The following is a 221,936-nucleotide window of genomic DNA, read 5'->3' as shown; positions in this document are numbered from 1 at the left end:
CGACCGCGATGATGACGAGCGGCGCGGTCTCGCCGATCGCCCGCGCCAACGCGAGGATCGTTCCGGTGAGGGTCCCCGGAATGGCCTCGGGCAGGACGACCTCGCGGAGCGTCTGCCACCGGCTCGCGCCCATGCCGTACGAGCCCTGCCGGAGGTCGTCGGGGACGGAGCGCAGCGCCTCCTGCGTCGAGACGATGACGATGGGGAGGATGAGCAGTCCGAGCGTCCCCGACGCCGAGACGACGATGCCGGTCCCGAACCCGAGCGTCCGCCGGAACAGCGCGAGCCCCAGCAGCCCGTACACGACCGAGGGGACGCCGGCGAGGTTCGAGATGTTCACCTCCAACAGCGTCGCGAGCCGGCCGCGGAATCCGGAGTTCGGCGCGTATTCCTCGAGGTAGATGGCCGCGCCGATCCCGACCGGGAACGCGAGGACCGCCATGAACCCGACGATGATGATCGAGCCGACGATCTGCGGATAGACGCCGGCGTTGCTCGCGGTCAGCCCGTCCCACGACTCCAGGACAAGGGTCGGCGTGAGGAACGTGTCCGGGGTCTCGATCCCGAACCGCTCGACGAGCGCCGCTCCGAGCAGCGCGCCGCCGAGGAGGACGAACGGCCCGGCGAGGCCGACACGTCCCGCGGGATTGGTTCGGACGGACCGCCGGACGACGTAGCCCGTGGGGACGACGAACGCCGAGAAGAGGACGACCAGAAGGGACGCGTTGGCCCCGGTCGCGATCGACGCCCCGGCGACGGCGAGCCCGCCCGCGGCGACGGCTCCCCCGGCGACGGCACCGGTGCGACGGCCGCGGCGCGAGGCGGTCAGCGTCCCGACGAGGAGCGCCGCGGGGACGGTGACGAGGCCGAAGTACATGATCCACTCCGCCGCGATCCCGAGCGGCCCGCTGATCGGGCCGTCCACCACGGCCGCGACGCCGATGCCGACGAGGATCGAGACGAGGATGAGCGGTCCGGTGTACGCCTGACCCTCGGTCGTCCGGTCGTACGCCAAGACGAGCATCGGGGGGAGCGAGGCGAAGACGCCGTAGATGAACACGTCGTAGGGGCTGAGCGCGTCGACGACGGCGTACGTGACGGCGCTCAAGAGGAGCCCCCCGAACACCGCCGCGAACGCCACCGCGTTGGCCGTCCGCACCGCCGGTCTCCGACGGGCGTACAGCGTGAACGCGGCCGTCGGCGCCACGAGGGTGCCGAGGTAGACGAGGAACCACGCGGGCGACGCGGTCCCCGGCCGGAACGCGTCGACCGAGATGTACGCGAACAACACGAGCAGCGAGACGATCCCGACGAGCGTCGCCGCGACGAGCGCGACCTCGAAGAGCTGTCCCTTCAGCTGCTGGAGCCGGAGCGCCGCGCTTCGGCCGAGTTGGTCGCCGGTGGAGTCTTCGGTCGCCATTCAGTACTCCTCCCGGAAGCGCCGTCTGACCAGTTCGGCGAGGACGTTCATGATCAGCGTGATCGCGAACAGCGTCATTCCGAGCGCGAACATCGCCTCGTAGGTGGGGCCGCTCCCGTAGGAGTCGGCGCCGGCGATCTGGACCATCGCCGCCGTGATGGTCTGACTCGACTCCGCGAGGTTGCGGAGGACGTTCGGGAAGTACGGCATCTGCGGGCTCATTCCCATCGCCATCGTGACCGCCATCGTCTCGCCGATGGCCCGCGAGATCGCGAGAACGTACGACGCGACGATACCGGAGGTCGCCGAGGGGACGACGATCCGCGTCGAGACGTCGAACTTCGTCGACCCGAGCCCGTAGCCGCCCTGTCTGAGGCTGTCAGGGACCGCGCTCAGCGCGTCTTCGCTGATCGACGAGACCATCGGGATGATCATGATCCCGACGACGACGCTCGCGGACAGCGCGTTGAACGTGCCGAGCGAGGGCATGACGAGCGTGAACTCCGGGAGGATCGGGACGCCGGCCGGGACGAGCTGCACGGAGATCGGGAGGAAGCCGTCGATCAGCGGCGTGACGTACACGAGCGCCATATAGCCGTAGATGACGGTCGGCACGCCGGCGAGGATCTCCAGGGCCGGCTTCAGTATCGATCGGGCCGTATCGCTCGCGTACTCGCTGAGGTAGATCGCCGCCGCCAGACCGATCGGCAAGGCGATCAGCGCCGAGAAGATCGTGACGATGAGGGTCCCGCTGATAAGCGGGAGCACGCCGTACGAGTTCGCGATGACCGGGCTCCAGTTCGTTCCGGTGAAGAACGCGATCGGCGATATCTGCGACCAGAACGAGAGCGCCCGTCCCGACAGCGCGAGGATGATCCCGACGGTTACGAGTATCGTCAAGCCGGCGCTCGCCGCTATCAGGCGGCCGTAGAGCCGTTCCTTACGGACGACGAACCCGCTCCGTTGGAGCGACCCGACCCCGCTGTCCGATTCGTTGCTCATTCAGATTGGTAAAACGTGAGGTGTGTAATCAGCGTTCCCCTTCGGGCGTTACGCGCTGTACTCGTACTCGCCGGCGATCGCCTCCTCGAGGTTGGCGAGGTTGCTGTCGACCATGTCCTGGCTGGCCGGCACGTAGCCGATGTCCTCGGCGACGTAGTCTTTGGCGGCCTCGTTGATGTAGAACTCGATGAACGCCTGGAGGTGGTTCTTCTCCTGGATCTTGCCCATGTGGCCGTAGCTGAACAGCGGCCGAGCGAGCGGGTAACTCCCGCTCTGTGCGGCTTGGAGGCTGGGCTCGACCGGGTCGCTGCCGCCCTCGCTGAGACTGAGCGCCTTGACCGTGTCCGGGTTGTTCGTGTAGTACGCGAAGGGGAGGTAGCCGAGCGCGTATCGGTTCCCGGAGACGCCCTGCGCGATCAGGTCGTCCTCCTCGGTGCCCTCGAAGTCGCTGCGGATGTCCTGGTCCGCCTCGGTCTCTCCGATGACCGCCTCGATGAAGTAGTCGTACGTCCCCGACGTACTCGCCGGCCCGTAGAGGTCGAACGGCTCGTCCGGCCAGTCCGAGTTGACGTCGGACCACAGTTCAGGCGCGGTGTCCGGCGACCAGATGGTCCGGAGCTCCTCCAGCGAGATCGAGTCGATCCAATCGGCCTCGTTGTTGACGACGACGGTGAGCGCGTCCTGCGCGAGGAAGAACTCGACCGGCTCGATGCCGTTGTCGCGACAGCGCTGGAGCTCGTTCTCGGTGATCGGCCGGCTCGCGTTGTTCATGTCGCTGTCGCCGGGGATGAACACGTTGTTGAACCCGCCCCCGCTGCCGTCCCGGGTGAGGTTGAAGCTCACCTCGGAGTGCTGTTCGGCGAACTGGCGAGTGACCTCCTGAGCGACCGGATAGACGGTACTGCTCCCGGAGATCCGGATGTCTCCGGAGAGGGTCTCGCCGCCGGAGCCGTTTCCGGAGCCGCCGCTTCCGGAGGTACAGCCCGCGAGCCCGAGCGCCCCGGCACCGGCGATTGCCGCGAGCGATTTGCGCCGCGTGATCCCCGCTGTGTCCGCGTCGTGGCTAGAAGCCATCACCGAACGGTGGTCGTCGTTCGATTAAGTAGTATGCTATGAGTGGTACGGGGCGACCCGTACGACCCAGTACGGCTATGTGAAGATATATACTCTATATAGCGATCCGGAAAATCGCGATTTGGGATCGAAGACGGCTCCGGGGAGTCGGAGTCGAGAGGCGACGACGCCGAACCGAGACGGAAACCGAGACGTGGTTTTAAGTCCTCGTACCGGGAGAAGCCGGACGAATGACGCCTCCTACGACCGACGGGCCGCCGGCGCCGACGACCTCCCGAGAGGAGGCGTGGGTGGCTCACGCCGCGCTGCTCAACGCCGCGCGGAGCGCGACCGACGAGGACCTCTCGTACCGCCGTCCGATCGAGTCGATCGAGCGCGGCGCGGCGCTCGACGACGAGGGAGTCGCCCTGCTCCGCGACGCGCTCGTCGACTACCTCGGCGACGCGCCCGTCCGCGACCGCGCCCCCGGACGGGCGCTGTTGCGGCGGACCGACGACGCGGCGGGCCAGCGGTCGCGACGCGCGTAGTCTCGACGGCCACGCGAAAGCCGGCCGCCGCCCGCTACGAGCCCGCCGCCACCGCCTCGATCAGCAGTTCCGCGACGTCGACGATCTCCACCTCGTCCTCGAAGTCGCCCGTCTTCCGGCCGTCCTCGAACATCGTCGTACACATCGGGCAGGCGACGACGAACTTCTCGATCGCGGCGCCCGCGTCGGTGTCCTCGACCGCCTCGCGGAGGCGCTCCTCGCTCGGCTTGACGTCCTCCTCGTGTTCGGTCCAGAGCCCGCCGCCCCCGCCGCCACAGCAGAAGGAGTCCTCGCGCGAGCGCGGCATCTCGTGGAGGTCGGCGCCGGTCGCGCGGATCAGCTCTCGCGGCGCCTCGTACTCGTCGTTGTACCGGCCGAGATGGCAGGGGTCGTGGTAGGTGACGGTGTAGTCCAGCTCGTCGCCGGAGAGGCCGAGCCGACCGTCCTCGACCAGCTCCTCGACCACCTGCGTCCAGTGGAACACGTCGATCTCTCCCGCCGGGTTCCACGGCTCCTCGCGGTCGAACGGCATCATCGGGTCGTCCGCGAACTCCGCGAAGTCGACCTCGGGGTACTCGTTTTTGATGGTGTTGTACGAGTGCGGGTCGGTACAGACGACGTTCTCGAACTCGCAGTCCGCGAACGTCTCGACGTGGTGGCCCGCCAGTTCGAGGTAGAGGAACTCCTCGCCGATCCGGCGGATGTCGTTGCCGTCGGTCTTCTCGTCGTCGAAGAGGACGCCGAACGACACGTCGGCCTCGTCGAACAGGCGGGCGAGCGCCCGGGCGACCTTCTTGTTCCGGTCGTCGAAGCTCGGGTAGTCGCCCACGTACCAGAGGTATTCGACCTCGGTCTCGCGGGCGTCTTGGACCTCGACGCCGTCGTCGAGGTCGTCCGTCCAGTCGCCCCGCGCCGACTGCGGCTCGCCGAAGGTGTTCCCCTTCTGCATCACGTCCTGAAACACGTCCTGGAGGTTCGAGTCGACCGCCCCCTCGTCGACGAGCTGGCGGTTCATCTTCGTGAACGAGGTGAGGTGTTCGATGTCGACCGGACAGGCGTCCATACACGCCATACAGGACATACACGACTCCATCGACTCGGCGTCGACCACGCCGCCCTCGTCGGCGACGATGGGGACTGTACCACCATCTGCGCTCGCGACGCCGCCGTCCGTCGCCATCGCTTCGCCCCCGCTCCCCGCCACCGGATCGTCGCTCACCGACTCGCGATACGCCTTCAGGTCGAGGATGACGTTCCGCGGGTCGAGGTTGCGACCGACCGTGTCGGCGGGGCAGGCGTCGGTACACCGCCCGCACTTCGTGCAGGCGTCGCCGTCCATCAGCTCCTTCCACGTGAAGTCGTCGAGCGACTCCGCGTTGGTGTGATCGAGGTCGGCGGGGACGTTCGGGAGCCGCGCGCCCGCCTTCTCGTCGCGGGCGACGACGTTGGCGAACGAGGAGATCATGTGGAACGGCTTCGCGTACGGGATCCACGCGACGAACGCGAACGCGAGCAGCGAGTGGCTCCACCAGAGGACGCCGTATATCGCCTCGGCGCCCGCGGCCGTGAGCCCCGCCGCCTCCAGCCCGGTCGCGAGCGCCATCCCGACGAAGCTCACGGTCTCGGTCGCGCGCTGCGCCTGGCCGACCATGCTCACGCCCTCGACGAGGAAGCCGCCGACGCCGAGCAGGAACAGCGTCCAGACGAACGCGTCGTCCTCGAGGGAGGTGTGTTTTCCCCACAGTCGGTCCTCGCGGGTCTTGTAGCGGCGGTAGGCGGCCATGCCGACGCCGACGACGAACAGCAGGCCGAACGCGTCGACGGCGAACTGGTAGGCGAGGTAGAACTCGCCGACCCAGAACGACTCGCCCGTCAGCGGGCGGTACAGGTCGATGTCGATCCCGAGGATGGTCGTCGCGACGAGTAAGACGAGAAACCCCCACAGGACGAACGTGTGCATCACGCCCGTGTACAGGTCGCCGTCGAACTGGTTCTCGTTCGCGAGGACCGTCTTCGTCGCCGCGACGACCCGACCGGGGAGGTTCGACAGTCGATCCCGCGGGTCAGCGCTCCCGCGCGCGTACGCCGCGAACCGGGCGTAAACGCCGTAGAGGAAGACGAGGACCGCGACGGCGGCGAGCCAGTAGAACGCCGCCTTCCCCACCGGACCGATAGTCCAGAAGGTCTCGCGGGTGGCCGCCTGTAGGGGAATCATGATCGATCACCGGGATACGGTCGGGTTAAAACTTGCCACAACGCGGCGGTCGTCGCTCGGCGTTCACGCGGTTCCGGGCCCGACGCCGGCGCAGCGCCCGCGAAGCGCGCCTGCCGCGGAGCGTCAGGCGAGCCGCAGGACCGCGGCCGCGAACATCGACGCGGCGAGCGCCAGCGCCGGGGCGTCGACGCGGCGGAAGGCCAGCCGCGGGAGCGTCGGGTTCCACGCGAAACACCGGGCGACGAGCGCCGTGCCGAGCCCGTCCGCTCGGGAGAACGCTCGCGAGAGCCCGCCGACCGCGACGAGCCGCATCCGCTCGCGCCGGGGGCGCTCCGCGCCGAGCCGCGCGCGGACCGCCGCCCGCGTCGCCGCGAGGTCGCGTTTCAACAGTGGGAGGAATCGGAAGACGAGCGCGACGCCGACGCCGAGGAAGACGCCCGGTCGACCCGGGACCGTCCGCTGGACCGCCGCGCGCGACTCCCGGACCGGGGTCGACCGCACGTAGGCGGCCGCGACGACGAGCAGCAGGAGGACGCGGTAGCTCGCGAGCCCCGTCGCGGCGGCGCGCTCGACCCGAAACCACGGCGCGCCGAGCGTCGCGCCCGCGACGAGGGGAGCGAAGAGGAGGACCGGGAACGCGACCCGATAGCCCCACAGGTCCCGCGGCCCGCCGTCGGCGGCGAGCAGGCAGCCGACCGCGACGAGCGTGAGGAGGGCGAGCCCGCGCGGCGTGGTGTACGCGTACGCGACGGCCGCGAAGGCGACCTGAACGAGGAGTTTCGACCGGGGGTCGAGCCGGTGGGCGAGCGAGTCGCCGGGGACGAACGAGAGGGTCATTCGGTCTGGGTACCGATGCCGCCGCCCTCGGGCACCCGCACGTCCAGCCCGGGGAGCGACTCGACCGCCTCCTCGGGCGGCGCGTCGACCGCGATCCGCCCGTCCGCGAGTCCGACGATCCGGTCTGCGAGCGCGGCCACGTCGCGGAGGTCGTGGGTGACGACGACGACGCTCGTCCCCTCGCGGTGAAGCGCCCGGAGCCGCGCCACGACCGACCGCCGGGCGGGCTCGTCGAGGCCGGTGAACGGCTCGTCGAGGACCAGGTGGTCGGGCTCCATCGCGAGCGCCCCCGCTATCGCGACGCGCTCGCGCTCGCCGCCCGACAGCGAGTCGATCCGCTCGCGCTCCCGGCCCGCCATGTTCACGGCCGCGAGCGCCTCGTCGACCCGCCGGTCGATCTCGTCGTGCGAGAGCCCGAGGTTCTCCGGCCCGAACGCGACGTCCGCGCCGACGGTGGCGGCGACCAGCTGGTCGCGCGGGTCCTGGAACACCATCCCGACCGCCGAGCGCGCGGCGACGAGGTCCTCCTCGACCGGCGTCCCGTTCACCGAGACGTGCCCGGCGTCCGGCTCGACGAGCCCGTTGAACGTCCGGACCAGGGTGGTCTTCCCCGAGCCGTTCGCGCCCGCGACGACGAGGAACTCGCCGTCGGGGACGGCGAGGGAGACCTCGTCGACCGCGGCGGTTGCGCCCTCGCTCTCGGCGTTGTCTTCGCCCCGCCCGTACCGACACGTGACGCCGTCGAGGTCGATCACGGTCCCGCCCCGCGTGCGCTCACGGTCGCCTCACGCCGCGGCGATCGCGTCGGACCTGACGACGCCGACGGCGGCGGCGATCTTCAGGGCCTCGGCCGGGAGGAACGCGACGGCGCCGACGGCGATCGCCTCGACCGGGCCGAGCGAGAGGACGATCGCCAGGCCGGCGACGCCGAACCCGTAGATGACGACGGTGCCGAGGACCATCGCGCCGACAAGCGACGGGAGGCCGACGGAACGGAGGTCGCGCAGCGCCGCGCCGCGGTGGACGACCGCGCCGACGACCGCCGCGGCGATCGGGTACGACCAGAGGTAGCCGGCCGTCTGCCCGACGAGCGCGCCGACGCCGGCCGACCCGCCCTCGAAGACGGGCGCGCCGAGCGCCCCGGCCGCGAGGTAGAGCACGAGCGACGCGCCGCCCCACACCGGACCGAGGAAGATCCCCGCGAGGAAGACGCCGAGCACCTGAAGGGTCACGTCCACCGGCGAGACCGGGTTCGGGAACGTGACGTACGCGAACGCGCCGACGAGCGCCGCGAACAGCGCGGCGCGCGCGAGGTTCGTCGCCGCCTCGTCGCCGACGAGGTCGACGGACTCCGTGTTCGTTGCCATGCCTGAACGGACTCGTAAACTCACTTGAACGTAGCGGTTTACGAGTGCGGCGCGGGCGAGCGGCGGCTCCGGGAGACCCGCCCCGAGGCGCGACGGACCACCGATCCGAGCATCAGGAGTGCCCCTCGATAATCCCCGGATAATAACGTTCATGCCTACCCGGCGTCCACGACGCGAGTATGCCCAAGATAAGCGTCGAGATCCCGGCGGAACTGCTCGCCGACCTCGACGAACACGTCGGCGACGACGGGAAGTTCGTGAACCGCAGCGACGCGGTGCGCGCGTCGATCCGCAAGAACCTCGACCTCCTCGACGAGATCGACGCCCGCCACGACCGCCTCGACGGCGGTTCCTCGTCGACCCCGGCCGGGGCGGCGGAGGAGACCGATGAGTAGCCGGACCGCGGGCAGCGAGAACAGTCCCTTCCGGGCCGACCCGCTTGACCGGTCGGCGGTCGCGGCGGTGGCGCTGATCACCTTGTTCACGGTCGCGCTCGCGACCGCACAGGTCACCGCCGCGAAGGTGCTCGCGCTGCCGCTGCCGTTCGCGCTCCCGATCGTCGGGACGGAGATCCTGCTGCCGGGCGCCGCGCTCGCGTACGCGCTCACGTTCCTCGCGTCGGACTGCTACGCCGAGCTGTACGGGCGGCGAGCGACGCAGGTCGTCGTCAACGTCGCGTTCCTCGCGAACTTCCTCGTGTTAGCGTTGGTGTGGTCGACGCTCGCGGCGCCCGGCGTCGACCCCGAGGTGTCGAGCGCCTTCCAGACCGCGCTCGGGCCGGCGGCGAACATCGTCGCCGGCAGCCTGCTGGCGTACGTCGTCAGCCAGAACTGGGACGTGTTCGTCTTCCACGCGATCCGGGACCGCACGGGCGAGGGGATGCTGTGGCTCCGCAACATCGGCTCGACCGCCACGAGTCAGGCGATAGACACCGCCATCTTCGTCGGCGTCGCCTTCTACGCCGCGCCGCTCCTGCTCGGCGTCGGGAACCCGCTCCCGGGAAGCGTGCTGCTCGCGCTCGGAGTGGGCCAGTACCTGCTGAAGCTCTCGATCGCCGTCCTCGACACGCCGGTCGTCTACCTCGTCGTCGGCGCGGTCCGGGACTGACCGGGCCGACCGCGTTCAGGTTCGTCCGTCCCGCTCTCACAGCGCTCAGGCGACCGCCAGCGCTCGTCCCGGGCTGTCGGGGAGGTCGACCGGAACCCGTTCGAAGGAGTCGCCCGCGTCGCGGGTGACGAAGAGCCCCCGGTTCGAGAGCGCCCAGACCTCCCCGGGTGATCGCCCGGCCGCCAACACCGCCCGGTACGTCCCCTCGCCCGTCGGGACCCCGCGGTCGTCGAGGCGCTCGAACGCGCCCGCGTCGCCTCCCGGCCCCGTCGTCGCAACCTCACCCTCCGCATCGCGACGATAGCGGTACAGGTACGCCTCGCCGCGGCGGTGGGCGGCGGTCGCGCTCGCGGCCGCGCTGACAAGGGCGGTGTTCGGGTCGCCGGGGTCGACCGCGAGCCCCCAGACGTAGCCGTGATCGAGGCCGGCGTCGCGGACGCGCCACGAGTCGCCGCGGTCGCCGCTCTCCGCGAAGCCGTCGCCGGCGGCGGCGTAGACGCGGTCGGGCGCGTCCGGGTGCGTCGCCATCGCGTGAGTGTCGCGGCGCGACCCCGGCGGGCGGTCGGTCCACGTCTCGCCGCCGTCGGGCGTCACGGCGAGCGCGCCCGCCTCGATGCCGAAGAGCCACCGCTCCGGGTCGGCCGGAGAGGGCTCGATCCACCGTACGTGATGCGTGTCGGGCCGCGGCGGGAACGACCACTCGCGCGCCGACGGGAGGTCGGGCAGCCCGCCGACCCGCTCCGCCGTCTCCCCGCCGTCCGCGGAGCGGTACGCTCGCGAGGGCTCCGTGCCGATCCAGACGATCCCGGAGTCGTGCGGGCTCGTCGCGACCGCGGTCACCGCGTCCGGTCCGGAGCCCTCGGGTCCCAGCATCGAGTCGGCGGTGCGGGCGAACCGGTTCCCGCCGTCGACGGAGCGGAACAGCCCCGCGTCGAACGTCCCCGCGAGGACGCGCGGGGCCGAGTCCCCGAGCGTCCCCGCCTCGTCGGCGGGACCCGGACTCGCGACGGAGAGGCACTCGACCCGCTGGCCGGACAGGCGCGTCTCGACCGAGCCGGTCTCGGGGTCGACGATCCGGAGCCCGTCGTCGTAGGCCGCGTAGATTCGCATGGGTCGGAGTTCGGACAGGAGGCTCAAAAGCGTACGCCGGTTCGGCGGGGGTCTCGGGACAGCGGCACGCCGAGCCCCCGGCGCGTCGGCGAACGGGGTTCCACGAGCGCAAGAGACTTACCGCCTCCCCCCGTGCGAACTGTACGCATGGATCTTCGCGTCCAGGGAGACGTTCCCCCCGATCCGTTCCTCGGCGCCGCGGACCTCTTCGAGACCGAACACTCCGTGGAGGCGCCGGTCCGCGTGGTGGTCCGCGAGGACCCCGACGAGCGGACCTGGGCCGGCCACTACGACGACCACCACGTCCTGAACGTCTCCCGACGGGCCGCCACCAGCGCGATGGCGCGCGAGCTGGCGATCCACGAGTTCGCGCACATGGCGCGCTACGAGGAGGGCCACCCCTCACACCTCCAGTCGACGGAGGAGGCGCTGTACCTGGGCCTCTCCGGCGAGGAGGTCGAGCGCCGGAAGCTCGCGCACTGCTACCAGATCGCGAACCACATGAAGGACATCTACGCCGACGACATCACGCTCTCGGTGGCGCCCGCGGACAAGCTCCTCGGGTTCCTCGAGTCGACGCTGGCGGCCGCGGTCGCGGACCGGCCCGACGTGTCGCGCACCGGATCGCCGCCGGTGACGGCCGGCGCCGACCCCGAGATCACGGCCGTCAACGCCGCGTTCGCGCTCGCGCTGATCGAGCGACACGACATCGCCGGCCCTGACCACCGCATCTACGACCTCGCGCGCGCCGCCGGCAGCGACACCGACGCCGTCGACGTCGACGCGTTCAAAGGGCGATTCCTCGACCTCGGCCACGACCCCTCCGAGAGCGACTACCGGAAGGCGCTCGTCGCGGCCGCCCGCGCGTACGCCGTCTGAAACCGGAACGCGGCTCACGGATACGAACCGGCTCACGGACACACGAACGGTCGGGCTGCGGAGCGGCTCGCGGGCGGCCGAACTACCCGATTGCGACTATCCGGGAGGAATCACGCGGTGGCGCGTGCCTCCGAGCGCCCAGCGGGCGCGAGTAGCGAGAGACCGGAGGTCTCTCTGACAGCCGGCGGCTTCGCCGCCGGCGAGAGCACGCGCGAGGGAGTCGCTGGCGCCGGCGGCGCCAGCGACGAGGCTGGGGAGGCGTGAGGTGCCGTGCGGTGCGGGACCCGAAGGGTCCGTAGCCGATCCGCCGTCAGAATTTATGAACGATCGCTCCGCCTCAAAAACGTCGTGTTCCGCGTCCTATTCCACGTCGTTCCGGGCCGGGGCGCCGTCGCCGTCCGCCTCGACGGAGCCGCCCTCGTCGGTCGAATCGACCGACTCCACCGGAGCGCTCGAGTCGTCCGCCGCGCCGACGCCGTCGAGGACGGTGACGCGAGCGGACATGATCCGGGTGTTGTCGACGCGCTCGATGCGGATCCGGATCTGGTCGAACTCGATCTCCTCCCCCTCCTCGACGAGGCGCCCGGCGCGGTTGAACACGAAGCCGGCGAGCGTCTCGAACTCCTCGCCCTCGGGGAGGTCGATCCCGAGGATCTCGTTGACCTCGTCGATGTTCACCTCGCCTTGAACGACGGCGACGTTGTCGTCGACGAACTCCACCGGCGCCTCCTCGTCGCCCTCTAAGATTTCGCCGACGATCTCCTCGACCATGTCTTCGAGGGTGATGATCCCCTCGGTGGTGCCGAACTCGTCGATCACCGTCACCATCTGGAGGCGGTTGTCCTGCATCTCCGCGAGCAGCTCGTCAGCGTTCTTCGACTCGGGGACGTGGAGGGTGGGCTTGACCACCCGCTCTAAGGAGGGCGTCCCCTCGGAGTAGCGGAGTTCGCGGACCAGGTCGCGCACGGTGACTACCCCGATGATGTTGTCGAGGTTCCCCTCGTAGACGGGGACGCGCTCGTGGTCGGCCTGGATACACGTCTCGATCGCCTCCTCGACGGAGTCCTCCTTCGCGACCGCCGTGACGTCCAGTCGCGGCGTCATCACCTCCTTGGCGATGGTGTTGTTGAACCGGAAGATGCGGTCGAGCATCTCCCGCTCCTCCTCTTCGATGACCCCTTCGCGCTCGCCCGTCTCGATGATGTTCTGGATCTCGTCGCGGGTGACGTACGTCGACTCGATCGCCGCCGAGCCGCCGATGACCGCGTTGACGCCCTTCACGATGTAATCGAAGAGGACGACGAGCGGGTACAGCGCGTACTCGGAGGCCTTCAGCGGGCGAGCGATCCGGAGCGCCCACGACTCGGTGTGCTCGACGGCGTACGACTTGGGCGCGCTCTCCCCGAAGATCAGTACGAGCGTCGTGATGCCGAACGTCGTCGCCAGCACCGACTGGCCGCGGGAGAGGTAGATCCCGAACAGCGCGGTGGCGATGGAGGTCATCGCCACGTTGACGATGTTGTTGCCGACGAGGATCGTCACCAGCAGGCGGTGGGGGTTCTGTTTCATGTCGCTGATCGTCTTCGCGCCCGTCACCCCCTCGTCGACGAGGCTGTCGATGCGGTGTTGCGGCAGCGAGAACATCGCGATCTCGGACGAGGAGAAGAACGCCGAGAGCCCGACTAAAAGCAGGATCGCGACGACGCCGAGGAGGGTGATGACCCTGTCACCCGGCATCGGTACCTGGAGGACGTCGACCAGCGGCGCAGTAGACGACAAGCCCATGTTCGTTTGTCTTCCGTCGGCCCGCGATTAAAGCGTTCCCTTCGAGTACCCGCGGCGCGTCCCTTCGCGGTCGCCGAGCGGCGCGTTCCGACGGTCGCCCGGACGCGCCGCGTTCGAGGGTGCCGCTGCCGACACGATTACCCGTCTCGCGGGCGAATCGAGACGTATGAGCGAGCCACAGATCACCCTGTACCGGCTTCAGGCGTGCCCGTACTGCGAGCGCGTGGTCCGGACGCTGAACGAACTGGACCTCGAGTACCGCTCCCGGTACGTCGAACCGATGCACTCCGAGCGCAACGTCGTCAAGCGCGTCTCCGGCGCCCGGAGCGTGCCGGCGATCGTCGACCGGGAGACCGGCGTCACCATGTCCGAGAGCGCGAACATCGTCGAGTACCTGAAGGGAACGTACGGCGACGCGGCGACCGACGGGGGCCGCGCAGTCGACGACGCGGCGACCGACGGGGGCCGCGCAGTCGACGCCGAGGGAGGTGCCTGAGATGCCCGACTTCGACGTCGTCTCCCTGCCCGAGACCGACCACGTCGCCGAGGGCGACACGGCGCCAGACTTCACCCGCCCCCTGGTGAACGGAGAGTACTGGGAGGACCGCGCGCTGGCCGACGTCGTCGACGGGCCGACGCTCCTGCTGTTCCACCCGATGGACGGCGCCTTCCAGGGGACGTACCTCTACAACACGGTCGACGACCACGGGTGGAGCGACGACGTCGACGTGCTCGGCGTCTCGATCTCGACGCCGTACGCCCACAAGCGCCTGCTCGCCGACCGCGGCGACGGCGTCCGGATCTTCTCCGACCCGTGCGCGGACGTGATCGAGGAGTACGGCCTCGCACAGGACATCGACGGGATGACCGGGATCACGGAGAGCCGTCCGGCCGTGTTCCTCCTCGGCGCCGACCGCACCGTCGAACACGCGTGGGTCGCGAGCGAACACCCCGAGTTCCCCGACGCCGAGACGATCGACGACGCGGTCGCGGACCTCGTCGACTGAGCGGAGTCGGGCTCACCGATTGACGCGCACACACTCGTCACCCTTTTTCAACTCGGCGCCGAACGAACGCGCGTGACCGCCGACACGAGCGACGACCGGCCGGACCGATCCGACGAGCTGCGCGCGGCGGCCGCCGCCGTCGAGCGCGGCGACCCCGTGGTCTATCCGACCGAGACGGTGTACGGGCTCGGCGCCGACGCGCTCGATTCCGACGCCGTCGAACGCGTCTTCGACCTGAAGGGCCGCGACCGGTCGAAACCCCTCTCGCTCGGCGTCGCGAGCGTCGACGCCGTGCTCCGCTACACTCGACCGACGGAGCTGACCGTCGCCTTCGCCCGCGCGTTCCTCCCGGGGCCGGTGACCGTCGTCGTCGAGCGCGGCGATCGGGTGCCGGACGCGCTCACCGCCGGCCGCGACCGCGTCGGGATCCGGGTGCCGGACCACGACCTCGCGCGGGCGCTCCTGAGCGAGACCGGTCCGCTCACCGCGACGAGCGCCAACGTCTCCGGCACCGGCAGCGTCACGGACCCGAGCGAACTCAGCGACCGGATCCGCGAGGGAGTCGCCGCCGTGATCGACGGCGGGGAGGCGCCCGGCACGGAGAGCACGGTCGTCGACCCCGACTCGGGGACTATCCACCGGCGCGGCGCGATGGCCGGCGCCATCGAGGCGTGGCTTGCGGACCCGCCGGTGGACGGGTAGGAGGGCTCGAAAAGACCGGTCGCGGGGTTAAACGGAGAGGTCGCCCTTCGCTTTGATCACGTCGAGGTCCTCGGCGTCGACCGTCTCGACGTCGAGCCAGTGGGGGACGTACTCGCGTTTGTCGTAGGCCTCGCGCTCGTCTTCGGTGCCGACCGTACACCAGAGCTGCGGTTCGTCCGGGCCGTGCCAGCCGCCCTGAACGTTGATGCCGAAACAGACCAGCTCCTCGCCGTCGTGCTCGATCACCGCGTCCTTCCGTATGTCGGGGTCGCCGCGGATGATGAGGTGTTGCATGTGCCGGGGTTCGCGTGTTCCGGGCTTAATCGCTTCGATACCGCGGATCGGATCGCGGCGGCGCCCTCACCAGCCCGCGTCTAAGTCCTCGACGAGCGCGCCGAGGATCTCTCGCGTCGTCGCGGCGACGATCGGTTCGAGCGCGTCGGGGTCGCTGTTCGTCGGATCGCCGAGTCCGCCCAGTTCGGTCACCTCGTCGAAGTACTCGTAGCTCCGGGTCCGAGGCATCTCCGCGGCCTCCTGCGGCTCCTTCTGCTCCGTCCGGACGAGGTCCGGGCGGTACAGCTCCACGAAGCTCGTCTCGTGGTCGCCGGCGTGACCCCACCCCTCGCCGTACGCCTCCTCGAGGTCCTCCGCCACAAAGTCGGTCCAGTGGACGAAATGGACCGTGAGATCGGTGTCGCGGCCGAGCCGGTCGGCGGCGATCGACAGGGGCTCCCGGTTCCCGCCGTGGCAGTTCACGATCAGCAGTCGGTCGACGCCGTGTTCGGCGACCGACTCGCCGATCTCGCGGACCACGTCGACGTACGTCTCCGTCGAGAGGGTGACGGTCCCCGGGAACCGCATGTGGTGTTCCGACTGGCCGTACGGCAGCGTCGGGAGCCGCAACAGGTCGAGGTCGAACTCGTCGGCCGCGTCGACCAGCTCGGCGGTGAGGTGGTCCGCGCGGAGCGTGTCGGTCGACACCGGGAGGTGCGGGCCGTGCTGCTCGGTGCTACCGGTCGGGAGGACCGCGAAGTCGGCGCCGTCGATCGCGTCTCCGGCGTCCTCCCAGGTCATGCCGAACAGGTCGGCGTCCGTCTCTGGCATGGCGGGGCGTCCGGCGGCGGGCGAGGAAAAGCTCGGGGTAGCGGCGAGGCGGAGGAGACCGCCGGGGAGGAGGCGGAGGCCGGACCGGAAGCCGGCTCAGGAGGAGTAGTAGTACTCGCCGTCGCGCTTCTGCTGGCTGTCGAGCTGCGACCCCGGCTTGTTGATCCGGGGGCGCCCGGTGCGCTCGTCGCGCCGGAAGGTGATCTCCAGGTCGGCGAGGAACTCGTTCATCCCGTCGCGCATGTCCTGCGGCGGCGCGGCGCGCCCGCGCTCGGCCGGCTCGCCGTCGAACACCATCAGGCGGTCCGCGAGGAGGTCGATCATGTAGATGTCGTGGTCGATCACCATCACCGTCGCGTCGTGGTTCTCGGCGTACCGGCGGATCGCGGTCGTCGCCCGCACGCGCTGTTCCACGTCGAGGTGCGCGGAGGGCTCGTCGAGCAGGTAGAGGTCGGCGTCGTCGGAGAGGCACGCCGCGATGGCGACGCGCTGGCGCTCTCCGCCCGAGAGGTCCGAGAGGTTCTGTTCCATCACGCGCTCCAGCTGGAGGGGCTGGGCGATCTCCGTGTTCCAGTACGAGGTGCCGAACTCGTCGGTGATCGAAGAGAGGAACGCGTCGACCCGCATGTGCTGGTCGATGTCGATGTACTGCGGCTTGTAGGAGATGTCGAGCGCGAAGTCGAGCGCGCCCTCGTCCGGCTCCAGGTCACCCGTGAACAGCTGCGCGAGCGTCGACTTCCCGATCCCGTTCGGACCGACGACGCCGAGCACCTCGGAGCGGTTGATCTCGCCGCCCTCGACGTGGAGCTCGAACTCGCCGTCGCCGTAGGACTTCCGGAGGTCGGGGTACTCGATCAGCGTCTGGCTCCGCGAGGCGACCCGCGGCGCGTGCTCCTCGAAGGTGATCGCCGACGGCCGGATCCGCATGTTCTCGTTGTCGAGGTACCCCTTCAGGTACTCGTTGATGCCCTTCCGGACGGACTTCGGGTCGGTGATGACCCCGTAGGCGCCCGGCTCCCCGTACGCGACGTGGAGGGTGTCCGCCAGCAGGTCGAGGATGGCGAGGTCGTGTTCGACGACGAGCATCGACCGGTCGGCGGCGTCGTCGTCAGCGAGCTCGCGGATGAGCCGCGCGACGGTCATCCGCTGGCCGATGTCGAGGTACGGCGTGATCTCGTCGAGGAAGTAGAAGTCGGCGTCGCGGGCGAGGCACGCCGCGATGGCGACGCGCTGGAGCTCGCCGCCGGAGATGGAGTCGATGTCCTGGTCCATCACCGGCCGGATGTTGAGCCGGTCGACGAGGTCGTCGAGCGCGCCGCGCTCGTCCGTCCGCTCCAGCAGCTCGCGGGTGTTACCGTCGAACTGGTTCGGGATCTGGTCGACGTACTGGGGCTTGCGCGCGACGGTCACGTCGCCCGCCTTCAGCGATTCGAGGTAGTTCTGGAGGCCGGTACCGCGGAAGCGATCGAGGACGCGCTCCCAGTCGCCGTCGGCGGTGTGGTCACCGAGGTTCGGGACCGTCTCGCCCGCGAGCGCGTGGACCGCGGTCGATTTCCCGATGCCGTTCGGCCCGAGGATGCCGGTGACGCTGCCCGGCTCCGGCGTCGGGAGGCCGTACAGCGAGAAGGCGTTGTCGCCGTAGCGGTGGACCGGGTCGTCGTCGAGTTCGGAGGGGAGGTTGATGATCTCGATCGCGTCGAAGGGACAGGAGTTGACGCAGATGCCACACGTCTCGCCCAAGCAGATCTCCTCGGAGATGTGGATCTGGTCGGGGTCGCCCTCCTCGGCGTCCTCCCCCCGCTCCGTGATACACTCCTTGCCCGTCCGGTTCGGCGGGCAGTCCTTCATACACTCGTAGTTACAGCGGTCGGGCTGGCACCGCTCGAGGTCCACGACCGCGATGCTGTCGTCGGCCATCTCAGACCCCCAGGTCGACGGCGGACGTCAGCAGGACGGTGTAGCTGATAAACCAGAGGGTGAACGTGAGGAACGCCACGTAGAGGTTGTCCTTGATCCCGAGGTCGCCGACGCCGATCGCCTTGTACACCGGGTACTGGACGATGACGAACGCGCCCAGCACGAACACCGCGGTGGTGCTCGCGGCGGACGCCGGATCGGTGCCGACGTAGACGGCCGAGACGACGCCGGCCGCGATCCCGGCGAGACAGCAGATTGTCGTGACGACCACGCCGCGCGCGTGGTCGGACAGGCCCGAGTCGTCGCTCATGCGTTCGGATCCGCGAGCGCCCGTGAAAAGCCGTTCGTTCCGGCCGTCGGGTGCGAGGGGGGACCGCCTCGGAGAGCCGGCACCCCTCGTCGATCCGACGCGACGAACGCCGCCGTCGGAGCGCGCGCGAGCGAAATCGCTGACTGACTAGTCAGTCCAGCGGGGTAAAAGGAGATTTTTTTGCCGCCTTTGGGCGGATTTCGTCGTCAGATGCGGAATATACATCCGGTAAACGGCGTTCTAGCGGGAATGCTCCATCAACATTTATGAGCGTGTGCGGTTTCGATTCGTAACGATGGAAGCAACCCAAACGGAGGGCCTCGACGACCTCCCGCCGAGCGCCAAACTGGTCTTCAAGGTGCTCGAGTACAACGGACCGCTGACCCAGAAGGGGATCGTCCAGGAGTCGATGCTGTCGGCACGCACCGTCCGATACGCGCTCGAACGGCTCGAGGGGATCGATGTCGTCGACGAGGACGTCTACTTCGCGGACGCCAGGCAGAACCTCTACAAGCTCACGGAGCCGGCACAGGAGTTCACGGCCGACGAGAGCGAAGCCTCCTGTACCGCCGACTGAGGCTCGGCCGCCGGTCGTTCGGACGGCTTCCGCTTTCGGCCGCCCGTACCGACGACGCCGAGCGCCGCCTATCCGTCACTCGGGGCGCTCCGCCCCGTCTCCGCGAGCACCGCGGGCCGCCGTCACGACCGTGAGGCCGACGGCGACCGACAGCGCCGACGTGGCCGCCAGCACGAACGCCAGCAGGAGGAACCAGACGTCCGGTCCGAACAGGGGGTACTCGCGCGTGTCAATCACCGGCCCGAGCAGCTCCAGGGTCCTGACGAGGTACAACAGGACCGCGAGCAGCGCGCCGACCGCCGCCCCGATCCGAACGTTGCGGTAAAACGACAGCGACTCCAACAGGACCAGCATCGGGGGTTTCGAACGCTCGTCGCTCACGGAGACGCCTACGGCCGGTGACCGCAAAGAGCCATCGGAACGCGACGCGCGGAACGACATCCATCACGATCGAAACGGACGTACGAGGGCCTGACAGCGTCAGTGACAGCCGTCAAGTGGAGCGACGGAGAAGGAGGACGTATGCCCAGAGTCGTGCTGTCGGCGTTCCCGATGATAGACCCGGAGACGTACCGCGAGGTCCTGGCCGACGCGGTCGACGAGCCGGTCGACATCGAGGTCGCGGAGCTGGGGTCGACCGAGCGGCTGATCGAGGCGGCGACCGGCGCCGACGCGGTCGTCACCGACATCAACACGCCCGTCACCGAGGAAGCCCTCGACGCCACGGACCTCCGGGTCGTCGTTCGCTCGGCCGTCGGCGTCGACAACGTCGACGTCGCGGCGGCCGCGGAGCGCGGCGTCACCGTCACTCGCGTCCCCGACTACTGTACCGACGAGGTGGCGACCCACTCCGTCTCGCTGCTCTTCGCCTGCCTCCGCTCGTTGAAACCGTACGACGACGCCGTCGCCGGCGGCGGGTGGAGCTGGGAGACCGGTCGCCCGATCCGACGCGTGAGCGCGTCGACGATCGGACTGCTCTCGTTCGGCCCCATCGCGCGGCGCGCGGCCGAGCAGCTCTCGGGGTTCGACGCCGACCTCGTCGCGTACGATCCCTTCGTCGACGGCGACGAAATGGCCGAATACGGTGTCGAGAAGGTCGGCTTCGAGACGCTGTTCGACCGCGCCGACCACGTCGGCGTCTACGCGCCCCTGACGGACGCGACGCGGGGACTCGTGGACGCCGACGCGTTGGCGCGGCTGAGCGAGGACTCGATCGTCGTCAACGTGAGCCGCGGCCCGGTCGTCGACGCCGACGCGCTGCTCGACGCGCTGGCGGCGGACGAGATAAAGGCCGCCGGCCTCGACGTCCTCGCCGAGGAGCCGCCCGAAGGCGACCCGCTCGTCGGCCGCGACGACACGGTCGTCACGCCGCACGCGGCGTGGTACAGCGAGGAGGCGAGAGACGACCTGAACCGAAGCGGCGCGGCCGACGTGGCGGACGTTCTCAACGGCGAGACGCCGGACGGCCGGGTCGACCCGGACGCCGACTGGCTGTAGCGCGGCGGCGCGTCGCGGGACGACGAGACGGGCTACAGCCGGTCGAGCGCGTCGAAATCGTCGTCCCCGTCCAACTCGTCGTCCCCGTCCAACTCGTCGTCCCCGTCCAACTCGTCGTCCCCGTCCAACTCGTCGTCCTCTCCCGGGCCGTCCGAACCGTCGGAGACGAGGGGGTCGCCGTCACCGCCGCCCGGGTAGCTCGCGTCGAGTCCCGCCGCGAGGCCGGGGCCGAGGTCGTACGTGTCTCGGACCGTCTGCGCGAGGACGCCGTCGCGGTCGAAGACGACGTAGACGGCGACGAACTCGTGGTCCGCGGGGCGTAACACGAACACCTCTCGCGGGTCGTCGTCGTCTCGGGAATCGTTCACGCGGGCGACGAGCGGTTCGATCGGGAGCCGCCCCGTGCGGACCTCGTCGAAGGTGTCGCCGCCGGGCGCGTCGGCGAAGAGGTACAGCGCGCCGTTGGGGTCGCCGTCGTTCGAGCGGGTCGTGATCGAGCCGACGGGCTCGCCCTCGGCGCGGATCTGTCGCCACGTCTCGACGGCCGCCTCGAACATCCCTTCGACGGCGTCCGCGAAGCGGAACCGCGTCTCGCGGACGACCTCGACCTCGCGGAAGCGGGCGGAGCCGTCGGTCCACGCCAGCGTCGCGTCGACGACGAAGCCGGGGCGGAGCGCGTCGACGGCGTCCGCGAGGTCTCCCTCGTACCCCTCCGCGGTGGCGTAGAGGGGGTCGTATCGGTCCGCGGCGTCGGGATCGGTCGGGTCGACCGGCCCGTCCGCGAGTTCGACGAGGACGAACTCATCGGCGGTGCCGTCGGAGTCGGCGGCGGCCGAGGTGGGGTCCGCGGCACTCGGGGCGGAGTCGGCGGCCGCAGCGCCGCCGTCGTCGACCGCAGCGGAATCGGCGGTCGCGTCAGTGTCGTCGTCGATGTCCGGCCGCCGGCGGCGGTCGTGGACGCGGAACCGGCCGCTCGTCGTCGGGTCCATACCCGTCGGTGGGGCGGCGGGCTGAAAAGCCGGTCGGAAGCGGCGCGTCGGAGCGCTCCGAACCGCCCGCGGATCCGTGTCGTTATGGGGCGGGCGACCCAAGGAACCGGTAAATGGGGATCCTCGAGAACAAGTCCAACGCCCGGATCTTCTACAAGTACCTCTCGAAGGTGTACGACCGGGTCAACCGCTTCAACTGGACCGAGGAGATGCGCGCCGAGGCGCTCTCGTGGCTGGAGTTCGGCGACGACCCGAAGGTGCTCGACGTCGGCTGCGGCACCGGGTTCGGCACGGAGGGGCTGCTCGAACACGCCGACGACGTTCACGGCCTCGACCAGAGCGTCCACCAGATGGAGAAGGCGTTCGAGAAGTTCGGGAGGCACGACCGGGTGAACTTCTACCGCGGCGACGCCGAGCGGCTCCCGTTCCGCGACGACACGTTCGACGTCGTCTGGTCGTCCGGCTCCATCGAGTACTGGCCCAACCCGGTCGAGGGGCTCCGCGAGCTCCGCCGCGTCGCGGTGCCCGGCGGGCAGGTGCTCGTCGTCGGTCCGGACTACCCGCACAACCCGGTCCTCCAGCGGGTGGCCGACGCGATCATGCTGTTCTACGACGCCGACGAGGCCGACCGGATGTTCGAGGCGGCCGGCTACGAGGAGTTCGAACACCACATCCAGCGGGCGACGCCGCAGAGCCCGCGAGCGATCACGACCGTCGCTCGGGTCCCGGGCGGCGACGGAACGGACGGCGAGTCGGGGTCGACCGCCGCCGACGCGGACGCCTCGACGGTCGATGCCGAGTAGGAGCACCGGCGGCTGACCCGGCCGAAATCGAGAGTCCGGCCCGCGAGCGTTCTCACCCCGCTTCGACGGAGGTCTCCAGCGTCGCGACCGGCTGCCCGTCGGTCGTGATCCTCACCGTGACCGTCTTCCCCGGTGCGAGCGTCGGGTCGTTGGTCCCGGCGACGCGGAACGACGCCGTCTGTCCGACCCGCCACGTGTCGTCGCTGGCGGCGTTGAACGGACCGGTCGGTCCGGGGTGGAAGCCGGCGGCCGAGAAGAACGGGACGGGCGGCTGACTGTCGAGCGGTTCGCCGTCGACGCTGACGCGAATCGTCACGGCCGCGACGTCGATCGGGTCGCCGCCGCGGTGGTCGATCGCGATCCGGTCGTCGGTCGCCGACAGCGACAGCACCGCCGACGGCGGTACCGTCGGACTCGGACCGCCGAGCGCGGCGGTCGCGACGCCGCCGGCCAACACGACCGTGATCGCGATCAACAGCACGCCCGCGACCGGCGCAATCCCCCGATCGGCGCGACGAACAGCTAGTGACACGGCGGTACTGTGTCGGTTTTACCTAAAAGGGTCGACCCCGCAGTCGACGACCCGAGGACGGATCCAGACCGAGGACCGACGGCTCGGACGGCGACGACCCGAGGCGGGCGGTCACCCGCCGCCGACCGGCCTCGGCGTCGGGAGGGGTTCGATGTCACCGACGACGAGGACGCGGGGCTCGTCGACGACCGTGATGCGGTACGTCTCGGCCGGCGAGAGCGTCCGGACGACGCCCGCGTCGTTGGTCGTCCCGATGGTTCTGCTATCGCCGTCCCCGACCGACTTGGTGACGATGACGTCGGAGACGGGCTCGCCCGTCTCCTCGTCGCGGACCGTGACGGTCACCGGACCGCCGGGATACGTCCGCTCGACGGTGACGTTGAACCCGTCGCCGGTCTCCGACACCGGTTCGCTGTCGGGGAACGCGGACAGGTCGATCCGCTGGTGTTCGACGAACACCTGCTCGGTTCCGCCGCTGACGAAGGTGCGGAGCGTGCCGATCTCGTGCGGAATCGTGATTCGGTGAACTGCGCCCGCGCCGAAGGCGTCGGGTTCGCGGAGCGCGGCCGTCTCGGGGTAGGCCGCCTCGGTGATCTCGATCGCCTCGCTGTTCGAAATGGGGCCGCCGCCGCGGTCCCAGCGGTCCGTCCGGAACACCTCGCGGACGTAGTGACCGTCGACGATCGTCGCGAGCACGACGGCTCGTTGGCTCGACGCGACGTACAGGTCGTTCGGGGGGGACTGCCCGCGGGCGATCGCGAGGGCGTGGTCGCGGACCGGCCCCGAGTACACCTGGAGGGCCACCTGAAGCTCGTCGAGCCGAGCGGGCGAACTGAAGTCGTCGGTCGCCTCGGCGAGCGCGTCGATCTCGTCGAGCCGCTCGTCGTACTCGCGGGCGGTCGCGGCCACGCGGACGAGCCTGTCGACCAGTTCGCGGTCGGTGATCTCGCCGGCGGCGTGCGCGCTGAAGGCGTTCGCCTGACGGCTGTTGAGCGCCACCTCCGCGCGCTCGACGCGGTTTATCTCCGCGAGGATCTGCTGTTGCCGCTCCACGTTCGTCTCGGTGCGCTCGATCCGGCTGACGACCGCGGCGGTCTCGACGGCGGCGTCGGCGTCGGCGGTCGCGAACCCGAGCGACGACCCGAGATCTGGGCCGCGGGCGTACATACTGACTCGCGTCTCCGCGCCCGGCGGCGTCGACAGCGTCCGAAGCGTGAGGTTCGCTCGGTCGATCTGGGGCATCGTCTGTCCGGCGACCGGCGACGACGGGACGACCGGCGACCGTAGATCGGTACCGAGAGCCGAGCCGGCGGACCGCGTCGAATCGGCGGCCGGGGAGTCGACGGACGGTGAGACGGCGCCGGGCGCGGTGACGCCGGCGACCGGGGCCACGAGCAGCAAGACGGTGACCGCGGCGATCTGGAGGGCTCTCATCGTCCGAGGGTTTGGCCCGCGATACAAAAAGTCCACCCACTGCGGCCGACCGACGGAATCGATTCGGATCGGCGTCCGCGACCGCGTCCGGTCCGTTCGGCCGAGAAATTCGGCTGGAGACCCGTCAAAAAGTATCGGATGGAAAGCGTTTTGCCCGGCGCGCGAGTGACCCGAGACGTATGCGGAACCCCGCTCTTCGCGCGCTCTTGGTCGCGCTCCTCGCGCTCGCACTGGTCGCGAGCGCCGGCGGCGCGGTCGGCGGCGCGGGCACGACCCCCTCCCCCTCCGGCGCTGACGACATCCCGCCGACCGCCTCGGTCGGCGGCGACGCCTCGGTCGGTCCCGAGTCGATCGAAGCACCCTCGGAACCGGTTCGACGACAGACCGACGACGCCATCACGTCGCCGTCGACCACGCGGATCCGGATCGAACTGAACCCCGACCGCAGCGCCGACTGGACCGTCGCGGTGCGGTACTCGCTGGCGGACGAAAACGAGACGGCCGCGTTCGAGACCGCCGGCGAGCGCTTCCGCGCCGGCGAGATCGGTCCGAGCGCGGAGCTGTTCGAGGGGTTCCGCCGCCAGGCGGGCCGTAACGTCGGCCGGCAGATGGCCATCCGGGACGTCTCGCGGGAGTTCGAGGTGTACGAGAACCCCGCCGAGTTCGACGTCGCCACGGAGGAGGCGGCCGCGGTCGGCGAACTGCGGCTGACGTTCACCTGGACGGCGTTCCTCGAGCGCGACGGCGAGAGCCTCGTCCTCGGCGACGCGTTGACGACGCCCGGCAACGAGACGTGGCTGCGCAGCCTCGAAGCGGCCCAGACGCTGGAGGTGACGACGCCGGAGGGGTACACCGTCACCGGAACGCCGAGCACCGCCGTGACGCAGCTCTCTGACGGCGACGTGATCATCGAAGGCCCCCAGACGTTCGAAGGGGGCGAACCCGTGCGGATAGTGTACGGCCCCGCCGGAGCGGGCCCCCCGTGGGGTATGCTGATGGCCGTGATCGTCCTCGCCGCGTCCCTCGTCGCCGTGAGCGTCGTCGGGTACCGCCGGATCAACGACGGGGAGGACGGCGTCGGCGATCCGATCGCGAACGGCGACGACGCGGCGACGGGCGACGCCGAGCGGGGCCCGACGGAGGACCCCGACGCGGCCCGCGGTCCGGGAAGCGACGACGGCGACGACGGGACCGACGGACCCGGCGACGGCGACGACGAGCCGGACCTCTCGCTGCTCTCGGACGAGGAGCGCGTCGAGCGGCTCCTCGACGAGAACGGCGGTCGGATGCGACAGGCCGACATCGTCTCGGAGACCGGTTGGTCGGACGCGAAGGTGTCCCAGCTGCTCTCCGCGATGGCCGACGAGGACCGCGTCGAGAAGCTCCGGCTCGGCCGCGAGAACCTCATCTCGCTGCCCGACGAGGGCGGCGACGACGGAGACGACCGCGACGGCGGAGACGGCCGCGGCGACTGACCGGCCGTCCCCTCCGTCGAGCGCGACGAGATCCGAAGCGGACGCCGACCCATCGGTTTCGGGCCCGATCGTCGGCCGGCGGGGGCGGAAACCGTTCGCCCGCCGCCTCCAGTTCCGAAAACCATTACAGGGCGACCGCCCGAGTATCGATCATGAAGGTTCTGGTGACCGTCAAGGAGGTCGCGGAGGCGGACGACGACTTCGCGATCGAGGGGACCGAAATCGTCGATTCCGACCTCGAGTACGACCTCAACGAGTGGGACGACTACGCCGTCGAGGCCGCCGTCCAACTGGCCGAGGCCGGGATCGCTGACGAGGTCGTGACCGTCACCGTCGGCCCGGAGCGCGCAGACGAGACGATCCGGATGGCGCTCGCGAAGGGCGCCGACCGCGCCGTCCGCGTCTGGGACGAGGCGCTGGAGGGGTCGTTCGCGGACGTCGCCTCGAAGGTCGACCTGTTCGAGGCGGTCGTCGACGAGGAGGAGCCGGACCTCGTCCTCGGCGGCGTCCAGGCCGCCGACACCGGCTTCGGCGCGACGGGCGTCGCGCTCGCGGAGCGGATCGGCTTCGAGCACGCCGCGGTCGTCAACCGCCTCGACGTCGACGCGGACGAAGGGATCGCGCACGTCCACCGCGAGCTGGAGGGCGGCGTCGAGGAGCTGACCGACGTCGACCTCCCGGCCGTGCTGACGGTCCAGACCGGGCTCAACGAGCCCCGGTACGCGAGCCTCCGCGGGATCCGACAGGCGCAGCGCAAGGAGATCGCCGCGAAGGACCTCGACGACCTCGGCCTGACCGCCGCGGACGTCGAGAGCGCGCTGACGATCACCGAGATGTACGAGCCGGAGAGCGAGTCGGACGCGGAGATCATCGAGGGCGACGCCGGCGAGTCTGCGGGGCGCCTTGCCGAGGTCCTCCGCGACAAGGGGGTGGGCGCGTGATGGCCGACGTGCTCGTCGCCGCCGAACACCGCCGCGGAGACCTCCGAGATGTCACGTACGAGGCGATCGCGGCCGGCCGGGAGCTCGCCGACGCGCGCGGCGGCGACCTCCACGTGGCCGTCGTCGGCGGCGACGTCGACGGGTTCGCGGAGGAGCTCAACCGCGAGGGCGTCGACGCGATCCACGCCGTCGACGACGGCGAGGAGTTCGACCACAACGCCTACCAGGCGGCCGTTTCGACGCTCGCGGACCGGGTCGACGCCGGCGCGGTGGTGCTGCCGAACTCCGTCAACGGGCTCGACTACGCGCCCGCCCTCGCGGAGGCGCTCGGCGTCCCGATCGTCACCGACGCGGTCGGGTTCGACTACGACGACGGGCTCACCGTCACCCGCGAGATGTACGGCTCGAAGGTCGAGACGACCGTCGACGTCGCCGGCGACCGGTTCGTCCTCACGGTCCGCGGCGGCGAGTGGCCGCCCGCGGAGGGAGTCGGGGACGCGACCGTCGAGACGGCCGAGGTCGACCTCCCCGAGTCGGGCGCCCGCGTCACGGGCTTCGAGGAGGTCGGCGGCGGCGACGTCGATATCGCGGACGCCGACGTGCTCGTCTCGGTCGGCCGCGGCATCGAGGAGGAGGAGAACCTCGAGCTCGTCGAGGAGCTCGCGGACGCGCTCGGCGCGACGCTGTCCGCCTCGCGGCCGATCGTCGACAACGGCTGGCTGCCGAAGAACCGGCAGGTGGGCCAGTCGGGGAAGGTCGTCACGCCGGACGTGTACATCGCGGTCGGCATCTCCGGCGCGGTTCAACACGTCGCCGGGATGAAGGGCTCGGACACGATAATCGCGATCAACACCGACCCGAACGCGCCGATCTTCGACATCGCCGACTACGGGATCGTCGGTGACCTCTTCGACGTGGTGCCCGAACTCATCGACGAGTTCGCGTAGGCGAACCGGTCCCGCGCCGCGCCGGAGGAGGCCCCCGCCGGACCGGCCGAGTCTCGGTTCGTTTATCACCCCGCCGACCCTCCGATCGGGCAATGAGCGAGGCCGACGAGCAGACGGCTGCGACCGCGACCGGCCGGGAGATCTGGATCGAGAAGTACCGGCCGCAGACGCTCGACGACATCCACGGCCAAGAGGAGATCGTCGAGCGGCTCCAGAGCTACATCGCGCAGGACGACGTGCCGCACCTCCTGTTCTCGGGGCCCGCGGGCGTCGGGAAGACGACCGCGGCCACCGCCATCGCCCGCGAGATCTACGGCGAGGACAACTGGCGCGGTAACTTCTTAGAGCTGAACGCCTCCGACCAGCGCGGGATCGACATCGTCCGCGACCGGATCAAGGGGTTCGCGCGCTCCTCGTTCGGCGGCGACTTCCGGATCGTGTTTCTCGACGAGTCCGACAGCCTCACGGATGATGCACAGGCAGCGCTCCGCCGCACGATGGAGCAGTTCTCCGACAACACCCGCTTCATCCTCTCGTGCAACTACTCGTCGAAGATCATCGACCCGATCCAGTCGCGCTGCGCCGTCTTCCGGTTCTCGCCGCTCTCGGACGAGGCGGTCGGCGGGATGGTCCGCGAGATCGCGGCCGCCGAGGAGATCGAGGTGACCGACGCGGGCGTCGACGCCCTCGTCTACGCGGCCGACGGCGACATGCGCCGCGCGATCAACTCGCTTCAGGCGGCGGCGACGACCGGCGACGTCGTCGACGAGGAGGCGGTGTACGCGATCACGGCGACGGCTCGGCCGGAGGAGATCGAGTCGATGGTGACCGACGCGCTGAACGGCGACTTCGCGCGGGCGCGGTCGACCCTCGACACGCTGCTCACGGAGACGGGGATGGCCGGCGGCGACGTGATCGACCAGCTCCACCGCTCCGTCTGGGAGTTCGACCTGAGCGAGCGCGAGGCGGTACGGCTCATGGAGCGCATCGGTGAGGCCGACTACCGGATCGCCGAGGGCGCCAACGAGCAGGTCCAACTGGAGTCGCTGCTCGCGGCGCTTTCGTTAGACGAATAAGCTGGTCCCGGCTCTCGGCTCGTTCTTTTGTAAACAGTTAGTAGCGGATCGGCGGAGAACGCTTCCAAAGCCTCAGCCGCTCGTTTATAACTGAGTGAGAGCAGATCGACGGTGGACACTTCCAAAGCCCCAGCCGCGAGGGCGGCTGCCCCTCTGACCCGCCCCACACGGCACCGCAACGGCGCCTCACGCCTCCCCAGCCTCGCGGTTCGCGCTCTCCGAGCGCTCACCGCTCCCTCGCGCGTGCGACTCGCGCCCTCCGGGCGCTCGTCGGCACGCAGGGAGGCACTACGCGCCTCTGGCAGCCGGCGGCAGAGCCGCCGGCGACGCCGCCGTAGCAGGCACGCTTTTAAAACACGTCGGCGCGGAGGGTCGGTATGCTCGTCGTCGTCTCCGACACGCACGCACGCGAGGAGTCGAAGCTTCAGGGACGGACCGCGGAGGCGGTCCGGGAGGCCGACCTCGTGGTCCACGCCGGCGACTTCTACCGCGAGCCCGTCTTGAACGCCTTCCGGTCGGCCGCCGCCGAGTTCCGGGCCGTCTACGGCAACAACGACGACGCGGCGATCCGCGACCGGGTCCCCGAGGTGCGGACCGTCGAGTACGCCGGGGTTCGGTTCGCGGTCACGCACCGCCACCGCAGCGGCGACACCGGGCTCGTCATGCTCGGTCGCGGCCGCGACGCCGACGCCGTGATCTGCGGCCACAGCCATCGCCCGCGGTTCGACGACTCGGGCGGCCTGCCGATACTGAACCCGGGCAGCCACGCGCAGCCGCGAGGCAATCGCGCGGCCCACGCGGAACTGATCCCGGTCGAAGGCGATGGCGAGACCGGGGTGGACGGGAAACTGGTAACGACGGAGGGCGAGACCTTCGAGACGTTCCGGATCGAGGGCGACGACGCCGAGTAACGGAGCGACGGACGAGAGAGCGGCGGACGGGGGAACAGCGGATGAGGGAGGCACGACGAGAAGCGGGCGGAGCGCGTCGGCGTCCGCGTCAGCGGGAACCGGACGCGACGCCCCGCGTCCGGCCGGGGCGACCGACGATCGTGTGCGCGGTGACGGACCCGGATCGGCGCGGGTTCGGTCGCCGGCGGTCGGTCGCGCCGATCGGTCGGAGGGGAGTCGGGCAGGGGAGGGAGCGGGCGCGAGTCCGACCGCCGGCGCGTCGGTCGGCGGGTTCGATCGGGTGAGGGCCGAAGCGGGGGGTCGCACCAGTACGTAACGCGGCTGACAACATATACGTGGCTGAGAGACAAAGGAGCGTTTTAGTCACCGAACGAGTCGAGCGAGCGCCGCGGGACTCCGGGGATTGCGCGTCCGCCCGCCTCGAAACTTATAACCGCGTGCCGACGGATTCGAGCGTATGCTCCCGGTCCAACCGCTGTTCGTGCTCCTGTTGGTGGGTCTTCTCGGGCTGTTCTTCTTCGGGTTCCTCCTCGTCCGACGGACGGTGACGGGGCTGAACGAGGGGTACAACGACGGGCGGAGCTGATGGTCGTCGCCACCGCGGCGACCCTGCTCGTCGCCGCCGCCGCGAGCCTCTTCATGGCGTGGTCTATCGGCGCCGGATCGTCGGGGTCGACCCCGTTCGCCCCCGCTGTCGGCGCGAACGCGATCTCCGTGATGCGCGCCGGCCTGATCGTCGGCGTCCTCGGACTGCTCGGCGCGATACTCCAGGGCGCGAACGTGACGGAGGCGGTCGGCACCGAACTGATCGGCGGGGTGACGCTCACGGCCGCGGCGGCCATCGTCGCGCTCGTCACGGCCGCCGCGCTGGTCGCCGTCGGCGTCTTCGCCGGGTACCCGATCGCGACGGCGTTCACCGTCACCGGCGCGGTCGTCGGCGTCGGCCTCGCGATGGGCGGCGATCCGGCGTGGCCGAAGTACGCCGAGATCATGACGCTGTGGGTGCTCACGCCGTTCGTCGGCGGGGGCGTGGCGTACGTCGTCGCGCGCGGACTTACCGGCGAGGCGATTCCGCAACGACCGCTCACCGCCGCGCTCGCCGGGCTCGTCGGCGCGATCCTCGCGAACGTCGGGTTCGCGCTGCTCGGTCCCGCGGGAGAACAGGCCTCGGTCGCGACCGCGCTCGGATCGGGGCTCGGTATCGGCGCGGCGGGCCCGGCCGCGGTGAGTCTCGCGGTCGCCGCGCTCGTCACCGTCGCGGTGTACGCGGACCTCGGCCGGGACCGCGAGGGCGCCCAGCGCCGGTTCCTGCTGGCGATGGGCGGCCTCGTCGCGTTCTCCGCCGGGGGGTCGCAGGTGGGCCTCGCGATCGGTCCCCTCGTCCCGATCTTCAGCGAGGTCGGGGTCCCGCTGTGGGCGCTGCTCGTCGGCGGGGGGATCGGGCTGTTGGCCGGGTCGTGGACGGGCGCGCCGCGGATGATCAAGGCGATCTCGCAGGACTACGCCTCGATGGGCCCGCGGCGGTCGATCTCGGCGCTCATTCCCTCCTTCGCGATCGCGCAGACCGCCGTCGCCTTCGGGATCCCCGTCTCGTTCAACGAGATTATCGTCTCCGCGATCGTCGGCGCGGGCTACGCCGCGGGCGACGCCGGCGTGAGCCGCAGGAAGATGGGGTACACGGTGCTCGCGTGGATCGGGTCGCTCGTCGGCGCGTTCACGCTCGGGTTCGGCGTCTACTCCGCGGTCGACTTCGTGGTGTGAGGGGCTCTCGGACGGGTCCGCCGGTTTCCGCCCGTCTCAGGCCCGAGGCTCGGGATACGTCGGCAGCCGCGCGGAGTCGGCGCTCCCCTCGACGAACGGGAGGTCGACGGCGGTCGCGCCGACCTCGTCGCCGTCGACGCGCACGGTGACCCGACCGAGGTCGGCGTCGAACGCGACGAGCGCCAGTGCGATCGGCACGTCGGTCGCGGGGCCGACCGCGGTCCGAGTGATCTCGCCGATCGCCTCGTCGCCGTCGAAGACGGCCGCCCCGGACGCCGGAAGCGCGTCGTCGATCCCCTTCGGGTTCGCGTCCGCGTCGATGCCGGCCACCGCCTCGGCGAGGGCGTCGAGTTCGAGGCCGGCGAGCCGCCGGCTCGGTCGGCCCTGGTTCTCCACGCGCGAGACGACCTCCTGACCGACGTAGCACCCCTTCTCGAAGTCGAGGGCGTTCCGGAGGCCGAGGACGTTCGGGACCGTCCCCGCCAGTTCGTACTCGAAGAGCGGCGTGCCGGCCTCGGTCGCGAGCGCGTCCCACGTCCGGTAGCCGAACGGCGTGGCGTTGAGCCCGCGGTTGATCAGCGTGTCGAACACGTCGCTCGCGTCGGCGGCGGCGCAGACGATCTCGTACCCTTCCTCGCCCAGCGGCGCGTCCGTCGCGATCACGGTGACGCCGGCGTCGACCATCGACCCGCGGACGAACGAGAGCGGCCCCTCCGGCGCGCCCGGCCCGCCGAGGACCGAGGCGACCTTCTCGGTCGACTTGGGGCCGTGGACGCCGAACACGCCGAACTCGTCGGAGACGTCGTCGATCTCGACGTCCTGGATGAACACGTTCTCCGCCCAGTCGGCGGCGACCGACTCGACCCGTTCCGGCGGGAGGAAGACGAGCAGTCGCTCGTCGGCGTTGTACACGTACATGTCCGTCTCGATCCCGCCCTGCGGGTCGAGCAGGAGGGCGTACGTCCCTTCCCCGTCCTCGGCCGGGACGCGGTTGGAGACGGCGTTGTCGACGAACTCGACGCGGTCGTCCCCCCTGACGGCGAGGACGCCGTATCCCATCTCGATCACGCCGGCGACCTTGCGGACCGCCTTCCCGACGCGGACGGGCTTCCCGTAGTGGTCGACCACCTCGCGACCGCCGCGGTCGCGGTACACCGCGCCGTGCGCGTCGTGGGTGCCGGAGACGAGCGTCATGGTCGGACGGAGGCGATCGAGGGTCAAAAGGCCGCCGTCTCCGACGGCTACAGTCCGATCCGGTCGCGGATCGCGTCGACGAGCCCCGCCGACGGGTCGTCGGTCGCCGCCTCCGGGTCGGGAACGACCCGTTCGTGGGCGTACACCCGGACGCTCTCCTCGGTCTCGACGAGGATGAGCGAGTCGTCTTTCAGCGCCGAGAGCCCCTCCTCGACGGCGTCGATGTCGGCGTCGACGGCTGCGCGGAGTTCGAGGACGGTCATCCCCTCGTCGCCGCGGTCGACGAGCGCGTCGAGCAGCGCGACCTCGACGTCGGGCCGGTCGCGGTATTCCGGCTTTGCGGCCATACCTACCCTTTGTGCGGGACGGAGTTTACGTCTACCGGCGGGGAAGGGGGGAGACCGTCGACTCGCAGCGTCAGCGAACGAGCCGAGAGCAGGTGCCACAGAGGTTCTCCTCTTTCACGTCGACCTCGCGGACGGTGGGTGAAAACGACATCACGCACTTGCTGTTGTCGCAGTGTTCCAACCCGAGCGTGTGCCCGATCTCGTGGACGATCTCCTTGCGGACGCGGTCGGCGAACACGTCGGCCGCGGGCTTGGTGGAGACGCCGCCGTCGGAGGAGGTCCGGAGGCGGTGCGTGGAGATGACGGAGCCGCTGCCGTTGAGGTACGCGAGGCCGAACACGTAGTTCCGGCGGCGGTAGTAGAGGTCCTCGGGCGTGATGCCGATGTTCTTCTCGCCGCCGCCGACCCGGGTGACCGTCTCGATGAGGTCCTCGGCGCGGTACTGGTCGCGGTCGGCGTCGAACGCGGAGTCGGGGATCGCCTGATCGTCGTGGACCGTCACGTCGCAGTCGTACACGGAACGCAGCGCGCCGGAGGCCTCCCGCTTCACTCGGGGGGTAACCTCTCCGACCGGGACGATGTCCACGAGCATGGAACCGCTTTTGGCCGCCGCGGTCATAAAGCCCGCGCCGTGGCAGCAACACCCCCGTCGGAGCGGGCGCTCGTCGACGCGCTCGACGGATACGAGCGATCGATCGAGGTCGGGATCGGGCGGCGTCCGGGCGTCGCCCGGGCGCTCGTCGACCGCGGCCGCGAGGTCGTCGCGTTCGACGTCGAGGTGAGCGAGGCGGTACGGGACGCGGCGACGGAGACGCGAGCGTCGGCCGGGGGGTCACTCCGAGTCGCCGCCGCGGACGTGACGACGTTGGCGGCGGCGGACGGCGACCGGTCCGTCCGGGAGACGCTCGGACTCGACGCACCAGAGGGCGGCGGTTTCGACGCCGTGTACGCGCGGAACCTCCCCGCCGAACTCCAGCGGCCGACCGTCGCGCTGGCCGAGCTGCTCGACGCGGCCTGCCTGTTCACCACGCTCGGGTTCGAAGAGCCGGTGGTCGACGTTTCTCGGCGGTCGACGGAATCGGGCACCGTTATGTACGTCGCGCGCTGACGAGCGCGGGACCGGGCGGCGGGGCACCGAACCGGCGACGCCGGCCGCGAACCCGAACGTTCATTCCGCCGCCAGCCGGGGTAGCGGTATGCAGGTCGACGCAGTGATCCTCGACATCGACGGGGTGTTGGTCGACGTGGCGGACTCCTACCGGCGAGCGATCCTCGAGTCGGTCGACCGGGTGTGCGGCAAGCCGATCGACCGGAACGCCGTCCAGGCGTTCAAGGACGCCGGCGGGTTCAACAACGACTGGGATCTGACCGACGCCGCCGCGCTGTTCGTGTTGGCCCGCCGCGAGGGGCTCCGGATGGACGTCGACGAGTTCACCGACCGGGTCCGCGAGCTCGGCGGCGGCCTCGACGCCGCCAAGGAGGTCGTCGGCGACCTCCCGCGAGTCGCGCAGGCCCGGGTCCGCGACCAGTGGGACCGGGACGCCCTCCGGGAGACGTTCCAGGCGCTGTACCTCGGCGCGGAGCTGTACCGCGAGCTGGAGGGCGGCGAGCCGCCGGTCGAGGCGGACGGATACATCCGCGACGAGCCGACCCTCGTCGACCCCGAGACGATCGCCGACCTCACGGCGCGGTTCGACGTCGGCGTCCTCACCGGGCGACCGGCCGCCGAGGCGGACATCGCCTTGGAGCGCGTCGGCCTCGACGTGCCCGACGACCGCCGGTTCACGATGGACGACTGGGAGGCGGGGAAACCCCACCCGCGGGCGCTCGTCGAACTCGCGGAGCGGTTCGACGCCGACCGCGTCGCGTTCGCCGGCGACACCCTCGACGACGTGCGGACCGCGCGTAACGCCGACGAGACGGACGAGACGCGCGTCTACTACGGAATCGGCGTCCTCACGGGCGGACTCACCGGGGACGGGGGGCGCGAGAAGTTCGCCGAGAACGGCGCCGACGCGGTGGTCGACGACGTGAACGAACTGGTGGGTCTGTTGGAGTAGCCGGCGGCGCGCTCGCGGCCGCGGCTCCCTGACGGTCAAGCGGTCCGAGATCGTTCCGGGGGCGCGCTCGCAAGAATCTCCGGTGTCCGTGACGCGTCGTGGTGGCGTCAGACGACGAGCGAAGCGGAATCAACGTTCTCAGCGCTTCGAGGCTGCTTCTGCGCGAGGCGGCGGCGTCACGGTCACCGGCACGAACCGGACCGGCTTCGACGGTTTATGCGCCCTCGTCCGCTAACGCAGTCGATGAGTGACGCCAACGCGACGCAGCGGATGGAGGTCAGCGGCGAGAGCGACGGCGAGTCGAAGTTCGTCGCCCGGGCTCGCGACCACGAACTGGTGATGGACGACCCGGAGGCGATGGGCGGGGACGACGAGGGCGCGATGCCCGTCGAGTACCTGCTCGCCGCCTGGACCGGCTGCCTCAACGCGACCGTCCGCGCGGTGGCGCCGGACTTCGACCTCGACGTCGAGGGCGTCGCGGTCGAGGTCGCCGGCGGGTTCGACCCCCGCAAGCACCTCGGCCGCGCCGAGGAGCCCCGGGCGGGCTACCAGGGCGTGGAGGCGTCCGTCGACGTCGACTTCGCCGGCGACGTGGACGACGAGACGTTAGCCGAGTTCACCGCCGCCGTCGAGGCGCGCTGTCCGGTGAGCGACAACCTGGCGAACGAGACCGCGACCGACGTGACGCTTCGACGGGAGTAAACGGCGTCGGGCGTCGCGTTTTCGGCGACCGGACGATCTGATCCGCGGAGGGACCGTCCGGTAACGGGTATACCGTGGATGGGCCCTGCCGGATTCGAACCGGCGATCAACTCGTTATGAGCGAGTCGCTTTAACCGGACTAAGCTAAGGGCCCGTACTCGTCGGTACGTCCGAGACGTTTTTGAGCGTACCGACTCGCGGCGAAGCGGGTGAAACAGAAGGCGCCGAAGCCAGGACTCGAACCTGGGACCGCCTCGTTAACAGCGAGGCGCTCTACCAACTGAGCTACTTCGGCTCACTTCCGGGTACTCGCGTCGTTTTGATAGGGCTTTCGTTTCCGCCCGACGGAGCGGGATCCGCCCGACGAGAGCGGAGAGAAACGCTACCGCGAGCGCGCTCAGCGCGGCCCCGATCCGACCGACACGTTTTCGGCCGGACCGCGAGACCGTTCGGTATGGACGAGTTGGAGGCGGTGCTGTCGCGGGTGCGCGAGCGGGTCCTCCCGGAGCCGGACGAGCGCGAGCGGCTGCGCGAGACGGCCGCGGAGCTGACCGAGCGGGCCCGCGAGGCCATCGCCGACCTCCCGGTCGAGGCCGACGTGGTCCAGGTCGGGTCGACCGCGCGCGGCACGTGGGTCGCGGGCGACCGGGACATCGATCTCTTCGTCCGGTTCGACGCGGACCTCGACCGCGCCGAGTTAGAGGAGTACGGCCTCGAAGTCGGCCACGCGGTCCTCCCCGACGGCCACGAGGAGTACGCCGAACACCCGTACGTGAAGGGGAGCCACGAGGGGTTCGACGTCGACTTAGTCCCCTGTCACGACGTGGAGCGGGCGGCGGAGCTGGTCTCCGCGGTCGACCGCACGCCGTTCCACGACGCGTACCTCTCCGCGCGGCTCGACGACGACCTCGCGGCGGACGTGGTGCTGGCGAAGGCGTTCCTGAAGGGGATCGGCGCGTACGGGAGCGACCTCCGCACCGAGGGCTTTTCGGGGTACCTCACGGAGCTGCTCGTGTTGGAGCTCGGCGGGTTCGTTCCCCTCGTCGAGTCCGCGCGGAGCTGGCACCCGCCGGTGGAGTTCGATCCCGAGGGACACGCCGAGCGCACGTTCGATGACCCGCTGGTCGTCGTCGACCCCACCGATCCGACGCGGAACGTCGCCGCGGTGCTGTCGGCGACGAACCTCGCGCGGTTCCAGCACTACGCGCGGGAGCTGCTCGCGGCCCCGGGCGAGGGCTTCTTCGAGCCGGAGAAGCCGGAACCGCTCAGTTCCGCGGAGGTGCGCGACCACCTCGATCGACGGGAGACGACGCCGGTCGCGGTCCTCTTCGACGCGCCCGACGTGGTCGACGACCAACTGTGGCCGCAGCTCCGGCGCTCGCTGGACGGGATCGTCGGCGGCCTCAACGAGCACGGCTTCGACGTCCTCCGAGCGACCGCCATGACGGACGCCGCGGGAGCGACGGGCACCGCCGGAGCGGACGATCCAGGGGAGACGACCGAGAGTGACGGGTCCGACGGACCGACGCGGGCCGCGCTGTACGCGGAACTGGAGGTGACCGAGCGGCCGGCCGTCGAGCGCCACGACGGCCCCCCGGTGGCGGTACGGAAACACGCCGCGAGCTTCTACGAGTCGTACGTCGACGACGTCGACCCCGACACCTACGGACCCTTCATCGACGGAGACCGGTACGTCGTCGAGCGGGAGCGCGAGTTCGCCACCGTCCGGGAGTACTTGGAGAGCGACGCCGCGAGCGACGTGGCGCTCGGGGCGCAGGTAGAGCCGGCGTTCGACGACCGCGACGTGTTGGTCGGCGGGGCGGTCGCGACGCTCGCGCCCGCATTCGGTCGGCCGCTCCGCGAGTTCTACGAGCCGCGACCCTGATCCGCCGCCGAGGGGGTTCGAACCGAGACGGCGACGAGAGAGCGGGCGTCAGCGAGCGACGCGGTCGAGAAGCAAGTAAACGAGCGCCGCGACGGCGGCGACGATCGCCGCGACCGCGGAGAGCAGACCGGCGGCGCGGGGGAACGACAGCCAGAACGCCCCGTAGAAGGCGAGCGCGAACGCGAACAGGCCGACGACCAGCAGGCCGCGCGAGGGGTTCTGCGCGGCGGCGACGAACGCGCGCTGGAGGATCGAGAGGTCGCCGAACTCGGGGATCGAATCGAGGTCCGCGTCGTCGGGGAGGGGCCCCGAGTCGGCCGTATCGGTCGACTCGCCGTCGACGGAGCGGTCGGTGTCGGTCACGACCACGGGTAGGTGACGGAGGATCCTGTACCTATCGCTTGTCGGTCCGACCTGGAACGGGCCTCGGGCCGCCGGAGCGGCCGCCGTTCATCCGAGGGTCCGACCGACGAGAATCGAACCGAACAGGAACGCGGCCAACGCGGCCCCGAGATTCGTCGCTGCGACCGTCGCGGCGGCCCGGGTTCCCGTCTCGCTCGCCGCCCGCACGGTCCCGACCGCGAACGATGAGAACGTCGTGAACGCGCCACAGAAGCCGACGCCGAAGAGCAGCGTCGCCGTCGGTCCGACGGGTGCGGCGGACACGGCTCCGAGCGCGAAGCTCCCGAGCGCGTTGACGAGGAGGACCGATCGGCGCCCTCCGACGCGAAGCCCGACCGCGTGGCGGGAGGCGGCCCCGAGCGCGCCGCCGAGGCCGACGAGTGCCGTCGCGACGAGCGGAGCGGCGGTCATCGCCGCTGCCGCCCCCCGACAGCGAGGCCGACCGCGGCCGCGGCGAATCCGGTCGCGTAGCTGACGGCGACGTACCACGCGCCCGCCGGCGTTCCGAGCGCGACCGCGTCCGAGACGAACGTGCTGTACGTCGTGAACGACGAGAGCGCGCCGGTCCCGACGAGCAGTCGAATCCGGCCGCTCGACGCGCGGGTTAACAGGAGTCCGAGCGCGAACGACCCGGCGACGTTCGCGACGAGCGTCCCCGTGCCGGTGGGAGTTCCGCCGAGTATCGCCGGACCGCCACCGGAGGAGGTCGCAGCGACGACCCGGGCGATCCCGAGGTCGACCGCGTGTCTGCCGACCGCACCGAGGAACCCGCCGACCGCGACGAGCAGGAATCCGTACGGCGTTCGTTCCATACGCGTCGGTAACCCCGGGGCCGCTTGTACGTTCGGAGTCGTTCGGCCCCGGTGCGCTCGGTCACCCCGGACCCGACAGCCGACTCGCGCGCGGGCTCTCCCCTTCGTGCGGCGTACGTCGTTCGCGGATCCGGACCGTGTGGACCGTCTCGGTGGCGTCGTCGACGACGAGCGCCTCGCCGACCCCCTCCGGGAGCCGCGAGGCGAGGTCGCCGGCGAGGTACGTCGCCTCCGCCTCCGCCAGCCGGTCAACGTCTCGCGCGGCCGTGAGCCGATGGGAGACGAGGAGGTCGGACTGCGAGACGGCGACGCTCGGCAGCGCGACCGGGCGCTGGGTCGCACAGACCAGCGAGACGCCGGGCGCGCGACCACGAGTGAGGAGCGTCCGGAGCGCCGGCTCCGCGATCCCGTCGAAGAAGGCGTGGGCCTCGTCGACGAGGAGCCACGGGAGCCGGGGGAGACCGCCGTCGATCCGCGCGTCGTAGAGCCCCCGAGCGACCGCGCGGACGACGGCGGCCGCGGCCGCGTCGGGGACGCCGGCGAGGTCAAGCACCGCGGGGTCGCCGTCCGCCGCGAGCGACGCGACCGGCGGCGCGTCGGCGTCGAAGACGCCCCACGACGCCGCCAGCCGGAGGTGGTTCACCGCGGCGCGGCGGGTCTCCGCCGGGGCGTCGGCCGCGTCGACCGCCTCGCGGAGCGCCGCGAGCGACGGGGACGGGCCCCCGCTTCGTCCGGGGTCCGCGGAGCCGTCGGCACCGACCGCGTCTCCGTTACCGTCGTCGACCGCGTCCGCGACGACGCGCCAGACGAGGCTCCCGGGCCCGCTGGCCGGGTCGAGCGCGAGTAAGTCGGGCCATTCCGAGGGCGGTATCGAGGCGGGACGGACCGCGGGGTCGACGACGCGACCGCCGACCGCTTCGAGGCCGGCGAAGACGCCCATCGGGTCGACGACGACCGGGGCGACGCCGTCGGCGTCGGCGAGTTCCTCGGCGAGAACGCCGAGGGTGTACGACTTCCCGGTCCCGCGCTTCCCGAAGACGACCCCCGCGTGCGGGCGGTCGAGGTCGATACCGACCGACGCGCCGGCGCTCCCGTCGCGAGCGAGGAAGGAGCCGATCCGGGCGGTGTGCGGCGGCCGGTGAGTCTCGCCGTCGCGGTCGCTCCCGGCGTCGAGATCGGCCTCGGTGCCGGGATCGCCACCGGTCTCGGCGTCGGAGTCGCCACCGGTCTCGGCGCCGGGGGCGCCATCGGTCTCGGCGCGGCCGAGTACGTACATGGGGTCGGCTGGCCTCGGCATCCGGTAAAAACGGTCGGGTGATCGGTCGGGTTCGGTGATCGCGATCACCGTCACCGGCGTCCGATCCGCCCCGTCCGACTCTTTATAATCCATGCCGCGGCCAGCGCGGCGTATGTCCGATCGAACACACGACTCGCGCACCGCGAATCGCCGGACGTTCAGCACCGACACCCGGGCGATCGAGGGGCTCCCGGTCCGCCTCGTCATCGCGCTCGTCGTCGGCGTCGCCAGCCTCAGCGTGATGATGGGGATGATCGGCGACATCGACGGGCTGGCCGCGACCGAACTGGACGCGCAGCCACAGCCGGAGGTCACCACGCCCGGCGATCAGTCGCTCACCGTCGCCGTCGTCGGTCCCGAGGGCTCCCGCGTCGCGGACGCGACGGTCATCGTGCGCGGCGGCTCCGCGCAGGTCGACGGCGTCGCCACCGCACGGACGAACGGCGAAGGGGTCGCCAGCGTGGAGGTCGCCCCCGAACTCGGTCCGAATCAGGCGGAGGGGACGCTCACGATCGACATCAAACCGCCGGCTACGGGCGACTACGTCGACGAGCGGGAGAACACCGAGGTGCTCGTCGTCGAGGAGTGAGCGGCGTGCGGGCTCGCGCCGCGAGGGAGTCGGTCAGAGCCGGTCGTCCCAGTCGATCCAGTCCTGTTCCCAACCGTGGCGACGGCGACGGCCGCGCTCGGCGCGTTCGGCGTCCTCCCGTCGAGTCCGGTTTCGCTCCACGCCGGGCTGTTCGCCGTCCGCGAGCATCGGCCGGAGTCGCGCCGGCCCGTGCGTCTCGACGGTCTCGAACCCGGCGGGCGCGGGGTCGTCGTCCGCGCCGTCGTTCGTCGGCGGAGCAGCCGGCGCGCCCGACGTCGCGGTCGACGACGGCTCGATCGCCGCGATCGTCTGAACGCCCGCGCCGCGCGGGTAGACGATTCGGCCGTCGGACGCCAGCTGTTCGCGGAGGGCGCGCGGCGGCTCGACCACCGCGGCTTCGAGGAGGATCCGGTCGTAGGGCGCGTACGCCGGGAGACCGTCGGCGCCGTCCGCGCGGTCGACGAGGACCGCTTCGTGGCCGGCCGCGTCGAGGTTCGATCGCGCGGCGACGACGGCGGAGCGGTCGATGTCGATCGCGTGAACGCGGCGCGCGCCGGCGATCTCGGCGAGGATCGCGACCGAGTAGCCGATCCCCGCGCCGACGACGAGGACCGAATCTCCCTCCTCGGCGTCGAGCGCGGTGACCAGTCGGACCAGCGTCGCGAGCGAGAGCGAGTGGGGGTCGTCGCCGTCAACGGCGCCGCCGCGGGGCGAGTCGTCGACGAAGGGGTCGCGCGGGACGCGCTGGAGGGCGGTCAGCACGGGCGGCTCGATCGGCTCGCCGATCTGGTGTTCGAGCCCCTCGATCATGTCCGCCCTGAGCGACGCGTCGTCCATGACCGCACTCGGAACTCGGTCCTCTAAAACTGTGCGTTCGCCGGACGGGTGCCGGTCACGCCGGTGGCACGGCCGACTACTGCATCGGAACGAACCGCACGCCACCGTAGTCCTCGCGGTCGATCCCGTCCTCGCGGACCGTGAGCCGGACGAGCCGCTGGCGACCGCCCTCGCGGACGGGAGCGACGACGCGACCGCCCGTCCGGACGCGGTCGACGATCGGGTCCGGTACCGACCCGGGCGCCGCGCAGGTGAGGTAGGTGGCGTCGAACGGCGCCTCGTCCGCGAACGCCTCGAGACCGTCCTCGGCCGCGACGGTCACGTCGTAGCCGAGGCGATCGAGCCGTTCGCGGGCGTCCGCGGCCAGTTCCGGAACGCGCTCGGCCGAGAAGACGTTCCCCGGGCCGACTACCTCGGTGACGACCGCCGCGTGGTAGCCGCAGCCGGTTCCCACCTCGAAGACGCGGTCCCCGCGCTCGACGTCGAGGAGATCGGTCATCATGGCGACCATGTGCGGCGCACTGACCGTCTGGTCGTGACCGATCGGGAGCGGACGGTCGTCGTACGCCGACGCGCGCTGCGGCTCCGGAACGAACTCGTGGCGCGGGACGGCGCCGATCGCCGACAGCGTCCGTTCGCTCGCGTCGAGGCGGTCGCGGAGCGCGCGCACCAGTTCGCGCCTGGCGGCCGCGCGGTCGGCGTCGTTCATGCGAGACGGTAACACGGGAAACGTGGAGAAAGCATCGACGGTGGCGACGGCGCGGCCGAGGGTCAACTGACGTCGATCGTGTGGCCGCGGTCGTCGTCCGGCGAGCGCTTCGGGAGCCTGACGGTGAGCACGCCGGCGTCGAAGGACGCCGTCGCCGCGTCCGCCTCGATCGGTTCGGGGATCGGAATCCGACGGGAGACGGATCTGAAGCGCCGTTCGCGCCGGTGGTAGCGGGCCTCGTCGTCGGCTTCGCGTGCGCCGTCGGCCGCGTCGGACGCGGCGTCCGGGTCGGCCTCACCGGCGTCGTCGCCCGCGTCCGCAACGTCGAATTCGCTCGACTCCTCGCGGGATCCGGAGATCGCGAGCGCCTCGTCGCGGAACTCGACGTCGACGTCGGCGGGGTCGAATCCGGGGAGGTCGGCGACGACGGTGATCGCCTCGTCGTCCTCGATCACGTCGACGTCGACCTCGCGGGCGCCGGGGAACCGCGGGACCTCGGGACCGGTCCCCTCCAGCGTGCCGCCGAGCTCCTCGAACTCGCGGCCCATCCGTTCGAGCAGGTCCTCGATCTCGTCGAAGGGATCGCGTCGGGTCATACAGGTCAAGATTCGTGACGGAGCGTCTTGAACGTACTGGCGGTACCGGGGTCCGTCGACGGTCACGCGGGCGGGCGACAGACACTATCCGCTCGCGCCCCAGGCGATCGTATGCGCCTGTTCTGGCACCGCGGGGACGCTCGGATGCGAGACAACGCCGGCCTCGCGGCCGCGGCCCGAGAGGGGGAAATTGTGCCGGCGTTCGTGTACGACGCCGACCTGCTCGCGGCGGTCGGTGCGCGTCAGCGCGCCCTCTCCCTCCGGCACGTGAAGCGGCTGGAGGAACGGTACCGCGAACTCGGGAGCGACCTAGTCGTCCGCGCGGGCGACCCGAGCGAGGTCCTCGTCGACCTCGCGGCGGAGTACGACGCCGAGACGGTGTACTACAACGAGCACTACAGACCGGCCCGTCGGAACCGACAGCGGGCGGTCGAGGACGCGCTCGCCGGCGCGGGCGTCGAGACGGACTCGCGGACCGACCTCGTGTTGGTCGACCCCGGGCGGCTAGCGGATCGCTACCCGAACCACAGTCAGTTCCACGACGACTGGGAGGCCGTGCCGAAGCGCGGGCCGTACGCGGCGCCCGGTCCGGACGCGCTGGCCGACGTGCGCGACGGGAAGACGGTCCCCGAGCCCGACGCCGACATCGACCTCCCCGAGGCGGGGTACGAGGCCGCCCGCGAGCGGTTCGACGGCTTCCTCGAAGGCGGGATCACCTCCTACAACGACACCCGCGACGACCTCTCGCGGGCCGTCGAGGCGCCGACACGCGCGGTCTCCCGAATGTCGCCGTACCTCGCGACGGGCGCGATCGGGATCCGAGAGCTGTGGGCGGGCGCGAGCGACGCGTACGACGCCGCGACCGGGAGCGAACGCCGCAACGTCGACAAGTACCGCTACGAGCTGTCGTGGCGCGAGCAGATGTACCACCTGCTGTACTACAACCCCGACCTCGCGGTGTCCAACTACAAGTCGTTCCCGAACGAGATCGCGTGGCGCGAGTCGGACGCCGACTTCGAGGCGTGGGCGCGCGGCGAGACCGGCTACCCCCTCGTCGACGCCGGGATGCGGCAGCTGAACGCGGAGGGGTATATTCACAACCGCCCGCGACAGGTGGTCGCGAGCTTCCTGACGAAACACCTCCTGATCGACTGGCGGCGCGGCGCGCGCTACTTCACCAAGCAGCTGATCGACCACGACTACGCCTCGAACCACGGCGCGTGGCAGTGGACCGCCTCGACCGGTACCGACTCCGTCGACGTGCGCATCTTCGACCCGGTGAGCCAGATGTCGAAGTACGACGCGGACGCGCGCTTCGTGACGGCGTACGTCCCGGAACTCGCGGACGTGCCCGCGGGCAAGGTCGTCGACTGGCCGACCCTCTCGCGGGCGGAGCGCGAGGAGCTGGCGCCCGACTACCCGCATCCGATCGTCGACCGGAACGAGGGGTACGAGCGGGCCCAGCGCGTCTTCGAGGAGGCGCTCGGGAAGCGGTAGGGTCCGGTCGACGCGGCGACGCGAGGGTTCTGACTCCGTTCCGTATCCGAGTCCTTTTCGGGGGCGCCCGAGAACGGCTCCGCCATGTCTCCCGTCACGATCGACGACGTCGAGGCCGCCGCCGAGCGGATCGCCGGCACCGACATCGTCCAGCGCACGCCCGTCGAGCGGAGTCGGTCGCTGAGCGACCGGTGCGGCGCCGACGTGCGTCTGAAGATGGAACACCTCCAGCGCACCGGCTCGTTCAAGACGCGCGGCGCGTACAACGCGATCTCGCTGGCGATCGGCGGCTCCGGGGAGGGGACCGACGGGCCGGCGATCGAGCGCGTCGTGGCCGCGAGCGCGGGCAACCACGCTCAGGGAGTGGCGCTGGCGGCGTCGGACGCCGGGATCGACGCGACGATCGTGATGCCGGAGTCGGCGCCGGCGGCGAAGATCGAGGCGACCCGCGCGTACGGCGCGGAGGTCGTGCTCCGCGGGAGCGCGTTCCCAGAGGCGATGGCACACGCCCGGACGCTGACCGACGACCCCGGGACGCGGTTCGTCCACGCGTTCGACGACCCGGACGTGGTCGCCGGGCAGGGGACGCTCGGCCTGGAGGTGATAGAGCAGGTGCCCGACGCCGACGCCGTCCTCGTCCCGGTGGGCGGCGGCGGGCTCGCGGGCGGCGTCGCGGCCGCGGTGAAGGCGCGCTCGCCCGAGACGCGCGTGGTGGGCGTCCAGACCGAGGGCGCGTCGACGCTCTCGGAGAGCCTCGCGGCCGGCGAGCTCGTGACGCGCGACGAGCCGGACACCATCGCGGACGGGATCGCGACCGGCGGGCTGAGCGAGCTCACCTTCGGCCTGCTGGACGAGCACCTCGACGACGCCGTCGTGGTGAGCGACGACGACGTGGCGAACGCGATCCTGTTGCTCCTGGAGCGCGCGAAGCAGATGGTCGAGGGCGCGGGCGCGACCGCGGCGGCCGCCCTCCTGAACGACGACGCGGTCGACGAGCTCGACCTCGCCGGCGAGACGGTCGTCCCCCTCCTCTGTGGCGGCAACATCGACGTGACGACGCTGAAGGAGGTGGTGACGCACGCCCTCGTCGACCGCGACCAGCTGATCGAGCTCTCCGTCCGGATCGACGACACGCCCGGGACGATGGGAGAGATCGCGACCCTGATCGGCGGCGAGCGCGCGAACATCCGGACGGTGCGCCACGAGCGCAGCCGCCCGGACCTGCCGGTGGGCGACGCCGACCTCGTGTTCGAGGTGGAGACGAACGGCCCCGCCCACGTCGACCGCGTCCTGACCGCGGTGCGCGAGGCGGGATACGAGGTGACGTGGACGACGCGGGAGGCGTGAGAGTAGGCAGTTGTCTATTTATAAATAGAATTGCGGTGGCGCGCGCCTCCGAGCGGGCCCGTGGCCCGCGAGGAGCGCGTGCGAGGGAGTCGGCCGGCCGGAGCGAAGCGGAGGCCGGCCGACGAGGCTGGGGAGGTGTGAGGCGCGGTTGCGGTGCTGTGCGGGGTGGGAATCAAAGGGGCAGCCACGAGGGCGCCGTAGGCGACGTAAGCACTGGAACGAGGAAGCGAACGTAGTGAGCGACCGAGTGAAGCGCACAGCGAGCGTACGGCGCCCTCGCGGCTGGGGCTTTGGAGGCGTTCGCCGTCGATCTACTGTGGGTTATTTGTATCCGATCGGCTGGGGCTTTGGTGGTGCTCGCCGCCGATCCGCGGTCAATATCGAATATCCACGCCCGGGCAGACGAACCGACGGCGGAGTCGTATCGGTCCTCGTCTCGCTCGATCCGACGATTTGAAACGCGCACCCCGGCAACCACGTCGTAATGAGTCTCGTCGTTACCGACACCCTGGCAGACGAGCGCGTCGAGTTCACCGCGGACGGCGACGTCACGCTGTACGTCTGCGGCCTGACGGTGTCGGACGACCCGCACCTCGGCCACGCCCGCCTGTGGTTCCACGCCGACGTGCTCCACCGGTGGCTCGAACACGTCGGCTACGACGTGCGCCACGTCGAGAACGTCACCGACGTCAACGAGAAGATCACGGCCCGCGTCGGCGAGCGCGACGAGTGGGCGGCCGAGCGCGACGTGGCCGAGACGTTCACGGCGAGCGTCTTCGATTCGATGCGCGGGCTGAACCTCAAGCGGGCGGAGGTGTACCCGCGCGTCACCGAACACGTCCCGGAGATAATCGATCTGACGGAGACCCTGATCGAGAAGGGGTACGCCTACGAGTCGAACGGCTCCGTCTACTTCGACGTGACCGCCTTCGACGGGTACGGGAAGCTCTCGAACCAGGACCTCGACGCGCTCGAGGCGCAGGGCGACCCGGACGAGCGGTCGGAGAAGCGCAACCCCGCGGACTTCGCCCTCTGGAAGGCGGACGGCGTGAGCGAGTCCGCGGCGCGCGAACACGCGAAACACGACCACGGCGCCGAGACGCCCGACGGCGAGACGTGGGCGTCGCCGTGGAGCGAGGGCCGCCCGGGGTGGCACGTCGAGTGCTCGGCGATGTCGACGACGCACCTCGGCGACACGCTCGACGTTCACATGGGCGGGCGCGACCTCGTGTTCCCCCACCACGAGAACGAGATCGCGCAGTCCGAGGCGGCCACCGGCGAGGCGTTCGCGCGCCACTGGCTCCACGTCGGCCTGCTGGAGATGGACGGCGAGAAGATGTCCTCCTCGATCGGCAACTTCTGGACCGTCCCCGACGCGCTCGACGAGCTCGGCGTCAACGTGATCCGGACCTTCTACGCGGGCGCCGCCTACCGCTCGGAGCAGGCGCTCACCGAGGAGACGATCGCCGAGGCCGAGGAGCGCTGGGAGCGGCTCTCGCGCACCCACGACCGCGCCGTCGACGCGCTCGACTCCACGGAGGCCCGCGCGAAGACCGAGGACGGCGACCTCCGCGAGACGGTCGCGACCGCGCGCGAGGAGTTCGCGGCCGCGATGAACGACGACCTCAACCTCCGGGAGGCGACCGCGGCGCTCCTCGACCTCACCGACGCGGTGAACCGCCACGTGGACGGGGTCGAGGAGGCGGGCGCGAACGACGGTGCGGCCGGGACCGACGCCGAGGCCGCCTACGACTACCGCGGCCTCCGCCAGGCGGTCGAGGCGTTCGAGGAGCTCGGCGGCGACGTGCTCGGCCTCCAGTTCGGGTCGACGACCGACGGGGACGTCGACCTCGCCGCCGAGCTGGTCGAACTCGTGCTCGACGTGCGCGAGGCCGAGCGCGAGGCGGGGAACTACGAGCGCGCAGACGAGCTCCGCGACGCCCTCCGGGAGGTCGGCGTCGAGATCGAGGACGGGCCGGACGGCGCGACGTACCGGTTCGAGTAGGGCGACTCGGTCCCGGGGACCGACGCGACTCAGTCTATGGGACCGACCGGCTCAGTCCCAGGTGACGTACACGAGGAAGGCGATGCCGACGAACTCCAGGATCTGGAGGTACATCATCGCCCGGAGCGCCGGCGTCGACATCTGCGGCGGGTTCAGGTAGTAGAACAGCGCCAGGGCGTTCTCGGCGAGGAGGAGGAGCGCGAACACCGCCGAGCCGAGGGTGTGTTTCGACCGGATCTCGAGGTAGTTCCGGCCCCAGATGCCGACGAGGACGAGCAGCAGCAGGATGTTCAGCGCCGCGGCGACCCGCGCCACGCCGAGCGTCGCGCCGCCGAGCGTCGCGATGCCGGCGGTCGCTACGTCCAAGCTGGCCGTCGCTACGTCCAAGCTGGCCGTCGCTACGTCGAGGGTCGTCGCTACGTCCAAGCTGGCCGTCGCTACGTCGAGGGTCGTCGCAGCGGTCGTCACGCCGAGGGTCGCGGTCATGGCGCGCGCCCTCCGGTTCCGCGGTCGGTCGCTGCGTTCGGGGGGTAGGTCATACTCATTCCAGTTGGTCGACGATCTCTTCGACGGTGTCCCAGTGCGTACGGGTCCGGTCCGTGGGGAGGTAAATGGCACCGTAGTTCTGGTCGGTGCTCTCGATCACGCCGTTCTCCTCGAGCACGTCGAGATGGTGTCTGACGGTCTTGTACGCGAGGTCGAGGTCCTCGGCGAGCTGGTTGGCGTTCCGCGGGCGCTCGTCGAGCGCGCGGAGCAGCCGGGCGCGGTTCGGACCGCCCCGGGTACCCGCCAACACCTGCCAGAGGACCGCCTCCATCGAGAGTACCAATCGGAGGACCGGGTAATAAGCGCGGGGATACCCGCACGGGGAGCGGGGAGAGCGTAACGCCGGCGGGGACACGATTGATCCGTCGCCTACGGCTGTAACACGCCGTCGATGACGTGGATGATGCCGTTCGAGGCCTCGATGTTCGTGTCGACGATGTCGGCCTGGTCGCCGTTGAGGTCGGTGCCGTCGACGTCGACCTTCGCGCCGTTCAGGGTCGGCACCTGGCTCGCGTTGACGATCGAGTTCGCCTTCCGACGGCCCGGCACGACGTGGTAGGTGAGCACGTCGGTCAGGAACTCGTCGTCGACCGCGTCGACGTTGTCGACCGTGATCCCAGCGTCGTTAAACGCCGCGTCGGTCGGGGCGAAGACCGTCAGCTGTCGGTTCCCGTTCAGCGTGTCGACGAGCCCCGCCTCCCGGACCGCGGCGACGAGCACGTCGAAGCCGTCGGCCGCGGCGGCCACGTCGACTATCGTGTCGCCCCGGCTCGGCGGCTTCGCTGCGGCCGCCCCCGCGCCGCCGATCAGCGCCGCTGTTCCCGCGCCGACGCGCTTCAGTACCGTCCGTCTGCCAGCGTTCATGGGAAACACCCGCCCGGGAGAACGTTTCAGAATTTATTTAACAATTTGGTGAAAGCAACCTGACTTCCCCACGAAAGAGACCCAAATCTCCGCCAATATTACCGACTTCGGGCGGGGGACCGAGCCGGGAGAGGCGGGTCCGGAATCCCGCCGCGGCCGGGTGGGGCGGCTCAGTCCAGCACGTGTTCGGTGTCGTACGATCCGAGCACCTTGACCCACCCCTTGTCGGCGATGGCCTCGATATCCCGGACGGCGGCCGCCATGTGGTCCTCGTAGAGGCCGGCGTCCACGTCGAAGTGGAACAGGTAGTCGCCGAGGCGCTCGCCGCTCGGACGCGACTCGATCCGCGAGAGGTTGAGGTTGCGGTCGGCGAACGCCTCCAGCAGTTCCAGGAGGAGGCCGGGGTAGTTCGCGTTCGGGTAGACGATCAGCGTGGTCTTTCCGCCGGCGTCGGAGCGCGCGGACTCGGGCGCGACGACGAGGAAGCGCGTCGCGTTCGACGTTCGGTCCTGAATGTCGGCCGCGAGGATCTCGAGGTCGTCGCCGGCGTTATCGGGGTGGCCGATCCCGGCCACGCGGGCGTCCTCGCGGGCTCGCTCGACCCCGCGGGCCGTTGAGGCGACCGCTTCGAGGCCGGCGTCCGGGTAGTTCGCCTCCAGCCAGTTGCGACACTGCGCGAGCGCCTGCGAGTGGCTCGCGACGGCCTCGAACTCCTCGTCCTGCGCGAGGAGGGCGTGGCGGATCGGCGTGACGACCTCGCGGGTCACCGCCACGTCGTAGTCGGCGAGCGCGTCGAGGCTCTCCGTGACGGACCCCTCGATGCTGTTCTCGATGGGGACGACCCCGCGCTCGAACTCGCCGCTCGCGACGGCGTCGACGATCGCGGTGACCGACTCCCGGAACGACACCTCGGCGGCGACGGCGCGCGCGGCGCGGTGCGAGTACGTGCCGGCGGGGCCCAGCGTGACGGCGTTCATTACCCCACCGTATCGGGGGCGGCGAGAAAAGCCTGCGGGGCGCGGCGATGTTTCCGGTGGGGGTCGGTGTAGCGCGGTTCGGCGCCGGCCGCCGCAGCGGTCACTCCTCGTCCGGATCGGTCGGCACGCCGCCGAGGTTCCCCTCGTCGTCGAACAGCTTCGCCCGGAGGAACCGCGTCCGGTAGCGGTTCGCGCCCTCCTTCGTGTCGGCCTCGCGGATCTCGTCGATCCGGCCGTCGGCGACCGCGTCGATGATGTCTTCGACCTGCTCCTTCTCGCTCGGGGTCAGTTCGAACTCGTACGTCCGGGGCTGCTCGCTCTCCAGCCGCGTCCACTTGCGCGCGGCCGACACCACGACGGAGCAGGGCTCGCGACAGGGGAAGACGCCGTCGCCGCCGTCGACGTCGAGGTCGGTCTCCTCGTCGTACTCCCACTCCCGCCGCTTGAGACACTGGGAGTCGTCGCAGCACGCCTCAGCGACCCAGTCGACGTGTTCGTTGCCCTCGCCGCGGTCCCAGGTCTTCACGACGCCGTAGATGCCCGACTGGCGCTCCATCGTCTCGCGCCAGTGGGTCACGTCGAGCTCGCCCTCGCGCTCGCGGTGCCAGTTGGCGACCGTCGCGGGGTAGATCGTCTCCACCGCCTCGTAGAGGTCGCGGGGGCCCAGGTCGGGGAAGACCCAGCCGCCCGCGAGCGACGGCGCGGTCTTGAGCGGCCGGTACCGCCCCTTCTCGTCGAAGGTGACCAGCTCGCGCGCGTCGAGCGGGTCCTCGTACGCGTCGAGCTCGTCGACCGGAACGCCGGCGTCGTCGGCGTGGCGCACGTCGTAGCGGCGCTCGCCGCGGTCGGTGATCGTGGCCGTGATCTTCAGCTCCCCCCACGCGCGCTCGATCCCCTCGGCGAGCGCCGCGTACCGGGTCGCGACGGTCTCGCCGTCGGCGTCCTCGATCCAGCGGAGGAACGCGCGGCGCGGCCCGAACTCGCCGACGACCCGCTCGAAGACGTACCAGTCGGTGACGGCGGGCGCGCGCTCGGCGAGCGCCCCGTGGAGGTCGCGCTCGCTCATCCCCGTCGGGCGGCCGCCGGCGGCGAGGACGTACTCGTCGGGCGTGCCGCCGGGCAGGTCCTCGTCGGTTCCTTTGGTGCCGCGCGCGACGCTGAACCCCTCGAACTGGAGGGGTTCGCCGGGGTCGCGGTCGTCGAGCGCGTCGAGCACCGCGTCGAACGCGTCGCTCGGGAGGTCGACGTCGGGGAGTTCGGGTCCGTCGTCGTCCGCCTCGCCCGCTTCGCCCGCCTCGCCGCCGTCGGTACCGGGGGTGGAGTCGGCCACGGTCAGTCCCCCGTGGCGACGCGGGTCGTCTCGCGCACGTCGTCGAGCGCCCCGCCGACGTCGGCGCCGGCGTCGGCGGCGCGCTCCAACACCACGTCGGCCATGAGCGGCTCCGTTCCCACCGCGCCGGCGTACCAGATCCGGGTGCCGTCGACGGTCTCGGGCACGTCGTACCCCTCGGTGTGGTCCTCGCAGAGGCCGACGTCCTCCGGGATGTCCTCCTGCGTGTGGTAGCCGTCGGCGATGAAGAGGGGGACCAGGACGACGTCGTCGCTCTCGAAGTGCTCCGGGAGGTCGTCGACCTCGGGCTCCTCGTCCATGTACAGCGCCTTCACCTCGTCGAAGCGGTCGCGCTCGGCGATCCGGTCGGCGTGGTACTCGATCGCCTTCGCCGAGTTCTCGTTGCGCTCGGTGCCGTGACCGACGACCGCCAGCCCGAACCCGTCGCCCACGTCGGCGTCGTTCGTCACGGACTCCGCCCGCCGGACGATCACGTCAGTCATCGCGCGGTGGGTCCCGACCGGGCCGCAGTAGTGGACCTCGCTGTCGATGTCCTCGGCGACGAGCGTGGCCTGGTCGGCGGAGAGGCCGTCGGAGTCCCACTCGGAGACGTCCCACCCGTTGAGCCGGAGCTCGCGGGGGATCACCTGCTCGGTGAAGTACCCCTCCGAAACGAACAGCGGGACGACGTAGATCTCCGACCCCTCGACGGTACGGAGCACCTCTCGGAAGTGGGGCTCTTCCTTCCAGAAGCCGGTGCGGACCTCGTCGAAGGCACCGGCGGCGCGGATCGTGTCGGCGTGGTCGTACGTCGGCGCGCTCGACTCGGGGTTGAGGTGCGAGCCGTGCGCGACGATGACGAGCGACTGCATACCCGTGCTGGGGGCGCGCCGCTCTTAGGGACTTCGGAGGCTGCGGGGCGACGAGAATCTCCGATCCGTCTCCGGGGCGGGATCCCCGGCGCGACCGAAACGATCTTGCCCGCCCGACGCGCAGCCTCGCGCATGTCGCTGGCAGCCGAGACGCGGGAGGCGGTCCGAGCGAACCCGTTCATCCGGGACGCGCTCCGCGCCGGACTGGTGAACCACAGCGCCGCCGCGACCTGGCTCGCCGAGCGGGCCGACCTCGACGGCGACCCGGACGCGATCGCGGCCGCACTCCGCCGCTTCCGGGAGGACCTCCCGGCGTACGAGACGGAGGCGCGCACCGCGAGCGTCACCATGCGGAGCGGCGTGGGCGTGGTCGACGACGCGAACGCCGCCGACGCGGACGACGGCGACCCGGGTGATGTCCCTCTCCTCCGCGTCGGCGGCGCGGGGGTCGTCGACGGCGGCGACCGCACGGCGATCCTCGCGGCGGGCGACGTCGACCCCGCCGCGCTGGCGGGCGCGCTCGGCAGGCTCGCCGCCGCGGACGTCGGGGTCGTGGCCGCGGGCGCGGCTGGCGACGCGCTCGTCTGCGTGGTCCCCCGCCGCGACGGCGCGAGCGCGGTGCGGGTCGTCGAGGCGGCGCTGGACGCGGTGCCAACCGACGCTGAGTGACGGACCGACGCGAAGTGACGGACCGACGCTGAGTGACGGACCGACGCTGAGTGACGGACCGACGCTGAGTGACGGACCGCTGTGACCGCACCGATCCTGTCCGGGGCGGCCTTTTTGCCGCTCTCGCTCCCAGTCGGTCCCGTGGTGCTCACGACTGCCTTCGTCCTCCACGTGCTCTCCGGGGCCCTGTGGACCGGTGCGACGCTGTACGTCGTCTACGCGACCCTGCCGCGGGCGACCGACGGGACGCTCGGCCGCGACGCGTTCGTCGACGCCGCGCACCGCCTCCTCATGGTCACGCGCTGGACCGGGGTCGTCCTCCCCGCCACGGGCGCGTACATGATCTGGCGGCTGTACACGCCGCTGGAGGCCCTCGCGACGACCGGCCGGGGACGGGCCGTCCTCGCGATGCTGTCGCTGTGGGGCGTAATGAATGGCCTCGTCGAACTGGGCGTCCTCCGGATGCGCCGCGAGGTCGACCCCGAGGTCGGGTGGGGCCGGTACATGGCCGAGGGGTTTCCCATCGACGCGCTCGACGGCGTCGGGCGCACGCCCGGATCCGCCCGGTTGGCGGCGGTCGCCCGACCCTACCTGCTAGCGAGCGCGGGACTGGCCGTCCTGCTGCTCGTCGACGCCGCGCTCCTGGCCGGCGGAGTTCCGGTGTGACGCGGGAGTAGTCCGGGGTAACGCGGGAGCGCGAAGTAACATATAAATGCCCGAGAATCGGCGTTCACTGACGGACGAAGATCAATGCTAACTCCCCACACGAATTACGACCGAACGGCGGGATGTCGTGCGGTTTCCGGTGACGCGTCTCGGGATCGATCGCTCGCAGCCGGCCGGCCGTCAACGAGACATTTATATAGAATCACAATCAATCAAACGCTGTATGAGTCAGCGAATGCAGCAGGGCCAGCCGATGATCATCATGGGCGAGGACGCCCAGCGCGTCCAGGACAAGGACGCACAGGAGTACAACATCTCCGCGGCGCGCGGCGTCGCCGAGTCCGTCCGATCGACGCTCGGACCGAAAGGGATGGACAAGATGCTCGTCACCTCGACGGGCGACGTCACCATCACCAACGACGGCGTCACCATCCTCCAGGAGATGGACATCGACAACCCGACCGCCGAGATGGTCGTCGAGGTCGCCGAGACACAGGAGGACGAGGCCGGCGACGGGACGACCAGCGCGGTCGCCATCGCGGGCGAGCTGCTGAAAAACGCCCAGGACCTCCTCGAGCAGGACATCCACCCGACGGCGGTGATCAAGGGGTTCAACCTCGCGAGCGAGTACGCCCGTGAGCAGGTCGACGAGGTCGCCACCCGGGTCGACCCCGACGACACGGAGACGCTGCGGAACGTCGCCGAGACGTCGATGACCGGGAAGGGCGCCGAACTCGACAAGGAGACCCTCGCCGACCTCGTCGTCCGCGCGATTCAGGGCGTCACGGTCGAGGCCGACGACGGCTCTCACGTGGTCGACCTGGCGAACCTCAACATCGAGACGCGCACCGGTCGCGCGGCGGGCGAGTCCCGCCTGCTCTCCGGCGCGGCGATCGACAAGGACCCGGTCCACGAGGACATGCCGACCGACTTCGAGTCGGCGAATGTCCTCCTCCTCAACGACCCGATCGAGGTCGAGGAGGCCGACGTCGACACCTCCGTCAACGTCGACTCCCCGGACCAGCTCCAGAAGTTCCTCGACCAGGAGGAAGAGCAGCTCCGCGAGAAGGTCGATCAGATCGTCGACTCCGGCGCCGACGTCGTCTTCTGTCAGAAGGGCATCGACGACCTCGCGCAGCACTACCTCGCGAAGGAGGGCATCCTCGCGGTCCGCCGGACGAAGAAGTCCGACCTGACGTTCCTGAAGAACGTCCTCGGCGCGCCGATCGTCACCGACCTCGACTCGCTCACCGCCGACGACCTCGCGGTCGGCTCGATCGAGCGCGACGACGACGAGGAGCTGTTCTACGTCGAGGGCGAGGACGCCCACGGCGTCACGCTCCTCCTGTACGGCACCACCGAGCACGTCGTCGACGAGCTCGAACGCGGCATTCAGGACGCCATCGACGTGGTCTCGACGACCGTCTCCGACGGGCGCACCCTGCCCGGCGGCGGCGCGGTCGAGGTCGAGATCGCGCGCCGCCTGCGCGACTACGCCGACTCCGTCTCCGGCCGCGAGCAGCTCGCGGTCGAGGCGTTCGCGGACTCCCTCGAACTGATTCCCCGCGTGCTCGCGGAGAACGCGGGCCTCGACGCGATCGACCTGCTGGTCGACCTGCGCGCGGCCCACGAGGCCGGCGACCGGAACGCCGGGCTCGACGTGTTCGCGGACGAGGTCGTCGACACGGCCGACGCGGGCGTCGTCGAGACGGCCCACGCGAAAGAGCAGGCGATCTCCTCGGCGGCCGAGGCGGCGAACCTGGTCTTGAAAATCGACGACATCATCTCGGCGGGCGACCTCTCGACGTCGGGCGGCGACGACGAGGGCGGCGCCCCCGGCGGCGGCATGGGCGGCATGGGCGGTATGGGCGGCGCTATGTAAAATCGGTCTCTGACCGGTTTCCATAGACCGTCAGGCTCCGCCTGACGCAGTCGATGTAAGCGAGGTTCCTTCGGAACCTCGGACGGCGAGCGGGGAGCGAAAGCGACCCGCAAGCCGGGAATCCGTCGGAAACAGATCTCCATAGGCGTCGACCCGACCGCGATCGCCCGACGACTTCCCCCGTTCGAACGCTCCGATTTTCCCCCGTTTTCGCGCACTACCCGGTAGCCTCCCCTCTCCCCGAGTCCACGGCCGGGACGGGACGATCGTCGATGCGCCCGCCCCGACCGCCCGTGCGCGCCCGACGCATCCGCGGCCGCACCTCTTTACGGATCCGGGCCGTACGTGACGGTGATGGCGAATCTAACCCTCTACGAACTGGAAGGCTGTCCGTACTGCGCGAAGGTAAAGACGAAGCTGTCGGAACTCGACGTAGAGTACGACTCCGTGATGGTGCCGCGCTCGCACGGCGAGCGCACCGAGGTCGAGGAGGTCTCCGGGCAGACCGGCGTCCCCGTCCTCGTCGACGAGGAGCACGGGGTCGAGGGGATGCCCGAGAGCGACGACATCGTCGAGTACCTCGAAGAGACGTACGGGAGCGCGAGCTAACCCCGAACGGGAGGCTATTTATCCGCCCGCGGCGAGGGTGCGGGCGTGCGACTCGTTCACCGCCCCGAGTCGGGGAGCGACCGGTTTGAGACCGTCCTCGCGAGCGACGTCGACGTCGCGCGCTCGACGCTCGAACGGGCCCGAGGGCTGATGTTCCGACGGTCTGTCCCGGACGACTACGCGCTGGTGTTCCCCTTCGACGAGCCCGACACGCGGTGGCTCCACATGCTGTTCGTGCCGTTCGGGATCGACGCGGTGTGGCTCGTCGACGGTGAGGTGAGGGCGAAAAAGCGGCTCGCGACGTTCGTCGGGCTGGGCCGCGGCCGCGCCGACACCGTCGTCGAACTGCCGGCCGGCGCGGCCGAGTCGGTGGCGGTCGGCGACGAGCTTCGGCTGGTCGAGTGAGCGGGTCCCCGAGAGCTACGTGTCGCCGTCGAACGCGTCGAGGTCGAACAGCTCCGCGTCCTCCGGGAGCGGCTCCTCCGCGGCCCGCAGCGAGAGCTCGATCCGACTCCCGCCGGCCTTGCTCTCGGCGATGTCGAGGCTCCCGCCGCCCGCGGTGACGATCCAGTTCACGTACCAGAGCCCGAGCCCGCTCGCGTGTTCGAGCGGCGTCTCCTCGCCGGTGAGCACGGCGCGCTCGGCCGGCGGGATCCCCGGTCCGTCGTCCGCGACGACGAGCGAGACCCACGACTCGCTCGGCAGCTCCGCGGCCGAGATCCGGACCCGCGGGTCGTCGGTGTCGTTGTGCCGGATCGCGTTGTCGACGAGTTCGGTGATCGCTTCGGGGAGGAACGCGACGGCGGAGACGGCGAGCCCCTCGGGGATGTCGACGTCGACGGCGGCCCGCCCGCGGACGGCCGAGTCGAGCGATTCGAGCGCCGCGTCCACCGCGGGCGCGAGCGCGACCGGCCGCGGCGAGGGGCGCCGGGAGAGCAGCCGCTCCACCTTTCGCGAGGTCTCTCCGAGGCGCAGTAACCGCTCGGCGGTGTCGACGACCCGTTCGAGTTCGGCGGCCAAGTCCGGGTCGTCGATCGCTTCGATGGCCCGCCCGGTGAACCCGGTGACCACGTTGAGGTCGTTCCGGAAGTTGTGGCGCAGTACGCGCGTCAACACCGCGAGTCGCTCCTCCCTGAGCGACGCCTCGGTGAGGTCCTCGCCGACGCCGACCGCGCCGACGACCCGGTCGCCGTCGGTGACGGGACCGACCGAGAGCCGGTACGGGACGCGCTCGCCGGAGCGGGTGAGCAGCCGCGCCTCGCTGGAGACCACCTCGCCCTCGCGGTACACCCGGGCGAGCGCGTCGCTCACGGCCCCCCTCGTCCCCTCGTCGAACAGCGAGGTGAGCGCGCGCCCCGACAGCGACTCGGGCCCGTAGCCGGAGTCGGTCGCCAGCCGGTCGTTCCACCGGGCGAGCGTCCCCTCCTCCGTACAGCGGAACAGCGCGAGCGGCACCGCGGCCGCGACGGCGTCGACCAGTCGGCGCTCCGCGTCGCGTTGGGTCTCCGCGGCGACGCGGTCGGTGGCGTCGGAGAGCCCGACGACGAGCCACTCGTCGCCGGCTATCGTCGCCGCGTGGAGCGCCGCGTCGACCCGGAGCCCCGGGTCGCCGAGCCGGACGTCCCACTCGAACCGCTCGACCGGGGAGTCGGGCCCGCCGGAAGCGGGGGAATCGGCGGCCGCCGCGGCGACGTCGTTGACCGGCTCCCCGGCGACTGTGGTATCCGTCTCGCCGACATCGGAGAGGCCCATCAGCGTCAGCGTGCCGCGGTCGTGCCCGAGGAGGTCGACGGCGGGCGGGTTCGCGGCCCGGATCGTCAGCGTCTCCGGGTCACAGACCAGCGTCGGGGTCGGGATCGCCTCGACGAACGCCCGGAGAATTCCGGTGGCGGCGTCGCCGTCCGACGTCGACGGCGCGTCGCCCGGGGGGTCCGCGTCGCGGTCTCCCATCTGTTGCCTATTGAGACGCTCCGGATATTTGTGTTTATGCTTTTAGGGGTCGCGGCGAGACCCGCCGCGTCGGGGGAGCCAGCGGTTGCGGCTCGATGGAGGCGGGCGGAGTCGGCGTCGCGGCGGGTCAGTCGGCCTTCGCCTGCCAGTCGCGGACGGTGTCGACCCCGACGCCGTCGACGTCGGCCGCCAGGTCGTCCGGGTCGGCCGACTTGAGTTCGTCGACGCCGTCGACGCCGGCGTCTTTCAGCTTCGCGGCGGTCTTCTCTCCGATCCCGTCGACTGCCTGAAGCTCCGACCCCTCCTGGCGGGCCGTGAACTCGCGGTAATTACAGATCGGACACCCCAGCTCCCACAGGTCGTCGCCGGAGTGGACCCGGAGGTGCGGGAGGTCGTGTTCCTCGCAGCGCTCGTCGGTGATCTCGATCTCGCCGCGGCGGGGGAGCGGCAGCGAGTAGTCGCAGTCGGGGTACCGCGTACAGCCGACGAGCCGGGAGCCGGAGCGGAGCCGCTTGATCGCGAGGTCGCCGCCGTGCTCCTCGCCACAGTCCGGACAGACACCGATCACCTCGTCTTCCTGCTCGTCGGCCTCGTCGGCCTTACACTGCGGGCAGCCGTGGACGAACGTCTTCCGGCCGGCGAGCATCTTCACGCGGCGGAGATCGTGGTCATCGCAGGTCTCGTCGAGGATGATCGGCTTCCCGGTCGAGGGGAGCGGCAGGGTGTACTCGCAGTCGGGGTAGCCGTCGCAGCCGACGAAGTACGACCCCTGCCGCGATTTCCGAACGAGGAGGTCCGAGCCGCACTCCGGACACGGCCCGAGCGTCTTGTCGGCCTTCAGCGACGTCTGGAGGTGGTCACCGACCGCCTCGCGCGACTCGGTGAGGTCGTCGAACACGCGCGAGAGCAGGTCGCGGGAGGCCTCGGTCACCTCGTCGTACTCCTTCTCGCCGGCCGCGATGGCCGCCATGTCCCGTTCGAGCTGGGCGGTCATCTCCTCGCTCACGATCCGGTCGGCGAACTCCTCGGCCGCCTCGACCACCGCCTCGGCCAGCCGGGTCGGCCGGGGCGGGTCGCCCTCGACGTAATTGCGGTCGTACAGCTTCTCGATGGTCCGGTGGCGGGTCGCCTTCGTCCCCAGCTGTCGCTTCTCCATCTCCTCGATGAGCCGGGACTGCCCGTAGCGACGGGGCGGCTGCGTCTCCTTGCCCTCCGTGGCGCGGTCCGACAGCGACAGCGTCTCGCCGACCTCGACGTCGGGAACGATCCGCTCGTCGCTGGAGCGGTACGGGTAGACCTCGTGGTAGCCGGCCTCCAGCAGCCGTTTCCCGTTGGCCTTCAGCCGGAGGCCGCCGTCCGCGACGAGGTCGGCCGGCGTCGCCGCGTCGTCCGGGTTACGGAGCGCGGCGAGCCCGTCGGCGCCCTCGGCGATGGGCGTCGCCTCGCCGTTCGCGAGCGCGACGACGCGCAGCCGCTCCCACGTCGCGGGGTCGGCGCAGGTGGCGAGGAAGCGGCGGACGATCAGCTCGTACACCTCCCACTCGTCGTCGGAGAGGTCCGAGGCCGAGGGGAGCTCACCGGTCGGGTGGATCGGCGGGTGGTCCGTCGTCTCCTCGTCGCCCTCGGTCGGCTCGATCTCGCGGTCCTCGGCGAGCAGGCTCGCGGCGTCTTGGCCGAACGTCGAGGCCGCCGAGAACTCCTCGATCAGCTCCTCGGGCTCCAGATCGTCCGGGTACACCGTGTTGTCGGTCCGCGGGTACGTGACGTAGCCCGCGGTGTAGAGGTCCTCCGCGAGGGACATGGCGCGCTGCGCGGAGTAGCCGAGCGACCCCGCCGCGCGGATGAACGCGGTGGTGTTGAACGGCGTCGGCGGGTCGTCGGTCTGTGTCCGACGAGTCACGTCGTCGACGGTCGCGCCCTCGGCCGCGGCGAGCGCCTCGGTGAGCGTCTCGGCGACCGCCTCGTCCCAGACGCGCTCGCGCTCGTTGCCCTCGTCGTTTAAGTAGAAGTAGCGCGCCTCGAACGGGTCGCCGCCCGACTTCGCCAGCTCGCCCGTCAGCTCCCAGTAGGACTCGGGGTCGAACGCCTGGATCTCCCGCTCGCGGTCCACGATGAGCTTGAGCGTCGGGCCCTGGACCCGGCCGACGGAGATGAAGTCGTCGCCCATCTGTCGCGCGGACAGTGAGAGGAACCGAGTGAGCGCCGCGCCCCACGTGAGGTCGATAGTCTGGCGAGCCTCGCCGGCGGCCGCCAGCTCGAAGTCGAGGTCGTCGGGGTTCGCGAACGCCTCCCGGACCTCGTTTTCGGTGATCGACGAGAAGCGCACGCGGTCGACGGGGACGCCCTCGTTCACCTCGCGGACGAGCTCGTACGCCTCCTTGCCGATCAGCTCGCCCTCGCGGTCGTAGTCGGTCGCGATGACGACCCGCGAGGCGTTGCGGGCGAGCCGCCGGAGCGCGGCGACGATCCCCTCCTGCGTCGGGGTCTTCGTGACGGGCGCGTCGATCAGCTCGACGGGCTCGACGTCGCGCCAGTCGTTGTACTCGGCGGGGAAGTCGACGCCGACGACGTGGCCGGAGAGCCCGATACACCGCTTGCCGCCCCACTCGTAGACGTTGACGTCGTTCATCCGCTCCGCGGTCGCGGACTCGCCGCTCAGGATGTCGGCGATGCGCCGCGCCGCGTTGTCCTTCTCCGTGATTATCAGCTCGGGGCCGCGACTCATTGCGCCGAGATACGCCGCTCCCGGGTCTAAAGCTTTCGCGACGCGAGATTGCGGGCAGGCTCGGGGACGGATGGCCTCAAAGAACGAATCGGCGCGCGACCGTCACCGGGCCGCGTCGTCGGACTCGGCGAGGAACTCCGCGTCTGTGGCCTCGCGGTACGGTTCCGGCGGTTCGTCGTCCGCGTCGAGTTCGCGCCGAGCGAGGTGGTTCTCGAGTTGGCGGCGCTTGTTCCTCCCTTTCCGCTCGCGGCCCGATTTCGTGTCTGGCATCGTCATCCGTGTGAACACTTCCCACACATATGAATCTTGTGTCGGTGTGCGGACGTGTCCGAGAGCAGCAGGAGGGGACGCCATCGGAGCAGCGCAGGCCCACAGCGGCTGGCTGTTTAAATGTCGACGGGCGGCAGCGACAGTCACTTATAAACAAGAGCGGTGGCGCGCGCCTCCGAGCGCCCGCAGGGCGCGAGGAGCGCCGCGCGAGGGAGTCGGGCGCTCCGAGGGCGACCGAAGGGAGCCCGAAGGACGCGCCCGACGAGGCTGGGGAGGCGTGAGGCTGCGGTTGCGGTGCGGTCGGGCGGGACTCAAAGGGGCAGCCGCGAGGGCGGCGTAGGCGTTCACGAGAGCAGAGCTCTCGTGAGCCAATCAGAACGCGAAGCGTTCTGATGACGACGCAAGGACCGCAGGAGCGAGCGAAGCGAGCGACGAGGAGCGTGGTTCGAGAGAGCGTACGCCGCCCTCGCGGCTGGGGCTTTGGAGGAGTTCGCCGTCGATCCGCAGTCAACCGTTTATAAACAATCAACAGCGACGTCAGTCGTTTGCTTATAAATAGACAATTAGACAGGGTCGCCGACACCCGACTCGCTCGTCGCTGTCGCTCCTCGCTCGTTGTTGCGACAGCGAAGCGCCAGGAGAGGGATTTGAACCTCAGTCGTTCCGCTCGCAATCGAGGTGCTCGCTTCGCTCGCACCTCGCACCGCTCGCTCCACTCCCTGGTTCAAATCCCTCCGTCAGGGTTTTCGACGAACGGCTCGCTCCGCTCGCCGTGTTGTTCGTCGAAAACGCCAGGAGAGGGATTTGAACCCCCGATCCCGGATGGGAACACGCTTTCCAGGCGTGCGCCTTACCACTCGGCCATCCTGGCTCACGCGGAGATAATCCGGTGCGACTGTTAAGTCCTTCTTTTCGCACGCACCCGGGCCTCGGCGAGGTACGTAATACCGGCCGACGCGGCCGCGACCGCGACCGCGACGAGCGCCAACCCCCCGAACCCGATCGGCAGCGATCCGGGCCCGAGGAGCCGGTACCCCTGCGCGAGGACAAGGAAGGCGAACCCGCCGACGATCCCCCACAGCGCCGCCGAGCGCACTCGGGCGCGCGGGGTCGCCGCCGCGCCGGGCGCGGGCACGGACCCGTCGGTCGCGGCGTCCGACTCGCTCCCCGGCTCGGAACCGCCCTCGCCGTCGGCCATCTACTCGACGACGGCGACCGCCTCGATCTCGACGCCGGCGCCCTTCGGGAGCGCGCCCGCCTCGACCGCGGAGCGGGCCGGCGGCGACTCGTCGAAGTAGCCGGCGTACGTCTCGTTCATCTCGTCGAAATCGTCGATGTCGGCCATGAACACCGTCGTCTTGAGCACGTCCTCGGGACCGGCGCCCGCCTCCTCCAGCACCGCGAGGAGGTTGTCGAGCGCCTGCTCCGTCTGGACCGCAATCGGCGCGTCGTCGAGCAGGTCGCCCTCGGGCGTCAGCGGGATCTGCCCGGCCGTGAACACGAGGTCGCCGTCGGTCGCCGCCTGGCTGTACGCGCCCACCGCCGCCGGGGCGTCGTCCGTGTGAATCGTCTCCTTCATGCGGGTGCGACTTCGACCGGCGGCCTCAAGAGTACTCTGGAGCGGAGCCCGCCGATTCCGGCTGAACCGGACCGTCCGACCCGGCCGAGCGGCGTCGCCGCCCCGGGCGACCCGTCCCACCGTCAGACACAAAACGCTGGGATGGTAACAGTACGCACATGACGGGTGACCAGCTCCTCCCGCTCGCCGCGATATTCGTCGGCATCGCGGCGCTCAACCTCGCGGTGACCTGGCTGCTCGTCCGGCGGAGCCGCGACCCCGCGGAGCTGTTCGGCTCGGTCGCGACCGGGTCGTCTGACGCGGACGGCGACGGGGAGGGCGTCGGCCCGACGCTCGCGCTCGGCCGCGACCCGGACGCCGACCGGACGGGCGAGGAGGGCGACGGGGACGGTCCCCCGCCGCTCGACGCCGACGGGGAGACGGTCGTCTGCCGGCACTGCGGCGCCGAGAACCGCACCGGCTACCAGTACTGTCGGTGGTGCGTCCGGTCGGGGTTCGCGGGCGGGGACGCCGGGGCCACCGCGGAGGCCGCCATGACCGAGCGGTCGCTGTGAGCGGGTGACGGTCGCGATGCCCGCAGACAGAGGTGGTCAGGCCGCGTCGACCTGACACCCGGCCGCGTAGTCGATACCGTCGATGGCGTCGATACCGTCGTCGCCGCACACCGGACAGTCCGGGTCGCGCGCGTACGGCACGGTCTCGAACGAGAGGTCCATCGCGTCGTAAAACAGCATCCGCCCGACGAGCGGCTCGCCGACGCCGACGAGCAGTTTCACCGCTTCCGTCGCCTGGAGGCAGCCGACGGTCCCGGGGAGGACGCCGAGGACGCCGGTGCTGGCGCAGTCCGGCACCGTTCCGGGTTCCGGCGGCTCCGGGAACAGACAGCGGTAGCAGGGGCCGTCGGGCGAGAGCGTCGTCACCTGCCCCTCGAACTTGTAGATGGCGCCGTGCGAGACGGGAACGCCCTCGATCCGGGCGGCGTCGTTCACCACGTAGCGGGTGGCGAAGTTGTCCGAGCAGTCGACGATCACGTCGTAACCGGAGATCAGTTCCCGGGCGTTGCCCGCGTCGAGCCGGAGTTCGTGGCGCTCGACGTCGACGTCGGGATTGAGGTCGGCGACGAAGTCGGCCGCCGAGTCGACCTTCGTACGCCCCACGTCGTCGTCGCCGTGGATCACCTGTCGCTGGAGGTTCGACCGCTCGACGTCGTCGTCGTCGACGATGCCGATCGTTCCGACGCCCGCGGCCGCGAGGTACTGGATCGCGGGCGATCCGAGTCCGCCGGCGCCCACGACGAGGACGCGTCCGTCGAGCAGCCGCTTTTGCCCCTCCGGACCGACGTCGTCGAGGATGACGTGCCTGGAGTAGCGGTCGAGTTGGGTCGCGTCGAGCGAGAGGCTCATGTCAGCACCCTGTACGGGCGCGGATATAATCGTGTTCCCGAAGCGACGCCGTCGCGGGACGGGGCAGGGGAGGGAGCGCTCGCGGCACCTATATTTATTGTCGGGGATGTGTACGGTTCCGATGGTGATCGAGGACAGATGAACACGTGGTGGCTCCGGAAGCCGACGTTTCGTCGCGAGCTCGCAACGCTGTTTGCGCTGATCGTCGTACTCGGCTACTCGACATATCGGCTGTTCCAGAACATGGTGCCCGCAGCGCTCGACCCGCGGAGCGAACTGCTCGCAGCGATCGACGGGGTGATAAACGACGCGTTCGGGACGGCCGCGGAGCCGACGCTCGTGATCCCGATCGGGGCGATACTCGGGCTAATGATCCTGATCTCGCTGGACCATTACAAGTACCTGTACGGGTACCTCCTGTTCGCGGCGACCGTGATCGGCTTCCTCGCGCTGATCCAGGACCCGACCGTGCTGGACCCAACGAACTGGCAGTGGGCCGAGAACCTGCCGTTCCTCGCGGTCGGCGTCGCCGTTGGCGTGATCGGCGGGGGCCTCCGTCGGGACCGGTCCGGTGGGACCGACGACCAGCCGTTGACGCACGACTATCTCAAACAGCGCGGCAGGCCGGGCGCCAAGCTCGAGTTCGGCGCCGCGCTCCCGCGGCTGCTGTACGTGTTGGGCGGGCTGCTGGTGTTCTTCCTCTTCGAGTACATCGTCGAGTATAGCCTCTCTCCGCCGGGTGTATCCGGATTCAACACGTCCGGGATCGGGATCGACGTCGTCGCGACCGGCTGCGTCCTCGTCGTGTTATGGACCGTGCGGACGTACACCGCAGACACGAACATCCTCCTCGTCGGCGCGAGCCGGAGCGGGAAGACGACCGGGATGGCCGGGCTCGGCTACACGGCGGGAATGTACACGGACGTCCACGCCGACCGGCCGCTGAAGAAGCTCACCGACGAGTTCAAAGAGCGCGGCTTCGACGGCATCGAGAGCACGACGGCGAACGAGAACATCCCGGTACAGCTGTCGTTCAAACACGGGTTCCTGTTCCCGCGACGGATCAACCTCCGGACGATAGACTACGCCGGCGAGCTGATCGAGTCCGGTTCCGGCGGCGATACGCGAAACGTCCGGGTACCGAAGCCGGCCGACGACGATCCGACCGTCACCGACAGCTTCAACGAGGCGTTCGACGTCGCGCGGTACATGCGCTGGCGGCGCGACAGCGAGGGCGACGAGGCGTTCATCGGCGGGGTCGAGCCGGTCGGGATCAACCCCCGAGACGAGAAGTTCTCGTGGCCGTACGACGCGAAGAGCGGCGGTGCCCTCGAAGAGGCGGCGGTCATGCAGTACGTCGTTCAGGACATGATGTACTACGCCGACAGCATCGGTCTCGTCCTCCCGATGGACGACTTCGGTCGCTACGCGGCCGAGAACCGGGCGCCCGAGTGGAGCACGATCACGCGCGACGGCGAGCTCGGCGGGGTCGGTGACCGCGGGAGCTACCTCGACGTGTTCGATAAGGTGTACGACCGGCTCGGCGGCGGCGAGTACACCCACGAGGGCGATCAGTACCAGGGGAAGGGGAACGACGTGTTCTACCTGTTCACCTTCGCCGACGTCGCGATCCCGTCGTTCCAAGACGAGCACGAGGAGGTCGCCCAGCCCGCGACGGACCGCCCGGAGGCGTTCCGCACGCACATCCTCGAGCGGTTCATCCCGGAGTACGACGCGACGAAGTACATGGGCGGGCTGTACGCGGAGTCCGCGGGCCACGCCGGCGTGCCGGAGTACGAGCCGGACAACGCTCGTATGGTCAACTTCGACGTCCGAGAGTCGAGGTCGGAGACGGAGAGCTCGCCGGAGCTGGAAGACCAGGATCACCCGGTGTTACACGGCACGAGAGAGCTGCTCGACCGGCTCGGGCGGCGGTGGAGGTGAACCCATGGAGGAGTTCTACGTCACGGATTCGAAGGGAAACGTGGTCGGGAGTGACTCCCTGAGCAACGACGAGCAGGACGACGTGGCCAGGGACGACGTCGAGAACGGGGTCCTGTTCCGATATCACCCGGACGACGACCGTGCGGTGCGGTCGCAGTTCGTCGTCGTCGACGAGAGCGGATCGCGCGAACTGCGGGTCGCCGTGACGAGATTCGGGTCGGAACGCGTGGACCTGCGCGACCACGACAGGCGGCTGACGGAGTGGGCCGAGGCGTTCGATTCGAGCGTTCCGGGCTCGACGAGCGAGTGGAAGCCGATAGAGGACACCGTACAGCGGTTCCACAAGCGGCTGATCAGCAGCCGCGGGAACGCGAGCGCTGACGTGAGCGAGGCGTTCGAGCGCTCGGAACCGGCGACCGTCGACGCCCCGGAGGTCAGCACCGCGGCCGACCTCGTCAACCACGCGCTGAAGCTCGAAGCGGGCTCGATCGCCGTCTCGCTACACGGGCGGACCGAGGCGCTCGACGGGGTCGACGTCGTGATCCACGCCGGGCACGGCGATTCGATCGCCGTCCGCGCGGGGGAACGCGACGACGGGCGGGACAGCGGTCCGAGAGACGAAAGCACCGACGGACGGAGCGAAAGCACCGACGGACGGAGCGAAAGCACCGACGGGCGGGACGAGAGCACCGACCGTCGAGACCAGGTCGACGATCCCGACGGAACGACCAGCGGGCGCGGCGCGGACCCGACCCGCTCCGGCTTCGAACGCGGCGAACCCGACCGGAGCCGGTCCGCGGCCCCCGAACCGGACGCCGGTGAACGTGGCACCGACGAGCGGGACGCCGATGAGCGACGGCGCGGGGCGAGCCGCGACCGCGAGCGGGTCGACGACCCCGCTACCGACCGACCGGCCGGAGAACGCTCGGACCGACGCGACCGAACCGCGAGGGACTCGGCTCCCTCGTCGGGGGAGACCGCCGCCGATGAGGAGGCAGGATCGACCGCCGACGAGAGGCGATCGGCCGACTCGGGGGCGTCCGCGACGCCGACGGAGGGACCGGACGCGACGGGAAAGCCGGACCCGGCGGGAGAGCCGGACCCGGCGGGAGAGCCGGACTCGACTGCGTCCGGTGCGTCGGACGAGACCGATCCCGAGGTCCTCGACTCGTCGTCTGCCTCCCGAACGGCCGACGGGTCGGCCGAACCGGCGGAGCGGGAGGACGCTCCGCGAGAGACCGGCGCGGCGGAGTCGGGGCCGGCCCCCGCCGACTCTCCGGTCCCGGCGGACGCGACGGTGCCGCCCGACCCGTTCGCCCGGACGGAGTCGGCCGCGGACGAGTCCGACGACCAGACGGAGCCGGTCCCGTGGTTCCCGACCGCGCCCGGTCTGTCGGTGTTCGACGGACCGACCGGGCGGCTCGTGTACGACGAGTCCGGGCGGCTCACCACCGACGAGACGTACGGCGCGGCGAACGACGTGTACCTCGACGACCTCCTGTTCTACCACAACCCGGCCGCCGGCGAGGTGATCGCGTACACGAACGGGCGGGTCGGCGGCGCGAACCAGCAGCTGCTCGTCCACTATCTCGACCCGAACGCCGACGACCTGATCCGCGAGTTCCGAAGCGCGACGGAGCGGCTGTTCGCGGACCGGTCGGGCTGGGCGATCGCGAGGGACGTCGGGAACTACCAGGCGGTGTTCAACGGCCTCGACGACGACGCGACCGCGGAGCCGGCGGTCAGCGCTGAGGAGCTCGATTCGGTGTTGCGGCCGGGGACGCGGCTCGACTTCGGGACCCCCTCCGCCCGCGAGGCGAGCGAGTTCGTCACGTACCTCCGCGACGAGCGGGGATTCGACGGGACCGTCGCCATCTCCGGAAGCGGTCGGGCGGATTTCCTCGACGGCGTCGACGTGGTCGTGATGCCGAGCTCCCTCAACTACACCGACGTGGAGCCGCGCGCGCAGACCGGCGACCGGATCGCGTTCGCCCGGCTGGCCGACAGCGCCGCCGCCGCCAAGCGGGAGTTCCGCGAGGTACGGGAGCGCTCGGTCGACGGCGAGGTGTTCCCGAGACGGTGGCAGGAGTCGCTCGCGACCGCCGTCTCCGAGGCCTCCGAGCGGGCGCCGACGCTGCGGCCCGCACCGCCGTACCGGCTCGAGCGGACCTCGAAGGCGCTGGTCGTGGCCGCGACGGCTGCGGTGCTGTCTCTCGCCGCGCTCGGCTACCTCGCGTGGTCGGGGCTCGGCGGCGCGTTCGTCGCCGCGCTCACCGAACCGGTCACCGTCCGGGCCCTCCCGGGAGTCGCAATAGACGCGTTGACCCCGGTACAGCCGCTCTTCGTCCCGCTGTGGGGGCTCCTCGCCGTCGTCGGCGGGATCGCCGCCGTCGGAGCGGCGGCGGCCGTCTCGAGGGTCGGTGGGGTCCGCGACGCGTTCAAACCCCTTGCGTACCTGGCCGGAGGCGGCCCGGACAGCCTCGATCCGAAAAGCGCCGGGCAGCTCAGCTCGATGCGGGAGTCGATCGAGGCGGCCGGGGAGCTGATCGACGAGGTCGACGACGAGTTCCTCCGCGACCGGCTGAACGAGTGGTACGAAGCCGACGGGATCGACGCGGCGGGGCTCGTCGCGGACGAACCGGCCGACCAGTACCTCGAGGTCGTCTTCGAACACGTCACCGAGGGGATCGACGTCGTCGACCCCGCGGCGGACACTCGACGACGGCGGGAGTGGCTGGCGACCGGTATCGCCGGCGGCGTGGCGGTCGGCGCCGTGGCGGCCGCCGCGGCTGTCGGCGTCGCGTACGCGTTCACCGCCGAGCCGGGAGCGGCCGTGTTCGCGACGGTGGTGCTCGGACAGGTCCTCCTCGTCGGACTACTCGCCGCCGGCGGCGTCGCAGTCGCACGGCGCGGCGACTGAGCGACGGGCACCGCCGGCGGTTCCGGTGTCGACCGGAGGCCGTTGACCGACCGCGATCACGCCGTCTCGATGTCGATGTCGATGGCGTCGGGGTCCATGTCGTCTCGCGTCGCAGTGACGGTCACCGTCCCCGGTTCCTCGAAGGCGAACGAGCAGTTCCCGGCGCGGTTCGTCGCCTTCGTCTCGCCGGCCGCCTCCACCGTCGCGTCGGCTAGCAGATCGCCGTCGAGGTTCCGAACGGTGAACGTCACCTCCTCGCCGACGTCGGTGCGCCACCGGCTCGGCTCGACGACGAGCGCCCCCTCCGTGTCGCTTCCCCCGTCGTCGGTTCCCTCGGTACCGCCGGGGGACGTCTCGATACCGCCGGGAGCGGTTTCGAGGCCCTCTGGAGACGTCTCGATGCCGCCAGGCGACGGTTCGATGTCGCTCGCCGGGCCGTCCGACGGCGCCTCGATGTCGACCGTGATCGTCTCTGTCGCGTCGCCGTCGGGCGCGGTCGCGGTGATCGTCTGCGGACCGGGGTCGGAGAGTTCGAGCTCCGCCCGCCCGGCGCGGTTCGTCTCCGCGCGCTCGTCGGCCGCCTCGACGGCCGCGCCCACCACGAAGTCGTTGTCCGCGGACCGCACCGTGACCGTCACCGTCTCGCCCGCTGGGAGGGCGTTGCGGTCGACGTCGAGGAACAGGGCGGTCTCCCGCGAGTCGACCGGCTCGGGGTCGGACTCGGCGCACTCGGGCGGCAGGTCGAACCGCTCCGGCACCGACAGCGTCGCCGTCGCGGCGTCGGTCCCGCGGTCCCCGTCGAACTCGACCTCGAGTTCGCGGGCGGTACCCGGCGGCGTACAGGTGTGGAACTCGATCTCGTACGTCGAGGTGAGGAGGTCCGTGATCCGCCTGAGCACCGACTCGAAGTTGTCCGTTCGGCCCATGCGCGTCTCGGAGATGTCCGTCCAGAATCCGCCGACCGCGGAGGTCAGCGACTTCGCGCTCGACCGGCGGTCCTCGACGTCCGGCGCGACGGAGACGAACGTCACCCCGGACGCACGGAGGTCCTCGGCCACGTCGTCGAAGGTGTAGTCGGAGACGTCGCTGCCGTCTCCGTCGAAGTGGGAGGGGGCGTCGGTGATGTCGACCATCACGCGCTGGGCGTCCGGCCGGTAGTCGAGGTCGAGCGCGCGTTCGATCGCGTCGAAGTTCCCTTCGGGGATCTCGCCGCCGCCGCTGGCGTACAGGTCGTCGACGTGCGAGGTGACGGTCTCCGCGTCGCGAGTGAACGCGGTCCGGACCGTGGGATCGTTTTTGAACGTCACGAGCGAGTAGCGCGCGTCCATCTCCCGAGCGTCTATCTCCTCGGTGAGGAACCTGACTCCCTCCTTCGCGCCCTCGATCTCGTCGGACATGCTCCCCGTGTCGTCGAAGACGAAGACGAGATCGAGCTCGTCGCCGAGGAACGTCACGCGTTCGAGGTCGGTCGGCTCGCCGTCCTCCCGAACGGCGAAGCTGTTCTTACCGAACCGCTCCACCCCCGGTCCCGGCGTGTCGACGTTGGCGTGGACGGTGACGTACGGATAGTCGTCGGTCGTGACGAGCGATGACCCGCCGCCGGTGGACTTCCCGAGGAGGGGGATCGGGTCGTCGTCGACCGCCCCGTCGCCCGAGCGTTCGATGCCGGTGTCGCTGGAGATGTTCGGGGGAATGAGCTCGATCGCTGGGCCGGATGTCATATCTGTCGTATGCGAGCGGGGTGACAAAAGAGTACGGCGAGGCGGTCGCGTGGGCGCGTCGAGGGAACCGAGCGCCGCCGTCTCACTCCGCCGACGCCGCCACGGCGTCGGTCATCCAACAGTCGTCGACGTCACCGAGCGAGCTATCGGTGTTCTCAGTCCCGCCGGGCACCCGCACGAGCCGGAACTCGTATCGGCCGGTGACGCTGCCGTTCTCCCGCGTGACGACCTCGATTTCGGCGGTTCCGTCGGCGATTTCCGGAGCGGAGTACTGTACGGCGTCGTACGTGAGCATCGGCGCGTACCGCGGCGTCTCGAACAGCTCGACGTACTGACCGATTGCGCCGACGATATCCTTGTTCTCCGGCGAGGCGAACGCTCGCACGGTCCGGATACCGTCGTTCGTCGCGTTGTCGTTGTAGCGGAGCGCGTTCATCTGGATCTGAACGACCTGAAGGGCGGAGCGGTCGCAGGTCGGGGAAAGCGCCGTGTTCCTGGCGGCTTCGCCGGTCGGGTCGCCGTCCGCGACCGCGACGGGGTTCGTGGCGTCGCCGCCCGCGGTCGACCCCTCGCTGCCGCCGGCGCTGCCGTCCGTCGGTCCGGTCGGGTCCGAGTCCCCCGGCGACCGTTCGGTCGTGCCGTCGTCCCCGACGCCGGCGACGCCGCCCGGACCGCCGATACCGGCGGTGCCGGCGGCGAACCCGACCCCTGCCGCCGCGACGAGGAGCGCGGCGGCGGCGACGACCGCGACGACGGTCCGCCGATCCGTTCGCTCGGTCAGCGCGTCGGCGGTGGATTCGGTCGCCGTCGCCCCGCCGCTCGGATCGTCCTCGGCGGTAGACCGGCTCGATCGGTCGTGAGTCCGCGCTTCCGCCGCCGAACCGACGTCGGTTCGGTCGGCGGGCGGAGAACCCGAAGCGACGACACCCCCTGCCGCGCCCGACGCGACTGCGCCCGTCGCCGCGTCGCCGTCATCGACCGCCGTTCCGTCGCCGTCATCGGCCGCCGTTCCGTCGCCGTCATCGGCCGCGCCGTCACCCGACTCGTCGCCGGCGACGCCCGCCATTCCGTCGCCTTCGTCGTCCGACGCGCCGGAGTCGTGATCGGCCGCGGCGTCGTACGTCGAGGACCGAACTGGGACGCCGAGAATTCGGTCTGCGATCGCGTTCGCCTCCGCGGGCGACACGGCGTACAGGAGCCGCTGTCGAAGGTCCGCCGGCGAAACGATCTCGGCGTCGGTCTCGGAGAGCCCGGCGTCGAGCAGCGATGCGCTCGCGACGACGACGGCGTCGACCGCGTCGACGGCGTCAACCGCGTCGCCACGCACTCTCTCGCCGGGATCGGCGACGACGAGCAGTTCGGTCCGGCTCCCGCCCTCCGTTACCGTGACTCGCGGCGGGTCGACGGCGACGGCGTCGGCGGTCGCCGCGTACGCCTCCCCGACGAGCGACGCAAGCCCGTCGCTGTCGAGCGACTCGAGTTCGGTTGCGAACGCGTCGAGGGGAATGGGGTTGCTCGCGGTCACCGGTGGATCGCCACGTAGTACCGTCGGTACGTGACGTGGTATCTTTGCTCTTGTGCCGGACGCCGTCGACCGCGCACCGAGATCCGGACGTCGTGGGGGATTTATGACATAGTGCCTCCACATAGCGCACGACACGGGACGATGGAGACAGGAATCCGTACACACGACAGATGGGAATCCGAACGTACATCACCCGACTCGTCCGCCTCGTCATGACCGGAGAGAACGGTGACGAGACGAGCGGAGAAAGCGGGGGGACATCGGCGCCGAACAGCGACGACGAACGAGCCGGTAACAGCGGAGCGGGACGGAGTGCGACCGACGCGGCGGAGTCGACGCCGGACGCGGTCGACGCCGAGAAGCCGGACGGGTCAGGACCGAACGAGACGGTGGCGACGGCGGCGTCGGGGGACGTCGATGACGAGACCGAAGCGGAAGACGCCGGCGAGTCCGCTACCGAAAACGAAACCGGAGACGCCGGCGAGTCCGCTGCCGACGGAGATCCCGATTCCGACGAGACTCACGCCGACGAGTCGGCCGACGGACCCGAGTCCGGAGGAGCGGGCGACGACAGAGAGACAGCGGACGACGGATCCGTCGAGAGCGACGATCGGGACGGCATCGGCGGAGGGAGCGACGCCGACGGCTCCGAACGGAACGTTGCCGAGACGACCGTCGCTGGCACCGCCGAGTCGGGACCGGACGGAGACGCGACGGACGCCGACACCGCCGACGGCGCGACGGACGCCGACACCGCCGACGGCGCGACGGACGCGACGGACGCGACCGACACGGGCGGGTCGAGCGACGCGGGCGACGGAGACGACGGCGAGTGGCAGCTCGGAACGATACTCTCCGCCGAGCGGCTGGAGGCCTGGGCGGCGGCCGCGGCGGACGACGTCGTCGGCGAGCGCCACGAGGAGATCAATCCGAGCCGGCACGACCCCGACCGGCTGGAGCGGAAGGTGCGCCGAATCGATCCGGACTCGATGGACGACGTGGAGCGCATCACCAGCCTGAGCCAAGAGGTGTTCCGCCGTCGCAAGGCGTACATCGCGGAACTCGAAGAGCGGGTCGCCGCCCTCGACGAGCGGGTGGAAGAGCTGGAGGCCGACTACGAACAGGAGGTCTCGCAGCTGAACTCGCTGATGGACCGGAAGGAGGATCAGATCGACGAGCTACAGACCTACGGCCATGAGTCGCTCGTCGGTCCCGTCATCTCGGAGGTGCGCTCGGATCTCGTCGGCGCCGTCTCCCACGACGATCCCGACGCCGTCCAAGAGGCAGCGGAATACGCCTTAGATGACCTTCACGACGTACTCCGGGCGCAGGGCGTCAGCCTGATCGAGCCGGACGAGGGCGAGTCGTTCGACAGGGACGCGCACCGCGCCGTGACGCGGGCCGAGGACCACCGTCCGGAGGGGACGGTCGTCAGCACCCAACAGCCCGGATTCCGAATCGAAGGCGAGGTGCGCGAGAAGGCGAACGTCGTCATCAGCGACGGGAGCGGAACGGCGCCCGGCGACGCGTCTGAACCCGAGGACGAGGCGGCGACCGAGCCCGACGAGACGAGCGACGGGAATGACGAGCGTATCGGAACCGACGAGGCGAGCGAGGAGAGCGGCGAACGTGCCGGAACCGACGAGGCGAGCGACGACGCGAAGCCGGAGGACCGGGAAACCGAAGCGGCGTCCGCCCGAAGCGAGGTCGAAGCCGATCGAGCCGCCGCCGACCGCGAGAGTACGCGGAGCGAAACGCGATCGGAATCGGAGGGCGACGACGAGCGAAACGGGAACGACGAGGCGGGTGCGGCCGAAAGAGACGGGTGAGCGGCCGATTTAGGCGATCCTGGGCAGCAGCGCGCGTATCTCCTCCACGCTCAGCTTTTCAGACTCGCCGGACGGGTTCATGTCGATGTGCGCTTCGCCGTCAGCGACCTCGTCGGCGTCGTCGGGGTCGATCAGGTCACCATCGACGACCGACTCGTCCCAAGCGTGTGCGCTCAACACGCCGTCCTCGTCGAGCTTGACCTGAACCGTGATCTCCGGCTCGTTTTTCGGCGCCTCGCGGATGTTCTCTAAGACGAACTCGGTTTTGAGTTCGAGGTCGCCGTCGTCGACCGTGTCACCTTCGCCCTGATACAGCTTGATGAGCGCCCGCGTCTGGTTGTCCTCGACCGTGGTGTACTCCCGCTCTTTGCGCTCCATCGTCGGGAGGTTCGAGTTGCTCTCGATGATGGTATCGATCTTCCCAGAAGCGAGTTCGATCCCGAGGTCGTCGGGGACGACGTTGCTAACGCGCACGTCCGAGGGGAGACCGCCACGGTCCTCGTCGTCGTCGTCTCCCTCGAGCGCCTTCTTCGGGTCGATGGAGTCGGCGAACACGCCGGCGCCGATGGCGACCGCCTCGTCGGGGTTCACCTCCTGGGAGGGCGTCTGTCCGAAGAACTCCTCGACGGCCTCCTTAACCGCGGGGATCTTCGTCGACCCGCCGACGAGCAGGACGGTGTCGACGTCGTCCGGCGACATGTCCTGGCTTTCGAGGGCCGTCTCGCTGAACTCGACGGTCCGCTCGACGAGGTCGGCCGTGATCTCCTCGAACTGCTCGCGGGAGATCTCGATGTCGACGTTCTCGCCCGAGATCGTCCCGGAGTCACGGAACGTCGCGGTGTTCCGGGAGGAAAGCTGCTCTTTGATGTCCTTGGCTTTCCCCTTCAGCTGGAGGAACGCCCCTCTGTCGTCGGTGACATCGACGCCCGTCTCGTCTTCGATCTGTTCGGCGATCCACTGAGCGAGCGCCTCGTCGAAGTCGTCGCCCCCGAGCTCCTGTTCGCCCTCGGTGGCGACGACGTCGTAGAACCCGTCCTCGTGAGAGACGTCGACGAGACTGATGTCGAAAGTGCCGCCACCGAGGTCGTAGACCGCGACCCGCTCGATGTCCTCGTCGCGGTCGCGCAGCCCGTAGGCGACGCAGGCCGCGCTCGGTTCCGGGAGGAGTCTGAGGACGTTGACGCCCGCGAGTTCGCCGGCGCGCCGGGTCGCGGCGCGCGCGTTCTCGGGGAAGTCGGCAGGGACGGTGATAACCGCGCCGTCGGGCGCCTCGCCGAGCGAGCCCTCGGCGCCCGCCAAGACCTTCTTCAGAATGAGCGCGGAGATCTCCTCGGGCGCGTACTCCGTCATCTCGTAGCTGTCGTCGTCGATCGTGACCGTGTGGTCGTCGTCGACCATGTGTCGCTTGATCGACGAGACCGTGAGGTCCGGATGGCGCTCCATCAGGTCTGCGGCCATGTTGCCGACGATGACCTCGTCGTCTCCCGGCTCGAAGGAGACGACGGAGCGGATGGTCCGGTCGCCCTCGATGTCTAAGATCTCCTCGCGATCGCCGATGAGCGTCGAAGCGGCGCTGTTCGTCGTCCCCAAGTCAATGCCGATCGAAGTCATATACCAGTCAATCGATCCGGGTGAAGCATCATTAATGTATGGGGGTCGGACAGTTCGTTTCAGTGGACGGAACGCGAATCGTGCGGGGAGCGTCCGCGGTCCCCCGTCGGGATTTCCTCGATCGGTGACCGGGGTCGCGGCGCGAGGAAGATAGTTTCTTATCGGCGGAGGAACACACGTCTGACGAGCGTCGACGCGGCGGGAGAGAGACGGGAACTCGCCGCGCGACACACACCTGACAACAGCATGGTCTCGTTCGACTTCGAGCCGATGGCGGACAACCCCTACGACCGGCTGGGCGTCTCGCCGGAGATGAGCGACCGCGAGATCAAACGGGCGAGCATGAAGGCCCGGGCCAAGTACCAGCCCGACAAGTACCCGGAAGACGAGAAGGAGTGGGCGAGAAAGCGGCTGTACCGCATTCAGGATGCCGTCGACGCCATCGAGTCGGAGACCGCGGAACACCCGTCAGGCGACCGCGAAAGCGGTACCGGGTCCGGCTCGACGGACCCGGACGTGGTCCGCCTGAGCGCAGCGGTGGAGCCGACGTCGACGACCGTCTTCGATCCCGTGACGGTGCGCGCGACCGACGGCGCCGGCGAACCGGTCCCCGACGTCGACGTGAGCGCACCCCGGATCGACCCGAAAACGACGGACAGCCGCGGCGAGGCGTCCGTCGAGTTCGACGCGGCGGGCACGTACGCGGTGACGGTCGACCGCTCGGACGGCGACCGGACGTACGTGAGCGACAGCGCCGCGGTGGAGGTCGACCGGATCGACGTCGACCTATCGCTCGATCTCGACGCCGAGACGCTCTCGACCGACGACTCGACGATGGCCACCGTCACCGACGAGGAGGGCGATCGGATCGAGGACGTGACGGTCGAGACCTCGCGGGGAGGCCGGTACGAGGCACCGACCGGTCGAACCCGGGTCTCGTTCGACGAGCCCGGAACGGTGGACCTCACCGCGCGGAAGTCGCGGACGGACGCGTACCGGTACCGCGAGGCGACAACGACCGTCGAGGTCGAACCGCCGTCGCGAGAGCCGGTCGGGCTCTCGATCGACGCGGCGACCCGGTCTCCGACCGTCGGTGATTCGGTCGGGTTCGCCGTGACGGCCGACGGCGACCCGGTACCGGGAGCGACCGTGTCCGGCGCCGGCGACGAAGCGACGACCGACACGCGCGGCGAGTGTCACCTGACACCGGCGGAGACCGGCGAAGAGACCGTGACCGCTCGGAAAACGGACGGAGACCGCTCGTACCACGCCGCGAGCGTCTCGATCGAAGTAGCGCCGGCGCCGACCGAGCTCTCGTTGGTGCTCGACCGGACGGTGGTCGATCCCGGGGAGGTCGTTTCGGTTGTCGCCGTCGACGGGGACGAGAACCCGGTGCCGAACGTCACGCTGGAGACGGACACCGGCGACGAGTACTTCCTCGACGACGGCACCGGCCGAGTCACCCTGTCGACGCCCGGGGAGGTGAAGCTCGCGGCGACCGTCCGCGACGGCCACGGCGAGTCGACGGGGACTGCCGCGACGACCGTCAGGGTGCGGGAGCACGCCGACGGGGACGACGGAACGGCGGGCGGCGAGCGGGACGCGGCCGCCGAAGCGGGGGACGACGGGGGGCGGAGCGGGAGCGGAGAGGCGACGAGCGCCGCCGAGTCGGACGGGAGCACCGAGGCGGCGACCGACGGATTTCGCGGCGAGACGTCCGGTGGGGCGTTCGCCCCGGACCCGGGCGCCGAGGCCGCGGTCCGGATCGAGCGGAGCACGGACCGGATCGCCGTCGACGAGACCATCGAGTTCACCGTCGTCGACGCGGACGGGGAGCGGGTCGACGGAGCGAGCGTCGAGATTCTCGAAACGGGCGAGATCGGCACGGCTGAGGGCGGGACGTGGTCGTACGGTCACGACGAGGGAGGCCTCTACACCGCGGTCGCGACCGTCGAGGACGACGGCCGAACGCTGGAGTCGGAGGAGACGAAGTTCAAGATCCGCGATCCGACCGGCGGCGGGGCGGAGGAACCGGACCGAACGGGAGGAACGGAAGGGGGGACGCTGGGCGACGTCGGCCCCGAGGCGGCGAAGCCGCTGTTGCTCGTCGGCGTCGTCGCGCTGATGGCGTCGTTCGCAGCCCCGGCCGCGTTCGGAACGATAGGCTACCTGGCCGTCGCCGGGGCGGGCGGCGCGCTGGTCCTCGCCGCCGTCGCGTTCTTCGCGGCGGCGTGAACGTCGGGCACCGCGAACCGGCTCAGGCGTCGCGGACGGCGCGCCACAGCCGGTCGGCGCCCGCCAACCCGTCATCGACGGCCGTGGCCTCGCTCCGTGAGACGACGACCGGCGTCTCCGGGAACGGCGCGTCCTCGCCGAGCCCCGAGCAGAGCAGTCCGAGCCGATGTGCGACCTCGGTCCTGAGTTCGGGGCTGTCGATCGTCGTCCCGCCGTACACGGACTCGAAGTACGTCAGCGCGGTCTCGCCGCCGGTCGCGACGACGACGACCGTCGGGTCTCGCCCGCGCGTCGCCTCGACGAACCGCCGGTACCGATCGAGGAACGCCGCCGCCCCGACGTCGTCGTCGTCGACCGCGGGGTCGAACGCGCGCCGTATCGGCTCTCGGTCGAGGGGGACCGCGAGCAACACCACGTCGAAGGTGAGCAGCCGGTCGACGAACGTCAGCGGCGTTTCGCGGGTGACGGCGCGCCGAACCCGGTGCGCGAGCAGCGATCCGCGGCCGCCGTCGGTCGACTCCGCCGCCCGGGCCACCTGTTCGTCGAGGAGGTGGCGGTTCGCGTATCCCGACGTCGAGACCGAGGTCCAGTTGTCGAACCACCCCCCGGCGTGAACGTTGAACGCGATCTCGTCGGTCGCGGCCGGCACCGTTCGGCCCGCCGCGAGGTTCGACGAGAGCCGATTCAGCTCGGCCTCTCCCGCGGAGACGACCGTCCGGTACCGGTCGTCGACGTGAGCGAACAGGCCGCAGACGACGAGGGTCTCGGCGCTCCGGTTCGGGCTCAACACCGCGACGTCGCGCCGGTCGCGGTACTGGATGAGGAAGCCGACGAAGCCGACGAACGCGACCGAGACCGCGAGGTCGACGACGGCGGTCGCGGCCGAGGGGGTCCCGGAGAGCGTCGCGTCGAGGAAGCCGACGACCGCGAACCCGACGGCGGCCGCGAACAGCGCGCCGGCCGCCAGCGGAAACTCGCGGCGGCCGACGCCGAGCGCGTCGTGCCCGGTGAGGGCGGCGACCGCCTTGTCCGCGGCTCCGATCAGGGCACCGACGAGGAGCCCCGCAGCTCCCCACGGCGCGTTCGCGACCCAGTCGATCCGGCCGCCGAACCACAGTCCGTTGTACCACACCGTCGCCAACAGGGGACCGGCGGCGGCGGCGAGCAACAGCGCCTGAACGAACTTGGTTCGGTCGAGCGCGAACACCGCGAGCAGTCCGGCGCCGATCCCCAGCGGGAACACGACCGCGCTTTCGAGGGTCAGCGGCGTCGCGCCGACGACGAACCGGACCACGGTGCGACCGACCCCCTCGGCCGTCCACGCGCGGACGAGCATGTCCGTGAGCGGCGTTACCGTCGCGACGACCGCGACCGTCGACCCGACGAGCAGCAGGACGTCCGACAGCTTCCGGTTGCCGATCCGGACGTTTTCGAGATTCATCCGTCGTTACGAGTTGCCCAGGTCCTGCGTGCTCTCGAACCCGACGAACTCGTACCGGTCGAGCAGTTCGTCTCTGAGCGCGTCCGGATCGCCGAGGTTGTTCAACACGAGGAGCCTGTCGTCGACGCCGACGTCGAGGTTCAACAGCGCGGCGCGGTAGAGGTACGCGCCGTCGTTCCCGTCGTCGATCAGCCGGTGACCGTCGACGCGACCGGCGTCCAGTCCGTCGATTCCGTGGGCGTGTCGGTTGATCATGTGGCGTCCGGGCTCGCCGCCGAGCTCCGCCTCGTACTTGTCTTTCAGCCCCTTCCCGCTCTGCTCGAACACGTCGACGTTGTCAAGCATCACCCCGCCGAGGAACACCGTGAGCGTGAGGTCCCAGGCGCCGCCGAAGCGGGCGCGGTTCCAGTATATCGGGTCCACCTGTCCGAGCGTGTCCCCGAGCATGGCGTCGACGGCGTCGAACGCGTGTTTCGCTCCGGTCCCGTAGCTGGTGTTCTGGTCGATCGCGCGGCTCATCAGCGAGATCGCGGCGCGGTACTCGTCGTACTCGTCGCGCGCCGGATTCTCCTCGGGAACGGCGAGGAGCGGGTTCCGGAGCGGCAGCAGGTGGTTCTCGATCCGCTCGGTGAACGACCGTAACGAGGACTGTAGCGTGCTGTCGTCGCGGGCCCAGAAGTTCGTCTCGCCGATGTTGTCGCTGCTGAGCAGCTCGCCGGGGTCGTCGGGGGACGCGCGGGTGACGTACATCCCCTCGTCCCGCTCGTCGCCGTCGACCTCGGAGATCGACGAGGGGTCCATGACGTCCTCGGCCAGTCCGGCGAACCCGCTTCCGCGTTCGAGGAGGTCCGTCGCCGCCGTCACCCACTCGATCTCGCGTTCGACCGCCCGTAGGCGAGCGGCCCCCTCCTCGCGCTCGCGTTCGAGGTCACCGAGGTACGCCGCGTGGAACGTCTCGAACACCGCGCCGCCGGGAGCGACGAGCGACTCCAGCGCCGCCTCGACGTCGCCCCCGTCGAAGGCGTCGGCGATCGCCGGCTCGTCGACGTCCGCCCGAGGGATCTCGAACCCGGACAGTCGGTCGGGATCGTCGAGCGACGCGCGGGTGGCCTCGGCGAGCAGCGCGCCGGGGTCGACCTCGCGGTCCGCGAGGAACGACGGGACCGACGCGGCGATCTCGTCGACCGGGTCGAGGTCGTCGAGGGCATCCAGTCGGCGGTCGATCTCCGTCGTTCGAAGGCGCCCGGACGTCTCCGGACGCTCGTCCCACTCGGGGATGAACGCCATGTCGAGGTCGCTGCGCTGCGCGCCGCGGTACTGCTCCGCGTGGTTCCGCTGGAGCTCCTCGGTGTCGGGACCGCGACTGAGCAGCCCGCCCTCCGAGTCGCGGAGGAACTCGCGTTTCGCCTGCCAGAGGTACGCGACCTCGTCGCGGACCGCCGAGCCGCGGAGCGGCGCGAGCCCGCAGGACTCCAGGAGCTCGTTGAGTCGCTCGAACTGCGTCTCCGAGAACTCGACGCGGGGTTCCGCGGGGATGTCGTCGGTCGACGTCGCACCCTGTGCGACCCCCGCGGCGCCGTCGAGCGCCGTCTCGAGGTCGCCGAGCAGCTCCCGGATCTCGGTCTCGTACTCCGAGAGGTTCGCGAGCGTCTCCGCGTCGTCGCTCACCGCGGTCACCCACTCGTCGAGCTGCGCGTCGCGTTCGGCCTCGAGCGCGTCCGCGAGCTCGTCGAGGTCGTGGAGCTGCGTCTCGAGGCGCTTGCGCTCGCCGTCGAGCTCGTCGAGGTCGCCTTCGAGGCCGGTGTCCCGGCTCAGCTTAGTGTCCTCGCTGAGCGCGTTGCCGAGCGCGCCGGCGACGTCGGTGGTCGTGGCGACCGCGGCGGCGGTCGTGGCGTCGCCGGCGTCGAACGACACCGAATCGAGCTCGCTCAGCATGTTCTTCGCACACAGGAGGTCCCGACGGCGCTCGATCGCGTCGATCTCCTTCTCGTAGAGCGCCAGTAGCCGGGTGTCCTCGGGCTTGTCCTCGCCGGTGTTCGGCGTGACGACCGTGCCGGTCTGTTCGGGGAACCCGTTGACGATCGCCCGCTTTCGACGGCTCTCGGAGACCTCGTCCGGGTCGATGTCGGCGGCGTCGACCGCGTACTCCTTGGCGGCTCGGATGTCCTCGCGGAGCTCGTCGGTGACCGTACAGCCGATGCTCGGCAGGACGCGGAGGCTGACGAGTTCTTCTAAGGCGTCGATGCGGTTGCTGAGCGAGGTCACCTCTTCCTCAGTGAGGCCGTACCGCGAGTCCGTTCCGCGACCGTTGTACTCGCCGTACACGTCCGTCCCCGGTCCGTCTCCGTGGTACGTTTCGAGGAACGACTCGAACTCGTCGTGGAGCTCCGACTCGGTCGAGAGCAGCTCTTCCCTGTTGCCGTAGAACTCCTCTAACCGCGCCTTCGCCTGCTTGATCACGCCGCCCTCGTACTGGAGCACCTGCGGAGCCGCGACGGTGAACGGCGCGAACGACGGCGGCCCGCCGGAGCCCTTGACGCTGAGCTCGTTCCGCGCGTTCCCCTGAAGGGTGTAGTAGCTGAGTATCGAGCGGATGATCGCCTCGTCGAAGTCGCCCTCGTCGGCGTCCGACAGCTGCGGGATGAGGACGATGCTCTCGAAGAGGTTCTGATCGGTCAACGAGAGGTACTCCAGCTCGGAGAGCGCGGCGTAGGCGTTCGCGCCGCGGTCGTCGTCCTCGTCTTCGTGCGGCAGCACCGCGAACAGCGTCACGTCCGGGAAGCCGTGGTCGCGCTTGAGCGTCTTCGCGATATCGAGGAACGTTCCGGCGCCCGTGCCGCCGCCGAGCCCGACAACCATCGCGACGTCGCTGGTGCTGGACACCGAGTTGCGGACCCCTTCGAGCGGATCGGCGGTCCCGATCTGCGCCATGCCGTACAGCGCCTTGCTGAGCGCGCGGCGGCGGAACACGCCGCCGCCGAAGTCGTCGTACGGGTCGATCATCTCGTCGTCGAGCCACCAGCAGGAGATGCCCGTCTGCTCGCTGACCCGCCGGACCTTGTTCTCGCTGAGGAGGTGTCGCGCCTTCGTCGTCGCGTCCTCGACGAGGTTCACGTAGGAGAGAGAGGGACCGCGGACCGGGTCGGGATGGTCGTCCTCGCGTTCCGCCAGCAGCTCGTTGATCCGGTCGACCCGGGGGCGGTCGACGTTCGCCTCGTCCGTGTCCGTGTCGACGACGAACGCGTCCATGCGAATCTGTTGGTGCCGGTTGGCGCTGAGCCCCTTCGGCTCGAGTACCTCGTCGATAAGCCACGTGCGGAGGTCGTCATCGGTGAGATCGGCGGGCGTGTCGACGTCGAGGGCGGTCGGCGCGAAGAGCTTGTAGACGAGCTCCTTGCCGCCACCCCCGATACCGACGATCTGATCTGGGGTCTCGTATCGCATGGACGAGTGATGTGTGTAGCGCGATATATAGGTTGGGCACCGACGAGATTCGGGCGACCGCCCCCGGATCTGCGACGCGCCGGGTGGCGTTCGTTTCAGTCGCCCGGTAGGAACCGCGTCACCAGCGCGTTGCGCCCTTCAGCGCGAGAATTTACCGGCGATCCCCGCGAACTTCTCCGGGTAGCGGATGTACAGCGTGCCGGTTATCAGCCCGGCGCCGATGGTGCCGTCGACGGTGGCCCGCGCCCCCCAGTACGTCCGGCGCGCCTCGACCGCCGCGGCGCGGGCGCGCTCGAAGTCGGCCTCGTCGTACGCCGCCCGCGCGGACGACAGCTGATCGCCGTACCCGTAGACCTCGGCGACCACGTCGGCCGCGGCGTGGCGGCTCACGCCGGCCGCCGCGTCGATGGCCTCGCGGGCGCGTCTCGCCGCCTCGCGCCGGGCGCGCAGTCGGGCCACCGCCCCCGTCGCCAGATCGGTCGCCGCCTCGTAGTCGCCGGCGTCGTACGCGCTCCGGGCCTCGTCGCGGGCGCTCCGAACGTCCTCGACCGGGACGCTCTCGGGGGTCGAGTCGATGGCGTCGCTCAGCGCCGCGAGCGCCTCGTCGGCCTCCGCGGCGGCCTCGACGGTCGCGTTGAGCGCGTCGAGCCCCTCGGTCGCCGCGGACTCGGCGTCCTCGAACGCCTCGCGGTCGAACGCCCGCTCGGCCTCCGCGAGACGCGCCTCGGCGTCGGGAGTGACGAGGGACGCGTTGTCCGCCAGCGCGGCCGACAGCTCCTCGACCCGCGCGGCCGCGGCCTCCCGGGTCGCGCGCCGTCGTTCGAGCGCGTCGAGCCCCGCCGCCGCCAGCGACGCCGCCGACTCGTAGTCCCCCTCGGCGTACGCGTCCTCCGCGGCCGCGAGGCGGTCGGCGCTCTCGGTCGGATCGAACGCTTCCGTCGCGGCAACTTCGGCCGAAAGCTCCTCGATACGCGCTTGCGCCGTGGCGCGCACCTGCCGCGTCTCTTCCAGCGTCCCGCGGGCGTCGTCGGCGAGCCGCTCGGCCGCGTCGTACGACCGGTCGACGAAGGCCGAAGCCGCCTCACGGTACGCGGAGACGATATCGGCGGGCCGCGAGGTGCGCCGGCCGTCGACGAGTGCGCGCTGGAGCGCGGCGACGCTCTCGCGGGCCGACACCGACGCCGGGTCGTAGAGCCCGGCGACGCCCCCGTCGCCGTGGACGACGAGCGACGCGGCGCCGACGACGATCTCGCTCACCGGCGTCCCGGTCGGGGTGTCGACGGTCCACTGCTCGGAACCGCTCTGGTAGTCGTAGGCGTGGACGGTTCCGTCGCGGTCGAGGAAGACGGCCGCGTTGCCGGCGAGGCTCGGCCCGGAGAAGACGAAGTGGTCCAGCGTGCTCGACCAGAGCTCGTCGCCCGATCCGGCGACGATTCCGAACACGTTCGACCGGTCGTCGGCCGCCACGATGTACCCGTTGAGGTGCGCCGGCGGGACCGAGTACCCCTCAGCGCCCTCGTGACGCCACGCCTCCTCGCCGGTGTCCAGATCGATCGCGACGAGCGACCCGACGGTCGTGGCGACGACGGCGTAGTCCCCCGCGATTATCGGCGCGACCCGGACGCGTTCCTCGACGAAGTTCTCCCAGTCGTCGCCGCCGTCGCCCCCCCAGCTCCGCACGTGGCCGGTGTCGGTGGCGACGACGATCCGCGACCCGTCGACCGCGACGCGTCCCTCGGCCTCGCCGTCGCCGGAGCCGACCGTCTCGGCGGCCCCTCCCGCGACGTCGACCCGGACGACGTCGCCGTTCGCGAGCCGCGTGATCGCGGCGTCACCGACCCCGACGAGGTCGCCGGGCGTCGCCGACAGCTCGATCGACCGCGCGCGCTCGCCGTCGCCCAGCCGGTGGGCGGCCACCCGATCGGCGTGCGGGACGAGGACGTGGTCGCCCGCGATGGCGGGCGCGGCGACCGGCGGCGATGAGAGCAGCCGGTTCCACGCGACGTCGCCGTTCGGGTCCTCCACCGCGACGAGCCGCCGACGACCGGTGAACACCACGCGACCGGCGGCCGCGAGGGTGTGCCCCGGGTCGTACGTCCGGAGGTCCTGATGATGCCACTCGACGTCGACGGAGTCGGGGACGATGTACTCCGCGGAGCCGACGCCCGCGTTGTGCGGGCCACCGCCGCGGGACGTCCACGCCGTCGGCGACGCGCCCGAGCCGAGGTCGATCTGGGCGACGCCCGTTTCGGGCGGCTCGAGCCGCGATCGAGACGGAGCGCCGGTGGACGATCCGACCGCGCCGCCGCCGACCGTCGCGAGCGCGGCCGCGTCGCGAAGCAGATCCCGGCGGCTTCGTCGAACCATACGGCGACATGGGAATCGCTCCGAATAAGCGTTGCCCGGCGATTCCGCTCGCCGATAACGGCGGTCGGAACGGAACGGGAGGGCGTCGAAGCGAAACCGAGGGCGTTACTTGCCCTGCCGGTCGTTCGAGGTGACGCTCGGGCGCGTCTTCTCGGTGCCCTTGCCGCGCTTGCGCTGGCCGCGGCCCTTGGTGCCGGCGGAGGTGAGCCCGCGGTACGCGCGGCCCTTGTGGTCGTCGGAGCAGATCCAGTTCAGGTCGTCGTCGTTCTCGATCGCGGGGTGGGCGGGGTCAACGAGGATAACCTCGTGCCACTTCTGGGAGCCGTCCTCACCGACCCAGTAGGAGTTGAGCACGCGGAGGTTGCGGTACTTCCGCGAGGCGCGCTCCTCGGCGATGCGCTGGATCGACTTGCGCCGCGAGACGCGGTTGACGCCCTGGCGTTTCGAGCGGCGGCCCGCCTTGAAGCGCTGCTTGCGCGAGCCGCCCTTCCGGACGCTCACGCGGGCGACGATGACGCCCTGTTTGGCCTTGTAGCCCAGTTCGCGGGCCTTGTCCAGCCGGGTGGGGCGCTCGATGCGCTCGATCGCGCCCTGATCGCGCCACTCCTGTTTGCGCTGCCACTGCAGCTCCGCCAGTTTCCCCTCCTTGGGGGACCGCCACGCCTCCTTGATGTGCGAGTAGAAGCTTCGTGCCATTGTGTGTCCGCGGACGGTTGCGATTCAGCCGCGAGGGGCCACATATCGTCTCGTCCCGGGGCGCGCGGCGGCCGATCCGACCGCGGTCCCGGCGGCGAGTGCCCGCTGTGTCCGCACCAGCGAGTTAGCGAGAATACCCGCGGTCCGCCCTTAACCGCTTCGCTCCGCGGGTCGCGTGCGGAGATGTGGCACGCGGAGAGCGGAGGCGGACGGACGGGCGGTCTCTTCCGGGGTCGCGCGGTCGGACGGGCCGTTCGCAAACGCGCGCTCGGCTTATGTTGCGGGGACCGCGACGGATCCGTGGGCGCGGACGGTCGCGACCGCCGGCGTTCCGGCCGAGCGCGCGTCCGCGTCGTGGCGTTCCGGTCGACCGCCGAGCCGTTCCCCCGGGGCGGTCGACCCCCGCGCCGAGCGGACAGAGGCACACGCCGCGGTCGCCGACCGCGCCGCGGCCCGCACGCTCTGAGACCGCCCCGCGTCGATCGATTAAAGTTCACTTGTATCGATGAACCGCTAGTGGTACACATCGACGACGCGTCGGGACGCCGCGGGCTCGACGGAGGGGGTTCCGGATGGGCGACGTGAGGCTCGTCGTCGTCGCCGGAACGACCGAGACGGCCGCGATCGACGGGATCAGCGCCGCGGGCGCCGACCCGGAGCTGCGCGTCCACACGCCGAGCGCCGACCTCGAAATCGTCGAGGCGGGGCGCCCCGCGCCGGACTCCCCCGTGCCGGTGAGCCCGAACGGCTGTCCGACGCCCGCGGTCGTCACCCGCGCGGTCCGCGAACTGCTCGGCCCCGAGTCGCTCCCCGTCGAGTTCCTCGACGCCGGACTCGGAGCGCCCACCGCGGCGACGGTCCGGGACGTCGGCGCCGCACCGGGCGGCGACGTCCGCGACCCGGAACCGGTTCCGGAGGCGGCGACCGTCTTCGAGCGCGCCCGGGCGTCGGCCCCCGAACTCGCCGGGGCCGGCGAGGGCGGCGACGGATCGGCCGCCGAACTGCTCGTCGCGGAGACGATCCCCGGCGGGACGACGACCGCGCTCGGCGCGCTGACCGCGCTCGGCGAGCGCGCCGCGGTCTCCTCGTCGCTGCCGGCGAACCCGATCGAGCGCAAGCGGCGCGTCGTCGCCGAGGGGCTGGACGCGAGCGGCGTCGACCCGGGCGGCGCGGCCGGCGAGCCGATCGAGGCGGTCCGGCTGGCCGGGGACCCGGTCCTCGCCGCGGTCGCCGGCCTGATCGTCGGCTGCGCGGAGACCGGGATCGGCGTCACCCTCGCGGGCGGCACGCAGCTCGCGGCCGCGGCGGCGCTCGCCCGACACGCCGGCGTCGACCGCCCGCTCCCGCTGGCGACCACGTCGCTGGTCGCCGACGACCCGACCGCCGACCTGCCCGCGCTCGCCGCCGACCTCGACCTGACGCTCGCGGCGGCCGACCCCGGGTTCGCCGAGGGCGACCACCCCGCGATGGCGGCGTACGCCCGCGGCGAGGCGAAGGAGGGCGTCGGCATGGGCGGCGCGCTCGCGCTCGCGGAGCGCGCCGGCGTCGCCGACGCCGCCGTCCGCGACCGGATCGCCGCCGTGACCGACCGCCTGCTCGCGGAGCGCGCGCCGGGCGACGGGAGCGGCGACGCGGAACCCCGCGGTTCGGCCCCGTCGAACGGGGGCGGTCCGCGGTGAGGGGACTCGTCCTCGCCGGCACGGCCTCCGGCGTCGGCAAGACCGTGGCGACGCTCGCGGCGCTGCGCGCGTTCGAGGCGGCGGGGCGGACCGTCCAACCGGCGAAGGCGGGCCCGGACTTCATCGACCCGAGTCACCACGTTCGGGTCGCGGATCGACCGTCGCGGACGCTCGACCCGTGGCTTCAGGGTGAGGGCGGGCTCCGGCGGAACTACGCCCGCGGCGACGGCGACGTCTGCGTGATCGAGGGGATGATGGGGCTGTACGACGGCGACGCGGCGAGCACGGCCGGCGTCGCCGCCGCGCTCGACCTGCCCGTCGTCCTCGTCGTCGACGCGAGCGCCGGGATGGAGAGCGTCGCGGCGACCGCGCTGGGGTTCGCGGCGTACGCCGACCGCACGCCGCACGAGGTCGACGTGGCCGGGGTGATCGCCCAGCGGGCGCACGGCGGCCGCCACGCCGACGGGATCCGCGAGGCGCTCCCCGACGAGCTCGCCTACTGCGGCCGGGTCCCGCCCCGCGAGGACCTGGAGATCCCCGACCGGCATCTCGGACTCCGGATGGGCGAGGAGACGCCGCTCGACGAGGCGGCGCTCGACGCCGCCGCCGAGACGCTCCGGACGGACCGGCTGCTCGACATGGCTCGGGAGCCGACGCCGCCGACGGACGACCCGGCCGCCGGGAAGACCGGCGAGGGCGACGGCTCCGGTGCCGGCGACGAACCTCCGCGGATCGCGGTCGCGGACGACGCCGCGTTCCGGTTCGTCTACCCGGCGACCCGCGAGCGGCTCGCCGAGCGCGCGACCGTCGTCCCGTTCGCGCCCGCGGCCGGCGACGACCTCCCGCCCTGCGACGGCGTCTACCTCCCCGGCGGCTACCCGGAGCTCCACGCCGCGGCGCTCGCCGAGGGGCCCGCGCTCGGGTCGATCGCGGACGCCGCGGCCGAGGGCACCCCCGTCCTCGGCGAGTGCGGCGGGCTGATGGCGCTCGCCGAGACGCTGACGACGGTCGACGGCGAGACGCACGAGATGGCGGGCGTCCTCCCCGCGAGCGTCGAGCGGCGCGAACGATATCAGGCGCTCGACCACGTCGAACTGCGGGCGCGGCGGGACGCGCTCACGGCGAGCGCCGGGGAGCGGCTCCGCGGTCACGAGTTCCACTACTCCGCGGCCGACGTCGCCCCCGACGCCCGGTTCGCGTTCGACGTGGAGCGCGGGACCGGGATCGACGGCGATCGCGAGGGACTCGTCGAGCACCGCACCCTCGGCACGTACTGTCACCTCCACGCCGCGAGCGGGGCGTTCGACGCGTTCCTCGACGAGGTGAAAGGGTGACGGGGGCCGGCTTCCTCCCGGCCCCGGCCGTCACGCTCCTCGCCCCGCTTCTCCTCGCGGTCGCGCTGGACCTCGCGTTCGCGGAGCCGCCACGGCGGATCCACCCGGTCGCGCTGTTCGGGCGCGTCGTCGCGCCGTTCGACCGGGAGTGGGCCCGTCCGGGGCTCGTCGGCGTCGCGGTCGCGGTCGCGCTCCCGCTCGCCGCGGCCGGGGTCTGCGGCGGGAGCGTCGCGCTCGCCGCCGAGTACGGGCCGCAGACCGGCGGCGTTCCGGTCCTCGCCGTCGCGGTCGCGGCCGCCGTCTGCTTCTCGGCCGCAAGCCTCCGGATGCTGTGCGACGTGACGGGCGAGGTCGTCGCGGAGAGCGAGGGGGACCCGGACGCGGCCCGCGAGTCCGTCCGGGCGCTCGTCGGGCGCGACCCCGCCGCCCTCTCGCCGGGCGACCTCCGGAGCGCCGCGGTCGAGAGCGCGGCCGAGAACCTCGCGGACGGGTTCGTCGCGCCGCTCGGCTGGTTCGTCGCCGGCGCGACCGGCGCCGTCGCGCTCGGGGCGGCCGGCGGCCTCCCGGCGACCGCGGCGGGCGCGCTGGCCGCGGGGGTCGCCGCCGCGGCGTGGGCGAAGGCCGTGAACACGCTCGACTCGATGCTGGGCTACCGGTCGAAGCCGGTCGGCCGGGCGAGCGCCCGCCTCGACGACGCCGCCATGTTCCTCCCGGCGCGGGCCGCGGCGTGCTGTCTCGCCGTCGCCGCCCGGTCGCCCGGGAGCCTGCGGCGCGCGCGGTCGCTGGCCCGCGAGCCCGCCTCCCCGAACTCGGGATGGCCGATGGCGACCGCCGCGGTCGCGGTCGGCGTCCGCTTGGAGAAGCCGGGCGCGTACGTCCTCGCCGGGGGGTCGGAGCCGCCGACGCCCGCTGCCGCCCGCGACGCCGTGCGGCTCGTCGGCGCCGCCGGCGGCGTCGCGGTCGCGGCCGCGACGGGGTGGCTCCTCGCGCTCACGGGGGTGGTCGCGTGGTCGTGAGCCGCGCGGTCGCGGCGCTTCGCGGGGCGCTCGGGTTCTGCTCGCGGGTCCCCGTCGGCGGCGGCGAGGGCGACTGGGAGGCGTTCCGCCGCGCGCCCGCGGCGATGCCGGCGGTCGCCTACGCGCTCGGCGGCCTGATCGCGCTCCCGGTCGTCGCGGCGGCGCTGGGACCGGTCCGGGTGCCCACTCCCACGTTCGCGGCGGCGTTCCCCGCGTGGATCTACCTCGTCACCGGGATCACGCACCTCGACGGCGTCGCGGACCTCGGGGACGCCGCGGTCGTCCACGGCGACGCCGACCGGCGACGCGAGGTCATGAAGGACTCCGCGCTCGGCGTCGGGGGGACGCTCGCGCTCGCGTTGACGGTCTTCGCCGTCGCGGCCGCGGGGACGGTGACCGTCGACCTCGCCCGTCTCTCGCTCGTCGACGCCGTCGCCCTCGTGGTCGCCGCCGAGGTGGGCGCGAAGGCCGCGACGGCGACGCTCGTCTGCGTCGGGGAGGCCCCCCACGAGGGGCTCGGATCCGCGCTGACCGGGGAGTCCGGCCCGCGCGCGCTCGGCGGCGTCGCGCTCGCGACGGCCCCCGCCGCGCTGTTCGGCGCGTCGGCCCTCCTCGCGGGCGGCGGCGCGTTCGGGACCGCCGTCTCCCCGGCCGCGACCCTCGCCGCCGCGCTCGCCGTCGCCGGGGTCGCGTACGCCTGGGCGAACGCGCGCCTCGGCGGGGTCAGCGGCGACGTCCTCGGCGCGACGAACGAGGTGGCCCGCGTCGTCGGGCTCCACGCGGGGGTGATCGCGTGGACGCTCTCGTGATGTGCGGCGGCCGGGGGACGCGACTCGGCGACGGCGAGAAACCGCTCGCGGCGGTCGCCGGGCGGCCGATGGTCGACCGCGCGCTCGACGCCCTCGCCGCGAGCCGCGTCGAGACCGCGTACGCGGCCGTCTCGCCGCACACCCCGCGAACGCGAGAACGACTGGTCGAGCGCCAGAACGGTGGCGGGACCGAGCCGGAACCGGAGCCGCTCGAACTCGCCGTCGTCGACACGCCGGGCGACGGGTACGTCGCGGATCTTCAAGCGGCGCTGGCCGAGGGACCGACGGCGCCGACGCTCGCCCTCGCGGTCGACCTCCCGCTGCTCGACGGGGCGACCGTCGACGCGGTCCTCGACGCCCACGCCGCGGCGGCCGCCGACGCGCTGTCGGTCCGCGTGCTCGCGGCGCGCAAGCGGGAGCTGGGCGCGAGCGCCGACGCCGCGACCCGGTACGAGGAAACGCCCGCCGATCGCGTCCCCGCCGGCGTCAACGTCGTCGGCGCGCTCGACGGCGCGGGCGACGAGGCCGTCCGCGCGACCCGCGACGCCCGCCTCGCCGTCAACGTCAACCGCCCGGGAGACCGCCGGCTCGCCGAACGGATCCTCGCCGGCGACCCGGACGCGCCCGCGCTCCCGAGCGGCGGGGTCGACTGGCTCGACGCGGGCGACGCTGGCGCGGCGTCCGGTGGGGGTGACGCGCCGTGAACCGCGAGCGCGCGGCGGCGCTCGGCCGCGAGCCGCACGGGAGCAGCGACGACCCCGACCTGCTGGACTTCAGCGCGAACGCGAACCCCGAGGTCCCCGAGGGGGTCGAGCGCGCGTACCGCGCGGCCTTCGAGGCGGCGCGGACGTATCCGCCGGAGCCGCCCGAGGCGTTCCGGCGGGCCGCGGCCGACTACGTCGACTGCGACCCGGAGCAGGTCGTGCCGACGCCGGGCGGGCTGGCGGCGATCCGGGCCGCGGTCGCGCTCGCGGTCGACGAGGGGGACACCGCGCTGCTCCCGGCGCCGAGCTTCGGGGAGTACGCCCGCGAGGTCCGGCTCCGGGGGGGCGAGCCGGCGTTCGTCGACGCCGAACGCGTCCTCGACGCCGACCCGAGCGGCCACGCGCTCGCGGTCGTCTGTACGCCGAACAACCCGACCGGAACCGCCTACGACCGCGACGCGCTCCTCGCGTTCGCGGAACGCTGTCGCGCGGCCGGGGCCGTCCTCCTCGTCGACGAGGCGTTCCTCGGGTTCACCGAGCGCGCGTCGCTCGCGGGGAGCGACGGCGTCGTCGTCGCGCGGGCGCTCACCAAGCTGTTCGGCCTCCCCGGGATCCGGACCGGCTTCGCTGTCGCGACGGGCGACCTCGGCGCGGCGCTACGGGGCGCCCGCCGGACGTGGAACCTGAGCGCCCCGGCGCTCGCGACCGGCGAGTTCTGCCTCCGACAGGACGAGTTCGTCCGCGAGACCCGCGAGCGCGTGCGGCGGGAGCGCGAGCGGCTGCGCGACGCCCTCGCCGAGCGGTACGACGTGGCCCCCTCCGAGGCGCCGTTCCTCCTCCTCGACGTCGGCGACCGCGACGTCGACCGCGTGATCGAGCGGGCCCGCGAGCGGGGCGTCGCCGTCCGCGACGCGCGGTCCTTCCGCGGCCTCGACGCGCACGTCCGGGTCGCGGTGCGCCGCCCGGCAGAGAACGACCGCCTCCTCGCGGCGCTCGGCGTCGGCGGTGGCGGGGCCGGGGAGGGCGGGTCGGACGGTGACGGAGGGGTGGAGAGCGATGTTTGAGGCGACAGTTCGCGAGGGCGTCCTCCGGCTCCGGCGACCGGGGACGCGCTGGCTCTCGACGGGGTGGGACGGCGGGCGGTCGCGGGCGGCGGCCGCGTACAACGTGACCGTCCCGGCGGGGTTCGACCGGACAGACCTCGCGATCTACCGCGACGAGCGGCTGGCGCGAGCGGAGTTCGGAGCGAAAGAACGCACGGACGCCGACCGCGACGCGCCGCCGACCCTGTTCACGGGCGTCTCGATGGACCACGCCCGGGGCGCGCGGCTCGGACCGGTCGTCGCGTACGCGACCGTCGGGCTCTCGAACCCCGCGATGCTGCCGACGGAACCGGCGGCCGCGGCCGAGTCCCGCGAGCCGACGGGCGACACCGAGACCCCGCCGGAACCCGGAACGGTCAACCTGATCCTCGGGACGACGCGGCGGCTGGCGCCCGGGGCCGCGGCGAACCTCGTCGCGGTCGCGGCCGAGGCGAAGGCGGCGACGCTGCTCGCGGCGGCCGGGGTCCCGGGAACGACGAGCGACGCGGTCGTCGTCGGCGACGACCCGACAGGCGAGCCCGCCGAGTTCTCGGGCAGCGCCACGGCGGTCGGCGGGGCGGCCCGCGCCTGCGTCCGGGACGCGGTCCGCGCGAGCCTGCGGTCGCGGTACCCGGACGGCGACGTGCCCGGGTCGGCGGCGGACGCCGAACACGGCGTCGTCACCGACGAGCGGGCGGAGGTTTTCGACCCATGACAACGACCCACGACGACACGGACGACACGGACGAGGCACCGAGCGACGACGACCGGGCGCCGACGGACGGCGACTCAGCCGCCCGAACCCCGGGCGGCGGCGCGGCGCCCGAGCCGCGGCCGATCGAGCCGGCGGCGCCCGAGGAGTTCGGGCTGGTCCAGGTCTGGTGGGGGGACGGCAAGGGGAAGACCACGGCGGCGATGGGGATGGGCTTCCGGGCAGCGGGCCACGGCTACCGCGTCCACATGCTCCAGTTCATGAAGGGCGGCGCGGACAGCGTCGAGGGCGTTCGCGGCGAGTACAACGCGATCGCGGCCGTGCCGGGGTTCTCCTACGAGAACGCCGGCCACTACGGCTGGCACGGCCTGCTCGACGGGTCGGCGGACGACGAACACGAGGCGAAGGCGACGGCCGCCTTCGAGCGCGCGGAGGCGCTCGTCGCGGGCGCGGCCGACGCGGACCTGACCGACCCGCTCCCGCTCGACGGCGAGCCCGAGGACGGCGTCCACATGCTGATCTTCGACGAGCTGCTGTACGCGGCCGACCGCGGGCTCGTCGACCCCGACGACGTGGTCCGTCTCGTCGAGTCGAAGCCGGACGACCTCGAACTCGTCCTCACCGGGAGCCACGCCGAACCGGAGTACCTCGACGGCGTCGCCGACCTGATCACGAACGTCCGCAAGGTCGCGCACCCGTTCGACGACGGGCAGCGCGCTCGGCGGGGCACGGAGTACTGAGGATGGAGGCCGGGTTCGCGTGAGCGACGCCGACGCGACGGCGGCCGACGGCGGCGCCGACGAGACCGAAGCGGCGGACCGCGACGCCGACACCGTCCTGATCGCGGGCACGGCGAGCCACGTCGGCAAGAGCACGCTGGCGGCCGGGCTCTGCCGACTGCTCGCGCGGCGGGGCGTCTCCGTCGCGCCGTACAAGGCCCAGAACATGAGCAACAACGCCCGGGTCGCGCTCGCGCCTGACGGCGAGTGGGGCGAGATCGGCGTCTCCCAGCGCGTCCAGGCGCGGGCGGCCGAGGTCCCGGCGACGACCGACATGAACCCCGTCCTGCTCAAGCCCCGCGGCGGCGGCGAGAGCCAAGTGATCGTCGACGGCGAGGCGGTCGCGAACGCCCCGGCGTCGGCGTACTACGACGAGCACTGGGACGACGCCCGCGCCGCCGCGGTCGCGGCCCACGAGCGCCTCGCGGCCGACCACGACGCCGTCGTCGCGGAGGGCGCGGGGAGCATCGCCGAGATCAACCTCCGCGACCGCGACCTCGCGAACGTCGAGTGCGCCCGGTTCGCGGACGCGGCGGTCCTGATCGCGGTCGACATCGAGCGCGGCGGCGCGTTCGCGAGCCTCTACGGGACCCTCGAACTGCTCCCCGACGACCTCCGCGAGCGCGTCCGCGGCGCCGTGATCACGAAGTTCCGGGGCGACCCGACCCTCCTCGAACCCGGCATCGAGGAGATCGAGGAGCGGACCGGCGTGCCGATCGTCGGCGTCGTCCCGCACGACGACCCGGGGCTCCCGGCGGAGGACAGCCTCTCGCTGCCGGAGGCGGCGACGGGAGACGGCGACCGGGGTGACGGAGGGACCGGCCGCGACGCCGGCGTCCTCGGCGCCGACGACGGCGTCTCCGAGGAGGCGGCCGTCCGGATCGGCGTTCCGCGGCTCCCGCGCATCTCCAACTTCACCGACCTGGAGCCGCTGGCGCGCGAGCCGGGGGTCCGCGTCGCCTACCTGCCGCTCGACGCCGCGCTCGACGGCGTCGACGCGGTCGTCCTCCCCGGCTCGAAGAACACCGTCGACGACCTGCTCGCGCTCCGCGAGGCGGGGTTCGACGCGGCGCTGCGCGCCTTCGACGGCCCGATCGTCGGCGTCTGCGGCGGGTATCAGATCCTCGGCGAGCGGCTCGTCGACGCCGACGTCGAGGGCGTCGGCGACCGCGAGACGGTTCCGGGGGTCGGGCTCCTCCCGGTCGAGACCGAGTTCTCGGCGGAGAAGCGCGTCGAGCGCGTGACGTGCGCCGTCGACGGCGTCGGGCCGATCGCGGGCGCCGAGGGGCGCGCGACCGGCTACGAGATCCACGCGGGGCGGACGCGGCTCCTCGATGACGCCGCGAGCGGCGACTTAACGACAGAGCCCCTCGGCGCCGAGAGCGTCGCCACCGACCGCGTCCTCGGGACCTACCTCCACGGGCTCTTCGAGACGGCGGTCGTGCGCGACGCCTTCGTCGAGCGGGTCTTCGCGAGCGGGGGTCGGACGCGCCCGGATGGCGCGGCGACCGACCGGTCCCCGTACGAACGCGCGGCCGACCTCGTCGCGGACAACGTGGATCTGGCCGCCGCCGGGCTCGACGGCCTCCTCGGATCGACGGAGTGAGGCGAGAGGCGGATCCGGCGGCGGAAAGTATATTGTTCCAAGCACCCAATACTGTCGCATGAGCGACGCAGCCGACGCGGACGAACCGACGGGCGACGACGCGAGGACCGAGCGCGAACGCATCCGCGAACGGAAGCGCCGGGAGCTCGAAGCGCGTCTCGACGAGGGCGACACGCTCGACGGGGCCGCCGGAACCGACGCCGGCAACGACGGTGGGGCGGGGACTCCGAGCGAGCCGGTTCACGTGAACGGAACGGAGGAGTTCCAGCGGACGGTCGACGACCACGACGTGGTCCTCGTGGACTGCTACGCCGACTGGTGCGGCCCGTGTCAGATGATGGAGCCGGCGATCGAGGCGCTCGCGGCCGAGACCGACGCGGCGGTCGCGAAGGTCGACGTCGACGCGAACCAGGCGGTCGCTCAGCAGCTCGGCGCGCGCAGCATCCCGACGCTCGTCCTGTACGCGGGCGGCGAGGCGGTCGACCGGTTCGTCGGCGCGCAGGACCGCGCGACGCTCGAATCCGCGATCGACGAGCACGCCGCCTGAGGCGAGAGCGCCGTCAGTTCTCGGCCAGCGTCTCTTTGAGGAGCTTCCGCTGTGCCGTCGCGAGGTGTTCGGCGAACGTCGACGGGGAGATGTCGAGCGCGTCGGCGACCGCGCGCGCGTTGGCGTCGCGGGGGCGCTCGAAGTACCCCATCCGGTAGGCGGTCCGCAACACCTCGCGCTGGCGGTCGGTGAGCCGGCCGCGGTCGACGAGGGTCCGGTCCGACGCCCCGTCGTCGCGCGCCGTGCCCTCGACGAGGTAGCGGACTTCGACGCGCTCCGCGCTCCCGTCGAGCGCAGAGACGACGTCGCGCAGGCGTTCGAGTTCGGGGAGATGGAGCGTCAAGAGGAGGACGCCGTCCTCGGCGCGCGCGTCCGCGATCGGACAGTCGAGCTCCTCGATGACCCGACAGGCGCACCCCCCGTCGCGCGGGCGGTCGTACCGGTACACCCGCTCGTCGCCGAGGTCGACCACCGACTCGGGGTCCGGGATGCCCTCCGCGGTGTCGACCGCGTCCGGGTGGCGGACGCGGAACTCCTCGGTGTGCGTGTCGCCCGCGTGCGTCCAGTTGATGCCAGTAATCGGGCCGTCGTGGGCTGTCGACGCGTCGACGAGCGGGCAGTTCCCCGTCCCGTGGATCGCGATCCCCGCCCGGACGCCGTCGGGCGTCGCGGGGTCGCCGGGGGACTTCCCGTCGGTTCCCATCGAACGCCGGTTCGTGCGACGGACACAAAGGCCTGATCCCCAACGAGCGGGACGTTCGGCCCCCGAGAAGGCCCGCAGTACTGAGGGTCGGCCTGTATCGGGCAGCCGCACCGAGTCGGGGCCGTGAACCGAGCGATCCACGCCCTCGGAGCGTTCGCCCTGGCCGGTGCCGGGGCCGGAATGAGCGTCGCGGCGACGGCCGGCCTCGCGGTTGGAGTCCACGCCGGGCCGGACCCGCTGATCGGAGCGGTCGTCCTCGCCGTCGTCGCGGTGAGCCTCGGATACGTCGCCGCGAAGGAGACCCGAGACGCGCTGCGGACCGACGGCTTCCGCGTCACGCGGACCGACCTCGGCAACGCGGCCGCCGTGGCCGTTGCGGCGCCGGTCACGTACGCCCTCTCCGTGACGGTCGGCACCGGGCCGGTCGTGGCGTCCGCGCTCGTCGGGCTCTGCGCGCACCTCCTGACGGAGACGTACGGCGCGCCCGCGTACTGCGGCTCGTTCGTCGGGATGGCGACCCCGGCGGCCGGGGCCGACCTCGGCGCCGTGGCCGCCGCGGCGGTCGCCGCCGCCGCCGTCTTCGTGCTCGCGAAGCGCGCGTTCAACGGGTTCGGCGGGAAGCTCGGCACGACGGCGTTCGTCGGGTGCCTGTCGGTGGCCGCGTTCGGCGGGCTCGCCCCCGGAACGGGGTCGGTCCCGGAGCCGACGGTCGCGGCGGGACTGGTCGCCGCGGCGGGCCTCGCCGCGGTCGTCACGTACCTCCTCTCCGTCAGGCTCGACCACGGCCCGGTCGTCGGGAGCGCGGTCGTCGGGCTCGTCGCCGGCGTCGTCTGCCCGCCGCTGTTCGCCGCCGGCGACGCGGTCGCGGCGGTCGCCTTCTGCGCGTCGTTCGCCGGGATGGCCACGCCGGAGCGGATCCCGGGCCCCGGGCCGATGTTGCTGGCCGGCGGCGTCGCCGGCGCCGTCTTCGTCGGTGCGACGCCGTACTTCGTCGGCTTCGGCGGGAAGCTCGGCACGATCGCGTTCACCGCCTGCCTCGTGACCGCCGGCGCCCTGTCGCTCGGCCGCCACGTGGCGCCGGTCGGCGGGGACGCCGTGACGGGGTGAGCCGCCGCGGTCGGCCGACCGCGTGATAAAAGGCCACGCTACGCCGGTGTGGTTCGGAGGGGCCTAGAGCTCCTACCCGAAGCCGATGACCGACCCGAGCGAGACGACCGAGCGGCGCTTCGAGTCGAACCCCACCGTCTGCCCGTTCTGCGGCGTCGGCTGCAGCGTCGAGTACGCCGGCCGCGGGAGCGCGACCGGCGTCGAGGGACCGGTGAACGAGCGGGGCGAGATATGCCCGAAGGGGGCGGCCGCGTTCGACGTGGTCGACAGCGACGACCGCCTGACGGAGCCGCTGGTGCGTCACGACGGGCGCTTCGTCACGGCGCCGTGGGAGGCGGCGCTCGACCGCGCGGTCGAGGGGATCGGCGAGGTGGTCGACGAGCACGGGCCGGACGCGGTCCAGTTCTTCGCCTCCTCGAACTGCACGAACGAGGAGAACTACGTCCTCCAGAAGCTCGCGCGGGTCCTCGGGACGAACAACGTGGACAACTGCGCGCGGCTCTGTCACGCCTCGACGGTCGCGGCGATGAGCGAGCGGCTCGGCGCGGGCGCGATGACGAACACCCTCGACGACCTGGGGGAGGCGGACTGTATCCTCGTCAACGGCGCCAACCCGGCCGAGCAACACCCCGTCGCGTTCCGGTCGTACATCCTCCCGGCGGTCCGCGACGGCGCGACGCTGGTCCACGTCGACCCGCGCGCGAACGACACGACCGAGGCGGCCGACGTCCACCTCCCGCTGCGGCCCGGCACGGACATCGAGTTGCTGAACGCGGTCGCCGCGACGCTCGTCGAGGAGGGCCTCGTCGACGAGGCGTTCCTCGACGAGCGCACGACCGGGTTCGACCGGCTGCGCGAACGCCTCGTCGACGTGGACGTCGCCGCGAACGCCGAGGCGGCCGGCGTCGAGCCCGAGGCGATCAGGGAGGCGGCGCGGGCGTACGGCGAGGCCGACCGCGCCGCGATCGTGACGGGGATGGGGACGAGCCAGCACCGCTGCGGCACCGACAACGTCCACGCCCTCCTCAACCTCGCGCTCCTGACCGGCAACGTCGGCCGCCCCGGGACCGGCGTGAACCCCCTGCGCGGCCAGAACAACGTCCAGGGCGCGAGCGACGTGGGCGGGCTCCCGAGCGTGCTCCCCGGCTACGAGCCCGTGACCGACCCGGACGCCCGGGAGCGCGTCGCCGCCGAGTGGGGCGTCGAGCCGCCGGCGGAGCCCGGACTCACCGAGGTCGAGGCGACCCACCGCTTCGGTGACGACGTGCGCGCGGCAGTCGTTTTCGGCGAGAACCCGGCGGTCACCGAGCCGAACGCGACCGCGGTCGCGTCGGCGTTCGACGACCTCGATTACTGCGTCGTGATCGACCTGTTCGAGACGCGGACGGCGGCGCACGCGGACGTGGTCCTCCCCGGGAGCGCGTGGGCCGAGAAGTGCGGCACGGTGACGAACACCGACCGGCGCGTGCTGCGGATGCGGCCGAACGCCGACCTGCCGGGGAACGCCCGCCGCGACTTCGATATCCTGACCGCCCTCGGCCGGCGGCTGACCGACCGCCCGGAGGCGTTCGACTACGACCGCCCCGAGGCTGCGTTCGAGGAGCTGACCCGCGTCGCGCCGATATACGAGGGGATGAGCTACGCGGGGATCGGTGACGGCTACCAGCGGTGGCCGTTCGACGCCGACGCGGGGCGCGGCACGGAGGTGTTACACGCGGAGACGTTCGCGACCGGCGAGCGCACCGCGCCCCTCGCGGTCGTCGACCCGGTCCCGCCCGCGGACGACCTCGACCCGGACGAGCTGGTCCTCACGACCGGCCGCGTGCTCCAGCACTTCAACAGCGGCGCGCTCAGCCGGCGCTCCGATCGGCTCGTGGCGATGCGCGGCGAGGACGCCCTCCAGGTCCACCCGAGCGACGCCGCGGAGCGCGGCATCGAGGACGGCGACCGCGTGACCGTCTCGAACGAGCGCGGGACCGTCGAGGTCGCGGCCGAGGTCACGCCGGCGGTCCGCGAGGGCGTGACGTTCTGTACGTTCCACTACCCGGAGCCGCTCGCGAACGCGCTGACCGGCGACGCGCTCGACCCCGAGGCGAAGATCCCCGAGTTCAAGCACTCGGCCGTCGCGGTCGAGCCCGCCGCCGAGGCGGGCGAGGGAAGCGGGGCGACCGGGGACGACTAGGCGATCGCCGACGCCGCGTTCCCGATCGTCCGTCCCCGAGCCGCCCCGCTGATCCCCGGTATCGCCGGTGAGAAGCACGGGTCACCATTTATATAACCCAAGCAGAGAAGCTTCGGTATGGCTACATCCGGAGAGTACGGCCGGGACGACTTCGGCCGGGGCGGCCTGAACGAGGGGCTCGACGCGTCGGAACTTGTCGACGAGATCGGGCTCGACGCCGACGAGATCGCGTGGCGAAAAGAGTTCGTCGGCTTCGACGCGGAGGACGAGCGGCGCCTGAGCCGGTACGAGGACGCATTCGCGGAGAACGCCGACCAAGTAGCGGACGACTTCTACGAGAACCTCACCGGCCACCAGCAGACGGTCGACGTGATCGGTCGGTCCGAGAAGGGTATCGAACAGCTCAAGCGGACGCAGTCGGCGTACCTCGTGACGCTCGCCGGGGGCGAGTACGGCGAGGAGTACTTCGAGGACCGGGCGCGGATCGGGAAGATCCACGACGTGCTGGAGATGCCGATGAAACACTACCTCGGCCAGTACGGCGTGTACTACGACCTCATCCTGCCGATCGTCGGCGACCGCCTCGCGGACTCGCTCACCGACCGGCTGGCCCCCGACGCCGCCGGTGAGACGGTCGACGACGCGACCGCGGCGGCGGTCGAGGAGGAGGTCGACGACGCGATCGAGGACCTGCTCTCTATCCTCCGGATCGTTAACCTCGACATGCAGGTCGTCACGGACACGTACATCCACTCGTACAGCGAGAAACTCTCGGCGGCGATCGAGCAGAACGAGCGGCTGATGGCGGACGTGGAAGAGGAGGTCGAAGAGCCGATCGCCGACCTGCGCGAGTCGGCGAGCGACGTCGCCGACAGCGCCGCCGAGGTCGGCGACGCGGCCGAGGACCAGTCGCGGCGGGTCGCCGAGGTCTCCTCGGAGGTGGCGAACCTCTCGGCGACGGTCGAGGAGGTTGCGTCGACCGCCGACGAGGTCGAGCGGACCAGCGGTCGGGCGGAGACGCTCGCGGAGGACGGGGCAGACGCGGCCGACGACGCCGCGGCGGCCATGGACGACATCGGTGCCGCGGTCGACGAGGTGGCGGAGGACGTCGAGACGCTTCAAGACCGGGTCGAGGAGATTGACGAGTTCGTCGACGCGATCAACGGCATCGCCGACCAGACGAACCTCCTCGCGCTGAACGCCTCGATCGAGGCGGCGCGCGCTGGGGACGCCGGCGCCGGCTTCGGCGTCGTCGCGGACGAAATAAAGTCGCTGGCGGAGGAGTCGCAGGGCCACGCGAGCGACATCGAAGCGATGGTCGAGGGCATCCGCACCGACACCGATGAGACCGTCGAGAGCCTCTCGGAGACGACTGTCCGGGTCGACGAGGGGAGCGAGCGCGTCGACGACGCGACCGAGAGCCTCACTGCCATCGCCGAGGCGGTGACGGAGACGGCGAACGGGATCGACGAGGTCTCGGACGTGACCGACGAGCAGGCCGCCGCGGCCGAAGAGATCGCCGCGACGGTCGACGGGGTGGTCGAGCAGTCGAACCGGATCAGCGAGCGAATGACAGGGTTGGCCGAAGAGAGCGAGCGGCAGTCGGCGGCGGTCGAGACCCTCGAGCGGGCCGTTCGCCGGTTGACCGCAGACGGCGGCGGGCCTTCCGCGGCGTCTCGCACGGACGGCGGGCGGTCGGTGCCGGCCGGGCTGCCGGAGGGGATGCCGCAGTTCGTGATCGACCGTCTCTCCGACGAGGAGTTGCGGGCGATCGCGGCCGGAGAGCTGGAGATGGATGACCTGCGGTAAGTCGACGGCGGCGTCCCGCCCCGCAGGCCGGGGTCAGGGGGAGAAGTAGGCGTCCGGCCCGCGGACGCTCCGAAGCTCGCGGACCCGCCGGGCGCCACACCGGCCGCAGGCGGCCGGCTCGTCGGTTTCGTCGGGCTGCGCGAACACCGTCTCGCAGGCGTCGCAGACGATGTAGCGGAGTGCGAGCGACGGAGTCTCGGCCATGGGGTCGGGTAGGTGGCCGACGCACTTGAACCGACACCCCCGGAGCGTCGCTGCCGCCTCGAGCCGGCCTCGTCGCCCAGGACGCTATTGCCCCGAGCCGGCATCGCCGGTCGACTCGATCCGCGCCTCATACTTCGCCAGCGCGAGCAGCGCGAACAGCGCGTCCCCGATCTCGTCGGTCGCGATCGAGGCGGCGTTGGGGTTGCGTCCGTAGTCGGTCGAGGTTGTCACTTCCTTCGCGATCTCGCCGACCTCGCTCTCTAAGTCGAGAGCGTGGTACGCGAGGTCGGTCTTCAGTCCGTACTCATCGATGAACGCGGCGACGCGGTCCTGATCGTCCATAGAAGTCGCCTCCGCGCGATCGGTCAAGAGTCCCCCGCTGTCCGGTCGCCTTCGGTCGTGGCGAGGACGGCCGGTCGCGCAACCCATAAGCCGCGAGCGGCCCCACAGATCGTATGAAAATCGCCATCTTGGGCGGCACCGGCGACATCGGCGAGGGACTCGCGCTGCGGCTGGCGGCGGACACGCCCCACCGGGTCGCGGTCGGGTCACGAGAGGCCGAGAAAGCCGAGACCAAGGCCGAAGAGTACACGACGGAGCTGGAGAGCCGCGGGCTCGACGCCGCGGTTACCGGCGGCGAGAACGCCGCGGTCGCCGCCGACGCGCGGGTCGTCGTCCTCGCGGTCCCGCCGTACCACGTCGGCGACACCGTGGAGGCGGTGGCGGCGTCGCTGGACGACGGCGACGTACTCGTCTCGCCCGCCACGGGGATGAAACGCGACGAGGAGGGGTTCCACTATCACAAGCCCGGCGCGGGCTCGGTGACGAAGATCGTCGCGGACGCGGCGCCCGAGGGCGTCGCCGTCGTCGGCGCGTTCCACAACCTCGCGGCCGCGCGGCTCGCGAACCTCGACGCCGAGCTGGGCGTCGACACGCTCGTCATCGGTGACGACGAGGACGCGAAACGGACCGTCGCGGACGTCGCGGAGGGGATCGAGGGGCTGCGCGCCCTCGACGCCGGCGGGATCGCCAACGCGACCGAGATCGAGGGGCTCACGCCGCTCCTCATCAACGTCGCCTCGAACAACGACGGCCTCCACGATCTGGGCGTGCGGTTCCGGTAGCCCGGGTGCGACGGGAGCGACCGCCGCCGAATATCGGGCGACCGGACCCCGGCGGACCGGTGGTCGACCGCGCCGGACGGCGGTTCCGTTAGGCCTTTGCGCGCCGGGACCCTCCGAACGGTAGATGGAGTACTTGCAGCGTCGGGTCGGGCTGGTCGAAGACCGGATCGAGTCGGTCATCGACGACGTCGAGCCCGACGAGCTGTCCGAGGAGGTCGGCCACGTCGTCCTCGCCGGCGGCAAGCGGGTCCGCCCCGCGGTGACCGTCCTCGCCTGCGAGGCGTTCGACGGCGACCCCGAGCAGGCGGTCGACTTCGCGGCCGGCATCGAGTTCGTCCACAACGCCTCGCTCGTGATCGACGACATCATCGACCGCTCCGAGGTCCGCCGGGGCACCGCCGCCGCGTGGGCGGAGTTCGGCTACGGCCCGGCGATCATCGCCAGCGACGGCCTGCTCGGCGAGGCGTTCGCGCTGTTCTCCGCCGACCCGCGCGCGATGCGCACCGTCGCCGAGGCGATGGTCGAACTCGGGGAGGGCGAGGCGACGGAGCTCGCGGCGCGTCCGAGCACCGAGGCGGAGTACATGGAGCTGGCGCGCCGGAAGACGGGCGCGCTGTTCCGCGCGGCCGCCGAGCTGGGCGCGGTCGCGGGCGGCGCCGACCCCCACGCGATCGACTCGTTCGGGGAGTACGCCGAGCGCGTCGGCGTCGCCTTCCAGATGCGCGACGACGTGTTGGACGCCACCGCCGACGCCGACGACCTCGGCAAGCCGACGGGACAGGACGCCGAGATGGACCGGCCCTCGGTGCTCCAGGTCACGTCGCTGTCGCCGGAGGAGATCGACGAGCGCGCCCGGGCGGAGTCCGAGCGGGCGCTGGCCGCGCTCGACGATGCGGACCCGCCGGAGACCGAGGCGATCGAGTACCTCCGCGACCTCGCGGAGTTCGTCGTCGTGCGCGAGCGGTAGGCGGAGAGCGGTAGGAGAGAGCAGTCCGCGCGGCCCGCCGTACGCGAACCTTAGAGCTCGTAGCCCGCCTTCTCCATGAGGTCCGCGAACACGTCCGTCCCCATCGCCTGCTCGTAGACGATGGCGGTGAGCATCCCGCCGGGGTAGATCCCGTCGTTCTGGACGTGGTCGACCTTGTGACAGTGTATCGGGTAGATGCCGGGATCCGCGTTCGCCTCGAACTCGACGGTGTACCGCTCCGCGGGCGCGACGTTCACCACGTCCTCGGGGAGCTGTAACACCTCGGGGTACTCGGCGCCGTCCTTCTCGACCGTGCGGAACCGGTGGTTGTGCGTGTGCATCGGGTGGGCCATGAACCCCGCGTTGACCAGGTGGAGCCGCACCGTGTCCCCCCGGCTGACGACGATCGGCGAGCCGTGGTCCGGGTTGAACGTGTACGGCGCGACGCGACCGTTGATCGTGAACGCGTCCGGCCGCCGGTTCTGGACGTCGTAGGCGGCGTCCTCGCCGCCGTACGACCGGGAGAGCCGCGTGTCCCAGTCCTTCAGCGTCATGAACTGCTCGACGTCGGCCGCCTCGTACCCCTCGGGGTCGATACGGAGGATCCCGTACATCCCCATGTCCATGTGCATCGGGGTGTTGAAGTGGCAGTGGTAGAGGTGGGTGCCGGGCACGTCCGCGCCGATCTCGTAGGTGTGCGTCTCGCCGGGCATCACGGTGAGTCCCGTCGTCGACGGGACGCCGTCGTCCTTCCACGACTTCGAGACCCCGTGGAAGTGGAGCGTGTGGGGCATCTCCCCGTCGGTGTTGTCGAGCGTGATCGACAGGTCGTCACCCTCGGTCGCCCGGAGGACCGGCCCGGGCACGCTCGGCGTCCCGTCGTCGGCCTGGAACGCCCACGTCACCGGCATCTCGACCGGCCCGCCCAGCGAGCCGCCGGGGTGGGCCGCGTGGCGGGCGTGGACCGTGCGCAGCGTCACCTCACGGCCGCGCTCGTCGAGGTCGACGACCTCCGGCGAGCCCGTCTCGGGGAGTGCGGGCTCCTCGTCGTCGGTCTGCGTCGGTCCCGCACCGTCACCGGTCGCGGCGGTGGTGACCGTCTGGCTCATACAGCCCGCCAGCCCGGCGACGCCCGAGAGCCCAGCCGCCTGAAGGATCGTTCGCCGCGCGAAGCCGCCGTCGGAACCGGAGTCACTGTGCGTCATGTCTCAATCGAGGGGAAGCGGCGGCATAACCCGGTCGCGGCTTCTCGCCTCGGGGTACGACTGACGAACTTGTTCGGGGCGTAGCATATAAACGAATCGGCGGTCGCGAAGACGTTCGGTCGGCGACGGTCGCGGCCGGCGGCTCGGGGGGACCGCGGCGACGCCGGCGCTCAGTCGTCCGCCGGCTCGCCGGTGTCGGCCGCTCCCTCGGCCGCCTCGTTCTGGCCGATCGGATCGCTGTCCCAGTACGCGTGACCGTCGTCCGCGCGGAAGCAGGCGGCGGTCCGGCCGTCACCCACGTCGTATCCCGGCGGCGCCGACTCCCGGCAGGCCGCGCGCGCCTCCGGACAGCGCGTGTGGAACCGACAGCCCGCGGGCGGGTTCCGCGGCGAGGGCACGTCGCCGTGGAGCGTCTCGAACTCCTCGTCGCGGGCGTCCGTACTCGCCCGCGGGACGCTCGATAACAGCGCCCTCGTGTACGGGTGCGCGGGGTCGTCGAATATCTCCTCGACCGGGCCGATCTCGACGATCTCCCCTAAGTACATCACCGCGACGCGGTCGCAGACGTGCCGGACCACGCCGAGGTTGTGCGCGATGAAGAGGAACGTGAGCCCGAAGTCCTCTTGCAGGTCTTCGAGCAGGTTGAGGATCTGCGCCTGAACGCTCACGTCGAGCGCCGACACCGGCTCGTCGAGGACGACGAAGTCGGGGTCTAAGGCGAGCGCTCGGGCGATCCCGATCCGCTGGCGCTGGCCGCCGGAGAACTCGTGGGGGTACCGGTCGATCTGGTCGGCGGAGAGGCCGACGCGTTCGAGCAGGTCCCGCGCGGTCTCGCGGCGCTGGGCCTTGTCGGCGATGTCGTGAATTCGGAGCCCCTCCGTGACGATGTCTCCGGTGGTCATCCGCGGGTCGAGACTGGAGAACGGGTCCTGGAACACGATCTGCGCGCGCCGCCGGAACTCCGTCAGTTCCTGCGACCCCATCCCGCGAACGTCCGCACCGTCGAAGGCGATCTCGCCGGCGGTCGGCTCCCGGAGCCGCAACACCGTTTCGCCGGTCGTCGACTTCCCGCAGCCGGACTCGCCGACGAGCCCCAGCGTCTCGCCCTCGCGCACGTCGAAGGAGACGCCGTCGACCGCCTTCACGCTCGCTGACTCCTCCCCGAGCAGGCGGTCGAGGAGCGACGGGTCGTCCGCGTAGTACTTCTTCAGTCCCTCGACGGAGAGCAGCGAGTCGCTCATTCGTCGTCACCTCCGTCGGTCGCGGCCGCGGCACCGTCGTCGGGACCGGCGGCGTCGCCGCCCCCGCCGAAGTAGTCGTCCCGGAGCGCGTCCGCCGGGTCGTACTCGCGGGCCGCGAGGACGCACTTGACGCCGTGGTCGGCCGCGGCGTCGACCGTCGCCTCGGCCGGCTTCTCGAGGCAGGCGTCCATCGCCTTCGGACACCGGTCCGCGAAGTAACACCGGTCGTCCATCTCGGCGTCGACCAGGCTCGGGACGTTGCCCGCGATCGGCTCGAGCCGCGCCCGCGGGTCGTCCACGTCGGGGATCGAACCGAGGAGCCCCCGCGTGTACGGGTGAACGGTCTCTTCGAACACCGAGTCGAGCGTGCCGCGCTCGACGACCTCGCCCGCGTACATCACGCAGACGCGGTCGCACATCTCCGCGATCACGCCGAGGTCGTGGGTGATGAGGACGACGCTCATCCCGCGCTCCGCCTGAATCTCTTTCAGCAGGTTCAGGATCTGCGCCTGGATCGTCACGTCGAGGGCGGTCGTCGGCTCGTCGGCGATCAGCACGTCCGGCTCGCCGGCGAGCGCCTGCGCGATCATCGCGCGCTGGAGCATCCCCCCGGAGAACTGGCCGGGGTACTCGTCGACGCGCTCCTCCGGGTCGGGGATCCCGACCTGCCCGAGCAGTTCGACCGCCCGGTCCATGCTCTCCTCGCTCGTGTAGTCGCGGCCGGGAACGAGCCCGTCGAGCAGGTACTTCCCGAGCCCGTACCCCTGGGTCCGCGAGCGCGTCGAACGGGGGTTCGCCCGCGCCCGGCGCTGGACCTCGACCGCCTCGGCGATCTGCTCGCCGACCGTGATCGAGGGGTTGAAGCTGCTCATCGGGTCCTGGAAGATGACGCTGAAGGAGGGGCCGCGAAGCGACCGCCGGACGTTCGCCGGCACGGTCCGGAGGTCGACGTGGTCGCCGTCGACCCGCACCGCCTCCGCGTCGCTGAACTCCTCCGCGAGGTCGCCGTCCCGGTACCACACCTCGCCGGCGGTGATCCGGCCGGGGCTCTCGACGAGGTCGACGAGCGACAGCGCGGTCACCGACTTGCCGGACCCCGACTCGCCGACCACGCCGAGGATCTCGTCTTCCCGGAGGTCGAACGACACCGACTCGACCGCGTTGATCTGTCCCTCCTCGGTGAAAAAGCGCGTCGAGAGGTCGCGGACCGACAGCACGTCGTCGGCACTAGGAACCCCGGTCGGAGTCGCCTCGCCGGGGGGAGCGGCGCCGAGGCCGTCGGCCGCGTCGCCGTCGGTCGCCGCGGAGGACTCGCTCCCGGCCGGATCGCCGCCCGGCCGCCCGGCGTCGCTCATGCGGCACCCCCTTCACCCTCGATGCCGGGGTCGAGCGCGTCGCGGAGCCAGTCGCCAAGCAGGTTGATCCCGATCACCGACAGCATGATCGCGAGCCCGGGGATCGAGGCGATCCACCACTGCCCGGAGGAGACGTAGTCGCGCCCCTGCGCGATGTCGAAGCCCCACGAGAGCGTCGTGCCGGAGAAGCCGAGGAACGACAGCGAGCTCTCCAGGAGGATGATCGCCGCCACCTGTACGGTCCCGAGGACGATGATCGGCGTGATCGCGTTCGGCAGGATGTGCCGGAGGATGATCGTGTTGTTGTCGGCGCCCAGCGCGCGCGACGCCTTCACGTACTCCTGCCCGCGCAGGGAGAGCGCCTCCCCGCGGGCGACCCGGGCGAACCACACCCAGTTGACGAGGCCGACGACGATCACCACCGTTATCGGCAACACGAAGGTCTCGGGCATCTCCGGCGCGAGCCCGGCGGCGACGAACGGGTCGGGGATATCCACCGCCGCGCGGCCCCACAGCCCGATCAGCGCGACCGCCAACACGAGCGAGGGGAACGCGAGGCTGACGTCGGCGATCCGCATCAGCACGTCGTCGACGCGGCCGCGGTGGTAGCCGGCGAGCAAGCCGACCGGAACGCCGATCGACGCCGCCAGCAGCGTGCCGAGCACGCCGACGACGAGCGACGTCCGAGCGCCGTACACCACCCGCGAGAACATGTCGCGGCCGAGCCCGTCGGTGCCGAACACGTGGTCGGGGTCGGCGGTGATCTCGACCTCCTCGGTGACGGTCCGGATCTCGCCGTCGACCATCTGCGAGGAGGTCCGCTCCTCCGTCTGCGAGAAGCCGATCGGCGGCAGCTCGCTCTGGTTGAGCTGTTGGTCGGTCGGGTTGTGGGGCGCGATGAACGGGGCGAACACGGCGGTCAGCACGATGACCACCACCAGCGCCAGCCCGAGCTTCGCGAGCCCGCTCCGTTTGAACTCCTTTTTGAGATTTCGAATGACACGTGACGAGACCATATTAGTCGGTGATTACCTCCGGGTCGAGATACGCGTACACCACGTCGACGAGGATGTTGACGAGGACGAAGCTCGTCCCGATAACGATGAGACTGCCCTGTAGCGTCGGCCAGTCCCGGGTGTTGATGCTGTCGATGACGAGCGTGCCGAGTCCGGGCCACGAGAACACCGCCTCCGTGATCACGGCGCCGCCGATCAGCGTCCCGAGCTGTAAGCCGAGAACGGTGATCACCGGGATCAGCGTGTTCCGGAGCGCGTGTTTGTACCGGATCAGCGTCCGGGGGAGTCCCTTTGCCCGCGCGGCCTGGACGTACCCCTTGCTCAGTTCGTCCAGCATCCCCGACCGCGTCAGTCTGGTGATGAGCGCCATGAAGTACGTGCCGAGGGCGATAGCGGGCAGCGTGATGTACGCGAGCCAGGCGAGAAGCGTCCCGAACACCGGCGCCGGACCGACGACCGACTGCGCGACGTCGACGACGGTGACGCCGCGACCGCTGGTGTTGAACACGTTGAACTGCACGGCGAACACCAGGATGAGCATGATCCCGAGCCAGAAGTTCGGGGTGGAGATGCCGCCGAGCGACAGCAGCGTCGCGCCGTAGTCGACCGGTTCGTTGCGGCGGGTCGCGCTGACCACGCCGAGCGGAATCGCGAGGACGATGGCGACGACGCTGGCGGCGACCGCCAGCTCGACCGTCGCGGGGAGGCGACCGAACACGAGCGTCGCGACGTCCTGGCCGCGGATGTAGGAGAACCCCATGTCGCCGCGAAGGAGGTCGAAGACGTACTGGCCGTACTGGACGTACAGCGGCTGGTCGAGCCCCAGCTCGGCGGCGATCGCCTGTCGCGTCTCCTGCGAGGCGTCGAGCGGCGCGACCGCGTTTATCGGGCTGCCGGGCGTGACGAACCGGAGCGCGAACACGACGGTGACGACGCCCCAGACGACGCCGATCCCTTGGAGGCTTCTTTTGAGTGCGAATCTTCCGAATGACATTACTGAGGATGTAGAGCGGTGAGGGTGGGGATCGCGTTACTGTTGCGTGGCGGTGTCCGGGTCGATGAACTCGTCGGCCCGCGGCTCCCAAGAGATATCGCTGGAGACGCCGTAGACGCTGAACTGCTGGTGCATGAACACCCACGGCGCGAGGTCGTGGGCGAGCTGGTTCGCCTCCTGAAGGATGTCGACTCGCTCGTCGGAATCCCGGGTCGTCTCCGCCTCTTCGAGGAGCCCGTCGAGCTCGTCGTTTTTCAGGACCGTGAGCGCGCCCTCGGAGGAGAGCAACGGCGTCAGGGTCTGGCTGCCGTCGAACTCCGCGTTCCCCCACCCGAGAAGGGTGAAGTGCGGGCGGTCCTCGATGCTCGGCGCCGTGACGTCCTGGACGAGCGAGGAGAACTCGCGCTGCTGCAGCTCACAGGAGACGTTCGACAGCGAGTCGATCTGGTTGGCCGCCGCCTGCGCGATCTCGACGTCGCGGAGGTAGCGCCCGATCGGCGTCTGAAGCGTGATCTCCGCGCCGGCGTATCCCGACTCCTCGACGAGCCGCTCGGCCTCGGCGGGGTCGTACGGGTACGGCTCGATGTCGGGGTTGTAGCCGACGTGGCCCTCGAGAGTCGGCTGCGCGGTGAGGTTCCCGAAGCCGTTGAGCACGTTCTCGATGATGCTCCCGACGTCGACCGCGTGGTTCATCGCCTGCCGGAACTGCTGGCTGGAGAACGGCTCCACGTCGTAGCGCATCTGGAGGAAGATGATCCGCGCGCTCGCCACGGAGTTGATCGTCGCAACGTCGGAGCTGTTCACCCGAGAGACCTCGTTCGGCGGGACGTTCGTCACGATGTCGGTCTCCTCCGCGAGCAGCTGGTTGACCCGCGTGCTCGACTCGCTGGAGGCGCTCATGGAGAGCTCGTCGACCGCCGGCGCGCCGTCCCAGTAGTCCTCGTTCGGCCCGTAGCGGACCACGTTACCCGACTGGTACTCGGTGAGACGGAACGGCCCCGTTCCGTTGGCGTTCCGGTTGATGTAGTCGCTGCCGTGCTCCTCGACCCACGACTGCTGCATGACGTCGCCGTTCGTCGCGAACAGCTGGAACGCGATCGGATTGTACCCGTCGAAGGAGACCGTCACCTCCCCGTCGCCGGTCGTGACCTCCGAGACCGGGCCGAGGTCGTTCGTCTGCGGACTGACGATGCCGACGTCGTTGAAGACGATTCGACGGATGCTGAACCGGACGTCCTCCGCGGTCAGGTCGTCGCCGTTGTGGAACGTGACGCCGTCGCGCAGGGTGAACCGGACGCTGCCGTCGTCGGTGCGCTCCCACTCGTTGGCGAGGCCGGCGATGATGCCGCCCTCCTTGTCGCGGTCGAGCAGGCCCTCGTACATCTGCCCGGTGATGATCTCGGTGTTCGTCTCGGCGTGGTCCTGCGGGTCCAGCCCGGAGTCCATCTGGCCCATGGTGACGCCGAGTTCGAAGGTGTCGCCGCCGGAGCCGCCGTCCGACCCGCCGCCGTCGGAGTTGTTCCCGCCGCCCGTTCCGTCGCCGCCGCCCGACCCGCCGCCGCCGTTGCCGGAACAGCCCGCGAGTCCGACCGCACCGGCCGTTCCGGCGTACTTGAGCACCGTCCGCCTGTCGACGTGATCATCGCTGTCAGTAGGCATAGGCGATCTCAAACGACAGAGCGTTATGAACCTACCGGCAGAGAGTGCCCCTACCGCGCCCGTCTGCTAGCGATCCGTTGACAGGAGCGAGTCGCGATCGGTGCGACGGCCAGCAGGGATCGGAGCGTGACGAGAACCGACGGGGACCGACCGGGACCGACGCATATGTACGGGTGCGGCCGGTAGCCGCGGATCGTGAACGGAACCGATCCCGGACCGCGATGGGGAGCCGTCGAGGACGACGCGGAGTCGACGGCGGCGGCGTACCGAGAGCGGGGCTGGACCGCGATCGCGGGGCATCCCGGCGACGTGAATCCCGTCGACGACGACGCCCGGATCGACGTGCTGTTGCCCGAGTCGGAGTTCGACGCGGCGCTGGACGCGGTCGGCGACGCCGCGATCGACGGCGTCGACGTGTACGCCGGCGCCGCGGACGGGGTCGCGTACCGGCTGGTGGTCGCCACCGACGAGGCGGCGGCGGTAGCCGTCTGCGTGCCGACGTACCTCGGAAGCGACGACCTGGCGTCGCTGCGCGCGGCCGCCGAGACGGCGGGAACGCTCACGGTTCGCCTGCGCCCCCTCGACGACCGCGACCGCGTCGAGATCGCGATCGACGAGCCGGCGGTGTTCTTCGACGCGCCCGAGGCGTGAGGCGGTGCGCAGACCGGGCGCCGGCCGTGACGGAGTCGCCCGGAGAGTCAGCCCCGTGAAAGGCCACGCTCATGAGAAATCACGCTCGTGAGAAACCACGCTCATGAGAAATCACGCTCGTGGATATTCACGCCGCACGCGACTTCGACGTATTCATAGTTGTGCGATCGCGATCATCCGTATGAACCGCGCAGAGAAGGCGGCCCTCCAGCTACAGGCGGTCGCCGTGTTGCGGATGTTAAAAGAGACGCGAACGTACGAGGAGTTGTCCGACGTGACCGGACTGCCGGCGGGCGACCTGAACCGGTACGTGAACGGCCACGTGCTCCCCGGCACCGAGCGAGCGAGCGAGGTCGTCGAGTCGGTGGGGCGGGAGGCGCTCGCCGACGAACTGGTCGCGCGCGTCGAGTTCGACGACGAGGGGTACGTCGACAACTCCGAGGTCGTCTTCGACCAGTCGTTCCTCGACCTGGTGGCGCCCGTCGCGGCGGAGACGTTCGAGTTCGAGTCGCCGGACGTGGTGTTGACGGCCGCGACCGACGGGATCACGCTGGGAGCGGCGATGGCCTCCTTCTTCGACGCCCGCCTGGCGTACGCGAAGAAGTCGAAGGAGACCGCCGTCGAGGAGTTCATCGAGTCGCGCCAGCGGCTCGCCTCCGGCATCGAACTCACCTATTACCTCCCCGCGAGCGCGGTCGACGCCGGCGACACCGTCCTCGTCGTCGACGACCTGATCCGCTCGGGCGAGACCCAGGAGCTCCTCTTGGACATCGCGCTCCAGGGCGACGCCGACGTTACCGGCGTGTTCGCGCTCATCGCCGTCGGGGACGAGGGGATGGACCGCGCGCGAGCGATCACCGACGCCCCGGTCGGGGCGCTGACGACGTTCGAGTAGCCACGTTCGCGCATACTCTCCGCGAAAAAAATCCGCTCAGGAGGCATTTCGATCCACGTATACGGATCGTGATCCGGCTCGTTCAGCAAGGCTTATCAGTCGATCCCGGGGAACACTCACCCGTTCAATGGGTCTTTCAGACAGGCTGGCCGCGCGGTTCGACGTGGAGTCGCACGGGTCGGACGTCCGCACCGAACTGGTCGCCGGGCTCACGACGTTCCTCGCGATGTCGTACATCATCGTCGTGAACCCCGCGATCCTCTCGGAGGCGATCCAGATAGAGGGGTACGGGCCGGGCGAGGTGTTCCAGATGATCGCCATCGCGACGATCCTCTCGGCTGCGATCGGGACGGCCGTGATGGCGCTGTACGCCAACCGCCCGTTCGGGCTCGCGCCCGGGCTCGGGCTCAACGCCTTCTTCGCGTACACGGTCGTGCTGGGGCTCGGCGTCCCGTGGCAGACGGCGCTGGCCGCGGTGTTCGTCGAGGGCGTCCTGTTCATGGTCCTGACCGCCGTCGGCGCGCGCGAGTACGTCATCCGGCTGTTCCCGGAGCCGGTGAAGCGCTCTGTCGGCGCTGGTATCGGCCTGTTCCTCCTCTTCATCGGCTTCCAGGAGCTCCAGATCGTCGTCCCCGACGACGCGACGCTCGTCACGCTGGGCGGGATCTTCGGGAACCCGTGGGCGATCCTCGGGGTGCTCGGGCTCGCCTTCACCTTCGGCCTCTGGGCGCGGGGGATCACGGGCTCGATCGTGCTCGGCATCCTGACGACCTCCCTCGTCGGCTGGGGGCTCACCTTCGCCGGCGTCTTCGACCGCGGCACGGTCACGGCGGCTCCGGGAGCCCTCCCGGCCCCTCAGTACGACATCACGCCGCTGGCGGGCGCGTTCGTCGACGGGCTCGGACAGATCGATCCGCTCACGTTCGTCCTGGTCGTGTTCACCTTCTTCTTCGTCGACTTCTTCGACACCGCCGGGACGCTCATCGGCGTCTCGCAGTTCGGTGACTTCCTCGACGACGACGGCGACCTCCCCGACATGGACAGGCCGCTGATGGCCGACGCGGTGGGGACGACCGCGGGCGCGGTCCTGGGTACCTCCACGGTGACGACGTATATCGAGTCGTCGACCGGCGTCGAGGAGGGCGGCCGGACCGGCCTCACGGCGCTGGTCGTCGCGCTCCTCTTCGTCGCGTCGCTCGTCCTGATCCCCGTCGTCGCCGCCATTCCGGCGTACGCCTCCTTCATCGCGCTGATCGTCGTCGGCGTGATGATGCTCCAGGGGCTCGTCGAGGTCGACTGGAGCGACCCGGCGTGGGCCGTCTCGGCCGGGCTCACCGTCACCGTGATGCCGTTCGCCTACTCCATCGCGGACGGGCTGGCGGCCGGGATCGTCGCCTACCCGCTGATCAAGCTCGCGATCGGCGAGGCCCGCGACGTCGACCCCGGGCAGTACGTCATCGCGGCGCTGCTCGCGGCCTACTACGTGCTCCAGACCCGCGGCGTCATCCTCTGAGGCCGACGTCGCGTTTCGGCCCGACCGAACCCTCTTGACGCGGCGGGTCGCATACCGACCGAGAGACGATGTCCGACGCGACAGACGCCGCCGCCGATTCCTCCGTGACCGTGGCCGACCGCGAGCGACACGCGCGGGACCCGGTTCGTCGGGTCGCGCTCGACTGCGTCGTCGCCGGAATCGAGGCGGCCCACCCGCAGAGGGTCGTCGCGGACGCGCTCGCGCTCGACGACGGCCGGCTGTCCGTCGCGAGCGTCGACGGCGCGACGACGACCCGGGACCTCGACGAATACGACCGCGTGCTGGTCGGCGGCGCGGGCAACGCGGCGGGCCACTTCGCGGCCGCGGTCGAGCGCCTGCTCGGCGACCGGATCGACGACGGCGCGGTCGTCACGGACGACCCGGTCGAGACCGAACGGATCGCGGTCCTGCCCGGCGACCACCCGACGCCGAGCGATCGGGGCGTCGAGAGCGCCCGGCGGGTCCGCGCGATCGCGGCCGACGCCGGCGAGTCCGACCTCGTGATCGGCCTGATCACCGGCGGCGGGAGCGCGCTGCTGGCCGCGCCCGCGACCGGGATCGGTCTCGACGACCTCCGCGCGACGACCGAGGCGCTGCTGGCGAGCGGCGCGACCATCTCGGAGATCAACGCGGTCCGGAAACACCTCTCGGCGGTGAAGGGCGGCGGCCTCGCCCGGGCGGCCGCGCCGGCCGACGCGCTCGGACTCGCGGTCAGCGACGTGACCGGCGACGACCCGGCCGTGATAGCGAGCGGTCCGCTCTCGGCCGATCCGACGACCTACGCGGACGCGCTGGCGGTCCTCGACCGGTACGGGATCGACGCGCCCGCGGCCGTGACCGACCGGCTCGAACGCGGCGCCGCGGGCGAACTCGCGGAGACCCCGGGACCGGGCGACCCCCCGTTCGACGGCGCCGGCGTCGACGTCCGAATCGTCGCGAGCGCGCGAACGGCCCTGAACGCGGCCCGCGAGGTCGCCGCGGAGCGTGGGTACGACCCGCTCGTACTCTCCTCGCGGGTGCGCGGCGAGGCGCGGGAGGCCGCGAAGACCCACGCGGCGGTCGCCGAGGAGTGTCGGGCGGCCGGCGAGCCGGTCGAACCGCCCGCGCTCGTCCTCTCGGCCGGCGAGGTGACGGTGACGCTCGGGGAGGAGCACGGCGAGGGAGGGCCGAATCAGGAGTTCGCGCTGTCGGCGGCGGTCGAACTCGACGCCGCGGGGCCGGACGGTGCGGGAGTCGCCGTCGCGAGCGTCGACACAGACGGGGTCGACGGCGCCACGGACGCCGCGGGCGCGCTGGTCGACGACCGGCTCGTGGACGGCGGTCGCGACGGGTCGCTGGACCCCGGATCGGCCGCGAGGGCGCTCGACGCGCACGACGCGTACCCGACGCTCGACGAGGCGGAGGCGCTGCTCCGGACCGGGCCGACCGGGACGAACGTCAACGACCTTCGCGCGGTCGCGATCGGGTCGGGCGAATCCCGTTCGGAAGGGACTAAGTGACGGCCGGCGAATTTTGCGACATGAAGACGCTGCTCCTCAACGCGGACGACGTCGACGAGAACGCCGAGATGGACCGCGTGATCGACGCGGTCCGCGGCGCGTTCACGGCCTACGAGCGCGGCGACGCGAAGATGCCGGCGAAGTCGTACGTCGACCTGCCCGAGTACAACGGCGACTTCCGGTCGATGCCCGCCTACCTCGACGTGCGCGAGGAGGACGTCGCGGAGGAGACGGCGAGCGGCGAGGGGTGGGACGCCGCCGGGATCAAGTGGGTGAACGTCCACACCGACAACCCCGCCGACCACGACCTCCCGACCGTGATGGGGACGATGATCTACTCGGACCCGGAGACGGCGTTCCCGCTGGCGATTCTCGACGGCACGACGCTGACGATGAAACGGACCGGCGCGGCCGCCGCGGTCGCGACCGACCACCTCGCGGTCCCGGACGCGACCTCGCTCGGGATCGTCGGCGCGGGCGTCCAGTCGTACACGCAGCTCGAGGCGATCGCCGCGGTGCGCGACATTGAGGAGGTCGTCGTGAGCGACCTCGACGAGGCGCGCGTCGCCGACTTCGTCGACGCCTTCGAGGACCGGTTCGACGTGCGCGCCGGCTCGGTTTCGGAGGCCGGCCACTGCGATATCCTCTCGACGGTGACGCCCGTCGAGACCCCGATCGTCGGCCGCGACGACGTGGGCGAGCACACCCACGTCAACGCGATGGGCGCGGACGCGGCCGGGAAACACGAGCTCGCGGACGACCTCCTCGTCGACGCCACCGTCGTCATCGACGACCACGAGCAGTGCACGCACTCCGGCGAGATCAACGTCCCCTACGCCGCCGGGACGCTCACCGACGACGACATCTACGGCGAGATCGGCGAGATCGTCGTCGGCCGTCGCGCGGGCCGCCCCGGCACGCCGGGGACGGCCGCGGACGCCGACGGCGTGCGCGGCGTCAGCGTCTTCGACTCGACCGGCCTCGCGATCCAGGACGTGGCGGCCGCGCGCGTCGTCTACGAGCGCGCCGACGAACTGGACAACGGCTACCCGTTCGACCTGCTCGGCCTCGACGGCTGACGGAAGCGGAGTTCGCTCGGCCGCGACGACCGCGCCCGACGCGCCGCTTTTGCCCCTCCGTCCCGTACCCGGCCCGTGAAACTCGTCAGCATCGCCGCCCTCGCGGAAAACCGGGTGATCGGGAGAGACGGCGAACTACCGTGGCCACACATCGAGGCGGACGTCAAGCAGTACCGCGAGCGCGTCGCCGGGTCGCCGGTGATCCTCGGTCGTCGCACCTTCGACTCGATGCGCGACGACCTCCCCGGGAGCCGCCAGATCGTCGTGAGCCGGAGCGTCGAGAGCGTCGGCGTCCCGACCGCGACGGTCGCGAACGGGGACGGGACCGCGATCGACCTGGCCGGTGAGGCCGCGAGCGAAACCGGCGTCGACACGGCGTACGTCCTCGGCGGCGGCGGGATATACGACCTCTTCCAACCGCACCTCGACGGGATGGTCCTCAGCCACGTCGACGGCGCCTACGAGGGCGACACGCGCTATCCCGAGTGGGACGAATCCGAGTGGGAAGTCGCGGCGGAGACCGCGTACGACCGGTTCACCCTGCGCGAGTGGGTCAGGCGCGGCAGGGCGAACTGAGGCTTCGGGTCCCGACCTTCCCGATACTGCCCTCGATATATACTCCTAATTACAAGTAAGAGAACATATCAATTCGGCATCAGTACCCAGGTTATGCGACCGTATTAAGTTGATCCTGTTCGTCACGTGTATCATTCAATGGTGCTGTGGTGGGTCGTCAGTCTGTTCGCCCTCTCGGGGGGCACCTGTTTCGCGGCCGCGTTCCGCGGGTCCCGCCTGCGGAACGGCGACGCCAGACGCGGGCTCCGTGCGCTCCTGATCCTCGTCGGCGTGTGGGCGTTCCTCCAGGGGGGCGTCCTGCTCGCCGCCGAGGAGCCGACCGCGGTCGCGCTCTACACCCTCGCGCTGACCGTCGGCTTCGCCACGCCGTTCGCCTGGTGCTACTTCGCGTCCGCGTACGCCGGCCGCGACTACCACCGCCGGACGCGGTATCGGCGGGCCGCCGTCGCGCTCTACGTCGCCGTGGTCGGACTGAAGCTCACGAACCCGGTCCACGGTCGGTACTTCGACGCGGCGCTCCGGACGGAGCCCGCCCGGCGGCTCGTCGTCGAGGAGGGGGCGCTGTACTGGGGATCGTTCGCGCTGGCGTACGCGCTGTCGGCCGGCGGCTTCTACCTGCTGTACCGGCTGTTCCGTCGGTCGGAAGGGTCCACGTGGACGCTGGCCGGGGTGTTCGCGGCGACCGGACTCGCCGTCGTGCCGAACGCGGTCGCGCGCGCGGCGCCGAGCGTCCTCCCGCAACTGAGTTACGAGCCGCTCGGCGTCGCCGTCTTCGCGGTCGGGAGCGTCTACCTGGTCGAGGACACGTTCCTCGCCGTCGAGGAGACGGCGACGCGCTCGTTCGTCGAGCGCACCGCCGGCGCCGTCCTGATCCTCGACACCGACGGGCGAGTCCGCGACCACAACGAGCGCGCGACCGAGCTGTTCCCGTCGCTCGCCGACGACGCGGACCGCATCGAGGAGCTCTCTCCGAGCATCGCTGACGAGTACCGCGACGAGCGGCCGACCCTCATCGACGTCAGCGACGCCGACGGCAGCGACCGGACCTACTGCGTCACGAGCGAACCGCTCGCGGTCGGCGGCGCGGAGTTCGGGTGGGCGCTGCTGGTCCAGGACGTGACCGCCATCGAGCGGCAGCGCGAGCAGCTCGATCGCCACGAGGAGCAGCTGGGAGACATGGCCGGCGCGATCGCTCACGAACTGCGGAACTCCGTGGCGGTCGCCGACGGCCATCTCGCGGAGGCGGCGGATCGGCTCGACGGCGGCGAGGAGGCGGCCGCGGCCGAGTCGGTCGCGGTGGCGCGCAGCCGAGTCGCTCGGATCGGCGGCGTCGTCGAGGATCTCCACACTCTCGTCCGGTACGCGCGCGACACCGACGAGCCGTCGTTCGTCGAGTTCGAGGCGGCCGTGACCGACGCGGCGACGGCGAGCGGCGCCGACGTCGACGTGGTGGTCGAGGGGGATGGGCAGATACTCGCGGCTCCGACCCGACTCAAGCAGCTGTTCAAGAACGCGTTCGAGTTCGCCGCGTTCAACGACGCGACCGCGGTGACCGTCTCGCTGACCGACGACGGGTTCGCGGTCGCGGACGACGGTCGGTTCACCGGGGACGACGGGGGATCGCTCCTCTTCGAGTACGAGAGCGCCGAGCCGAGCGCCGAGGCGGGCATGGCCCTGCCGAACGTCCGCGCGCTCGGTCGCGTGGAAGGATGGGCCCTCGAGCCCGACCTCGACTACGACGAGGGCGTCAGATACGTGCTGCGCGGCGCGACCGTCGAGCGGGACGCGTCGACGTGACGCGCCAACGAGCGAGCGGGGCCCCTCAGTTCCCGTCGACGCGCTCCGCGAAGCCGAACCGCGGCTTCACGTCGGTGACTTCGACCGTCAGCGTCTCACCGACGTCGCCGTCGACGAACAGGGTGTAGCCGTCGACGTAAGCGATGCCGTCGCCCTCGTCGCCCGACTCCTCGATCGTCACCTCCACCCGGTCGCCCTCGGCGACCGGCGCCTCGGTGTACCCCTTCGCGACGAGGTACACCTCCGAGGAGGCGTCCCGCGAGGCGGGCGGCGAGACGGTCCGAACGTACTGGAACGACGCCGCTACGTCGTCGCGGAAGGCGTCGAGGTCCTCCCCCTGGAACACCTTTACGACGAAGTCGCCGCCGGTCGCGAGCAGCTCGTCGGCGGCGTCGAGCGCCTGGCGCGCGAGGTGGACCGACCGGGCGTGGTCGAGGTTGTACTCCCCGGTCATGTTGGGCGCCATGTCGGAGAGGACCGCGTCCGCGCCGTCCTCACCGACCGCTTCCCGCAGGTAGTGGCGGGTGCGCTCCTCGGTCATGTCCCCGCGGATCGTCTCGACGTCGTGGTCGTCGAACTCGTCGATGCGCTGGAGGTCGACGCCGACGACGGTGCCGCCCTCGCCCACCTCCTCGGCGGCGACCTGGAGCCAGCCGCCGGGGGCGGCGCCGAGGTCGACCACGGTGTCGCCGGGGGCGAGGATGTCCGACTCCTCGTCGACCTGTTTCAGCTTGTAGGCGGACCGGGCGCGGTACCCCTGCTGTTTGGACCGGTTGTAGTAGTCGTCTTTGCCGCTCATGAGTCGATCACCGCGGCCGGGCACGGAACCGCCGAAATCGAGGGCGAAGTAGCGCTCATACCCGTAAGGACGGGGGCGACCCGGAAATGAACGTCGAATGCGGGCGCGGGCCGTCTCCGCGGTCGGGTTCGGCGGGAGGCCGGCGGCGGGCGGCTACTCGCGGTCGGGTCGCAGCCACCCCGCGACCCGTCCGACGCCGGACGCGACCGTGGCGAGGAGTCCCCGTCCGTCGCTCGGCTCCGACGCGGCGGCGTCCGTTTCGGACGAGCGGTCGGGCGCCCGTCGGGCCGCAACGATCGACTCGTAGTTGTCGATCACCTGCTGGCGCTGCCGCTCCTTCGACTCGACGACCCGTTCGAGCGCCTCGACCTCCGCTTCGAGCGCGGCCACCTCGTCCGTGAGCGCCCGGACCCGCTCGGCCGGCAGGTCGCGGTCGGGCGGCAGGTCGCGTTCGGCCGCAGACAGATCGCGTTCGGCCGCGGACAGATCGCGTTCGGCCGCGAGGGCGTCGTCGCGGACGCGTCGGTCGCCGGGACGGCCGCCGGCGTTCGAGCGGGCGCCCGCCGACGCGGTCGGTCGGAGCCGGGGACCGTCGATCGAGTCCACCGCTTCGACATCGAGACTACCGGAGTCGAGGGAACCGGACGCTGAGGGCATCATCTGTGGGGACCATGTGTACACATACCACACTAAAAAAAGGTCAGTCAGCCGCGAGTCGGACGCGCCGCTTGCGATCGGTTCACGCCGAGTCGCGGCCGCCCACCGACAGTGTCCCGTCGAGGCGATCAGGGCTTTGGTCCGCGGCGTCGCTCCCCGCTCCCGCCGGCCGGATCGTGAACCCGAGGCCCTCGTAGAACGCCCGCAGATCGGCGTCGAACCGAGCGGTGACGGCGTCGACCGCGGGATCCGACCGGGCGCGACCGACCGCGCCCGCGACGAGCGCGGAGCCGATCCCCCGACCGCGACGCGCCCGTCTGACCGCGACGGCGTCGACGTGAAGCCGGTCCGGGTCGGGACGCACGGCGACCAGCGCGCCGACGACCCCGCCGGTCCGCGTCGAGCGCGCCACGAGGGCGTCGCCGGCCGCGATCCGGTCGTCGACGGCGTCCGCGTCGGTCTCCAGCATCGCGGCGTCGAGAATTCGAAGCACGTCGAGGCGGTCGTCGGGGATCGCGGGCTCGACGGTCACGTCGTCGGGCGGGTCTGGCAGATCGTACTCTTCGGTCACGCGCCGCCGTCCGTCGCGTCGCCGTCCGTCGCGCCGCCCTTTATCAATCGGAGGACCCGGACCTCGTCGGCGTCGACGACGCGGTCGCCCGGGACCGGCGAGCCGTCGACCAGCGCCGACGCCTCCTGCGGGTGGTAGCCCGCCTCGCGGATCAGGTCGTCGTACGTCGCGTCGGCGGCGAGGCTGTACTCCTCCGTCCCCTCGCCGACGACCTCGACGGTCACGTCCATGGGCGCGGTAGCGGGCGGGCGGGCGTCAATCGCACGGTTCGAGCGGCTCCCCGACGGTCACTCCGCGGGAGGCTCCGCGCGGCCGTTCCACGTCCAGAGGAACCACGCGACCGCGGCGCCGATCGCGACCGTCACCAGCAGCCCGGGTCGAGGGACCGCGCCGATCCATGCGTCGACGACGAGCAGACCGGCCGCGGCCGCAGAGACGACGAGGACCGCCGCCGCGTCGCGGGCGAGTTCCGCCTCGCGATCGGGCGGGAGACCGCCGTCGTAGCCGGCTATCAGGCCGACCTTCCCGCGGGCGTGGATCGCCCACGCGAGCAGGAGGAGCAGGGCGACCGCGTGGCCGATCACGACGGTATCGACGATGGCCATTGAGACGGGAACGCGTTCGCGGCGGCCGCGGCTCAGCCGTCCAACTGTTCGCGGAGCAGGCCGTTCACCTGTCCGGGGTCGGCGCTGCCGCCGGTCGCCTGCATCACCTGGCCGACGAGGAAGTTGATCGCGCCCTCGTCGCCGTCGCGGTAGTCGCTCACGGCGTCGGGGTTCTCGTCGATGGCGGCCTCGACGGCGGCCTCGACCTCGCCGCTCTCGGCTTTCCCCAGCCCCTCGCGCTCGATGACCGTCTCGGGGTCGTCGCCCTCGTCGAGCATCTCGCGGAGGACGACCTCCTCGGCGTTCTTCACCGTGAGCTCGTCGGCGGCGACCAGCTCGATCAGCCGCGTGAACTCGTCGAGCCGGCCCTCGACGTCGGTCACCTCCATCTCGCGGTAGTTGAGCTCGCCGAGCAGGTTGTCCGCGACCCACGTCGCGGCGAGGTCCGGGTCGAACTCGCCGGCCACGTCCTCGAAGAAGTCCGCGACCGCCTTCGTGGAGGTGAGCTTCGAGGCCGCCTCGCGGTCGAGCCCGTACTCCTCGCGGAAGCGCTCGCGGCGGGCGTCGGGGAGTTCCGGGATCGCGATCCGCTCCTTCCAGTCGGCCACCTCCAGCGCGGGGAGGTCGCCCTCGCGGAAGTAGCGGTAGTCCTTCTCGGCCTCCTTCGAGCGCATCCCGACGGTGACGCCGCGGTCCTCGTCCCAGTGGCGGGTCTCCTGTTCGATCTCGCGGCCGCGCCGGAGGACGTTCTCCTGGCGGGTGACCTCGTAGGCGAGCGCCTGCTCCGCGCCCTTGTGACTGGAGATGTTCTTCACCTCGGCGCGGTTGACCTCGTCGAGCGCCTCGGCGTCGATCGTCCCGTCGTCCGCGACGTGCTCGTCGGGGACGAGGGAGACGTTTGCGTCGACGCGCAGGCTCCCGTCGCGGCCGGGGTCGAACACCCCGAGGTACTCCAGCACCTCCTCCAGCTTCGCGAGGAACGCGCGCGTCTCGGCCGGCGAGCGGAAGTCCGGCTCCGTGACGATCTCCATGAGGGGGGTCCCCGCGCGGTTGTAGTTGACGAGGGTGTGGGTCGCGGACTCGATGGAGCCGCCGGCGTGCTGGAGGCTCCCGGGGTCCTCCTCGAGGTGCGCGCGGGTGATCCCGATCGTTCGGGGGTCGCCGTCGACGCGGACCTCCAGCTCGCCCGCCTGGCAGATCGGCGCGTCGTACTGGGTGAGCTGGAAGTTCTTCGGGAGGTCGGGGTAGTAGTAGTTCTTCCGGTGGAACGTGGTCGTCTCGGGGATGTCGGCGTCGATCGCCTTCCCGATCTTCACGGCGGCCTCGACGGCGCCCTCGTTGAGGACGGGGAGCGCGCCCGGCAGCCCGAGACAGGTCGGACAGGTGCGCGTGTTCGGCGCCTCGTCCTCGGCGGGCTCCGTCGAGCAGCCGCAGAAGATCTTCGTGTCGGTCTCGAGCTGGACGTGGACCTCCAGCCCGATCACGACCGTCCGGTCCGCCGTCGCGGCCTGCGTGCTCATTACCGGTCCGTTGTGAGCGGGCCGCCTAAATCGTGTCGGGACGACGGCCGCCGAGGCGGGCGCCCGGCGGGGCTCTCGATTTCGAGAGCCCGGAGGGAACGGTTATCAATGGGCCGTTCGTACCTCGCGAAATGAGTGAATCGATGATCTGTGGACGCGCCGAGCCGGACGGTGCGAAGGGCTCCCGCCGGGCGCCCGACCGAGCGCGCGAGACGAGCGGACCGGAACGGGCATGACCGCCCCGGACTACCCTCGTCGCGGACGACCGCCGCGGACCACCTCCGTCAGGGATGTCCGCTGAGTCGACGCTTCACGTCGGTGAGCCGGTCGAGGCGGCGTGGGGCGAACTCCCGGAGGAGACGCGCGTCCGCCGAGCGAGCGAGTTCGCGAGCGGTGCGGACAGCGGGCGGGAGGCGGCCGACGACCCGGACCGCGTGGTCGTCCGACTGCGCGTCGACCGGGAGCGCGACGACCCCGACGCGGCCGAGCCGAGCGGGGGCGGCGCCGCGGACGCCGACCTCGCGGCCGGGGGCGACGCGGTCGCGCTCGACCGCCTCGGGTCGGTCCGCGACCGCTACCCGGACGCGACCGTGCTCGCGTACACGGTCCGCGACGACTCCGACGCCGCCATCGACGCGAGCCGGCTCGGCGTCGAGTACGTCTCCGGGCGGCGGCTCGCGGCCGACGGCGAGACGCTCGCGGACAGGCTCGCGGCGCGGGCGGCGGCCGACGGAACGGGAGCCGGCGAACGCGCCGCCGGCGCCGAGGCGGAGTCGGTCCTCGAACCGTTCATCCGGATCGTCTCGGACCGGGCGACCGACCTCGACGAGAAGCTCGATCAGCTCCTGGAGCTGGGTCGGGACCGGCTCGGACTCTCGGTCGGCTACTCCTCGCACGTCGACGGCGACCGGCTGGAGATCCGGCAGTACAGCGACGGGACGGGGACGCTGGACTCGTTCCTCGAGAGCGGTCCCGACGCGGACCGATCGGTCCCGCTCGAACTGACCTACTGTCAGCGGACGGTGCGGAGCGACGAGGTGGTCGCGTTCACGGACCCCGAGGCCGCGGGGCTGGGCGACGACCCGGCCTACGAGCGGTTCGGGTTCGGCAGCTACGTCGGCGGGCGCGTCGTCGTCGACGACGAGGTGTTCGGAAGCCTCTGTTTCCTCGACCCGGAGCGCCGCGACCGTCCGTTCGACGAGTCCGAGCGGCTGTTCGTGGAGCTGCTCGCCGACTGGCTGGGCCGCGGTATCGAGCGACGGATCGCCCGCGAGGAGCGCGAGGCGGCGATCGAGCGGTTCGAACGGACGCTCGAACGGATCGACGACGCGTTCTTCGCGCTCGACTCAGACTGGCGGTTCACCTACGTCAACGAGAAGGCGGGATTGCTGCTCGACCGCGAGCCGGACGAGCTGCTCGGCACCGACATCTGGGAGGAGTTCCCGGCCGCGATCGGCGAGGAGTACGAGGAGAACTACCGTCGGGCGATGGAGACGCAGGAGCCGGTCTCGTTCGAGGACCGCTACGAGCCGCTCGACCTGTGGACCGAGGTGACCGCGTACCCCTCTCCGGACGGGCTCTCCGTGTTCTTCGCCGACGCCACGGAGCGGAAGCGCCGCGAGCGGATCCTCGAACGGCTCCTCGGCACCGTCGAGCGGATCCAGCGCGAGGACGACCGGGAGGCCGTCGCGGGCCGGCTGATCGAGGCCGCCGACGAGGTCCTCGGCTACGAGATCAGCGGCGTCCGGCTGTACGACCCCGAGACGGAGCGGCTCCGGCTGGTCGCCACGAGCGACGGGCTCGGCGACCGGTTCGCGGACAGCCGCGGGCCGCGCCGCCCCGACGAGGGGCTCACTGGCGGGGTGTTCGAGGCGGGAGAACCGCGGGTGGAAGACGACCTCGCGGCGGTCGACGACGGGCGGTCGTACCACGGGATGCGCTCCGTCGCGGCGGTTCCGCTCGGCGACCACGGCGCGTTCATCGTCGGCGCCGTCGAGCCGAACGCCTTCGACGAGAGCGACGTCTCCGTCCTCGAACTGCTGGCGACGAACGCGGTCGCCGCGATGGACGCCGCCGACCGCCGTCGCCGGCTCCGCACCTACGAGGACGCGCTCAAGAACGTCGATGACATGGTGTGCGTGCTCGACGGCGAGGGGGCCGTCACCTACGCCACCGCGCCGTTCGTCGCGTGGTTCGGCGCCGGCGGGCTCGACGAGGTCGTCGGAGAGCGACTCGCCGCGCTCGTCGACGACGCCGACGCGCCGCGGGTGGTCGACGCGGTCGCGGCGCTCACGGACGCGGCGACTGAGGGGAGCCAGGGGACGGAGCCGGCCCGGACGGTCGAACTGACCGCCGACCGCGACGGCGACCGCCGACCGCGACACGGCGAGTTGCGCCTGTCGCGGCTCTCCGACCACGGGACCGGCGTCGTCGGGTCGCTGTCGGACACGACCGACCTCCGCCGGACGCGGACCGAGCTGTCCGCCGAGCGCGACCGCTTCCGGCGGCTGTTCGACCGGATCCCGGACCCCGTGATGGAGGTCGTCTTAGCGGACGACGAGACGGTCATCGACGGAGTCAACCCCGCGTTCGAGTCGCAGTTCGGCGCGGACGAGGCGGCGCTCCGCGGTCGGACGATCGGGGCGCTAGACATCCACGACGACCGGCTGGGGAGCCGCGAGGAGCGCGGCGGTCCGGCGGCGGCGGACCTCGATTCGCTGGTCCGCGACCGCGGCTTCGCGACCGAGGAAGTCCGCCGACAGACCGTGGACGGGCCGCGGGAGTTCCTCTTCCGCGGGTTCAGCTACGAGACGGAGGGGGCCCGCCGGGCGTTCGGCATCTACACCGACATCACCGACCGGAAGCGCCGCGAGCGGTACGTGCGGATCGTCAACCGGATCCTCAGGCACAACCTGCGCAACGAGCTGAACGTCGTGTTCGGCTTCGCCGGCGAGATCGCCGACCGGACCGACGACGACCGGATCCGCGACTACGCCCGCCGGATCGAGGCCACCGGCAAGCGGCTGGCCGGGGTCGCCGACGGCGCCACCACGCTCCGCCGGGTCGTCGAGAAGGGGTACGTGACCGATCCCGAGCCGATCGACGTGGGCGCCGTCGTCGAGGAGGTCGCGGCCCGGCACGCGGCCGACAGTCCCGAGGCGCGGATCACCGCCGACGTGCCGGACGGCATCGCGGTGCGCGGCGACGACCGCCTCGCCGTCGCTGTCGACAGCCTCGTGGAGAACGCCGTCGAACACGGCGGCGACGCTCCGCGCGTCGCGGTGACCGCCGAGCGCGACCCGGACGCCGGGGTCGTGGCGGTGCGCGTCGCAGACGACGGCCCGGGGATCCCGACCGCGGTTCGGGAGGTGATCACCGGGGCCCGCGAGGTGACGCAGCTACAGCACAACACCGGCGTCGGGCTGTGGATCGCCGCCTGGGTCGTGGAGGCGTACGGCGGCGAGATACGGTTCGGCTCGGGGCTCGACGGCGAGGGGGCGACGGTGACCCTCGTCCTCCCGGCGGCGGAGCGAGGCGGGTCGGGGCTCGCCGGCGGGGAAGAGCGGTAGCCGACCCGCGGCGTCCGCGCGTTCCGACCCGTTTATGGTCGCCGGCGGCCCGTTTCCCCGTATGACCGACGACGACCGACGACGCGAGCTGATCGCGGCGCTCACCGCGGCCGACGCCGTCCGGTTCGGCGAGTTCGAGCTGTCGCACGGCGGCACGAGCGACTACTACGTCGACAAATACCGCTTCGAGACCGACCCGGACGCCCTGACGCTCGTCGCCGAGGCGTTCACCGACCGGCTCGCGGACGCGGACGCGAAGCTGGCGGGCGTCGCCCTCGGAGCCGTCCCGCTGGTGGCCGTCACGGCCGCGGAGCTCGGCCGCCCGTACGTCATCGCGCGAAAGCAGGCGAAGGAGTACGGCACGGGCAACCGGATCGAGGGCCGACTCGACGACGGCGAGGAGGTCGTCGTGATCGAAGACATCGCGACGACGGGGCAGTCGGCGGTCGACGCGGTCGAGGCGCTGCGCGAGGCGGGCGCGACCGTCGACCGCGTGCTGGTCGTCGTCGACCGCGAGGAGGGCGCCGCGGAGCTGCTCGCCGAGCACGGCGTCGAGTTGGAGTCGCTGCTCACGGCGACCGAGCTGCTCGACGCGCGCGACGGGGAGTAGGGCGGACGAGCCCGGGAGCGCGGACCGGTTTCCCCGAGTTACGCCTCCGGCGCCTCGACCGTCGGCACCGCGATCCGGTCGAGCACGTCGTCGATCACGTCTCGCTCGTCGACGTCGTTGACGGCCGCGTCCGGGGTCAACACGAGCCGGTGGGCGAGCGTCGGCTCTGCGACGCGCTTCACGTCGTCGGGCGTGACGAACTGGCGGCCGGCGATGACCGCCGCCGCCCGCGCCGTCTCGAAGAGGCGCTGGGTGCCGCGGGGGGAGACGCCGGCCTCGACGCGGCGGTCCTCGCGCGTCGCCCGCGCGAGCGCCGCCGCGTAGCGCAACAGGTCGTCGTCGACCCGGACCGACTCGGGCACCTCCCGCAGCGCCGCCACGGCGTCGGGGTCGAGGACGCGGTCGACCGTCGGGGACTGCTCGACGCGTCCGGCGCGGCGGCGGAGCAGCTCCAACTCGCCGTCCTCGTCGGGGTAGCCGATGGAGGTCTTGATCGTGAACCGGTCGAGCTGGGCCTCCGGCAGCGGGAAGGCGCCCTCGCTCTCGACCGGGTTCTGCGTCGCGATGACGTAGAAGGGGCTCGGCAGGTCGTGAGTCTCGCCGTCGACGGTCACCTGGCCCTCCTCCATCGCCTCCAGCAGGGCGGCCTGCGTCTTCGGCGGCGCGCGGTTGATCTCGTCGGCGAGGACGACGTTCGCGAAGATGGGGCCGGGGGAAAACGAGAAGGAGCCGTCGCGCTCGTCGAACACGTTGGTGCCCGTGACGTCGGCGGGCAGGAGGTCCGGCGTGAACTGGATCCGGGAGAACTCCAGTCCGAGCGCGGTCGCGAACGAGCGCGCCGAGAGCGTCTTGCCGGTGCCGGGCACGTCCTCCAAGAGGACGTGGCCGCGGGCGAGGATGCCGAGCGTGACGCGGTCGAGGAACTCGCGGTCGGCCACGACCGCGCCGCCGACCTCGTCGACGACGCGGGCGCAGGCGTCGGCCGCTTCGGGGACGTCCATACCGACCGCACGGGGGCCGGGCCGAAAAGCGTTGCCGGAAACCCGGGACCGCGAGGCGGCCGGCCGACGGATCCGGTCGCGTCGCGGACGCGATCGAAACGCATAACAGCGGAACCGGTCAACGTCGAAGCGAGCCGAGGTAGCCTAGCCTGGCCAAGGCGGTAGATTCGAAATCTACTGTCCATTCGGACACCGGAGTTCAAATCTCCGCCTCGGCGCTTCTCTCAGTCCCGTTCGGCGAGCGGCGGCGCGACCGCGTCCGTCCGATCGGCCCCTACGCGATCAGCGAGGCCGCGAGGAACATCCCCGACGCGGCCGCGGGCGGGATGGTGAGGTTATCGTCGACGGCGACGCCGCGGACGAGCGGCGGGAGCCCGTCGGCGATCGCGGCGGGGACCGCGCCCGCCAAGGCGACGATCACGCCGGGGTCGGGACCGAACTCGGGGATCGCGTACGGGACCGCGATCCCGAAGCAGACGAACACCATCGCGGCCACCACCGAGAGCCGCTTCGGCTCCGTCGCCGCGTTCTCCCCGAGGCCGCCGCTTATCGGGTCGCCGACGGAGAGCATCCACATCGCGGGCACGGCGAACACCGGCGCGAAGACGAGCGCGGTGGCGGCCATCCCCACCTGATACAGCGCGTAGCCCGCGATCCCGTCGGCCTCGTACTCGCGGACGAGGGCGTCGTACAGCGGGTCGAGCGGACCGACCGACCCGGAGAGGCGCAGCGCCTCGAGGACGGCCGCGACCGCGACGCTGCCCACCAGCAGCCGTCCCGTCGTCTCCCAGGAGATCCACCCGAGCAGGTACGGGACCGGGTAGAGGGTGCCGCTCGCGTGGACCAGCCGCCGCTCGAACTCTACGCGCTCGCGCCACGCCGCGGCCGGGAGCGTCACGCCCTCAGTTCCCCGCGGTCTCGACGTCGGTGTCGACCGCGTCGTACCGGTCGGCGACGGACGCGAACGGCTCGCCCTCGCGCAGCGCGGTCAGCTCGTCGGCCAAGTCCGCGACCGGGATCCGGACCTGCGCCGCGGAGTCGCGCTCGCGAAGGGTGACCGTGTCGGGACCGTCGCCCTCGATGCCGTCGCGGTCGACCGTGACGCAGAACGGGGTGCCGACCTCGTCCTGCCGGCGGTATCGGCGGCCGATCGAGCCGGAGTCGTCGTACGCGACCGCGAGGCCCGCCGCGCGCAGGTCGGCCGCGACCTCGTCGGCGAGCGCGGTGAGGCGGTCGTCGTTCGTCACCAGCGGGAAGACGGCGGCGTCCTGCGGCGCGACCTCGGGCTCCAGGGAGAGGTAGGTGCGCGCCTCGCCGTCGACCTCGTCCTCGTTGTACGCGTGCGCCAGCAGCGTCTGGACGGTCCGGCCGACGCCGAAGGAGGGCTCGACGACGTGGGGCGTGATGTGCTCGCCGCTCTCGGTCACCTCCTCGACCGAGAAGTTCGCGACGTCGGCGTCGACCTCGCGGGTCGCCGCGTCGTCGCCCTCGCCCACCGTCACCGCGACCGTCTCGCCGTCGAAGGCGTCCGGGTCGCGCTCGGCGAGCGTCTCGAGCGCCTCCGCGACCGCGGCCGCGTCGCCGCCGAACTCGGGCCCGAGGACGGACATGTCGGGATCGACGGTCGCGCGCTCGACCGTCTTCGGCTCGTCGTAACGCTTGAACACCGTGAAGGAGTCGTCGCCGTGCTCGTCGTGCTTCGAGAGGTCGTAGTCGCCGCGGTACGCGAAGCCGGCGATCTCGATCCAGTCGCCGTCGACCTCGCTCTCCGCGTCCCAGCAGTCGGCCGCGTAGTGGGCGCGCTCGCCGGCGAGGTGCTGGCGGAACCGGAACCGGTCGAGGTCGACGCCGACGCGCTCGTACCACTCCTGGGCGACGCCGAGGTAGTAGCCGACCCACGGGGAGCCGATGACCCCCGACTCGACCGCCTCGCCGACCGTCGTCTCGAGGTAGTCGCCGTCGTCGGCCTCCTGCTCGGTCGCGGGGTACAGCCGGACCTCGACGTCGCGCACGCGGTCGAGGGGCGGCTCGTCCGCCTCGGGGTCGATGAACTGCTCCAGCTCGGCCTGCGTGAACTCGCGGAGGCGGAGCAGCCCGCCGCGCGGCGAGATCTCGTTGCGGTAGGCGGGGCCGATCTGGGTGATCCCGAACGGGAGGTTCCCGCGGGCGTACTCCTTCAGCCGCGGGAACTCGACGAAGATGCCCTGGGCGGTCTCCGGGCGGAGGTAGCCGGGCTGGGCGTCGCCGGGCCCGATGTCGGTCGCGAACATGAGGTTGAACGCCTCGACCGGCTCGCCGGCGAGCGGCGTGCCGCAGGCCGGGCAGGCGATCTCGTTGTCCGCGATCAGCTCCGCGACCTCCTCGCCGGGGAGCGCCTCGGCGTCCTCGACCTCGGTGGCGTCCTCGACGAGGTGGTCGGCGCGGTGGGACTCGCCGCACTCGGGGCACTCGACGAGCATGTCGTCGAACCCCTCCAAGTGACCGGAGGCCTCGAAGACGGGCTCGGGCATCACCGTCGGCGCCTCGATCTCGCGGTTCCCCTCGCGGATGGTGAACCGGTCGCGCCACGCGTCCTCGACGTTCCGCTTGAGGGCGGCGCCCTGGGGCCCGAACGTGTAGAAGCCGGCGGTGCCGCCGTACGCGCCGTTCGAGCCGAAGAAGAACCCGCGGCGCTTCGCGAGTTCGGCGAGCGCGTCCGCGGCCATCTACAGCCCCTCCAGCAGGTCCACGTCGCGGACGATCCCGTCGAGGTCCGTGCCCGACACGAGCGGGACCTGCTCGATGTCGTTGCTGATGAGCTCCTGGGCGACCTCCCGCGCCGTCCGCGTGGCGTTGACCGTGATCAGGTCTTCGGTCATGAAGTGACGGACCGCCTCCGCGGGGATCTCGACGTTCCGGGTCGGGAGGTAGCGCGCGCCGGTCGCCTTGATCCCCTCCCAGGACCACTCGGAGTCCTCCTCGGCGATCGAGTCGCCGGTGCTCGCCTCGCCCTCGACGACGCGGGCGACCGCGAGGATGTCGACCTCGGTGAGCATCCCCGCGACCGCGGCGTCGTCGTCGAGGACGACCGCGTACGGGACGCCGGAGAGCCCGATCTCGCGCTCGGCGACCGGCAGCGGCGTCGCGGTGTGGGTGGCGTTGACCGAGCGGGTCGCGAGCTCGCCCACCTCGGTCTCGCCGTCGACCTCGCCGCGGGCGATCGCCCGCACCACGTCGGTGACGGTGAGGATGCCGACGAGCTCGTCGCCGTCGACCACGGGGAGGCGCCGCGACCCCTCAGCGACCATCGTTCGGGCGGCGTCGACGATGTCGTCGTCGGCCCCGACGGTCGGCACCTCGCGCATCAGGAGCGCCAGCTGGTCCTCGTCCGGCTGGTCGATCAGGTCGTCGCGCGTGACGAGCCCCCGGTACACCTCGTCGCCGTCGACGTCCTTCACGACCGGCACCGACGAGAACCCGTGGTCCTGGATGTACTCCAACACGTCGTTCCGGCTCCCGGGGATCTCGACGACGACGAGCTCCGACCGGGGCGTCATGGCGTCTGCGACGTTCATGCCCGCCTTTCAGCGCGACACCTCTTGTATACTGCGAAGGTGTGCGGAGCCGAATCACCGAGGGGACGCGGGGACGTCGGTGTGCGGTTCGGGCCCCATGAGTCGATGAGAAACCCGACACGTTTCGCCGTATCGTCGGCCGATCGGCGGTTTTTCGACAGATACGTCGGCGGGCAGTCCCGGACATCTCCGATTCGACGGCCGATCTCGTCCGGGTTCGCAACTCTTATAACTACTGTGAACAATTCACAACCATGTCACGGAGTTCCACTCCTTGGGACGAGCCGGACCCCGACCGCCGCCGTACGGCGCTGCCGACGGAGCCGAGGCTCGACGCCGCCGCGCCGGACGTGATGGCGTCGATCGACTCCTCGTCGTCGCGACCGGAGTTCGTCATCGCGGACGTCTCGCGGGAGGACGCGTGGGTGTCGGTCGACGAGGCCGACGCGACCGTCCTCGAGGAGTGGTGTTGAGCGCGTAGCCGCCGCCCCGTTTTCCCTCGCCGTCGCCCCGTTTTCCCTCGCCGTCGCCCCGTTTTCCCTCGCCGTCGCCCCGTTTTCCCTCGCCGCCGTCGCGTATGGCACCGGCGGCGGCGCCCCAATCACCGGAGTCCGCGAGACGCTTCCCAGCCGCGGATCAGCGAACCGACCGTCCGACAGGTCGGCGCCGGCACGCCGTGCCGGTCCGCCCGGTCGACGACCGCGCCGTAGACGGCGTCGACTTCGGTTCGTCGCCCGTTCTCGACGTCCTCGCGCATCGACGACCGGTTGGCGGCGGTGTCGCCGGCGACGCGCTCGACGGCCGTGACCGCCCGCTCGTCCGGGAGGTCGACCCCGACCGCCCGGGCGACGCGGGCCGTCTCGCGGGCGGCCTCGCGAGCGACCCCGCCGGCGGGCCCGTCGAGCGTCGGTCCGTTCTCGGTCCGCGCGAGCGCCGAGGGGCCGTTGATCCCGGCGTTGACCGCGAGCTTCTCGAAGCGTCGCACGGGCATGTCGTCGGCGACGGTCACCTCGACGCCGGCCGCCTCGAAGGCCGCTCCGACCCGCGCGGCGGCCGGGCTCGCGCCGCCGGAGAGCGCGCCGACCACCACCGCTCCGACGCCGGTGCAGGTGACGCGGCCCGGCTCGACGAACCGGGCGCCGTAGCTCGCGGTGCCGGCGAGGACCGTCGCGTCGAGCGCGGCGACCAGCCGCTCCTCGGTGAGCCCGTTCTGGAGCGAGCAGACCGCCTCGTACTCGCCGGTCGCGAGCGCGCGGGCCGCCGCGTCGGTGTCGTACGCCTTGGTCGTGACTAATGCGAGGTCGGCGGCACGGTGCCGCCCGTCGGTGAGCGCTCGGGGCGTGACGCGGGCGTCGACCTCGCCGTCGACCCGGAGCCCGTCCTCCCGAATCCGCCGCATGTGCGGGTCGCGCCCGACGAGCGTCACGTCGTGTTCGCGCGCCAGCAGCCCGCCCACGAGGCTCCCGAGCGCGCCCGCGCCGTAGACGAGCACCTTCATGCGAGGACGGACGAGCGCCGACTGAAAAGGGATAACGGTGGGGTAACCCGCCGCTTCGGGGCCGCCGACTCCGACCAGACTCAACCCTTCAGTCCGCTCCCGGTCAGCGGCACCACCACGTCCTCGTCGGGACCGATCTCGCCGCGCCCACGGAGCGTCCGCAGCGCCGCGGGCGCGACCGCGCAGGTCGGTTCCGTGTAGAAGCCGGCGGCGTGGAGCCGGTCGAGTTCGCGCGTCGCGGCCGCCTCGGTGACGGCGAGCGCGTCGCCGCCGGTCGCGGCGATCGCCGCGCGGATCTCGCGGTCGCGGACCGGCTCCGCGATCTGGATCCCGTCCGCCGCGTCGTTGACCGCGTCGTCCGGATCGGCGGCGTCGGGGCCGTGAAGCGCACGGACGATCGGCGCGACCCCGGCCGCCTGCGCGCCGTAGAGCCGGGGAACCGCGTCGATCCAGCCGGCGCGTTCGAGCCGGCGGAACCCGCGGTAGGCGCCGAGGAACAGCGTGCCGTGGCCGAGCGGCGTCACGACCGCGTCGGGGGCGTCCCAGCCGCGCTGGGACGCGATCTCGTACGCGACCGTGGCGGTGCCCTCGAGGAACGCCGGGTTCCAGGCGTGGCTGGCGTACCAGGCGGGGTCGTCGCCCGCGGGGTCGTCCGCGTCCTCACCCACGGCGTCGTCCGCGTCACCGAGCGCCGCCACGCACGCGTCCGTCACGTCTCCCCGGCTCCCCTCGATCCGGACCGGGTCGGCGCCGGCGCGTCGGATCGCCCGGAGCTTCGATTCCTTCGCGTCGGCCGGGACGTAGATCTCGGCGTCGATGCCGGCGCGGGCGGCGTAGGTCGCGACCGCGGCGCCCGCGTTGCCCGAGGAGTCCTCGACGACGCGCTCGACGCCCAGCTCGCGGGCCCGGGTCAGCGTCGTCGTCGCCCCGCGGTCCTTGAACGAGCCGGTCGGGAACACGTACTCCAGCTTGAACGACGCGTTCCACGGAGGGAATTCGGCGTCTCCGGCGGCCCCGTCCTCGCTCCGGTCGGCGTCGACGAGCGGCGTCATCCCCTCGCCGAGCGTCACCCGATCGACGGGGTCGTCCCCGACGGCGAGCAGGTCGTCGAACGCCCAGAGCCCGTCGCGCGCGTCGAACGACTCGGGGTCGGGCGCCTCGCCCGCGGGCGTCGGCGGGCCGGCGAACTCGAGGGGCGAACCGCACCGACAGCGCCAGCGGTCGCGGTACGTCTCGCCGCACTCGGGGCAACGGAGCCGGTCGGGTTCGGATGCCCTCGACGACGGAGTTTCGGAGTCGCGGGCGTCGGTAGGGGACCCCATCAGTATCGGTCGACGTTGGTTCCGATCGAGCAGACGTACTCGCCCGCGGCCACCTGTGGGAGCCGACGGGTCCGCCAGAAGATGCCGTCGGTGTCGGCGGTCACGCGGCCCTCTAAGGCGCCGAAGGTGTCCGTCACCTCGAAGAGGACGTCGCCTTCGGAGACGCGCTCGCCGAGCTCGCGCTCGAAGCGGACCAACCCCCCGGCGGGCGAGCCGTACTGGTCGAAGCCGCGGGCGCGCGTCTGGGATTCGAGAGAGGCGTCGCCGTCGAGGAACCCGTAGTGGCGGAGGACGTTGAACACGCCCTCGACGCCGTACCGGATCGACTCCTCGTCCCAGCCCACGCAGCCGCCGAGTTCTGGGTCGACCGTGGGGATACCGTGTTCCGGGCCGGCCCGTGCGAGCTGGCCGTCCGGGCCCTTGATGTCGAGTACGTGCCCGCAGCCGAACGCCTTCGCGAGCTCTAAGCAGTCGCCGTGGAGCCGGTGGCGGACGCCGCAACGCACGCGGGTCTCGTTTATCATCCGGCTCGTCGACCCCTGGTGGAGGTCAAGGATGTAGTCGGCGCGCGTGGCGGCCTGAAACGTCTCGTGGGCGATCCGTTCGCTGGTCGTCCCGTCGGCGTCGCCCGGGTAACCGCGGTTCATCTTCCGGTCGTCGACCGGGTTCCGGTGTTCGGCGGCCTGGAACGCGAAGTGGTTCACGATGCCGACGACGAGGACGGAGCCCGACAGCTCGGCCGGGTCGATCCGGGGGACGACGCGGTTGACGACGCCTAACCCGTTCAGTTCGTCGCCGTCGCTCACCGCCTGGACGTACAGCGTCGGCCCGTCGGCCGCGCCGTTGATCGCGGCGACCGGGAGCCGGACGGGGCTCCCGTCCCGCATCTCTCCCACCTCGAGACGGCCCGTGTCCGTCTCCCCCGGAGAGGCGCGGGCCGTTCCCAGCGTTATCATTACGCGGAGGTGGGGCGGCCGGGACTTTATCCGTTCGGTCCGCGGCGATCCGACCGACGCAACCTTTATCGCCGCTATCGCACAACCCAGTGGCACGCACTACCGCGGCGCCGGTCTCCCGTACCCGACGACGACCGTCGCGGCGAGTTCCCATGAGCATCGACATCGACCCGCTGCGCGAGGCCGACGGGATCACCGTCACGGACCACATCGAGAACACCCAGTTCGAGGTGTACACCGACCGGCCGGTCGACCCCCGTCCGCGCCCCGCGTCGGACCACTACTTCCCGGTCGACACCAGCGTCGCCGTCGAGACCGGCTCGATCGAGATCCCGCGGGTCGCGGTCGTCGAGACGCGGGACGGCGACGGAGTGCTCCTGACCCACGGGGACTGCTACGAGATGCCCGGCGGGACCTATCACGTCGGTATAAACCCCGCGCCGACGAAACTGTACCTCACCTTCGACGCCGGGTTCTCCGTCTCGACGACCGACCGGACCACCCGGATCGACCTCGACGCGCCGGCCACCGTCGGGCTCGGCTTCCGGTCGCTCCACCAGACGCCGGCGGGGACGATCACCACGCCGACCGATCCGGAGTCGCTGATGGACGCCGTCTCGCTGCTCGGGTCGGCGCTCCAGACGACCAGTCCCGAGCGGTCGTTCCCGACCCTGCGGGGCCATCCTCCCCTCATCGAGCCCGGCGAGGAGTTCCGCGTCCCCGAGCGGGTCGAGCCGGTCGAGAGCGGCGTGCGGATCGTCGTCCCGCCCGAGTACCGCTACCTCTACCCCGTCGTCTCGCTGGCGTACTACTTCGCCGCCGACGTCGTCCCCGGCGACGCCCCGCGGATCGAGGGCGACGGGTGGACGTACCCGCTCGAACCGAAATTCGAGGCGCGGGCCGCCGAGGTGCTCAGGCAGTCGTTCCACATGGACTGTCTCGCCCGCACGGAGGGGTTCTACCCGGTCGACCTCCACGAGCGCGAGACGACGGGCCTCGACCTCGACTGGGGGCGGCTGTACGACCTCCCGCTCGCCGAGCGGCTCGGCGAGTACCTCGACGTTCCGTTCGAGGCGGTCGAGCCCGAACTGCCGCAGTGGACGCTGACGACGGACGTGCGTCCCGACCCAGGGAACGTGGAGATGCTCCCGTTCGTCGCCGGCGAGCTGTCGATCGTCCGCTCGCCGGAGACCGTCACGCCGGCGGACGACGACGGGGGCGTCGGCGTCGGCTTCTTCGGCGGCGCGGGCCGAAACTCGGCGGCGACCACGAGGCGGGAAGTCCCGGGCGGCGGCGTCGACCTCGACAGCCGTGGGAGCCCCGCCGGCGGCGAGTTCGTGCGCGGCGCCGCGAGCGCGGGGGTCACCCGCGGGGCGGACGCCTCCACGGAACGCGGGGCCGTCCCGGCGCAGACCGAATTCGTCCGACCGGAGCCGGTCGACACCGTCGAGCACGCGTGGGTCGGTGACGGCGTCCCGCTCGACGCCAACAAGGCGACGCTCGACGCGTACCACCGCCGGCTCGAAGTCGGGCAAGTCGAGCAGTCGCGGATCTCCGTCCTCGTCGTCTGTAACGACGATCAGATGCGCGAGGAAGGGAACGTCGCCGACCTGTACGGGCTCCGCGACATGGTCCAGTTCGACATCGAGGTGCGCCACGACCGCACCCGCGAGGAGATGCGCGAGACCCTCGAGTCCGACGTCGACTTCCTCCACTACATCGGCCACGTCGACGACCGCGGGATGCAGTGCGCGGACGGCTACCTCGATCTGACCGACGAGGACCTCGAAATCGGCGTCAGCGCCTTCCTGCTCAACGCCTGCCAGTCCTACCAGCAGGGCGAGGCCCTGATCCACCGCGGCTCGCGCGGCGGCATCGTCACGCTCTCAGACGTCGCGAACTCCCCCGCGACGACGCTCGGCCGGATCATCGCCCGACTGATGAACAGCGGGTTCAACCTCCGGACCGCGCTCCACGTGGCGAAACGGGAGTTGATTACGGGTCACCAGTACATCGTTGTCGGCGACGGGGGGACGACGATCTGTCAGAGTCGGAGCGGCGCCGCGTTAGTGCTTAATTTAGAACCTACCGAGACAGAGTGTTTAGATCTACTGATAGAAGGATTCCCGAACGGACCTTACGGCGTCGGTAGTTTGATGTACATAAATTTGGACAAAGACGACAAGAACCACCTGATTCCCACCAACGTGGATATTAAATCGGTAACAACTAACGAAGTTAAGGAATTTCTGGATTTAGAAGATACCCCGATATTCTACGACAAGGAGCTAACTTGGAATAATAAGCTGACTGAACTTACGGACCAGGGTTAACAGCTGCTTGGTTCGCCGCTGCGGGCGCCGCCTGCGTCAGCAGCAGCAGCGCGGTGAACAGGACGCCGGCCATCTTCGGGTGCTCTGCAACGTAATCTGCCACACTTTCGTGCATATTCGAAAAGTATCAGGATAAATAAATATTAAGATTGTTCTGCGGTTGAATTATAGAGATATTTGAAACATTTTATATTTGTATTAAATTGGTAGGAATCGTTGGACGCCGAGAAACGGCCGATTCTACGGAGGCCATGGACGACTGAGAACCGGCGCTCTCGCGGGATCCACCGAGGACCGCGTTTTTTCACCGGCGAGCGCGCAGGTCAAGCCGCAATGACCGACATCGAGGCCGCGATCCGGGAGGCGTTCAAGCACACGGAGTACGACCTCGGCGACATCGCGGTCAACCGGCGACAGGTCCGCGTGCCGGTGATCCAGGAGGGGGCCGACCCCGACGCGCTGCGGGCGGTGATCGAGGAGGCACTCGGCGCGGACGGGCTCGCGGCCGTGACGGTGACCACGGAGCGGATCGCCGGCGAGGACACCGTCGGCACCGTCGTGTCGTTCCGGTACCGGGACTGACGCGACCGGCGAGCGCGGAGGGACCCGAGCGCGGCGCCCGCGACCGCGACGCGGTACGGTTAACAGGGCGGTACCCGTACACACGGATCGTACGATGACGGCCGAGGACGGACACGACGGCGCACAGTACCTCGCCGGCTCGCCTGTTCGGGTCGCGATACTGCGGGCGCTACGCGACGATCCGCGGCGCCCCGCGGAGTTGACCGACGCGGTCGACGCCACCCGAACGACGGTCCAGCGGATCCTCGCGGGGTTCCGCGAGCGCGACTGGGTGGTGAAACGCGACGCCGCCTATCGGGTGACGCCGACCGGTGAGCGCGTCCACGACGCGTACGAGACGCTCCTGAGGGAGGTCGAACGCGCCGACCGCTACGGCCGGTTCGCGGCGACCGTCGAACGCGTCGGGGTCGACTTCCCCGGAGACGGGATCCCCGACAGCGAGCTCACGGTCGCGTCCGATCAGAACCCCCTGGCGGCCGTCGACCGGCTCACGGAGCTCCTCCGCGAGAGCAGCGGCGCCGAGATCCGGGCCGTCTCTCCCGTCGTCCTCCAGCAGTTCAACGAGGCGGCGGCCGCGGCGTTGGACGGCGGCGCGAGCGTGGAGCTGATCATCGACCGCGACGTGGCCGACGCGTCGGTCGCGGAGTTCGAGCCGGCGACCGACCGAGCGCTCGACGACGACGACGCCGAGGTGTACGTGAGCGCAGAGCCGATAGAGTACGGACTGTTCCGGTGTGACGACATCGCCTGCGTGACCGCGTACGACGAGCGGAACAACCCGCGGTGCGTGCTCGAATCGACCGACGAGGCGGTCGTCGACTGGGTCGACGAGGCGTTCGAGACGCTTCAAGCGGACGCGGCGCGGCTCTCATCGGTCGTCGAACGAGTCTGAACGGGCGTCAGCGACCCCTACGCGTCGTCGCTCGCGGCGGTGTCGTCGGGAGCCGCGCCGTCCGGCGTGTCGTCGTCCGGATCGAAGTTCGCGGGAACGACCGTCGGGTGATCGATGCCGACGGCGGGCGTGGTGGCGCTCATGATTCCGCTAGACGATACGCGACTCGCGCCCTAAAAATTACCCATAGGCATAACGCATCCGATCGCGGGCGCCGGATGTGCCCAGGTTATATCGTCGCTACGCGATCTGCTCGTCGTACAGCTCCTGCGCGTGTTCGATGGCCGCTTTCGCGGCCGCCTTGTCCTCCCAGCCGAGCGTTTCGACCTCCTTGCCGGCCTCGAGGTTCTTGTACGTCGAGAAGAACTCGTCTATCTCGTCGCGGATCTGTCGGGGGATGTCCTCGAGGTCCTCGATGTGATCGAACCGGGGGTCCTCGGTCGGCACCGCGATCACCTTGTCGTCCTGCTCGCCGTCGTCGTCCATCTTCATCAGCGCGACGGGGCGGGCCTCGACGACGCAGCCGGGGAACGTCTGGTCCTCGACGAGCACCATCACGTCGAAGGGGTCCTCGTCGTCGTAGTACGACTGCGGGATGAAGCCGTAGTCGTACGGGTAGTGGACGTTCGAGTGAAGCACGCGGTCGAGCACGACGCCGGGGACGTCCTTGTCGTACTCGTACTTGTTCCGCTCGCCTTTGAGACACTCGACGACGGCGTAGATCTCGTCCGGCGCGTTCGGTCCCGTCTCGAGATCCTCCCAGAGGTTGACCATGTGCCCGTGGATGGGTCGAAGTCGGGCAAAGTCCTTTCGGGATCGCCTGAGCCGATGCGCTGGCGGCGGAACGGGGACGCGGCACCGCGTCACCGGCCCGAGCCCGCCAACCGCCGATCCGCGGGTTTCGATCGCGAACCGAAGCGACGGTACGACCGAGAGATCGTCGACCGGCTCGGCGCAAACGGAATCGATCAGTCGAACGCGCTCCGCGGCCGGATCGCACGGGTGTCCGCCGAGAGACCGTCGATACCGAGAGATCCGGACGAACGTTCGGAGTTACGCATCGCAGCGATCGTGAACGTTGAGAAAGACTATAAGTTCGGGTCCCCTTCCCTCAGGCATGTCAGAGGCACAAACAGTCACTGATGAATCGAGGGCGGCAAGCGATCTCACGGCGTTCCAGCAGAACATCCTCACCATCCTGGCCGAGGAGCCGATGTACGGTCTCGCCATCAAGCGCGAGCTGGAGGAGTACTACGGCTCCGAGGTGAACCACGGGCGCCTCTACCCGAACCTCGACGACCTCGTCGACTACGGGTTCGTCGGGAAGAGCGAGCTCGACAAGCGGACGAACCAGTACGAGCTCACCGAGGCCGGCCACGACATCGTCCTCGGCCAGATCGAGTGGGTCCTCGGGCGCTTCGTCACCGACGAGGCGCGCGCGGACGAGGTCCGTGCGCTGCTCGAGTAAGGGCGACGGCGCGCGGTCCCGCGCGGTCGACGGCATCGAATCCGATCGAAAATTCCTGGCACACGGCGCGGCGAAAGCCGCGTTCTCTTTTCGATGAGCCGCCGCTACGCCGGATCGTCGGCGGAACCGTCGGCGTCGGCGGAGTCATCGGCAGGATCGTCGACGTCGGCGGAGTCATCGGCAGGATCGTCGACATCGGCGGAGTCATCGGCAGGGTCGTCGATGTCGCCGGCGACCGACTCGATCACGGACAGCGACTCGTCGACGGCGTCGAGCTGCTCGTCGGTCGGCCACCCGTTCCGGACCAGGTACTCCTCGCGGAACTCGGCGCGCATCGCCGGCGTGGCGTCGTCGACCGGGCGGACGTAGTGGTTGCTCATGAACGCCGCGAACGTCTCCGCGGTCCGGGCGTGAACGTCCGGCTCCCGATCGGCGACCGCCTCGGCGACCGCTTCGTTGTACGCGGCCACCTGGCGGTAGCGGTCGGCGTCGCCGGGACCGGACAGCGACACCTCGACCGCGCGGTCGGTGTCCTCGACGCGGTCGAGCCGGACCGTTCCGTCCTCCATCCACTCGTCGGGGTACAGCACGAGCGCGTCGTCCTCGTCGCGGACGCGCGCGGTGTAGCCGTACTCGGCGGCCAGCGCGTCGCGCCGCTCCCGGTACTGGCCGGCCGCCTCTTCGATCTCCGGCGTCGGCTCCGCGGACTCGGCCTCGCGGGCGAGTCGCGTGAGCCGCTCCGCCTCGTCGACCGCCGCGACCGGCACGTCCGGGACGCGCTCGTCGTCGGGGTGGGGATCGGCGTCGTCCTCGTCGGCGGGGCCGTCCGCCTCCGCGTCGGCTTCCTCCGCCGCCATCATCTCGCGCGCCCGTTCCTTCGCCCACTCCGGCGGATCGTCGTCAGTTCGCGTCATCGAGTGCCTCGTTCGCCAGATCGTCTGCGCGTTCGTTTATCTCCCGCGGTACGTGCGCGATCGACCAGCGGTCGAACCGTTCCAACAGCTCCCGGGCGCGGACTCGTCGCTCGCGGAGTTCCGGGTCGTTGGCGTCCCACTCGCCGCGGATCTGCTTGACGATCAGTTGGGAGTCCCCCCGCACGTCGATCGCGTCGAAGCCGTACTCGTCGGCCCCCTCCAGCGCGCGGATCAGCGCCGCGTACTCGGCCTGGTTGTTCGTCGCGCGGCCGATGCGCTCGCCGCCCTCGGCGACGACCCCGTCGGACGCGACCAGACACCACCCGACCGCGGCCGGCCCCGGGTTCCCGCGGGAGGCGCCGTCGAAGTAGACGTGCGCGCGGCCGCCGCCGTCGCGGAGCAGAGCGGTCAGTCGGGTGGGGTCGCTCCCCTGGACCACGACCTTGTCGTCGTACGCGACCGCGACGGCCCCGTCGCGCTCGGCGCGCCACCGCTCGTGGGGCGTGTTCCCCTCGTCGATCCGGACGCCCTCGCCCGCGAGTCGCTCGCGCGCGGCGGCCGGGTCGCAGTCGATCGTCGGCATTCGTTCGAACTCCGTGCCCGCCGGACAAAGGGCTGTCCGTCCGCCGTCGAGTTGAGCGGCGGGACCGAGCGTGGTATCGAACCACACACTAACGAACTTTTAAGTTAAACCATTTCGATAGCATATAAATGCGATGACACGGCCCACCCGGCAACGGGATCACGACCGGCAGCGCGTGGGGGACGAAGACGCCGAGGAAGACGAGGTCGACGTCGCGGAGATCGAGGACGTCGACGAACTGGACCCCGAGGACTTCGATCCGGAGGATCTCACCCGGACGGCCGACGGGGAGCTGATACACGAGGAGACGGGGATGATCATCGAAGACGAGCAGATCGATCCCGGCCCGGAGTGGCGCGCGTTCAACCACTCGGAGCGGCAGGAGAAGTCGCGCGTCGGCGCCCCGACGACGAAAACGATGCACGACAAGGGGCTGACGACGACCATCGACTGGAAGGACAAGGACGCGTACGGTCGCTCCATCTCGTCGAAGAAGCGGTCGCAGATGCACCGGCTGCGGAAGTGGCAGGAGCGCATTCGAACGAAGGACGCCGGCGAGCGCAACCTCCAGTTCGCGCTCTCGGAGATCGACCGGATGGCGAGCGCGCTCGGGGTGCCGCGCTCGGTGCGGGAGGTCGCCTCGGTGATCTATCGACGCGCGCTCAACGAGGACCTGATCCGCGGCCGCTCCATCGAGGGCGTCTCCACCGCCGCGCTGTACGCCGCCTGCCGCAAGGAGGGGATCCCCCGGAGCTTAGAGGAGATCTCCGAGGTCTCGCGCGTCGACCGCAAGGAGATCGGCCGGACGTACCGCTACATCTCTCAGGAGCTCGGCCTCGAGATGCGCCCGGTCGACCCGAAGAAGTACGTGCCGCGGTTCTCCTCCGAGCTGGAGCTCTCCGAGGAGGTCCAGTCGAAGGCCAACGAGATAATCGAGACGACCGCCGAGCAGGGCCTGCTCTCCGGGAAGTCGCCGACCGGCTACGCCGCCGCCGCCATCTACGCGGCCTCGCTCCTCTGTAACGAGAAGAAGACCCAGCGCGAGGTCGCCGACGTCGCGCAGGTCACCGAGGTCACCATCCGCAACCGGTACCAGGAGCAGATCGAGGCGATGGGGATCCACAGCTAACGGGCCGGGGCCGACGGGAGGCGTACGGTTTTTTCGCTCGGTCACGGATCACGACACATGCTCGTCTGCGGAACCCACAACGGGCTGTATCGGCTCGACGGGCCGCACGGCGACCCGGTGCGGGTCGCCGCGTGCGGGCGCGTTCGCGAGGTCGTCCGGAGCGGCGACGCCCGGATCGCCGCGACCGCCGAGGGGCTGTACCGCTCGACCGACGGGACCGAGTGGCACCGGCTCGACGGCCCGGACGGCCCGGTCTCCGTGCTCGCCGGCCCCGAGACCGTGCTGGTCGGGACGGGCTCGATCGACGTGCTCCGGGCGCGGCCGGCGGCCGACGGCGACGGGTGGCGCTTCGACCCGGTCGGCGACCTCGACGCGCATCCGCACGGCGAGCGGTGGCGGGACCGCGCGCCCGGGGCGTCGCCGAGCGTCAGGACGCTGGCGGTCCACCCGGAGAACGGCGTGCTCGCGGGGCTCGAACCCGGCGGCGTCTACGCGTTCGACGGCGACTTCTGGCGGCGGTACGGGCGGGGCGTCCACGACGACGTCCACGACCTGCGCGTGCTCGACGGCGGCGCCGTCGTCGCCGCCACCGGGAACGGGCTCTACCGGACGGACGACGGCGACCGGTGGTACCGGCTCGACACCGACTTCCGCGACTTCTGGGCGAACTACTTCCGCGAGGCGGTCGTCCGCGACGGCCGACTCTACGCGGGGGCGAACCGCTGGGGGCCGGAGGCGCCCTCGGGCGTGACGCTGTCCGGGCCCGTCGACGGCGACGGGTTCGACGCCGACCCCGTGCCCGCCGCCGAGCCGGCGTTCGTCGCCTCGTGGGCGGTCGCCGACGGGACGCTCGTCGGCGGGACGCTGCGCGTCGACGAGGACGGGTTCGCGGGCGGGGAGCCGACGCCGCTGGTCGTCCGCGAGGACGGCGCGTGGCGCACGGGCGCGACGCTACCGGCCGGCGTGACGTCACTCGCGACCTGAGCGGCGGGCGACGCGCCGCGGGTCGGGACGAAGCCCCGCCCGCCGCCGACACCGTCAAGTCGCGCTCGGCCCTACACGAAACGAATGCGGCTCGACGAGTTCATCGAGTTCGAGGCGAACGAGCGCGCCGAGCGGCGGCGCCTCGCCGCGGAGAAGGATTACGGGATCGTGGACCACCTCGACTCCTTCGAGCGCCGCTTCGACGAGCACGTCTCCGACGACGCCGTCGTCGGCAGCGTCTCGCCCTCTATCTTCGTCGGCCGCGCGGACTACCCGAACGTCTCGACCGGGCTCCTCTCGCCGGTCGGCCGCGAGGAGCGCGCCGCGGCGTTCGAGACCTCCGCGGCGTGGTACGACGAGGGCGTCTCCATCTCGGACGTGTTCGACCGGCGGACGAGCCTGCTCAACTCGACCCGCGGGGTCGACGTGGCGGACGCGGGCGCGACCGGCGGAGTGAAGTCGGTCGGCGGCGCGAGCGGCCCGGCCGAGAGCGTTCACGACGCGTGGGACGGCTGGCTCGGCGTTCAACGCGAGGTCGCCATCGCGGACCGCCCGGTCGACGTGGAGATCGGTCTCGACGGCCGGCCGGACCTCGACTTCGAGGTCGGGACCGAGGACATCAAGACGCCGACGGGACCGCGGGCGGCGGCCCGGACCGCCGACCTGGGCGAGAATCCGCACGTCCCGCGGCCGGTACAGAAGACGCTCGAGGACGACGACTGGCGCGCCGAGGGGGCGATGACGTTCCTCTACCGCCGCGGCTTCGACGTGTACGAGATCAACACGATCCTCTCGGCGGGCGCGCTCGGGCGCGGCGAGAACCGCCGGCTCGTCCCGACGCGCTGGTCGATCACGGCCGTCGACGACACGGTCGGCCAGTTCCTCCGCGGGTCGATCCGCGACGACCCGACCGTCGACCGGATCGAGGTCCACCGCAACGAGTACCTCGGCAACGCGTTCTGGGTGATCCTGGTCCCGGGCCGGTGGGAGTACGAGCTCGTCGAGATGAAGTCGCCGGGGTCGATCTGGAACCCCGACCCCGAGGCCGGCGTCTACCTCGCGGCCGCGAGCGAGGGCCGCGAGGGGCGGACCGGCTACGTCGAGGAGACGGCGGGCGCCTACTACGCGGCCCGGCTCGGCGTCTTGGAACACCTCGACGACCGCGGGCGGCAGGCGAAGGCGCTCGTCTTGCGCCACGTCTCCGACGACTACTGGGGGCCGGTCGGCGTCTGGCAGGTGCGCGAGGCGGTCCGGAACGCGTTCGAGGGCGAGCACGGGGCCGCGGAGACGTTCGGCGAGGCGGTCCGCGGCGTCGCCGACCGCCTCCCCGTCTCGCTCGGGCGCCTCCGCCGGAAGTCGACGATGGCCGCCGGGCTCCAGGCGAACCTCGCGGACTTCGCCGACGCGGACTGAGCCGGCTGGCGGCGACGGTTATTTATAAGCAACTGTGGGGGCGGTATCGTCTATTTATAGAGAGACGTGCGGTGGCGCGTGCCCGCGAGCGGCCGCCCCCGGCGGCCGTGAGCGGCACCGCGCGAGGGACGCGGCGACCGGAGCGCAGCGGAGGGAGCCGCGAGGCTGGGGAGGCGTGAGGTGCGGTCGCTGTGCGGTGCGGGGCGGGGCGGGGCGGGGCTTCGGGGGTGTCAACAGCGTCTATGTAGTCAGCCGCTCACAGATAACAGATACAGACACGGGGGCGCTTCTCACGGTAGTCGTCTCAGTCCTCGGCCCAGTAGTACAGCTCCTCGCGGGGCGCGTCGCAGCTCGGGCAGTTCGCGGGGAGCTGGTCGCCGATCTCGCCCATCTCGCCGCACTCCCAGCAGCGCCACATCACGTAGGCGGTGCCGAACACGTCGCGCGCGCCGGTGAGCGTCAGCGTGTCCGTGTCCGACGGCGACGCGACGTAGAAGCCGTCGTCGTCGACCCCGCGGATCGACCCGAGGCGCTCGCCGTCCTCGTTGTACACCTCCTGCCCGATGCTCACGTTCGCGAAGACGGGTTCTTCGGAAGCCATACGCGGCCGTACGCGCTGATCCCCTATAAGTGTGGGAGCAGATAGCACGCCACGTTCGAGATTTCGACCGCCGCTCGACGGGGAACACCGCCAAAGCCCCAGCCGCGACGACTCGCGGCTGCCCCTTCGAGCCCCGCCCCGCACCGCACAGCGACCGCACCTCACGCCTCCCCAGCCTCGCGGCTCGCTCGGGTCTCCCTCCGGTCGCCCCGTCGCTCGCCGCGTCCCTCGCGCGTGCCGACTCGCGGCCTCCGCTTCGCTCCGGCCGCTCGCAGGTGCGCGCCACCGCCGTTCCTACGGGTACCGAACGAGAATCGCCGTCAGAAGAACCAAGATCCGTCCGTTCAGGCGACCGGGGTGCGCTCGACGACGGTCCCGTCGACGGTCGGGTACTGCTCGACGATCTCGCCCTCGTCGAGGTCGCCGTCCTCGACCATCTCCTCCAAGAGCCACCACGCGACCTCGACGTGGTCCGACTTGACGGTGTAGAACTGCTCGGGGACGCCGAGCGCCTCGAAGCGCTCGGGGGCGGCGAACGCCTTCCCGTAGACGAGCGTGCCGTCGTCGGTCACCTCGTCGAACTCGCGACGGATGTTCTTCGCCATCCGCTTCAGGCGGTTCCGGTGTTGGGCGGCGTCTTTGAACACCGACGTACAGAAGTACACCTTCTCGTGGCTCGCCATCTCCTCTAAGATGGCGTCCTTCGACCCCTCGACCGCGGACATGTGGCCCTCCTGAAGCTCGAAGCCCTTCTCTTGCATCCGGCGGTAGTTCCCGTCGGACATCTCGAACTCGTTGATGTTACAGAACTCCGCGGCGCCCTCGTCGAGGAACTCCAGGAACTCCGGCTCCGCGCGGATGCCGGGGATCTCGAAGGCCGGCGTGAGCCCCTCCTCGCGGGCGATATGGAGTATCTCTTCCCACTCGGTGCCGTGCATGTCGCCCCACAGCTCGAGGGGCGGGTGGAAGCGGATCTCGTCGAGACCCGCCTCCGAGAGGCGGCGCATGTTCTCGCGGCCGCCCGTGATCCCGGTGTAGAGGTGGGTGTGGTGGTCCTCGCCGAACTCGTCTTTCAGCAGTTCGAGGTACCGGGTCGTCTTCGCCATCGCCTCCTGCGGTTCGCCGCCGGTGATCGAGGTGCCGAGCGCGCTCATGCGCTTAGCCTCCTCGATCACGTCTTCGTCCGACTCAACCTTCCGCTCGTTGGCGTACACGTCGGTGACGTTCTTCCGGTTCTCTCCGAGGGGGCAGTAGAAGCAGTCCCGCTGGTCGCAGTAGCCGTAGACGAACAGCACCATCTTCCCGCCCTTGGCGCACTGTTCACAGCCCTTGGAGATCATCTGTCTCTCGTTACCGGCCGCGGCCTGAAAAAGCGTCCGAACCGCGCGTTGCCGGGAGACCCGTTGTCACGGGCGCGAGTAGACCGGACACAAAGTATGTACCCCCGCCGCGGCCAGTGGCGCCCATGGACCGAGACCCGACCGCCGACGACGCCGAGCACAGGGCAGCGAGCGACGCGATCACGCGGCGCCGGGCGCTCGCGGTCGGCGGCGCCGTCGGGCTCGCGAGCCTCGCCGGCTGTACCGCGCTGGACGTGGCCACCGGTGAGGGGCCCGCGGAGTTCGCGGCCGGCACCGCGACGGTCGCCGACGCGACCCTCTCGGAGAGCGGGTACGAACTCAACGAGGTGTCCGACGACGTGATCGCCCGGGAGGTGGAGGTGGCCGGGCGGACCCGCGAGGTGCGCGTGACGAACACCGTCGCCGAGTACGACAAGGCCGTCGAGCTGTTCGGCGAGCGCTACCAGGCCGCCGTGTTCGCCGCGGTGACGACGCCGCAGATCGAGGTGCTCGGTCGGGCGCTCAACCCGATCGCCGAGATGGGTACCCGCGAGCGCGCCGACCTCATCCTGCGCCGGTACGAGGGGGTCGGCGACCTCGAGCGCGGCTCGGAGTACTCGACCGAGGTCCTCGGGTCCGACGCCGCGGTCGTCGTGTACGCGGCCGACGGCGAGATCGCGGGGACCGGCGCGACCACCGAGCTGGAGCTACACATCGGCGAGCCGGTCGGGGTCAACGACGACTTCGTCCTCCCGCTGGCGGCGTATCCGGCCGCGTTCAGCGACGGCGAGAACGTCCGCCGGATGATGAACGGGCTCGAACACGAGCCGAACGAGGGGAGCTGACGGCGCGGGTCGGCCGCCGCGTCGGACGCGGGGAGCTGACGGCGCGGGTCGGCCGCCGCGTCGGACGAGCGCAGACCGACGCCGACCGGGACCCCGCCCGGCGCGGGCGCCGGCGTCGCGCGACCGCGCCGCGAGCCGAAAACATATGCCGTCCCCCGGCGTAGCTTCGAACGATGCTGCTCGTCCTCTGCGTCGACCTCGACGACGACCTCGGCCGCAAGACGGGGATCCCAACCCCCGTCATCGGCGACGAGGACGTCACCGAGGCCGCGGTCGCGCTCGCGACCGCCGACCCGGAGGACTCCGACGTCAACGTCCTCTTCCAGGGCGTCAACGTCCACGACGAACTCGCCGCCGAGGGCGAGGCCGTCGAGGTCGCGGCCGTCACGGGCGTCGACGGCGCCGACGTGAAGGCGAACCGGGCGGTCGGCAAGGAGGTCGACCGCGTGCTCGCGGAGCTGTCGACCGGCGAGGAGGTGTCCGCGGTCGTGATCACCGACGGCGCCCAAGACGAGTCCGTCCTCCCCGTGATCCGGTCGCGGATGCCGATCGACGGGATGCGGCGCGTCGTCGTCCGCCAGGCGCAGGACCTCGAATCGCTGTACTACACGATCAAGCAGGTCCTCGCCGACCCGGAGACTCGCGGCACGATACTGGTCCCGCTCGGAGTCCTCCTCTTGATCTACCCGCTCGTCGTCGTGGCGAACCTCTTCGACGTCGCCGGCGCGGCGGTGCTGGGGATCCTCTCGGGCGGGGTCGGCCTCTACTCGCTGTTCCGCGGGCTAGGGCTCGAAGAGACCGTCGACGGCACCGCCGAGACCGTCCGCAACGTCCTCTACACCGGGCGCGTGACGCTCGTCACCTACGTGGTCGCGCTCGCGCTCGTCGTCGTCGGGATCGTTCAGGGAGTCGACACCGTCGACGCCGTCCGCGGCGTCCGCGGCGGATCGCTCGCCGCCGGGACGGCCCTCGCCGCGTTCGTCCACGGGCTCGTCCAGTGGCTCAGCGTCGCGGGCGTCACCTCCAGTCTCGGGCAGATCACCGACGAGTACCTCGCCGGGCGGTTCCGGTGGCGCTACCTCAACGCCCCCTTCTACGTGGCGTCCATCGCCGTCGTACTGTTCGCGGTCTCCGGGTTCTTCCTCCCGGAGGCGCCGGGCGTGACGGCGCTCGGGCTCTCGGAGCTGGCGATGGCGCTCGCGGCCGGGACGCTCATCGGCGTGTTGAGCACGCTCGCGTTCGCGGTGGCGGAGTCGCAGCTCCCCTCCGCGGAGCCGGTGTGAGGGGAAAGAGGTGGCAAAAAGGACGGCGCCGTCAGCGCGGCGTCCAGGAGTCGCACGCCTCCATGTCGTCCATGAGCTCGTCGTAGTGAGCGCAGTAGGGGCGCATCCCGTCGTCGGTCCGGACGTAGTCGAACTCGGCGCAGTTGCCGCAGTACGCGTCGCCGGGCCCGTCTCGGGCGGCGGGGGAGCCGGGAGCGGGCCCGGACTCCGGTGCCGCCGGCGACGACGGGACGTCCGTCGACTCCGCCTCGTCGAGCGGCGAGGTGATGTCGCTCTCGGCGCTGCCGCCGTCGCTCACGCCCGGTGAACCGGGACCGGAGCGGCCGGCGGCGCGGGACCGTCCCGTCGAACTCGTCCGTCCGCGCGCGCCCGACGCACCGGAGTCGACCGCCTCCCCGGAGCCGGGAGCGGGTCCGGACGAACCGCTCGACGAAGACGGGGTCGAGTCCCGCGCCGCGGAGTTCTCGGCGCCGCCGTCGTCCGGGCGGTTCGTCTGCGTCTCGATGTCGCCGTCGGGGGTGCCGCCGAGGAGGCCGACGCCGCCGCGGCTTCCCAGTTGGTCGCGGGGCACCTCGACCACCTTCGTCTCGCCCTTGTGGGTCACCTCCATCGAGACGGTGCCGCCGGGGTCGTTGCGGGTCTTGAAGTTCGCGACGCCGACAAACACGCTCCACAGCGTCGTCGCGGCGCCGAGGAAGTAGACGCCCGCGGTCGGGAGCGTCAGGTCGGTCAGTTCCGGACGCGGCCCCCCGACCCACTGCTGGGGGTACGCGTGCGCGAACAGCGCCACACCGAGACACATGACGGCCGCGCCGACGAACGCCGCGGCGTAGGTGTTGCGGTCGGCCGGGAGGACCGCCATCACGCCGAGCAACACGAGCGGGACGCCGACGCCGCCGACGATCCCGCCGACCTCCCGCGCGGTGCCCGCGGTGTAGCCCGCCGGTAGCACCACCTCGGCCGCCACGAGGATCCCCACGACGAGGAGCAGCGCGCCCGCGACGAAGGATCCCACACCGAGGTACAGCCGATGCGGGTCGACCCCGGAGCGCCCCCGTCCGCCGTACGCCTCCGAGAGACTGGTCATAGGCGGGGTACGTCGTCCACCGTGAAAACAGTACGTCAGACGATCACGGATCGCGGGCGAACGCGGCGGCCCGAACAGGGGGCCGCGGGCGAACCGAACGGGGAACGCGGCGGCCCGGACAGGGGGCCGCGGGCGAACCGAACGGGGACTCCCGCCTCAGACCAGCGCGTCGACGTCGACGTGGGCGTCGAGCAGGTCGGCCATCCGGTCCACCGTCCGGACGTCGCGGGTGCGCCCGCCGCGGACGACCTCCTCGGCCCGGTCGATGGCCGTGACCGTGTCGGTGTTGACGGCGAGGACCGGCTTGCCGGCGTCGGCGGCCTTCCCCAGCACCGCGCCGGAGGGGCGGTGTCCGCCGGTGAGGACGAGGCAGGCGACCCCGGAGGCGTCGAGCGCCGCGGTCTGGACGTCCGCGCGGTCGCCGCCGGTGATGACGGCGGCGTCGCGGGCGCGCCGGAAGTAACGGAGCGCCTCGTCGCCGCCCATCGCGCCCACGAGGAAGCGCTCGACGAACGCGTCGGTGGGCGCGTCGGTGAGGAGTTCGGCGCCGAGCTCGTCTGCGAGTTCCCCGACCGTGACGCCCGCTAACTCCTTCTCGTACGGGAGCGCGCCGAAGACGGTGATCCCCTTCGACTCGAGGAACGGGATCCCGTCCTGGTCGAGCGACTCGAAGGCGTCGTCGGACACCTTGTTGAACACGACGCCGGCGAGGCGGTCGCCGAACGCGTCGGCGGCCGCAAGCACCTCGTCGAGGTCGTTCGGCGAGCCGTACTCCGCGACGAGGACGACCCGCGCGTCGAGCAGCTCCGCGACGTCGACGTCGGTGAGGTCGACGACGCCGCCGGTCGTCCAGCTGCCGCCGCCCTCGACGAACACCCGGTCGTTGTCGGCCGCGATCCCGTCGTACTCCTCGCGGATCCGGTCGCGGAGCGCGTCCGGGTCCTCGGTGCCGCGGATCGCGCCCTCGACGAACGTCGGGGAGTAGACCACCGGCTCCATCTGGTGCATCTCGGCGTCTAAGCCGAGCACCTCGCGGGCGAGCATGGGGTCCTGATCGAGGGTCTTGCCGACGTTCGACTGGAGCCGGGTCCCCTTCGGTTTCATGTAGCCGACGCTGCGGTCGCGGTCGGCCGCGAGCCGCGCTAAGGCGACGGTGATCGCTGTCTTTCCGGCGCTGTCTCCGGTCGCGGTGACGAGTGTGGTGGGTGTGTCAGTCATCGGTGGGTTCCTCCGCGTCGAGCGGCTTCGGATCGGTCTCCGCGTCGGTTCCCGGCGGGTCGAGTGCCTCCGGGTCGACGGTGAGTCTCACGTCGACGGCGGCGGCGTTCGTGCCGCCGTCGTCGTCGGGCAGTGCGACGAGGGGGTTGATGTCGAGCTCTAAGATGGCCGGGAAGTCGGTGACCAGCTGCGAGAGCCGGCCGATCGTCTCGATGACGGCGTCGACGTCGACGGGGTCGCGGCCGCGGGCGCCCCGCAGCAGCGGCGCCGACTGGATCTCCTCGGTCATCTCGCGGGCCTCGGGCTCGGAGACGGGCGCGACGCGGAAGGTGGTGTCCTCCATCACCTCCACGAAGATGCCGCCGAGCCCGAACATCAGCAGCGGGCCGAACTGCGGGTCGCGGTTCATCCCGACGATCGTCTCGACGCCGTCGTCGAGGTCGACCATCTCCTGGACCTGAACGCCGAGGACGGTCGCGTCCGGCTGGTAGTTCCGCGCGCGGGTGATCAGGTCCTCGTAGGTGTCGGCCACGTCGTCGTCCGCGACGCCGACGGCGACGCCGCCGATGTCGGACTTGTGCAGGATGTCCGGCGAGACGATCTTCATCACTACGTCGCCGTCGACCCCGGCCGCGACCTCGCGGGCGCGCTCGGGCGAGTCGACGATCTCGCCGGCCGGCGTGGGGATGCCGTACGCGTCGAGCAGTTCCATCGCCTCGACGCCGAGGCGGTTGTCGTCGCGGTCGCGCACCGCGTTCAGGATCTCGCGGGCGCGTTCGCGATCGACGTCGAACGACATCGGCGGCGCGTACTCGCGCGCCTTGATGTCGCGGTAGCGCGCGAGCGTCGCGAGGCTGTCGATCGCGCGGGCGGGATCGAAGTAGCAGGGGATCCCCTTCGACTGGAGCCGCTGTTTCGGCTCGCGAGTCCGGTCGCCGCCCATCAGACAGGCGGCGACGGGCGCGTCCATCTCGTCGCTCACGTCGGTGATCGCGTCCGCGAGCTCGTCGAAATCGATCGTCGCCGTCGGCGCGGCCAACACCATCGCGGCGCCGACGTTGTCGTCGGCGACCGTGATTTCGAGCGCCTCGCGGAACCGCTCCACGTCGGCGTCGCCGATCACGTCGACCGGGTTGTGGATGTTCGCCTCCTCGGGCATCGACTCCGCGAGCCGGTCGGTCGTCTCGGCCGTGAACGAGGCCATGTCGAGGTCGGCGTCGCCCACGGCGTCGGTCGCCATCACGCCCGGGCCGCCGGCGTTCGTGACGACCGCGACGCTGTCGGTGTCGGGAAGCGGCTGGCTGCCGAGGATGCCCGCCGAGTCGAACAGCTCGTCGACCGACTCCGCGCGGATGACCCCCGCCTGGTCGAGGCCGGCCTCGTACGCCTTGTCGGAACCCGCCAGCGTCCCGGTGTGCGAGGAGGCGGCCTGCGCGCCGGCGCTCGTCCGTCCCGACTTCACGGCGACGATCGGGGTGTCGCCCGTCGTCTCGCGGGCGGTCTCGATGAACTCGCGGCCGTCCTCGATCCCCTCGAGGTAGCCGATGATCACGTCGGTCTCCTCGTCGTCCCCCCAGTGGTCGACGAAGTCCGTCTCGTCTAACACCGCCTTGTTCCCCAGCGAGACAACGTCCTTGAACCCGATCCCGTTGTCGTTGGCCCAGTCGAGGACCGCGGTGACGAACGCCCCCGACTGGCTCATGAAAGAGAGCCCGCCGGGGAGGGCGTTCTCGGGGCCGAACGTGGCGTTCATCCCCGAGGGCGTCGACATGATCCCCAGGCTGTTTGGGCCGACGAGGTTCAGGTCGTACTCGTCGGCTAGCTCCGCGAGGCGACGCTCCCTCGCCGCTCCGTCCTCCCCCGTCTCGCCGAACCCGGCGGTGATCACGACGACGTTGCGGACCCCCGCCTCGCCGCACGCCTCGATGGCGTCCAACACGATCGAGGGGGGAACGACGACGACCGCGACGTCGGCGTCCGCGTCGGCGACGTCGTCGACGCAGGCCGTGCCGAGTACCTCGTCGTAGTTCGGGTTGACGGGGACCGTGTCGCCGTCGAAGTCGTCGAGGAGATTCGACGTGACGGCGCGGCCGACGGCGCCCTCGCGGGCGGTGGCGCCGACGACGGCGACCCGGTCCGGGTCGAACAGCTCGTTGAGCGTACCCATCAACGCGGGAGTACGCGAAGCGGCGGCTTAAGATCGGTGGGAGGTTCTTCGAAATCGGGTCCTACGGTGAACGATCGATCGGGTTCAGGTCAGGGGTCGGTCGATCCCGGGGATCGCTCGGAGGGTGCGTCGGCGTCGTCGGCCCCGCGGTCCGCGGCGGACGCGGCGACGGCCCCTTCGCCGGCGTCGGATTCGGCGGCGACGGCCCCCTCGCCGGCGTCGGATTCGGGGGAGACCGTCTCCGAGCCGGCGACCGGCGCCGTCGCCCCGCCGTCCGGCTCGGTCGAGACCGAACTGACCGCCGAGCCCGCCGGGCGCCCGCGCTCCGCCACCGAGAAGGAGGGGTCGCAGTCGGCGTCGGGGACGCTGATCGTCACCTCGTTGCCGTCGGGGCCGGCGTCGAACGCGAGGTCGCCGCCGGAGCGGTCCGCGATCCAGTAGACGAGCCACAGCCCCATCCCACCGGTGTGTCTGAGGTCGTCCATCTTCCACCGGTCGGTGATCGGGTCCCGCTCGGCCGCCGGGATGGGGGGCGCGTCGTCCCCGACCGCGATCTCGACGCGGTCGTCGGGCGCCGTGACCTCGACCTCGACCGTCGCCGCCCCCTCCGCGTGTTCGATCGCGTTCTCGATCAGCTCGGCGATCGCGTAGTCGAGCTCGGGGTGCGTGAACGCCCGCGCGTCCGCGGGACAGGAGACCGCGACGTCGGCGGGCGAGTCGCGCGCGTCCCCGACGGCGTCCGCCACCGCGCGCTCGACGAGCGGGGCGACCCGGAGCGGCTGCGGCGGCTCGTGCTGGCGGAGGAGGTCGATCACGCCGCGCTGCTTCTCGGCGGTGGTGAGCAGGTCGTCCGCGACGCGGCGGACCGTCTCGGCGTGGTCGATCAGGTCGGCGGCGAGTTCGGCCAGGTCGACGTCCGGGGGATCCGGTTCGTCGCCCCCGGACGCCGTCGCCGCGGCGCCGACGGCGTCGTCGACCCGGTCGGCGATCCGCTCCGCCGTGCCGTCGACGATGTTCATGTCGTTGCGGATGGTGTGCCGGAGCAGGTTGTCCATCACCGTGAGCTGTCGCTCACGGCGGTACTCGTCGGTGACGTCGCGCGCGAACCCGGTGACCGCGACCACCTCGCCGTCCTCGACGACGGGGCGGGCGGGCACCCGGACCCAGGTGGTCGGCCCGTCGGGCGAGCCGATCCGGTAGTCGAGGTTCGTCGGCTCGCCGGCGGAGAGCCGCTCCATCGAGCGCTCGACGTCCGCCCTGTCGTCGGGGTGGACGGCCTCTAAGAACTCTCGCGGCCGCGCTTCGAGCGTGTCGGGGGCGATCCCGAACACCGACTCGACCGCGCCGTTGACGAACAAAAGCTCCGTCCAGTCGGCGTCGAACATCCACAGCACGTCCGGCGAGGTCGAGGCGATGGTCTCCAGGCGCCGCCTGGACTCGACCTCGAGGGTGATGTCGCGAGAGCTCAGCGCGTAGCCGTCGAGCCCGGTGTCGGCGGGCGGGAACACGCGGGTGCGGAACCACACCCAGTCGCCGTCGGCGGTCTCGTAGCGGTACTCCAACGGGGCGTCCGTCTCGTCGCCGTCGGCGACGAGCGCCTCGAACGCCGCCCGGACGCGGTCGGTGTCGTCGGGGTGGACCAGCTCGAACGCGTCCGTCCCGACGAGCTCCTCGGGGTCGAACCCGAGCAGATCGCGCGTGGCCGCGTTGAGGTACCGGAACCGGCCCGCCTCGTCGATCACCGCAAGCTTGTCTTGCGCGAGATCGAGAAGGGTCTTCGGCTCCGGCGGGCGAGACATATCGAAAGCGTCCCGGAACTGGCCTAAAACCTTGACCGTTCGATTATCAGGTCCGAGAACTATCGCCCGACGGCGGGGGTGGCCGCCGCAACCGAGCGGGCCGGTCAGTCGGCCGAGACGCCGGGGGCGTCGAGCGCGGCGGCCAGCGGGTCGGCCCCCTCGTCGTCGACCGTGAGCGCGACGCCGTCGTCGTCGAGTTCGATCGCGGCGTCCGCGGCGTCGCGGACGTACTCGGCGGCGTGGTCGCCGTCCGGGTCGAACCGGACGCCCTCGGCGAGCAGCGGCGTCTCGCTCAGCAGTTCCACCTTCCGGTAGGCGGTCGAGAGCGCGATGTCGCAGTCCTCGGCGAGCTCGCTCGTCGTCTTCGGCGTCGCCGCGGCGGCGAGGATCTCCCGGCAGTCGGCGTCGGCGAGCGCCTCGAACGTCGCGTCGAGCGCCGCGTCGTCCTCGGTCGTCGTCGTGGCGTCGGTCGTCCGCGGGGGGCGTTTCATGTCTGTACGTACCCGCTCCAGCCCCCCGAACGGTTGCCCATCATATGCTGGGGGTTTTATACCGCGGTCCGGGCCCGCCAACGTTTTTACCCGGGGCGGGTAGGGACGAACGAGATGGGATCGGGAATTCGGGCGGAGGTCTCGCTGCCGACCGCGCCGTCCCCGTTCGACGGCGTCGTCGACGGGACGATCCCCGTCACCGAGGTCTCGCGCTGTACGCCCGACGGCGACCGCGAACGGGTGGTCGTGGAGTTCATCGCGGACGCCGACCTGTCGGTCCCCGACGGGGTCGAGGTCGTCTTCGACTACGGCGGCCGGGCGGCGTACCGGTTCGACGCCGCCGTCGACCCCGACTCGCCGTTCGCCGTCCTCGACCGGCACGAGACGCCCGTCTCGGAGGCGACGGTCCGCGACGGGCGACTCCGGATCACCTTCCACGCGAGCGACCTCCAGACGCTGCGGTCGGTGTTGGAGGCGTTCCGCGAGGGGTGTCCGGACATGGAGGTGTTGCGCCTGCTCCAGTCGACGACGACGCCGACGGAGTCGGACCTGGTGACCGTCGACCGGAGCGAGCTGACCGAGCGCCAGCGCGAGGTGCTCGCCGCCGCCTACGAGGCGGGCTACTTCGACCACCCGAAGGGGGCCAACGCCGGCGAGGTCGCGGAGTCGCTGGGGATCGGTCGGTCGACGTTCACGGAGCACGTCGCGGCCGCCCAGCGGAAGCTGTTCGGGGCGCTGTTAGATTAAGGATCGATGATCACGTTCCGAGGCCGCGGGAATCCGAGGCCCGTTTGATGGGCGTGGGTGTCGTACCCACGGGTATGACGGGGCGATCCACCCACACCTTCGTCTGCCCGGAGTGTCGGCGCTCGATCGAGGTGGACGACGCGATGCGGGCGACGCTGCTCGAGACGGGCTGCGTCGTCTGCGGCGCACCGGTCACCGAGGAGAACGTAGGCGAGACGCCGGCGATGAGCTGAGCGCCGGACCGCACGCTCGCGTGCCGCCGCCGGGCGCGGCGGCGCCGACGGACGGCCCGGGGGACCCTGCGCGCCGTCGTCTCGTTCCCTTTATCACCTCGTGCGAAGAAATTCGGGGTATGCCGACGAACAGCGAGGTCGAGATGTCGCCGGCCGAGGTGGACGCGCACCTGTCCCGTCACGAGACGGGCGTGCTCGCGCTCGCGCGCGACGACGCCCCGTACGCTATCCCGGTCTCCTACGGGTACGACGCCGACGAGCGCGCGTTGTACCTCCGGCTGGTGTCGACGCCCGACAGCGAGAAGCGCGAGTTCCTCGCGTCGACGCCGGAGGCCCGCGTGGTTGTCTACGAGGAGGACGGCGACGAGTACGCGAGCGTCGTCGGCGTCGGCCCCCTCGAACGGGTCGACCTCGACGAGCTCACCCCCGAGACGATCGCGCAGTACGGCGAGACGCAGCGCCCCCTCTTCGAGATCTGGGCCGACGACAAGCCGGACCTCGACATCGACCTCTACCGCTTCACGCCCGAGACGTTGACCGGGCGGACGGTCGTCGTCGAGCGCGATGAGGAGTAGGCGGTCGGGAGGGTGACCGATCGGAGACAGTGAGGCGACGATCGGGCCTGCGGAACGAACGATGATTTTGTGGTTGACATCCTCCCCGCCTTGAGGAGCGGGATTTTTATTTTGTAACTTCCAGAACACCACACGAATGGCGTCCAGTAGCGATTCCACGACCTCGGTCGACGACGAGGTCCGCCGCCTGTACGAGCGGTATCAGTCGGCCGAGACGGACGCGGAACGCCGAGCGATCGCCTTAGAGATGGGTGAACTCGACGGTCGACGCCACGCGGTCATCTACGAGCGACTCGAAACGGAGTAACTGTTTTCTCGGGTCCCGGCTCTCAGTGCGACCCGATCCGAACGCGCTCGCCGAGCATCGTCCGCGGCGAGCGCCGCCGCTGGCGGCGTGAGCGCGACGAGGAGTAGCGATTTTCTGATCTGTCGGCGTTCGTTTCGCGTTCTCGGGAGGAGTCACGGCGCGGCCGCGGCCGCGTCGTCGGCCTCCGGATCGAACGGGAGGTTGATAACGAGTTCGTCGAACCAGACGACCGGGCGCTTGCTTTGGCCGTCCTCCTCGAAGAAGATGATTCCCAACCGGGCGAGCCGGCTGAGTTCCTCGTGAACGTTCTTCACGTCCCGATCGACGACACGTGCGGTCTCGTTGATGCTCTCCGGCTCCTCCCGGCGGATCGCTTCGATGAGATCGAGGACGCGCGGCGTCAGCGTCGCCATGAGGTCGTCGTAGCTGGCGAACGCGAGCGTGGGCGTGGAGTCGGCCGCGTCGCCCCGTTTGAGCGTCTCGATCGCGTCGGTGACGTCGTCGTGGAACTCGCCCGGCGGGTTCACCGTCACGACGAGGGTCGATTCGGCTCGAAGCCGTTCGCGCTCCATCGGATGTAGCGGCGGCGTGGTGTCGGTCATGGGTATCACCGTGGCGTCGTCGGTTAGTGAGGCCACACATTCATTGGTACATAGACCAATGGTATCAGATTATTGTTCATCGAGCATTTGGATGCCACGCTCCACGACCGTCTCAGAAATGAACAAACTCGTTTCACGTTGGAGTGCGCGCATACGAGATTTCGCCTCGTCCTTACCGAGTACCTTGCGACCGTAGCCGAGCGCGATAATGCCGACGGTACCGTGTACGTCGACGCCAGCGTCGGTTGCGGCCTCCCGGGCAGCAAGGTCATCCGTCAGCAGGACGACGCTTCGATCCTTCGCGATCGCAATTGCGGCGCGCTCTCCGGCATCCAGTTCTGTTTCGTCAACTCGGCGTTCGTCGGCTTCGACGAGTTCGTACGAGAGATCCGATAACCCGGCAGGAACACCACCGGACTCGACTTCCTCGTAGACGGTCTTTGGAACGAGGAGCGTGTCGAACGTCGCGAGTAGTTCAAGCGAATCGATTTCGGCAAGATGAATGAGCGGTCCCGCGTCCGAGACTGCCGCGAGTGTCACGCGTTCAAGCCCCAATCGACGTCATCCTCGACGACCGAACGCTCTCGGTCGGCTCGCTCGACCGTCGCCCGCCCGACGCGGTCGATCGCCGCCGCACGGTCGAGGTCGCCGGCGAGGTACTGCGCGAGGACGAGATCTTTCCAGAGGGCTTCGAGGCCTCGTTCGAGGGCGCGCTCGAAGACTTCGGACTCGGAGAGCTCGCGAGCCGCCGCAATTTCGCGAACGCGGTCGGAGATCTCAGCAGCCATGCCGTATTCTTATCCGCCAACGTTCTTAAATCCGCGTCCGCTGCGGGGAAAATCCCAGATCCCGAACCGAGTCACGAGTCGCTCTCGGCGTCGTCGAACGCAGCGCGGGCGGCGTCGAAGCGGTCACGGTCTCGACCACGGAGGCGGTCGACCACGTTTTTCGCAGTTTCAGCGTCGGCTTCGGAAAGGAGGCCGGCCGTATCCTCTGGATCCGGACCACGCGTCATAGATCGCAGTTGAACGGCGATTTCAAAGAGCATTCCGCCGGTCAGGAGTCGTTTTTTCGGAAGCGACGAGCGAACTGGCGTCAGAACACGACCCGATCACGACGAACGCGAGCGCCGCCGCTGGCCGAGTCGAGCGCGATAAAAAAAAAACCGCGTGTGGGTCGGCCCGCGAGGGCCGATGGTTAGTGACTGCGAGTCGCGACCGCGGCAGCGACGTTAGTCGTTGCGGCGGGTCGCGAGCAGCGCAGCGGCGATGAGGGCAACGAGCGCGACGATGGCACCGAAGCCGGGCGTGCTGCCGTCGGTGGAGCCGGAGCCGTCACCGGAGCCGTCACCGGAGCCGTCGCCGGAGCCGTCACCGGAGCCGTCGCCGGAGCCGTCACCGGAGCCGTCGCCGGAGCCGTCACCGGAGCCGTCGCCGGAGCCGTCACCGGTACCGTCGCCGGTACCGGAGTCGGCGGCTTCGAGCGTCAGCGTCGCGGTCTGCTCGTCGTTGTTGGTGAAGACACCGTGCTCGTACTCGCCGGCGTCGAGGCTGGAGGTGTCGACGTTGGCGAACTCGACGGTGGTACTGTTGCCACCGGCGAGCGTGACTTCCTGACTGGCGACCGCGTTACCGCCAACGCGGAACTCGACAGTCTGGGTGCCTTCCTGCTCGCCCGTGTTCTCGATCGTGGCCGTCACGGTCAGCGTGTCGCCGACCGTCGCGGTCACGTCCTGCGGGCTAAGCTCGGAGACCTGGAAGCTGGCTGCCGCGGGCGCGTCCGCCGCGACCACGGTGCCGTCTGCCTCGGCGCTGAAGGTCGCCTGCTGCGCCGTCACGGTGAACGTGTCGTTCACCGAGGCGTCGCTCAGGTCGAGCCCAGTCGCCGTGAAGGTGCCGTCCGGCTGGACGGTCACGTCCTCGGCGGTCTGGACGAAGCCGGGCGAGACGTCAGAGTCGGAGCGCACGCGGACCGTGAACTCCTGACCGGGCGCGACGTTCGTCGTGCCCGAGATGCTCTGGTTCTCGGCGTTCGTCACTTCGACCGGCGTGTTGAATTCGCCAGTCGCATCGAGGTACTCGAAGGTCGCGTTCGCGGTCTCGTAGAACTCGGAGAGACCGTCGGCCTCAGCGAGTGCGTCCTCGTCGGGATCGAGCAGGCGCTCGTTCCGGACCTGGACGCGGACCTCGAAGGCGTCACCGTCAGCGATGGAGCGAGTGTCGTCCTGAAGGACGACGTTGTCCTCGTCGAACGCGATGAAGTACGAACCCTCAGTCGAGATGACGTCAACGTTGCCGTTGTCGATCATCTGAGTGAGGTCGATCTGCTTGCGCGGCGAGTTCGGCGCAGTGGTGTCGGCCGTCTGCCGGATGCGGACGTCGACGCCGTTGCCGATCAGGTCAGCGAGACTGCCACCGTTCGCTCGGATGGCACCCTCGAGACCCGTCGCGCTGAGTTCGTGGATAAGGACGTCGCCCTCAACCAGCGAGCTGGTCTGAACGACGGAGCTGTTCTCGACCGCGCTCGTGATGTCCTGGACGTTCTCGACGTTCTCGTAGACGGTAGTCGAGGTGGTCCACAGACGGAAGTTCTGGACGCCGCGCGCTTCGAGTTCGAGGTCGCCGACCGCTTCGGCGTTCCCGCTAGCGATTGCGCCGAAGCCGTCGGCACTCATCTCGAACGGGTACGTACCCGCAGCGAGCAGGTTGTTGAGGCCGGTCGTCTGGTTGTGAACGGTCACGGTGGCGTCACTATCGCTGTCAGCGACGTACGCGATGTCGCTCGTGGGGACACCGGTCGCGGTGGTGTTACCCGCAGCGAAGGTGTTGAAGCCGACCGTAACGCTGTCTTCACCGCCGGACTCGACGGTGATGTTGGTCTCGTACCCGACTTCCTCGTTGTCACCGATGGTGAGGTACGCGGTTTCGAGGTCGCCCTGGAAGTTGACCGTGATGTTAGCGACGTCACCACGCTCCTGGGTGATGAAGCTATCTTCGAAGGTGAGGTCACCCTCAGGCGCTTCGGTGACGGTCACCGCGTCGGAGGTGACGGACGCACCGGATGCGAGGTCAGTCACTTCGACCTCGTACTCGCCGGTCGCGAGCGTGCCAAGGTCGAAGGTTCCCTCAGCGTCGCCGCCGAGAGCGACTTCGCTGGACGCAGCGACTTCGTCGTCCTCGTCGATCGCTTCGACGAGCACGGTGCGGTCCGAGGAGGCCGCCGAGACGGTCCCCGTCAGCGCGTCGCTGGTGGTGAGGTTCGTCGAGTCAAGCTCGACGTCGAGGTTGAGGTTCCGAAGCGTGAAGTTCGCGGCGACGTCGCCGGTCACTTCGTACTCCTCGGTGGCCCGACCGTCGGTGCTGAAGGCAGCGACGATGCTGTTCGGACCAGAGCCGCGCGTGGCGAACTCGCTTTCGCTCGAGATCGTCACGTCGGTAGTGTCGTCGGACGCGTTGACGAAGGCGATCGTCGTGCCCTGGAAGACATTGCTGTCAGCCTGACCGTCGGCGATGGTGCTACCGAGGAACCGAGCTTCACTCGTGATGTCCGAGTTCTCGGCGTTGGAGCTGGAAACACCGTAGCGCTCCGCACCGTCAATCTCGATGTCACCAACCTGCTGAACGACATCGTCAGTGTTGAGCAGGACAAGGCCGCTGGAATCGCTTACGTAGACGTTTCCGTTACCCGCATCGCTCAGGTCAAAGGTGGCAACCTCACCGCCGGTACGGTTGAGGATCGTAACGGTCCCGTTGTCCTTGACTCTCTGCTCGAACGCCAGTTCGAGGATACCATCACCGCTGTCGGCAGTAAAGCTACCGAGGCTGTCGAGGTTGGTATCATCGTTCGCAGCGAAGTGGAGCGGGCGCTTGTCGAGAGACGGAGCGCCAGCGGCCGCAATGTTGATGTCGCCGATGTCGACGTTATCGAGATCTGCGTTACCACTGTCGGTAACGGAAAGCAGGATATCCCCGGTCGTGTCAGATCCAACGCTAGCCCACTCGACCTCTGCCGAGAAGCTAACGGTCACGTCACGAGCGTCAGCCATCGTGGCAGGCGAGATGTCGAACGTGAGTGCGTTGTTAGTTCCGCCGTTTGCGTCAGCGAGAGACGGACCACCAGAGGTGCTGATGGGGTCTCCAGATGCATCCACGATGGTGAAGCTACTGGGACCGCTCACAATCTCTGCCTGCGTGGGCAGAGCAAGTGTGAACGTGTCCGTATCTCCGTCGTCGGAGATGTTATCTACTGTGAAGTCTACACTATGGGTCACAGTTTCTCCACCGTCCACATTCGTGTTGGTGAAGGTGTTGACCGTCGGGTTGTTCGCGGCCGCGGCAGGCGCGGCAGCGAATCCGACAGCAACCATGGAGATGACCATGACCGCCGCGAAGAAGACTGAGTTAGCCTTCTTGCGTGTTGTATTGTCGTTTGTCATTGTGTGTTGTTGTGTTCTGCGTCGCGACAGTCTGCTTTGTCCTCGCCTGGGTCGCCCGTTCGTCGTCTGCCGACATACTCGATGTGGAACGGCCGGACTTGGCAAAGATTACTCACGTTCGTGTCGCATTGTGGGGTAGGGGCTGCGACCAATACTTTCGGTGTTGGGTATAAATGCTTTGTGTGCCTCCCGAATGTGTGTTAACGCCACACACAGACAGTAACGGGCGTTAGACGTGTATTTTCGGAATTGAAAATGGCCACCTGCCACTGTGGCAAGCGAGTATATGGCCAGTTCCGGGCGTTCGGGCGACCAAAGCGCTACGTGCGGCCCATAGCTTGAATCGAAGGGTCTGAACTCACACAGGTGACTGCGTAGTGATTTTATGATCAGAATCGGCCTAGTCGGTTGTGTCCGTAGCACCCATGGGCACGCCCGTGATGACCTCAGTCTAGCCAGCATCAGCCACGTCGTCGGCAAAGAACAGCCGAGCTTGATACGGACCCACGTCAGGCGGTTTGGAGACACAGGCTAGAATCGAGTGTTAAAGCGGTCAGTTTGACCTCCTCCCACCCCCGAAAAAGTGGGATTCCCGAGCGTTGGGAGATTACGGTTTACAGTCTCCCCGCTCTCTCGGTGTGAACCGGCCGCTCTCGCGATCGAACAGGAAGGCTCCGGGCTGGGCCAACCAGCCGTTACTCATATCCTCCGTCGGAGGACTCTGAGTTATCTTTCGCCGGATGTTCACTGCGCCGTTCACGTCCGCATTCATCGTCGTCCCACACGACTCACAGACGTACAATCCACGCTCCACGCGATTTGTATCCCGAATCTGTCCACAACACGAACACGTTTTACTGGTGTTTGCCTCATCTACCCGATCGACGAGAATGCCGTGTTCTTCGGCCTTGTATTCGAGCAGACGAGCGAATCGGTCGAACTCCCAGCCGTGGAGCTTCTTATTCCCTGATTGTCCCCAGTTCCGCGATTCACCGTCTTCGTTCTCGCGGATCCCGCTGAGATCACCAACGGCGATCGTCTCCACGCCTTCTTCGACACACCGCTCTACAACGTGTTTCGAGAGTGTGTGAAGGAAGTGATCTTTCCGCCGGGAGAGTTTCTTCCGAGCCTTCAACGCACGCTTCGACGGCCCGTTCTCGCCTTCGGTCTGGTACTCCTCGCGGGTGAAGTAGTGCTTGTCCTCTTTCAGCACGTTCCCCGGATACAACTCCGACGGACCGTCTTCGTAGTCAATAGCAAGGTAGTTACTAATGCCGAGGTCTATTCCCGCCGTCTTGTCTCCCGGTGCGTCTTCGACTGGTATCTCTTTCTTACAGACGATGTGGAGCTCCCACTCGTCGCCGCCCCAGACAGCTCGTACCTGTTGGATGTTCTCAATTGTTACGTCGGAACGAGTTTCATACTCCGCGAGGATGAAGTCTGACCGGGACTCTTTTAGATTGAATCCTTTCGAGAGGCGGAGCTGGCCGTGCTTGTCGTCGTGCTTGATGGCTTCCGTCTTCCAGACGACGGTGGATCGTGGATGATCGTCACCGTTTTTCCGGTATCCGGGTGGATTGTTGCTGGCATCGGAGTTGTACCAGCCGACGAACGCCTCAGCAAGCTCTTCGAGAACTCGCTGACTCGACTGCGAATGTAGGTCACTATAGCGTTCGTGGTCTTTCAACTCCGATTTCAGTTCGGCTTCGTCTGGTATTTCACCGTCTTCGTCCCATCGTTCCTGAATGTAGTAACGTCCGACGTTCCACAGTTTGGATGCGGCGAACCCGCACTGGTCGAGGTCGTCACGAACCTGTCCATGGTTCGTGATACGTGCGACGTAAGTGCGAGTCGTCTTCAGCATCGTGCTGTGTTCATAGCTTATTATGAGCCAAAATTATTTAAAAATTGGTCACATGGGGAATACAGCCGATTGTCAGAGAGTCGTCCGTTGTCTTGTTACCAGCTTCATCCACGCTAAACTCAAAATCTTCGTGTCAAATTATCTGTAATTTCTTTGTACGGTCTTACGATATGTCTGCGTATATGGACGCCCCAAAGCCGTCTCGGGGACCGAGTCGACCTTTTTCGATTTCGAGGTGTTCGTGCGGGAGCGCTGATGGGTATATGAACCGAGGATTCTGCCGAGATTCAGCCGACCGAAAGGGGTACAATCCGAGACTCCCTTGATTCGACCGGGCCCCACAGACTCACGCGACTGGACAGTCACGCTGGCGGTAGGGGACGTCCAGTCGTCTGGGTCTGGTCGGCTCCGTTTTGCTGCGCTCAACTGTCTGTGATGTCTACACGCCAGGCTTCGATCTAGGTAAGACCGGAAGAGAACGCGATCCCCTACGAAGACGGGACCGTCGTCTGATTACCCGCGAAAACATCCGTGTTCGTCACGGTAACCGTGCGATTCCCCACCTGGTACTCGCCGGGATGCGCGACTCGAATCGTCGCGGTGCCGTTCACAACTGTTGCGCTACGCGCGTATTCGTAGGTGGCCCCGCCGGCCGTCACCATTGTCGTGGCGGTCACTTGCTCGCCGCTCGGGGCCGAGATCTGAATCGTCGCCCCGGGGACGACCGCGAACGTCCGCACGCCGTCGTCGCTCGCGAGCAACTGGTAGTGGCCGGTCGGGGCGGTGCCGTTGACGCCGAGCCCGAGCCCCTCGTGGAGGGCCGCGTACGTGGCGTTCGCCGCGGGCGCGGTCTCGCGCTCGGTGACGACGACGTATCCGACCCGCCCCCGGAAGCGATCGTACCAGGCGTCCGGGTCGGGCGACGACAGGAACTGGGCGTGGGTGCTCCGCGCGTAGCCGTAGCTCCGCGCCTCGCCGCTCACGAAGTAGTTGTACATGCGGTTGTCGCCCCACCGACTCAACACGAAGTTCCGCGGGTACTCGCGGCCGACCGCCTCGGCGTGGGAATCGACCGTGAGCGCGGCGTCGAACTGCGCCCGGTCGTGGGTCGTCTGCCCGACGAGCGACGGCACGAGCAGGAGATTGAACAGCAACACCAGCGCGACCGTCGCGGCGAGGTACCCGCGCAGGCGAGTGCCTTCCGGCAGCGCGAGCGACGTGATCGCCCGCTCGTCGCCCGAACCGGATTCGTCCGTTCGAGCGCGGCCCGACCGAGCCCGACGCGACCGGGAGTCGGCGTCGTCGCCGCGCCCGAGGGCGGCCACGGGACGCGCGATGTCGATCGCTGCGAGCAGGTAGACGAGCCCGACCCCCGCGAACGGCGCGATCATGATCGCCAGCTGCCCGGCGAACCGGACCTGAATCGTCGCGAGCAGCGTGTAGTACCACGCGAAACAGACGAGGACGAGCCACCCGGGCTCGTAGCGCCGGGCGACCGCCCACGTCGCGACCGCGAGGACGGCGACCGCGAAGTAGAAGCCGAGCCCGAGCTGGAGCAGCGGCCCGAACACCACCGCGAAGTCCGGGCTGAACAGCGACACCGTCTCGGAGATCCCCTCGCGGAAGAACAGGTCGCCGGCGCGCGCCCGGAGTCGTTCGATGTCGCCCGGACGCAGGCGCGCGTACGTGACGAGCCCGCCGGCGGCGACGACCGCTTCGGCCGCGACGAGCCCGAGCGGCGGCCACGCGACGCGGCGCCACAGCTCGCCCAGGCCGACGACGACGAGCGCGCCCCCGGCCACGAGGACGGGCGTGACCGCGGCGATCGACTCGTGCCACCCCAGCCCGAGATGCGCCGCGAGCGCCAGCCCGGCCCCGAGCGCGAGGCCGCCGAGCAGCGGGGCGTTGGCGGCGGCCGGCGAGACATCGCGGCGCACGTCGAGCGCGACGCGGAGCCCGACGACGGCCGCGACGGGGACGAAGGTCAGCGGCGAGCCGCCGTAGGCGTGCGCGGACGCCGCCACGGCGACGGCGAGCCCGAGCGCGACGAGCCACATCGTCGCGTCACGAGCGTGCGCCCGCGAGGCCGCCCGCGGGTCGGTCCGAGCCGTCCGCCGCGCCGCGTCGACCCCGAGCGCGGTCAGCGTCAGAACGAGAAGGCCAAGCCACAGGTACTGGTGGGCCTGGTGGTCGAGGAAGCCGACCGAGGTGTACACGACGTTGGCGGGCGCGAGCCCGTAGAACAGCACCGCCGCGAGCGCGACGCGGACGTCGCCGGTGAGCAGCCGCGCGAGCCGGTAGACGAGGTAGCCCAGACAGACGGACGCGACGACCGGGAGCCACGCGGCGACCGCGGGCGCGGCGTCGACCCCGCCGAGCAGGACCGTCACCCACCAGTTCGTCGCGTGCGCGAGGGGGCGCGTGCCCGCGGCCCCGCCCATGTCCGCGAACAGCCCCAGATCGAGAACCCCGTCGGCGCGGGCGACCAGCCGCTCCTGCCAGTAGCGGAAGAAGTACGTGTCGTTGGCCGGCGAGACGACGAACCCCTGCTGGAACACCGCGGGGGCGGCGACGAGGCGCGCGGCGGCGACCGCGAGCAGCGCGCCGACGAGGCCGAGCAGCGTGAGGGCGTCGACGTCCGGGACCGCGAGGTAATTCGACTCGGTGTGCGCGTCGTCGGCCCCGATCGCGTCGGCGTCAGCTCCCTCCGAAGCCGCGCCGGACGCGTCGTCCGCGTCCGCCGGGCCCGCCTCGATCGCGGCGCGGACCGCGTCCGGGTTCCGGAGCCGGTACCCGTCGTCGACCTCGCGGGCGAGGTCGCGAGCGACCAGGTCGCCGAACCGGCCGGAGTCGAGGTCGATGTCGGCGAACGTCCACGGCTCGCCGCGGTCGTCGCGCTCGACGAGGGCGGCGAGGGCGGCTTCGGCCTCCGGGTGGGCCGCGAGGAAGTCGCGCGCGGCCGCGGTCGTCTCCTCAGGCGAGGGCATTGGCTGTCACCTGTGGGGGGCGCCGATTAGCGGTTTCGGTCGGCGGACGGTCAACGGGAGCGAAGGGTCGGGAGCGGCCGAGCGGATCGCCGAGACGAACGACAGACGGAGTCTGAGACGAGCCCGCGGTCTCGACGAGAAACCCAGGCACACGCGGGCGACAAACACGATATTTAACACGATACGCCTGACACAATAGGGTAATGGACACCGGTTGGGGGTATCGGGTCGCAAGCGTTGGTGGCGTCGCCGCGCTGGTCGGGCTGGCGGTGATGCTCGTCAACAACGGCGCCGTCCAGGCGACCGTGTCGACCGCGCCCGTTCTCGCCCGGCTCCCCGTGGACCCGCCCACCGGGGCGGAGTTCGTCATCGAGGTCGCGCTGACCGTCGCGGTCGTGACGGGCGCGTTCGTCCCGCTGTACAAGCCGCGCCCGCGGCGGATCCTCGACATCGTCGCGCTCGCGCACAAGCGCACCTTCGTGGCCGTGTTCGCGCTGGCGGCCATCGGCTACTTCGATTACACGTACAAGGTGCCGCGACTGACGCTCGTGTTGATCACGCCGCTGCTGCTGGTCGTCCTGCCGGCGTGGTTCGTCTGGCTCCGCCGTCCCGAGGCGCGCAGCGAGCGCGCGGTCATCGTCGGAGATGATCTCGCGGAGATTTCACGGGTCGCGCACGCTGCCCGTGAAACAGATCTAACACTTCTCGGGTATTTGTTCTCCACACAAGCGAACATGGGAGCTCGCAGTCAATCGGCGGACGACCAAGAGGGGACAACCGTAGAGGCCGCGTCCGTGGCAGACGGGGGGAGAGAGCTACATATCAGCCTCGAACAGCTCGGCGGCCTCTCTCGGCTTGAAGACGTACTGGTCACACACGATGTCGATACGGTCATTTTGGCGTTCGGCGAGACGGACCGAGCCGAGTTTTTCGGCGCGCTCGACGCCTGCTACGAACACGGCGTCGCGGCGAAGGCGCACCGCGACACCGCAGACGTGGTATTGCTCGCCGAAGACGACCCGGGGACCCTCGTCGATGTCGATATCGAACCGTGGGACGTTCAAGACCACATCATGAAACGCGCGTTCGATGTCGCGTTCGCGGGAGCGGGATTGATCGGACTGTCACCGGTTATCCTCGCCATCGCGATTGCGATCAAGCTGGACGACGGGGGATCGATCCTGTATCAGCAGGAGCGGACGGCGGTGTTCGGGGAAACGTTCGACGTGTACAAGTTCCGGTCGATGGTCGAAGACGCCGAGTCGGTGACGGGCGCGACGATCAGCGACGAGGATGAGGGTGGCGTCGACCCTCGGGTGACGCGCGTCGGGCGCGTGTTACGACAGACACACCTCGATGAGATGCCGCAGCTGTGGGCCGTATTGTCGGGCAAAATGAGCGTCGTCGGGCCGCGACCCGAACGTCCGGAGATCGACGCCGACATCCAACACGGCGTCGACGACTGGCCGAAGCGGTGGTTCGTGAAGCCCGGACTGACTGGGCTCGCGCAGATCAACGACGTGACGGGCAAGGAACCAGATCGAAAGATCCGATATGACCTCCAGTACATCAAGCGGCAGTCGTTCAGTTTTGATATGAAAATTGTGACGCGGCAGATTTGGAAGGTGTTAGTCGATGCCGCAGCAATTGTAACGGATGAAGAGGGATAGTGAGGCGGCTGTGCTGCGGAAGTGGTCACTCCGACGAAAGCATCTCGACGAGATCCCGCAGCTGTGGTCGATCCTCCGGGGCGATATGAGCGTCGTCGGGCCGCGGGCAGTCTGGACCGAGGAGGAGCACCTGCTGGAAGACGAGGCGGAGACGTGGCGCAAGCGGTGGTTCGTCAAGCTCGGCCTGACCGGCCTCGCGCAGATCAACGACGCGAGCAGCGTCGACCCGCGGGCGAAGCTCCCGTTCGCGTACGACCTGAAAATCGTGGCGCGACAGCTGTGGAAGGCCGTTGCGGACGTGGTGGCGGTATGGCCGTGATACTATCGAAAACAGCCGTGGTTCTCCTGCAACGCTGTTAAAACGATCAACGGAGGAACCGCGCGAGTGTTGTGTCGGCCACCGGAAGAGTCGCTATGCGAGTCCTCGTGACGGGAGGGGCCGGATTCATCGGCGGCCACCTCGCCGAGTCGTTCCTCGAAGACGGCCATGAAGTGACGGTCCTCGATAACTTCGAACCCTTCTACGCCGAGGGGATCAAGCGCCACACGCTCGACATCCACCGCGAGGTAGACGAGGAGCGAGATGTCGACTACCGGTTCGTGGAGGACGACGTTCGAGACCCGAACACTGTTAAAGAGCTTGTCGCCGATACGGATGTCGTTGTTCACCAAGCCGCACAGGCCAGGGTTCGCGAGAGTATGAAAAATCCGCAGAATGTGACCGGTATCAACGTCGACGGGACGGTAAATCTTTTAGAGGCGTCGAAGGGGGCGGACGTGAAGCGAGTGATCCTCGCGAGCTCGTCGTCGGTGTACGGGAAGCCCCGCTCGTTACCCTACGAGGAGGACCACCCGACCGAGCCCGTGAGTCCCTACGGCGTGACGAAGCTCACACAGGAGCACATGGCGCGGGTGTACACGGAGCTCCACGGCCTGCCGACGGTGTGTCTGCGCTACTTCACCGTGTACGGCCCGCGGATGCGGCCGAACATGGCCATCTCGAATTTCGTCTCGCGGTGTGTGAACGGTGAGCCGCCGGTGATTTATGGAGACGGCCAACAGACGCGCGACTTCACGTACGTGGCCGACATCGTGGACGCGAACCGGACGCTGCTAGAGTCGGACGCGGCCGACGGCGACGTGTTGAACATCGGGAGTTCAGATAACATCTCGATTCAGGAGCTGGCCGAGACAGTTCGGGATCAGTTGGCGCCCGATCTGGAGATCGAGTACGAGCCAGCGCGCGAGGCCGACGCGGAACACACGCACGCGTCCGTCGAGAAGGCCGGCGAGGTGATCGGGTACGAGCCCTCGCGGACGATCGCGGAGGGCGTCGGGGAGTTCATCGAGTGGTATCAGGCGAATCGCGAGTGGTACGAGCCGTTAGTGCGGGAGTCGTAGGCGACCACTTAATCGGGCTACAAGACAGCCACGGGATGCTGGGGCCCGGCAACAATTTGGTGGAAACATTAGCTGTGTTGTAGTCACAACTCAACTGTATGTCAACAGCGGTCAAGATGGATGAAGACGCAAAATCCAAACTCGAAGAGCTACAGGCGGAGATTCGGCTCAAAACGGGGAAGAAGGTCACCCAACAAGAAGTTCTATCGACACTGATTCAATCGGCGGTCGACTCCCGCGCGGAGTTCGTGGATTCGTTCCGAGATGGAACGACAGCCCTGAACGAAACGGAACTCGAGGAATTCAACCAGGGGACGATCGCCTCCGGTGTCGAAACGAGCGAAGACGACATCGACGATGTCCTGTACGGATGAGCGTCTTCGTCGACACCGGCGTGTTCTACGCGCATCACACCGAGGCAGCATCCCGCTCTGCGGTCTCCCGGAGCGGGAGTTGGATGTCAATTTCGTCGTAGGGGACGACGGGACGCTTGGCTCGCCCCTCAGCAACGAACTCGACGACATCGTATCCTTCGAGCCGTTCGAGGTTTTCCGAAACTTGTTTGATGTCTCGATCGACGACCCGAGCGGCCTCGCGGATGCTCGCGGGCTCTTCTTGTGCGATCGCCTGAAGAAGGTCGATCGCGCGCGGTGTGAAGACCTGTGCCAGCTGGTCGGTCGTTTCGAAACTCAGACGGTGGGGAGCGTCCTCTCCCGCTTCATCGCCGGTGAGTGCCTGCGTGAATGCCTCGGTAGTGCGCTGTTGAACAGCACCGATCGATTCAACGGTCACAATGAGCGTGTTCTGTGTCATGGGTTGTCGTCGTCCTGTGATGGCTTTTCGTCGCGCAACTGTTCGACCTCCGTCCAGAAGCGCTCTTGGACCGCCCCGTAGCCGGGAAATCGGTAGTCGTCGTCAAGTCCATCGGACGTGTGTCGTTCGTGGACGCCGTGGGAGTTGTCATACCGTATTAGCGTCGTCTCGTCTTCAGTACCGAAATGAAGCCGGTACTTGACACCATCCGGGAATTTCTCCGACTCCGGCACGCTCAGCACGCGGACACGGAGAACGGTGCCATCCGCAAAGCGCCGTTCCGTGTCTTCCAACACACGCACGTCGTCGGGTGCTATCGATATCTGATGTTTCGCACCACATCACCATAGCTGTTGTGGTATACAACAGCATATCGGCTACTCAAGAGAGGTATCAACTCGTGTTCGACAACCTCTCTGGTTTTCTCAACACGAGCGTATTATAGCGACCAATGAATTGAGGTTGCTGGTGTGTCCCAGTCCCCGTATGGACGCGGTCATCCCCGCTGCCGGGCGCGGCAGTCGACTCGGCGAGCTGACCGACGACCGACCGAAGGGGCTCGTCGAGGTCGCGGGGCGTCCCCTGCTCGCGCACGTGTTCGAGACGGCGGCCGAGGCCGGAGCCGACGAGCTGGTCGTGATCGTCGGCTACGAGGCGGCGCAGATCGTCGACCGGTTCGGCGACGTCTTCGAGGGCGTCCCGATCACGTACGTCCACCAGCGCGAGCGGCTGGGGCTCGGGCACGCGGTGGTACAGGCGGAGCCGCACGTCGACGGGACGTTCCTGCTCGTGAACGGCGATAATGTCTTTTCCGGGAGTGTCGAGCCGGCGGTGGAGGCTGTCGGGGAGGCGGACGCCGCGCTCGCGGTGGAGGAGGTCTCGCCCGAGATTGCGGCGACGACCGGCGTGATCGAGACGGGCGAGCGGGGACGCGTGAGGGGACTCGTCGAGAAACCGGCCGAGCCGTCGTCGACGCTCGTGACGACCGGGTGTTACGTGCTTCCTGAAGATGTCTTTCACGCGTGTGCGCTGCTCCGGCCGTCGGCCGAGGGCGAGTATCAGCTGAGCGAGGCCGTGGGGTTGTTGGTGCGGGCGGGGTACGAGGTCGCGACGGTTCGAGTGGGTGAGCGCGTGAACGTGAACACGCCGGACGACGTTGAGCGGGCAGGCGAATTGATCCGGGGGGAGAGCGAGAGGAACTAATACCCCACCGCCTCGAGTATTTTCGAAGTATTCGTTTCGACACGGCCACGGAGGACAGGACGGAAACGCCCATCTCCGGTCGACGACGTGATAGGGGACATCCAGCGGGAAACGGTCCGGCGGTGGCGGCGAACGGCCGAGATTCAAACCGGAACGTCTGCGACAGGCTCAAAAACGAGGTGAAAATATCTACAATCCCTTAGATATATATTCTCGCCGGGCATAGGAGGCCCTATGCCGAACGAAACGGACGCTGCCGATTCAAACGCTCCCTCGATGACGCGAGGTGAGCGAGTTCGCGCGGCCGCGCGAACGCTCCGAACGCCCCGAACCGCATCGTGGGTTGCCGAAGAAACCGAAACCACGACGAAGACGGCCCAGAAGTACCTCGATCAGCTCGTCGAGGATAACGTCTTACAGAAGACCGACCGCGGGGGCCAGACACTCTACTGCGTCGATCAGCTGATGGCGACCTATCGCGAAGTCGCGGCCCTCCAGCGCGAGCACGACCGGGAGAAACTCGCCGACGCCCTGGAGTCGATGCGGGCGCAGATCGCGGAGTGGGAAGCCGAGTACGACGTCGAATCGCCGAGCGAACTCCTCGCAAGTGTCTCCGACGTTGCCCCTGACGAGGCCGAGAGACGGCGTGCGATCGCCAGCGAGTGGGACCACCTCGCTGACCGGTTGCCGGTTGTGAAGGCAGCGCTCAAAGAGTACGATTGGGCGACCGATCGAGACGGGGTTCCGGTCTGAACGATGGGGTTGCCGGGAACGATCGACGCGTCCGTCTATACCGGGCTTCGTGATGTCCTGAATCGACATCCCAAAATTACGACCGTTGGCTTTGAGCCGGACAGTATCTCGAAAGAATACGTTCGGGCGACCGTCGCTCCTGATCGAATTGAGCCGCCAACCGGTCCGAACTCCCCCATACTCGAAGTGGAGTGGCGGTTTCGACGAGAGACGGAATACTATCGAATCCACTACGCGGACCCGAACACGGGGTTCAACTGTGGGTGGCACCGCGACGAGGATCACCCGGGTCTGGGTTCGGTACACTTTCAGTACGAAAACCGGGAAGCCGAGGAATCGGACCGGCTCCGCGCAGAGTTCTCGAAATCTGCTCCGACAGAAGTTCTGTGGACCGCGCTTCAGCGGTTGTTCGAAACGAAGATACCAGCATATGCGTCGAATCGATAGAAAACGAGTCAGTCGTCAGAAAACGTCCGGCGACGGTCCGCGGACCGCGATCCGGACCCTTCGGTATCGATCCCGGAGCCGACGAGCTGGTCGTAATCGTCGGGTACGAGGCGGCCCAGATCGTCGACCGGTTCGGCGACGCCTTCGAGGGCGTCCCGATCACGTACGCCCACCAGCGCGAGCGGCTGGGACTCGGGCACGCCGTACTTCAGGCGGAACCACACGTCGACGGGACGTTCCTGCTCGTGAACGGCGACAACGTTTTCGCGGGGAGCGTTGCGCCCGCGGTGGAGGCTGTCGCAGAGGCGGACGCCGTGCTCGCGGTCGAAGAGGTGTCGCCAGAGGTCGCGGCGACGACCGGCGTGATCGAGACGGACGAGGTAGGGCGCGTGACTGGGATCGTTGAGAAGCCGGCTGAGCCGCCGTCGACGCTCGTGACGACCGGGTGTTACGTGTTGCCCGAAGACGTCTTTCACGCGTGTGCGCTGCTCCGGCCGTCGGCCGAAGGCGAGTACCAGCTGAGCGAGGCCGTGGGATTGTTGGTGCGAGCGGGGTACGAGGTCGAAACGGTTCGGGTGGGTGAGCGCGTGAACGTGAACATCCCGGACGACATTGAGCGGGCGAGCGGGTTGGTGCGCGGGGAGAGTGGGACGAGTTCCTGACACCCCACCGTGTCGAGTGTTCTCGGAGACGACCAACGACTGGTCTCGTATCGCACCCCACCGCGTCAAGTGTTCGACCGGGGTAACGCTCGCGTTCGAACAGGGGGCCTCGGCGCGTATCTACGGGCATAGTCGCCGTACCGGCGTATTACGGAAGCTTCCGAGTTCGATCGCGTGCGGTGGCGGTGACGAAGAGACACACCTCATTTCGTCTGTCTCGGGAACGACTCTGGTAGGGTCATTGGATTCCCACTCGCTCGCCAGCAAAGCGAGAGAGTACGTTTCGTCTGTCTTCGCGGCGGGATGTCACCGGTCGCGTTCCGTTTCGATCTCGTCTCTGATGTCGAGGACGATCTCGGGGTCGAGATCGAGACCGTACTCGTAGTACCGGCCGCCGCTCTCGCCGCGATTCCGGTCGGTGCGCTGGAGAAAGCCAAGCATGTGGAGGTCCGAGAGGTGGTTCTGAATGCTTTTCAGCGTCGTGAGCGGGTCCACCGCGTGTGAGTCCGCCACGCGCTCGTACCGGGTCTTGATCGTCTTCGAACGCGCCGGCGTCTCGCCTCGTCCTTCGAGGTACGCGAGGGTCTCGAGCAGCAGTTGGGCGTGCTGGGTCTGGTCTCGAATCCGGTTGCGCAATCGACCACGCTGGACGAGGTCCTGGGCCTCGACAATGTGCGAATCGTTGACGCCGTCGTCGCCGCGCTTCTTCGCCACCTCGCCGCCGACCCGGAGAAGGTCGATCGCCTGACGAGCGTTTCCCCTGTCTTTCGCCGCGATCGCCGCGGCCCTCGCGACGGCAGAGTCGTCACAGACGCCGTCGACGAACGCGCGGTCGACTCGGTCCGCGAGTATAGCCCGGAGCTCGCTGGCGTCGTACGGGCTGAACGAGATTTCGGCTTCCATGAGGGTGTCCTTGACCTTCGGTGAGAGGCCCTGTCGAAAGGTGTAGTTGTTACTGATCCCGATGACGCCGACCTTCGAGTTCGTGATGTGGCCAATCGAGCGCGCTCGCGGAAGTTCGTACAAGAGCGTGTCGACATCGTCGAGATGGTCGATCTCGTCGAACACGACGAAATGCGTTCCACCCCGACGATCGAATTGCGCGTACAGCTCCTCGAACGCGTCAGCTGTACTGAGTCCCCGTTTCGGGAACTCGCTCGCACCCTCCGGCAGCAGTTCGTTGACAAGTGTTCGGACGACCGAGTACACGGTCTGTCCGTTACAGTTCAGTTCGTGGACGAACAGCTCGTCCGCGTCGGGCCGCTTCGCGGCCTCGTCCCGCAGCGCGTCCATCATGTATTTCGTCACCGCGGTCTTGCCGAGTCCAGCTCTCCCGTACAACATGATGTTCTGTGGCGTCCGGCCGAAGAGCACGTCTTCGAGCGCGTGGCGATACTCGTCGATCTCCTCGTCGCGCTCGAGTATCTGATCGGGTTGGTAGTCTTCGGAGAGCACCTCCTTGGCGGTGAAGATCGAACGCTCGACGTCGTTGAACGGTCCGGTCATTTCCTCGTTCGTCACAGGCCATTTGTTATATTTAAAACCTGCTTTTGTCTGTCTCATTTGTCTTGTCCAGTCACACGCGATTCGCTACGCAGTAATCACCGATGCGAGCGACCACTGCCAGTACATCGGAGGACAAACGAAACGTACTCTCTCTTTCTTTTCTGAATGCGGGTTCGTTGGGCACAGACGACACAGGAGTACGGTCGACACGAGCCAATCGGTAAGTCACGGATGAGCGCCACCGTCGAGGAAAGCAAGACAGACGAAATCTACTCTCTCTCAACGCTATCCCCGGTAGGACGTGCGCGGGAGAACACACGAAATCTACTTTCCCTCTTTTGCTGTAGTGTGGGCACGTACACTATGAGTCGATAACCGACTGAAAATGCTCGTCAATGTGGTGGTCCTCTCGTTAAGACCGCGTTTAGGATAGTGGTCTACACCGCGGGCAACGAGCTAGTACTCTCCTGAAAAGAAGTTTAGAGATAGTGTTCGACGGTCTCTGCTAACCCATTCTCGAAGCTTCGTTCCGGTTCCCATCCCAGCGATCGAAGTTTGGTCGCATCAAGGGAGTATCGTTGATCGTGACCGGGACGGTCCTCGACGAATTCGATCTGATCGTCCGAGCCACCCGCCATCTCGATGATTCGTTCGGTGACATCAATGTTCGTCAGCTCCGTTCCGCTTCCGATATTGTACACCTCCCCCGGAGCGCCCTTTTCAAGCACGGTCATAATCGCTCGACAGTTATCCTCGACGTACAGCCACTCACGAACGTTCGAGCCGTCGCCGTACACCGGAAGCGTCTCACCTGCGGCCGCGCGTGTGATGAACTTCGGGATGAGTTTCTCACGGTGCTGGTAGGGACCGTAGTTGTTCGACGACCGCGTCACCATGACTGGAAGATCATGCGTCGTGTGATAACTCAATGCGAGAAGGTCGGCACTCGCTTTTGTCGCCGAGTAGGGGTTTCTCGGATCGAGAGGCGCCTCTTCGGTCACGCTTCCAGATTCGATTGTGCCGTACACTTCATCAGTCGAGATTTGGACGAAGGAATCGAGGTCGTGTTCCAGCGCAGCATCGAGTAGCGTTCGCGTTCCGTCGACGTTCGTCGAGACGAAGGGTTCGGCGTCTTGGATAGACCTGTCGACGTGAGATTCGGCGGCAAAGTTGACGATTACGTTACAGTCCTTGACGAGATCACCGACGAGCTCTTCGTCTCGAATATCCCCCTCGACGAACCGGTGACGCTCGTTGTCAAGAACTTCGGAGAGATTCTCAGTCGTCCCGGCGTAAGTAAGCGAATCAAGCGTCACGACGTGATGGTCCGTCGTTTCGAGGAGGTAGTGGACAAAGTTCGAACCGATGAACCCGGCGCCGCCGGTCACGAGCACACGCATTGGTTCGAGGGTACGTCGTCACCTATAAATCACTATCTATCAGACCGGTCCGCATGCGGGTACTCGTGGTGGGCGCGAACGGCTTACTGGGTGGAAACGTCACATCGGTCGCACTCAACCGGGGCAAGGCCGTCGTGGCCGCATACCACTCAGGGGAGCCGAAATTTGACTGTCCGAGCCATCAGATCGATATTACCTCATCGACTGCGGTAGACAATCTTGTCACCGAAGCCGATCCTGACGCGATCGTCAACTGTGCGGCGATGACGGACGTTGACGGATGTGAAACCGATCCGGAGCAAGCTCATGCGGTCAACGTAGACGGTGCCGAACACGTGGCGCGGGCCGCTGACAGCGCTGACGCCGCACTCATCCACACTTCGACAGACTACGTCTTTGGCGGTGAGGAGACAGCACCCTATTCGGAGACTGCCGAACCCGCCCCAAAACAAGTGTACGGCGAATCGAAACTCGCGGGGGAGCGTCGTGTTCGCGAGACACATCCAGATCCACTAATCGCCCGCCTGTCGTTCGTGTACGGTCGTTCTCTACCGGACGGATCAGTATCGGGCTTCCCGGCGTGGGTTCTTGAGAAGGCACGCAAGGGCGACGAGATCCCGTTGTTCACCGATCAACGAGTGTCACCGTCGTACGCAAAGGCGACTGCCAAGACCCTGTTAGATCTCCTCGAAGCCGATCAGGAGGGGACGTTCAACGTCGCGAGCCGATCCTGTGTCACGCCCTACGAGTTCGGCGAACAAATCGTCGAGGAAGCGGGGTTCGCGGACGCGACGCTCACGGAGAGTTCAATGAACGATATCGATCGGGACGCGGAACGACCACAGTACACGTGTCTCGATACGGTGGCGGTGGAAGCGGCACTCGATCGTCCCCAGTCGACGCTCGCAGAAGATCTCGCAGATCTACTTTAGAGTCGGTACTGTTCTTTGTTCTCCAGATAGAACGACTGGTCGTCTTCCGAGAGGTCATCGAACCGGAGGACGGTCTCACAGTCGCTGCCGGGACACTTCATGATCCGATTGTCTTCGAGTTCGTTCGCGGCGACGACGGTTCCACAGTCCGGACATTCGAGGGTGATGACACGCATGGTTACAGTTCGAGCTGTGAGTTCTCGCCGACCACGAGTCGACGACCTTCCGGGAGCTTCCCTTCGGCGCTTCCGATCGCGGCTCCACGACCGATCAAGCTATCGATGATCCGCCCGCTCGTCGTGATCTCGGTCTCCCCGACCACGACGCTGTTCTCGATGTGAGCGTTTCGGATCGTGGAGTTTGCGCCGATCGCGGTGTACGGTCCGACGTACGTGCCCGTTTCGACCGTTGTGTTCTCGGCTATCGACACGGGTCCGCGGACGACCGCCCCCGATTCGATCTGTGAGGATTCTGCGAGGTCGACCCGGCCCTCGACTTTGGCGTCCGCGTCGATGGAGCCAGCCCGTGTCGCTTCGAGGCCCTCGAGTACCAGTCGATTCGCTTCGAGTACGTCCTCCGGCTTTCCAGTGTCTTTCCACCAGCCTTCGACGACCTGAGAGTCGATCGCGCCGCCGTCGTCGAGCAGGTGTTGAATCGCGTCGGTGATCTCCAATTCGCCGCGCCACGAGGGTTTGATCGCCTCGATCGCGTCGAAGATGCGCGGAGTAAAGACGTAGATCCCGATAAGCGCGAGATTCGAGGGAGGATCATCCGGCTTCTCGATGAGCCGAGTGACCCTGCCATCTTCGTCGACATCCGCGATTCCGAACTGTGTCGGGTTGTCGACCTCCTGGAGGGCGATCCCGGCGTCGAACTCGCCAGCACGGAACCCGTCGACGACATCGACGATGCCGCGCTTGAGCATGTTGTCGCCGAGGTAGACGACAAAGTCGTCGCCGTCGACGAACGACTCCGCACAGCCGACCGCGTGGGCGAGCCCTAGGGGTCGCCCCTGGACGATGTAGGTGATATCGACGCCGAAGTCGCTTCCGTCACCGAGGAACGATTGGATCGCCTCGCGACCCTTGTTGCCGAGGACGACGCCGATCTCCGAGATTCCCGCTTCGCGGAGGTCCTCGATCGCGTACTGGATCACCGGTTTGTTCGCGACAGGGACGAGCTGTTTCGGACCCGTGTGCGTGATGGGACGCAGGCGCGAGCCGGTCCCACCGGCGAGGAGGACGCCCTTCATTCGTGGGGGTCAGCCTCCCAGTCGAGCGGAATCTCGTCGGTGTCGTGTGGAAGTCGCTCCTCGTCGGGGTCCTCGTAGTCGTAGAGGTTCGTCGGGAAGTTCACGAGTAGCGCCTGTTCGTTGCCGATTACCTTGAAGCCGTGCCAGCACAAGCCGGGGATTCGGACGACTTGTTGGTTGTGTTCGCCGATAACGAAGGTGTTCACCTCACCTTGCGTCGGCGAGTCATCGCGATCGTCGTACACACCGACTTTGATACGGCCTTGGGGGCAGACAAAGTGGTCGATCTGGCCGCGGATATGGCGGTGCCACGCCCGAATCACTCCCGGGTAGCTCATCGAGTAATAGGACATAGCGGGTTCCGGGTTGTACTCGTCCCAGTCCTCGCGGAACATCTCAACGAGGTGTCCCCGTTCGTCGGTATTGACTTGGAGGTCGCGGACATCTACACCATGAATCATAGATAGTACCTGTTTCAGGAGTCTCTTAATCTTATTGAAGCAGAATATGGAATCACGCCATTAATAATGACCTGTTATTAACGAGAGTACATGGATACGCTGGTGATCGGGCTTGACGGGGGAGAATGGGATGTCATCAGTCCCTTGATCGCCGACGGCCGACTACCGAATCTCGCCCGACTCAAGGAACAGGGTGTTTCTGGCCCACTTGAATCGACGATACCACCAGTTTCACCTTTAGCTTGGAACTCGATTCAAACCGGAACCAACCCGGGGAAACATGGTGTTTACGATTTTAGTTGGTTCGATGAGGATTATCGGCGACGTTCAATAAACTCAACAGATCGGAAAGCAACACCGTTCTGGAAAGTTATGAATGATCATAATACATCGACAGGGTTATTTAAAATTCCATTTACTTATCCCCCGGACGAGGTTTCTGGATATATGGTGACGGGATTCCCGACGCCGAGTACTGTCGATGATTTTGCCGTACCGCAGTCGTTGTCTGAAAAAGTTGGTCCCGTTGATGATTTATTTGAAGATGGGTCTCTAAAAAGCGAAGGAGATCTTGAAGCTTTCAGAGATAATCTACATGACGTGGCAGAGCATCAAACAGATGTTTTTTGCGAGTTATTAGACCAATTTGACACCGATTTCGGGATGACCGTATACGATGGTTCAGACCGAGTACAGCATTTCTTCTGGAAGTATTTCGATGAGTCACATCCACGTTACATTGAAGACAAAAAATTAGATGGAGCTATCGAAGAGTACTACGAGATGGTTGACAAAGGAATTGGTCGGATTCTGAATAACATTGATGAAGATTGTGATATCCTAGTGATTTCAGATCATGGTTTCGGCCCGTTAACTCATGATATTCATATCGATGAATGGCTTGAGCAAGAGGGATTTCTGACGCGTCAGTCTCTTTCGCTTAATACAAAGACTGTTATCTCAGCCTCAATTGAAGCAGGCTGGAAGACTATCAAACGGGCTGATTTAGATAAGTTTATTAGATCGATTGTACCAGCATCTTGGGTCGATACCGGCCAGCGTCTCAAGAGTGAACGTCGTAATGATGTCGACTGGGAAAAGACGGATGTGTTCTTTACCACACTTTCAGGACAGGGGTTCTTTATTAATATTGAAGAGAAATTCACTAAAGGGATAATAACAGAAGATCAGTACGACACTCTAGTAGATGAGATCAAACGATCGCTACAGTCTATTCAGCATCCTGAAACCGGGGATGATTTGCTTGAAAATGTGTACGAAAAAGATGAAATATATGAAGGATGGGCAATTGAAGACGCGCCAGATCTCGTGGCCATAACAAAACCGGAGTATACACTGAAAGGCGGACAGTCTGAGACATTACTTCAGTCTTCATCACAGAAAGGAGCAGAACGGACTGGAGACCATCGAAGAGACGGGATACTCGTCGCAAGTGGACCATCATTTGATACTGGCTCGGTTGAAAATAGTTCGGTAATGGATATCGCACCAACACTATTGTATCTCTTCGAACAACCGGTACCGAATAGCATGGACGGGAGAGTATTATCAGATCTGTTTTCAGCGGAGATTCAAGAAGAGCGAGAGATCACAAAGACGGATAAATACGGGAAGTCCAGTCACACAGGTCGTGAGTGGAGTAGTGAAGAGGAATCTGAGCTTGAAGATCGGCTAGACGATCTAGGTTATCTCAGCTAAGTATGGGCGATGAAAATGACGACGGCGCATCAACCCTTGCTACACAGGGAGGAATCGGGTTAGCCGGGAACGTCGTTGGCAAGCTACTCGGATTTTTATTCGTAGCAGTAGCCACACGATTAACATCTTCATCGGAATACGGTACGTTCGTTTTAGGACTGTCAATAGTTATATTTGTTCAGGGCTTTGCGAGCCTGAGCATACACCGCTCACTTGATTACTTTGTCCCAAAATATTTGACTGAATTAAACTATGGCCAAGCAAAGAGAACACTACAAAACGCGTTTGTAATCGGCATTGTTTCTTCTATGATCGGAGCTATTCTGTTAGTAATCTCTCGTGGGTATATCGAAAGCGTATTTGAGGAACCTCAATTAGGATTTGTACTTCTTATATTCTGCCTCCTAATTCCGATTCAGACTATCAATGATATATTATTAACTACTTTTAATAGTGTAAAAGAAATAAAGTACAGAGTCTTAATGAAAAACATAATAAATCCGATCACGCGAACCATTAGTATTATTATTCTTTTATATTGGGGAGCAGGAATCATTGGACTGGTTGGTGGGCATCTAATCGGAATATCTGTCACTATATTATTTGGCATTACATTCTTTTTATACGAATTGGACTGGTTTCGCGAGACAACTGCTCAACCGATCTCAAACCGAGCGCTCATTTCATACTCGTTACCACTAGTGCTTGCTGGTGTAATCTACTCTATAGTCGGTCAAATCGATTTCTTCGTCATTGGTTACTACTTAACTTCAAGCAAAGTCGGTCAGTATCAAGTCGCGTATCTCCTCGGCAGTAACCTTCTGATCGTACTAACAGCCATTACTCCAATATTCAAACCAATGATAGCAGAAGCAAGTTCGGACACAGCTACGATCCGGAGGAGGTTCCAACTTGCTACGCGGTGGGTAACAATGCTATCACTTCCGATCGCGATTACACTCGCACTAGCACCTGAAGCCTATTTATCGATATTCTTCACAAATGAATACACAGCAGCGAATACCGCACTAATTGCCCTTGTAATCGGATATATGCTGAACGCTTTTTCAGGCCCTGAAGGAATGGTCCTAGAGGGATTAGGATTCACTCGTTTGACGCTTTTTAACTCAATACTATTGGTTGTTATTAATGTAATACTCGATATCATACTCGTTCCACGTATGGGTATTCTCGGTGCCGGAATCGGTACTGCAAGTGCTCTTACAGTTGCTGGATTTGCTGGTATCATTGAGATCTATTTTTTCAAAAATATACACCCATATACTTCACAACTATTTCGAACATACTTGGCGGCAGTCATCCCTATTCTACTAGGTTGGTCTCTTGCTTCAAAACTTGACTCAGAGATTCTCATTGCTGTTGCTCTGCCAATAGTAGTTGTAATTAGCTATGTATATATGTTAACACTAACCGGAGCCTTCTCATCAGATGACAAACAGATTGCGCACAAAATAGACGATAAGATGGGATATCCAGTTTTTTCCAAAATTATCCATTTAAACTAAATATATAACTTCAAACATCACACATAGATGTTTATCCACAGCGTCAAATTAAAACGCATCCTCAGTGTTTCAAATTATCTGTGTACAAATTTAACTACCTTGGCATTTCTACTAGTATTGAGTGTCAAGTGGAGCATTACAGCGATTCACAACTGAATTCAGAGACTAATCTACAGCCATCTAACGATCCGAGCCCAAATCGTGTTACGATCGACCAAACTGCGATTAGACGCATGCGGGCGCAGATCCCTACACAGGTATATTCATCCTAGCGTTTATCCGCGACCTCCGAAGGAGACACCAAGCTAACAATGAGTTGTACCTCTATTGTACAGGCGGACATCTCATAAATGTGTTCTCAAGGACTTCTCTCCAGTTTCAGATCATTCATCATAGAAATTGGAACACCGTCGGCCTATCTTCGCAGTGTAAAACGACAAATTGCTTGTTTCTCAAATTATTCCAGCAAACCAAAATAGAAATTGCTGACAAGTGACTCGTGTCGTTCTCTTTCGTATTGAGTCAACACACCAATTCTACCGCGTGTTCGGGGTCCCTCTACAAATTAACTACATACGCTCTTCCGAAGCAGATTGTTGGTCGGGTAGAGCTGTCGCTGTGAAAGCGTAGCAGGCAAGGGTGACGCGAACGCGTCGCCCGAACGCAATGTTCCCATTTGAATTGCTGAGTTCAGAGGCGAGCGCCGCGAACCTGCTGGAGCAGGTTCGCTGGCGCGAGGGCCTCCAGTGCCCGCGCTGCCGGTCTGAGTCGGTGATCAAACACGGCAGCTATCGAGAGTATCAACGGTATATCTGTAAGGATTGCGACCGCACGTTCAACGACAAAACCGGCACGATCTTCGCGCACGCGAAGATCGGCCTCGGCAAGCTCCTGTTCGCGTTCTACTCGTTCCTCCGGTTCAACACAAGTATCCGCCAGCTAGACGCTGAAATTGATGTTTCGTATCGCTCGCTTCGCCGGCGCGTCGAGCAGTTCGCCAGAACGCTCGACGCGCCAGCCATCCACCTCGTTGGTCCGGTTGAGATCGACGAGTTCTACGTCTCTGCCGGGAAGAAAGGCCGCGAGCGCGACCAAGAGTCGCGCTCGCGTGCCCTCTCGAAACGCGGACGAGGAAGGTATGAGGGGGACAAACCGCCAGTGTTCACGCTCGTTGATCGCGGCAGCGGCCAGCGATACGTCGTCCCAGCGAAATCCGCCGATAAAGCGACGGTGCGACTCCTTCTCGACAACCACGAGAAGGAGTCGCTGACTGTCTATACTGACGGATTTCGAGCCTACGATCCACTCGACGATGACGAGAGCTTCCACCGAGAATCAGTGATTCACGGTGACGGCGAGTACGTTGATGGAGACGCACACGTGAACACGTGCGAGAGCCACACGTCGCTGGCGCGACGGTGGCTCTCGCCGCATCGAGGCGTCTCAAAGGACAAACTGACAGCGTATCTCAGACCGTTCCAACTTCGGCGACGAATCCTCCGCAAACCGGGACGAGAAGCACTGAAACAGATTATTCGAGGAGTTCTCTGACTCACCAACAATGTACTTCACAAGAGCGACTACATAACAACCAGTTGTCGGTAGGTTCCATAATGAGTGGTGATAGCTCACTCTTCGATCAGCGTGTTGGATGGTTCACAGCATTTTATTAGCTGTAAGTTGGTAGCTCAAACTGATCTAGCCAGTGATATTTTGTGAGGTTCTGACTCTGAAACCTAGCCGTTTAGAATTTTTCCTATAGAATTACGGATATCCTCAGCGGCACGGGAATGGTTATTGTAGTGGATTACCTTTTTTTTAGCATTGTAGACTATTTTATCGTATATTTTTGGGTTTTTATATAACATATCGAGATAATACTCAAATTCAGAAGGTTCATCAATCAAATACCCATCTTGATTGTGCACCACTTGCTCAATCATTCCGTGTTTTGCGTTCGTTATTACCGGGATTCCAGAAAGTTGTGCTTCCAGAATTACATTTGGATAGCCATCAAAAAAAGAACAATATACAAAAACATCGGAATCCTCATATAAATTCACGACATTATCTACATATCCAAGTAATTCTATTCTTTCTTTAATTTCACTATTGTTTATCCGATCTATTTCACTTTCTAGTTTGTCTAGATATATACCCGATCCAGCGATAATATATTTTGCTTCCTTATTTTTTTGTAGGAAATCACGTATAGATGGTAGCATTCGACATATACCATCATATTTGCCGTAGAAGTCCAGATTTGCCACTGTCAATATAGTATATTGTTCATACTGCTGGATATCAGCGGTTTCTAAGACAGAGTTCTGACAAAAGAACGGACTCATATCAACTGACGAATGTACAACCTGTACGTCGCTTTCGTATACACCTAATTTATTACACACAATATCTTTCATTTCATTTGACACCACAATAAATCCACTACAAGATCTAAAAGCGAGGTGATTGATTGAGTATAGTATCAAGTGTTTAGCAATACCAAGACACTCTTTCTTGCTATAGTACTCCCTAATCTTTTGATGATGATTTTGCCATGGATCTCCCCCCAATCTAATGACCACAGGTGTTTGGAATATAAAAGAGATACTAGTAGTAATAAAAGAAGCTGGCCCATCCCTATTAACTAATACCACGTCGGGAGATCTACTCCATAGGTGATGGATAAGTTGAAAGACAAATTTAAAATAAGAATATAATTGGCTTGATGAACCACTAATTACAATCACACGTGAATTTTCCATTCTATTTATTGGTCCAACAACTTTCTCGGACCTCGACTCAGTTATTGCTAGTATATTCATTGGTGATTTTATTATACAATTCCTGATATTTACACATTGAGTTCTCTATACTAAAATTTGCCATGTTTGGATTGACATCATTATTCAAATTCTTGCTGTGAATTGACTCAATGATATGTTCGAGTACACCCGATAATTCGTTAACATTGCCAGGTTGGACCAGATAACCTGCTTCGATTTGCTCGAGTTGCTCAGGTATACCTGCGATGTCTGAGGCGACCACAGGCATCCCGCTGGCTATCGCTTCTGTTATCACTCTAGGTGTGCCTTCCCTGTACGAAGGAAGAACTAATACATCACACGCAGCCATGATTTGAGGGACATCATCACGGTGGCCAAGGAACGATACATCATCGACATTGTTATTTCTTGTTACTTCTTTGAGAAATGGCAGCTGCTCACCATCACCAACGATAAGTAGTTCTGTAGGCAGTTCATGATTGATTCTTTCAAAGGAATCAATAAGATCTGGTATCCCTTTCCCTTCTTCAATACGACCAACGAATAGTATAGATACCTTTGAATCAGAAGAAATTGAGTTAAGTGGTTCAGCTTCTCGAAATTTGTCTAAATTAACACCATGATAAATTAATTCATACTGCTCATCCTCACCGATCTTTCGTTGGAGATATTCTTGTTTTATTATTCTCGACTTCACAATGATTTTTGTCGAAAATTTAGCGGTGATCCTTTCCATATATTTGATAAAACAGTTTAGCAAGGGATTGCGGTCATCTGTGACAGGGTCACCATGAACCTCATGTATTATAACAGGAGTTCCAGCCAATTTACCGCTTAGTCTCCCAATAATTCCAGCTTCCGTACTGTGAGTATGTATTATATCAATATTATTTTTCCAGAGATAGATGGAAACCATTAAAACTGCCCAGACAGAACTAAAAATATTATAGTGTCGGATAGACTTGAAATTAACCGTCGTTATCCCAAGATCCTCGGCTCTTTTAATTTCTTCAGTATCATATTCAGCACCGAAGCCTAAATGAACATCATAATTATCGCTTGTCTTCAGAAGTGCTCTAATTGAATTAATAGTAGTCTTTTCAGCACCGCCACCAGTAAACCTAGTTATCAAGTGTAATACTCGTATTTCTCTATCCATCGGTTGGAATGTTATTGGCAATGCTAACAAATCTGTTGGTATTGCTGTGTTGAATAGCGATCTAATCGACTAGTATCACGGGGTAGAAGGACGAAGCCGAGGAAATCGATTCTGTCCATGGAAGTCGATCTCCTCGACTTCGTTGAGCAGTGTCGTCGCCTAGTCAAACAAGCGTTGGGAAAGCACGCGGGCGAACCCGCCAGCGGCGGGTTCGCCCGCTGGAAACATGTTGTGCTACACTGTCTTCGGCTCGAAGACGGCCACAGCTACCGAGAAACGCCGAATCGGCTGAAGTATATGGCCGAGATTCGTGACGCACTCGGCTTAGATCCAGACGATCTCCCAGACTACAGCACGATCTACAAGTCGTTTGATCGGCTGAAAATATGGGTATGGCGGGCGCTACTGCGCGTTTCCGCGCAGCAGCACCCGCAGTCCGGACACGCTGCGCTTGACAGCACGTTCTTCGACCGGCGACGTGCCTCCTCGTACTTTCGCCAGCGGGCAGGACGGACGATACAGACGCTGAAAGTGACGACATTGACTGATGTGGAGTCGCTTACTGTTCTCGACGTTCACATCACAGCGCGGTGGAAGCATGACACGAAGACGGGACCGCAGGTCGTCCGGCGAAACGCGGACGACCTGCAGTCCGTCGCCGCCGACAACGGCTTCCAAGACTGGCACACCGAGTACGAAATCGCCGCACACGACATCGATTACCTCGTTCATTATCGCGGCTCGTCAGCGAACGCGGCCGCGAAAAACGCTCTGAACCGGGCAAAAGGCTACTCTCAGCGGTGGATGGCCGAAACATCCTACTCGACAACAAAGCGCTCGCTCGGCGATGCCGTGCGAGCGCTTGGCTAGTATCGGCAGTTCCGTGAAATCGTCTTGATGTTCGCTATCATCAACATAGAACCACTGTGTGAGCCGCTATAACCGTGACTAAGCAGCTATTCAACACAGCAGTATCGACGAGTTTCGTGACTTTCAGCTTCTGAACGCGGTAGCTGATCCGCTGGCAGTAGTGGCGGCTGGCTGGTGAGCGGTCGTAGAACGTGGCATCGATCGCGGCGTGTTCTGAGAGATCGTGCAGCTGCGCCGACTGGCGCAGCAGCACTCGACAGACGCTCATACTGATCCGGTCGAACGCTTTACACAACGTGGACGGCGCGGGGAGATCGGCCGCGTTGAGGCCGATCTCCCCGATTATTTGTGGCATCTCTTTGAGCAGGTCGATCGTCATGCGGTACGACGAATCGAGGTAAATCCGCAGACAGTGAAGGGAAACGAGTGCGTAGTCGGCGAATCCGCCGCCGCCTTCCGGGGCGGCGGATTCGCCTCCATCGCCAGTAACTCTTTGAGCAACCGGTACAACCTCCCCGATGAAGCGGGAGATTTGCGTCATGGTCAACGGAACTCTCCCGCTTCAACTCCTTTGATTTAGCGGCCTACCTCTCTGCCGTATGGCGATTCAACACAGCCGTTGGTATAGCAATTGTAGTGCTTGGTAGACTATACAGAGTGGCTAGAGGAACTATGAGTAAGTTCAAGTTATACAACTAAATTGGGTTCTCGCTAAGCGAAGCAACCAACCACAATTGAATAAAGTGAAGGAACAGACAGTATATAATAAGCGATAAGACAAATGAGGAGGTGAAAAAATCGCCAAAGAAAGCGAATGTGACAGGAAATGCTACAACAGAGTATGCTGTGATTGAAGGTACTGACTTGTATTTTCTACTAAAATTATATATATGCGTCGAGATTAGTCCGAATACACAAGGGACAACAATCGGACCAAGCAGCCCAAAGTCATAGTAAACTGTTGCGAGATATGTGTTCGCATTAAATCTCTCTCCGTACATGATGGTTGGCTCTTGTGGATGTATGCCGAGAAGATCTTGTAACAATGTGAATTTTAAGAATGGCTCAAGCGTAAGGGATCCGTAATAATGCTGTATATCAGTGTTTAATATTACTTGTAGATTATCAAAAGATGTGGAAGCATAGAGATATGGCATGGCTAGGGCCGAAAGGTAATCTGGAAATTGAACCAATCCCAACGATACGAAGGTTTCTATCCTGCTGCCGTAGATGACATCCATAATAACAAACACTGCTAGCATGACTAGTCCAAATATAAGAGAAGTTGAAAATCTTATAGTACTTGATCCCATCATGTTTATAACAATAAATATAGCAAATATTGGAAGTAACAAATGAGAGACTGCTAAGATGTTGAAGGGCCATGCCGTCAATGAAATTACAAGTATCGCAGTCACGAGTCGATCTCTGCCATATCTATATACATGCCCAACACACAGGACCGGAAGAAGAAAGTTCAAATTATATAGATATCCCAATCCGAATATCCAGAACTCACGTTGGACCTGTTTATACCAGCTTATTGTGAGTACGTCTGCGCTTATTGAGTTAGTTCCAATAGTATATATAAATATTATTATAAATGAAGAGTAGCTTATTAAGAATGTGCCAAGAATTATTATTTTTAATGCCTCACTATTGAACGATACAGAGCCTGTTCGGTCTTTCGTAATATTTCCTGCTAGGAGACAACCAATTATGAAAGAGAATAGAGATATAAAGATAATAAGCCATGTATCTAGCTCCCAGTTCGTTTGGAATGCTGGACTCAGTTTGGTAACAGACAGTGAAATACTAAGCAACCAAGTTAATCCCATTAGTCCTAAGGGTGAAAAGTAATCGTGATACCGGTTATACGATAGTAATAAGAATACTAAGGAAAGAGAGAAAAACACTACAGATAAAGTTGCTCTTTCAATAGAAGCCGAAAAAATCTCGGATGTCAGTAACCCGAGAGGGATTATTAGCAAGGTAACAATAAGTACTGGATGAATAATATCCCTTCGAGATACAAATTTAAAATTCATTTTGAAACGACTCCGGGCTTTTGGTTTTATCAATCATGTAATGCCAAGATCCCAGTATGACTGCCTGTATCAGGTCGTACCTGCCTTGAGCAAGCCATTGTATAATTCGCACGATCCTGGTTATTATGAAGTACACAAAGAATATGGCTTGACGTGTAGGCGGTAAATTCTTTAATCCGAAGTGAATGCGGTTTTTTGTTGCGTTGTAATATGTGAATGGACTCTGGTTACCGGAGCTACTACTTTCTTTATGTATTATTTCTGAATTAGGATTCACTACAATACTACCTCCCGATTTGAGAATATTATATGACATCTCCAAATCTTCCATGCCAAAATAATAGTCTTCGTTGAGCAGATCAAGATTTTTTATTGTATCTTTCGGCAATAATACCATCGCACCTGTCACATATTCTGTAACGTATTCTTCAGATTTACTTACTTCGTCGCAATCCCATTTTTTTGCTTTTGCGAGTTGCGGAATGGTCTCACCGCCGCAGTACCAATACGAACCCTCCGGATCGAATATGTGACCACTAACAGCTAGAGGGTTTTCTCGCGCTTCTGCACTACGCACCAGTGGGGGTAGAAAATCTGGGCGCACAATTGTATCATTATTTAAAAGAAGAATATACTCGGCCCCATCTGCTAACGCGTTTTGGATACCAACATTTGTTCCAGCCGCAAATCCTAGATTTTCATCATTGAATATATATGAACACCAGGTATGTTCTTTCTTTAACATTTTACCAGATTGATCTGTAGATCCATTGTCAACAACTGTTACGCGAAGGTTGGGATATTCAGCGTTTGAAAGTGATTCAAGACATTTTGTAGTGTCTTGATAATTATTCCAGTTAAGCACGATAACAGAAACTAGGGGAGAGTTTTCTTTCGTATTCGTTTGATTGTTCATTATCGTGTATTCTTACTTTCTCAAGTGATACAGTATCAACTATAATATAGCCTTTGTTCTTCGTGTAATCAGTTTAGAAAGTAGTCCATACCACATAGCGATTGAAGATACATATTGGTTATGTGAGATCATATCCCTGACTCAATCGCCTAGAGCGGCGTTCGATCTCACTCCACAAACCACGAGTCACTCCACGCGATACCATCATTGAGGGGGCGAGTTCTGCCATAGACACAGAACTCGCCCGCCTCACCCCTAACGTAACGCGACCACTCACCGAGGCAGAATTCTTATGATTGCCTGAACGGTCGGATTATGAAAGCAGTCGTGCTCGCCGCCGGCAAAGGGACGCGGCTCCGCCCGCTGACCGACGACAAGCCCAAGGGGATGGTCGAGGTCGACGGGAAGCCACTCATCACCCATTGTTTCGACCAGCTGCTCGAACTCGGCGCCGACCACCTCGTCGTCGTGGTCGGGTATATGAAAGAACAAATTATCGACCACTACGGCGAGGAGTATGCGGGCGTCCCAATCACGTACACGCACCAGCGTGAACAGAAGGGGCTCGCCCACGCGCTGCTCACGGTCGAAGAGCACATCGACGATGACTTCATGCTCATCCTCGGGGACAACATCTTTCAGGCGAACCTCAAAGACGTGGTGCGGCGCCAGCGCGAGGAGCGCGCGGACGCCGCGTTCCTCGTCGAGGAGGTGCCGTGGGAAGACGCCAGCCGCTACGGGGTGTGTGATACCAACCAGTACGGCGAGATCACCGACGTGGTCGAGAAGCCGGAGGACCCGCCGAGCAACCTGGTGATGACCGGCTTTTACACCTTTACGCCCGCAATCTTCCATGCCTGCCACCTTGTCCAGCCGTCGAACCGTGACGAGTACGAGATCAGCGACGCGATTGATCTCCTCATCCAGTCGGGCCGCACCATCGACGCCATCGGCCTTGACGGGTGGCGCATCGACGTGGGGTATCCCGAGGACCGCGACGAGGCGGAACGGCGTCTCCAAGGCGACGACGCCGACAAGGGCCGCGACGACGAGACAGTCGTCGAGTCCGACGCGTAACGCGGCGAGAACAGGATCTATTTCGACAGGAATTCGAGTCGTTTTCGCCGTTGTCTGCGAGAGCGTGTTCGATATCCTCCCCGCACTGGAACCTAAGGAGGGATTATAGAATAAGAGAGATAAGCGACTTTTTCAGAAGCCGTCGCCCCGACTCCGTGAGTTCGCCCTTCGTATCGCCGTTCATGATCGTCCCGGGGGCGATCGTATAGAGCGCCCACGGCATCAAATACGAGGTATCGTTGAACGAGATGCCCTCGAGATGTTCGTCTTTGAGTTCCGGAGTGGTTTGCTGATACCTTCCGGCGCTCGTTCCGACGCACATCACGGTACAGTCAGTCGCACTGAACGGATGCGTTTCGTGAGCGAGGACGACGATCGGTCGCTGGGGATGGGCCCCAGTCGGGTCCCGTGCCCAGCAAACGTCTCCTGCCGACAGCTTACTCATCTGATCCGCTCGCCTCGTTCTCTAGTGCTTCCAGTTCCGCATCAAGTTCCTCGTCGGTCCGCCCGTCACCGATCCGCTTCTCTGGTGTCTCGGGAGTCGCCTCCTCGTCACGATGGTGGCCGAACATTCGATGGGTTTGATCGAGACTGGAGACGTAGCGCCGGACGTCTTCGCGATCGCTGCGGGCATAGTAGTAGCCGTCGTCGGTTTTGCCCACATAGCTGTCGTCGTACAGGCGTTTGAGCGTGGTCGTTGCGGTTCCCCGGGGTATTTCGAGGGCTTCTGTGATGTCTTTCGGAGAGTACCCCCACTGGGAGTGTTGGTAGAGAAACTCAATGATGGCTGACTTGGTGGTCCCCGGTCGGAGGGCGAGTTCGGGGTCGTGGTCTTCGAGGAGGATTGGCATAATGTAATCAAGTGTAGTCGATTGTGTCATAAATCTGTTCCGGTCGGAGTACCCACGTCGGTACGACGAGACCGACGCCGATCCCCCGCTTACGAGCATCGGGGCGAAACGCGCGGCGAACGCCTGATCGCCGGGCCTCAGCATCCAGTCGGGCCGCACTACCGACGCCATCGGCCTTGACGGGTGGCGGATCGACGTGGGGTATCCCGAGGACCGCGACGAGGCCGAACGCCGGCTCCGCGGCGACGTCGAGGAGGGCGAAGAGACGCAGGAGGCCGTCGAATCGGACGCGTAGGCGGCGTCGGCGTGACCGCGAGGCGGCGACGCTTCGCTACCCCGCGCTCGGCGAGGTCACACCCCGCTGTGTCGGCGGCGCCGGAGACCGCTCCCGATGAGCGCGAAACCCGCGCTGCCGACGAGAATCGAACCACCCAACGACAGGTAGCCGACGTCGATGACCGTTCGAACGAGGTAGATCGACCCCTCGTAGCCGACGAACCGGTGAGAGATGATGTCGTTACGATAGGTGAGGTGGTCACCGTCGGCCGACCGACCACGATCCGTATAGACGCCCGCTGCCGAATCGATCGCTCCGCGAACCGCGGTTTGCTCGGCCGAAGACAGCGTCGCGAACGCGGTCGAGTCGATCTCGGCCGGCGAGTACGCGTCGAGCGACGCCGCCATCGCCGCCTCGGAGGGAGCCGCCTCGGAGATCGCCGTCTGGTAGGCGGGCGCACCGAGAGAGACGCCGCCGAGACACGCGAGCAGACAGCAACACCCGAGGACGACACGGAGGGGAACCTGCGATCGGTCGACGGGGACCATCGTTGTACGTGAACCGTGACGACCGTCAAACATCAAGTTTGTCGCCGGTCACGCGGCTCTCCGAGTGCCTGACCGGTCGATAGTGCCGAACGCGGCCTCACCGCCGATCGACCGGTGCTTCGAATTCGGCCACCCGTCGCACCCGATAGAACCGTCCCCACCGCGTCAGGACGCGCCAACACGCGGCCGCCACGGCGGCCCCGACCGCGTTGGTGAGCAGGTCACCGAAGTCGGCCGTGCGCGCGGCCAGCGTCGACTGGAGCAGCTCGATGCCGGCGCCGTAGCCGACCGCGACCAGGAACACGACGACCAACGCGCTCCGGTCGCGCCACGGTCGGTCCTGGAGCGCGTACGCGAGCGTCACCGCGAGGCCGGCGTACGCCAGCCCGTGAAGCCACGTGCCGTACGGCAACAGCCCGAGCGGCCCGGTCCGGATCGTGCCGCTCCCGGGTGGAGTAAACACGGAAAAGTAGAGAATCGTCGCCGCGACCGCGAGGACACCCGCCAGCCGGAGCGCGCGCGGCACGAGCGGGAGGCGCAAGCGACTCATTGTGGCCGAGTGCTCTCTCAGGATCGACAAAAGCCTGCGGGTTCGCGCCTCCGGCCGCGACCGGCGAACGGGTACGCTTTTTACCCGCGCGCCGGTCGTCGATGGTAATGCTGCGCTCGGAGGGACCTCCATGGAACTGATCGACGACGAGGGGCGGCTGTTCGGCCGCGTCAACGTCATCGACGCGCTCGTCGTGCTGTTGATCGCCGCGGTCGTCGTCGCGGGCGCCGCGTTCGTCCTCACGGACGACCCCGCGCCCGCTCCGGAACCCGAAACGGGCACCACCTACGCGACGCTCGACGTCGGCACCGTCTCGCCGTACATCGTCGACGCGATCGAGGAGGGCGACACCCACAGTCCTGACGGGGCGTCGACGCTCCGGGTCACGGACGTTCACCTCACGCCACAGGGCGATCAGACCCGCGTCATCCTTCGGGTTGCGCTCCAGGGCGAGCTCAACGACCAGGACAGCCTCATCTACGGCGGCGCGCCGCCGCGACTCGGTCGCACGCTCGATATTACGACCGACCGCTACCGGATCAGCGGCCAGATTCGCGACGTGGGTGACAGCGACGCGCTCACAACCGACCAAGAGCAGGTGCTCCTCTCGAGTCGCGTCGACGCGGGCACTGCCGAGGCCGTCACCGCAGGCGACGAGATCCGGCTCAGCGGGCGCACAGTCGCACGCGTCAACAACGTGACCGCCTACGCCACCGGCCAACCGAGCAGCCGCCAGCTGCTCGTCGAGGCGACGCTCACCGGCCACCGCCAACAGGACCGGCTTCGCTTCGGCGGCAGCCCGATTCGACGCGGGCAGACGGTGACGCTCCCGACGAACGACTACACGTTCACCGGCCGGATCGAACAGGTGGGCGGCGACATCAGCCTCGGCGCGACCACGACCCGGACAGTCACCCTCCGGATGGACGAAGTGCGTGAGGACTTCGCGGACGCCATCAACCCGGGGATGGTCGAGCGCACCGGCGACACCACGGTCGCCCGCGTCACGGATGTGGAAACGGAGCCGTCGCTCATCATTACGACCGGCGAGAACGGCAGCGTCAACGTCGCCGACCATCCGGTGAACCGCGACGTGACGATCACCGGGGAGCTCCAACTCCGCGAAACGCCGAGCGGGCTCGCGTTCAAGGGCGAGCAGATCCGTCAGGGTTCGACCGTGACCCTCGACCTTGGCACGGTGGTCGTGAGGGCGACCGTCGTCTCCGTGGGTGGGTGAACAGACGACCGCACACCACGCTGCCACCCGCGCTCACCGCAGCCGTAATGCACATACGAGTGACAGGCAAATGAGACCACAGATGGAGGACACAGCCGAGTCGGAGGACCTACCAGCCGATGGCACCGTCCAGCGAGCGGTCCAGAGCTCCCGCCTCGGCCGGCTGGGCCGGTGGCTCGCCGACGCAGTCCGGCACTCGTATCTCTACCGCTGGCTGACGGCCGAGCCCGACCCGGACGTGATCGTGATCGACCTCCGCGAAACGTGGACGGTCGGGCCGTTCATTCGCCTGCTCGACGCGACCATCGACCGCCTCGCACCCGCGGTCAAAGATTCCCGCGTCGCCGGCGCCGTCCAAAAGACCACCACGATCACCCGCCAGCAACCCGCGGTCGTGGCCGGTCTCGCTCTCCTCGTTGCGGGCGTTATCCTCGGACTCGCAAGCGTCGCCGCGGGCACGCTCGGCACGACGCGACTCGCGCTCACGGCCATCCTGCTCGGCGGCGGCGCCCTCGCCACCCGCGAGCGGCGCAGCTGGAGCGACCTCCGTGAGACCCGCCCGGTCGCGCTCCTCATCGCCGCGCTCGAACCCCCGGAGCCCCCCGAAGAGGACACCCCGCGCGACGATCCGGACGAGGACGAGTAACCCCCGCAGACGCACACGCCCGAAGCCGGCCGCTTAAGTGAGTGCCCGTGTCCGCGTTGAGTAGTGACCACCACGGAGCTGCTCATCGCTATTCTCGCGGGGATCGTCCAGGGCGTCGTCGAGTGGCTCCCCGTCTCGAGTCAGGGGAACCTCGCGCTCGTGTTCACGTTGGTCGGCACCGATCCCGCCGCGGCGGTCCAGCTCGCCTTGTTCCTCCAGCTCGGCACCACGCTGTCGGCGGCGACCTACTACCGCGGCGAGCTCGCGACCGCGATCCGCACGGTGCCCGGGTGGCGGCCCGCGACGGCGTACGACGCCGACCACGCGCTCGCGTCGTACATCGTCGTCGCGTCGCTGTTCACCGGGCTCGTCGGGATCCCGCTCTATGTGTTCGCCGTCGACCTCGCGAGCCAGCTCACGGGCGGCGTCTTCATCGCCGCGATCGGCGTATTACTCATGATGACTGGGCTGCTCCATCGCCTGTCGAGTGCCGTCAGCCTGGGCGGCCGCGAGACCCCCTCGCTCGTCGATTCGATCCTCGTCGGCAGCGCCCAAGGCTTCGCCATCCTCCCGGGAATCTCCCGGTCGGGCGTGACCGCGAGCACACTCTTGGTCCGCAGCTACGATCCGCCCGCGGCGTTTCGGCTCTCCTTTCTGCTCTCGATTCCCGCGAGCGTGGGCGCGGCCGTCCTCACCCTCGTGAGTGCGGGTGGCCTGCCGGGGATCGCCCCCGTGCCCGCGGCGGTCGCGCTCGGCGTGAGCGCCGTCGTCGGCTACCTGACGATCGACGCGCTGGTGCGCGTCGTCGAGCGTGTGCCGTTCGCGACGGTGTGTTTCGCGCTGGGCGCGCTCGCGATCGTCGGCGGGGGCGGAATCGCGCTGGTCGTGTGAACTGCCGGGTCGCGGTCCCGTTCAGCTGGGCTCGTCACGAAAACTCGGCGCGGACCGGCGCATCGGGCCGGTAGTCATCGGGGTGACCGCCGCCTCGCTCGCCGAGAAAGACGATCGCGTCGAGGGTTCCACGCGTGAACCGTGCCTCGTACGACCAGTGGAATCCGTCTTCGATGTCGTCGCTCCGCCCGTGAAACTCGAAGCTGTCGTGTATGTTGTGGTCGAGCCAGAGTTCCTCGTCGAGGGTCTGGGGATCCGGCGCTCGGAGGCCGACGCCACGTTGGATGCGCTCATCTGGGGTTTCGGCCTCACAAAACGAGACGTACTCTTCCCACGAGTCGAAGCCGTGGTCGGCGGCTGCCGTCTGTTTTTCCTCGGGCGTCTTCTCACGGAACTCCCGCTCGCGTCGCAGGAGCCGTCCGTCTGCGGTCAGCTTGTACGCTTGCATGGCTGGCCGGCCGATATCTTTCGTCTGCCACCCGATATCGGACGGACTGGCGTCGGCTGGAAAGCGCGGCAGCCTGACGCCATTTGCGACCAGCACGTCGTCGTACAGGCCCATGAACGGGTATCGGTGAATGCTGATAAAAAAGCATCCTCCCGGATTGACAGAGACTGGGTTGGTGATCGGTGACAATACGGATAGGCCGGGAAGGCCGACCAGCTGTGTGGAGTTCCGAGACTACGGCAAGCCGTCCTGTGCGTTCACCAGGCTCTCGTCACCGTTCTCGACCGCCGTCCACCACGTCTTCAGCACGGCGATCGTGACGAGCTCGGGCGGTCGTTCAACCCCGATACGAGATTGCCTGTGTGCGTCAAGGTCGCGTGGCGGATGAAAATGCCGTACCGGCGTCTCGGTGGCTGTGTTCGCCGCCTCGCGCCCAAATCTAAACTCCAGTCCCTGCTCCCGATAGTGATATTTATAGTCTCCATTCTCCCACCACTGAATGTCAAAGTAGCCGCCTCGCTCGTGGATCCCAGGAGTGACGGTGACCCGTGCCGCTCTGATATCCGCTCCGTCCCGCTGTCTGAACTGTTGCCCGTTCCGGTACTGGAATCGGACATCGACGACGCCGTCGCCGAGCTGTCGGCGGATTCGTTCTACGCTTTCATCAATCGCGTCCGAATCGATCGGCGAACCGTTTCCGAGCCCCATCACTCGAGCGGGAGCTGATCGCCAGCGGGGCTCGTCTGTGTTCCCGGCTGTCCAGCTCCTGATTCCGTCGTAGTAGAAACCTGTGCTTTCGCTTCGTTGAGGCGGTACGCGGCGCGGAGATAGCTAAGTTCTCGCTCCGCCGTCCGCCAGTGGGAGACATCGTCGAGTTCGTCCTGGTCGAGGTCCCTATCCGAAACCAGGAGCTCCTCCGGATCTGATGCGTCATATTTGGCTTTGTACGCCGCGAGCTCCTGTTTGATTCGCTGAATTTGGTCGACAAGCGTATCGCTATCTGCGAGTTGTCGGATCTGTTTGAGTAGATGCCACTCCGGATCGCGACTGTACAGCTTTCCGGAGGGCGTCTGCTCACTGCTCACGATCCCGTCCTCGGCGAGCTTGTTGAGCGTGGCTCTCGCCTTTGTCTCTGAGACGAGCGCCGTGTCTGCGATGTCGCTCGCCGACTTCGGCGTCGTCGTTCTATCGATTACTGTGCGAATTCGGTCGTCCGCAGTAGTCTCGTGTTTCCACTCTGCGGTCGCGAACGCGTCGATACTCTCGAAGTCGTCGTCATCGACAGCGAACGGATCGATATCGACTGCTGTTACCGGATCGTCCGGCAGCTCCGCCTCAGTGGGGAACTCGTCGGGGCCGTCAGGGGACGGTGGCTCGTCTGTCATACGCTACGCTCCGTCCTAAGAACACATATATGTTTTCGACACAGATATACGTGCTATGGATGCCGTGCTCAAGAGTCATGAACGCGATAATATTATCGCCCGGATAATTAGCCCGTTTCTGACTCCCACAGCGCGTCGACCCGATCGTCGACCCACGGCAACACGGCCCCCTCGATGACACGCGTGAGGTCCGTCGCGTAGTTCCGGTCGACCGCAGCGTCCGTGCCGGCATCCGGCAGCGGATGGAAGTGGTCCCGGGCGTTGTGCGGCTGGTCGTGGTGGTCCCAGCGACACCGTCGCCGGTCGCCGGCACGCGTCTCGTGATATGATACGTGAAAGTCGCCGTTCGTGTACGCGCGGAGTTCGAGCGAGGCGCCGTCGACTGGCTCAGGATAGTACTCGACATCAAGCGTCACGACGAGACGCTCCGGCTTGGTCGACGGGAACAACGACGTCTGGCGTACCTCGGGTCGCCGGCCGAACGCCCAAGCGAGATAGCGGAGGGTCGCTTCGTCGACGGCCCGCGACCGGTCGAGACCGGTCACGCGGCGTTCTCTCCGGGAGCGGAGTCCGAACCGCGATCGCGCCGGACGGCCTCCAGCCAGTCGATCCGTTCCCTGACGGTGTGCCACTCGCTCAACGCGAGCCACACCGTCTCGACGTCGTCGTACTCCGCGTGGTCGAGCGCGTCGACGTCGGTCGGCGACTCGGCGTCGAAGCGCTCTCGAAACGCCGCCTCGCGGTCGGTGAGCTCGGCGAGCCTGTCGTGGAGCTCGTCGCGTGATAGGGCTTCGAGTCGGTTTCGGAGTCGCCACTCGAAATACGACTCGTTGCGGGCGAACGTGAGCGGCGACTCCGAGACGCGTTCGACGACGCCGATGTCGGCCAGCCGCTTGAGGTGTCGCCGGGCGGTGTCCGGGGCACACGAGGCGCGCTCAGCGATGTCCGATACCCCCGCCGGGTCGTACAGCTGGAGCGCAACCCGGTACACCCGCTCGTCGGCGGGCTCGCCGTCGAGGTCCGTGCTGAACCCCTCTGTGAGTCCAAACTCTGCGCCCGGCTCGTCCGCAGGCATACCCGCCAGTAGCAGCAGAAACTATATAATTCTGGTGTCGGAGAATTATTTGGTCTATCGGGCCGCACAGCGGACGGTGCGTGTGAATAGCGATTACATCGCCTCAGTCAGCAGTTGCTTCTGCCGCTGTGTGCGACGCGCGCCGGTCCGTGTCGGGACCGTCGTCGCCCGCCGACTCCGCCTCCGCCGCCAGCGTCTCCACGTTCGCGAACACGAAGCCGGCGAAGCCGACCCGCAACAGAAGGTCGAGGTACTCCAGCGTGACCGTCGCAGTGAACGCGTCGAACAGCCCGGCGATCTGGAGCATCGCCCACGCGATCAACACGCCGAACGCGAACAGCGCGAGGTTCCGCGTCTTCGTGAAGAACAGCTCGCGTTCGGGCGGCTGCCGGGCCGCCGCGCCCGCGAGCGGGCCGAAGAACAGCCCGAGCAGGACGACGTAGCCGACGAGGATGGCGAGGGTGCCCGCGGCCGCGAGCGGCCCCGCGAACACCTCGGCGAAGTCGTAGCCGAGCCGCATCGCGGCGGTGATCGCGACGACGCCGACCACGTAGCGCCGGCTCGCCCCGGAGACGAACGCCGCGAACCCGAACAGGAACGGGTACGCCACGTAGTCGGAGAGCAGTTGCCCGGCCTCCAGCGTGCCGTTCGCGACCGCAAACGTGCCGATCCCGGCGCCCCACGAGGCGATCCCGACGCCCGCGGCCGCGACGACCGCGACGAACGGGTAGCAGTACCGGCGCAGACCGGCGGGCTTGCGCCGCGCCAAGGCGAGCAGCGCGACCGCGGAGACCGCGTACACGCTCGCTGAGGCGAACCGCACCGTCGACGGCTCAATCATCGGCGCTCACCTCCGCGTCGCCGGCGGTCGGACTCGCGGCGGCCCCGGCCCCGCCCCCGACATCGGCCGCGTCCGCACGCGTGTCGAACTGCGCGAGCCGGTCGGTGAGCGACGCGGTCCGCTCCGAGAGCGCCGTCGCCGTCTCCGCGAGGTCGCCCACCGTCTCGGCCGTCTCGTCGGCGGTCGCCGCGAGCGACCGGGCGCGGTCGGCGGCGTCGGTCGCCGAGCCGTGGACCGCCTCGACGCGCGCCGCGACCGACTCGATCCCCTCGGCGCCCTCGTCGGTCGCCCGCGCGATGTCCGCCATCGCGACGTCGACGTCCTCGACGGTGCCGGTGAGCTCCTCGATCGCCTCGCCCGCGGCCTCGACCGCCGCGGTCGTCTCGTCGAGCTCCGTCATCGTCCGGTCCATCTCGCCCGCGACCGCGGAGACGTCCTCCGTCACCTCGCCGACCGTCGCCTCGATCTCCGTCGTGGACTCGCGCGTCTCCTCGGCGAGCTCCTTCACCTCGTCGGCGACCACCGCGAACCCGTCGCCATCGCCGCCCGCCCGCGACGCCTCGATCGAGGCGTTCAGCGCGAGGATGTTCGTCTGCTCGGCGATGTCCGCGATCACGTCGGTCGTCTCCGCGACGCCGTCCATCCGGTCGTCGAGCCCGGCGACGAGCTCGTCCAGCTCCGCCAGCAGCTCGCCGATCGCCGCGATCGCCTCGACCGCCTCGGTCGCCCGCCGCTCGCCCTCCGCGCCCAGCTCGGCGGCGGCGGTGGCGTCGCCCGCCACCTCGTCCGTCGTCGACGCGATCTCCTCGACGGTCGCGGAGAAGTCGTCGGTATCGGCGGCCGTCTCGCGCAGCCGGTCGGTCTGTTCGTCCAGTTCGTCGGCCAGCGCGCGCATCTCGGCGGCCACCTCCTGGTTCATCGCGGCCACGTCGTCGGCCGCCGCGGCCATCTCCTCGCTCGTGGCCTCCACGTCGCCCGCGAACGCCTGAATGTCCTCGACGGTCGTCGAGAGCCCGCCGGTCATCTGGTTGTAGGCGGCCGTGATGCGCTCGATCGCGTCCACGTCGCCGTCGGCGTCGAGCCGGCGGGTGAGGTCGCCCTCCGCGGCGGCCTCCATGGCGCCGCCGATCTCCTCGGCGCGCTCCAAGAGGGTGTCCGACAGCTCCTCGGCCTCCTCGCGGGCCGCCTCCGCCTCGGACTGCGCCCGCTCGGACTCCGCGACCGCGTCCCGGAGCGACCGTCGCGTCTCGTCGAAGGCGTCGAACAGCCGGCCGATCTCGTCGCCGCGGTCGGACGTGGCGCGAGCGTCGAACTCGCCGCGGCCGACCGCCTCGGCCGTCTCCGTCAGCCGCCGCAGCTCGACGGCGACGTTGCCGACCAGCACGATGCCCAACAGGCCGAGGTTCAGCGTGACGACCACGCCGACCGACGCCAGCGCCGCGGTCGCCGCCGCCGGCGTCCCCACGGTCGCGACGTGGGTCCCGAAGAGGGCGATGAAGCCGAGCGTCACGGCGAGCGTCGCGAGGACGGCCGCCCCGACCCGCCGACCGTACCGCGCGGTGATCGCGTTCATCATCTGTTGTTCGCCCGGAGCGAACTGCCCTACTTAGGAGTAAAGGCCAAATTACACGACATGATAATTTGCTCGCGCGGCGGGGGTCGTGAAGCAAGCGCGGCGGAGGCGTCGGACCTCCGTCGGAGGGCGTTCGGGACCGGTGTTTTTCCCGCGGCCGCGCCACGGGCGACCATGCCCAGCGTCAGCGAGACGTACATCGAGAACCGCCAGCGCGTTCAGCCCACCCACACGAACAACTACGCCTCCGCGCACGGGGGGAACGTCGTCAAGTGGATGGACGAGATCGGCGCGATGTCCGCGATGCGCGCCGCCGGCGAGACCTGTGTCACGGCCAAGATCAACGGGCTCGACTTCAAGCGGCCGGTCCCGCAGGGCGACACCTGCGTCATCGAGTCGTACGTGTACGCGGTCGGGCGCACGAGCCTCCGGACGCGGATCCGCGCGTACCGCGAGTCGCCGCGCACGGGCGAGCGCGAGCTCACCACGGAGTCGTACTTCGTGTTTGTCGCCGTCGACGCCGAGGGGAACCCGACGCCCGTCCCCGAACTCGAGATCACGGGCGAGCGCTGCCGCGAACTCCGCGACGAGGCGCTCGCCGCGGAGCCGGACGAGGATCGATAGGAACCCCGACAGACGGCGTCGTCCGGGTTCGGTTATGAATCGGGACCAATGCCAATTTGTTGTACTTGAAACACAACGAAAAGCGGTAACACAGTTGTGGTCGTACCACAACGTACAAAGCCGATGCCTGCCACGGTCGTGTATCGGGAGGCGTCGGAGAAACCGGACGGCAGCCGGTACGAGATGGTCGCGTGGCGGGTCCCGGAAAACGAGGAGTACCCGGAGGGGGTGAAGTACAGCCTCCAGTACATGGACGATGACGGCGACACGCTCCTCCGCTACGACAACGCGCCGCACCACCGAGACATCGGGCGACATCGTCGGCACACGCACACGGGAGAAGTCACCAAACTGGACTTCACCGGTCTCGCCGACCTGATCACCGACTTCCAAGCCGAGGTGAACGACATCCATGACCGACGAACCAACTGACACCCACCCCACCCACGACGAATTTACTCCTGACCCGAACGATGCCGAGTACCCCTCGACGCTCCGAATCACGTCGCTGCCGGCAGAACAGGCACAGGCGGCAGCGATCGAGCGCGCCGAGCGCTGGGAGGACGGCGAGGCGGTCCCGCACGTGGTCAACTTCGAGGACCGTGCGCGGCTCCGCCAGTTGCTCACGGACCGCCGGATGGAGCTCTTAGAAGCCGTCATGGAGCGCCCGCCCGAGAGCATCCGCGCGCTGGCGGACCGGCTCGACCGCGACGTCCACGTCGTCCACGACGACCTGTCGCTGTTGGCCGACTACGAGATCGTCCACTTCGAGGCGGACGGCCGCGCGAAGCGGCCGTACGTCCCCTACGAGACGGTGCGGATCGAAGTCGAGTTCGGACTGCCACGCGGCGACGAGTCGGAGTCGACGGCGTCGGCGTGACGCGCGTGTCGTCGGGCCCGCGTCGAGGCCGCGCACGTCGACGCCGACCCGTCGGTCAGTAGTCGCCGAGCACGCCGAGCCGCCGCGCCCGCCCCGTCGCGTACTGGAAGACGAGGTAGCCGCCGAGCAGGTAGCCGACCGCGACCGCGACGAGCAGCGCCAGGTCCGCGAGCGGGAACTCCCACAGCCGCACGCCGTCGACCATCACGCGCTGGAGCATGGCGCTGCCGTGCGCCAGGGGAAGCACGCGCGTCCACGGCAGGTCGAAGACGGGCGCGGAGATCAGTCCGACGAAGCCGAACTGGAGCAGGTTGAGCCAGTTGCCGATCCGCTTGTACAGCACCGTCACGCCGCCCGCGGCGAAGCCGAGGCCGAGCACCGAGACGATCGACAGGCCGGCGACGACGACCACCGTCACCGGCGCGAGGCTGAGCCGCGTCCCGGTCGCGAGGAGCATCACCGCGAGGATCACCGCGCTCGTGAGGAACGTCCGCACCACCTTCGCGACCCCCTTCAGCAGCGCGACGGGCGCGAAGCCGAACGGCGTGGTGATGTGGCGTTCGAGGGTGCCCCACTGCACCTCGCTACCGATGTCGTTCGACACCGACGAGTACGCGCCCACCGCCAGCGTCCACAGGAAGTAGCCGACGACGATCCCCTCGATCGAGTCGGCGAGCGCCTGCCCCGCGAGCAGCTGGCCGCCGAGGAACAGTGCGGCGAAAAAGAACAGCGACACCACGATCCCCCCGATCGCGTTGGCCGGGTACCGCACGAAAATGAGGAACTCCCGATAGAGGACCGCCCGCGCCAAGTGGTAGTAGGTGGCCGGCCGGGGCTCGTCGCCGGTCGCGGGTTCGTCGCCGGTCGCGGGTTCGTCGCCGGTCGCAGGTTCGTCGCCGGTCGCGGGCTCGTCGCCGGTCGCGGGCTCGTCGCCGGTCGCGGGACCGGCGGTCGGGGACGCGTCCGGGGGCCGCCCGCCCCCGCTCACGAGGACTCACCTCCGAGCCCGGCGCCGGCGGCGTCGGGAACGGTGCCGGTGCGTTCGAGGAACACGTCCTCGAGGTCCGGCTGGACCGTCCGGATGTCGGAGACGGTGACGCCGGCCGCGCGGAGCGCGTCCGTCAGCTCGTACAGTCGGTCGCCCCCGGCGGCCACCGTCACCGCGGGCGGGGTCGCCTCGCGGTCGACCCCGACGATTTCGAACCGCTCGCGGAGCCCGTCGACCGTCTCCGCGTCCAGGTCCGGGCTCGCCACGCGCACCGCGTCGCTCGCGGCGGCGCCCAGCAGCGCCTCGACGGTGTCGTCCGCGACGATCCGACCGTTCGACAGCATCACGACGCGGTCGCAGACCGCCTCGATCGTCGTCATGTCGTGGCTGCTGACGACGATGGTGAGCCCCTCCTCGGCGGCGAGCCGGCGCAGCTCCGCCCGCAGCGTCCGCGCGCTCTCGACGTCGAGCCCGAGCGTCGGCTCGTCGAGGAAGACCAGCTCGGCGCCGCCCGCCAGCACGCTCGCGAGCGACACCTTCTGTTTCATGCCACGCGAGAGGTCGCGAACCGGCGTGTCGGCCTTGTCGGCCAGGTCGAGGCGGTCGAGTAGCCGGTCGTGGCGCGCCGCCACCGAGTCGGGGTCGACGCCGCCGATCGTCGCGAAGTACCGGAGGTTCTCCCGGACCGTGAGCCGCCAGTAGTCGTTTCGCGCGCCCTCCAGCATCGCGTCCACGTCCGCGTAGGCCGCCCGGCGACCGTCGCGCACGTCGGTGCCGAACACCCGCACCGACCCCGCGTCGGGGATGACGATCCCCAGCGCGCACTTGATCAGCGTCGTCTTGCCCGCGCCGTTCGGCCCGAGCAGACCCACGACCGACCCGCGCTCGACCCTGAGGCTCACGTCGTCGACCGCGACCACGGCGTCGTCGCCGTCACCGAACCGCTTGGTGAGCCCCTCGACCGCGAGGGCCGGCGGGCCGGGCTGATCGTCGGGCGATTCCGCGCCGCGTGCCGCGTCCGTCTCGTCGCGCTCGCGGGGACCGCCGCGCGCGCTCGTCGCGCTCCGTGCCATCGCCCGCCGTACGGGCCGGCGGCGGATATATCCGCGCTCGCCGGCGACCCCCGGCGTGGACCTCGACCGCTTCGCCGCGGACGCCCCCTGCGACGACGCGCCCGGCGACGCCCGCGTCTGCGTCGTCGCGACCCGGCCGGACACCTTCGAGCGCTGCCGCGACGGCTTCTACCCCGCGCCGCGGTCGTACGACCGCACCCGCGCTGCCTTCGACTACATGGCCTTCTATCGGACCGCGCCGGCGTCCGCGGTCACGCACTACGCCCGCGTCGTCGACCGGACCGAACAGACCCGAGGCGAGCCGGGACCGATGGCCGAAGCCGACTGGGAGGCGCTCATCGACCCGTTCTCCGAGGAGCGCGTCGTGATCGTCTTCGCGTTCGACGACCTCGTGCCGCTGGAGCGCCCCGTCGAGAACGACCTGAACGGCGTGCGCGGCGCGTGGTACTGTACCGTCGCAGATCTGCGCGCGGCGGAGACGCTGTCGGGGCTCCGCGACCGGTCCGAAACCTGATCTGCCGGGCGAGTCCGCCCGTCCGTCACGGCCCCGTAGCGCCGACGGCGTAGAGAGAGTTCGCCGCCAATTTTAAGTGAGTGGGTGTAAAGAGTGTTTTACTGTAAAGCGCGGTTGACACCGCGTGCGCCACGCCATGACCGACAGACCGTCACGCCCGGTCCGGGTCCTCGCGCCCGCGGCCGGTCAGGGAGGTGAGCCCGCATGATAGAGCCCGTCACCGCCGTCGCGCTCGGCTACATACTGGTGCTGTTCGCCGTCGGAGCGTACGCCGAGCGGCGGTTCGCCGCGGCCGATCCGCTGTTGAGCGTCCCCGGATGGGTCCGCACCGTCGTCGCCGGACTCGCGCTGGGCGGCCCCTGGCTGGTGTACTTCGCCGGCCTGCTGCCCGTCTCGGACGGCGCCGTCGCCCACGCGGTGGTGCTGACCGCCGCGCTGGTGCTGTGGGTGCTCGCCGAGCGGCTGGTCGGGGTCGTCGACGGAGGCGGTGCCGGTGCCTGCTGACGCCACCGGGCCGTCGAGCGAGGACTGGCTCGCGGCCCGGACTCGCTACCGCCGGCTGTCGACGGGGTCGCTGCTCGGCGGCGTCGCCGGCCTGTTGACCGCCGACGCCGCCGGCTTCCCGCTGGTCGCCGTCGGCGTCTACTGGCTGGGGGTCGTCGGCTTCTTCGCGGTCCGGCGGGCGGCGCCGATGACGCTGTTCGACGAGCGCGACTGCGCCCTGGAGCGCCGCGCCAGCTACGACGCCCTGCGCGTGGTCGGCGGCGCGCTCATCGTCGGGGCACCGGCGGCCGCCGCCCTGGAGCAGACGGGCCGGCTGACCGTCCCGCCGGTCGTCGACGGGGCGCTGTTCGGCGTCGCGACCACCTTCGGCGTCTTCGGGCTCGCATACCTCGCCCGGCGGTACGCATGAGAAACGACGTCCGCGAGCGCCGGGAGGCGGCGGGGCTCAGTCAGGGCGACCTCGCGGCCGCGCTGGAGGTGTCCCGACAGACGGTCAACGCCATCGAGCGGGACCGCTACGACCCCTCCGTCGAGCTCGCGTTCAAGCTCGCGCGGTTCTTCGACTGCCACATCGAGGAGCTGTTCGACCCCGACCTCGACTGGGAGCCGCCCCGGGAGTGAGTGGCGGACGGGAATCGGCGTCGACGTGTGGATTCGCGCCCCCGGACGGTGTTCTCCACGGGAGAGGCCCGACGCCGCGTCGACGTCACCCGCCGTCGGCGCGCACCGAGGGCGTCGCCGCGTCGACGCGCGCGATCCGTTCGCGGTCGCCCGGCTCGGTCGCGGCGTGATCGGGATGGAGACACGCGAACAGCGCCTCCAGCGAGTCGACGAGCCGGTGGCTCGGTCGGTTGAACAGCCCGTTGCCGTCGACGGCGTAGACGCGACCCTCCGCGACCGCCGCGATCTCGTCGGACCCGGGCCGTGCCGCGAGGTCGTCGACCGCGTCGACGGCGCGGTCGCGGTCGAACCCGCAGGGCGCGACGACGAGCGCCTCCGGGTCGTGTGCCCGCAGGTCCTCCCACGCCACCGGCTCGGAGGGGCCGTCCGGCTGGAACGCGGGGTCGCCGCCCGCGAGTTCGACCATGTCGCGCACCCAGTGGCCCGCCCGGATCGGCGGCTCCGTCCAGTCGAGGACGGCGACGCGGGGCCGGCCCGCGTCGGCGACCGCCCGCTCGGCGCGCTCGCGGACCGCGTCGACGCGCTCACGGAGGTCGGCCCGGAGGTCGCTCGCCGCCGCCTCCGCGCCGACCGCGGCGCCGATGCGTTCCACGTCGTCGAGCGCGTCCCCGAACGAGTGGGGGTCCAAGGCGAGCACGTCGGGCACGGGGTCGAGGCGCGCGGCGGCCGCGCGGACCTCGCTCGCGTCGACCGCGCAGATGTCGCAGGTCGCCTGCGTGACGAGCAGGTCGGGGTCGAGGGCGGCGAGCCGATCCTCGTCGAGGTCGTAGACGGCGCCGTCGACCTCGCGCATCTGCTCGTCGATGTCGGCCGCGGAGCGGTCGGCGTGGTCGACGACCGTGCTCGTCAGCGTCGGCAGGTCGCGGGCCGCGGGCGGGTGGTCGTCGCTGTGCGACACGCCGACCGGCTCGACGCCGAGCGCGAACAGCGTCTCCGTGGCGGAGGGGAGGAGGGAGGCGACGCGCATACGTGAGGGGAGGCGCTCGGGGATCAAAAGTCAGGGGTTCGGCTCGCCGACGACATCGGCGGCCGCCGCCGCGTACGCGGCCGCGAGGTCGCCGTTCGGGAGGGCGTCGCGCGCGGCCGCACAGCCCCACCGGACCCGGTCACGCCGCTCGCCGGGTGGGAGCTTGTTCGTCGCCACCGTCTCCGCGGTGTCGAGCAGGGCGCGCGCGGTGTCGGCGTCGCCGCGCTCGGCGGCCGCCTGCGCCTCCGCGAGCAGTTGGTCGAGGCTCGCCCGCACGTCGTGGGGGACCTCGTCGGGGTCGGTCACGGCTGCGTTCGGTCCTCTTTGCCCTCGCCCGCCAGCCTCGCGAACGCGAACTCGGTACTACTCCCGAGGGGGTCGGTCGCGGTCCGCGTCTCGACGTCGGTGAACCCCGCCGCCCGGAGCTGGTCGAGCGTGCGCTCGCGGCCGGGCGCGGAGAAGAACATCTCCCCGCCCATCCAGCCGCGGCGAACCGTCTCGAACCGGCCGCTCGGGAGGGTCATGAGAACCCGGCCACCCGGGCGGAGGACGCGGGCGAACTCGTCGTACACCTCGGGGTGGCGCTCGCGCTCGACGTGAAACACCGCGTGGTACGCCGTGACCGCGTCGAAGCGGTCGGCCGCGAACGGGAGCGCGGACATCTCGCCGTGGACGAGGCGGGCGTCGGGCACCGTCTCGGCCGCGAGCTCGAGCCCGCGCCGGGAGACGTCGAGTCCGACGCTGCCCGGCGGCAGGTTCGCGAGCGTGCGGGCGCCGTCGCCGCAGCCCACGTCGAGGACGGACGGATCGGCGGCGGAGTCGGTCTCGGGGTCGTCCGCGAGGGCGTCGCGCAGGTCGTCGATCAGCGCCGCGTCCGAGCCGTCGGGGTCGCGGCGGGCGGCGTACGTCTCCGCGACCTCGTCCCACGCGCGGCGCACCGCGTTGCGGTCCATGCGGGGCGTACGAGCGCGAGCGACAAGATTGCTCGGGCGAATCGGCGAGGATGGGGCGTCGGCTGCGCGGGGGTCAGCGAACCGACGACTCGCCCGTAACGACGCGGGGCCGGCGAGACGACGGTCGGGCATTTATGCCGCTGCCGCGCGACGCCGACGCATGGAGATTCTCCACACCTGCCTGAACGTGGCGGACGCCGACCGGGCCGCCGACTGGTACGTCGACGAGCTCGGGTTCGAGCGCTCCTGGGAGTTCACGGTCGCGGACGGCGACACGCGCAACGTGTACGTCGCGGACGGCAACGGCGTCGAGTTCCAGCTGTCGGACACGCCCGGGGAGGCGCCGAGCGCGGACGGCGACCGCTACGACCACGTCGCCGTCGGCGTCGACGACGTGGACGCGGCGTTCGAGGACGTCGATCACCACGGCGTCGTGGAGGCGCCGACCGACCACCCGGAGGCCGGCGCGCGGGTCGCCTTCGTGAAGGACCCCGACGGCCACGTCGTCGAGCTGATCGAGTCGCTCTGATCGGTCGCGGCCGGTTCGGAAATGAGGTCCGGGACGCGATCGACACTGTGCGCCTGCCTCGCCGCCGACGGAGATCAGGTCCTCGTACCACCACCGCGTGTCGATGCCGTTCTTCCGGAAGCTCAACACCGTGCCGCCCCAGTCCCCATCACGGGCGGCCGCGACCAGCGGCTCGCGGGCGACCGGCTTGCCGTTCGGCGCCACCGCGTCCCCCAGTCGAGGAACACCTCGGCAGCGTCGCTGTCGGCCGCCGAGCGCATCATGTCCTCGTCGCGATCTGGCGGACTCGGCACGGTGGCAACCGGAGGGCGGATCGGGGTCGCCGAGGTCGGACGTGGGCCGGACGACCGTGAAAAGAATACTGCGTTCGCCGACGAGGTCTCAGGCGACGAAACCGGCGGTCACCGAGACGGGGGGGGAGGGCCGAACGGGGCGACCGACGGAACGCCGACCCGCGTTGTTCGGGTAGAGGGGGAGAACACACGTCTGCGGGGACCTTTGTCGGCGATCGGATACAACGCCCTCGGTCGGATATGAATTACGCTGACACAGACAAAACAAACGACAATGTGATCATAATCGTCAATATCGTCCCGATAATCAGCTGATATATGAACGATCTCGACGTGCCGAAACGTGTCCATATCGTTCCGCTGGGATACGAATTGGACCGGATCGTCCGTCCGGTCGTCGACGGGAACGCCGACGAGGTGATCCTCCTCGAACCCGACGCCGACAAAGAGGGCGTCGACCGACCGTCATACCACGAGACGGCCCGTCAACGCGTTCGAGACGAAGGGATTCGGACCGAGACCGTCGAGTGCGACATCTTCAATCTCTTCAGTTCGCTCGGGACGATCGCCGAGATCTCGAACCGTCTCCGTGACCACAACGTCTACGTGAACCTCGCGTCGGGGTCGAAGGTGACCGCGATCGGCGGGATGATCGCCTGTATGGTCACCGGCGCGATCCCGTACTACGTCCACGCGGAGGAGTACGCGGGCGGCGAGGAGCGACCGGTGGCCTCGGGCGCGAAGCCACCGGAGACACTCCCGAAGTACCCGATCGAGGAGCCGAACGCCGAACGCGTCGCCGTCCTCGCGTACGTCGAACGGAACCAGCCCGTCACCAAGAGAGAACTCATCGACTACGGCCGCCGGGAAGGCCTCCCTTTCGTCGAGCGCTACGACACCGATGGGGTTCAGAACCCGAAACGCGGGTACTACCGGCGGCTCAACACGCACGTCGTCGAGCCGCTTGAGAGCCGCGGGTTCCTCGAGGTCGAGGAACACTCCAAGTATCAATACCTTTCCGTCACCGAGAGCGGATCGAACCACCTGCGCGCGTTCCGCTACCTGCTCCGCGACTGAGTCGAGCCGCGATCGATGACACACCCCCGCGGCCTCACGAGTCCGGCACCGCAGCCTGCCCACGCCTACGCGTTCGGGGCGGGCCGTGTGAACCAGTACCCGTACCCGAACGGAACGGCGCCCGTCACGACGCTGAACAGCACCGCGAGCGGCCCGAAGACCAGCCCGACGACCCCGAGCGCGCCCGCGATCGCCGCCGTGGCGAGGAGCCCGATCCCGAGCGTCACACCGGCGAGCAAGGCCCAGCGTCGCTGCGCGGCGAGCACGCCGGCGAGGGCGCCCGACGCGACGACGGTCGCGCTCGCGGGGCCGGTGACGAAGCGGGAGAGCGAACCGCTCTCGAACAGGGCGGTGCCGACGAGCGCGACCGGGAGCCCGAGCGCGGCGACCGCGGCGGCTCGACGCGGGGTGAGGAGGCGGTCGCGCGTCGGCTCTCGGTAGCGGTACGCGAGGAGGCCGAGCGCGACCGCGACGTACCCGCGGCCGACCGGCGTGAGGACGAAGCCGACGGCGGCGCTCGCGACCTGCGCGAAGACGGCCGCCTCGCTTTCGACCGCGACGGCGTAGTACGCCCCGTCCTGCCGGTACAGTCCCGACCGGATGGTCGCGTTCGTCGCGGTCCCCTCGTCGATGGCGGTCCGCACGCCGGGCGACGCGTTGGCGACCGGGCGCGCGACGGCGTCGAACACCGTCTCGGGGTCGGTCTCCCGCATCTCGATCGTCGCGTTCGTCGTCTCGCCGCGCGTCGAGAGCGACCACTCGTAGTAGGTCCCGTCGTACGCGACGTACGGCGGTTCCACGTCCCCGATCGCGGTGTACAGCTCCGGCGAGAGCGACCCCGCGAACGATCCGGTCGCGGCGGCGGTCCGGACCGGCTCCCTGTACCGCTCAGGGGTGTCGGCGAGCCGCTCGTCGAGGTCGGTGACGTTGCGCGACGCGTCCGCGACCGGGGCCGGGTCCTCGCCGGGTTCGACGGCCGTCGCCTCGTAAGTGATCTGCGTGTCGCCCGCCGTCGCGTGGAAGGCGAAGCTGAGTCCGAGACCGACGACGAGGAGGGCGATGATCGCGACCGTTCGGGCGGAGGGAGGCACGGACCGGGATACATGAGAAGCAGTTGTAAATTTGTGGTTCGGGAGTCGGACGAGGCCGAGATGGGGCGGTCGCTCGGGGCCGGCGACGCACGAAAGAAACGTCGGGGTTCGAGGCGGGGTCGTGCCCGACCGCGTCAGTCGTCGGCCGGGGCGCGCGGCTCCGCCGGGGGCTCGGTCTCCTCCGTCTCGCCCGCCGGCTCGTCGACCGCGTCGACGTCGGGGGTGTCGTCGAGCTCGTCCGCCTCCTCGGACCGGTGACGCGCCTGGACCTCCTCCCAGGTCATCGCCTCGTCGTGGTGGTGGCACATGACAACGAGTAGCAAGGGACGAACGCTTCTAAAGGTTACGCCGAATCGAACGGGAGACGCGTTCTCGCGGCCGGTTACGCGTCGCCGTGGGGCTTCACCAGCACCTTGATCGCCTCGCGCTCGTCCATCATCCGGTACCCTTCGGCCACGTCGTCGAGGCCGACCGTCTCGGTGAAGACCGGCGCGGGGTCGAGCGTCCCCTGGAGCACGTCCGTCATCAGCTCGTCGGCGTACGCGCGGACGGGGGCGACGCCGCCCGCGAGCGTGACGTTCTGGCCGAACATGCCGAACACGTCGAGTCCCGCCTCCTCGACGCCGTAGGGGACGCCGACGTACCCGATCGTCCCGCCGGGACGGACGGCGTCGATCGCGGTGTTCATCGCGCTCGCGGCGCCGACGCACTCCATCACGTGGTTCGGCCCGCCGTAGGTGAGCTCTCGGATGCGCTCGACCGCGGCCTCCCCGCGCTCGGAGACGGTCTCGGTGGCGCCGAACTCCGCGGCGAGTTCGAGGCGGTCCTCGTGGTGCCCGACCGCGACGATGCGCTCGGCGCCGAGCCGGCGGGCCGCGAGGACGCCGCAGAGCCCGACCGCGCCGTCACCGATGACGGCCACGGTCGACCCCTCCTCGACGCCCGCGCTGACGGCCGCGTGATGGCCGGTGCCCATGACGTCGGTGAGCGGGAGTAGCGACCGGAGCGTGTCCTCGTCGTCGGCGTGCCGGTCTGGGACGCGGACGAGGGTGCCGTCGGCGTGGGTCGAGCGGACGTACTCGCCCTGGCCGCCGCCGTTGTCGCCGCCCCACGAGTCGCCGTTCTCGCAGGACGTGTGGAGCCCCTTCCGGCAGAACTCGCACTCGCCACAGGAGATGGCGAAGGGGGCGAGGACGCGGTCGCCCGGGTCGACGGCGGTGACGTCGTCGCCCACCGCCTCGACGATTCCCATCGGCTCGTGGCCGACCGGGGAGCCCGCGTCGCGGTCGCTGTCGCCGCGGTAGAACCAGAGGTCGGAGCCGCAGATCGCGGTGTGGGTGACGCGGACGATCGCGTCCGTGGGGGCCTCGATCTCGGGGCGGGGTCGCTCTTCGACGCCGATCTCGCCGGGGCCGTTGAAGACGGCTGCGCGCATACCGTCGATGCGGCGCGAACGCACAAAAGCGCGGCGTCAGCGATCCCGTTGGCTCAGATCCCGCCGCCGGCCATCGCGAACAGCGCGACGGCGATGACCGCGAACAGCCCGCCCACGCCCGCCTTGATCGTCCCCGTGTCCAGCGCCGTCGAGACGTACGGCGCGACCTGGCCGCCGAGCGTCGTCGCCGGGACCGTCCAGACGACCATGTTCCACGGCGTCGTCGCCAGGTCGATCGCGTGGCCGCCGACCAGTCCGCCGCCGAACACGTGAACCACCGAGGCCAGCACGGCCGTCGTCGCGACGACGATGTGGTTCGTGCCGATGGCGACGCGCACCGGCACCTGCGTGCGGAGCATCGAGATGATCCCGAGCTCGCCGATGCCGAAGCCGGCGAGCCCCTGGAACACCCCGCCGACGCTGTAGTTGAGGAACCGTTCGAGGTAGCCGCCCCGGGAGTACGTGTAGTCGTCGCCGTCGCGGTCGACGCGGGTGACGGTGCCGGAGTCGTCGGTGTCGACGCCCGCGGGCCCGAGCTTGTTCTCGTCGTCGGGGAGGTCCCGCGCCGACCCGCCGTCGGTCGCGACCTCCTCGTCCGCCTCGCTTTCGGTCGGGTCGCCGTGAGCCAGATTGGCCTTGAAAAGCAGGTACGCGGCCGCCAGCAGGGCGATCCCCAACAGCGCGTGGAACAGGGGCTCGGGGATGACGAAGGAGAGCAGCGCCCCGCCGACCACGAAGGGGATACCCCCCAGCACGAGCGACAGCGAGAGACGCCGGTCGACGAGCCCGTACTGGATGAACGCGAGCGACGAGCTCGACAGGCCGAACGACTCGCTGATGAGCCCGATCTGTACCAGCGTCGTCGGCTCCAGGGGATACGCGACCAGCGGGAAGACGAAGATGAGGAACGGCACGAACAGCGCCGACCCGCTTATTCCGACGGTGTTGACGACGGTGGCGCCGGTGGCGAACGCCAGGAACAGCCACCAGTACTCGGTCCAGTAGCCGACCCCGGCGTCGGGGGGCGTCGGCGCGAAGGCGTACACCCCCGCGACGAACAGGAGCGGGGCGAGGAACACGAAGACGTGCTGATAGCGCAGAAAGGCGCGCTGAACGTCGCTCGACAGTGACGTGCTCATTGAGGCGTGGAACGCGAATTACGTGTGATGTCATAAATTCGTTTCCACACGTCACGATAGTTATGAACGATCGTCAACGTCTATGATTCCGCCGTAGCGGCCTTCGTGACGGCGAAGGACGAACGGCCGATCGAACGTTTCCGCGGCCCGAAATGAACGCACTGTGACAGAAAAGAAACGGTTAAACGGAGCCGTCGGTCACCCGTGGATCGAACGATGACGCGGAAGATCGGGACCGCGGCGCGCGGCGGTTCGGGGACGACGACGGGCGCTCTGCGAGCGCGGGGGACGGCACGGTGAGTGACGGCCCGACCCTGCGGATCGGCGAGGAGTCGGGCGACGCCGACGACTCCGTCCCGGCGCCGGTGCCGCCGGACGACCCGGAGGCGTGGTACGCGCCCGACGTCCGGGCGCAGTACGAGGCGGCTCCCGGCGTGGTCGCGACGGTCCGCGAGCGCGACGGCGGGCGGTTCGGCTACGACGTCCGCGAGCCGCCGCTGTCGCCCGCCGACGAGCGCGCGCTCGAGCGCGTCCGCGACCACTTCTCGGCGGTCGGCCACCGCCGCCCGCTCACGCGGGTCGGCGTCGTCGAACGCGCCGAGCGCGGGTTCGAATCGAAGTACGAGCAGGCGATCGACCGACTGGTCGACGCGAGCGCTGCCGCGCGCCGGCGGATCGATTACCACGCGCTGCGGGAGTTCCGGCTGCTCGGCGAGCTCACCCCGGTCGCCTTGGACGACCGGATCGCGGTGGCCGACATCGGAGACGACCGCGAACTGGTGGTCCACACCGAGACGTTCGCCCCGCTCGAGACCGGCATCGACGCGGACGCCGACTACGTCGAACGGGTGGCCGCCGAGCGACTTGCGCAGTACGCCGTCGAGTTCGCCGGGCTCGCGGTCGACGTGGTCGTCTACCGCGAGCGGCTGCTCGGCTCCGACGCGTTCGAGACGAAGTACGCCGTGTTGGAACCGGACCTGCTCCCGGGCGACGAGGCGCTCATCGAAGAGTGTAAATCGCGGATCTGGGAGACCACCGTGAGCGACGTGGTGGAGGACCGCGAGTCGTTCGTCGCCGCCCGCGCGCGCCGATTCCTCTCGCGGCGGCTGACCGCGCGTAACACCCGCGAGTGGTTCGACGCCGCGGTCCACCGGGTGAGGTCGGCGCTCGCTGACCGGGGGCTCGCCGCGCCGCCGGTCGACTCGCGGTACGCCCGCGACCGGCTCGACGACCTGGCGTACTACGTGTTGCGCGACTTCGTCGGGGAGGGGATCCTCACGGTCCCGATCCGCGACCCCCACCTCGAAGACGTGGAGGCGAACCGCGTCGGCGAGCGCGTGAAGGTCGTCCCGCGGGCGTCGATGCTTTCGGGCGCGGCAGGCGAGGCGGAGAGCTTCGAGGCCGACGACGCCCCCGAAGCCGGCGCCCGTATCCCGACGAACCTCGCGTTCGGAGAGGAGACGACGTTCGTCAACGTCGTCACGGGGATCGCCGCCCGCGACGGCACGGAGCTGAACGCCTCGACGCCCTCCGCGAAGGTGAACCTCGAACTGGACGGGGTGCCACAGACGATCCGGTGTGCGGTGGCGCTCCCGGTCATCTCCGAGGGCGGCCCGCACGTCTCGATCCGGAAGCAGCGGGCGGACGCGCTCACACCGGTCGACCTGATCGGTCGGGGAACGCTGTCGTCCGACCTGGTGACGCTCTTGTGGCTGCTGTACGAACACCGCGGCGTCGTCCTCTTCGCCGGCCCGACCGGCGTGGGAAAGACGACGCTGCTGAACGCCCACGCGCCGTTCATCCCCTTCGACGCCCGCCCGGTCTCCGTCGACGAGGGGTCCCGCGAGGTCCGACTTCCCCACGAGACGGGCGTCTCGCTCACCACCCGGGACCACGAGGACGCCTACAAGTCGGTGGGGATGGCGGAGCTGATGACCGAAGCCAACTACCTGAATCCCGACGTCGAGGTGATAGCCGAGATCAACACGCCCGAGAGCTTCGAGACCTTCGCGGAGAGCCTGAACACCGGCCACGGCGTGATCGGGACGACGCACGCGGAAGACGTCGAGGCGCTGGCCAACCGCCTCCGCGACCGGGACCTGTCCGCCCGTCTGCTCCGCGAGGTCGACCTCGTCGTCTTCCCCCGACAGGTCGACGGCGAGCGCTACGTCTCCCGGGCGATCGAACCCCTCTCCGAGGCCGCGTACGACGGCCTCGACCCGGAGGCGAAACGGAGCCCGACCGGCGACCCGAAACGGGGCGGGGCGGGCGTCGTCGAGACCGGCGCGGAGTCCGTCCCCTACAACACGGTCGCCTGGCGCGACGGCGACGGGGCGTTCCGATTCCCCGGTGCCCCGGGCGGCGACGGGGCCGAGGGAGCGGGCGCGACTCGGTCGAGCGACGCTCCGGGCGGCGGTCGCGGGGGTGGCCCGCGGTTCCGCGTGTTCGACCGGATCGCGAACCGGACCGATCGGGACCGCGAGGCCGTCGCCGCCGAGTTCGAATCGAAGCGCCGGTACGTCGAGTACCTCGTGCGGGACGGGGTCGACGGCCCGGACGAACTCTTCGAGTTCCTCGCCGACCTGCGCACCGACGAGGCGGCGACCGTCGAGCGCGCCGCCCGGACGATGGATCGGGGCGACGAGAGAGCCGAGCGCGCGGAGGAGGGGCGGCGGTGAGCCGGCGTCGCACGACCGGGACGGCCGGGGCGGGCGCGAACGAGTCGCTCGCGACGGGCGGCCGGCTGGCGGTCCTCGACCGCGTCTGCTACGCGCTGTTCGCGCGGCACGCGAGCGACCGCCGACACGACGCCGATCGGAAGCGGTACCGCGGCACCGCGCTCGACACCGGCTTCGAGACGTACCTCTCGCGGGCCTACGGCCTCTCGTGGGTCGTCGCGGTCGCCGTCTTCCTCCCGGCGTTGGTCGTCGCCGCGGGGGCCGCGCCCGCGGTCGCGGCCGCGGTCGAGGCGCGGTTCGGCGCGGCGCTGCTCTCGTCGGGACCGACGGCGGCGCCCGCGCCGACGCCGGACTCGGTCGGCCCGCTCCGGACCGGGCGGGCCGCGCTGCTCGTCGCGGTCGCGGTCGCGCTCCTCGCGAAGCGCGCGACCGTGGCGGCCGCCGGGCTCGGCCTCCGGTGGGTGGCCTCGACGCGTCGGACGGACATCGAGCGCACTCTTCCCGGGGCGGTGCGGTACCTCGAACTGCTCTCCTCGGGGAGCGACGAGCCGCGGGCGATGCTCCGGAAGGCGGCCGACGGCGACGCGTACGGCGGCACCGCGACCTCGCTGCGAAAGGCGCTCAACGCCGCCCGCCTCGCCGGGAGCTTAGACGAGGGGCTCCGGCGGGTCGCCCGGGACACGCCGTCGCGGGAGCTGCTCGCGCCGTTCCTGTTGAAGTTCCGGAAGCACGCCGCGACCGGCGACGCGGCGCTCTCGGAGTTCCTCGCGACCGAGCGCCGAATGTTATCCCACCGACAGGACCGCGCCCGGAAGCGGGCCCGGCGGTTCCTCGAACTGCTCACGGAGCTGTTCGTCGCCCTGCTGGTGTTGCCGGCGCTGATCGTCATCGGCGCGACCGCGCTGTCGGTCGTGATCCCCGAGCTGCTTCCGCCGGTTCCCACGCCCGTCGGCGTGGTGCCGACGCGGGCGGTCGTCCTCTACGGGGCGGTCGCGTTCCTCGTCGCGTTCGGGCTCGCGGCCGCGGTCGCGGTCGGGACGCTCCGGCCGCCGAGCCAGCGCGCGAGCTACGAGACGCCCGCGAGCCCGCGGGCGGTCCTCGAGACGGCCGGCCGCAACCCCGCGGCCACGGCGGTCGTCGTCGCGGGGCCGGCCGCCGCGCTCGCGGGCTGGCTCGCGCTCGCGGGCTACACACTCGTCAACGTCGTCCTGATCGGGTACGCCGCCTTCGCGGTGCCGGTCGGACTCGTCGCGGCGCGACGCACCCGGATCGACGACGCGAAGGACCGCGAGCTGGCCGACTTCGTTCACGCCGTCTCGGGCCACGTCGCGCAGGGGCGTCCGCTCGAAGCCGCGGTCGCGGCGGTCGCGCGCGACGCGGACCTCGGCGTCCTCGACGACGACGTGGCCGACCTCGCGTTCGCGCTGCGCTCGACGACGGCGCCCGAGGAGGCGACCCGAGCGGGCGCCGGCCCCGCCGGGGAACCGGCCGCGGTCGACGTCCGCGCGGCCGCGATCGATCGGTTCGTCGACCGCGTGGGAACCCCCCTGGCGGCCGCGACCCTCGGGCTCGTCACGGGCGCGCTGAACGCCGGCGGCGACGCCGACGCGGTGTTCGAGACGCTCCGGATCGAGGTCGGGCGGCTGTACAGCGAGCAGCGCGCGCTCCGCTCGTCGATGCAGCCGTACATCGCGGTCGGCTGGGGCGCGGCGGTCCTCGTCGCCGGCGTCGTCGCGGTCGTGAACACGCAGGTGGTCGACGCCGCGCGCCTCGCTGAGATCGCCGCCGCCTCGGAGGCGGTCTCGAAGCCGAGCGGGGTTCATCCGGAACTGGAGCGCTTCCGGCTGTACGTCGTCACGCAGGCGACGGTGCTGGCGTCCGGGTGGTTCGCCGGGACCGCGGCTCGGGGGCGCTACGCCGCGCTGCTTCACTCGGGCGCGCTGGTGGCGTGCTGTTACGTGGTGTTCACGGTCGGTGGGCTGGTGTGAGGTCGCAACGCCGGCGGTGGGGGCGCCGCGCCGACACGACCCTTTTCTGCCGCCCCCGCGTATATCGAACCCCATGGACGAGAAGACCGCCGACCTCCGCGACCTGTTCGTCGAGGCCACCGGCGCCGAGACGGTCACCGAGCGTCAGGACGCGGAACGGGGAACCCTCGTCGACCGCGACGACGAGGCCACGGACGAGCGCCTCCGCGACCTCGTCGCCGCGATGCGCGAGCGGTACGGCTTCTCGACGCCCCTCGACGACGCCGCCTACGCGCTGGTCGCCCGCGGCCGGTTCGCGGACGAGGGCGACGCCGCGATCGCGGCGGCGATCCGGGAGGCGCTCGAAGCGCGGGAGATGGGTGACGGCGATACCGAGGTCGACGCCGAGACGGTCCGAAAAGCACGCCTCGACCTCCACCTCGTCCGCGAGTCGGACCGCGAGGTCGACGTGGACGGCGGCGGGGGCGAGGAGGGCGCCGATCCGCCCTTCGAGTACGCCGACCTGAAGCGCCTGACCGCGGCCGGCAACTCGA

General features: G+C 68.7%; 217 protein-coding genes, 4 tRNA genes and 5 pseudogenes (2 of these 226 running past the window's edge). 103 read left to right on the top strand and 123 right to left on the bottom strand.

Annotated elements, in window-relative coordinates:
* The 3 genes in view from pstA to BM286_RS07385 are tightly spaced (at most 48 nt apart) and all read right to left on the bottom strand, a layout consistent with a single transcriptional unit that may run on beyond the window.
* A protein-coding gene (gene pstA / locus BM286_RS07395) for a phosphate ABC transporter permease PstA (RefSeq protein ID WP_092920926.1) crosses the window boundary here: on the bottom strand, positions 1-1,420 show its 5' portion. The gene continues 203 nt to the left of window position 1, outside the view; 1,420 of the gene's 1,623 nt are visible here — the first part of the coding sequence; its start codon is at positions 1,418-1,420; its stop codon lies beyond the left edge, outside the window.
* Positions 1,421-2,422: a phosphate ABC transporter permease subunit PstC gene (pstC, locus tag BM286_RS07390; protein WP_092920925.1), complete on the bottom strand. Its 1,002-nt coding sequence runs from the start codon at positions 2,420-2,422 to the stop codon at positions 1,421-1,423.
* Positions 2,423-2,470: 48 nt separating this feature from the next.
* Entirely contained in the window at positions 2,471-3,496 is a 1,026-nt protein-coding gene (locus BM286_RS07385; RefSeq protein WP_092920924.1) for a PstS family phosphate ABC transporter substrate-binding protein, read from the bottom strand.
* A 230-nt stretch (positions 3,497-3,726) separates the two neighbouring features.
* On the opposite strand from BM286_RS07385, the gene BM286_RS07380 reads away from it, so the two are divergent.
* The gene (locus BM286_RS07380) at positions 3,727-4,023 is read left to right on the top strand and encodes a DUF7853 family protein (protein WP_092920923.1); all 297 of its coding nucleotides are present in this window, start codon (positions 3,727-3,729) and stop codon (positions 4,021-4,023) included.
* Between the two features lie 34 nt (positions 4,024-4,057).
* Here BM286_RS07380 and BM286_RS07375 read toward each other — a convergent pair whose 3' ends face one another.
* From BM286_RS07375 to BM286_RS07360, 4 genes are all read right to left on the bottom strand, one after another.
* Positions 4,058-6,238 carry a (Fe-S)-binding protein gene (locus BM286_RS07375; RefSeq protein ID WP_092920922.1) on the bottom strand — a complete coding sequence of 727 codons (2,181 nt, stop codon included), beginning with the start codon at positions 6,236-6,238 and terminating at the stop codon, positions 4,058-4,060.
* Between the two features lie 123 nt (positions 6,239-6,361).
* Positions 6,362-7,075, bottom strand: a complete 714-nt coding sequence (locus BM286_RS07370) for an energy-coupling factor transporter transmembrane component T family protein (RefSeq protein ID WP_092920921.1) — start codon at positions 7,073-7,075, stop codon at positions 6,362-6,364.
* Positions 7,072-7,830 (bottom strand): energy-coupling factor ABC transporter ATP-binding protein, encoded by a 759-nt coding sequence (locus BM286_RS07365; protein ID WP_092920920.1) that lies wholly within the window; start codon positions 7,828-7,830, stop codon positions 7,072-7,074. Before BM286_RS07365 ends, BM286_RS07370 begins: the two co-directional genes overlap by 4 nt.
* Positions 7,831-7,860: 30 nt before the next feature.
* Positions 7,861-8,442 (bottom strand): biotin transporter BioY, encoded by a 582-nt coding sequence (locus tag BM286_RS07360; RefSeq protein WP_092920919.1) that lies wholly within the window; start codon positions 8,440-8,442, stop codon positions 7,861-7,863.
* A 179-nt stretch (positions 8,443-8,621) separates the two neighbouring features.
* Between BM286_RS07360 and BM286_RS07355 the strand changes: the two genes are divergently transcribed.
* Both BM286_RS07355 and BM286_RS07350 read left to right on the top strand, forming a co-directional pair.
* Positions 8,622-8,837: a ribbon-helix-helix domain-containing protein gene (locus BM286_RS07355; protein WP_092920918.1), complete on the top strand. Its 216-nt coding sequence runs from the start codon at positions 8,622-8,624 to the stop codon at positions 8,835-8,837.
* Entirely contained in the window at positions 8,830-9,549 is a 720-nt protein-coding gene (locus tag BM286_RS07350) for a queuosine precursor transporter (protein WP_092920917.1), read from the top strand. The genes BM286_RS07355 and BM286_RS07350 overlap by 8 nt, the downstream gene beginning before the upstream one ends.
* Before the next feature lie 45 nt (positions 9,550-9,594).
* On the opposite strand, the gene BM286_RS07345 is transcribed toward BM286_RS07350, so the two are convergent.
* Complete coding sequence (locus BM286_RS07345; protein WP_092920916.1) at positions 9,595-10,659, bottom strand: beta propeller repeat protein; 1,065 nt, start codon at positions 10,657-10,659, stop codon at positions 9,595-9,597.
* A 147-nt stretch (positions 10,660-10,806) separates the two neighbouring features.
* On the opposite strand from BM286_RS07345, the gene BM286_RS07340 reads away from it, so the two are divergent.
* Positions 10,807-11,538 carry a DUF5781 family protein gene (locus BM286_RS07340; protein WP_092920915.1) on the top strand — a complete coding sequence of 244 codons (732 nt, stop codon included), beginning with the start codon at positions 10,807-10,809 and terminating at the stop codon, positions 11,536-11,538.
* Positions 11,539-11,898: 360 nt separating this feature from the next.
* On the opposite strand, the gene BM286_RS07335 is transcribed toward BM286_RS07340, so the two are convergent.
* A complete protein-coding gene (locus BM286_RS07335; RefSeq protein WP_092920914.1) occupies positions 11,899-13,323 on the bottom strand; it encodes a hemolysin family protein in 1,425 nt (474 codons plus the stop codon).
* Positions 13,324-13,489: 166 nt separating this feature from the next.
* Between BM286_RS07335 and BM286_RS07330 the strand changes: the two genes are divergently transcribed.
* The 3 genes from BM286_RS07330 to BM286_RS07320 all read left to right on the top strand — a co-directional run bounded on the left by BM286_RS07330 (position 13,490) and on the right by BM286_RS07320 (position 15,032).
* Positions 13,490-13,819: a glutathione S-transferase N-terminal domain-containing protein gene (locus tag BM286_RS07330; protein ID WP_092920913.1), complete on the top strand. Its 330-nt coding sequence runs from the start codon at positions 13,490-13,492 to the stop codon at positions 13,817-13,819.
* A 1-nt stretch (position 13,820) separates the two neighbouring features.
* On the top strand, positions 13,821-14,330 hold the full coding sequence (locus BM286_RS07325) for a redoxin domain-containing protein (RefSeq protein ID WP_092920912.1): 510 nt from the start codon (positions 13,821-13,823) through the stop codon (positions 14,328-14,330).
* 72 nt (positions 14,331-14,402) lie between these two features.
* Positions 14,403-15,032 (top strand): L-threonylcarbamoyladenylate synthase, encoded by a 630-nt coding sequence (locus tag BM286_RS07320; RefSeq protein ID WP_092920911.1) that lies wholly within the window; start codon positions 14,403-14,405, stop codon positions 15,030-15,032.
* Positions 15,033-15,059: 27 nt separating this feature from the next.
* On the opposite strand, the gene BM286_RS07315 is transcribed toward BM286_RS07320, so the two are convergent.
* The 4 genes from BM286_RS07315 to BM286_RS07300 all read right to left on the bottom strand — a co-directional run bounded on the left by BM286_RS07315 (position 15,060) and on the right by BM286_RS07300 (position 18,363).
* Positions 15,060-15,326 carry an HAH_0734 family protein gene (locus BM286_RS07315; protein ID WP_092920910.1) on the bottom strand — a complete coding sequence of 89 codons (267 nt, stop codon included), beginning with the start codon at positions 15,324-15,326 and terminating at the stop codon, positions 15,060-15,062.
* A 66-nt stretch (positions 15,327-15,392) separates the two neighbouring features.
* Complete coding sequence (locus tag BM286_RS07310; protein WP_092920909.1) at positions 15,393-16,136, bottom strand: creatininase family protein; 744 nt, start codon at positions 16,134-16,136, stop codon at positions 15,393-15,395.
* 96 nt (positions 16,137-16,232) lie between these two features.
* Positions 16,233-18,053 (bottom strand): ribosome biogenesis/translation initiation ATPase RLI, encoded by a 1,821-nt coding sequence (locus tag BM286_RS07305; RefSeq protein ID WP_092920908.1) that lies wholly within the window; start codon positions 18,051-18,053, stop codon positions 16,233-16,235.
* A 1-nt stretch (position 18,054) separates the two neighbouring features.
* Positions 18,055-18,363, bottom strand: a complete 309-nt coding sequence (locus BM286_RS07300; RefSeq protein ID WP_092920907.1) for an EMC6-like membrane protein — start codon at positions 18,361-18,363, stop codon at positions 18,055-18,057.
* A gap of 295 nt (positions 18,364-18,658) precedes the next feature.
* On the opposite strand from BM286_RS07300, the gene BM286_RS07295 reads away from it, so the two are divergent.
* Positions 18,659-18,940 (top strand): MarR family transcriptional regulator, encoded by a 282-nt coding sequence (locus tag BM286_RS07295; protein WP_092920906.1) that lies wholly within the window; start codon positions 18,659-18,661, stop codon positions 18,938-18,940.
* A gap of 75 nt (positions 18,941-19,015) precedes the next feature.
* Here the strand turns inward: BM286_RS07295 and BM286_RS07290 are convergent, their stop codons facing one another.
* The gene (locus tag BM286_RS07290; protein ID WP_449272174.1) at positions 19,016-19,321 is read right to left on the bottom strand and encodes a DUF7536 family protein; all 306 of its coding nucleotides are present in this window, start codon (positions 19,319-19,321) and stop codon (positions 19,016-19,018) included.
* A 141-nt stretch (positions 19,322-19,462) separates the two neighbouring features.
* Between BM286_RS07290 and BM286_RS07285 the strand changes: the two genes are divergently transcribed.
* Positions 19,463-20,437, top strand: a complete 975-nt coding sequence (locus tag BM286_RS07285; RefSeq protein WP_092920905.1) for a C-terminal binding protein — start codon at positions 19,463-19,465, stop codon at positions 20,435-20,437.
* A 32-nt stretch (positions 20,438-20,469) separates the two neighbouring features.
* On the opposite strand, the gene BM286_RS07280 is transcribed toward BM286_RS07285, so the two are convergent.
* Positions 20,470-21,426, bottom strand: coding sequence for a DUF6663 family protein (locus tag BM286_RS07280; protein ID WP_092920904.1), 957 nt, complete (start codon positions 21,424-21,426; stop codon positions 20,470-20,472).
* 113 nt (positions 21,427-21,539) lie between these two features.
* Between BM286_RS07280 and BM286_RS07275 the strand changes: the two genes are divergently transcribed.
* Complete coding sequence (locus BM286_RS07275; protein ID WP_092920903.1) at positions 21,540-22,229, top strand: methyltransferase domain-containing protein; 690 nt, start codon at positions 21,540-21,542, stop codon at positions 22,227-22,229.
* Between the two features lie 52 nt (positions 22,230-22,281).
* Here BM286_RS07275 and BM286_RS07270 read toward each other — a convergent pair whose 3' ends face one another.
* Together BM286_RS07270 and BM286_RS07265 are read right to left on the bottom strand one after the other, a co-directional pair.
* Positions 22,282-22,728: a type IV pilin gene (locus BM286_RS07270; RefSeq protein WP_092921349.1), complete on the bottom strand. Its 447-nt coding sequence runs from the start codon at positions 22,726-22,728 to the stop codon at positions 22,282-22,284.
* 144 nt (positions 22,729-22,872) lie between these two features.
* The gene (locus BM286_RS07265) at positions 22,873-24,195 is read right to left on the bottom strand and encodes a DUF7094 domain-containing protein (RefSeq protein WP_092920902.1); all 1,323 of its coding nucleotides are present in this window, start codon (positions 24,193-24,195) and stop codon (positions 22,873-22,875) included.
* Positions 24,196-24,374: 179 nt separating this feature from the next.
* Here BM286_RS07265 and BM286_RS07260 point away from each other — a divergent pair, with 179 nt between their 5' ends.
* The 7 genes and pseudogenes from BM286_RS07260 to BM286_RS07235 all read left to right on the top strand — a co-directional run bounded on the left by BM286_RS07260 (position 24,375) and on the right by BM286_RS07235 (position 31,306).
* Positions 24,375-25,670 (top strand): helix-turn-helix transcriptional regulator, encoded by a 1,296-nt coding sequence (locus BM286_RS07260; RefSeq protein ID WP_092920901.1) that lies wholly within the window; start codon positions 24,375-24,377, stop codon positions 25,668-25,670.
* A 152-nt stretch (positions 25,671-25,822) separates the two neighbouring features.
* Entirely contained in the window at positions 25,823-26,611 is a 789-nt protein-coding gene (locus tag BM286_RS07255; protein ID WP_092920900.1) for an electron transfer flavoprotein subunit beta/FixA family protein, read from the top strand.
* Positions 26,611-27,558, top strand: coding sequence for an electron transfer flavoprotein subunit alpha/FixB family protein (locus tag BM286_RS07250; RefSeq protein ID WP_092920899.1), 948 nt, complete (start codon positions 26,611-26,613; stop codon positions 27,556-27,558). Before BM286_RS07255 ends, BM286_RS07250 begins: the two co-directional genes overlap by 1 nt.
* A 92-nt stretch (positions 27,559-27,650) precedes the next feature.
* Positions 27,651-28,634 carry a replication factor C small subunit gene (locus BM286_RS07245; protein WP_092920898.1) on the top strand — a complete coding sequence of 328 codons (984 nt, stop codon included), beginning with the start codon at positions 27,651-27,653 and terminating at the stop codon, positions 28,632-28,634.
* 377 nt (positions 28,635-29,011) lie between these two features.
* Complete coding sequence (locus tag BM286_RS07240) at positions 29,012-29,545, top strand: metallophosphoesterase (protein ID WP_092920897.1); 534 nt, start codon at positions 29,012-29,014, stop codon at positions 29,543-29,545.
* Positions 29,546-29,999: 454 nt separating this feature from the next.
* Positions 30,000-30,131: pseudogene (locus tag BM286_RS15920) on the top strand (DUF7859 family protein); the annotation flags it as partial.
* Complete coding sequence (locus BM286_RS07235; RefSeq protein ID WP_092920896.1) at positions 30,131-31,306, top strand: inorganic phosphate transporter; 1,176 nt, start codon at positions 30,131-30,133, stop codon at positions 31,304-31,306. The pseudogene BM286_RS15920 and the gene BM286_RS07235, both read left to right, overlap by 1 nt.
* 36 nt (positions 31,307-31,342) lie before the next feature.
* On the opposite strand, the gene ygfZ is transcribed toward BM286_RS07235, so the two are convergent.
* The 3 genes from ygfZ to BM286_RS07220 form a co-directional block, all read right to left on the bottom strand.
* Positions 31,343-32,500 carry a CAF17-like 4Fe-4S cluster assembly/insertion protein YgfZ gene (ygfZ, locus tag BM286_RS07230; RefSeq protein WP_092920895.1) on the bottom strand — a complete coding sequence of 386 codons (1,158 nt, stop codon included), beginning with the start codon at positions 32,498-32,500 and terminating at the stop codon, positions 31,343-31,345.
* Between the two features lie 47 nt (positions 32,501-32,547).
* Entirely contained in the window at positions 32,548-32,847 is a 300-nt protein-coding gene (locus tag BM286_RS07225; protein WP_092920894.1) for a DUF6432 family protein, read from the bottom strand.
* Positions 32,848-32,917: 70 nt separating this feature from the next.
* Positions 32,918-33,439: an archaemetzincin family Zn-dependent metalloprotease gene (locus BM286_RS07220; protein WP_092920893.1), complete on the bottom strand. Its 522-nt coding sequence runs from the start codon at positions 33,437-33,439 to the stop codon at positions 32,918-32,920.
* Between the two features lie 39 nt (positions 33,440-33,478).
* On the opposite strand from BM286_RS07220, the gene BM286_RS07215 reads away from it, so the two are divergent.
* The 3 genes from BM286_RS07215 to BM286_RS07205 all read left to right on the top strand — a co-directional run bounded on the left by BM286_RS07215 (position 33,479) and on the right by BM286_RS07205 (position 35,609).
* The gene (locus tag BM286_RS07215) at positions 33,479-33,955 is read left to right on the top strand and encodes a UPF0146 family protein (RefSeq protein ID WP_092920892.1); all 477 of its coding nucleotides are present in this window, start codon (positions 33,479-33,481) and stop codon (positions 33,953-33,955) included.
* Positions 33,956-34,043: 88 nt separating this feature from the next.
* Positions 34,044-34,907, top strand: coding sequence for a TIGR01548 family HAD-type hydrolase (locus BM286_RS07210; RefSeq protein WP_092920891.1), 864 nt, complete (start codon positions 34,044-34,046; stop codon positions 34,905-34,907).
* Between the two features lie 243 nt (positions 34,908-35,150).
* On the top strand, positions 35,151-35,609 hold the full coding sequence (locus BM286_RS07205; RefSeq protein WP_092920890.1) for an OsmC family protein: 459 nt from the start codon (positions 35,151-35,153) through the stop codon (positions 35,607-35,609).
* 79 nt (positions 35,610-35,688) lie between these two features.
* Here BM286_RS07205 and BM286_RS07200 read toward each other — a convergent pair.
* Positions 35,689-35,763: transfer RNA gene (locus BM286_RS07200), tRNA-Ile, on the bottom strand.
* Positions 35,764-35,831: 68 nt separating this feature from the next.
* Positions 35,832-35,904 (bottom strand) — tRNA-Asn (locus BM286_RS07195).
* Between the two features lie 159 nt (positions 35,905-36,063).
* Between BM286_RS07195 and cca the strand changes: the two genes are divergently transcribed.
* Positions 36,064-37,494: a CCA tRNA nucleotidyltransferase gene (cca, locus tag BM286_RS07190; RefSeq protein ID WP_092920889.1), complete on the top strand. Its 1,431-nt coding sequence runs from the start codon at positions 36,064-36,066 to the stop codon at positions 37,492-37,494.
* A gap of 48 nt (positions 37,495-37,542) precedes the next feature.
* Here cca and BM286_RS07185 read toward each other — a convergent pair whose 3' ends face one another.
* The 4 genes from BM286_RS07185 to BM286_RS07170 all read right to left on the bottom strand — a co-directional run bounded on the left by BM286_RS07185 (position 37,543) and on the right by BM286_RS07170 (position 39,984).
* Entirely contained in the window at positions 37,543-37,857 is a 315-nt protein-coding gene (locus BM286_RS07185; protein WP_167603376.1) for a hypothetical protein, read from the bottom strand.
* 87 nt (positions 37,858-37,944) lie between these two features.
* Positions 37,945-38,307: a fluoride efflux transporter FluC gene (locus tag BM286_RS07180; RefSeq protein WP_092920887.1), complete on the bottom strand. Its 363-nt coding sequence runs from the start codon at positions 38,305-38,307 to the stop codon at positions 37,945-37,947.
* Positions 38,304-38,708, bottom strand: a complete 405-nt coding sequence (locus BM286_RS07175; protein ID WP_092920886.1) for a fluoride efflux transporter FluC — start codon at positions 38,706-38,708, stop codon at positions 38,304-38,306. Before BM286_RS07175 ends, BM286_RS07180 begins: the two co-directional genes overlap by 4 nt.
* Positions 38,709-38,769: 61 nt before the next feature.
* Entirely contained in the window at positions 38,770-39,984 is a 1,215-nt protein-coding gene (locus BM286_RS07170) for an ATP-binding protein (RefSeq protein WP_394327276.1), read from the bottom strand.
* Positions 39,985-40,117: 133 nt separating this feature from the next.
* On the opposite strand from BM286_RS07170, the gene BM286_RS07165 reads away from it, so the two are divergent.
* The gene (locus BM286_RS07165) at positions 40,118-40,594 is read left to right on the top strand and encodes a DUF7382 domain-containing protein (RefSeq protein ID WP_092920885.1); all 477 of its coding nucleotides are present in this window, start codon (positions 40,118-40,120) and stop codon (positions 40,592-40,594) included.
* A 33-nt stretch (positions 40,595-40,627) separates the two neighbouring features.
* Here BM286_RS07165 and BM286_RS07160 read toward each other — a convergent pair whose 3' ends face one another.
* The 3 genes from BM286_RS07160 to BM286_RS07150 form a co-directional block, all read right to left on the bottom strand.
* Positions 40,628-41,431, bottom strand: a complete 804-nt coding sequence (locus BM286_RS07160; protein ID WP_092920884.1) for a protein-L-isoaspartate O-methyltransferase family protein — start codon at positions 41,429-41,431, stop codon at positions 40,628-40,630.
* A 76-nt stretch (positions 41,432-41,507) separates the two neighbouring features.
* Positions 41,508-42,140 carry a protein-L-isoaspartate(D-aspartate) O-methyltransferase gene (locus tag BM286_RS07155; RefSeq protein WP_092920883.1) on the bottom strand — a complete coding sequence of 211 codons (633 nt, stop codon included), beginning with the start codon at positions 42,138-42,140 and terminating at the stop codon, positions 41,508-41,510.
* A gap of 62 nt (positions 42,141-42,202) precedes the next feature.
* On the bottom strand, positions 42,203-42,736 hold the full coding sequence (locus tag BM286_RS07150) for an Hsp20/alpha crystallin family protein (RefSeq protein WP_092920882.1): 534 nt from the start codon (positions 42,734-42,736) through the stop codon (positions 42,203-42,205).
* Between the two features lie 111 nt (positions 42,737-42,847).
* On the opposite strand from BM286_RS07150, the gene BM286_RS07145 reads away from it, so the two are divergent.
* The 3 genes from BM286_RS07145 to cysS all read left to right on the top strand — a co-directional run bounded on the left by BM286_RS07145 (position 42,848) and on the right by cysS (position 47,585).
* A complete protein-coding gene (locus tag BM286_RS07145) occupies positions 42,848-44,233 on the top strand; it encodes a cryptochrome/photolyase family protein (RefSeq protein ID WP_092920881.1) in 1,386 nt (461 codons plus the stop codon).
* 84 nt (positions 44,234-44,317) lie between these two features.
* Positions 44,318-45,580 (top strand): threonine ammonia-lyase, encoded by a 1,263-nt coding sequence (gene ilvA, locus BM286_RS07140; RefSeq protein ID WP_092920880.1) that lies wholly within the window; start codon positions 44,318-44,320, stop codon positions 45,578-45,580.
* A 484-nt stretch (positions 45,581-46,064) separates the two neighbouring features.
* Complete coding sequence (gene cysS, locus BM286_RS07135; protein ID WP_092920879.1) at positions 46,065-47,585, top strand: cysteine--tRNA ligase; 1,521 nt, start codon at positions 46,065-46,067, stop codon at positions 47,583-47,585.
* 51 nt (positions 47,586-47,636) lie between these two features.
* Here the strand turns inward: cysS and BM286_RS07130 are convergent, their stop codons facing one another.
* The 6 genes from BM286_RS07130 to BM286_RS07105 all read right to left on the bottom strand — a co-directional run bounded on the left by BM286_RS07130 (position 47,637) and on the right by BM286_RS07105 (position 52,174).
* Positions 47,637-48,071, bottom strand: coding sequence for a hypothetical protein (locus tag BM286_RS07130; RefSeq protein WP_394327275.1), 435 nt, complete (start codon positions 48,069-48,071; stop codon positions 47,637-47,639).
* A 55-nt stretch (positions 48,072-48,126) separates the two neighbouring features.
* Positions 48,127-48,402: an ArsR/SmtB family transcription factor gene (locus BM286_RS07125; protein ID WP_092920878.1), complete on the bottom strand. Its 276-nt coding sequence runs from the start codon at positions 48,400-48,402 to the stop codon at positions 48,127-48,129.
* Positions 48,403-48,500: 98 nt separating this feature from the next.
* Positions 48,501-48,995 carry a fasciclin domain-containing protein gene (locus BM286_RS07120; RefSeq protein ID WP_092920877.1) on the bottom strand — a complete coding sequence of 165 codons (495 nt, stop codon included), beginning with the start codon at positions 48,993-48,995 and terminating at the stop codon, positions 48,501-48,503.
* Between the two features lie 170 nt (positions 48,996-49,165).
* Positions 49,166-49,972, bottom strand: a complete 807-nt coding sequence (pheA, locus tag BM286_RS07115; protein WP_092920876.1) for a prephenate dehydratase — start codon at positions 49,970-49,972, stop codon at positions 49,166-49,168.
* A 100-nt stretch (positions 49,973-50,072) separates the two neighbouring features.
* Positions 50,073-51,302 carry a DR2241 family protein gene (locus BM286_RS07110; RefSeq protein ID WP_092920875.1) on the bottom strand — a complete coding sequence of 410 codons (1,230 nt, stop codon included), beginning with the start codon at positions 51,300-51,302 and terminating at the stop codon, positions 50,073-50,075.
* 2 nt (positions 51,303-51,304) lie between these two features.
* Positions 51,305-52,174 carry a CbiX/SirB N-terminal domain-containing protein gene (locus tag BM286_RS07105; protein WP_092920874.1) on the bottom strand — a complete coding sequence of 290 codons (870 nt, stop codon included), beginning with the start codon at positions 52,172-52,174 and terminating at the stop codon, positions 51,305-51,307.
* Positions 52,175-52,306: 132 nt separating this feature from the next.
* On the opposite strand from BM286_RS07105, the gene BM286_RS07100 reads away from it, so the two are divergent.
* The 5 genes from BM286_RS07100 (at position 52,307) to BM286_RS07080 (ending at position 56,405) form a co-directional block, all read left to right on the top strand.
* The gene (locus BM286_RS07100) at positions 52,307-52,843 is read left to right on the top strand and encodes a DUF7523 family protein (RefSeq protein WP_092920873.1); all 537 of its coding nucleotides are present in this window, start codon (positions 52,307-52,309) and stop codon (positions 52,841-52,843) included.
* Between the two features lie 141 nt (positions 52,844-52,984).
* Positions 52,985-53,509, top strand: a complete 525-nt coding sequence (locus tag BM286_RS07095) for a copper resistance protein CopD (RefSeq protein WP_092920872.1) — start codon at positions 52,985-52,987, stop codon at positions 53,507-53,509.
* 235 nt (positions 53,510-53,744) lie between these two features.
* Positions 53,745-55,391, top strand: a complete 1,647-nt coding sequence (thsB, locus tag BM286_RS07090; protein ID WP_092921343.1) for a thermosome subunit beta — start codon at positions 53,745-53,747, stop codon at positions 55,389-55,391.
* Between the two features lie 354 nt (positions 55,392-55,745).
* Entirely contained in the window at positions 55,746-56,000 is a 255-nt protein-coding gene (locus BM286_RS07085) for a glutathione S-transferase N-terminal domain-containing protein (RefSeq protein ID WP_092920871.1), read from the top strand.
* A gap of 45 nt (positions 56,001-56,045) precedes the next feature.
* Entirely contained in the window at positions 56,046-56,405 is a 360-nt protein-coding gene (locus BM286_RS07080) for a DUF192 domain-containing protein (RefSeq protein WP_092920870.1), read from the top strand.
* Between the two features lie 15 nt (positions 56,406-56,420).
* Here BM286_RS07080 and BM286_RS07075 read toward each other — a convergent pair whose 3' ends face one another.
* The 6 genes from BM286_RS07075 to BM286_RS07055 all read right to left on the bottom strand — a co-directional run bounded on the left by BM286_RS07075 (position 56,421) and on the right by BM286_RS07055 (position 62,524).
* Positions 56,421-57,950, bottom strand: coding sequence for a PAS domain-containing sensor histidine kinase (locus tag BM286_RS07075; RefSeq protein ID WP_092920869.1), 1,530 nt, complete (start codon positions 57,948-57,950; stop codon positions 56,421-56,423).
* Between the two features lie 127 nt (positions 57,951-58,077).
* Positions 58,078-60,675, bottom strand: coding sequence for a DNA topoisomerase I (locus BM286_RS07070; protein WP_092920868.1), 2,598 nt, complete (start codon positions 60,673-60,675; stop codon positions 58,078-58,080).
* 102 nt (positions 60,676-60,777) lie between these two features.
* A complete protein-coding gene (locus BM286_RS15550) occupies positions 60,778-60,945 on the bottom strand; it encodes a hypothetical protein (protein WP_006111840.1) in 168 nt (55 codons plus the stop codon).
* 789 nt (positions 60,946-61,734) lie between these two features.
* Positions 61,735-61,816, bottom strand: a tRNA-Ser gene (locus BM286_RS07065).
* 27 nt (positions 61,817-61,843) lie between these two features.
* Positions 61,844-62,143, bottom strand: coding sequence for a hypothetical protein (locus tag BM286_RS07060; RefSeq protein ID WP_092920867.1), 300 nt, complete (start codon positions 62,141-62,143; stop codon positions 61,844-61,846).
* On the bottom strand, positions 62,144-62,524 hold the full coding sequence (locus BM286_RS07055; protein WP_092920866.1) for a Rid family detoxifying hydrolase: 381 nt from the start codon (positions 62,522-62,524) through the stop codon (positions 62,144-62,146).
* 158 nt (positions 62,525-62,682) lie between these two features.
* Between BM286_RS07055 and BM286_RS07050 the strand changes: the two genes are divergently transcribed.
* Complete coding sequence (locus BM286_RS07050) at positions 62,683-63,078, top strand: DUF7577 domain-containing protein (protein ID WP_092920865.1); 396 nt, start codon at positions 62,683-62,685, stop codon at positions 63,076-63,078.
* 36 nt (positions 63,079-63,114) lie between these two features.
* Here the strand turns inward: BM286_RS07050 and ubaA are convergent, their stop codons facing one another.
* On the bottom strand, positions 63,115-63,927 hold the full coding sequence (gene ubaA / locus BM286_RS07045; RefSeq protein WP_092920864.1) for an SAMP-activating enzyme E1: 813 nt from the start codon (positions 63,925-63,927) through the stop codon (positions 63,115-63,117).
* Between the two features lie 138 nt (positions 63,928-64,065).
* Here ubaA and BM286_RS07040 point away from each other — a divergent pair, with 138 nt between their 5' ends.
* Positions 64,066-65,871 carry a hypothetical protein gene (locus tag BM286_RS07040; protein WP_092920863.1) on the top strand — a complete coding sequence of 602 codons (1,806 nt, stop codon included), beginning with the start codon at positions 64,066-64,068 and terminating at the stop codon, positions 65,869-65,871.
* Between the two features lie 4 nt (positions 65,872-65,875).
* A complete protein-coding gene (locus BM286_RS15545) occupies positions 65,876-68,791 on the top strand; it encodes a hypothetical protein (RefSeq protein WP_092920862.1) in 2,916 nt (971 codons plus the stop codon).
* 56 nt (positions 68,792-68,847) lie between these two features.
* Here BM286_RS15545 and BM286_RS07030 read toward each other — a convergent pair whose 3' ends face one another.
* A complete protein-coding gene (locus BM286_RS07030; protein WP_092920861.1) occupies positions 68,848-70,512 on the bottom strand; it encodes a VWA domain-containing protein in 1,665 nt (554 codons plus the stop codon).
* Between the two features lie 82 nt (positions 70,513-70,594).
* Positions 70,595-72,037: a hypothetical protein gene (locus tag BM286_RS07025; protein WP_092920860.1), complete on the bottom strand. Its 1,443-nt coding sequence runs from the start codon at positions 72,035-72,037 to the stop codon at positions 70,595-70,597.
* Between the two features lie 170 nt (positions 72,038-72,207).
* Here BM286_RS07025 and grpE point away from each other — a divergent pair, with 170 nt between their 5' ends.
* On the top strand, positions 72,208-73,866 hold the full coding sequence (gene grpE / locus BM286_RS07020; RefSeq protein ID WP_092920859.1) for a nucleotide exchange factor GrpE: 1,659 nt from the start codon (positions 72,208-72,210) through the stop codon (positions 73,864-73,866).
* 9 nt (positions 73,867-73,875) lie between these two features.
* On the opposite strand, the gene BM286_RS07015 is transcribed toward grpE, so the two are convergent.
* A complete protein-coding gene (locus BM286_RS07015; protein WP_092920858.1) occupies positions 73,876-75,477 on the bottom strand; it encodes an Hsp70 family protein in 1,602 nt (533 codons plus the stop codon).
* A 246-nt stretch (positions 75,478-75,723) separates the two neighbouring features.
* Between BM286_RS07015 and BM286_RS07010 the strand changes: the two genes are divergently transcribed.
* The gene (locus tag BM286_RS07010) at positions 75,724-77,712 is read left to right on the top strand and encodes a J domain-containing protein (RefSeq protein ID WP_092920857.1); all 1,989 of its coding nucleotides are present in this window, start codon (positions 75,724-75,726) and stop codon (positions 77,710-77,712) included.
* Between the two features lie 22 nt (positions 77,713-77,734).
* On the opposite strand, the gene BM286_RS07005 is transcribed toward BM286_RS07010, so the two are convergent.
* From BM286_RS07005 to BM286_RS06990, 4 genes are all read right to left on the bottom strand, one after another.
* Positions 77,735-79,153: a hypothetical protein gene (locus BM286_RS07005; protein ID WP_092920856.1), complete on the bottom strand. Its 1,419-nt coding sequence runs from the start codon at positions 79,151-79,153 to the stop codon at positions 77,735-77,737.
* A 6-nt stretch (positions 79,154-79,159) separates the two neighbouring features.
* Positions 79,160-82,597: a tubulin-like doman-containing protein gene (locus tag BM286_RS07000; RefSeq protein ID WP_092920855.1), complete on the bottom strand. Its 3,438-nt coding sequence runs from the start codon at positions 82,595-82,597 to the stop codon at positions 79,160-79,162.
* A 138-nt stretch (positions 82,598-82,735) separates the two neighbouring features.
* Positions 82,736-84,964, bottom strand: coding sequence for an outer membrane protein assembly factor BamB family protein (locus tag BM286_RS06995; protein WP_092920854.1), 2,229 nt, complete (start codon positions 84,962-84,964; stop codon positions 82,736-82,738).
* Between the two features lie 105 nt (positions 84,965-85,069).
* A complete protein-coding gene (locus tag BM286_RS06990; RefSeq protein ID WP_049931415.1) occupies positions 85,070-85,660 on the bottom strand; it encodes a 50S ribosomal protein L15e in 591 nt (196 codons plus the stop codon).
* A 572-nt stretch (positions 85,661-86,232) separates the two neighbouring features.
* Between BM286_RS06990 and BM286_RS06980 the strand changes: the two genes are divergently transcribed.
* The 10 genes from BM286_RS06980 to trxA are packed head-to-tail and all read left to right on the top strand — an operon-like array spanning position 86,233 to position 95,928.
* Entirely contained in the window at positions 86,233-87,339 is a 1,107-nt protein-coding gene (locus BM286_RS06980; protein ID WP_092920852.1) for a nicotinate-nucleotide--dimethylbenzimidazole phosphoribosyltransferase, read from the top strand.
* Complete coding sequence (locus tag BM286_RS06975) at positions 87,336-88,673, top strand: cobyrinic acid a,c-diamide synthase (RefSeq protein ID WP_092920851.1); 1,338 nt, start codon at positions 87,336-87,338, stop codon at positions 88,671-88,673. Before BM286_RS06980 ends, BM286_RS06975 begins: the two co-directional genes overlap by 4 nt.
* Positions 88,670-89,689, top strand: coding sequence for a CobD/CbiB family cobalamin biosynthesis protein (locus BM286_RS06970; protein WP_092920850.1), 1,020 nt, complete (start codon positions 88,670-88,672; stop codon positions 89,687-89,689). The genes BM286_RS06975 and BM286_RS06970 overlap by 4 nt, the downstream gene beginning before the upstream one ends.
* A complete protein-coding gene (locus BM286_RS06965; RefSeq protein WP_092921340.1) occupies positions 89,686-90,498 on the top strand; it encodes an adenosylcobinamide-GDP ribazoletransferase in 813 nt (270 codons plus the stop codon). The genes BM286_RS06970 and BM286_RS06965 overlap by 4 nt, the downstream gene beginning before the upstream one ends.
* Positions 90,498-91,202, top strand: coding sequence for an NTP transferase domain-containing protein (locus BM286_RS06960; protein ID WP_092921338.1), 705 nt, complete (start codon positions 90,498-90,500; stop codon positions 91,200-91,202). The genes BM286_RS06965 and BM286_RS06960 overlap by 1 nt, the downstream gene beginning before the upstream one ends.
* Entirely contained in the window at positions 91,199-92,266 is a 1,068-nt protein-coding gene (locus tag BM286_RS06955; RefSeq protein ID WP_092920849.1) for an aminotransferase class I/II-fold pyridoxal phosphate-dependent enzyme, read from the top strand. The genes BM286_RS06960 and BM286_RS06955 overlap by 4 nt, the downstream gene beginning before the upstream one ends.
* Entirely contained in the window at positions 92,259-92,999 is a 741-nt protein-coding gene (locus BM286_RS06950; RefSeq protein ID WP_092920848.1) for an adenosylcobinamide amidohydrolase, read from the top strand. The genes BM286_RS06955 and BM286_RS06950 overlap by 8 nt, the downstream gene beginning before the upstream one ends.
* Positions 92,996-93,736: a cob(I)yrinic acid a,c-diamide adenosyltransferase gene (locus tag BM286_RS06945; protein WP_092920847.1), complete on the top strand. Its 741-nt coding sequence runs from the start codon at positions 92,996-92,998 to the stop codon at positions 93,734-93,736. Before BM286_RS06950 ends, BM286_RS06945 begins: the two co-directional genes overlap by 4 nt.
* 19 nt (positions 93,737-93,755) lie before the next feature.
* Complete coding sequence (locus BM286_RS06940) at positions 93,756-95,381, top strand: cobyric acid synthase (protein WP_092920846.1); 1,626 nt, start codon at positions 93,756-93,758, stop codon at positions 95,379-95,381.
* Positions 95,382-95,439: 58 nt separating this feature from the next.
* A complete protein-coding gene (trxA, locus tag BM286_RS06935; RefSeq protein ID WP_092920845.1) occupies positions 95,440-95,928 on the top strand; it encodes a thioredoxin in 489 nt (162 codons plus the stop codon).
* A gap of 13 nt (positions 95,929-95,941) precedes the next feature.
* Here the strand turns inward: trxA and BM286_RS06930 are convergent, their stop codons facing one another.
* Complete coding sequence (locus BM286_RS06930) at positions 95,942-96,631, bottom strand: helix-turn-helix domain-containing protein (protein ID WP_092920844.1); 690 nt, start codon at positions 96,629-96,631, stop codon at positions 95,942-95,944.
* Between the two features lie 123 nt (positions 96,632-96,754).
* Here BM286_RS06930 and BM286_RS06925 point away from each other — a divergent pair, with 123 nt between their 5' ends.
* The 3 genes from BM286_RS06925 (at position 96,755) to BM286_RS06915 (ending at position 101,729) form a co-directional block, all read left to right on the top strand.
* Positions 96,755-97,738, top strand: coding sequence for a hypothetical protein (locus BM286_RS06925; RefSeq protein ID WP_394327274.1), 984 nt, complete (start codon positions 96,755-96,757; stop codon positions 97,736-97,738).
* 85 nt (positions 97,739-97,823) lie between these two features.
* A complete protein-coding gene (gene fdhF, locus BM286_RS06920; RefSeq protein WP_092920843.1) occupies positions 97,824-99,920 on the top strand; it encodes a formate dehydrogenase subunit alpha in 2,097 nt (698 codons plus the stop codon).
* Positions 99,921-100,037: 117 nt separating this feature from the next.
* Positions 100,038-101,729, top strand: coding sequence for a globin-coupled sensor protein (locus BM286_RS06915; RefSeq protein ID WP_241989455.1), 1,692 nt, complete (start codon positions 100,038-100,040; stop codon positions 101,727-101,729).
* Positions 101,730-101,762: 33 nt separating this feature from the next.
* Here BM286_RS06915 and BM286_RS15540 read toward each other — a convergent pair whose 3' ends face one another.
* Both BM286_RS15540 and BM286_RS06910 read right to left on the bottom strand, forming a co-directional pair.
* Positions 101,763-101,933, bottom strand: a complete 171-nt coding sequence (locus BM286_RS15540) for a hypothetical protein (RefSeq protein ID WP_167603349.1) — start codon at positions 101,931-101,933, stop codon at positions 101,763-101,765.
* Between the two features lie 84 nt (positions 101,934-102,017).
* Entirely contained in the window at positions 102,018-102,275 is a 258-nt protein-coding gene (locus BM286_RS06910; RefSeq protein ID WP_092920842.1) for a MazG-like family protein, read from the bottom strand.
* Positions 102,276-102,388: 113 nt separating this feature from the next.
* Here BM286_RS06910 and npdG point away from each other — a divergent pair, with 113 nt between their 5' ends.
* Positions 102,389-103,057 carry an NADPH-dependent F420 reductase gene (gene npdG, locus BM286_RS06905; RefSeq protein ID WP_092920841.1) on the top strand — a complete coding sequence of 223 codons (669 nt, stop codon included), beginning with the start codon at positions 102,389-102,391 and terminating at the stop codon, positions 103,055-103,057.
* Positions 103,058-103,181: 124 nt separating this feature from the next.
* The gene (locus tag BM286_RS06900; protein ID WP_092920840.1) at positions 103,182-104,024 is read left to right on the top strand and encodes a polyprenyl synthetase family protein; all 843 of its coding nucleotides are present in this window, start codon (positions 103,182-103,184) and stop codon (positions 104,022-104,024) included.
* A 50-nt stretch (positions 104,025-104,074) separates the two neighbouring features.
* Here the strand turns inward: BM286_RS06900 and BM286_RS06895 are convergent, their stop codons facing one another.
* The 6 genes from BM286_RS06895 to BM286_RS06870 form a co-directional block, all read right to left on the bottom strand.
* Positions 104,075-105,229 (bottom strand): multicopper oxidase domain-containing protein, encoded by a 1,155-nt coding sequence (locus tag BM286_RS06895; RefSeq protein ID WP_092920839.1) that lies wholly within the window; start codon positions 105,227-105,229, stop codon positions 104,075-104,077.
* 170 nt (positions 105,230-105,399) lie between these two features.
* The gene (locus tag BM286_RS06890; protein ID WP_092920838.1) at positions 105,400-106,470 is read right to left on the bottom strand and encodes an ABC transporter ATP-binding protein; all 1,071 of its coding nucleotides are present in this window, start codon (positions 106,468-106,470) and stop codon (positions 105,400-105,402) included.
* Complete coding sequence (locus BM286_RS06885; RefSeq protein ID WP_241988359.1) at positions 106,467-107,825, bottom strand: ABC transporter ATP-binding protein; 1,359 nt, start codon at positions 107,823-107,825, stop codon at positions 106,467-106,469. Before BM286_RS06885 ends, BM286_RS06890 begins: the two co-directional genes overlap by 4 nt.
* Positions 107,822-108,841 carry an ABC transporter permease gene (locus BM286_RS06880; protein WP_092920837.1) on the bottom strand — a complete coding sequence of 340 codons (1,020 nt, stop codon included), beginning with the start codon at positions 108,839-108,841 and terminating at the stop codon, positions 107,822-107,824. Before BM286_RS06880 ends, BM286_RS06885 begins: the two co-directional genes overlap by 4 nt.
* Position 108,842: 1 nt before the next feature.
* The gene (locus BM286_RS06875; protein WP_092920836.1) at positions 108,843-109,835 is read right to left on the bottom strand and encodes an ABC transporter permease; all 993 of its coding nucleotides are present in this window, start codon (positions 109,833-109,835) and stop codon (positions 108,843-108,845) included.
* Positions 109,836-109,871: 36 nt separating this feature from the next.
* Positions 109,872-111,494 (bottom strand): ABC transporter substrate-binding protein, encoded by a 1,623-nt coding sequence (locus BM286_RS06870; protein ID WP_092920835.1) that lies wholly within the window; start codon positions 111,492-111,494, stop codon positions 109,872-109,874.
* A 195-nt stretch (positions 111,495-111,689) separates the two neighbouring features.
* Between BM286_RS06870 and BM286_RS06865 the strand changes: the two genes are divergently transcribed.
* The 7 genes from BM286_RS06865 to BM286_RS06835 all read left to right on the top strand — a co-directional run bounded on the left by BM286_RS06865 (position 111,690) and on the right by BM286_RS06835 (position 119,525).
* Positions 111,690-112,145, top strand: a complete 456-nt coding sequence (locus BM286_RS06865) for a DUF7529 family protein (RefSeq protein WP_092920834.1) — start codon at positions 111,690-111,692, stop codon at positions 112,143-112,145.
* A 181-nt stretch (positions 112,146-112,326) separates the two neighbouring features.
* Positions 112,327-113,040, top strand: coding sequence for a phosphoribosyltransferase family protein (locus BM286_RS06860; protein ID WP_092920833.1), 714 nt, complete (start codon positions 112,327-112,329; stop codon positions 113,038-113,040).
* Between the two features lie 127 nt (positions 113,041-113,167).
* Positions 113,168-114,553: an NCS2 family permease gene (locus BM286_RS06855; RefSeq protein WP_092920832.1), complete on the top strand. Its 1,386-nt coding sequence runs from the start codon at positions 113,168-113,170 to the stop codon at positions 114,551-114,553.
* 68 nt (positions 114,554-114,621) lie between these two features.
* Positions 114,622-116,073, top strand: coding sequence for a glycerate kinase type-2 family protein (locus BM286_RS06850; RefSeq protein WP_092920831.1), 1,452 nt, complete (start codon positions 114,622-114,624; stop codon positions 116,071-116,073).
* A 20-nt stretch (positions 116,074-116,093) separates the two neighbouring features.
* Entirely contained in the window at positions 116,094-117,152 is a 1,059-nt protein-coding gene (locus tag BM286_RS06845; RefSeq protein WP_092920830.1) for an ornithine cyclodeaminase family protein, read from the top strand.
* 75 nt (positions 117,153-117,227) lie between these two features.
* On the top strand, positions 117,228-117,728 hold the full coding sequence (locus BM286_RS06840) for a dihydrofolate reductase (protein ID WP_092920829.1): 501 nt from the start codon (positions 117,228-117,230) through the stop codon (positions 117,726-117,728).
* A gap of 138 nt (positions 117,729-117,866) precedes the next feature.
* Positions 117,867-119,525 (top strand): histidine kinase N-terminal 7TM domain-containing protein, encoded by a 1,659-nt coding sequence (locus BM286_RS06835; protein ID WP_092920828.1) that lies wholly within the window; start codon positions 117,867-117,869, stop codon positions 119,523-119,525.
* A gap of 25 nt (positions 119,526-119,550) precedes the next feature.
* On the opposite strand, the gene BM286_RS06830 is transcribed toward BM286_RS06835, so the two are convergent.
* From BM286_RS06830 to gatB, 6 genes are all read right to left on the bottom strand, one after another.
* Positions 119,551-120,324, bottom strand: a complete 774-nt coding sequence (locus BM286_RS06830; RefSeq protein ID WP_092920827.1) for an RlmE family RNA methyltransferase — start codon at positions 120,322-120,324, stop codon at positions 119,551-119,553.
* Between the two features lie 153 nt (positions 120,325-120,477).
* On the bottom strand, positions 120,478-120,984 hold the full coding sequence (locus BM286_RS06825; protein ID WP_092920826.1) for a hypothetical protein: 507 nt from the start codon (positions 120,982-120,984) through the stop codon (positions 120,478-120,480).
* A 79-nt stretch (positions 120,985-121,063) separates the two neighbouring features.
* The gene (locus BM286_RS06820) at positions 121,064-121,552 is read right to left on the bottom strand and encodes a GNAT family N-acetyltransferase (RefSeq protein WP_092920825.1); all 489 of its coding nucleotides are present in this window, start codon (positions 121,550-121,552) and stop codon (positions 121,064-121,066) included.
* The gene (samp2, locus tag BM286_RS06815) at positions 121,549-121,782 is read right to left on the bottom strand and encodes a ubiquitin-like small modifier protein SAMP2 (protein WP_092920824.1); all 234 of its coding nucleotides are present in this window, start codon (positions 121,780-121,782) and stop codon (positions 121,549-121,551) included. The genes BM286_RS06820 and samp2 overlap by 4 nt, the downstream gene beginning before the upstream one ends.
* A 57-nt stretch (positions 121,783-121,839) precedes the next feature.
* Positions 121,840-122,157, bottom strand: coding sequence for a hypothetical protein (locus BM286_RS06810; protein WP_092920823.1), 318 nt, complete (start codon positions 122,155-122,157; stop codon positions 121,840-121,842).
* A 32-nt stretch (positions 122,158-122,189) separates the two neighbouring features.
* Positions 122,190-123,677 carry an Asp-tRNA(Asn)/Glu-tRNA(Gln) amidotransferase subunit GatB gene (gene gatB, locus BM286_RS06805; RefSeq protein WP_092920822.1) on the bottom strand — a complete coding sequence of 496 codons (1,488 nt, stop codon included), beginning with the start codon at positions 123,675-123,677 and terminating at the stop codon, positions 122,190-122,192.
* Between the two features lie 290 nt (positions 123,678-123,967).
* Here gatB and BM286_RS06800 point away from each other — a divergent pair, with 290 nt between their 5' ends.
* Positions 123,968-127,246, top strand: a complete 3,279-nt coding sequence (locus tag BM286_RS06800) for a PAS domain-containing protein (RefSeq protein ID WP_092920821.1) — start codon at positions 123,968-123,970, stop codon at positions 127,244-127,246.
* Between the two features lie 61 nt (positions 127,247-127,307).
* Complete coding sequence (gene pyrE, locus BM286_RS06795) at positions 127,308-127,856, top strand: orotate phosphoribosyltransferase (RefSeq protein WP_092920820.1); 549 nt, start codon at positions 127,308-127,310, stop codon at positions 127,854-127,856.
* 38 nt (positions 127,857-127,894) lie between these two features.
* On the opposite strand, the gene BM286_RS06790 is transcribed toward pyrE, so the two are convergent.
* Entirely contained in the window at positions 127,895-128,857 is a 963-nt protein-coding gene (locus BM286_RS06790; RefSeq protein ID WP_092920819.1) for an AAA family ATPase, read from the bottom strand.
* 133 nt (positions 128,858-128,990) lie between these two features.
* On the opposite strand from BM286_RS06790, the gene BM286_RS06785 reads away from it, so the two are divergent.
* Positions 128,991-129,075: transfer RNA gene (locus BM286_RS06785), tRNA-Ser, on the top strand.
* 56 nt (positions 129,076-129,131) lie between these two features.
* Here BM286_RS06785 and BM286_RS06780 read toward each other — a convergent pair.
* Genes BM286_RS06780 through BM286_RS06770 form a run of 3 tightly spaced genes read right to left on the bottom strand, consistent with a single transcriptional unit; the run spans position 129,132 to position 132,411 of the window.
* A complete protein-coding gene (locus BM286_RS06780) occupies positions 129,132-129,755 on the bottom strand; it encodes a diacylglycerol/polyprenol kinase family protein (protein ID WP_092920818.1) in 624 nt (207 codons plus the stop codon).
* 4 nt (positions 129,756-129,759) lie between these two features.
* Complete coding sequence (gene glyS, locus BM286_RS06775; RefSeq protein ID WP_092920817.1) at positions 129,760-131,562, bottom strand: glycine--tRNA ligase; 1,803 nt, start codon at positions 131,560-131,562, stop codon at positions 129,760-129,762.
* Positions 131,563-132,411, bottom strand: a complete 849-nt coding sequence (locus BM286_RS06770; RefSeq protein WP_092920816.1) for a CBS domain-containing protein — start codon at positions 132,409-132,411, stop codon at positions 131,563-131,565.
* 254 nt (positions 132,412-132,665) lie between these two features.
* Between BM286_RS06770 and BM286_RS06765 the strand changes: the two genes are divergently transcribed.
* Positions 132,666-132,884, top strand: coding sequence for a DUF7556 family protein (locus tag BM286_RS06765; protein ID WP_092920815.1), 219 nt, complete (start codon positions 132,666-132,668; stop codon positions 132,882-132,884).
* 128 nt (positions 132,885-133,012) lie between these two features.
* Here the strand turns inward: BM286_RS06765 and BM286_RS06760 are convergent, their stop codons facing one another.
* The 3 genes from BM286_RS06760 to BM286_RS06750 form a co-directional block, all read right to left on the bottom strand.
* Positions 133,013-133,909 carry a ketopantoate reductase family protein gene (locus BM286_RS06760; RefSeq protein ID WP_092920814.1) on the bottom strand — a complete coding sequence of 299 codons (897 nt, stop codon included), beginning with the start codon at positions 133,907-133,909 and terminating at the stop codon, positions 133,013-133,015.
* Positions 133,910-133,989: 80 nt separating this feature from the next.
* Positions 133,990-135,231 carry a threonine synthase gene (locus BM286_RS06755; protein WP_092920813.1) on the bottom strand — a complete coding sequence of 414 codons (1,242 nt, stop codon included), beginning with the start codon at positions 135,229-135,231 and terminating at the stop codon, positions 133,990-133,992.
* Positions 135,231-136,187: a succinylglutamate desuccinylase/aspartoacylase family protein gene (locus BM286_RS06750; RefSeq protein WP_092920812.1), complete on the bottom strand. Its 957-nt coding sequence runs from the start codon at positions 136,185-136,187 to the stop codon at positions 135,231-135,233. Before BM286_RS06750 ends, BM286_RS06755 begins: the two co-directional genes overlap by 1 nt.
* Before the next feature lie 152 nt (positions 136,188-136,339).
* On the opposite strand from BM286_RS06750, the gene BM286_RS06745 reads away from it, so the two are divergent.
* On the top strand, positions 136,340-138,520 hold the full coding sequence (locus tag BM286_RS06745) for a caspase family protein (protein WP_092920811.1): 2,181 nt from the start codon (positions 136,340-136,342) through the stop codon (positions 138,518-138,520).
* Here BM286_RS06745 and BM286_RS16025 read toward each other — a convergent pair.
* On the bottom strand, positions 138,504-138,635 hold the full coding sequence (locus BM286_RS16025) for a DUF7503 family protein (protein WP_449272173.1): 132 nt from the start codon (positions 138,633-138,635) through the stop codon (positions 138,504-138,506). The genes BM286_RS06745 and BM286_RS16025 overlap by 17 nt on opposite strands.
* Before the next feature lie 218 nt (positions 138,636-138,853).
* Between BM286_RS16025 and BM286_RS06740 the strand changes: the two genes are divergently transcribed.
* Both BM286_RS06740 and BM286_RS06735 read left to right on the top strand, forming a co-directional pair.
* Entirely contained in the window at positions 138,854-139,102 is a 249-nt protein-coding gene (locus BM286_RS06740; RefSeq protein ID WP_092920810.1) for a hypothetical protein, read from the top strand.
* 94 nt (positions 139,103-139,196) lie between these two features.
* Positions 139,197-139,994 carry a helix-turn-helix transcriptional regulator gene (locus tag BM286_RS06735; protein ID WP_092920809.1) on the top strand — a complete coding sequence of 266 codons (798 nt, stop codon included), beginning with the start codon at positions 139,197-139,199 and terminating at the stop codon, positions 139,992-139,994.
* A 17-nt stretch (positions 139,995-140,011) separates the two neighbouring features.
* On the opposite strand, the gene BM286_RS15915 is transcribed toward BM286_RS06735, so the two are convergent.
* Together BM286_RS15915 and BM286_RS06730 are read right to left on the bottom strand one after the other, a co-directional pair.
* Positions 140,012-140,137, bottom strand: coding sequence for a hypothetical protein (locus tag BM286_RS15915; RefSeq protein WP_255510209.1), 126 nt, complete (start codon positions 140,135-140,137; stop codon positions 140,012-140,014).
* Positions 140,138-140,234: 97 nt separating this feature from the next.
* Positions 140,235-140,768 (bottom strand): inorganic diphosphatase, encoded by a 534-nt coding sequence (locus tag BM286_RS06730; RefSeq protein ID WP_092920808.1) that lies wholly within the window; start codon positions 140,766-140,768, stop codon positions 140,235-140,237.
* Between the two features lie 343 nt (positions 140,769-141,111).
* Between BM286_RS06730 and BM286_RS06725 the strand changes: the two genes are divergently transcribed.
* A complete protein-coding gene (locus tag BM286_RS06725) occupies positions 141,112-141,462 on the top strand; it encodes a PadR family transcriptional regulator (RefSeq protein WP_092920807.1) in 351 nt (116 codons plus the stop codon).
* 104 nt (positions 141,463-141,566) lie between these two features.
* Here the strand turns inward: BM286_RS06725 and BM286_RS06720 are convergent, their stop codons facing one another.
* Together BM286_RS06720 and rnhA are read right to left on the bottom strand one after the other, a co-directional pair.
* Complete coding sequence (locus BM286_RS06720; RefSeq protein WP_092920806.1) at positions 141,567-142,376, bottom strand: DUF7108 domain-containing protein; 810 nt, start codon at positions 142,374-142,376, stop codon at positions 141,567-141,569.
* The gene (rnhA, locus tag BM286_RS06715; RefSeq protein WP_092920805.1) at positions 142,363-142,959 is read right to left on the bottom strand and encodes a ribonuclease HI; all 597 of its coding nucleotides are present in this window, start codon (positions 142,957-142,959) and stop codon (positions 142,363-142,365) included. The genes BM286_RS06720 and rnhA overlap by 14 nt, the downstream gene beginning before the upstream one ends.
* Positions 142,960-143,092: 133 nt before the next feature.
* On the opposite strand from rnhA, the gene BM286_RS06710 reads away from it, so the two are divergent.
* From BM286_RS06710 to nreA, 3 genes are all read left to right on the top strand, one after another.
* Positions 143,093-144,088, top strand: a complete 996-nt coding sequence (locus BM286_RS06710; RefSeq protein WP_092920804.1) for a transcription initiation factor IIB — start codon at positions 143,093-143,095, stop codon at positions 144,086-144,088.
* Positions 144,089-144,145: 57 nt separating this feature from the next.
* Positions 144,146-145,072, top strand: coding sequence for a beta propeller repeat protein (locus BM286_RS06705; RefSeq protein WP_092920803.1), 927 nt, complete (start codon positions 144,146-144,148; stop codon positions 145,070-145,072).
* An 84-nt stretch (positions 145,073-145,156) separates the two neighbouring features.
* Positions 145,157-146,485, top strand: a complete 1,329-nt coding sequence (gene nreA, locus BM286_RS06700; RefSeq protein WP_092920802.1) for a DNA repair protein NreA — start codon at positions 145,157-145,159, stop codon at positions 146,483-146,485.
* Between the two features lie 304 nt (positions 146,486-146,789).
* On the opposite strand, the gene BM286_RS06695 is transcribed toward nreA, so the two are convergent.
* Positions 146,790-147,086, bottom strand: coding sequence for a DUF7130 family rubredoxin-like protein (locus BM286_RS06695; RefSeq protein WP_092920801.1), 297 nt, complete (start codon positions 147,084-147,086; stop codon positions 146,790-146,792).
* Between the two features lie 344 nt (positions 147,087-147,430).
* Positions 147,431-148,426, bottom strand: coding sequence for a radical SAM protein (locus BM286_RS06690; protein WP_092920800.1), 996 nt, complete (start codon positions 148,424-148,426; stop codon positions 147,431-147,433).
* 125 nt (positions 148,427-148,551) lie between these two features.
* Here BM286_RS06690 and BM286_RS06685 point away from each other — a divergent pair, with 125 nt between their 5' ends.
* The gene (locus BM286_RS06685; protein ID WP_092920799.1) at positions 148,552-149,271 is read left to right on the top strand and encodes a DUF6517 family protein; all 720 of its coding nucleotides are present in this window, start codon (positions 148,552-148,554) and stop codon (positions 149,269-149,271) included.
* Between the two features lie 173 nt (positions 149,272-149,444).
* On the top strand, positions 149,445-150,554 hold the full coding sequence (locus BM286_RS06680; RefSeq protein ID WP_092920798.1) for a DUF373 family protein: 1,110 nt from the start codon (positions 149,445-149,447) through the stop codon (positions 150,552-150,554).
* Positions 150,555-150,585: 31 nt separating this feature from the next.
* Here the strand turns inward: BM286_RS06680 and BM286_RS06675 are convergent, their stop codons facing one another.
* The 5 genes from BM286_RS06675 to BM286_RS06655 all read right to left on the bottom strand — a co-directional run bounded on the left by BM286_RS06675 (position 150,586) and on the right by BM286_RS06655 (position 157,316).
* Positions 150,586-151,641, bottom strand: a complete 1,056-nt coding sequence (locus tag BM286_RS06675; protein ID WP_092920797.1) for a DUF7139 domain-containing protein — start codon at positions 151,639-151,641, stop codon at positions 150,586-150,588.
* Between the two features lie 156 nt (positions 151,642-151,797).
* Positions 151,798-152,859 (bottom strand): phosphotransacetylase family protein, encoded by a 1,062-nt coding sequence (locus tag BM286_RS06670; protein ID WP_092920796.1) that lies wholly within the window; start codon positions 152,857-152,859, stop codon positions 151,798-151,800.
* Positions 152,852-155,026 carry an acetate--CoA ligase family protein gene (locus BM286_RS06665; protein ID WP_092920795.1) on the bottom strand — a complete coding sequence of 725 codons (2,175 nt, stop codon included), beginning with the start codon at positions 155,024-155,026 and terminating at the stop codon, positions 152,852-152,854. The genes BM286_RS06670 and BM286_RS06665 overlap by 8 nt, the downstream gene beginning before the upstream one ends.
* Before the next feature lie 89 nt (positions 155,027-155,115).
* Positions 155,116-156,825 (bottom strand): PAS domain-containing sensor histidine kinase, encoded by a 1,710-nt coding sequence (locus BM286_RS06660; protein ID WP_092920794.1) that lies wholly within the window; start codon positions 156,823-156,825, stop codon positions 155,116-155,118.
* Positions 156,826-156,929: 104 nt separating this feature from the next.
* Positions 156,930-157,316 carry a winged helix-turn-helix domain-containing protein gene (locus BM286_RS06655; RefSeq protein WP_092920793.1) on the bottom strand — a complete coding sequence of 129 codons (387 nt, stop codon included), beginning with the start codon at positions 157,314-157,316 and terminating at the stop codon, positions 156,930-156,932.
* A gap of 114 nt (positions 157,317-157,430) precedes the next feature.
* Here BM286_RS06655 and BM286_RS06650 point away from each other — a divergent pair, with 114 nt between their 5' ends.
* The 4 genes from BM286_RS06650 (at position 157,431) to BM286_RS15530 (ending at position 159,178) form a co-directional block, all read left to right on the top strand.
* Positions 157,431-158,063: a helix-turn-helix domain-containing protein gene (locus tag BM286_RS06650; RefSeq protein WP_092920792.1), complete on the top strand. Its 633-nt coding sequence runs from the start codon at positions 157,431-157,433 to the stop codon at positions 158,061-158,063.
* A 74-nt stretch (positions 158,064-158,137) separates the two neighbouring features.
* Complete coding sequence (locus BM286_RS15535; protein ID WP_167603347.1) at positions 158,138-158,296, top strand: DUF7560 family zinc ribbon protein; 159 nt, start codon at positions 158,138-158,140, stop codon at positions 158,294-158,296.
* A gap of 119 nt (positions 158,297-158,415) precedes the next feature.
* On the top strand, positions 158,416-158,871 hold the full coding sequence (locus BM286_RS06645) for a pyridoxamine 5'-phosphate oxidase family protein (RefSeq protein ID WP_092920791.1): 456 nt from the start codon (positions 158,416-158,418) through the stop codon (positions 158,869-158,871).
* 136 nt (positions 158,872-159,007) lie between these two features.
* Positions 159,008-159,178, top strand: coding sequence for a hypothetical protein (locus tag BM286_RS15530; protein ID WP_167603345.1), 171 nt, complete (start codon positions 159,008-159,010; stop codon positions 159,176-159,178).
* A gap of 152 nt (positions 159,179-159,330) precedes the next feature.
* On the opposite strand, the gene BM286_RS06640 is transcribed toward BM286_RS15530, so the two are convergent.
* The 7 genes from BM286_RS06640 to BM286_RS06615 form a co-directional block, all read right to left on the bottom strand.
* Positions 159,331-159,780 carry an HVO_A0114 family putative DNA-binding protein gene (locus BM286_RS06640; RefSeq protein WP_174548996.1) on the bottom strand — a complete coding sequence of 150 codons (450 nt, stop codon included), beginning with the start codon at positions 159,778-159,780 and terminating at the stop codon, positions 159,331-159,333.
* A gap of 69 nt (positions 159,781-159,849) precedes the next feature.
* Entirely contained in the window at positions 159,850-160,320 is a 471-nt protein-coding gene (locus tag BM286_RS06635; protein WP_092920789.1) for a nucleic acid-binding protein, read from the bottom strand.
* The gene (locus BM286_RS06630) at positions 160,317-160,568 is read right to left on the bottom strand and encodes a hypothetical protein (protein ID WP_092920788.1); all 252 of its coding nucleotides are present in this window, start codon (positions 160,566-160,568) and stop codon (positions 160,317-160,319) included. The genes BM286_RS06635 and BM286_RS06630 overlap by 4 nt, the downstream gene beginning before the upstream one ends.
* 71 nt (positions 160,569-160,639) lie before the next feature.
* Positions 160,640-160,795 carry a hypothetical protein gene (locus BM286_RS15525; RefSeq protein WP_167603343.1) on the bottom strand — a complete coding sequence of 52 codons (156 nt, stop codon included), beginning with the start codon at positions 160,793-160,795 and terminating at the stop codon, positions 160,640-160,642.
* Positions 160,796-161,011: 216 nt separating this feature from the next.
* Entirely contained in the window at positions 161,012-164,215 is a 3,204-nt protein-coding gene (locus BM286_RS06625) for a beta strand repeat-containing protein (RefSeq protein ID WP_092920787.1), read from the bottom strand.
* A gap of 607 nt (positions 164,216-164,822) precedes the next feature.
* Entirely contained in the window at positions 164,823-166,079 is a 1,257-nt protein-coding gene (locus BM286_RS06620) for an RNA-guided endonuclease InsQ/TnpB family protein (RefSeq protein ID WP_092920786.1), read from the bottom strand.
* Between the two features lie 488 nt (positions 166,080-166,567).
* Positions 166,568-169,066, bottom strand: coding sequence for a hypothetical protein (locus tag BM286_RS06615; RefSeq protein WP_092920785.1), 2,499 nt, complete (start codon positions 169,064-169,066; stop codon positions 166,568-166,570).
* A gap of 203 nt (positions 169,067-169,269) precedes the next feature.
* Here BM286_RS06615 and BM286_RS06610 point away from each other — a divergent pair, with 203 nt between their 5' ends.
* The 4 genes and pseudogenes from BM286_RS06610 to BM286_RS06595 all read left to right on the top strand — a co-directional run bounded on the left by BM286_RS06610 (position 169,270) and on the right by BM286_RS06595 (position 172,511).
* On the top strand, positions 169,270-170,736 hold the full coding sequence (locus BM286_RS06610) for a sugar transferase (RefSeq protein ID WP_092920784.1): 1,467 nt from the start codon (positions 169,270-169,272) through the stop codon (positions 170,734-170,736).
* Between the two features lie 28 nt (positions 170,737-170,764).
* Positions 170,765-171,055: pseudogene (locus BM286_RS06605) on the top strand (sugar transferase); the annotation flags it as partial.
* A 95-nt stretch (positions 171,056-171,150) separates the two neighbouring features.
* The gene (locus BM286_RS06600; RefSeq protein WP_092920783.1) at positions 171,151-172,137 is read left to right on the top strand and encodes a GDP-mannose 4,6-dehydratase; all 987 of its coding nucleotides are present in this window, start codon (positions 171,151-171,153) and stop codon (positions 172,135-172,137) included.
* Positions 172,138-172,235: 98 nt separating this feature from the next.
* Positions 172,236-172,511 (top strand): hypothetical protein, encoded by a 276-nt coding sequence (locus tag BM286_RS06595; protein WP_092920782.1) that lies wholly within the window; start codon positions 172,236-172,238, stop codon positions 172,509-172,511.
* Between the two features lie 34 nt (positions 172,512-172,545).
* Here the strand turns inward: BM286_RS06595 and BM286_RS06590 are convergent, their stop codons facing one another.
* Together BM286_RS06590 and BM286_RS06585 are read right to left on the bottom strand one after the other, a co-directional pair.
* A complete protein-coding gene (locus tag BM286_RS06590; RefSeq protein WP_092920781.1) occupies positions 172,546-172,950 on the bottom strand; it encodes an HVO_A0114 family putative DNA-binding protein in 405 nt (134 codons plus the stop codon).
* On the bottom strand, positions 172,947-173,267 hold the full coding sequence (locus tag BM286_RS06585) for a toxin-antitoxin system TumE family protein (protein ID WP_092920780.1): 321 nt from the start codon (positions 173,265-173,267) through the stop codon (positions 172,947-172,949). The genes BM286_RS06590 and BM286_RS06585 overlap by 4 nt, the downstream gene beginning before the upstream one ends.
* Positions 173,268-173,436: 169 nt before the next feature.
* On the opposite strand from BM286_RS06585, the gene BM286_RS06580 reads away from it, so the two are divergent.
* Positions 173,437-174,153, top strand: a complete 717-nt coding sequence (locus tag BM286_RS06580; protein WP_092920779.1) for a sugar phosphate nucleotidyltransferase — start codon at positions 173,437-173,439, stop codon at positions 174,151-174,153.
* 276 nt (positions 174,154-174,429) lie between these two features.
* Positions 174,430-174,906, top strand: a complete 477-nt coding sequence (locus BM286_RS06575; RefSeq protein ID WP_092921330.1) for a DUF7342 family protein — start codon at positions 174,430-174,432, stop codon at positions 174,904-174,906.
* 455 nt (positions 174,907-175,361) lie between these two features.
* Here the strand turns inward: BM286_RS06575 and BM286_RS15825 are convergent, their stop codons facing one another.
* Entirely contained in the window at positions 175,362-175,577 is a 216-nt protein-coding gene (locus BM286_RS15825) for a hypothetical protein (protein WP_245779341.1), read from the bottom strand.
* On the opposite strand from BM286_RS15825, the gene BM286_RS06565 reads away from it, so the two are divergent.
* Positions 175,473-176,015 (top strand): sugar phosphate nucleotidyltransferase, encoded by a 543-nt coding sequence (locus BM286_RS06565; protein WP_245779339.1) that lies wholly within the window; start codon positions 175,473-175,475, stop codon positions 176,013-176,015. The two genes, BM286_RS15825 and BM286_RS06565, sit on opposite strands and share 105 nt — an antisense overlap.
* Before the next feature lie 306 nt (positions 176,016-176,321).
* Here the strand turns inward: BM286_RS06565 and BM286_RS06560 are convergent, their stop codons facing one another.
* Together BM286_RS06560 and rfbB are read right to left on the bottom strand one after the other, a co-directional pair.
* A complete protein-coding gene (locus tag BM286_RS06560; protein WP_092920777.1) occupies positions 176,322-177,521 on the bottom strand; it encodes an orc1/cdc6 family replication initiation protein in 1,200 nt (399 codons plus the stop codon).
* Positions 177,522-178,000: 479 nt separating this feature from the next.
* Entirely contained in the window at positions 178,001-178,921 is a 921-nt protein-coding gene (gene rfbB / locus BM286_RS06555; RefSeq protein WP_092920776.1) for a dTDP-glucose 4,6-dehydratase, read from the bottom strand.
* 53 nt (positions 178,922-178,974) lie between these two features.
* Between rfbB and rfbD the strand changes: the two genes are divergently transcribed.
* Positions 178,975-179,853, top strand: a complete 879-nt coding sequence (gene rfbD / locus BM286_RS06550; RefSeq protein ID WP_092920775.1) for a dTDP-4-dehydrorhamnose reductase — start codon at positions 178,975-178,977, stop codon at positions 179,851-179,853.
* Here rfbD and BM286_RS06545 read toward each other — a convergent pair.
* Genes BM286_RS06545 through BM286_RS06535 form a run of 3 tightly spaced genes read right to left on the bottom strand, consistent with a single transcriptional unit; the run spans position 179,850 to position 181,566 of the window.
* Positions 179,850-180,029, bottom strand: a complete 180-nt coding sequence (locus BM286_RS06545) for a hypothetical protein (protein WP_092920774.1) — start codon at positions 180,027-180,029, stop codon at positions 179,850-179,852. The genes rfbD and BM286_RS06545 overlap by 4 nt on opposite strands.
* A gap of 2 nt (positions 180,030-180,031) precedes the next feature.
* On the bottom strand, positions 180,032-181,105 hold the full coding sequence (locus BM286_RS06540) for a glucose-1-phosphate thymidylyltransferase (RefSeq protein WP_092920773.1): 1,074 nt from the start codon (positions 181,103-181,105) through the stop codon (positions 180,032-180,034).
* Positions 181,102-181,566, bottom strand: coding sequence for a dTDP-4-dehydrorhamnose 3,5-epimerase family protein (locus BM286_RS06535; protein ID WP_092920772.1), 465 nt, complete (start codon positions 181,564-181,566; stop codon positions 181,102-181,104). The genes BM286_RS06540 and BM286_RS06535 overlap by 4 nt, the downstream gene beginning before the upstream one ends.
* Before the next feature lie 90 nt (positions 181,567-181,656).
* Between BM286_RS06535 and BM286_RS06530 the strand changes: the two genes are divergently transcribed.
* From BM286_RS06530 to BM286_RS06520, 3 genes are all read left to right on the top strand, one after another.
* Complete coding sequence (locus tag BM286_RS06530) at positions 181,657-183,285, top strand: alkaline phosphatase family protein (protein WP_092921326.1); 1,629 nt, start codon at positions 181,657-181,659, stop codon at positions 183,283-183,285.
* A gap of 2 nt (positions 183,286-183,287) precedes the next feature.
* Positions 183,288-184,811 (top strand): flippase, encoded by a 1,524-nt coding sequence (locus BM286_RS06525; RefSeq protein ID WP_143103856.1) that lies wholly within the window; start codon positions 183,288-183,290, stop codon positions 184,809-184,811.
* A 666-nt stretch (positions 184,812-185,477) separates the two neighbouring features.
* Entirely contained in the window at positions 185,478-186,362 is an 885-nt protein-coding gene (locus BM286_RS06520; protein WP_092920771.1) for an IS1595 family transposase, read from the top strand.
* Between the two features lie 185 nt (positions 186,363-186,547).
* Here the strand turns inward: BM286_RS06520 and BM286_RS06515 are convergent, their stop codons facing one another.
* Both BM286_RS06515 and BM286_RS06510 read right to left on the bottom strand, forming a co-directional pair.
* Positions 186,548-187,468 (bottom strand): glycosyltransferase family 4 protein, encoded by a 921-nt coding sequence (locus BM286_RS06515; protein ID WP_167603341.1) that lies wholly within the window; start codon positions 187,466-187,468, stop codon positions 186,548-186,550.
* 145 nt (positions 187,469-187,613) lie between these two features.
* Positions 187,614-188,756, bottom strand: coding sequence for a glycosyltransferase (locus tag BM286_RS06510; protein WP_092920770.1), 1,143 nt, complete (start codon positions 188,754-188,756; stop codon positions 187,614-187,616).
* A gap of 117 nt (positions 188,757-188,873) precedes the next feature.
* Between BM286_RS06510 and BM286_RS06505 the strand changes: the two are divergent.
* Positions 188,874-189,698: pseudogene (locus tag BM286_RS06505) on the top strand (IS5 family transposase).
* Positions 189,699-189,726: 28 nt separating this feature from the next.
* Here BM286_RS06505 and BM286_RS06500 read toward each other — a convergent pair.
* The 3 genes and pseudogenes from BM286_RS06500 to BM286_RS06490 form a co-directional block, all read right to left on the bottom strand.
* Positions 189,727-190,167: pseudogene (locus tag BM286_RS06500) on the bottom strand (IS5/IS1182 family transposase); the annotation flags it as partial.
* A 154-nt stretch (positions 190,168-190,321) separates the two neighbouring features.
* Positions 190,322-191,674 carry an O-antigen polymerase gene (locus BM286_RS06495; RefSeq protein WP_092921322.1) on the bottom strand — a complete coding sequence of 451 codons (1,353 nt, stop codon included), beginning with the start codon at positions 191,672-191,674 and terminating at the stop codon, positions 190,322-190,324.
* Entirely contained in the window at positions 191,664-192,590 is a 927-nt protein-coding gene (locus BM286_RS06490; protein ID WP_092920769.1) for a glycosyltransferase family 2 protein, read from the bottom strand. The genes BM286_RS06495 and BM286_RS06490 overlap by 11 nt, the downstream gene beginning before the upstream one ends.
* A 315-nt stretch (positions 192,591-192,905) precedes the next feature.
* On the opposite strand from BM286_RS06490, the gene aglF reads away from it, so the two are divergent.
* Positions 192,906-193,667, top strand: a complete 762-nt coding sequence (gene aglF / locus BM286_RS06485; RefSeq protein WP_092920768.1) for a UTP--glucose-1-phosphate uridylyltransferase AglF — start codon at positions 192,906-192,908, stop codon at positions 193,665-193,667.
* A 103-nt stretch (positions 193,668-193,770) separates the two neighbouring features.
* Here the strand turns inward: aglF and BM286_RS06480 are convergent, their stop codons facing one another.
* Both BM286_RS06480 and BM286_RS06475 read right to left on the bottom strand, forming a co-directional pair.
* On the bottom strand, positions 193,771-194,112 hold the full coding sequence (locus tag BM286_RS06480; protein WP_092920767.1) for a hypothetical protein: 342 nt from the start codon (positions 194,110-194,112) through the stop codon (positions 193,771-193,773).
* Positions 194,105-194,518 (bottom strand): MarR family transcriptional regulator, encoded by a 414-nt coding sequence (locus BM286_RS06475; protein WP_092920766.1) that lies wholly within the window; start codon positions 194,516-194,518, stop codon positions 194,105-194,107. The genes BM286_RS06480 and BM286_RS06475 overlap by 8 nt, the downstream gene beginning before the upstream one ends.
* A gap of 136 nt (positions 194,519-194,654) precedes the next feature.
* Between BM286_RS06475 and BM286_RS06470 the strand changes: the two are divergent.
* Positions 194,655-194,813 (top strand): annotated as a pseudogene (locus BM286_RS06470) (UTP--glucose-1-phosphate uridylyltransferase); the annotation flags it as partial.
* A 56-nt stretch (positions 194,814-194,869) separates the two neighbouring features.
* Here BM286_RS06470 and BM286_RS06465 read toward each other — a convergent pair.
* Both BM286_RS06465 and BM286_RS06460 read right to left on the bottom strand, forming a co-directional pair.
* A complete protein-coding gene (locus BM286_RS06465) occupies positions 194,870-195,343 on the bottom strand; it encodes a hypothetical protein (protein ID WP_092920764.1) in 474 nt (157 codons plus the stop codon).
* A gap of 97 nt (positions 195,344-195,440) precedes the next feature.
* Positions 195,441-195,893: a VanZ family protein gene (locus tag BM286_RS06460; RefSeq protein ID WP_092920763.1), complete on the bottom strand. Its 453-nt coding sequence runs from the start codon at positions 195,891-195,893 to the stop codon at positions 195,441-195,443.
* A gap of 130 nt (positions 195,894-196,023) precedes the next feature.
* On the opposite strand from BM286_RS06460, the gene BM286_RS06455 reads away from it, so the two are divergent.
* From BM286_RS06455 to BM286_RS06445, 3 genes are all read left to right on the top strand, one after another.
* On the top strand, positions 196,024-197,130 hold the full coding sequence (locus BM286_RS06455; RefSeq protein WP_092920762.1) for a DUF4330 family protein: 1,107 nt from the start codon (positions 196,024-196,026) through the stop codon (positions 197,128-197,130).
* Between the two features lie 82 nt (positions 197,131-197,212).
* The gene (locus BM286_RS06450) at positions 197,213-197,776 is read left to right on the top strand and encodes a hypothetical protein (protein ID WP_092920761.1); all 564 of its coding nucleotides are present in this window, start codon (positions 197,213-197,215) and stop codon (positions 197,774-197,776) included.
* Positions 197,777-197,839: 63 nt separating this feature from the next.
* Positions 197,840-198,667: an undecaprenyl-diphosphate phosphatase gene (locus tag BM286_RS06445; protein ID WP_092920760.1), complete on the top strand. Its 828-nt coding sequence runs from the start codon at positions 197,840-197,842 to the stop codon at positions 198,665-198,667.
* Between the two features lie 34 nt (positions 198,668-198,701).
* Here the strand turns inward: BM286_RS06445 and BM286_RS06440 are convergent, their stop codons facing one another.
* The 7 genes from BM286_RS06440 to BM286_RS06410 form a co-directional block, all read right to left on the bottom strand.
* Positions 198,702-199,229: a hypothetical protein gene (locus BM286_RS06440; RefSeq protein WP_092920759.1), complete on the bottom strand. Its 528-nt coding sequence runs from the start codon at positions 199,227-199,229 to the stop codon at positions 198,702-198,704.
* A 120-nt stretch (positions 199,230-199,349) separates the two neighbouring features.
* The gene (locus tag BM286_RS06435) at positions 199,350-199,823 is read right to left on the bottom strand and encodes a hypothetical protein (protein ID WP_092920758.1); all 474 of its coding nucleotides are present in this window, start codon (positions 199,821-199,823) and stop codon (positions 199,350-199,352) included.
* Positions 199,823-200,500 (bottom strand): winged helix-turn-helix domain-containing protein, encoded by a 678-nt coding sequence (locus BM286_RS06430; RefSeq protein ID WP_092920757.1) that lies wholly within the window; start codon positions 200,498-200,500, stop codon positions 199,823-199,825. The genes BM286_RS06435 and BM286_RS06430 overlap by 1 nt, the downstream gene beginning before the upstream one ends.
* A gap of 107 nt (positions 200,501-200,607) precedes the next feature.
* Positions 200,608-200,916, bottom strand: coding sequence for a hypothetical protein (locus BM286_RS06425; protein ID WP_245779331.1), 309 nt, complete (start codon positions 200,914-200,916; stop codon positions 200,608-200,610).
* A 125-nt stretch (positions 200,917-201,041) separates the two neighbouring features.
* Positions 201,042-201,575, bottom strand: coding sequence for a DUF7342 family protein (locus BM286_RS06420; RefSeq protein ID WP_092920755.1), 534 nt, complete (start codon positions 201,573-201,575; stop codon positions 201,042-201,044).
* Positions 201,576-201,678: 103 nt separating this feature from the next.
* Positions 201,679-202,416, bottom strand: a complete 738-nt coding sequence (locus tag BM286_RS06415) for a G protein-coupled receptor family protein (protein WP_092920754.1) — start codon at positions 202,414-202,416, stop codon at positions 201,679-201,681.
* Positions 202,409-203,992 (bottom strand): methyl-accepting chemotaxis protein, encoded by a 1,584-nt coding sequence (locus BM286_RS06410; protein ID WP_092920753.1) that lies wholly within the window; start codon positions 203,990-203,992, stop codon positions 202,409-202,411. Before BM286_RS06410 ends, BM286_RS06415 begins: the two co-directional genes overlap by 8 nt.
* A gap of 171 nt (positions 203,993-204,163) precedes the next feature.
* Between BM286_RS06410 and BM286_RS06405 the strand changes: the two genes are divergently transcribed.
* The 3 genes from BM286_RS06405 (at position 204,164) to BM286_RS06395 (ending at position 205,493) form a co-directional block, all read left to right on the top strand.
* Complete coding sequence (locus tag BM286_RS06405; protein ID WP_092920752.1) at positions 204,164-204,613, top strand: acyl-CoA thioesterase; 450 nt, start codon at positions 204,164-204,166, stop codon at positions 204,611-204,613.
* Positions 204,614-204,736: 123 nt separating this feature from the next.
* Complete coding sequence (locus BM286_RS06400) at positions 204,737-205,045, top strand: toxin-antitoxin system TumE family protein (RefSeq protein ID WP_092920751.1); 309 nt, start codon at positions 204,737-204,739, stop codon at positions 205,043-205,045.
* Positions 205,026-205,493 carry an HVO_A0114 family putative DNA-binding protein gene (locus BM286_RS06395; RefSeq protein ID WP_092920750.1) on the top strand — a complete coding sequence of 156 codons (468 nt, stop codon included), beginning with the start codon at positions 205,026-205,028 and terminating at the stop codon, positions 205,491-205,493. The genes BM286_RS06400 and BM286_RS06395 overlap by 20 nt, the downstream gene beginning before the upstream one ends.
* 55 nt (positions 205,494-205,548) lie before the next feature.
* Here BM286_RS06395 and BM286_RS06390 read toward each other — a convergent pair whose 3' ends face one another.
* Complete coding sequence (locus BM286_RS06390; protein WP_245779330.1) at positions 205,549-206,481, bottom strand: ABC transporter permease; 933 nt, start codon at positions 206,479-206,481, stop codon at positions 205,549-205,551.
* A complete protein-coding gene (locus BM286_RS06385) occupies positions 206,478-207,554 on the bottom strand; it encodes an ABC transporter ATP-binding protein (RefSeq protein WP_092920749.1) in 1,077 nt (358 codons plus the stop codon). The genes BM286_RS06390 and BM286_RS06385 overlap by 4 nt, the downstream gene beginning before the upstream one ends.
* A 55-nt stretch (positions 207,555-207,609) precedes the next feature.
* Here BM286_RS06385 and BM286_RS06380 point away from each other — a divergent pair, with 55 nt between their 5' ends.
* From BM286_RS06380 to BM286_RS06365, 4 genes are all read left to right on the top strand, one after another.
* Positions 207,610-208,068 carry a hypothetical protein gene (locus BM286_RS06380; protein ID WP_092920748.1) on the top strand — a complete coding sequence of 153 codons (459 nt, stop codon included), beginning with the start codon at positions 207,610-207,612 and terminating at the stop codon, positions 208,066-208,068.
* A gap of 204 nt (positions 208,069-208,272) precedes the next feature.
* Positions 208,273-208,572 (top strand): hypothetical protein, encoded by a 300-nt coding sequence (locus BM286_RS06375; RefSeq protein ID WP_092920747.1) that lies wholly within the window; start codon positions 208,273-208,275, stop codon positions 208,570-208,572.
* Positions 208,562-208,981, top strand: coding sequence for a hypothetical protein (locus tag BM286_RS06370; protein ID WP_092921320.1), 420 nt, complete (start codon positions 208,562-208,564; stop codon positions 208,979-208,981). Before BM286_RS06375 ends, BM286_RS06370 begins: the two co-directional genes overlap by 11 nt.
* Positions 208,978-209,193 (top strand): helix-turn-helix transcriptional regulator, encoded by a 216-nt coding sequence (locus tag BM286_RS06365; RefSeq protein ID WP_092920746.1) that lies wholly within the window; start codon positions 208,978-208,980, stop codon positions 209,191-209,193. The genes BM286_RS06370 and BM286_RS06365 overlap by 4 nt, the downstream gene beginning before the upstream one ends.
* A gap of 85 nt (positions 209,194-209,278) precedes the next feature.
* Here BM286_RS06365 and BM286_RS06360 read toward each other — a convergent pair whose 3' ends face one another.
* Genes BM286_RS06360 through BM286_RS06350 form a run of 3 tightly spaced genes read right to left on the bottom strand, consistent with a single transcriptional unit; the run spans position 209,279 to position 211,173 of the window.
* Entirely contained in the window at positions 209,279-210,220 is a 942-nt protein-coding gene (locus tag BM286_RS06360) for an ABC transporter substrate-binding protein (protein WP_092920745.1), read from the bottom strand.
* Positions 210,221-210,250: 30 nt separating this feature from the next.
* Positions 210,251-210,526, bottom strand: a complete 276-nt coding sequence (locus tag BM286_RS06355; RefSeq protein WP_092920744.1) for a hypothetical protein — start codon at positions 210,524-210,526, stop codon at positions 210,251-210,253.
* Positions 210,523-211,173: a class I SAM-dependent methyltransferase gene (locus BM286_RS06350; protein WP_092920743.1), complete on the bottom strand. Its 651-nt coding sequence runs from the start codon at positions 211,171-211,173 to the stop codon at positions 210,523-210,525. The genes BM286_RS06355 and BM286_RS06350 overlap by 4 nt, the downstream gene beginning before the upstream one ends.
* A gap of 160 nt (positions 211,174-211,333) precedes the next feature.
* On the opposite strand from BM286_RS06350, the gene BM286_RS06345 reads away from it, so the two are divergent.
* Positions 211,334-211,702, top strand: coding sequence for a VOC family protein (locus BM286_RS06345; protein ID WP_092920742.1), 369 nt, complete (start codon positions 211,334-211,336; stop codon positions 211,700-211,702).
* A gap of 611 nt (positions 211,703-212,313) precedes the next feature.
* Positions 212,314-213,072, top strand: coding sequence for an HFX_2341 family transcriptional regulator domain-containing protein (locus BM286_RS06335; protein WP_092920741.1), 759 nt, complete (start codon positions 212,314-212,316; stop codon positions 213,070-213,072).
* Between the two features lie 65 nt (positions 213,073-213,137).
* Here the strand turns inward: BM286_RS06335 and BM286_RS06330 are convergent, their stop codons facing one another.
* The 4 genes from BM286_RS06330 to BM286_RS06320 form a co-directional block, all read right to left on the bottom strand.
* Positions 213,138-214,163: a hypothetical protein gene (locus BM286_RS06330; RefSeq protein ID WP_092920740.1), complete on the bottom strand. Its 1,026-nt coding sequence runs from the start codon at positions 214,161-214,163 to the stop codon at positions 213,138-213,140.
* Positions 214,164-214,297: 134 nt separating this feature from the next.
* Positions 214,298-214,471, bottom strand: a complete 174-nt coding sequence (locus tag BM286_RS15520; protein ID WP_167603338.1) for a hypothetical protein — start codon at positions 214,469-214,471, stop codon at positions 214,298-214,300.
* Positions 214,472-214,545: 74 nt separating this feature from the next.
* A complete protein-coding gene (locus tag BM286_RS06325) occupies positions 214,546-215,598 on the bottom strand; it encodes a zinc-dependent alcohol dehydrogenase family protein (RefSeq protein ID WP_092920739.1) in 1,053 nt (350 codons plus the stop codon).
* A 53-nt stretch (positions 215,599-215,651) separates the two neighbouring features.
* Entirely contained in the window at positions 215,652-216,737 is a 1,086-nt protein-coding gene (locus tag BM286_RS06320; RefSeq protein ID WP_092920738.1) for a sulfite exporter TauE/SafE family protein, read from the bottom strand.
* Between the two features lie 296 nt (positions 216,738-217,033).
* On the opposite strand from BM286_RS06320, the gene BM286_RS06315 reads away from it, so the two are divergent.
* The 3 genes from BM286_RS06315 to BM286_RS06305 all read left to right on the top strand — a co-directional run.
* Complete coding sequence (locus BM286_RS06315) at positions 217,034-219,415, top strand: type II/IV secretion system ATPase subunit (protein ID WP_092920737.1); 2,382 nt, start codon at positions 217,034-217,036, stop codon at positions 219,413-219,415.
* Positions 219,412-221,403, top strand: coding sequence for a type II secretion system F family protein (locus BM286_RS06310; RefSeq protein WP_092920736.1), 1,992 nt, complete (start codon positions 219,412-219,414; stop codon positions 221,401-221,403). Before BM286_RS06315 ends, BM286_RS06310 begins: the two co-directional genes overlap by 4 nt.
* A 73-nt stretch (positions 221,404-221,476) precedes the next feature.
* Positions 221,477-221,936: the 5' portion of a hypothetical protein gene (locus BM286_RS06305; protein WP_092920735.1), read on the top strand. The gene runs 224 nt beyond the window's last position; only the first 460 of its 684 coding nucleotides appear in the window; it begins with the start codon at positions 221,477-221,479; its stop codon lies off the right edge, out of view.

It is taken from the genome of Halorubrum sodomense (assembly GCF_900111935.1).
GTDB classification, from domain to species: domain Archaea; phylum Halobacteriota; class Halobacteria; order Halobacteriales; family Haloferacaceae; genus Halorubrum; species Halorubrum sodomense.
This window is presented reverse-complemented; position numbering and strand designations above follow the sequence as displayed.

Bases quoted from the DNA above. Each gene is read 5' to 3' on its own strand.
- pstC (WP_092920925.1), bottom strand. From the start codon at position 2,422: ATGAGCAACGAATCGGACAGCGGGGTCGGGTCGCTCCAACGGAGCGGG.
- BM286_RS07385 (WP_092920924.1), bottom strand. From the start codon at position 3,496: ATGGCTTCTAGCCACGACGCGGACACAGCGGGGATCACGCGGCGCAAA.
- BM286_RS07380 (WP_092920923.1), top strand. From the start codon at position 3,727: ATGACGCCTCCTACGACCGACGGGCCGCCGGCGCCGACGACCTCCCGA.
- BM286_RS07375 (WP_092920922.1), bottom strand. From the start codon at position 6,238: ATGATTCCCCTACAGGCGGCCACCCGCGAGACCTTCTGGACTATCGGT.
- BM286_RS07370 (WP_092920921.1), bottom strand. From the start codon at position 7,075: ATGACCCTCTCGTTCGTCCCCGGCGACTCGCTCGCCCACCGGCTCGAC.
- BM286_RS07360 (WP_092920919.1), bottom strand. From the start codon at position 8,442: ATGGCAACGAACACGGAGTCCGTCGACCTCGTCGGCGACGAGGCGGCG.
- BM286_RS07355 (WP_092920918.1), top strand. From the start codon at position 8,622: ATGCCCAAGATAAGCGTCGAGATCCCGGCGGAACTGCTCGCCGACCTC.
- BM286_RS07350 (WP_092920917.1), top strand. From the start codon at position 8,830: ATGAGTAGCCGGACCGCGGGCAGCGAGAACAGTCCCTTCCGGGCCGAC.
- BM286_RS07345 (WP_092920916.1), bottom strand. From the start codon at position 10,659: ATGCGAATCTACGCGGCCTACGACGACGGGCTCCGGATCGTCGACCCC.
- BM286_RS07340 (WP_092920915.1), top strand. From the start codon at position 10,807: ATGGATCTTCGCGTCCAGGGAGACGTTCCCCCCGATCCGTTCCTCGGC.
- BM286_RS07335 (WP_092920914.1), bottom strand. From the start codon at position 13,323: ATGGGCTTGTCGTCTACTGCGCCGCTGGTCGACGTCCTCCAGGTACCG.
- BM286_RS07330 (WP_092920913.1), top strand. From the start codon at position 13,490: ATGAGCGAGCCACAGATCACCCTGTACCGGCTTCAGGCGTGCCCGTAC.
- BM286_RS07325 (WP_092920912.1), top strand. From the start codon at position 13,821: ATGCCCGACTTCGACGTCGTCTCCCTGCCCGAGACCGACCACGTCGCC.
- BM286_RS07315 (WP_092920910.1), bottom strand. From the start codon at position 15,326: ATGCAACACCTCATCATCCGCGGCGACCCCGACATACGGAAGGACGCG.
- BM286_RS07310 (WP_092920909.1), bottom strand. From the start codon at position 16,136: ATGCCAGAGACGGACGCCGACCTGTTCGGCATGACCTGGGAGGACGCC.
- BM286_RS07305 (WP_092920908.1), bottom strand. From the start codon at position 18,053: ATGGCCGACGACAGCATCGCGGTCGTGGACCTCGAGCGGTGCCAGCCC.
- BM286_RS07300 (WP_092920907.1), bottom strand. From the start codon at position 18,363: ATGAGCGACGACTCGGGCCTGTCCGACCACGCGCGCGGCGTGGTCGTC.
- BM286_RS07295 (WP_092920906.1), top strand. From the start codon at position 18,659: ATGGAAGCAACCCAAACGGAGGGCCTCGACGACCTCCCGCCGAGCGCC.
- BM286_RS07285 (WP_092920905.1), top strand. From the start codon at position 19,463: ATGCCCAGAGTCGTGCTGTCGGCGTTCCCGATGATAGACCCGGAGACG.
- BM286_RS07280 (WP_092920904.1), bottom strand. From the start codon at position 21,426: ATGGACCCGACGACGAGCGGCCGGTTCCGCGTCCACGACCGCCGCCGG.
- BM286_RS07275 (WP_092920903.1), top strand. From the start codon at position 21,540: ATGGGGATCCTCGAGAACAAGTCCAACGCCCGGATCTTCTACAAGTAC.
- BM286_RS07265 (WP_092920902.1), bottom strand. From the start codon at position 24,195: ATGAGAGCCCTCCAGATCGCCGCGGTCACCGTCTTGCTGCTCGTGGCC.
- BM286_RS07260 (WP_092920901.1), top strand. From the start codon at position 24,375: ATGCGGAACCCCGCTCTTCGCGCGCTCTTGGTCGCGCTCCTCGCGCTC.
- BM286_RS07255 (WP_092920900.1), top strand. From the start codon at position 25,823: ATGAAGGTTCTGGTGACCGTCAAGGAGGTCGCGGAGGCGGACGACGAC.
- BM286_RS07250 (WP_092920899.1), top strand. From the start codon at position 26,611: ATGGCCGACGTGCTCGTCGCCGCCGAACACCGCCGCGGAGACCTCCGA.
- BM286_RS07245 (WP_092920898.1), top strand. From the start codon at position 27,651: ATGAGCGAGGCCGACGAGCAGACGGCTGCGACCGCGACCGGCCGGGAG.
- BM286_RS07240 (WP_092920897.1), top strand. From the start codon at position 29,012: ATGCTCGTCGTCGTCTCCGACACGCACGCACGCGAGGAGTCGAAGCTT.
- BM286_RS07235 (WP_092920896.1), top strand. From the start codon at position 30,131: ATGGTCGTCGCCACCGCGGCGACCCTGCTCGTCGCCGCCGCCGCGAGC.
- ygfZ (WP_092920895.1), bottom strand. From the start codon at position 32,500: ATGACGCTCGTCTCCGGCACCCACGACGCGCACGGCGCGGTGTACCGC.
- BM286_RS07225 (WP_092920894.1), bottom strand. From the start codon at position 32,847: ATGGCCGCAAAGCCGGAATACCGCGACCGGCCCGACGTCGAGGTCGCG.
- BM286_RS07220 (WP_092920893.1), bottom strand. From the start codon at position 33,439: ATGCTCGTGGACATCGTCCCGGTCGGAGAGGTTACCCCCCGAGTGAAG.
- BM286_RS07210 (WP_092920891.1), top strand. From the start codon at position 34,044: ATGCAGGTCGACGCAGTGATCCTCGACATCGACGGGGTGTTGGTCGAC.
- BM286_RS07205 (WP_092920890.1), top strand. From the start codon at position 35,151: ATGAGTGACGCCAACGCGACGCAGCGGATGGAGGTCAGCGGCGAGAGC.
- cca (WP_092920889.1), top strand. From the start codon at position 36,064: ATGGACGAGTTGGAGGCGGTGCTGTCGCGGGTGCGCGAGCGGGTCCTC.
- BM286_RS07180 (WP_092920887.1), bottom strand. From the start codon at position 38,307: ATGACCGCCGCTCCGCTCGTCGCGACGGCACTCGTCGGCCTCGGCGGC.
- BM286_RS07175 (WP_092920886.1), bottom strand. From the start codon at position 38,708: ATGGAACGAACGCCGTACGGATTCCTGCTCGTCGCGGTCGGCGGGTTC.
- BM286_RS07170 (WP_394327276.1), bottom strand. From the start codon at position 39,984: ATGTACGTACTCGGCCGCGCCGAGACCGATGGCGCCCCCGGCGCCGAG.
- BM286_RS07165 (WP_092920885.1), top strand. From the start codon at position 40,118: ATGTCCGATCGAACACACGACTCGCGCACCGCGAATCGCCGGACGTTC.
- BM286_RS07160 (WP_092920884.1), bottom strand. From the start codon at position 41,431: ATGGACGACGCGTCGCTCAGGGCGGACATGATCGAGGGGCTCGAACAC.
- BM286_RS07155 (WP_092920883.1), bottom strand. From the start codon at position 42,140: ATGAACGACGCCGACCGCGCGGCCGCCAGGCGCGAACTGGTGCGCGCG.
- BM286_RS07150 (WP_092920882.1), bottom strand. From the start codon at position 42,736: ATGACCCGACGCGATCCCTTCGACGAGATCGAGGACCTGCTCGAACGG.
- BM286_RS07145 (WP_092920881.1), top strand. From the start codon at position 42,848: ATGCGCCTGTTCTGGCACCGCGGGGACGCTCGGATGCGAGACAACGCC.
- ilvA (WP_092920880.1), top strand. From the start codon at position 44,318: ATGTCTCCCGTCACGATCGACGACGTCGAGGCCGCCGCCGAGCGGATC.
- cysS (WP_092920879.1), top strand. From the start codon at position 46,065: ATGAGTCTCGTCGTTACCGACACCCTGGCAGACGAGCGCGTCGAGTTC.
- BM286_RS07130 (WP_394327275.1), bottom strand. From the start codon at position 48,071: ATGACCGCGACCCTCGGCGTGACGACCGCTGCGACGACCCTCGACGTA.
- BM286_RS07125 (WP_092920878.1), bottom strand. From the start codon at position 48,402: ATGGAGGCGGTCCTCTGGCAGGTGTTGGCGGGTACCCGGGGCGGTCCG.
- BM286_RS07120 (WP_092920877.1), bottom strand. From the start codon at position 48,995: ATGAACGCTGGCAGACGGACGGTACTGAAGCGCGTCGGCGCGGGAACA.
- pheA (WP_092920876.1), bottom strand. From the start codon at position 49,972: ATGAACGCCGTCACGCTGGGCCCCGCCGGCACGTACTCGCACCGCGCC.
- BM286_RS07105 (WP_092920874.1), bottom strand. From the start codon at position 52,174: ATGCAGTCGCTCGTCATCGTCGCGCACGGCTCGCACCTCAACCCCGAG.
- BM286_RS07100 (WP_092920873.1), top strand. From the start codon at position 52,307: ATGTCGCTGGCAGCCGAGACGCGGGAGGCGGTCCGAGCGAACCCGTTC.
- thsB (WP_092921343.1), top strand. From the start codon at position 53,745: ATGCAGCAGGGCCAGCCGATGATCATCATGGGCGAGGACGCCCAGCGC.
- BM286_RS07085 (WP_092920871.1), top strand. From the start codon at position 55,746: ATGGCGAATCTAACCCTCTACGAACTGGAAGGCTGTCCGTACTGCGCG.
- BM286_RS07075 (WP_092920869.1), bottom strand. From the start codon at position 57,950: ATGGGAGACCGCGACGCGGACCCCCCGGGCGACGCGCCGTCGACGTCG.
- BM286_RS07070 (WP_092920868.1), bottom strand. From the start codon at position 60,675: ATGAGTCGCGGCCCCGAGCTGATAATCACGGAGAAGGACAACGCGGCG.
- BM286_RS15550 (WP_006111840.1), bottom strand. From the start codon at position 60,945: ATGCCAGACACGAAATCGGGCCGCGAGCGGAAAGGGAGGAACAAGCGC.
- BM286_RS07060 (WP_092920867.1), bottom strand. From the start codon at position 62,143: ATGGCCGACGGCGAGGGCGGTTCCGAGCCGGGGAGCGAGTCGGACGCC.
- BM286_RS07055 (WP_092920866.1), bottom strand. From the start codon at position 62,524: ATGAAGGAGACGATTCACACGGACGACGCCCCGGCGGCGGTGGGCGCG.
- BM286_RS07050 (WP_092920865.1), top strand. From the start codon at position 62,683: ATGACGGGTGACCAGCTCCTCCCGCTCGCCGCGATATTCGTCGGCATC.
- ubaA (WP_092920864.1), bottom strand. From the start codon at position 63,927: ATGAGCCTCTCGCTCGACGCGACCCAACTCGACCGCTACTCCAGGCAC.
- BM286_RS07040 (WP_092920863.1), top strand. From the start codon at position 64,066: ATGAACACGTGGTGGCTCCGGAAGCCGACGTTTCGTCGCGAGCTCGCA.
- BM286_RS15545 (WP_092920862.1), top strand. From the start codon at position 65,876: ATGGAGGAGTTCTACGTCACGGATTCGAAGGGAAACGTGGTCGGGAGT.
- BM286_RS07030 (WP_092920861.1), bottom strand. From the start codon at position 70,512: ATGACATCCGGCCCAGCGATCGAGCTCATTCCCCCGAACATCTCCAGC.
- grpE (WP_092920859.1), top strand. From the start codon at position 72,208: ATGGGAATCCGAACGTACATCACCCGACTCGTCCGCCTCGTCATGACC.
- BM286_RS07015 (WP_092920858.1), bottom strand. From the start codon at position 75,477: ATGACTTCGATCGGCATTGACTTGGGGACGACGAACAGCGCCGCTTCG.
- BM286_RS07010 (WP_092920857.1), top strand. From the start codon at position 75,724: ATGGTCTCGTTCGACTTCGAGCCGATGGCGGACAACCCCTACGACCGG.
- BM286_RS07005 (WP_092920856.1), bottom strand. From the start codon at position 79,153: ATGAATCTCGAAAACGTCCGGATCGGCAACCGGAAGCTGTCGGACGTC.
- BM286_RS07000 (WP_092920855.1), bottom strand. From the start codon at position 82,597: ATGCGATACGAGACCCCAGATCAGATCGTCGGTATCGGGGGTGGCGGC.
- BM286_RS06995 (WP_092920854.1), bottom strand. From the start codon at position 84,964: ATGGTTCGACGAAGCCGCCGGGATCTGCTTCGCGACGCGGCCGCGCTC.
- BM286_RS06990 (WP_049931415.1), bottom strand. From the start codon at position 85,660: ATGGCACGAAGCTTCTACTCGCACATCAAGGAGGCGTGGCGGTCCCCC.
- BM286_RS06980 (WP_092920852.1), top strand. From the start codon at position 86,233: ATGGGCGACGTGAGGCTCGTCGTCGTCGCCGGAACGACCGAGACGGCC.
- BM286_RS06960 (WP_092921338.1), top strand. From the start codon at position 90,498: ATGTGCGGCGGCCGGGGGACGCGACTCGGCGACGGCGAGAAACCGCTC.
- BM286_RS06950 (WP_092920848.1), top strand. From the start codon at position 92,259: ATGTTTGAGGCGACAGTTCGCGAGGGCGTCCTCCGGCTCCGGCGACCG.
- BM286_RS06945 (WP_092920847.1), top strand. From the start codon at position 92,996: ATGACAACGACCCACGACGACACGGACGACACGGACGAGGCACCGAGC.
- trxA (WP_092920845.1), top strand. From the start codon at position 95,440: ATGAGCGACGCAGCCGACGCGGACGAACCGACGGGCGACGACGCGAGG.
- BM286_RS06930 (WP_092920844.1), bottom strand. From the start codon at position 96,631: ATGGGAACCGACGGGAAGTCCCCCGGCGACCCCGCGACGCCCGACGGC.
- fdhF (WP_092920843.1), top strand. From the start codon at position 97,824: ATGACCGACCCGAGCGAGACGACCGAGCGGCGCTTCGAGTCGAACCCC.
- BM286_RS06915 (WP_241989455.1), top strand. From the start codon at position 100,038: ATGGCTACATCCGGAGAGTACGGCCGGGACGACTTCGGCCGGGGCGGC.
- BM286_RS15540 (WP_167603349.1), bottom strand. From the start codon at position 101,933: ATGGCCGAGACTCCGTCGCTCGCACTCCGCTACATCGTCTGCGACGCC.
- BM286_RS06910 (WP_092920842.1), bottom strand. From the start codon at position 102,275: ATGGACGATCAGGACCGCGTCGCCGCGTTCATCGATGAGTACGGACTG.
- npdG (WP_092920841.1), top strand. From the start codon at position 102,389: ATGAAAATCGCCATCTTGGGCGGCACCGGCGACATCGGCGAGGGACTC.
- BM286_RS06900 (WP_092920840.1), top strand. From the start codon at position 103,182: ATGGAGTACTTGCAGCGTCGGGTCGGGCTGGTCGAAGACCGGATCGAG.
- BM286_RS06895 (WP_092920839.1), bottom strand. From the start codon at position 105,229: ATGACGCACAGTGACTCCGGTTCCGACGGCGGCTTCGCGCGGCGAACG.
- BM286_RS06890 (WP_092920838.1), bottom strand. From the start codon at position 106,470: ATGAGCGACTCGCTGCTCTCCGTCGAGGGACTGAAGAAGTACTACGCG.
- BM286_RS06885 (WP_241988359.1), bottom strand. From the start codon at position 107,825: ATGAGCGACGCCGGGCGGCCGGGCGGCGATCCGGCCGGGAGCGAGTCC.
- BM286_RS06880 (WP_092920837.1), bottom strand. From the start codon at position 108,841: ATGGTCTCGTCACGTGTCATTCGAAATCTCAAAAAGGAGTTCAAACGG.
- BM286_RS06875 (WP_092920836.1), bottom strand. From the start codon at position 109,835: ATGTCATTCGGAAGATTCGCACTCAAAAGAAGCCTCCAAGGGATCGGC.
- BM286_RS06870 (WP_092920835.1), bottom strand. From the start codon at position 111,494: ATGCCTACTGACAGCGATGATCACGTCGACAGGCGGACGGTGCTCAAG.
- BM286_RS06860 (WP_092920833.1), top strand. From the start codon at position 112,327: ATGAACCGCGCAGAGAAGGCGGCCCTCCAGCTACAGGCGGTCGCCGTG.
- BM286_RS06855 (WP_092920832.1), top strand. From the start codon at position 113,168: ATGGGTCTTTCAGACAGGCTGGCCGCGCGGTTCGACGTGGAGTCGCAC.
- BM286_RS06850 (WP_092920831.1), top strand. From the start codon at position 114,622: ATGTCCGACGCGACAGACGCCGCCGCCGATTCCTCCGTGACCGTGGCC.
- BM286_RS06845 (WP_092920830.1), top strand. From the start codon at position 116,094: ATGAAGACGCTGCTCCTCAACGCGGACGACGTCGACGAGAACGCCGAG.
- BM286_RS06835 (WP_092920828.1), top strand. From the start codon at position 117,867: ATGGTGCTGTGGTGGGTCGTCAGTCTGTTCGCCCTCTCGGGGGGCACC.
- BM286_RS06830 (WP_092920827.1), bottom strand. From the start codon at position 120,324: ATGAGCGGCAAAGACGACTACTACAACCGGTCCAAACAGCAGGGGTAC.
- BM286_RS06825 (WP_092920826.1), bottom strand. From the start codon at position 120,984: ATGATGCCCTCAGCGTCCGGTTCCCTCGACTCCGGTAGTCTCGATGTC.
- samp2 (WP_092920824.1), bottom strand. From the start codon at position 121,782: ATGGACGTGACCGTCGAGGTCGTCGGCGAGGGGACGGAGGAGTACAGC.
- BM286_RS06810 (WP_092920823.1), bottom strand. From the start codon at position 122,157: ATGGCCATCGTCGATACCGTCGTGATCGGCCACGCGGTCGCCCTGCTC.
- gatB (WP_092920822.1), bottom strand. From the start codon at position 123,677: ATGAGCACGCAGGCCGCGACGGCGGACCGGACGGTCGTGATCGGGCTG.
- BM286_RS06800 (WP_092920821.1), top strand. From the start codon at position 123,968: ATGTCCGCTGAGTCGACGCTTCACGTCGGTGAGCCGGTCGAGGCGGCG.
- pyrE (WP_092920820.1), top strand. From the start codon at position 127,308: ATGACCGACGACGACCGACGACGCGAGCTGATCGCGGCGCTCACCGCG.
- BM286_RS06790 (WP_092920819.1), bottom strand. From the start codon at position 128,857: ATGGACGTCCCCGAAGCGGCCGACGCCTGCGCCCGCGTCGTCGACGAG.
- glyS (WP_092920817.1), bottom strand. From the start codon at position 131,562: ATGGCCGCGGACGCGCTCGCCGAACTCGCGAAGCGCCGCGGGTTCTTC.
- BM286_RS06770 (WP_092920816.1), bottom strand. From the start codon at position 132,411: ATGAACGTCGCAGACGCCATGACGCCCCGGTCGGAGCTCGTCGTCGTC.
- BM286_RS06765 (WP_092920815.1), top strand. From the start codon at position 132,666: ATGTCACGGAGTTCCACTCCTTGGGACGAGCCGGACCCCGACCGCCGC.
- BM286_RS06760 (WP_092920814.1), bottom strand. From the start codon at position 133,909: ATGAAGGTGCTCGTCTACGGCGCGGGCGCGCTCGGGAGCCTCGTGGGC.
- BM286_RS06755 (WP_092920813.1), bottom strand. From the start codon at position 135,231: ATGGGGTCCCCTACCGACGCCCGCGACTCCGAAACTCCGTCGTCGAGG.
- BM286_RS06750 (WP_092920812.1), bottom strand. From the start codon at position 136,187: ATGATAACGCTGGGAACGGCCCGCGCCTCTCCGGGGGAGACGGACACG.
- BM286_RS06745 (WP_092920811.1), top strand. From the start codon at position 136,340: ATGAGCATCGACATCGACCCGCTGCGCGAGGCCGACGGGATCACCGTC.
- BM286_RS16025 (WP_449272173.1), bottom strand. From the start codon at position 138,635: ATGCACGAAAGTGTGGCAGATTACGTTGCAGAGCACCCGAAGATGGCC.
- BM286_RS06740 (WP_092920810.1), top strand. From the start codon at position 138,854: ATGACCGACATCGAGGCCGCGATCCGGGAGGCGTTCAAGCACACGGAG.
- BM286_RS06735 (WP_092920809.1), top strand. From the start codon at position 139,197: ATGACGGCCGAGGACGGACACGACGGCGCACAGTACCTCGCCGGCTCG.
- BM286_RS15915 (WP_255510209.1), bottom strand. From the start codon at position 140,137: ATGAGCGCCACCACGCCCGCCGTCGGCATCGATCACCCGACGGTCGTT.
- BM286_RS06730 (WP_092920808.1), bottom strand. From the start codon at position 140,768: ATGGTCAACCTCTGGGAGGATCTCGAGACGGGACCGAACGCGCCGGAC.
- BM286_RS06725 (WP_092920807.1), top strand. From the start codon at position 141,112: ATGTCAGAGGCACAAACAGTCACTGATGAATCGAGGGCGGCAAGCGAT.
- BM286_RS06720 (WP_092920806.1), bottom strand. From the start codon at position 142,376: ATGACGCGAACTGACGACGATCCGCCGGAGTGGGCGAAGGAACGGGCG.
- rnhA (WP_092920805.1), bottom strand. From the start codon at position 142,959: ATGCCGACGATCGACTGCGACCCGGCCGCCGCGCGCGAGCGACTCGCG.
- BM286_RS06710 (WP_092920804.1), top strand. From the start codon at position 143,093: ATGACACGGCCCACCCGGCAACGGGATCACGACCGGCAGCGCGTGGGG.
- BM286_RS06705 (WP_092920803.1), top strand. From the start codon at position 144,146: ATGCTCGTCTGCGGAACCCACAACGGGCTGTATCGGCTCGACGGGCCG.
- nreA (WP_092920802.1), top strand. From the start codon at position 145,157: ATGCGGCTCGACGAGTTCATCGAGTTCGAGGCGAACGAGCGCGCCGAG.
- BM286_RS06695 (WP_092920801.1), bottom strand. From the start codon at position 147,086: ATGGCTTCCGAAGAACCCGTCTTCGCGAACGTGAGCATCGGGCAGGAG.
- BM286_RS06690 (WP_092920800.1), bottom strand. From the start codon at position 148,426: ATGATCTCCAAGGGCTGTGAACAGTGCGCCAAGGGCGGGAAGATGGTG.
- BM286_RS06685 (WP_092920799.1), top strand. From the start codon at position 148,552: ATGGACCGAGACCCGACCGCCGACGACGCCGAGCACAGGGCAGCGAGC.
- BM286_RS06680 (WP_092920798.1), top strand. From the start codon at position 149,445: ATGCTGCTCGTCCTCTGCGTCGACCTCGACGACGACCTCGGCCGCAAG.
- BM286_RS06675 (WP_092920797.1), bottom strand. From the start codon at position 151,641: ATGACCAGTCTCTCGGAGGCGTACGGCGGACGGGGGCGCTCCGGGGTC.
- BM286_RS06670 (WP_092920796.1), bottom strand. From the start codon at position 152,859: ATGACTGACACACCCACCACACTCGTCACCGCGACCGGAGACAGCGCC.
- BM286_RS06665 (WP_092920795.1), bottom strand. From the start codon at position 155,026: ATGGGTACGCTCAACGAGCTGTTCGACCCGGACCGGGTCGCCGTCGTC.
- BM286_RS06660 (WP_092920794.1), bottom strand. From the start codon at position 156,825: ATGTCTCGCCCGCCGGAGCCGAAGACCCTTCTCGATCTCGCGCAAGAC.
- BM286_RS06655 (WP_092920793.1), bottom strand. From the start codon at position 157,316: ATGAAACGCCCCCCGCGGACGACCGACGCCACGACGACGACCGAGGAC.
- BM286_RS06650 (WP_092920792.1), top strand. From the start codon at position 157,431: ATGGGATCGGGAATTCGGGCGGAGGTCTCGCTGCCGACCGCGCCGTCC.
- BM286_RS15535 (WP_167603347.1), top strand. From the start codon at position 158,138: ATGACGGGGCGATCCACCCACACCTTCGTCTGCCCGGAGTGTCGGCGC.
- BM286_RS06645 (WP_092920791.1), top strand. From the start codon at position 158,416: ATGCCGACGAACAGCGAGGTCGAGATGTCGCCGGCCGAGGTGGACGCG.
- BM286_RS15530 (WP_167603345.1), top strand. From the start codon at position 159,008: ATGGCGTCCAGTAGCGATTCCACGACCTCGGTCGACGACGAGGTCCGC.
- BM286_RS06640 (WP_174548996.1), bottom strand. From the start codon at position 159,780: ATGACCGACACCACGCCGCCGCTACATCCGATGGAGCGCGAACGGCTT.
- BM286_RS06630 (WP_092920788.1), bottom strand. From the start codon at position 160,568: ATGGCTGCTGAGATCTCCGACCGCGTTCGCGAAATTGCGGCGGCTCGC.
- BM286_RS15525 (WP_167603343.1), bottom strand. From the start codon at position 160,795: ATGACGCGTGGTCCGGATCCAGAGGATACGGCCGGCCTCCTTTCCGAA.
- BM286_RS06625 (WP_092920787.1), bottom strand. From the start codon at position 164,215: ATGACAAACGACAATACAACACGCAAGAAGGCTAACTCAGTCTTCTTC.
- BM286_RS06620 (WP_092920786.1), bottom strand. From the start codon at position 166,079: ATGCTGAAGACGACTCGCACTTACGTCGCACGTATCACGAACCATGGA.
- BM286_RS06615 (WP_092920785.1), bottom strand. From the start codon at position 169,066: ATGCCCTCGCCTGAGGAGACGACCGCGGCCGCGCGCGACTTCCTCGCG.
- BM286_RS06610 (WP_092920784.1), top strand. From the start codon at position 169,270: ATGGACACCGGTTGGGGGTATCGGGTCGCAAGCGTTGGTGGCGTCGCC.
- BM286_RS06600 (WP_092920783.1), top strand. From the start codon at position 171,151: ATGCGAGTCCTCGTGACGGGAGGGGCCGGATTCATCGGCGGCCACCTC.
- BM286_RS06595 (WP_092920782.1), top strand. From the start codon at position 172,236: ATGTCAACAGCGGTCAAGATGGATGAAGACGCAAAATCCAAACTCGAA.
- BM286_RS06590 (WP_092920781.1), bottom strand. From the start codon at position 172,950: ATGACACAGAACACGCTCATTGTGACCGTTGAATCGATCGGTGCTGTT.
- BM286_RS06580 (WP_092920779.1), top strand. From the start codon at position 173,437: ATGGACGCGGTCATCCCCGCTGCCGGGCGCGGCAGTCGACTCGGCGAG.
- BM286_RS06575 (WP_092921330.1), top strand. From the start codon at position 174,430: ATGACGCGAGGTGAGCGAGTTCGCGCGGCCGCGCGAACGCTCCGAACG.
- BM286_RS06560 (WP_092920777.1), bottom strand. From the start codon at position 177,521: ATGACCGGACCGTTCAACGACGTCGAGCGTTCGATCTTCACCGCCAAG.
- rfbB (WP_092920776.1), bottom strand. From the start codon at position 178,921: ATGCGTGTGCTCGTGACCGGCGGCGCCGGGTTCATCGGTTCGAACTTT.
- rfbD (WP_092920775.1), top strand. From the start codon at position 178,975: ATGCGGGTACTCGTGGTGGGCGCGAACGGCTTACTGGGTGGAAACGTC.
- BM286_RS06545 (WP_092920774.1), bottom strand. From the start codon at position 180,029: ATGCGTGTCATCACCCTCGAATGTCCGGACTGTGGAACCGTCGTCGCC.
- BM286_RS06540 (WP_092920773.1), bottom strand. From the start codon at position 181,105: ATGAAGGGCGTCCTCCTCGCCGGTGGGACCGGCTCGCGCCTGCGTCCC.
- BM286_RS06535 (WP_092920772.1), bottom strand. From the start codon at position 181,566: ATGATTCATGGTGTAGATGTCCGCGACCTCCAAGTCAATACCGACGAA.
- BM286_RS06530 (WP_092921326.1), top strand. From the start codon at position 181,657: ATGGATACGCTGGTGATCGGGCTTGACGGGGGAGAATGGGATGTCATC.
- BM286_RS06525 (WP_143103856.1), top strand. From the start codon at position 183,288: ATGGGCGATGAAAATGACGACGGCGCATCAACCCTTGCTACACAGGGA.
- BM286_RS06520 (WP_092920771.1), top strand. From the start codon at position 185,478: ATGTTCCCATTTGAATTGCTGAGTTCAGAGGCGAGCGCCGCGAACCTG.
- BM286_RS06510 (WP_092920770.1), bottom strand. From the start codon at position 188,756: ATGGATAGAGAAATACGAGTATTACACTTGATAACTAGGTTTACTGGT.
- BM286_RS06495 (WP_092921322.1), bottom strand. From the start codon at position 191,674: ATGAATTTTAAATTTGTATCTCGAAGGGATATTATTCATCCAGTACTT.
- BM286_RS06490 (WP_092920769.1), bottom strand. From the start codon at position 192,590: ATGAACAATCAAACGAATACGAAAGAAAACTCTCCCCTAGTTTCTGTT.
- aglF (WP_092920768.1), top strand. From the start codon at position 192,906: ATGAAAGCAGTCGTGCTCGCCGCCGGCAAAGGGACGCGGCTCCGCCCG.
- BM286_RS06480 (WP_092920767.1), bottom strand. From the start codon at position 194,112: ATGAGTAAGCTGTCGGCAGGAGACGTTTGCTGGGCACGGGACCCGACT.
- BM286_RS06475 (WP_092920766.1), bottom strand. From the start codon at position 194,518: ATGCCAATCCTCCTCGAAGACCACGACCCCGAACTCGCCCTCCGACCG.
- BM286_RS06465 (WP_092920764.1), bottom strand. From the start codon at position 195,343: ATGGTCCCCGTCGACCGATCGCAGGTTCCCCTCCGTGTCGTCCTCGGG.
- BM286_RS06460 (WP_092920763.1), bottom strand. From the start codon at position 195,893: ATGAGTCGCTTGCGCCTCCCGCTCGTGCCGCGCGCGCTCCGGCTGGCG.
- BM286_RS06455 (WP_092920762.1), top strand. From the start codon at position 196,024: ATGGAACTGATCGACGACGAGGGGCGGCTGTTCGGCCGCGTCAACGTC.
- BM286_RS06450 (WP_092920761.1), top strand. From the start codon at position 197,213: ATGGAGGACACAGCCGAGTCGGAGGACCTACCAGCCGATGGCACCGTC.
- BM286_RS06440 (WP_092920759.1), bottom strand. From the start codon at position 199,229: ATGGGCCTGTACGACGACGTGCTGGTCGCAAATGGCGTCAGGCTGCCG.
- BM286_RS06435 (WP_092920758.1), bottom strand. From the start codon at position 199,823: ATGGGGCTCGGAAACGGTTCGCCGATCGATTCGGACGCGATTGATGAA.
- BM286_RS06430 (WP_092920757.1), bottom strand. From the start codon at position 200,500: ATGACAGACGAGCCACCGTCCCCTGACGGCCCCGACGAGTTCCCCACT.
- BM286_RS06420 (WP_092920755.1), bottom strand. From the start codon at position 201,575: ATGCCTGCGGACGAGCCGGGCGCAGAGTTTGGACTCACAGAGGGGTTC.
- BM286_RS06415 (WP_092920754.1), bottom strand. From the start codon at position 202,416: ATGATTGAGCCGTCGACGGTGCGGTTCGCCTCAGCGAGCGTGTACGCG.
- BM286_RS06410 (WP_092920753.1), bottom strand. From the start codon at position 203,992: ATGATGAACGCGATCACCGCGCGGTACGGTCGGCGGGTCGGGGCGGCC.
- BM286_RS06405 (WP_092920752.1), top strand. From the start codon at position 204,164: ATGCCCAGCGTCAGCGAGACGTACATCGAGAACCGCCAGCGCGTTCAG.
- BM286_RS06400 (WP_092920751.1), top strand. From the start codon at position 204,737: ATGCCTGCCACGGTCGTGTATCGGGAGGCGTCGGAGAAACCGGACGGC.
- BM286_RS06395 (WP_092920750.1), top strand. From the start codon at position 205,026: ATGACCGACGAACCAACTGACACCCACCCCACCCACGACGAATTTACT.
- BM286_RS06385 (WP_092920749.1), bottom strand. From the start codon at position 207,554: ATGGCACGGAGCGCGACGAGCGCGCGCGGCGGTCCCCGCGAGCGCGAC.
- BM286_RS06375 (WP_092920747.1), top strand. From the start codon at position 208,273: ATGATAGAGCCCGTCACCGCCGTCGCGCTCGGCTACATACTGGTGCTG.
- BM286_RS06365 (WP_092920746.1), top strand. From the start codon at position 208,978: ATGAGAAACGACGTCCGCGAGCGCCGGGAGGCGGCGGGGCTCAGTCAG.
- BM286_RS06360 (WP_092920745.1), bottom strand. From the start codon at position 210,220: ATGCGCGTCGCCTCCCTCCTCCCCTCCGCCACGGAGACGCTGTTCGCG.
- BM286_RS06350 (WP_092920743.1), bottom strand. From the start codon at position 211,173: ATGGACCGCAACGCGGTGCGCCGCGCGTGGGACGAGGTCGCGGAGACG.
- BM286_RS06345 (WP_092920742.1), top strand. From the start codon at position 211,334: ATGGAGATTCTCCACACCTGCCTGAACGTGGCGGACGCCGACCGGGCC.
- BM286_RS06335 (WP_092920741.1), top strand. From the start codon at position 212,314: ATGAACGATCTCGACGTGCCGAAACGTGTCCATATCGTTCCGCTGGGA.
- BM286_RS15520 (WP_167603338.1), bottom strand. From the start codon at position 214,471: ATGTGCCACCACCACGACGAGGCGATGACCTGGGAGGAGGTCCAGGCG.
- BM286_RS06325 (WP_092920739.1), bottom strand. From the start codon at position 215,598: ATGCGCGCAGCCGTCTTCAACGGCCCCGGCGAGATCGGCGTCGAAGAG.
- BM286_RS06320 (WP_092920738.1), bottom strand. From the start codon at position 216,737: ATGAGCACGTCACTGTCGAGCGACGTTCAGCGCGCCTTTCTGCGCTAT.